The sequence below is a fragment of the Wolbachia endosymbiont (group A) of Tromatobia lineatoria genome (genome assembly GCF_964028565.1).
GTDB lineage: Bacteria > Pseudomonadota > Alphaproteobacteria > Rickettsiales > Anaplasmataceae > Wolbachia > Wolbachia pipientis.
This window is the reverse complement of the sequence record NZ_OZ034791.1, coordinates 806587-1037272: the sequence shown is the minus strand read 5'-3', so window position 1 is coordinate 1037272 and position 230686 is coordinate 806587. Positions and strand designations below refer to the sequence as shown.

The following is a 230686-nucleotide window of genomic DNA, read 5'->3' as shown; positions in this document are numbered from 1 at the left end:
GTGGAATTAGCTTCTGAAGACTGCAGCATATCAGGAAAAATCTTACCGCTCAGCAAATCTCCCGAATAAATTACCATAGTATCTGCAAAGATACCGTTAAGCCCACAATTGTATGAACATTGTGATTTGAGAGTAATCTCCACTAGGAAGGATGTCATCCCAGTGCCTCTATGGTGTCATTCCAGTCTGGAATCTAGTCTTTATTATGCAGCCACTTATTTAAAGTTAAGTTTTCTGGATCCCAGACTGGGATGACACCTCTGGGCACTGCCGTCATAAAGGAACCAGTGTCAGCTACTTGAATGACATCATTTGCTGTGCAATTTACCTTCAAAAATGAATGTTTGTACAGCTGTGTGTCAAGCACTGGAATCTGCCACGCAAATTGCAATGTTCGTACAGTTATGCGTCAAGCCTAAAAGTAATTAGCTAATAGGTTTAATAAAAGTTCACATATACAGGAAAGATTGGTAACATTACTTGAATAGAGACCGTTATTGTAATTATGCCGAAACGCACAGATATAGAATCTATATTAGTAATAGGAGCAGGCCCAATAGTTATAGGTCAGGCATGCGAGTTTGATTATTCCGGAACGCAAAGCTGTAAAGTATTAAAAAGCGAAGGTTATAAAGTCATTTTGGTTAACTCCAACCCCGCAACTATAATGACAGATCCTGAGTTTTCTGATGCGACGTATATTGAGCCGGTACTGCCTGAAATCATAGAGAAAATTATAATTAAGGAGAGGCCAGACGCAATATTGCCAACAATGGGCGGGCAAACAGCGCTCAATTGTGCAATAAAACTTGCAGATGATGGAGTGTTAGACAAATACAACGTAGAATTAATAGGGGTAAATAGAGAAGCAATAAAAAAAGCAGAGGATAGAGAGTTATTCCGTCAGTCCATGGATAGAATAGGACTGAAATACCCCAAAAGTATCATTATAAAAAATCAAGAACAAATAAAAAAGGCTTTGGATTACATTGGATTACCAGCAATCATCCGCTCGTCATTCACCCTTGGTGGTGCAGGTAGCGGCATAGCATATAATAAAGAGGAGTTTTTCAATATCGCAGAAAGTGCTCTCAAAATTTCGCCAATAAATGAAGTTCAGATAGATGAATCAATTATCGGCTGGAAAGAATATGAAATGGAAGTTATCCGCGATTGTAAAGATAACTGCATAATAGTCTGTTCGATAGAAAATGTTGATCCGATGGGAGTGCACACTGGGGATAGCATAACTGTTGCTCCTGCTTTGACTCTGCGTGACGTAGAATACCAACAGATGAGAAATGCATCTATAGCAGTGCTGAGAGAAATTGATGTTAGTGCCGGTGGTGCAAATGTTCAATTTGCAGTGAATCCTAAAGAAGATGGAAGCCTCGTTGTGATTGAGATGAATCCAAGGGTTTCTCGCTCTTCTGCACTTGCTTCGAAAGCAACAGGCTATCCTATTGCAAAAGTTGTAACTAAACTTGCTATTGGCTATTCGCTCGACGAAATACGTAACGACTGTGCTCCAATAATACCAGCAGCATTCGAACCAGTGATTGATTATATCGTCACTAAAATTCCTCGATTTGAGTTTGAGAAATTTAAGGGGACGAATTGTGAATTATCAACCTCCATGAAATCAGTGGGAGAAGTGATGTCTATAGGCCGCACTTTTAATGAGTCACTACAGAAAGCTTTCCGTTCACTTGAAACTGATTTTACAGGACTTGATGAAGTATTTCCTGAGAACATTGATATTGATCACATAAAATCTCAATTAGCAAAATTGCTACCAAACAGATTACTGATTGCTGCTGACGCAATGCGCCACGGAATTAGCATAGAAGAAATAAATTCGATTACAGGATATGACTTATGGTTTCTGCAAAATATACAGCAAATTATATTAACTGAACAAAAAATCGAGGAAAATGGATTTCCTGGAACTGCGTACGAAATGTTAGAGCTGAAAAAAATGGGATTTTCAGATGCAAGATTAGCAAAGTTAAGTAATAGACCTACCTCTGTCATTCCAGTACCCTCTAATGTCATCCCAGTGCGTGACACTGGGATCCAGCCAGCGTTACACGCTGGAGATCGAGTAAAACAAATCGAAGAAATAAGAAAAAAATTTGGCATTAAACAAGTTTATAAACGCGTAGACACCTGTGCAGCTGAATTTGAATCGAGCACTGCTTATATGTATGGCTGCTATGAGGGTGATGTTGAAAATAAAACGGAATGTGAGGCGAATATTTCTGACCGAGAAAAGGTTGTCATTTTAGGAAGTGGTCCAAATCGCATTGGTCAAGGTATTGAGTTTGATTATGCATGCGTACATGCAGCTTCTGCCGCCAAAGAAATGGGGTATGAAACAATAATGATCAACTGTAATCCCGAAACTGTCTCAACTGACTACGATACCGCTGATCGTTTATATTTTGCACCACTCATTGCAGAGGATGTGCTTGAAATACTAAGTAAAGAGCAAGAAAATGGCACACTGGTTGGTGTAATAGTTCAAATAGGCGGTCAAACACCTTTAAAGTTAGCCAAAGTGCTTAACGAGAGAGGTTTCAAAATTCTGGGAACTTCGTTTGATTCTATTGACCTTGCAGAAGATCGCATGAGGTTTAAAAACCTTGCTTTGCAACTTAATTTAAAACAACCTGAAAATTCTATCTGCCATTCAGTAGAAGAAGCGTTAACCAACGCAGAAAAGGTGGGGTTTCCACTAGTAGTCAGGCCATCATATGTCCTCGGCGGTCAGTCTATGTCGATTAGACACGATACTCAGAGCTTTAAAGAGTACGTCTTAGATCAAACTAAAATCTTTGAGCATGGTTCGCTGCTTCTTGATAAATTTTTAGTCAATGCAGTTGAGGTTGACGTTGATGCTGTATGTGATGGGGAAAAAGTTTTCATTGCAGCGGCCATGGAGCATATTGAAGAAGCTGGTATCCACTCTGGTGATTCAACATGCTCAATACCGACAAATACATTGAGTGACGAAGTAATAAAAGAGATCGAGCTCCAAACTGAGAGAATAGCATTAGCATTAAAAGTGAAAGGTCTGATAAACATTCAGTTTGCTGTTCAAGAGAATAGACCTCTTGCAGAACCTGTTTGTGATGAGAAATCTTTAGGAAAAGTGCAGATGAGCACCACAGAATACTCGAATGTATTTGAGGAGCGCAGACAAGCTTTGACGACAAAATTGCCTTCAGAAATCGAGTTATGCAAGAGGTCTAGTGATGTATACATACTTGAAGTGAATTTAAGGGCTAGTCGAACCGTTCCTTTTATTTCCAAGGTAATCAATATTCCTATTGCAAAGCTTGCCACTCAGGTTATTTTGGGTAAAAAATTGAATCAGGAAAACAAGCCTTTCAATCATTTTGCAGTTAAAGCTGCTGTTTTTCCATTTACCCGCTTTGCAGGAGTTGATACTTTACTTGGTCCTGAAATGAAATCAACAGGAGAAGTGATGGGAATTGATTCATCATTTGAAGCTGCACTTGCAAAAACGTACATGGCTGCAGGATACAAGTTACCAACAGAAGGAACAGCTCTGGTTTCAGTAAAAGATGATGATAAAAAGTATATATTGCCAGTTGCACGAATGTTGAAAGAACTGAGTTTTGAAATATATGCCACCAAAGGCACAGCTTCGTATCTGAACAATAACGGCATTGCTGCACAAGCTGTAAATAAAGTAAGAGAAGGCAGACCCCACATAGTTGATATGCTCAAAGATGGAAAAATAAATCTAGTGATTAATACTTCAAAAGGTGTAAAGTCAGTCTCAGACAGCAAAGATATCAGGAGCACTGCTATTTTGCAAAATATAGCTTACAGCACCACAGCTTCCGGAAGTAAAGCGTTAGTGCTTGCAATTCAATATGTAAAGAATAGCAAACTGGAAGTGAAATCATTACAGCAGATACAAAACGTTTAAATATCAAAACTAGAATAATTCACTCTCAAAATGCTAAAGAGAACATAATAAAAAGATGGAAATTTTGAAGGAAATAGTATACCTAAAGAATCAACTAGCGTAATTGAACAGCCAAATGCTGCAACGAATGCTCCACAATCTCACCTAGAGGACACTTCCCTTATATGTTAAGAACAAGTCTTTATAAATATCAAAGTAGTGAGATTAAAGACACACAGAGAAGAGGAATCGTCACGCCCCTTGATTATAAGAATCGTTGTTCAGCAAGGTTCTCTTCTCTGGTTTATTATACTGAAAGTTCCGAACAACTGATTGAGCTTTTAGGCTCGTATATAAGGCTGGAAAATGCAGTATATGTTATTATTACGGAGGAATTATGAATTCATCAAACATTATTGCTGGCATTGATGTTAGCAAAAGTAAATTAGATCTCCACATTCACCCACTTGAGCATTATAAAATATTTGAAAACAATGTACAATCCATTGATGAAATGCTGGACTTTTTACGTTTGCATAATGTAACCAAAATTGGTCTTGAGGCAACTGGTGGATACGAAAAATTATGTGCCTATACTTTACTAAGCAATGGTTTTGAGGTGTACGTCATTCAACCAAGGTGGGAGAGACTATGCTAAAAGCCTTGGTATTACTACAAAAACTGATAAAATAGACTGCAGTATCATCTCACGTTATATTAATAATACAGATATGCGTGTTACTCCTTTAACAGTTAGTAATGGTAATATTGATTGCTTGAAACAAAAATTATCTCGTAGAAACCAACTTGTAGAAATAGCAAAAATACAAAAAACCCAAATCCAACAGGTAACTGATACATCTATAATCAAACAAATAGAGGAACTTCTTGCAATTTTACGTAATCAAATTAAAACTTTAGAAGATGAAATGATTACATTTATCGATCAAAACCAAGAGCTTAAAAGAAAATATATATCAATAACTATATAGTAGCGGGATGACGGTTTTTCAAATTATCGGTAAATCTAAGTCAGTTTAGCTATAGGCAGCAATTTTCTGTATTTATTTTAAATTGAAGAAAGCTCAAATGAAAGATCGTGTTTTGCTAAAAATCACAGAATGCAGTCTGGTTACTATTTAAAAGGATATGTTCAAAAAACTGTGTCAAATCAACTCATACACTTCATTACCAACTTCATGATGAAGTTCCGCAGTTGGATGGAAATAATCAAAAAAGAAATAATCCTTTAGTGTTTCTTTGCTACACCCAAGGTTATAGTGAACGTCAAGTTCCCCTTTAAATATCAACTTTAAGAGTATTTTTATATTTTCTTTAAATCTCCCAACTTGGTCTGCAATGTTCGATGTGCATGCATCTTGACAATTTAAACCTTTGCTCTTGTATTCGCTAAACATACTTCTCATTTTAGAGTTAAGATCAAATGCTTTTATTTCAAGATTTGTACTTTTCTTCATATAATCTAAGCCTTTAGCCAGTTTTGCATTGAAACTCTCCGTGAGCTTTGTAGCTAGTTCCCTTGCTTCTTCATCTCTATTAAAAGCTGGTATTGAGCCAACTTCAGGTGCATTTGCAACAACTACATGCTTAACACCATGTTCATTTAGAACCTTAAGTGCATTACATATTTCACTCACTGCTTGTTCCAACACTTCTTCCGCTTTAGTATCGTCATAAGCAGTGGCAACCATAACATCATTTCCGCCGATTATGATGCAAAATAAATCTTCTTTACCTATATCTGGATGATGTTTAATTACCGCATCTAGCTGGTTAGCTAAACGAAATTTATTGAAGAAATAAGAAAAAATAGGGTCAAAAATTTCAGATGCTGTTGCACATGAAACTGCGTAATTCTGACCTTGCTGTTCGTGGCATCTCCCAAAAAATGAATAACTCCACCCAGGTTTAAATTCATCTAAATCTAAATATTTTGCTATATATTCAACAGCAGTAGGGCCATTGCTAAAAGATCTTCCTTGATAAAAAGGATCATCAAATTTTACGCTTTTTGCAAAGGATAAATTATTTAAAATTCCAATGATTGCGCCATTATCGGATAAGCTATCACCCAGAACATAAAAATTTCTATACTTTGAATTAGAATTGTCATTTTTGTTTGTCATAATATTTACCGTAGATTAGCATGTTGTTTCATTAGATTCATAGAAAAAGAAAAATAGCGGTGAAATTATACAACTTTGGCCTAACTTGCTCTCCACTTTTTCCGGGCAAAATCAGCTTCTTCTTAACTTGACACGTATACTTAAAAGAACCCTCTAAGTTTTCTAGCACGGCTTGGATGTTTCAACTTGCGCAGTGCTTTTGCCTCTATTTGCCTAATTCTCTCACGTGTTACATTAAAAATTTTTCCTACTTCTTCTAAGGTATGTTCCTTCCCATCTTTACCAAGGCCAAAACGCATTCTTAAAATTCTTTCTTCCTTTGGTGTTAAAGTTGCAAGAACATTGGTTGTAATGCCACGCAAGTCAGCAAGTATTGCAGCATCCTCTGGCCTGGAGACTCGCTTGTCTTCTATACAATCACCAAAGGTACTACTATCATCTTTTCCTGTTGGAGCTTCAAGACTTACTGGATCCCTTGCTATTTTCATAACTTTGCGTATTCTTTCCAGTGGCATTGTCAGTTCTACACTCAATTCCTCTAACGTCGGCTCTCTTCCCATCTCATGAGTCATCTTTCTTAATGCTCTGTTGATTTTACTGATAATTTCCACCATATGAACTGGTATTCTAACTACTTTAGACTGCTCAGGTATTGCTCTAGTGATTGATTGTCTTACCCACCAAGTGCCATAAGTTGAAAATTTATATCCACGTTTGTAATCAAACTTATCCACGGCCTTCATAAGACCAATATTGCCTTCTTGTATCAAATCAAGCAGATCAAGGCCTCTTTTTGAATACTTCTTAGCAATGGAAACTACTAGCCTTAAGTTAGCCTTAATCATTTCTTGCTTTGCTTCAGAGACTTCTCGTTCGTGTTTTTGTATTCTCTTGATTAGCTCCTTAAATTCTTGTACGTTATCTTCCTGTATATGCTGCTTAATACCGTTCAAGGTACTAGCTATATGTTCAGAGTTATCGTCTATAAACCTTAAAAATTTGTTTTTTAATTCACCTGTAAAAGAGGACTGATTTTCATTGATCTTTAAAAGACTTATCTTTTTCAATTCGTGCTTTAAAAGCACGTCATCATAAACTTTATAGAAACTTTCTCTATCGATATCGTATTTTCTAGCCTCAGCAATAAGATTAGCCTCTTCAAGCGTAATGGATCTATTTATCTTATAAAGTTCTTGTGTAATTCTGGCAACAGCAGCATCACTTAACTTAATTTGTAATGCTATAGACCATATTTGATTATACAAATTTTCTAGCTCATTAGAGAAATTTTTAGAATTTTTTCTTAATATCAACGCTTCATTTGTTAAAGTAATTATCTCATCCAATGCAACTATGACCTTTGGCAATAAGTCACTTTCCATTTCAAGAATAGAAACATTTAAATTGACTGAACTTATATCTTCATTATTACCGTCTTTCTCATCATCACTTTTTTTACTATCTTTCTCATCATCACTACAGTACTCAGCATCTTCAGAAACATCCTCAGAATCCTCAACATCTTCAGCACTTTCTTCACTCTCTTCACTTTCTTCTTTGGGTACCACATTAAAATCAGAGTTATAAATTGCATCCAGATCTATAATTTCTCTCAGTAAGAGAGCTCCATTACTTAAATCATCACGCCATACTTTTATCACCTTTAATGTTACTGATGTTTCAATTGTTGCACGTAACATGTTATGCTTTTCAGATTCAATTTTTTTTGCTATCTCGATTTCATCTGCCCTTGATAAAAGCTTTACGGAGCTCATGTCTTGTAAATAAATCCTCACTGGATCATCATTTTGTACTAAAGTTGCAGTAACATTTGGCGATGTGTCATCATCATCAAGTTTACTATCATCACTGTTGGAAGGAATATCTTCTTCATCTTCGCTACTTTCAAGCACATTAATTCCGGAATCCTGCAATAAAGATATAGCATCATCTATAAAGTCAGACGAAAAATTTTCATCTGATAATTTATCATTTATATCATCAAAGGTGATAAAACCACCCTTTTTTATACTCTTAGTTACCAGATCTTTGATAATTTTTTTCTTATCTTCTGCATCATTAATAGTTGACATCATTACCTTTATAGTTTATAATTTTATTTCTTATTAACAAACAAACTTACAACGAGCAAGTCTATAATTTTACTTTTAACTTGTGGCTATTTGTTACTTCATATAGTTTAAGATACTGTTAATTTATGTACACTTGTCTTAATCAATTGTTCCATACTTTTCTTCCATTTTTACTGCTATGGATAATCCAACTGAAAATGTTGCAATTCCAACCACTATAGCAGTAAGCATTAAAACATGGGGTATAGGATTGCTATATGAATAAAAATTTGAAACCAATATAGGAGGCAAGGAACTTTTTATATATCCTAGAGATATGTAAAATAACAAAACAGATGCTTGGAAGACGCTTACCCCTATCATTTTCTTGATTAAATTTTTATCGTTTATAATAATATATAAACCTAGCACCATTAATACAATAATAATCGTATAATTATATAAAGTCATTGTTTTTTCCTACGAGCAAAATTTATATATATAATTAACATAGAGGAGCAGACAGTAAATGCTACACCTAATTCCACCAAAAAAATACCTAATTTTTGACCGGTTCTATTATTGGTTAACAAGATATCATAAGATAAAAAATTTTGGCCAAGTAAAGTTGTTGCAACGCCCGTTCCTCCATAAATTAAAATACCTAACACGTTAGTCAATCTAATCACAGAATAAGGTATTGCTTTTAGAGTTGTAGATACACCAAATAGCATTGAATATAATATTATCCCGGAGGCAATAATTATTCCTGCTTGAAAACCTCCACCCGGAGTGTAATCACCGTGAAATTGTATGTATAAACCAAATAAAATGATAAAAGGTATCATCAAAAATGTTACTGCATTTAATATCGGATCTTTAATCATTTTCTTTTTCTTCTTTTAATATCAACGTTATACAAAGCGCAGCAGTAAAAACTACTATAGTTTCTCCAAACGTGTCATAACCACGAAAGCTTGCCAAAATAGCTGTCACTATATTAGGAATACCGGTAGCTTTTTCGGTATTTTCCACATAATAAGGAGCAACATGCAAGTGGATCGGAGCATTGTGGCTGCCAAAATCTGGCAATTGAATCATAAAATATGACAAACATACAGCCAGAAATAACATAAAAAAAAGCGTTATAGGGTTATGAGATAGATTTACTTTATGATTCTTTATCAAGGAGAGTGCTGCAAACGTAAAAACTGTACTGAGCCCCGCACCAACAGAAGCTTCAGTAATTGCAACATCAGGTGCATTCATAATTAAGTATATAAGCGCAATCAGTGAACTAAATACACACATTAGAACAGCACTTACGACTAAATGTCGCGAGAAAACTATAAAAACCGTAACTGTTAGTAACAACAAAAGTAACACTACATTTAATATTTCTAACACCTTAGCCTTCTTTAACAGTTTTTTTCTTAACTTTATAATGAGTGCGCGCTAAAATATAGCTATTAGTTGAGTTAGCTACCCATATTATAAAAATTAATAATACTATTTTAACAGTATTGATTGAAAATCCATTCTGCAAAGCAAAACCAATTAACAATAACGTTGCACCGCTAGAATCTGTAATACCTGCTGCATGTAACCTAGTATAGAAATCAGGAAATCTGATCACCCCTATATTTGAAATAATTATCAAACAAATACCTAAAAATATGAAAATGGATCCTATCATAAATTATCAAAACAACATTAATCTCATTAGTGCTATAGTTGATATAAAGCTAACGCTAGCATACAACAATGCTATATCAATTAAAAAAAAATTATTCAGAATGATTGATATTGCTGTTATAAGTACAACTACTTGCGTTGAGAAATTATTGAACGCTAAAACCTTATTGTACACATCATTTGACTTAGACACTATGCAACACAACATTACACTCATACAGAACAACAGTGTATAGATAGCAATGCAAATCATTTAAAGACTATGTAACTTCAGTAGATTTCTAAACGGATACTTCTTCATCGCCATCTTGATCATTTATTTCATCATCTATTTCACCATCCACTTCATAATCTTGGCTTTCTTGACTTACATCAAGATCTGTGTTATCAGAAAAATTTAATAAATTCGCTAGCTTACTTGTATTACTGCTGTAAACATTATTCATATTTCCTTTCATGTATTCCTTGCATCTACCTACCAAAAGGCTAAACAGCTCATGAGTATCCACCTGTTTTCCTGCTATTTCATGTAAGGAAACTATGGTATTTTTATGACCTTTAAACTTAGCTGCTTGAATTGGATTACTTGCCCCTGTATTTAAATCATGTGTTCTTTGACTTGCCAACAGAACCAATTTGAAACGGTTACTTACCCGTTCTATACACTTTTCTACAATAGACTCAGCCATAAGATACTACCTTAATAAATTTTATACTATATCACAAAAAACAAGTTGTCAACTTTGTATCTATTGCGATTCAACTTCATGTTTTACTTTTTCTGCCTCAGATTTTATTTCTTGGCTTTCTGTCATCGTGATTGTTATCTCATGATCAAGTTTTTTTAGAAATCCTAACAATCGCTCTAAAGAAAAACCATCTATTTTACCATTTTTAATTTGCGATACCTTTGGCTGATCAATACCAAGTTTCTCAGCTGCAAAAGCCTGAGTCCAAGCATTTTTTTCTATAATTTTATTTATTATATAAAGCAACTTTGTTTTTATTCCTGCACTGTCTAAGTTATTTAACGATATTATTTCCATAATTCTTACACTCACATATCAATTAACTTTATTAAATATTATAACATGATATTTAATATACCAAGATATTAATATCATGTAACTTGTCAATAATTATATGATATCAATATTTAAAACTTTAAGTTGATTATATATTAATATTTTTATCAAATTTCTAGTAATTTTAAATTACCATTTTACCATCAGTCTATCTGAAAAAACCATTGATAGAAAGAACAAGCTAAGATTACAAAGCTTGAAATACAAAAATAATTATTTTATAAATTTATCTTACATAAGAAGTTTATATCTCTATATCTTAACATAGATATTTATTTAAATTTTTAAAATTTCTATTTTAACAAGAATTCTATATATTATATTTATAATATAACTTAAATATTTGTTGCTTTTTAGCTGGAACATTATTTAGTTAGTAAGTAAAATTGTGTTGAATATGACAAAAATAAAAAAAGATGTTGCTGTTATTATGGGAAGTGAGTCAGATTACACCACTATGGTCCATACTGTTGATATGTTAAAAGCATTAGAAGTTTCACATGATATATTCATAATATCTGCACATAGAACACCAGAAAGGCTCTTCAATTTTGCTAAATCTGCACAAGAAGAAGGTTTTAAGGTTATTATAGCTGGTGCAGGAGGTGCAGCTCATTTACCTGGTATGGTTGCGTCACTAACTTGTTTACCAGTTATCGGCGTTCCTGTGCATAGTAAACAATTAAATGGGCTGGACAGTCTACTCTCTATAGTTCAAATGCCAAAGGGTGTTCCAGTTGCAACCATGTCTATAGGAGAAAATGGAGCATATAATGCTGCCATTACTGCCGTATCTATATTGTCAATTTCCAACAGTGAAATTGCAGGTAGGTTAAAAAAGTGGAGAGAGAAACAGACCAAAGAAGTAAAAGAAAAACCAGTTTCATAATAAATCTATGGCAATAACTCTTTTAGACACAAAAACCATAAACCGTATAGCAGCGGGGGAGGTGATAGAAAGGCCAGCAAGTGTAGTAAAGGAATTAGTGGAAAATGCAATAGATGCTGGAAGTTTAGAAATAGAGATCAAAATAGAAAGTGGTGGGCGTAACCTTATTATTGTGACAGATGATGGTAACGGAGTAGAAAAAAACGATTTAGAACTTGCGTTTATGCGCCATGCTACTTCAAAATTGAGCGATAGTGAATTAATAGAAATCAAGCATCTTGGCTTTAGAGGAGAAGCTCTGCCTTCAATAGCAGCAGTAAGTAGGATAAAATTATCGTCTAAGGCAAGAGAAGCAAATGAAGCATGGTCTATAAGTTATGAGGGTGGAGAGAAAATAGGGGAGCTAACTCCTTACCCTTTATCACAAGGGACACATATTGAAGTACGAGATTTGTTTTTCGCTACTCCAAATAGACTAAAATTTCTAAAAACCGAAAGAGCAGAAACTCAAAGCATTGTTGATATTGTAAACAACCTAGCAATGATTAACTATCATATAGGGTTTACTCTCACTTCAGGTAATAAAAAGCTCTTAAAATACGCTAAGCAGACTTCGTTATTTCATAGATTGTGTGAAGTAGAAGAAGAATTTCAGGGCAATTCTTTGGAGGTCAATGAAGAAGAAGACGGCATCAAACTTACGGGACACATCTGTAAGCCAACCGTCAATCGTGGTAAGTCAACTCAGATCTATACGTTTGTTAATGGAAGGCCAATTAAAGATAATTTACTTATTGGCGCAGTTAGGTATGCATATCATGATTTTATTCCAAGCGATAGGTATCCTTTTGCAGCGTTACATTTAGAGATACCTTATGATCAAGTAGATGTAAATGTGCATCCAAATAAGTCAGAAGTAAGGTTTCAGAATAAGAAGCTCATATATGAGATAGTGACAAGAGGATTAATTAAAGCGTTGTCAAGAAGGATAGGCACCTTTCCAGCGCATGACCAGAAAATGGATTCAACATTGCCAGATCCTTTTGATAAACCTAATGTTCAAAATGAAAGAAGGCCAAGTCCTTTTGAAAATCAACTAATAAAAGAATTTGCTTCTCCAAATGAAAGAGTAAAAAGCTTATCAGAACAGTCAAAATCGTTTGATTATACCGGCATACAGAAATTACCATCACAAGCGGAGACTATGGTTCTAGAAAAAAAGGTGTTAGAGCAAGTTGATTTGATAGAGAGCCACCCGCTCGGGTTTGCACGCTGTCAGGTCTATAATACTTACATTATTGCCGAGGTAAGAGACAAATTGATTATAGTCGACCAGCATGCAGCCCACGAAAGGCTAGTATATGAATGCTTAAAACAAAAATCAAGTATAAAAAGACAAAAACTACTTCTTCCTGAAACGGTTGAAATCAAAAATCAAGCCGGAATGGAGATGATTGAAATCTATAAAGATAAGTTATTTGAAATGGGTTTTGATATTGAAATCAAATCAGAGAATAAAGTGATAGTAAAAGAAATCCCTGCAATTTTGGGAGCAATAGATGTGAAAGAGATGCTAATTAACATAATTGATAGATTAACGGAAATAGAAGATACATTGCCAGTAGAAGATAAAGTGAACAAAATATTGGCCACTATCGCTTGTCATGGATCAATTAGAGCGGGTAGAAAAATGAGGTTAGATGAAATGAATGAGCTGCTGAGACAAATGGAAAAAACCCCATATTCCGGGCAATGCAACCACGGAAGACCAACTTATATAGAAATGAAACTCAGTGATATTGAAAAACTTTTTGAGCGGAGGTAAGAGGTTGCCATAAATATGTAAGTGCTCCTTTCTCGTCATCCAAGTAGCTCATAGAAACGAAAAAACTTCCTTGACAAACTCCGCCAGCGCCCTTATTATAGTATTAAGGGTATCTATGACTCAAAACTTGTTTTTGACCTGCAGGCTCAATGACAAAATTCAGTAAAAAACTCAGGGTATTTTTTGGCGGATTACATAAAATTATAGGGGCTGCATGTCTTTTAAATTTTTTCTACATTCAGCCAAACCGCGCTTAAACTAAGCGTCAGCACATTATTACAGCGCCACTTACAGTAATATAGAGTCAAAATTCGCTACTCGGGGCTTCTTTTGCCTTTTTTTCGTTTGGTAAATTTCTTAAATATTTATGGCTAAAGTAACTTAAGTTCACCGACAATCGTCATCCCGCTGCGTGTTAGCGGCTAAGAGATACTGCGGCATGACGTAGGATTGTTGTCATCCCGCTGCTTGTTAGCGGGATCTATGTGAGATACCGTGAATAAATCACGGTATGATGGTTCGCGGCGGTATGACGTAGAAGCTATACTTTTATACTCACCAACTCAGTATCCAATCTGGATCCCAGTGTCGGCTACTCGGATGACATTATAGGGGCGCTGGCCTGACAATCGTCATCCCGCTACGTGTTAGCGGGATCTCTTGTTAGCGGCTGAGATACCGCGAATGAATCGCGGTATGACGGTTCGTGGCGGCGTGACGATAAGGTTTATACCTTGTCATCCCAGTGCGTGACACTGGGATCTAGCCTTTATTATGCAGCCACTTGGTTGAAATTAAGTCTTCTGGATCCCAGTGTCAGCTACTCGGATGACACCATTCTTTTTTCTGGATCCAAGTAGTCTGGGCACTGGGATGACACCATAGGGGCGCTGCCATTATAGAGTGAACCAGTGTCACGCACTGGGATGACACCCTGACAATCGTCATCCCGCTACGTGTTAGCGGGATCTATGTTAAGAGATACCGCGGCGGTATGACGTATAGAAACTAAAAAAGTTCTTTTTTAAAAAACTTAAGTTATACTTATAAGTATTTGATACTTTTTATAGTGATTATGTCGAGTTTAAGCTGCCTTTATGGTGATAATGCAGAATTTGTGGAAGAAATGTATAGCCGTTATTTGCAGGGTGATAAATCAATCGGGGAGGATTGGTATAGAATTTTTTCAAGCAATTTAGAAGTTAATAAAGCGGAGACCTGCGGTGCACAACATGTAACTAAGGTGGATGATTCAGTTTCTAGTTTAGCAAATTTTTTCAGATCTTACGGTCATTTTTTTGCGGATCTTAATCCGTTATCACCCAATGTGAATAAGGAAGTAGATTATCAAAAATACTCGAATCTATCTCCGGCAAGTGACACTGGAATCTATAGAGATATTTACTGCAAGAATATCGGTTTTGAATTTATGCATATCTCCTCTTATGAAGAGAAAATGTGGCTGCAGGAAAAGATCGAAAATCAAACCTATACGCTGAGCTCACAAGACAAAAAAGAAATACTGAGGCACTTGATCGAATCTGAGATGTTCGAACAATTTCTCCATATGAAATTTCCTGGGTATAAGCGTTTCTCTATCGAAGGTGGAGAGTCAGCTATCGTTGCAATTGAAAAAATCATTAGTGATTCTACGGTTTTTGGTATTGAAGAAATAGTCCTTGGCATGGCTCACCGCGGACGACTCAATGTTCTAACCAAAGTGATGGGGAAAGAATATGCGGCAATGCTGTCTGAATTTCAAGGCAATCTTGCATACCCAAGTGGTCTTGAGGTGTCCGGTGATGTTAAATATCACCTTGGTTACTCTTCTGATCGAGCACTTTCAGGTGGCAAAAAAATACATTTAAGTTTATGCCCTAATCCATCTCACCTTGAAGCGGTAAATCCGGTTTTGGCTGGAAGAATAAGAGCAAAACAGAATATAAGATCTGTGCTTGGCATATCAATTCATGGTGATGCGGCTTTCATCGGTCAAGGAGTGGTTGCTGAAACTTTAACCTTAAGCAATATTGAAGGCTATAAAGTGGATGGCATTGTGCACATTGTCATTAATAACCAAGTTGGTTTTACTGCTAACCCATGTTGCGCACGATCCTCTTTTTATTGCACTGATATAGCAAAATCAATAGAAGCTCCAGTGTTTCACGTCAATGGAGATAACCCGGAAGCTGTGAGTTTTGCTACAAGTCTGGCGATGGAATATAGGCAGAAATTTAAAAAGGACGTAGTAATTGACATAATGTGCTACCGCAAATATGGCCATAATGAAGGTGATGAACCGAATTTCACTCAGCCACTTATGTATAAGGCGATATCAAAGCATAAAACTCCTGGAACATTGTATGAAGAAAAATTGACTGCAGAGAAAGTATTAGATGGCGATGAAGTAAATAAATTGCGCAGTGAATTCAGGGCAAAATTAGATAAAAGTCTTGCTGAATCAGCGGCTTACACTCCAAAAAAAGCTGACTGGTTCGGTGGAGTGTGGTCAAAATTAAGAAGAGCAAAGCTGAACGATTTGAGCGAATACTACACGGATTCTGGTGTTCCGCCAGATGAGCTGAAAAAATTAGGTGTGCGTATAAATAGCAATATCCCAAGTAACTTTAACATTAACAATAAGGTTAGAAAAATACTCGATGGCAGAATAGACAGCATAAATTTTGGTAGTAATATAGACTGGGCAACTGCCGAAAGTCTTGCGTTTGCATCACTGCTCACAGAAAGAATAGGAGTGCGTTTATCAGGACAAGACTCTGGTCGTGGAACTTTCTCGCACCGTCATTCAAGGCTTGTTGATCAGGTAACAGAAGAAGCATTTATTCCGCTAAACAATATAAATGAAAAGCAAGCTCACTTTGAGGTCATAGATAGCGCACTATCTGAGTATGCTGTAATGGGCTTTGAATATGGATATAGTCTTGATTCTCCGTATTCACTGGTGCTCTGGGAAGGACAATTTGGTGATTTTGCAAACGGTGCGCAAATTATGATCGACCAGTTTATCGCATCTGCAGAAACAAAGTGGTTGCGATCAAGCGGTCTAGTTTTATTGCTGCCTCATGGTTATGAAGGACAGGGACCTGAGCATAGCTCCGCACGTATAGAGAGATTTTTGCAACTCTGCGCAGAGGATAATATGCAGGTAGTTAATTGTTCCACTCCGGCGAATTACTTCCATGTCTTACGCAGACAAATGCATAGAGACTTTCGTAAGCCTCTGGTAGTGTTTACACCTAAATCACTATTGCGTCATAAAAGAGCAGTTTCTAACCTATCTGACTTTGAAGGAAAATTCCTCACGGTGATTCCAGAATGTAGAAAAGGTTTAGTTTCAAGTGATAAAGTACGAAAAGTTGTAATATGCAGCGGTAAAGTTTACTACGACATAATTGAAGTATGTGAAGCACAAAAAATAAACGATATAGCAGTGATACGTTTAGAACAATTCTATCCGTTTCCTGCCGATAAACTAAGTAATGAACTTGAAAAGTACAAAAACGCTGAAATTATATGGTGTCAAGAAGAACCAAAAAATATGGGAGGATGGTTTTTTGTCAACCCATTGATAGAAGAAGTGTTATCTAATCTCGATATCCAAGCAAAAAGACCTAAGTGTATCGCAAGACCTGCTGCTGCATCTCCTGCATGTGGTTATGTTAGTGTTCACACTCAGCAGCAGGAGGAGATTTTAAAGCAGGTTATGCAGGGGATCTAGCACAATTGTGCAAATATTGAAGCGAAAGCTGGCAAGCGAACATTGTTCATCAGATCTTGACGCTGGGCACTGCAGCCAGGTGCAATAGAAAACGCATTACACCAATAAAGCCCTTTTGGTACTCAAGCAAATATAAAAGATTTTTATTCTATTAAAAAAAATTTAATTTTTATTAAAATTTTCATTTATTTTTATTTAAAAAGTAAACATTATTAATATTTACTTTAATTAATATAGGATATATATGAATACAAAAATATTTGAGATGTTAATAAGGAGAACTGGTCTACGCAGAGATAGCAAAGCTGAGATCATACAGTTAAATAGAAATGAAAAAGCTTTTGTAGATGAGGATAAAGAATCTATCGAATTAGCTGAGGCCATTTTTGAAGAGAATAATATGTTTCATTTCCGCAAACCAGGTCCTGCTATGGATTACATTTTGCACAAATTAATAAATGATAGGAAGCTTTTCAAGGAAATGAAAGATAGAGGTACAAGTATAATACGTCTTTTTTCTTTGTTATCAATGTATCATGGTCGTCTCAATTGCTGTGTTATAAGAAAAGGAGGGTGTATTACTGAGTGTGGCATACTTGATTACGCTGGCACCTATCCAGAACTAGTGCCTTTAGAGGACTTTATACTTATTGAGCCTTCCTCGTACCTCGAGTACATTGTGTTTGACAATGAGAATATCAGAAATAGGTTAGCTGAAGACTTAACTGAAGATAAAACAAAATTAGATATCTTTTTGAATGGAATTTTAGCAACAAAGAATTCGGATTTAGTATTATCTTGTATTAACAAGATAGAGGTTCTTAATGAGGGAGATAGATATTTTGTTAATCTCTTACAGAAAAACGGCATGCTAGACTACATCTTAAACAAAGATGATACAACACTTGCAAAATCAACTCTAAAGGAGTTGTTGAAGCTTTCTATTTTGCAGGAAGAAAAAAGCACTGAGTTAGAATCTCCCCAAGCTTCAAGTGTAAATGTTAGCAAAGCTCAGCAACATTGTAGTATATAGCTGGTGATAAAGTTTAAAATAATTGCATATACTGAGGCTCATTTAAATATAGAGCCTCAGTGGTGCTTAATTTTTTCAATTGATGGTGACTAGTAGCCCTACTATGATGTGGATCTATGCTCGCTTATAACTAAAATTTCACTTCCACCAAGGGGATATTATTCCAGCTATTGCTTCCATAGTCATCAATAGAAGCGTTTAAGTAATCTGTATCAAAGCGCACGGGCACATCAAATTCAAAGCTCGCAGTGATTATCACATCTTTTACTGGTGGCTTCATAAATGTTATTTCTCCAGTTGAATAATTTACTGAATATTCACTCTCTTCTTTACCATTTAAATAAATCTTTACTGTCCCATGTACTGGCTTTTTGATCATACGTATATGCTTATCTTCCCCACTTACATAAGTTTTGATTAGCTGAAAAGTCGTTTTTTTGTTATCTCCTATACCAATCTCTTGATTAATGGCTATAAAATCCGACCAATCCTTAAAACGAAACCCTATTGCTTTACCTTTTCGTGCATGAAAAAATGTTATTAGTTCCAGTAGTTGCTCGTTTGATCTGACCCCGTAAGCTATGTTGTATCTAGTGCGTGCATGAGACCAATTGATGTTGCGCTGTTCACAACCATTGTGAGTTGTTACAACGTCAGTGGAAAATTCCGGTCCTCCAGTGGAACCATAAGATATATTTTCTGGAAATCTAATTTCTGTGAATGACATATACCCTCCTGTGAAAGTAAAATAGTTTGGTTGAAGAAAATGTTGTAATTTGAAAGCGTTTCACATAGTAAATGACGCTATGGAAAGTGGATGAGACTACTGAGTTAAACTGCTGTCACACCCACAGTTACTATACTCAGGTTCATTTGAGTTGTCAAGCAAAAAAATAAAATTTTATGGCAAACTGTAACTAGCCTTGCTTGTGACTTAATTCATCTACTTTTTTGCGTAATACATTCAAATCAGTTGCTCCTACAAACAGGCTATCTCCAATTATTAAAAAAGGTGTACCACCTACTCCCAAATCTCTTACTAGAAGCCTACTGTTGTTTATCATTTGCTCAATTTTGTCCGCGTTATCTTTTATGGAATCATTAAAATCGTCCTCATCAATCCCTATGTTTTTCACTATATCCAATATGCTTTCGTCTGAAAATTCTCCTTTGTGACTTAAAGCAGCATGGTGAAAATCGAAATATTTTTCTTTATCGAGAAAATAGACAGCTAAAGCACTTTTTGCTGCCTTTAAAGAAGCGTTACCAAGTATTGGAGCATCCCTAAAGATATACTTAATTTTGCCGTCGTTAATTAACTGCTTTATATCATTCTTTATAGCTTTGCAATGTCCACAAGAATAGTCAAGGAAGCCTACAGCTATAACACTACTATTTTCATTTCCGGAGTAAGGATAAGTAAGGTCAAATATTTGATCCTTGTATTGTGAAATTTTACTTTTGGTTACATTATCTCGAGCAGCGTAACTACTTTTAATCGACTCCTCTTTGAGAGTTTTTACGATCTTATCAAAATTTCTGCTTATATAATTATCTAATTTCTCACCTATATAATCATCGTTTAGCATTTGGCTGCGATTTGAAAGCCAATTGTTTATTATCGGCAAGCTTGCTATTGCTATTATTAAAATTAATAAAAACGATATTCTAGACATACAATTTATTTAAAAACCTACAACATAAAACTTTTAGTACACATTTATCTGTATATTAAAAGAAGCATCTAATGTTAATATATAAAAACATTTGTATCAAGTGTATTTTATAACCAGTTTTGCCTCAAATGCAAACTTTACACAATAAAACTCAAGCACATTACCACAAAGTTCATCAGAAGAATTGGTGATGCAAGTGACAAAACTACCTCCAGAATAGCCAATTATGAGATGCTCTATCTTTTACCGCCACGCTGTAAATACGGCGGTAAAACAAAGTTGATAATTTTATTCCGCTGTGTATAATTTTCCGCGGAATAAACATATGAGTGAACCAATAATTGGCAGAGAAAAAGAAATAGCTATTCTACAAGACAAACTTCTTTCTCAATCAGCCGAATTTATTGCTGTTTATGGTCGGCGTCGTGTAAATGTTGTATTATCTGCATTTTATCAGCATAATATAGAAGTAATGTAATGCAGATATTATGCCGATGCCGAATTATACGATTACTTCTAAAATTGCTAGTTGTCTTATAAGGATTGAAGCAGCAAAAGAAAAAGTGTTACATTTGCCGCTCACTGTATCAATGCTTTTGTCTCTTCGTGAAACTGCACGGCTTTATACCACACACTATTCTACTATGATTGAAGGAAATCGACTTGAACCTAAACAGATTGAAGAGGTTTTAAGTGGTAAAAGCCACTTTCCAAAATATAGGAGAGATGAAAATGAGGTTAAAGGATATTATGCAGCTTTAACTCAAGTTGAACAATGGGCAGCAAGGAGAATACCCATTACTGAGAAAGCTGTTCAAACACTACATGCTCTAGTAATAGCAAGTGGAAAATCTAAAATAAAATCAACACCTTATCGTGATGGTCAAAATGTTATCCGCGATAGTCTTACACGTGCAATAATTTATATGCCACCTGAAGCAAAGGATGTACCAAAGCTCATGAGCAGTATGATTGATTGGATTCGTAACAGTGAGCAAGTGCCTTGCCCAATTATTGCAGGTATTGCGCATTATCAATTTGTAACAATTCACCCTTACTATGACGGTAATGGTCGTACTGCAAGATTGTTGACTACATTAATTTTACACCTTGGTGGGTATGACCTAAAAGGACTTTATTCATTGGAAGAATATTATGCTAAGAATCTAGGAGCGTATTATGAAGCAATCAGTATAGGTCCATCGCACAACTATTACATGGGACGAGCTGAAGCAGATATTACTAAGTGGGTGGAGTATTTCGTAGAAGGTATGGCAAATTCATTTGAGAACGTTTTACAACGTATAAATAAAGAAGAATACCACGCTGATCAGACTGATCTTATACGTAAGCTTGATCCTAAACAACGCAAAGCTCTTGAGCTCTTCCAGGAGTTTTCCGCTATTACAGCTAGTCAGGTTGGCGAACTATTTAATTTTAAGCCTCGTACCAGTGCGCAACTTTGTAAAAAGTGGGTGGAAATGGGGTTTATCAAGATTGTAGATTTTTCCAATAGAGGAAGGAAATACAAACTTAGTAAGCAATATGAGGATTTGATCTCAAATTAACTGAAAGCTCGCTAGGCAGGAAAGTAGTGCATAGGTCAAATTTCAATAAAGTGCTTGAAAACTAAATGTAAACTTAAAATTTTAAAAACTGGAATATGTACAACAACTTACGCGACTTCATCAAAGCCTTAGAAGAAAAAAAGAATCTGATTAGAATTAAGGAGAAAGTTTCAACAGTTCTTGAAATGACAGAAATTCACCGTAGGGTTTTGTCAAACAAAGGGCCAGCGATCATTTTTGAAAATGTTGTCACAGAAAATGGTAAAAATTCGATTCCTGTTTTGGTGAATTTATTTGGTACTATTAAGAGGATTGCATTGGGGTTGAACATAAATCCTGATGAACTAAGAGATCTTGGTAAACTTTTAGCATTTTTGCAATCACCTGAGCCGCCAAAAAACTTTAAGGATGCTATAAAAATGTTTCCTTTGTTGAAAGTCGTGTTATCGATGCGAAGTAAAGTCGTGAGCAAGGCTCCATGTCAAGAGGTAGTGCTAACCGGAGATGAAGTGGACCTAAGTCTACTGCCCATTCAAACATGCTGGCCAAATGAACCTGCACCACTTATCACCTGGCCAATTGTGGTGACAAAAGGACCTACGAAAGACAAACAAGATAATTTCAATCTTGGAATATATCGTATGCAGGTCATAGATAAAAAAACGACTCTAATGCGTTGGCTTGCACATCGTGGTGGTGCAGGTCACCACAAACGATGGAAAGAGAAGGAACAAAATATGAAATTTCCTGCTGCTGCTGTGATCGGTAGTGATCCTGCAACGATTATTGCTGCAGTAACTCCAGTGCCAGAAACATTGTCAGAATACCAATTTGCTGGACTACTGCGAAAGAAGCCGCTTGAGCTTGTAAATTGTAAGACTATTCCACTTCAAGTGCCAGCTCACGCGGAAATCGTTCTGGAAGGCTATGTGAGTTTGGATAGATATCAAGACGAAGGGCCATACGGAGATCACACCGGCTACTATAATTCTGTTGAGCAATTTCCTGAATTTAATATTACTGCAATTACTATGCGTAAAAACCCGATATATCTTAGCACTTTCACTGGCAAGCCACCTGATGAACCATCGATTCTTGGTGAAGCACTCAATGAAATTTTTGTGCCCATTCTTATCAATCAATTTCCAGAGATAGTGGACTTTTATCTGCCACCGGAAGGTTGCTCATATAGAATAGCGATAGTGTCGATAAAAAAATCCTATCCAGGGCAGGCAAAAAGAATTGTTATGGGCATACTTTCTTTTCTAAAGCAGTTTTTATACACGAAGTTTATTATCGTTGTTGATAATGATATAAATGTACGTGATTGGAAGGAAGTAATGTGGGCAATGTCAACGAGGATGGACCCTGTGCGTGATACAATCATGATAGAAAGTGTACCTATTGATTATTTAGACTTTGCTTCCCCTGAAAGTGGACTTGGAGGTAAAATGGGATTTGATGCGACAAATAAAATCCCGCCTGAAACCAAACGAGAGTGGGGAAAGAAAATTGAGATGAGTGAGGAAATAGTAAGGAAAGTCGCGGAGAAGTGGGAGGAATATATGGACTAGACTTCTTGCATAAAAGCAGAAAAAAGTTTGGCGTTTTTTATAATGCCGCGATTGGCATTAACTGATAATTGTGATTTAAGTTCGTCACAGTGCCCTTTTTTTGTCATCCTATAGCTATACCGCCGCGGTATCTCTTAGCCGCTAACAAGCAGCGGGATACTTAGGGATGACGGTTGTTGTTTAGCTGTAAATATTAAGAAATTTACCAAATGAAAAAAAAGGCAAAAGAAGCCCTGGGGTTATTATCCGCTTTAAAATATTGGCGTTTTTTATGTTTTAAACGCTTGACAAGCGAGATTCAGCCGCTTTTAATTGCAACTAACTTACGCTGCAAATGTTTAAGAAATTTACTAAGCAGAAAAAAAGACAAAGAATCCCCGAGTTAGCTAGTCTTTTACTATCTCTGTCGAGTATTGGCATTTTTTGATGTCTTGTAACGCTTTATAAGCGCGTTCAGCTTATTTAGATAAAAATCTAGATGTAGATGAAGTTTTGTAAAGACATACAGTATCTATATACTGCAAAAAATTGAACATAAGACGCCGATACATTAAGTAATCCTTACCTTTTAATCTGCAGATTGGCGAAAGCAAATACAATAGCTTCAGTTTCATGATAAGAGGGCTGGCGAAGGGTGTCAAGCAATTTTCGTTTCTGCGAGTACCTGAGTTTATTGACTTCATTAGAGCCAAAACTCTTGAGACCTAGGTGATAATTCTATCTAAAAGGATGCCAAAAAAGAGAAGCAACCCTACGTAGGAATTATTTTTAAATATGGACATGCATTGACTGGGATCGTCAGGATTGAAATTTTTGTATTGGCGGTGAAATATGAACCCTACAGCAAGTAGAGCAATATAAAAAATGTTATTTAATGATGATAAGATACCAGCATATAGCCACGTCATAAGAGATATTAAATAAAATCTTTTCAACCAAGATTTTGTTGTATCACCAAAATATAATGCGGTAGATTTCATCCCGAGTTTTTCATCATCTTTTTTATCTTGATGGGCGTATATGGTGTCATAGCTAAGTGTCCAAAAGACGCATCCTATATAAAACAGCAAGGATTCTATACTGATCTGGTTTGTTATTGCTGCTGAGCCCATGAGCGATCCCATATTGAAGGTAAACCCTAAGAACAATTGTGGCCACCAAACATACCGCTTTAATAAAGGGTAAGTAGCTATCATACACATTGAGATTATTCCAAGTATGAGTGTAGTTTTATTAGTTAATAATAAGATTACCAGGGCAATAGACAGTAGCAGTGAAAGTAAAGCCAAAGCCTGCTTTATGTTTAATGCACCACTTGCAAGTGGCCTATATTTTGTTCGTTCAACGTGCGCATCTATTTTTCTATCGAAGATATCATTGATTATGCACCCTGCGGGTCTCATTAAAAATGCACCTATAGTAAACAAAACAAGGAGAAAAAGAACCTGATACGATAGAGAAGTTGAGGCTAAAAGAATACCGCTCAAACTGGGAAATAGCACAAGCCACAAACCCGTTAAACTGTGCAACCTCATTAATGAAAAGTAACGATTGAAATGCATTAATTAAGTGTGATTATGTAATATTTTGCTTACATTAACAAAATTATCGAACGCTAAGTCAGGCTTGAAAACTAGTTCAGGTATAAATCGCAAATCAACATAACACAGTATAGATTTACGTATTGACCATGCAGATTGGTTCATTTCATTAACAACGGTGTTAAGATCACAATTATTCTCAGAAGGATCTCCAGTGCGTCTTTTTTCTGGATCTAAGTAGTCAGCTACTTGAATATTCAATGAAGATAACACAATATATACATCTGCTTTTTTCAAATCTTTACTTAATTTTACGTCAGATACCGCTACATTTTTATTGAACACCTTACCTTCCATTAGAACTCTTGATATTGCTCTATGCAATACCGATGCTATCTTTAGGTTTCTAATTTCCTTTTTCATATCCAGCTACTATAACACCCTTTCTTCTTGCACTAATTGATAAGCTTCCAAAATATCTCCAACTTTAATATCGACATTACCCTCTAGTGATACTCCGCATTCAAAGTTTACACCTACTTCTTTAACATCATCTTTAAATCTACGTAGTGCTTTTAACTTTCCTTCATGCACCAATTTGCCACCACGCATTACCTTAATTAAAGAATCTTTTTTTATGACTCCATCACTTACATAACATCCAATGATATTACCAGCTTTAGATACATTAAATATTTGCCTTACAGATGCAGAACCAACACGAACCTCTCGTGTAACAGGCTTTAACATTTTAGTTAAATACATTCTCATGTCGTCAATGAGCTCGTATATTATGTTATAAGTATGTATTTCTATACCTTTTTGTTTTGCCAAGTCCCTTATTTTTGAGTCCACTTTTACATTAAAAGCTAAAATTACTGCACTTGATGCTTCTGCAAGCAGCACATCTGAATCTGTTATCCCTCCTACTGCTTTGTGTAGGATATTTAATTTCACTTGGTCTTTACCGAGTTTATCAATTGAACTTGATATTGCTTCAATAGAACCAGTTACATCGCACTTTAAAACTACAGATAGTTCTTCTGTTTCGCTGTTATTACGACTGAATATATCTAAATTATTGTCGCCCAAATCTTCTTTCTTTTTCTTGATTAACTCTAGCCTGTATTCAACAATTTCACGCGCCTGCTTTTCAGAATTTACAACAACAAATTTATCTCCAGCATTTGGTACACCATTTAGACCAGTAATTTCAATTGGAGCAGAGGGTAGTGCTGCTTTTTCTCTTTGACCAAGGTGATTAACCATACTACGTACTTTACTGTATGTTGTACCAACTACCAATATATCACCAACCTTTAACGTTCCTTCCTCAACTATCAATGTAGCTGATATTCCTTTCGCTTTATCTATTTTGGATTCTATTACCCATCCAAGTGCTCGACAATCTTCTATTGCTTCTAGCTTCATTAATTCAGCGATTAACAAAATCGTCTCTTCTAGTTTATCTAAATTAGTTTTCTTTTTTGCTGATACTGGCACAATCATAACATCACCACCAAGCTCTTCAGGAATGAGATCATATTGAGGTAAGCTACTCATTACTTTCTCCACATCACCAGGCTCAGATTTATCAATTTTATTAATAGCAACTATAATAGAAACATTTGCTGCTTTTGCATGATTTATTGCTTCAACTGTTTGTTTCATGATTCCATCGTCAGCTGCAACTACTATTACAACTATATTAGTAATATTGGCACCACGTGCACGCATCGCAGTGAACGCTTCATGTCCTGGTGTATCAATAAAGGTAATTTTTTGCTTATCTTTTGTCGTTATTTGATAAGCACCTATGTGTTGAGTTATGCCACCTGACTCTCTTTCTGCAACATTAGATTCACGAAATGCATCGAGCAATGAGGTTTTACCATGATCGACGTGTCCCATAAAAGTGACGATTGGTGGTTTAGGTTTTTTAGGCAGGCTTTCTCTGCCTTCTATAAAAAATAAATCTTTTTCTCTGTTGGTATCGCTCACTCGTTTAGCCGTATGATTAAATTTTTCCACTATTTCACATGCTATATCTGGATCCACCAGATCATCTACTCTATAACTCTCACCGACTTCTTCTTTGAACATTTTTAGCACACTCTTGCTATCTTCTGCCATGCGAATAGATAACTCCCTGATAGTTATTTTGTCTGGTATAATAACTTCTCTTGATATATTTTTACCCTTAGTAAACTTTGACTTTCTACCTCTTATACCAAACCTTTGCTTAAATACAGGGGGTTGTTCAGTTTTTTCATCTATTGCCTGTGCAATTACCAGTTTAGAATGCTTAGAATATATATCTTTGTTGACTTTAAAAGACTTTTTATCGTTGTCCTCATGGTCAATACTATCTTCTTTTGGTTCAACTAAGTGGGTATTACTTAAAACTTGCTTATTTATTTCCTTAGATAAAGCGTCCGCTTCATTTTTCTCGTCAATCTCTTTATTGCTGTCTTCTTTTGCTGTTTTCTCTTTTTCTTCTCTCTGATTTCTTTCTTTCAGCAAAGCAGCATTCTGCACAGCATTAATGCGAAAAATTTGTTCTTTCTCTGTTAAAGAACATAATTTACTCTCGTCAAATAAATTATGTTCTTCTGCATCATGAGATTTTTTTCTTCTTTTTTTTACTACTGTAGCTCCAGTACTTGGGCTAGCTGAAGAGTTTAAATTGAGGTCTAATTTAAGCTTGCTTAAACCTTGGAGCGTTAATTTTTTATCACTGATATCTTCATTATTCATATTATTTTATTATATTAATCCAAGCTTTTTACGTGCTTCTATGATTATTGAATCTACTGTATCTTTTAGATCTTCTTTGCTATCGGATGAGGAAGAGAGTATGCTGCAAAACTCATAACTTGATAAATCTGCTATGTCCTCTAAAGTCTTAATATCATGCTTACTAAGAGCAATTTTATTGTCTATTGATAAAGTTAAATTGATTACATCATCCTCCATACCTAAACTTTTTAGCTCTTCTATTTTTCTATCATTTTCTGCTTTCAGGTACTTATTTGCTCTATTGTGAAGTTCGTTTGCAATATCTTCATTAAAGCCCTCTATTGAAGCAAGCTCTTTAATTGAAGCGCTAGATATGTCTTCTACACTTGAAAAACCTTCTGTTACCAATAGCTGACCCATAATCTCTTCTAAGTTTAAAGCTTCAGCAAATAAAGCTGAACATTGACTAAGTTCTTTACTTCGCCTTTCTGATTCTTGCTGAGTGCTTAATATCTCAATTTTCCATCCAACAAGCTCTGAAGCTAATCTTACATTCTGGCCCTTTTTTCCTATCGCTAAACTCAATTGATCTTCAGCAACTATTAACTCTATGCAATTTTCATTTTCATCAATAATAACCTTCGATACTTCTGCAGGAGTAATGGCTTTAATAACGAATTGACCCAAATCTGAGGAGTAATTTATAACGTCAATTTTTTCACCATTTAATTCGTGTATAATAGTTTTTATTCTATCTCCCTTAACTCCAACACAAGCACCTACTGGATCAATGTTCTTGTCGGGAGAGAAAACGGCAACCTTAGACCTTGAACCAGCATCTCTAGCTATACCTTTAATTGTCACTAATCCGTCAGCAATTTCTGGTATTTCTTGATTTAATAATGCCTCCAAAAAGCCTTCATGAGTCCTAGAAAGAATAATTTGACGTCCATCATCAGAGCGCTTAACAGTCTGTATGTAAGCTTTAACCTTATCACCTTCACGAAATGATTCACCACCAGTTAAATTTCGCAATGGAAGATATGCCCTAGTGCCATTTATGTCTATAATAAGATCTGAATATTCTACTTGTTTAACAATACCATACCTTATTTCTCCCACTTTATCTTTAAACTCCTCATATTGCTTTTTTGACTCTTCATCTTTCATTACTTGAGCAATCTTTTGCTGGGCAATTCTTGCTGAAGCAAGATCAGTGTTAAGAGAGAGCAATTCACTAACAGTATCTCCAACTTTTGCATCTCCTTTTATTAATTTAGCTTGTGTAAGCGTAATTGATTCACACTCAGTATTCTCTTTTTCATTTGATTCATCATCAATAACTTTTAGTTTTCTATATGAAGTAACTTTGCCTGTGTTTCTATCTATATCAACTACAATTTTACTTTTGCTACCATATTTTTGATGAGCCACTGCTTCTATAGCACTTTCTAGTGCCTTTATTACAACATCAAAATCTAAACCTTTTTGAAGTGAAAGCTCTCCTGCTGTTTTTATTACATCAAGGCTTCCAACTATGTTATTCTTGTTACTTTTCTGCTTAACACTGCTTTTACGATTAGCAATCATAATAAATAAATCCAATGTAATTAGTTATAATTATAGCTCCAACGGGCAAAGAACACTATCTTAAATGTTAAATGATTGCTAATTTAAGTCAAGTTTTTTCATGTTTTTGTATAACAAGCAACGCAGGAGTAAAGAATAAAGTTAAAACCGTTGCAGCCAATATTCCACTTGCTATGGTTGTTGAAATGTCAACCCACCACTGGCTTGATGGAGCATCATATGTGATTTGTAGCGTAAAAAAATTGATATTTAACCTGGTAATCATCGGTATTAAACCAAGAACTGTGGTTGCAACGGTAAGCAATATTGGCCTAACGCGAGAAATTGCAGCGTTTATTACACATCGCTTGATGTCATTTTTGTGTACCTTAATTTGATGATGAAAGGCATCAAGCAATAGTATGTTATTATTCACTATAATTCCTGCCAAAGCAATTATCCCCACTCCACACATAACAACTACGAAAACTTGTTGGATAAGAAAGAAAACAAAAAACACACATGTTGTGGATAAAAACACTGCTGTCATTACGATAAATGTATGGTATACATTATTAAACTGTGTCACTAATACCAATATCATTAGTGTAATCGCTAATATAAAAGCCTTTAACAAAAATGCTCCTGATTTTTGTTGATCTTCTTTGTCGCCTTTAAAATCAATTTTTACTCCCTTGTCCCAATCCTGGGCAATAGAATTCTGAATGAACTTTACTCTTTCATCAACAAGATAGCCAGTATCAACGTCAGCAGAGATTGTCACTGTGCGTAATCCATCAATCCTGTTTAGTTTGTTTACCTTTTTTTCGGGAGCATATTTTACTATGTTGCTCATAGGATACGGGCCATTAACTGTATTGATAAAAAGATTGTCTATAGTCTTCATATTGCGGTCCTTTCTGGGGAAACGGAGTACAATATCGATTTCTTCATCCGTGTTATTTGGTCTATATTTTCCAATCAATACTCCATTTGTAACCATCTTTATAAAATCGCCAATGGTTGCAACACTTACTTCAGAGCTTGTAGCCTTACTCTTATCAACACTCATATTCCACTCTATTTCAGGTGCTGATCTGCTATCTTGAATATTTATAAACCCGGATGAAGGTTGGTTCATAATTTCTAGAATTTTCTCTGCTGCTAAATTCAAACTGGATACACTCCCGCTGAGGTTAATTTGTATTGGCTTGTCAGCCGACGGTCCTGGCTTTTCCTCTTGAACATTAATTATTATTCCTTTCATGTCTTGCACACTGCTCCTTATATCATTTAGTATGTGCTTAGCTTTGCGCCTGAAGCGCCAATCCATAAGTTCTAGTTGTATTCTGGCGATAACGTTGTCTGAAAATGCTCCTGATCTAGCATAAGAAACATGAATTTCTTTTTCAATGCTCAAAATGCGTTCTTCCACTTCTTTGAGTATCAGATCTCGTTCTTTGGCTGATAAGCTTTCTTTTGCTTTAACACTGATTAAAATATTATCTGAATCCACTTTCGGAAAAAACTTTACTCCAGGACCAAAAGTAAAGTACAGCACACTAAATGAAAACAAAACGAATACAGTAGCACATACGAATTTTTTAGGATGATCCAAAACCTTCTCTAGCATGCGTACGTAAGCTCTTATTATAGGCCCAGCATTTTTTATTTCACCACTTTCTATAGCACTCATTTTTTTTATTTCTTTTTTTGAAGTTATCGAAGGCTTACCAAATATTGCACCAAGTGTTGGTATAAAAACCAAAGCCATAATGAGCGATCCAGTCAAAGTTAGGATTATTGTAATTGGTATGTACTGCATGAATTTACCAACAGTATCAGGCCAGAATAATAGAGGAAAAAACACTGCTAATTTAGTTAACGTTGATGATAGAACCGGATAAAACATATCACGAACTGAAGTGTAAAAAGCTTCTACTTTGTCCATTCCGCAGATCATCTTTCTATCGGCATATTCGCTGATCACAATTGCATCATCAACCAGCATGCCAACAGCCATAATTAAACTGAAGAGCACAACGATATTTAAGGTTATACCCATAAAGTAAAGAGCTATTATCCCAATGAGAAAGGAACCGGGTATCGAGAGTGCCACAAGAATAGCAATCCTTGTTCCCATAGAAAGCATCATTATGATCAATATTAACAACACAGCAAATATTATGCCGTTTTCCAAGTCATCAAGCACATCGCGGACGTTTTTTGACTGGTCGTTTAAGTACACCACTTTTAAATTTTCAGGTAATTGATCTTTTGCCTTATCCATTAAGTATTTTACTTGATTTACTGTGTCTATTATGTTTTTTCCGTTACGTTTTGAAATTCCTAGCACGACACTAGGTAATCCATTAATGCGAGCAAATCCTTGGTGATCCTCAAACCTAGCGTATACTTTTGCTATATCTTTGATTCTCAAAACTGCATCGCCTTGAGATCTAATAGGAATATTCATAATATCTTCTATATCTTTTAATAACCCTGATATTTTAATCGAATATTTACCGGTATCATTTTCCAGTGACCCAGCTCCCACTAGTCTGTTATTGCTTGATATAGCTTGGAATATTTCGTTTGATTGAATGTTATATTTTGTTAGAACTGTGGGCTCAACTATCACTTCCACTGTTTCTTTACGCATACCTGCCACTTCAACTTTGAGAACATTTGGCAGAGATTCTATTTCTTTCTTTAGCTTGCGTGCTATTTCAGTTAAGGCTCTTTCTGGCAAATTACCAATTAAGCCGACATTGAGTATCGGAAATAAGCTCAAGTTTATTTCATTGATTATCGGAGATTCCGCTTCAACAGGTAACTTCGATTTTATGTTTGAAAGCTTTGAACGGACATTATCGAGCACTTCTTTATTATCATACTCTGTTCCAAATTCGAGTATCATGTGAGCACCATCATTAGTTGCAAAAGCTCTCAATTCTCTTACACCTTCGATGGATCTTAGTTCATTTTCTATAGGAAGCACTAATAGCTTTTCACTATCTTGAGCAGAAATCCCAGGAAGTCCAACAAACACGCTGATTATAGGAATCTGTATACCAGGATTGCTTTCCCTTGGCATTTTTACATAAACGTATGAACCGAAGATAAAAATTACTATAAGTAATAATACCACCGCCCTGTTTCGCTCTATGAGTAAGCTCTGCATGTTGAATGTTAGCTGAATATGTGCGTTTGTACAATATTATAGTCGAGATACATTGCATATTAATTAATCCTTGTGTAGCTTTAAAACTTTACGCAAATAATTAAAATTTTTGCAAAATTGCAAGTATAAGAAAATTTCTGTATAATAATTCTAGAGCAGTATTTGAGAGGTTATTATGGTGGCAATTCTAAATATAACAAAAGGCAAAAATAAAGTTATTGTGTCTGGATTAGCTGGAGCTTTATCAGCTTTAATATTTTTAACAGCAATCCACATTGCCGCAAAGATAGCCATTATCGTTTCTGCTGCTGCAGTTACTTACTTATTACTTTCGCTGATTCATAAAATAAGAACTAAAAAAGAACAGCCTGCTGAAATTACTGGTGTTTCAGGAGATGAAGGTGAAGAAAAAGGTACCGTAAAAGAACCAAAAAGAACTGAAACTGAGCTAGCAGAAGAAATAATAAGGAAAAGAGCAGAAGAGCGCATGGAGAAAGGATCACTTGGTGGCCCTATAAATGCGTTTGGCGAACCAATTCTTGATGAATTTAAGAACACTGAAGGCAGTCATTCTGCTGATTATACAAAAACTATGGTAGTACCTGAGAAAATTATTCTTGACATGTCAGATGATAGAAATCCTGCACAAAATAACTCTAGCTCTATAAAGAATCAGATGAAATCTCTCCCTGAACACATGGATGTATCTGGTAATCCACTTCCTGAGCAGCCACCGAGCAACCTTACCAATATAGGGCTTGGATCATCTAAAAGTACGCAGAAACTATCTGCTGCAGACTTGCTATTACAGTATGGGAATGTAAATAATGATGTGAGGAAAGTGCTAGAATGGCCAATTACCTCAAAGGAGTTTAATGGGTTAGGGTTTAACAGGTAGTTGCTATATCAAACTCTCCATCTTATATTGAGGATCAGATGCGATGCCATACACTCTATTTGGCGGAGCAATTTTGTTCTCTATACCAAAAACTATACCTTCAATTATTGCTGTGAGTACTTTTTCAAGGTTACAATCTGTTCCAGGAACACGGTGCTCTAGGCGGCATCTTTTGGAATCGTTGCCAAAATAGGGAATTCTTATCGCAGCAGTTCTGTTATTTACTCCCCAACTAATCGTAGTTGGAGTGTGAATATCCGGATACTGAAATCTTAAATATGAATCATCATTTGGAGCAAAAAACAACATATGTTTTTTCATCATTGCACATAATCCACCAATACTATGAATCAGATAGTCACTGTACTTTTGCTCATTGATATAAAATAAGTTACCGTTATTTGAATTCACGAGATTAACATGCACATTTAATGCACTGCCTGCTCTATCCAAATAAGGCTTTGCTTTAAAAGAAACATTCCCACCTAGTTTTTGTGCTGTTTCAGTAAGTGATTGTTTTGCTAACTCAAAATGCTTAATTAAATTGTAGGAGTTCGTATAACAACCACTTTTTATCTCATACTGATGTGTAGAATTCTCCTTCTCGCAAGAAAATTCAAGAGATGCTATTTTATTTTTGATGCTATTCAGAAATAAGTATTCTTTTTCTATTCCTTCAATGTAAAACTCTAGTTCAATACCGAATACAGCATAACAACTCAAATTACTTAATATAATCATAAATTTGCTTCAGTAAATCTATATTAGGTTAGCTATATTTATATGAATACTTTACTTATTTGCCAGTAAATTTAACATCTTATTTATACATAATGTATTACTGTTTTTAATAGCATGCTTCTAATCCTCGATACAAGCGACATTTACAAATTTTTCATTTTTTTGAAATAAAAATGATCAATTTTAATGTTTTTATACCCTTTACAACCCATCAAAAAATCACCATAATTTTTAGTATGTATTAAGTAGTATTAGCTTTTCATTTTGCAGTAAGCTATTGATTATCTTATATTTTTCTAATTATTGCTTTTTTCTTGGTGTGGTATATGAACTTAACTAGCCCTAAGGTTTCTACTATGTTTTTTGATCAGATTATTACAGTAACGGATCACAATGTTACTTGGGAAAAAATCCAAAATTGTCTTTATAATCTTTATGGAGAAGCAACATATAATAGCTGGCTGAGTTCACTAAAATTTGTCAGTAGCAGAAATGGGGAAGTTCTTTTATCCGTGTCAACAAGGTTTATAAAAGAGTGGATTACAGTTCATTACATGAAAAAAATATTATCATTATGGCAAAGCGAAGATAAAAGTATACGTTCTATTGATATTCAAGTAATTGAGGAGAGGAATTCAAATTTTAATGTTATACTAAAAAACAGAGAGGAAAGTAATCATAATCTTGGTTCGCCGCTGGATCCAAGGTTCACCTTTGATAATTTTGTAGTGGGAAAGCCAAATGAATTAGCATTTACGGCGGCAAAGCGTGTGGCAGAATCTATAGATCCAATATTAGGCAGCAATCCTTTGTTTCTATATGGTGGAGTGGGACTTGGTAAAACACATCTAATGCATGCTATAGCTTGGCACATAGTCAATTCCCCATCAGCAAAAAGAAAAGTGGTGTATTTATCAGCAGAGAAATTCATGTACCAATATATTACAGCGCTGCGAAGCAAAGATATTATGTTATTTAAAGAGCAATTTAGATCAGTAGATGTATTGATGGTAGATGATGTGCAATTTATCAGTGGTAAAGATAGTACACAAGAAGAATTTTTTCACACTTTCAATGCATTGATAGACCAAAATAAACAATTGGTTATATCAGCTGATAGGTCTCCTAGTGATCTTGATGGAGTGGAAGAAAGAATAAAATCACGACTCGGTTGGGGGTTGGTGGCAGATATTAATGAAACAACTTTTGAATTAAGGCTTGGTATATTGCAGGCAAAAGTGGAGCAGATGAATATGTATGTTCCGAAAGATGTCCTAGAGTTTTTAGCAAGGAACATAAAATCTAATATAAGAGAATTAGAAGGAGCATTAAATAAGGTTACCCATACCTCATTAATTGGAAGAAGTATGACGGTAGAATCAGCTAGTGAAACCCTAATCGATCTTCTTAGGTCAAATCATAGGTCAGTCACAATAGAAGAAATACAAAAGAAAGTAGCTGAATTTTTCAATATAAAGGTTGCAGATATGCAATCCAATAGAAGGCTTCGCAGTCTTGTAAGGCCAAGACAAATAGCTATGTATTTTGCCAAAAAATTTACGCAAAAAAGCCTACCAGATATTGGGAGAAACTTTGGTGGCAGAGACCATGCTACTGTTATACATGCAGTAAAACAAGTAGAAAATTTTATAAAGACCGACTCAAAATTTGCTGATGAAATCAATCAATTAAAAAAAATGTTTAAGAGGTTGTCCGGAAACAAGTAAAAGGCTATAATATCTGAAATTTTAGTACGGGGTAAAGATGAGAAAAAAGTATCCAACAGATCTAAGCGAAAGGGAATGGGCAAGAATAGAAAAACACTTCAGAGTATCATACAAGAAAGGAGGAAGGCCGCCAAAGTATAGCAAAAAAGAAATATTAGAAGCAATTTTCTATGTATTGCGTACAGGGTGTCAATGGCGGTATTTACCAAATGATTTTCCGCTATGGAAGACTGTGTATGAGCAGTTCAGGCAATGGAAGAAGCAGGGAATTTTTGAGAAAATGAATTATGAAATTACAAAATATAGTAGAAGAAAAATAGGAAGGAATGAGCAGCCGAGTGCCTGTATAGTAGATAGTCAATCTGTAAAGACTACAGAAAAGGGGGGATCAAAGGCTATGATGGAAGTAAAAAAGTAAAGGGTAGAAAAAGGCATATAATTACAGACACTCAGGGTTTTATACTAGGTTGTTACGTAGGCGCTGCTAACGAAAATGATAGAGATGGTATTAAAATAGCATTAAACAATATGAGAACAAAATATACTAAAGTTAAAAAAATGTGGGCTGACATGGGATACCAAGGAAGAAATTTAAAGAATCACATAAAGGAAGAATATGACATAGATATTGAAATTGTTAAAAGGCCTCCATGTAGATTTTGGGTGCACAAAGATACGCCACCTGAGCTACTACCAACAAGAGAACAAGGGTTTAAAGTACAGCCAAGAAGATGGGTTGTAGAAAGGACTTTTGCTTGGGTTAATAGGAATAGAAGGCTATCGAAGGAGTATGATTTACTCACAACATCCACTGAGAATTTCATATACCTAGCTATGAGTAGGGTTATGTTAAAGAGGGAATATGCTTGAATTTACTAGTTTCCGGACAACCTCTAAGTAGCGTTTTTAAAATAGCTAATAACAAATCCTAAAATGAATCGACTATAGTTTTAATCCGTTTAAGTTTAAAATCTTCTGTTAGCTTCGCAGAATACATTTCCTTATTGTGTTGATTATAGAAGGTAAATTCGTGATCATCTAAATTTAGTATTGCAAAGCCAAAGCCAAAAAAGTTTCTAACCTCGTGTGCTAAGTAGTTTTTACCATTTGAATAGTCAAATTCTACATTTTGATAAACAGATTCTTGATCTTGAGCGTGTAATGATGCACCACCGTTTCCAACTATAATTTGGTCTGGAACATTATCCATTAATAAAATCTGGGCTATATGAATGTGGCCAGAAATTATGGTAGTAACATTGCTTGGAAATTTATCTCCAAAAGCTTCGATTTGTGTAAGATTACCATGGCTTTTTAATGTCAAAAATTCTTTTTTTGGAGATCTCCAAAGCGGTTTATGAGTTAAAAACCACATGGGCTTGTCAGAACTATTTTGTATCAATTTATCAAATTGCCTCTCAAAAGCATCAATTGTGCTTTGGGTTGTAAAAATATCCTCACCGGATGAAGAGTCGAAGATAAAAAATTTCATCGGTCCAGCATCTAAGGACCAACTAGAAACGAAGTTTCCACATTTTTCAGACGAAAAGGGGTATGAATCTAGATACCTGAACCATCCTTCATAAGCTCTATCACAACTCTCATGGTTTCCACGAACAAAAAGGAAAGGGGATTGTGATAAAATATCCTTTGCAGGCTCAAACCAATCAGCGTACCAAACTTCTTTATTATATCCATAAATATCGCCACACTTTTTTGTATTTCTACATTTTGTTTGTCTATAATGATAATCACCAACATGGATAATTAAATCTGGTTTATGAAGGGCGATTGAATCTAAATTTTTTTTTAAAGGCCAGCTATCTACCGAATTACATTCCTGCTGAAATAACATATTTATTCTACAGCCCGTGTCACCAATGAAAGCAATTTTATTAACCTTTTTTGGTAATATAGGAACCCGTAGATCCTCAATACTAATGTTTTTGGCACTTGTTTGTACTGTCAGTTCACAAACTGTTTCGTTATGATCACCATTGTTAATTGAGCTGCGATTCAGCATTTCTGTTTCCTCGCCATCAACATAAACAATGGGACACATGTCATTGTCCGTAATTGCGCGTATGCTTAGTTTATTTTCTGGGATAACTTGAGACCATGTGTATAATATTTGTGCATGGACGAAATGAAAGCTAGTTATAAGAGAGAGAGCTAAAAAAATAAAGATATTAGCTATATTCATTTGTATAAAAACCTAAGTTAAAAATTAGTAGTAAGGTTATCTTAAATGATTAAAATTTATAATCACAAAATTCATAATCAAATTATACAAACAATTTCTAAATTATTCTAGTATCAGATTGACACTCTAGATGAAAAATTCTAAAATGATTAAGTAATTTAAAATAATTATATAAAAACTAGAATATAGTGCGGCCGTGGTGGAATTGGTAGACACGCAGCGTTGAGGTCGCTGTGGCTCATAAGGCCTTGGAAGTTCAAGTCTTCTCGGCCGCACCAGTTTTTATCGCTGTTTAATATGGGTAAAAATGTTTATAGGAAATCAGAGTAGCAATAAGGTAGAAAGAGCTATCAGCGAAATCAGGCGCGGTCGGCCAATTGTAATATATGATGAAAGTAATTACCTATTGTTTGCTGCTGCTGAGGCTTTAGAAAGAGATTTATTTAATCAATACAAGCTTACATCAAGTAATGTATATGTTACTTTAACTTCAAGTAAGGTAAAATACATATCTCAGAATAAAGAACATAACAGCAAACGTCTGTTGGTGAATAATTTTGATGAACTGCTCTATTTAATAAACTGTTCAAAGGAAGATTGCATAAAAGAGTTGCAATGCTCAAAGACAATAGATGAATGTGCTATTGCCTTGCTTAAGTTCTCAGAATTATTGCCATACGCGTTAGTGGCTGATATGACTTTTGAGAATAACCATGAAATGCGAAATTGGTGCGAGAAAAATGACGTTATTGCACTGGACACGTCATTCATAAATAATTTTCAAGAAAATCAGGATGTATATGAAGTGTGCAAAACATCATTATTTTTAAAACAGACTCAAGAAGTAAATATCATATCTTATAGAACCGAAAGTGGTGGAAGAGAACATCATGCAATTATCATTGGCAATCCAGATAAAGATGACGAACCATTAGTGAGAATTCATTCTTCGTGCTATACGGGTGACTTGTTAGATAGCTTGTCATGCGATTGCAGAAGTCAGTTACATCAAGCAATTCAAATGATAGCTGACTCTGGAAGTGGTATTATATTGTATTTGATGCAAGATGGAAGAGGCATTGGTTTAACTAATAAGTTAAGATCGTACAGTATGCAAAGAGGACATAATCTTGATACTGTTGATGCAAATAGAATATTGGGTTTTGAAGATGATGAAAGGAGTTTTGCTGTTGCAGCTAAAATGCTTAAGAAATTGAACATTAACAAAATCCAATTACTTACAAACAATGATAGGAAATTGTCAGAATTGGAAAGTAGTGGTATAGGAGTTACAAAGTGTCTACCACTTATTGTGGAACGTAATAAATATAACGATTCATATATGGAGACAAAGTTTGGTAAATTAGGCCATAGATTAAGAGTTTTTTAGCTTTTTTGCTGTAACTACTTTGTTAATTTGCTATGTTTATTAACATAAGTTAAGATTTTTAGGAATACTAAAATGCTAAGATTTTTTAAGCGAGAAAAAAATACTGAATCCTTAGATAAGGATATAAATTGGAATTCAAACCGCTACAGCACAGTTATTGCTCAAAGGAATATTCTACTTTTATTTGCATTAATATTATTAGCAACGATCTCTATCAGCATATTAGTCATATTTAAAATTAGCACAAGTAGCACTATTGAGCCATTTGTTATAGAAATTGACAAGAAATCAGGAATAGTGCAATTGGTTGATCCTGTCACAGTAAAACAGTATTCTGCAGATGAAGCGCTAAACGATTATTTTATTTCAGAGTATATAAAAGCAAGGGAGGTTTTTGATCCATATCATTATAATTATAACTATTATACAAAGGTGAGGTTGTTTTCCTCACCTAATGTGTATAATGAATTTAGAAATTATGTAGGATCGCAGAATATGGATGATCTTTTTAATTTATATTCAGATACCAAAAGTGAATTTAAAATTCGCTCAATTCAAAAGTTGGGTAACGATGCTCTTCAGGTGAGATTTTTTGTGGAATTTACACGGAAAGATGGAAGTTCTACGAGAAAAAATAAGATAGTTATTATGTCATATAGATATGCATCGCTTGAAATGGATGATCAGCAAAGATATATTAACCCATTAGGATTTCAAGTTATTTCATATAGAGTAGATGATGAATATGTATAGGATATTATTAGTTTTAGCTTTACTTGTAAGTGGCAATTTAAACGCATCCATTAATTATAATGAGACTATTTCTATAGATAGTAGAATAAAGACTTTTGTGTATAGCCCTAATGAAGTATTTACGGTGGTTTTTAGTCAGGGTTACTATTCTTATATTGAATTTGCGGAAGGAGAAAAAGTTAAAAATATCGCTGTTGGTGATGCATCAAGTTGGAAAATTAATCCTTATGACAATAAATTGCTTATCATGCCATTTGAAGTTAGTAGTCGCACTAACATGATTATTACGACAACTAAAAAAAGAAATTACATTTTTGATTTAATCTCAAGGCCAAACTACGATAAATACCCGGATACTGATGCTAAGAAAGTAGATCACGATTATTCTGCTGAAAAGGATATATCTTACGTAGTACGTTTTTATTATCCTCAAGAAGAAGGTGAATTTGATGTTGATTTAGATGAGGTTTCTTTACCTACTCAAATGCAATATACTACAGACAAGCTAGAAAAAATAATACAAGAAAATGATACGAAGTACAATTATACATATATTGATGAAGGTGGTAATGCGGATATAGTTCCGATCGAGTTATTTGATGATGGTTATTTAACCTATTTAAAATTTAGAAATAATAATAAAATACCTCAGGTTTTTGTAGAAGGGGAGGATAAACCTTGTAAAAGGCTGTTATTTGATGATTATGTTATAATAAAAGGAGTACATAAAAAGCTATTTATGCGTTATGAAGATGGTGAAGTTGAAATTATAAATAGGTCACTTTAGCTGTGGTACATGCAATATGAATAAAGAAAGGCGTAACAATTCAGAAGATGAATCAGAAATAGAGAATAAGGTAGTAACAGTTGGCTCTAATCAAGGTCATAGGGCATTGATGGTCATTATTTTAGTGCTTCTGGCTGGTGGAGTGTATTATCTCTATTTTAGTCCTTCTCCTAAAGAGGGTTCAGAAGTTATTAAAAAAGAGGAAACAAAGCAAAACGTTCAAGAATTGAAAGGAAAGTTGGAACAAGTTCCAGATAATGTAATGGTTCCTGAAAGAATAATAACTGATCCCTTACCACCCTTACCTCCTCTTCCTACACCACTAATCATACCAGAAATAAAACAAATTAGAAAAGAAGAAGTGATGAAAAAAGAAGAAGAGAAACCAAAAGAAACTCCTGTGTCAAATATACCTATTTTGCCAAAGCAAAATTTTCCTTCTAGTAATGTTATGGGCAATTTACCTACCTCGTTTCCTACAATAGGGGGTGGCGGTTATCCTAGAGACAGACGTAGTGCACAGATGTTGACAATTTCAGGTGGTAGTGGAGAGAACAAGGCTGCTGATGCTATTTTATCCGACACTTCAGCACAATCGAGCAAAGCTACCAGAGTAGGAAAGCTTGGTTTAATGATTACTCAAGGTAAAATTATTGATGCTGTTCTTGAAACTGCAATAAACTCTGATCTGCAAGGAATGCTGCGTGCTATGGTGAGTAGAGATGTTTATGCAGAAACTGGTGATACAGTTTTAATACCTAAAGGCTCAAGATTGATAGGCAGTTATTCATTTGACTCGAATGTTGCTAAATCTCGTGTAAATATAAACTGGAATAGAGTGATTCTGCCACATGGAATAGATATTGCAATCTCATCACTTAGTACTGACGAGCTTGGTAGAGCAGGAATAGCAGGAATAGTTGATAACAAAATAGTAAGTGCGTTATTCTCTTCGGTGACACTTGCTGGTGTTTCGATTGGTTCTGCTGTTATAGGGCAAAAGGCTTCTAATCTTGTTGATACGCTAACTGTCAGAGATGCAGTAAAGTCTATCACTGCAACCGAAATAGATTTTTCTTCTCTCCAACTCATTATTGACCCAGAAAAGAAGATATCTAGTGACAAATGGAAATTAGGCCTTGGGGCTATCGGAAGAATTCGGAGTGCCAAAAGCAGACAAGATTTACTAAAAATAATGAAAGAGGAAATAGCAAAAGCACTAGGAATTGAAGAAGACGAGGTAAATATAAGCCTGGAAATTGTAAATCAACTGTTAGAACAAATTCAAAGAAAAAGCAAGTCTGTTTATGATGAAGCAATCGGGAAATCAATCGAGGATTTTTCTAAAGATATGCGGGATGTAGTGGGCAGATATACAGATAAAAAACCAACTATTTATGTTGATCAAGGCACTGCATTGAAAGTATTTGTTAACCAAGATATAGTATTTCCTCCACAGGCAATATTAAATCAATGAAATGAACTATGCTGCACTTGATACATATTTGGAGCCATTACAAGGCATATTTCAAGAAGAAGGCGTAAATGAAATATCAATAAATAAGCCAAAGGAAGTATGGATTGAAAATCGCGGTGAAATAAGGTGTGAAAAATTAGAAGTATTCGATCTTAACCATTTGAAATCTCTTGGCAGACTGATTGCTCAAGCTACAGAACAAAAACTTAGCGAAGAAGCGCCGTTACTTTCGGCAACATTACCAAATGGTTATCGTATACAGATAGTATTTCCGCCAGCATGTGAACCTGATAAAGTAGTCATGTCGATTCGTAAGCCTTCTAGCATGCAGTTAGCACTCGATGATTACGAAAAAATGGGGGCTTTTTCTGAAACTGTTACAGAAGCAACTGATAATCCAGTTGACCGTCATTTGGATTTATTGTTAAGGCAAAAAAAAATAAAAGAGTTTTTAGAATACGCTGTAATAAGTAAGAAAAATATTATAATTAGTGGTGGAACTTCCACTGGTAAGACTACTTTTACTAATGCTACTTTGCGTGCTATTCCAGATGAGGAAAGAATTATTACTGTTGAGGATGCAAGGGAAATCGTTTTGAACGATCATCCCAATAAAGTCCATCTAATTGCCTCTAAAGGAGGGCAGGGCAGAGCAAAAGTAACCACTCAAGATTTGATAGAAGCGTGCTTACGTTTAAGGCCAGACAGAATAATAGTTGGTGAGCTCCGTGGAGCGGAAGCTTTTAGTTTTCTTAGGGCGATAAATACTGGTCACCCTGGATCAATATCAACCCTTCATGCGGATAGTCCAACAATGGCCCTTGAGCAAATAAAACTGATGGTTATGCAAGCAAACCTTGGCATTCCTCCAGACCAAATTATACCATACATTAGAAATGTGATTGATATTGTTATTCAGCTAAAAAGAACCGGTGGGGGCAAAAGAAGCATTTCTGAGATATTATTTACTAGATCTGCGAGCGAAAATGCTTAAATTTATACATAAGTTAAGGAAGAGTAGTTTATGAGTAATGGAAATCACCTACGTAATATTCTCATAGGAGGTGTAGTAGCTTTTAGCGTACTTGAGTTTTGCTTCTATCTATCTGGTATATTGTTTGTTCTGTTTGCTGATGGTCCGGATGCTGTGGATTTTAAGGCAATTAATCCTAGTTTGACGCCTTTCCCTCAAGCTCTTTGGCCAACGATTTTTGATCATATACAATATTGTTGGCATCATCCAGAGTTATATAGCCTTGAGCTCAAAATCACATTAATTATATCTTCTGCACTGCCTATCATTGTTTTAATGATTATCTTATGGAATTTAAGAGAAAGGATAATTGAGTGGCGACCATTTAAAAAGAAGGAATCACTTCATGGAGATTCGCAGTGGGCATCAGAGAAAGACATACGAAAAGCAGGATTAAGAAGCAAAAAGGGATTATTGCTTGGTAAAGATAAAAGAGGATACTTCATTTCTGATGGGTTTCAGCATGCATTGTTATTTGCACCTACAGGTTCTGGTAAGGGTGTTGGCTTTGTAATTCCTAATTTATTATTTTGGACTGACTCGGTAATTGTACACGACATAAAATTAGAAAACTATGAAATAACAAGTGGTTGGCGAGAACGACAAGGACAAAAAGTATACGTATGGAATCCAGCGCAGCCAGATGGAATAAGTCACTGTTACAATCCATTACAATGGATTAGTGAAAAACCTGGGCAGATGGTTGACGATGTGCAGAAAATAGCTAACCTAATCATGCCTGAACAAGACTTTTGGCAGAATGAAGCAAGAAGCTTATTTGTTGGAGTGGTATTATACTTACTTGCTGCACCAGAGAAAGTTAAATCTTTTGGTGAAGTTGTGCGTACGATGCGTAGTGATGACGTGGTTTATAATCTTGCTGTTGCTCTTGATACAATGGGTAAAATACTACACCCTGTAGCATATATGAATATTGCAGCTTTTTTACAAAAAGCTGATAAAGAAAGGTCAGGTGTTGTATCAACCATGAACTCATCACTTGAATTGTGGGCAAACCCATTGATTGATACTGCAACTGCGTCAAGTGATTTTAATATTCTAGATTTTAAAAAGAAGAAAATTACAGTTTATGTTGGTTTAACTCCTGACAACTTGACTAGGCTCAGGCCTTTAATGCAGGTTTTTTACCAACAGGCAACTGAGTTTTTATGTAGAAAATTGCCATCGGATGACGAGCCTTATGGCGTATTGTTTTTAATGGATGAGTTTCCTACACTTGGAAAAATGGAGCAATTTCAAACAGGTATTGCATATTTTCGTGGTTATCGAGTTAGGTTATTCTTAATTGTTCAAGATACTGAGCAGCTCAAAGGAATATACGAAGAAGCAGGGATGAACTCCTTTTTGTCAAACTCGACTTACAGAATAACTTTTGCAGCCAATAATATTGAAACAGCTAATTTAATATCGCAACTTATAGGAAACAAAACTGTACAACAAGAATCGTTGAATAAGCCTAAATTTTTAGATTTAAATCCTGCTTCAAGGTCATTACATATCTCTGAAATACAGAGAGCATTGCTATTGCCTCAAGAAGTTATTATGTTGCCACGTGACGATCAGATAATTTTAATAGAGTCGACTTACCCAATTAAATCAAAGAAAATTTTGTACTACAGTGATACCACCTTCACAAGAAGGCTGCTCAAACAAACTCGTGTGCCTACACAAGAACCATATGACCCAAACAAAGTTCTTTCTGCCGCTGCGAGCAAAGATAAGGTTAATAACGAGGGGAATAATGTTCTTGAGGGACCTAATTCAGTTGATTATCCTGCTGAAACTAAAACCGAAGATGCAGTATATGATGAATCAGATGAATTTGCAGACGGAGATATTGATGATGAAGATATCGACGATAAGTTTGAAGATGATGACGAGGAAGATGAGGATAGGAGCGATGATGGGTTTGATGACGAAGAAAAGGAGGATGAATTTGAAGATGAGGATAAATTAAAAAATGACGAGAAGTAAGGTTAACTTTGCCTATTTTTAGCTCAGAAAAGTGCAAGTTATGCAAATAATTAGGTTTTTCATATTAAGCCATTTTTAATTAATTAGTATTAGATTAGCTATTTTAACTAGGGGAATAATAATGATTAGTAAAAAAACATTAGCGGTTACAGCATTTGCTTTATTGTTGTCACAACAATCTTTTGCAAGTGAAACAGAAGGGTTTTACTTTGGTAGTGGGTATTACGGTCAATATTTAAATAACACAAGCGTACTAAAAACAAGCACTACAGGTATCAAAAATTTGTCTATAAATGACAGGGGTGCTCAGAACACAGAAGGTCAGTCACTAAGTGAGTATAAAGGAAATTATAATCCACCTTTTGCTGCAAATGTGGCATTTGGTTACACAGGAGAATTGGGTAACAACAGCTATAGGGCTGAATTGGAAGGGATGTATTCTTCTGTAAAAGTGGATAATATTGGTTTAACAAGTAGCCAAATAACTGTTTCATACCTAAAGGAGACTGGTGAGGATCCTAATAAAGAAACTTATCTCTATAGTGCTGCAGTTAGTCATGACCAAATTGAGAACATATCTGTAATGGCAAATGTTTATCATCATTGGAAAAGTGACCGTTTCTCTTTTTCTCCTTACGTTGGTATTGGGATCGGTGCAACAAGAATGACGATGTTTGAAAAACCGTCAATAAGACCCGCAGGTCAATTAAAAGCTGGCTTTGACTATCGCATAAACGAAGATGTAAATATGCATATTGGATATAGAGGTTTTGGTGCTATTGGTAGCGATATTAAGCTTACAGCAAAAAGGTTAGGACAAGTGGTAGACGACCCTAATAATGATAAAAAAAAGAAGCTTAATCCTAGCTCAGGTAGCAAAGTAACTGAGGAAATAAATATAGGTAATCAACTATTTCACACACACGGTATAGAGGCTGGTCTTACTTTCCATTTTGCCAGCAAAGCTTAAACATGTTGCCCTTTAAAAAATGCATAAAACCGTTCCTGTCGTCCTATGGCTTGACCATAGGATCTAGTTAAATATAGATCCAAGTAGTCACGCTACTTGGATGACTAGGTAGAGGGTACTGGGATGATATAGGATAATATGGGATGAAGGCAAAAAAACATTAGCTATGTTCTTTTCACAACAATGCATCTCTTCATTCCCGCTAAGTCATATACATATTCCTGAAAAGCTAATTCGTATGAGGGGATTATTTTGTCAATATTGCTTTGATCTTCACCTATCTCCAATATCGCAAACCCATTTTTTTTAAGGCACTTTCTCAATATTGGAAAAATGCTCAAGTAACAGCTCAAACCATCAATACCACCATCAAGGGCAATTCTTGGTTCCTTTTGCACTTCAGCTTGCAAGTCTTTCAATTTGCTTCTTTTAATATATGGAGGATTACTGATTATAAGATCGAATGAACCTCTGCACTCTGTCCACGAACTTGGAAATATTTTGGCTCTGCTGAGAAGATCATGTTTTTTTGTGTTCTGATAGGCAACTTTATATGCTTCCAAGCTTTTTTCAAAACCGACGCCAACAGCATATTCATACTCACTAAGTACGGATATCAATAAACAACCTGTGCCTGTACCAAAATCTGCAATTTTTAGTTTCTGTTTTTTGTTTGGGTAATATTTTAACACTGCTAGGATTATTGTTTCACTATCTGGCCTTGGATCTAAAACATGCTGGTTAACTATAAAATTTTTACTCCAGAATTCACGATTACCTATTATTTGCGATATTGGATATCTTTCCGCTCTTTTTTTTGTTAATTTCCAAAATAAAAGTTCTTTCTCCATCGGCACTTGATCAGCATGGTTCACAATTATAAATGATCTTTCCACTCCAAGTACGTGCTGCATGATGATTTCACAATCTAAATGTGGTGATTCAACTTTATGTGACGATAATAACTCCGATCCTTCTTGAATTAAAGTGCTGATTGTTTTCATTATTCTAAAAATATGTTTCTTTCAGCCAAAAATAGCAAGATGAGCTTCCAGTTTAGGGTAGCTGCACTAAATCCCAGTGTCAAGCACGCAGCTGTACGAACATTGCAATTTGCAGATCCAAGTAGCTTGACTACTTGGATCCAGCTAAGTTGGTGAGCATAAAAGTATAGCTAATGCGAGCTTTACGTCATACCGTCACGGTATCTCTAGATTCCGCTAACACGTAGCGGGACGACGAGGTCAGGGTGTCATCCTAGTACCTTCTCCTGTCATCCCAGTGCCCTGACTACTTGGATCCAGGAAAAAGAATGGTGTCATCCAAGTAGCCTCCCTCCCCTGTCATCCCAGTGCCCAGACACTGAGATCCAGAAAAGTTTGCTTGTAAGCAAGCAAACTAGCACAGAAAGTGGTTACAACATTTTCGATGAGATTATATGGAAAACTGGATTCCAGTGTCAAGCACTGGAATGACACCTTCCTGCCCAGTTCATGTTGCCATAAATATTAAGAAATTTACCAAGCAAAAAAAAGGCAAAAGATATCCCGTATTAGCTAGTTGTCACTCTCTAATCCTGCAAATTGGCGTACTATACTGTCTTAAACGCTTTATAAGCGCGTTTCAGCTTATATAGGTAAAAACCCAGAAATGTTGTGAAGAAGTAAAGTGTGCATAGTGCAAAAAATTAAAAATAAGACGCCAATTACGTAATACTGTTGTCATTTAATCTGCACAGATTGAAGATAAATAAATACCTTCAGTACCATGATAATGGGGCTGGCGAAGGGTGTCAAGTAAGTTTTTTCGTTTCTACTGAATGACAGTTGTGGCTTGGGAGGTAGTGCAAGAAGTCTACTGATGGCTTTCAAGGCAGTTGAGCTTAATTATTAGAGTAGTAATGTTTATTTTTATATTGACTATTGAGGTTTATTATTTTATAACTAAAAACTTAGTTATTTTAATGAGCTTGAGTTTATAACATATGCCTACGATAAATCAATTAATACGTAAGGGTAGATTAGGATTGACCCATAAGAAAAAGGTACCAGCTTTGGGAGAAAGCAACCCTCAAAGGAGAGGTGTTTGCACTAAGGTGTATACTACAACTCCTAGAAAGCCTAACTCAGCACTCCGTAAAGTAGCCAGAGTAAAAATTAGTGGGTATGGTGAAGTGACGGCTTATATACCTGGTGAAGGTCATAATTTACAAGAACACTCTGTTGTTTTGATACGTGGTGGGCGGGTTAAAGATTTGCCAGGTGTGCGTTATCAAATAATAAGAGGTGCCCTTGATCTGCGTGGTGTGCAAAATCGAAAGAAAGCTCGTTCAAAATATGGTGTAAAGAAATCTGGTTAAAGTTTATGGCTCGTCGGAATAAAGCAAAAAAAAGAGAAATAAGTCCTGATTCGCGTTACGGCAGTGTTTTGCTGATGCGTTTCATTAATACAATCATGAAATGTGGTAAAAAATCTACTGCAGAAAAGATTATCTATGACGCTTTGTCTTTAGCTGAAAAGAAAATAGGCGAAGGTGGGTTATCAATTTTTGAGACAGCAGTAGGAAATGTTACTCCTTCTATAGAAGTGCGTTCTCGACGCATTGGTGGTGCAACTTATCAAGTACCTGTTGAAGTTCGACAAGATAGAGCGGTTTCTTTAGCGTTAAGGTGGATTGCTAAAGCAACTTCTGCTGCTCGAAAAAAGAGTGGAAAAACCACTGTTGATTGTTTGCAATCTGAAATACTGGATGCTTATAATAAACGCGGTGGTGCGTTTAAGATGTGCGAAGAAAAATATAAAATGGCTGAAGCTAATAAGGCATTTTCTCATCTTCGTTTTTAATGTTAGCTAATTAATTGTGATATGGAAATTGGAATATCTAAATACAGAAATATAGGGATAATGGCTCACATAGATGCTGGTAAGACTACCACAACAGAGCGTATTTTATTTTATACTGGTAAGCAAAATAGAATTGGTGAAGTGCACGATGGTGCAGCTTCTATGGATTGGATGGAGCAGGAAAAAGAGCGTGGTATTACAATCACATCTGCTGCAACAACATGTTTTTGGAATGATCATAGGGTCAATATAATAGACACTCCTGGTCACGTTGATTTCACTATTGAAGTTGAGAGATCTTTAAGGGTTTTGGATGGTGCAGTTGCTGTATTTGATGGAGTTGCTGGAGTTGAACCTCAATCTGAGACAGTGTGGCGTCAAGCTGATAAATATAGCGTTCCTCGTATCTGCTTTGTTAATAAGATGGATAGAATAGGGGCAAATTTTTATCGATGTGTTGATATGATAAAGACGAAGCTTGGTGCAGCACCTTTAGTTATTCATTTACCAATAGGGAGTGAGAAAGATTTCAAAGGTATAATTGACCTTATTTCTATGAAAGCCATTATATGGCAAGAAGAAACGTTGGGCGCTAAATTTTCTTATGAAGATATTCCTTCTGATTTGCTTGATAAGGCTCAAGAATATCGAAATCTTTTATTAGATGCTGCAGCTGAGATGGATGATGAAGCGATGAATACTTACTTTGAGTCTAATGATCTGCCAGTGGATTTACTGAAAAAATGCGTGAGAAATGGGACCATTAAAGGAAAATTTGTTCCTGTGTTATGTGGATCAGCTTTTAAAAATAAAGGCGTACAACCACTTTTAGATGGTGTGGTTGACTTTTTACCTTCTCCTATTGATGTTGATGTAATTGTTGGAATTGATCCTAAAGATTCAGAAAAGAAAATTGAGGTCAAACCTTCAGAAAAAGAGAAATTTGTTGCTCTTGCATTTAAAGTGATGACGGATAAATTTGTAGGCAGCTTGACGTTTATCCGTATTTATTCTGGTAAATTAAAGTCTAAATCTACCGTTTCAAATGCGTTAAAAAACGAAACTGAAGGGATTGGCAGAATGTTACTTATGCATGCAAATAACCGAGAAGATATAACTGAGGCTAGGGCTGGAGATATAGTTGCTTTAGTTGGGCTAAAGAAAACAACCACCGGAGATACTTTATGTTCTGTTGATTTTCCTATATTATTGGAGCGTATGGAATTTCCTGAGCCTGTTATTGAAATTGCTGTAGAACCTAAAACCACTTCAGATCAGGAAAAATTAGGTATTGCTCTAAATAGGTTGGTTGCAGAAGATCCTTCTTTGAGAATGTCAGTAAATGCGGAAAGTGGCCAGACTATATTGAAAGGCATGGGTGAGCTCCATCTTGAGATTATTGTTGATAGAATGAAGCGCGAATTTAACGTTGAGGCTAACGTCGGTGCTCCTCAGGTTGCATATCGTGAAACTATCACTAAATCTGTTGAAATTGATTACACTCATAAAAAACAATCTGGTGGAGCTGGTCAGTTTGCTAAGGTTAAAATAAAATTTGAACCTCTTGAGCCTGGTTCTGGGTTTCAATTTGAAAGTAAAATTGTAGGTGGTGCTATTCCAAAAGAGTATATTCCTGGGGTAGAAAATGGCTTGGAGTTGATAAAAGAAGGTGGTATAATTTCGGGATTTCCGTTGATTGATTTTAAGGCTACCCTTCTTGATGGTGCTTTTCATGAGGTTGATTCTAGTCCTTTAGCTTTTGAACTTGCTGCTAAAGGTGCTTTTAAAGAGATGGCAAATAAAGCTGGTCCAAAAATGCTGGAGCCTATAATGAAAGTTGAAATCATTACTCCTGAAGAATATATGGGTGATGTTATGGGTGATATAAATAGTAGAAGAGGAAATGTTGCTGATATGCTCGATTTAGGTAATAATAGTAAAATAATTACTGCTTCGGTACCTCTTGCAAATATGTTTGGTTATATCAACGTTTTGCGTTCTATGTCTCAGGGAAGGGCGCAGTATAGTATGCATTTTTCTTGTTATGAGCAAGTGCCACAATATGTGGTTGATGAGTTAAAGTTAGAGTATAATTAAGGGTAATAATTATGACAGCAGTAGTGGAAGCATTTGGAAAGCCGCATGTAAATGTGGGAACAATAGGACATGTGGATCATGGGAAGACGACGTTAACAGCGGCGATAACGAAGCATTATGGAAATTTTGTAGCGTACGATCAGATAGATAAAGCGCCAGAAGAAAGGAAGAGGGGGATAACGATAGCAACAGCGCATGTTGAGTATCAGACGGAAAAAAGGCATTATGCACACGTTGATTGTCCTGGACACGCTGACTATGTAAAGAACATGATAGTAGGTGCAGCACAGATGGATGCGGCGATATTGGTAGTGTCGGGGGTTGATGGGCCAATGCCACAAACGAGAGAGCATATATTGCTGGCGAAGCAGGTAGGTGTTGGATATATCGTGGTGTATATAAATAAAGCTGATGTTGCTGATGCTGATATGATAGATTTAGTAGAAATGGAAGTGAGGGAATTACTGAGTAAATACGGATTTCCAGGGGATGAAGTGCCTGTGGTGGTTGGTTCAGCGCTCAAGGCGCTGGAGGATGACAGCAGCGAATATGGAAAGAAATCAATAGATAAATTGATGGAAAAGTTAGATGAATATGTAGCGGTTCCACCAAGGCCTGTGGATTTACCATTTTTATTGCCAATCGAAGATGTATTTTCGATATCGGGGCGAGGAACAGTGGTAACAGGAAGAATAGAGAAGGGAGAGATAAAGACGGGAGAAGAGATAGAGATAATAGGTCTGAAAGCGACGCAAAAGACGATATGCACAGGTGTTGAGATGTTTAAGAAGTTGCTGGATAAGGGAAGTGCAGGACTCAATGTAGGAATATTGTTAAGAGGAACAAAAAGAGAAGAAGTGGAGAGAGGGCAAGTATTAGCGAAACCGGGGACGATAACACCGCATAGAAAGTTTAAGGCGGAGGTTTATATATTAAAGAAAGAGGAAGGAGGAAGGCATACACCATTTTTTGCGAATTACCAGCCACAGTTTTATTTAAGGACAACGGATGTAACTGGGAGCATAAAATTGCTAGATGGGAAGGAGATGGTAATGCCAGGAGATAATGTGAGTGTAGAAGTAGAATTGCAAGTACCGATAGCAATGGATAAGGGATTGCGTTTTGCGATAAGAGAAGGCGGTAGAACTGTTGGTTCTGGTGTTGTTTCTGAAATTTTGGAGTGAGAGTTTGAGTTATAGGAGTGTAGCTCAATTGGTAGAGCGCTGGTCTCCAAAACCAGAGGTTGTAGGTTCAATTCCTATCGCTCCTGCATTAATGTTGTGGTGGAAATGTTAAAAAGTTTGTGTGGTTTTTTCTGTGATATAAAGCAAGAAATACGAAGAATTGCTTGGGTAAAGAAACAGGAGGTGTTGTCATCTCTATTTGTTGTAATGATTGTTATATTATGCTTTTCGATTTTCTTCTGTTTTGTGGATTTTATGTCTCTTTACGTAATTAAGGCTTTATTTGGAATTATTTATGGAATGTGAATATAAATGGTATATCATTAAAGTTGATTATGGATATGAGCAAAACATACGCGAATTGGTAAGTAATGCTGTTTATTTTAAGGAAGTGTTTATTCCTTATCAAACGGTATGTAATTCAAAGTCTGATATAAAAGAATTATGTGAAGTGTATGTATATATGCATCTGTGTGATGAAAGCAAAAATATTTTGAATCAAATGCCTGGATTCTGCAGTGGCGAATCTGGTGATTTTGAGATGATTTCAGATGATGAGATAAGTTTAAAGTGTAAAGAATTTAATAGATATAAATGGTATATCTTGAGAGTTGCTTCCAATTGTGAAGAGAAAGTGCGCCAACATATATTGGAAAATTCTATGAGATTGGGTATTAATGATTACTTTAAGGAAGTTTTTATTCCATATGAAGAGCTAAGTGAAGTAGAGTTGAAATCTAAGAAAATTGCTACACGAAGGAAATGCTTTCCTGGTTATGTCTTTTTATACGTGAATTTATGCGATGAAGTATTGAATTTTATCAATAATATACCAAAATCTCTTAAGGTTTATGGATTTTTGAAAAATGGTAATATTCCAAAGGTGATTTTGGATGATGAGATTCACTCAATGTGTAATGCACTTTATAATGCTCAAGAGACAAAGAAGTTAGGTTATGGTTATGAAAAAGGTGAAAAAGTGAAAATTAATGATGGTCTTTTTCAAAATTTTAATGGTAAGGTAAATATGGTAAACGATGAGAAAAAAATTATTAATGTGGAAGTATCGATTTTAGGTAAGCCGACAATAATAGAGCTTGATCTGGCTCAAGTAGAGAAAATAGAGGATTAATTATGAGTGTTATAGTTGCTAAGATTAACTTACTTATGGAAGCTGGGAAAGCAGTTCCAGGACCGAAAATTGCTTCAGTACTTGGTCCACGTGGTATACCTGTTCCTAAGTTTTGTGAAGCTTTTAATAAAGTTACTAGTGCTGCTAACGCTAATTATAAAGTAGGCGATTTAGTAACAGTGCGAATTTCCATAAAGGATGATCGCTCTCATGATTTTACTGTCAGCGGTCCGCCTGTGGCTTATTTACTTAAGCAGGAGGCTAAATTAAGTAAAAGTTCTGGTAATCCTGGTAAAGAATTAGTGGCTAAATTACCTATGTCTGCTATAATTAAAGTAGCAAAGTGCAAGATGGTTGATATGAAAGTGGATAATGAAGATTCAGCAGTGAAAATGGTTGTAGGCACTGCAAAATCTATGGGTATAGAAGTTGTGGAAGGTTAGGTAAATGAATACATATAATGATAATCCTAAGCAGTGTTTGAAGAAGATTGTTGAGTCTGCTTCAGCAAAATTTAATGAATCAGTTGATATTGCGGTCAATTTAGGCGTAGATTCACGTAAATCTGAAGAGCAGGTGCGTGGTACAGTAGTTTTGCCTAAAGGTATCGGGAAGAATATTAAAGTAGCTGTTTTCGCTCAAGATAAACATTTATTAGAAGCTGAAAAAGCTGGTGCTGATATTGCAGGAGGAGAGGATTTAGTTGAAGAAATAAAAAAAGGTAGAAAGTTAGATGTTGATTGGTGCATTACTACTCCTGATTTTATGGCAAAAATCACTCCTATTGCAAAAGTATTGGGTGCTAAAGGGCTGATGCCTAACCCTAAATTTGGTACTGTGACTTCTAACATTGCAGAAGCTATTAAAACCATTAAGTCTGGTCAGGTAAAATTTAGAACAGATAAAAATGGTGTTATTCATGGTAAATTAGGAAATATTAAATTTGATATTGATGACTTGCTAGAAAATTTAAAAGCCTTTCTTAAAGTAATTAAAGATAATAAACCTATTTCTGCGAAAGGAATTTACTTTAAGGGTGTTTTTTTAAATTCAACTATGGGTAAAGCTTATAAGATAGGCAAAGTGGAAGATATAATTTAAGGGAGTGATACCGTGAAGCGTAAAGATAAGGATGAATTTATACAGAGCACAATAAACGTATTTGTAAATAATGATTTCTTGATATTAGTAAATTTTAAATCTATAAATGCTAATGATTCATTAACTCTGAGGAATAGTCTGAAGTCTATAGCAGGTGGGGTATTAGTAGTTAAAAACACTCTAGCGCGCTTGGCTTTGGAAAGGACTGGTAAATTCTCTTATTTATCAGGCAAATTTTCCGGTCCTGTTGCTATTATATACTCTAGTGGCATAGTAGAAGCTGCAAAATTAATAGTTGATTTTACTAATGCTAACAAAGAAAAAATGTCTGTGATTTGCGCAGCTCATTTAAATGAATTGTTAACAGTGGAAAATGTTAATAAACTGGCTAAGTTGCCTTCTCTGGATGAATTGCGTGTTAAAATTATGCGTTTAATATCTTATGATATTCCTGCTCGGTTAGCGTTGTCTATTAATTCATCTTCTATGAGGCTTATGAGAGTTTTGGATTATTATAGTTCTAAAAAATAAATTTGTTGTTAAGTAAGGTGGTAATTATGAGTAATGTAACAAGTGATTTGGTTGATAAAATATTATCTTTAAACCTATTAGAGGCTTCTGAACTTGTAAAAGTTTTAGAAGAGAAAATAGGGTTGCCTGCTGGTTCTTTTCTTGGTGGAGCTGTTGGTGCTGGGGCGCCTATTGGTGATAATGCTGCTGCTCCTGCTGCTCAAGAAAAAGCTGAGTATAAAGTTGTGATTAAAGAAATTGATGCGAGTAAAAAAATAGGAGTTATTAAAGCTGTGAGAGAGGTTAATTCTACATTGGGTTTAAAAGAAGCAAAAGAGTTGGTTGAATCTTTACCTAAAGATTTGACTGCTAATGTTCCTAAAGACGAAGCAGAAAAAATCAAGCAAAAACTTATTGAAGCAGGAGCAACTAAAGTGGAGCTTGAATAATATTTAATGTATTAATTTTATATTGATATAGCTCTTTTAATTAGTTTGGGGTATTTTAATGGTTGATTCTTCTTATATGTACGCTTCTGGTGCTTTTGTTCCTAGAGTTTCTTATTCTAGGTCGATTGATTTAAAAGATTCTTTATTGGATTTGGTTAAGGTTCAAAAAGAATCATATGATTCTTTTACTCCTAAGAATAAGGGTAATGAAAGACTTGAAGTTATCTTTCATACAATCTTTCCAATAAATGATCCTTTGCGTAGGGCTACTATTGAGTTTATAAGTTGTAGGGTAGATGATCCTAAGTATGATGAATCTGAGTGTATAAAGCGTGGTGTAACTTTTTCTGCTCAGGTTATTGCTTCTATACGTCTTGTTGTTATGCAGGATGGTATTTCTCTTGATGAATATAAATCGATTAAAGAGAGTGGAGATCATTCTAAACTTGCAACCGTTGTAAAATCTATAGAAGAGCAGAAAGTCCACTTTTGTGGGTTGCCTATGATGACTGATAAGGGCACTTTCATCATTAATGGTGTGGAAAAAGTTATCGTCTCACAAATGCATAGGTCTCCTGGTGTATTTTTTGATAGCGATAAGGGAAAAACTTACAATTCTGGTAAATTGATCTATTCTGCTAGAATTATTCCTTATAGGGGTTCTTGGCTTGATATTGAATTTGATGTTAAAGACCATTTGTATTTTCGTGTTGATAGAAAAAGAAAATTGCCAATTTCAGTTTTATTAAAGGCGTTGGGTCTATCAAATAATGATATACTCGATAGATTTTATGAGAAAATAAAGTATGTAAAACATAAAGATGGTTGGAAAGTGCCTTTTGTTCCTGATAAATTTAAAGGAGTGAGGCTGCCTTTCGACTTAATGGATATTGAAGGTAATGTGCTGCTTAAAGCTAACGTTCGTATTACCTCAAGACTAGCTAAAAAGCTATATGATAATGAATTGAAAGAGTATCTGGTTCCGTTTAATTCTATATGTGGTTTATTCCTCGCAGAAGATTTAATGGATAGTGCTAGCTCTACGAAAATTTTATCTGCTGGTGAATCTATAAAGCTGGAAGACATAAAGAAGCTTGAGTTATTATCTGTAGATGAAATATCAGTGTTGAACATAGATAATTTGTTTGTTGGACCTTATATATTAAATACGCTTTTCTTAGATGAAAACATGTCTTATCAGGATGCACTATATGAAATATATAGAGTTTTGCGTCCTGGTGAAGTTCCTGTTTTAGAGATAGTAGAAGAGTTTTTCCGTAATCTTTTCTTCAGTCCGGAATATTATGATTTGTCTAACATTGGTAGGTTGAAGCTTAACTCTTACCTTGGATTAAATTATGATGAGGATTTAACTGTTTTAACGCATGAAGATATTATTGAAATTGTGAAAAAAATAGTATTGTTACGTGACGGTCAAGGATCTGTAGATGATATTGATCATTTAGGAAACAGAAGAGTAAGATCAGTTGGAGAGTTTATAGAAAATCAATTTAGAACTGGGTTGTTGAAATTGGAACGCGCAATAGTTGATTCTATGTCCACTTCTAGTTTAGATAAAGTTTCTCCATCTGATTTTATTAATCCAAAAGTGTTAACTAATGTCTTAAGAGATTTCTTCAATTCTTCTCAATTATCTCAATTTATGGATCAGACTAATCCGTTATCTGAAATAACACATAAAAGAAGGTTATCCGCGTTAGGTCCTGGCGGTTTAACAAGAGAACGGGCAGGATTTGAGGTGCGTGATGTTCATCCAACTCATTATGGAAGAATTTGCCCTATTGAGACTCCTGAAGGGCAAAATATAGGGTTAATCAACAGCTTAGCTATATACGCGCGTATTAATAAATATGGTTTCATTGAAAGCCCTTATAGAAAAGTAGTCAATAGGGTTGTTACTGATCAAATTGAGTATCTTTCTGCTATAGACGAAGGCTCACATCATATAGCTGACACTAGCGTAAAGCTTGATGAAAATAATTGCTTTGTTGATGACATGCTATACTGTAGATATGCTGGTAGCTTCGTCATGGTAAGTAGCGACCAAGTTAGTTACATTGACGTATCTCCTAAGCAGGTAATATCAGTTGCAGCTTCCTTGATTCCATTTTTAGAAAATGATGATGCTAATAGAGCATTAATGGGCTCAAATATGCAACGTCAGGCCGTACCTTTATTGAAGCCTACCGCTCCTCTGGTTGCTACTGGTATGGAGTCTTTTGTAGCTTCTGGCTCTGGTGCTGTAGTTTTAGCAAAACGCGATGGCATAGTTGATAGTTCTGATAGTAACTCTATAGTTATACGTGCTTTTGATAAAGAAAGGGTTAACTACTTGGACGTAGATATTTATCATCTAAGGAAATTTCAGCGTTCTAACCATAATACTTGTATTAATCAAAGACCGCTAGTGTGCGTAGGTGATTATGTTAAAAAGGGTGATGTAATAGCTGATGGTCCTGCAATTAACAGTGGTGAGTTGGCGCTTGGTAAAAATTTGCTAGTCGCTTTTATGTCTTGGCAAGGTTATAATTTTGAAGACTCTATTATTATTTCTAGTGAAGTTGTTAAAAAAGATCTCTTTACTTCTATTCATATAGAAGAATTTGACTGTGTTGTACATGATACCCCTTTAGGATCAGAAAAAATAACTCGTGCTATACCTGGTGTTAATGAAGAAAATCTATATCACTTGGATGATAGTGGTATAGTGAAAATTGGTACAAGAGTTGGTCCAGGCTATATTCTGGTAGGTAAAGTTACACCTAAACCTTCTCTTTCATTGCCTCCTGAAACGAAGTTATTAATGACAATTTTTGGTGAAAAGTCATTCGATTGTGCGGATTCCTCTTTATATACATCTCCAGATGTTGAAGGGACAGTAATTGATGTACAAGTCTTTACACGCAGGGGGGTTGAAGAAAATGAAAGGGCATTACTCATCAAACAAAAAGAGATAAATGACTTTGAGGAAGAGCGAGATTATATAATCAATGTTACTAGTGAATATTTCTATGATGAACTGAAGAAACTTCTTATTAATTCTGGTTCTCAAGATCGAGAAAAATTTGACTCTATTGAACGTGAGCAATGGTGGGGTATAGGATTAAAAAACCAATCCATTTCTGAGCAAGTTAAGAGCTTAAAAAAAGATTTTGATGAAAAAGTATCACATGCAATAGCACAGTTTAAGCGAAAAGTAGAAAAATTACATGAAGGTTATGACCTGCCTCAAGGTGTGTCGATGTCAGTAAAAGTTTTCATTGCTGTGAAACATAGTCTGCAACCAGGGGATAAAATGGCTGGTAGACATGGAAATAAAGGTGTGATTTCTCGAGTTGTGCCAGTGGAAGATATGCCTTATTTGGAAGATGGTACTCCTGTTGATATTATTCTTAACCCTCTTGGTGTTCCTTCACGAATGAATGTAGGGCAAATACTGGAAACGCATGTAGGTTGGGCTTGTAGAAAATTAGGGGAAAAGGTAAGTAATATTCTCGATGAGATCAATAAGATCAAAAGTGCTTTTTGCAAGGGAATTAGGTCCCTTAACGATGATAATTTTACACAATTTGCAGTAGCATACCTTGATAATAAAAAAATTGAAAATATTGATGATGATGAAATAACGGCTTCTGTTTTAAATACACCTAATAAGAATGCACTAAATGACGAGTTGAATGAGTTAGTAGAGAACTATTTGAACTCTTGTAAAAGTTCATACAGCAATTTACGTAACTTCCTGATTGAGGTTTATAGCTATGGCAGTAACGTATCTATCTGTAATGATATTCGTAATATTAGTGATAATAATCTCATTGAATTTGCACGCAAATTACGTGATGGCGTTCCTGTTGCTGCACCTGTATTTGAGGGTCCAAAAGATGAACAAATAGCAAAATTATTTGAACTTGCTGGTTTAGATAACTCTGGACAAGCTGTATTATATGACGGTTGCAGTGGTGAAAAATTCGACCGCAAGGTTACAGTTGGTTACATGTACATGCTTAAGTTGCACCACTTGGTTGATGGTAAAATTCATGCGCGTTCAGTAGGGCCTTATAGTTTGGTTACTCAACAACCTCTTGGAGGAAAATCTCATTTTGGTGGTCAGCGTTTTGGTGAAATGGAATGTTGGGCATTACAAGCCTATGGTGCTGCTTATACTTTGCAGGAAATGTTAACTGTGAAGTCTGATGATATTAATGGTAGAGTTAAGATTTATGAATCGATAATAAAAGGTGACAGTAATTTTGAATGTGGAATTCCTGAATCCTTTAATGTGATGATAAAAGAACTACGTTCTTTATGTTTAAATGTAGATTTAAAGCAAAATGATGTAGTGATTGAAGATATATCTCACACTAACATTGCACAACCTTTTAATGAGGTTAGCATATCGATTGCTAGCCCTGAAAGTATTAAGCGTATATCTTGTGGTGAGATAGAAGATGTTTCAACTGCAAATTATCGTACGTTCAAAGTTGAGAAAGGTGGATTATTTTGCCCTAAGGTTTTTGGCCCTGTCAATGACGATGAATGTTTATGTGGAAAATACAAAAAAAGAAGACACAGAGGTCGCATATGCGAAAAATGCGGAGTAGAAGTTACATCTTCTAAAGTAAGAAGAGAAAGGATGGGTCATATAGAGCTTGCATCTCCTGTTGCTCATATATGGTTTTTGAAATCGCTTCCTTCAAGAATTGGAGCATTATTGGATATGTCTCTCAGAGATATTGAGAATATTTTATATAGCGATAATTATATCGTAATAGATCCTCTTGTTTCGCCTTTTGAAAAAGGTGAGATTATTAGTGAAAAAGCTTATAATGAAGCTAAAGATAGCTATGGGATCGATAGTTTTGTAGCTATGCAAGGTGTTGAAGCTATAAGAGAGTTGCTAACGCGCCTTGATTTACATGAAATTAGGAAGGATTTAAGACTAGAATTAGAATCTGTTGCTTCTGAGATAAGAAGAAAGAAAATTATAAAGAGATTGCGTATTGTTGAAAACTTCATTAAATCTGGAAATAGGCCTGAGTGGATGATACTTACAACTATACCTATTTTACCACCTGATTTGCGTCCTTTGGTATCGCTTGAGAGTGGTCGTCCTGCAGTTTCTGATCTGAATCATCATTATAGGACTATTATTAATAGAAATAACAGGTTGAGGAAATTGTTGAGCTTAAATCCTCCTGAGATTATGATTCGTAATGAAAAAAGGATGTTACAAGAAGCAGTTGATTCTCTTTTTGATAATAGTCGTCGTAATACTTTGGTAAATAAAGCTGGTGCTGTTGGATATAAAAAGTCCATTAGTGATATGTTAAAAGGAAAACAGGGTCGTTTTCGCCAGAACCTCTTAGGAAAAAGGGTAGATTACTCTGGACGTTCTGTAATAGTTGTTGGTCCAACTTTGAAACTAAATCAGTGTGGATTACCAAAAAGAATGGCTCTTGAACTATTCAAACCTTTTGTTTACTCAAAGCTTAAGATGTATGGTATGGCTCCAACTATTAAGTTTGCTAGTAAGTTGATAAGAGCAGAAAAACCAGAAGTTTGGGATATGCTTGAAGAGGTAATAAAAGAGCATCCTGTTTTGTTGAATAGAGCGCCTACGCTACATAGACTTGGTATTCAGGCTTTTGAGCCAATCCTTATTGAAGGCAAAGCAATACAGCTTCATCCGCTTGTCTGTACGGCGTTTAATGCTGATTTTGATGGTGATCAAATGGCAGTGCATGTGCCAATTTCATTGGAAGCTCAGCTTGAAGCTAGGGTGTTGATGATGTCCACTAATAACGTTTTAAGTCCTTCTAATGGCAGACCGATTATAGTTCCTAGTAAAGATATAGTACTTGGTATATATTATCTGACTTTACAAGAACCTAAGGAAGATAATTTACCATCTTTTGGTGCTTTTTGTGAAGTTGAGCATTCCTTGAGTGATGGTACTTTACATATTCATTCTAGTATAAAGTATAGGATGGAGTATATTAATAGCAGCGGTGAAACTCACTATAAAACTGTTTGTACAACTCCTGGCCGTTTAATATTATGGCAAATTTTTCCTAAGCATGAGAATCTAGGCTTCGATCTAATAAATCAGATATTAACAGTCAAGGAAATAACTGGTATAGTTGATTTGGTATATCGTAACTGTGGTCAAAGTGCTACAGTGGCATTTTCTGATAAATTAATGGTACTTGGCTTTGAGTATGCCACATTTTCTGGTGTCTCTTTTGGTCGTTGTGATATGGTTATACCTGAAACTAAAGCTACACATGTTGATCACGCGAGGGGTGAAATTAAGAAATTCTCTATGCAATATCAAGATGGGCTAATAACTAGAAGTGAGAGGTATAACAAGGTTATAGATGAATGGTCTAAGTGTACGGATATGATAGCTAATGATATGTTAAAAGCAATATCTATATATGATGGAAATAGTAAGTACAACTCAGTGTATATGATGGTTAACTCTGGTGCAAGGGGTTCTACTTCACAGATGAAACAGCTAGCAGGAATGCGAGGGCTCATGACCAAACCTTCTGGTGAGATTATAGAAACACCTATAATTTCTAATTTCCGTGAAGGATTGAACGTATTTGAATACTTTAATTCTACTCACGGTGCGCGTAAAGGTTTAGCTGACACTGCACTTAAAACTGCAAACTCTGGATACTTAACTCGTCGTTTAGTTGATGTATCTCAAAATTGCATAGTTATAAAGCATGACTGTAAAACAAAAAATGGTCTTGTTGTGAGAGCTACAGTTGAAGGAAGTACTATAGTTGCATCTCTAGAGAGTGTTGTGCTGGGTAGAACAGCTGCAAATGATATATATAACCCAGTGACAAAAGAATTATTAGTAAAAGCAGGGGAATTAATTGATGAGGATAAAGTAAAGCAAATCAGCATTGCAGGTCTTGATGTTGTAAAAATTAGATCGCCTTTAACTTGTGAAATAAGTCCTGGTGTATGTTCTTTATGTTATGGAAGAGACCTTGCAACTGGTAAAATTGTTTCAATAGGTGAAGCAGTTGGTGTTATAGCTGCTCAATCTGTTGGAGAGCCAGGTACTCAGTTAACGATGCGTACTTTTCATATAGGTGGAGTAATGACTAGAGGCGTTGAATCCTCGAATATTATAGCTTCTATTAATGCTAAAATAAAGTTAAACAATAGTAATATAATTATAGATAGAAACGGAAATAAAATTGTGATAAGCCGTTCCTGTGAAGTCGTGTTGATTGATAGCCTTGGTAGTGAGAAGTTGAAGCACAGTGTACCTTACGGCGCTAAGCTTTATGTAGATGAGAGTGGGTCAGTAAAAATTGGCGATAAAGTTGCGGAATGGGATCCTTATACATTGCCTATTATCACGGAGAAGACTGGTACAGTGTCTTATCAGGAATTAAAAGATGGAATTTCGATCACTGAAGTGATGGATGAATCTACAGGAATATCAAGCAAAGTAGTAAAAGACTGGAAATTGCATTCTGGTGGAGCTAATTTACGTCCTCGTATTGTGCTGCTTGACGATAATGGTAAAGTAATGACACTCGCAAGTGGCGTTGAAGCATGTTATTTTATACCAATCGGTGCAGTGCTCAATGTACAAGATGGCCAGAAGGTTCATGCAGGTGATGTTATTACAAGAACACCAAGAGAGTCAGTTAAAACTCGTGATATTACTGGTGGTTTACCGAGGGTTATAGAGTTATTTGAAGCACGTCGTCCTAAAGAGCATGCTATTGTTAGTGAGATAGATGGCTATGTAGCGTTTTCTGAAAAAGACCGTAGAGGAAAACGCAGTATATTAATTAAACCTGTAGATGAACAAATTTCTCCAGTTGAATATTTGGTATCAAGAAGTAAGCATGTAATAGTCAATGAAGGTGATTTTGTACGTAAAGGTGATCTATTGATGGATGGTGACCCTGATCTCCATGATATTTTACGTGTGCTTGGGTTAGAAGCTTTAGCGCACTATATGATTTCTGAAATACAGCAAGTTTATAGATTGCAGGGTGTTCGTATAGACAATAAGCATTTAGAGGTGATCTTAAAACAAATGCTACAAAAAGTGGAAATTACTGATCCTGGTGATACTATGTACTTGGTTGGCGAAAGCATTGACAAGCTGGAAGTTGATAGGGAAAATGATGCTATGAGTAACTCTGGCAAACGGCCTACTCATTATCTTCCTATTCTGCAGGGGATTACTAGGGCAAGTCTTGAAACTAGCTCCTTTATTTCTGCTGCCTCTTTCCAAGAGACAACAAAAGTACTTACAGAAGCAGCATTCTGCGGGAAGAGTGATCCTTTAAGTGGATTAAAAGAAAATGTTATAGTAGGAAGATTAATTCCTGCTGGTACAGGTTTGATTATGAATAAGATCAGAGCACTTTCACTTTGTGATAATGTGGATAAATATGAAAAATATTTTGATATTGAAACTTATGACGAGGAATGGTTGATGGATAATGGTTGTCATTTACACTCTGGTGAGGAAGAGAGCGTAGTGGCATACGATCAGTCGAATTGAGTACAGCTAGTGTGTCTCTTGACCAAAAAAGCCAATAATATTTTCTTTCACTTCTGTGCTATCTGTCATGTTATTTACTCTCACACGAAATTCAGATGAGCCTTGAAGCCCGCTACTGTACCAACCTATGTGTTTGCGGGCCATCTTTATTCCTGTGTCATTTCCATAGTACTCAAGAATATTGTCGTAATGCTCGAGTATGATGCTTAATCTCTCTGAAGCTGTTGGCTCAGAAGTTTCACTTCCACTGAGAAAGTTCATTGCTTGATTAATCAGCCAAGGTTTACCGTAGGCACCACGACCTATCATCACTCCGTCTGCTCCAGATTCTTTGAGAGCATTCTGAATATCATTTAAATTTTTAATATCGCCATTTACTATAACTGGAATTTTCACTTGCTCTTTAACATTTCTAACGAATTTCCAATCTGCTTGACCATTATAAAGCTGCGCTCTTGTTCTTCCATGCACAGTGATCATTTTTGCTCCTAAGTCTTCGGCAATTTTCGCAAGTCTCGGGGCATTGCGATTTTCATCGTTCCATCCAGTGCGCATTTTCACCGTAACTGTCATATTCACTGCTTTGACCACAGCTTCAATTATCTCAGCGGCTTTTTTCTCATCACGCATTAGCGCTGATCCTGCATAACCGTTTACAACTTTTTTAACAGGGCAACCAAAGTTTATGTCTATAATTTTTGCTCCCATGTCCTCGTTTAATTTTGCAGCCTCCGCCATAACATCTGGCTCACACCCAGCAAGCTGCACAGCAGTTAATGCATCGACTTTTGCTTTTTGCAAACTCTGGCGAGTTTGCATAATCATAGCTCTGCTTGCGATCATCTCTGAAACTAACAAACTTGCACCAAGTTTCTTCACAATACTTCTAAACGGATAATCAGTCACTCCAGACATTGGAGCTAAAATAACTGGAGAATCAATTGTCAAATTTCCTATTTGGAGGGGCATAAGGTCAATGGTAATTTTTCATTGATTACATAATGCAACACAAACTTGCATTCTCCCTTGAAATAGAAGACTGAGATGTTTTCGTCCTTGGCGGACGCTTACGATTTCTTAGATCTTCCTTACATTTCTCATCTTCCATAAGCGCTCTTGTAAATTCTTCTCTTTTCTCATTCAAATCAAATTTATATTCTGATAACTTTTTGTCAATTTCGTCAAATGATTTGTCTTCGTTAAGCATTTGTGTAATTTTATGAGCATTTTCTAACGCAAATATTCCACAGTTATACCCGTCACTTTGCTGCTTAGTTGGGGAAATTCTTATGTCTAATACCCATTCCTCTTTTTGCAGTTCTCTTTTAACAATATTTAGCACATTATCTGGCAATTGATTACCAAATGAGTCACAGTAATAAGCTCTAAATTTTTTATCACCTGCATCAGGTTTAATAACCAAAGTTACCCAATGATTGTTGTTAATATGAAGAACCGAAGTAAATATCAATTTAGAATTTTGTTTTAATTCACCTCTATAATTCTGAAGAAATTCTTTTGTGAGTTCGTCCCAACCATTAGAATAGCTAGGAGCAAGAAAATAGACATTATTATTACTATGTTCACTTTGTGAGTACCCATACACAACTCTTGCAATATGTGTAATGTCATCATCACATAACCAGTAAGCATAATTTCCTCTGTTTGTCTGATGCACAAGAGTGTCCAAATTTTCATGAAACTCTTTACCACCCAAACCACTATCTTTTGAAGCAATAGAACTTCTGCGACTACTGTTCTCTGAAACAGTTGACCCATCTTCATTATCTGGTCCAGGAAAAATACCACTATCCTCATCTGGAGTTTTTTGCTCACCTTGACTTGCTCTTTTTCCATTAATATAACCCTTCGCTAAGTAAAATAAAGGTTCAACAACCATTTTGTATGCTACTGTAAGAATTGTTCCCATTAAAACCCAAACTACGGGGTTAGAGATGAGCATAGCAAGTGGAAAGGTCAATAGAGGGGATCCTATTACCGCCCCTAAACAGCCAGCAGCGAATGTGGCTGCTAGGCATACACAAGTAGCGTAGATAACGAATTCCTCACCAGCAAAGTAAGTGCTCTCTTTCTGATTATTTTTTGTAATGCCCAACATACTACACCCTATGAACGCTAAGTTAATTAAATTTAAACAAATTCTAACAAAAAAATCAACCATAATAATTTTAGTAGTATGAGAATATATTGAATATTAAGAGCTTTTGGAGTACAGTAACAATGTTAGTAATAGCACAATATATGCACGATATAGAATATATACGCAAAAACCCTGAAGGATTTGAAAAGGCAATGAAAAGCAGGGGAATTAGAGAATCTACTGCGGAAGAGATATTAGAAATCGATCACGAGAAAAGATCATTAACCACTAAACTGCAGGATTTGAATAGGCAGCGCAATGAAATCACAGAGGAAATAAAAAAGCTTAAAATGAGCAAGAGCCCCTGTGAAGAGCAAATAGAGTTGTCAAAAAGCATCACAAATGAGATAGAGGCAATCAGCTTAAAAGAACAAGCAGAAAAGGATAAGTTAGTGAATGTTTTATCTAACTTGCCGAATATTCCTGCGCAAGATGTGCCAATAGGCGCAGATGAGAACTCTAATTTAGAGGTGAGAAGATATGGAGGAAAAAGACAGTTTGATTTTGTACCAGAATCTCATTATGAACTCGGAGAAAAATTAGGTTTAATGGACTTCGAACAAGCGGCGAGAATTTCCGGATCAAGATTTACGATATTAAAAGGACAGTTAGCTAAGCTTGGACGAGCGCTAATAAATTGTATGCTTGAAATGCATGTTAATGAATTTGGCTATACTGAGGTGTACCACCCGGCTTTGGTGAAAAACGAAGCTATGTATAATGTTGGTCAGCTACCGAAATTTTCTGACGATTCGTATTTAACTACCGACGAATTGAGGTTGATTCCCACAAGTGAAGTGTTTTTAACAAATTTAGTTGCTGACAAAATAATGGAAGAAAAAGAACTGCCTATTCGCTTTACTGCATATTCGGAGTGCTTTCGTAAAGAAGCAGGTAGTGCAGGTCGCGATACCAGGGGCATGATAAGGCAACACCAATTTGGTAAAGTGGAGTTGGTAAGCATCACAACTGAAGACCAATCAAATGATGAGCTTGAGCGTATGACGAGTGTTGCTGAAGAGATATTAAAAAAATTAGAATTGCCATACAGAGTAATGCTGCTTTGCAGTGGCGATATGGGTTTTGCTGCACAAAGGACTTATGACATAGAGGTATGGTTACCTGGGCAAAATAAATATAGAGAAATATCAAGCTGCTCAAATTGTGGTGCATTTCAAGCAAGAAGGATGAACGCTAAATACTCTTCAGAAACTGATAAAAAGATGAAAAAATATATTCACACTTTAAACGGCTCAGCTTTAGCTATAGGAAGAACGATTATTGCCATAATGGAGAATTATCAAAATTCTGACGGGTCGATTGCAATACCAAACGTGTTGCAAAAATACATGAGTAATGATACTGTTATAAGCAAATAATAATTTTGACATATAGAAAAGCGAGGAAATAAAGATGAAGGTTCTGGTTATAGGTTCTGGTGGGCGTGAGCACGCTCTACTTTGGGCTCTAAAAAAATCTCCTATCTTGACTGAGTTATATGTAACTCCTGGTCGCCAAGCTATGAAAGATCTTGGGGCTCTTGTGGATGTAAATATTCAAAATTCAGTGGATGTTACACAATTTTGCAAGAGAGAAAATATAGAGTTGGTTGTTATTGGTCCAGAACAACCAATAATTGATGGGCTTGCTGATGATTTAGTTGCAGAGGGAATAAATGTTTTTGCTCCAAGTCAAGCAACTGCAAAACTTGAGGGATCGAAGTCTTTCACCAAGGGACTATGTAAACGATATGGTATACCAACTGCCAAGTACGAGTGTTTTGTTGATGAAGGGTTAGCTAAAGATTTTGTATGTAGCAATAAAATAAAGTTTCCACTTGTAGTGAAAGCAAATGGAATTGCAGCAGGAAAAGGGGTGGTTATATGTAATACAGAAAGCGAAGCTTTTTCAGCAATAGATTCAATGCTAGTGGAGAAAAAATTTGGTGAATCAGGTGAAGAAATAATCATAGAAGAATTTTTAATTGGAGAAGAAGTAAGTTTTTTTGCTCTTATTGATGGGTTGAAAGTAGTAACTCTTGGGTGTGCAAAAGATTATAAGAGAGTTGATGAAAGTAATGAAAGCCAAAATACTGGAGGTATGGGGTCGTACTCATCACCTTCAATTATAAGTAAGGACATGGAGCAAAAAATTATCCAAAAAATAATATACCCTACAGCTCAAGCATTGGTTAACATGGGTACGTCTTATAAAGGAGTACTCTTTGCTGGTTTAATGATTTGCAAAGATAGCCCAAAACTTCTCGAGTATAACGTTAGATTCGGTGATCCAGAAACGCAATCTATATTACCTAGATTTGATTCAAATTGCGATTTGTTAAAATTGATGTTGTCAGTTGCAGAAGGAAAGTTAAATGTCAAAATGGTGGAACTTAACAACAAATCTACAGTTTGTGTAGTTGTTGCAAGTAAAGGCTATCCGGGTGATTATCAAAAGGGAGAAGTAATTAAAGGATTAGATAAGATTGAAAGCATTCCTGGTGTGTTGGTGTTTCATGCTGGTACTAAATTCGATGAAAGTGGTAACTTAGTTTCCGATGGCGGAAGAGTGCTAAATATAGTAGCAGAAGGGAGCACTATAGAGGAAGCCAAAAGTAAGGTGTACTCAGCATTAAATTTTTTAGAATGGCCAGGGGGCTTCTTCAGATACGATATCGGTAGTTAATGTTAGCTGTCGGTTAGCAGGTGGTTCACAGAAACGAAAAACTTCCTTGACAAACTCCGCCAGCCCCCTTATCATGAAACTGAAGCTATTGTATTTGCTTTCGCCAATCTGCAGATTAAAAGGTAAGGGTTACTTAATGTATCGGCGTCTTATGTTCAATTTTTTGCAGTATATAGATACTGTATGTCTTTACAAAACTTCATCTACATCTAGATTTTTATCTAAATAAGCTGAACGCGCTTATAAAGCGTTACAAGACATCAAAAAATGCCAATACTCGACAGAGATAGTAAAAGACTAGCTAATTCGGGGATTCTTTGTCTTTTTTTCTGCTTGGTAAATTTCTTAAACATTTGCAGCATAGGTTAGTTGCAATTAAAAGCAGCTAAATCTTGCTTGTCAAGCGTTTAAAACATAAAAAACGCCAATATTTTAAAGCAGATAATAACCCCAGGGCTTCTTTTGCCTTTTTTTTCATTTGGTAAATTTCTTAAATATTTATGGCTAAACGACAATCGTCATCCCGCAGCGGGATCTAGAGATACCGCGGCGGTATGACGTAGGGAAACCTTTCTTGGGTTAGCTATAAAACTAATCAGCATCTTGTTTAGCACATATAAATTAAGTTTCACAAATATAGTGCTAAACCTTGAAAATATGTTATAGCTACTTCTTCCAATTTAGTGGTGGGTTTTGACAGTACACATGTTATTTTACTAGCTACCAACTCAAGTGTCACAGAAGTTGCAATCATTTTAAATGTCACAGAAGTTGCAATCACTGCATTTATATTCTGTACTTTAACATTTACTCTACTTTCTATTAGAGGCTTTACCCCCCTTACATCATTACGTACAGCAGTATGATTTATTTCATTTTCAATTCCACTACTATGCTGCAACAAGATATCCCCATTAACTTTTATTTCAACATTTTTGTCACTACTACCATTGTTAAAATTTAATCCCTCATCTCTTCTACTTTGTCTTTTTTCTTTTAATTTTAATTCAGTTTCTCTTTTATCAAGGGTAGGAAATGGGATGTGAGTTTTTTCCTGACCATCTTGATTTATAGCTCTTGTTGTATTAAAAGCTTCGTTGCTTTTACATGATATTGTATAAGTAAGTGGTGTGTAGATTTTTTCTTCACTATCTGGATATTTTATAGTTATTGTTGCATTAAGAATGTCTTTCAGAATATCATTTTCTCTAGCTATGTCTAAAATTTTTTGAATAACTTTGCGATCATGTAATGCGGCAAGTAACTTATCAGTTACTTTTTGATTATTTTTATGTTTTATGGTTATTGTTGTGTTAAGAATGTCTTTCAGAATACCGTTTTCTTTAGCTACTCTTAACATTTTCTCAACAGCTATACTATCTTTACGTAGTATAGCATAAGCAAGTGGTGTGCAAGTTTCTTCCTGACCATCTGGATATTTTATAGTTGTTGTTGCGTCAAGAATGTCTTTCAGAATACCGTTTTCTTTAGCTACTCTTAACATTTTCTCAACAGCCATACTATCTTTACGTAGTATAGCATAAGCAAGTAGTGTGTAAGTTACTTCCCGGCTATCTGAATGTTTTATAGTTGTTGTTGCGTCAAGAATGTCTTTCAGAATATCGTTTTCTTTAGCTACTCTTAACATTTTCTCAACAGCTATACTATCTTTACGTAGTATAGCATAAGTAAGCGGTGCGCAAGTTTCTTCATGACCATCTGGACATTTTATAGTTGTTGTTGCATCAAGAATATCTTTCAGAATACCGTTTTCTTTAGAGATTTTTAAAATTTCTTCAATAGTTTTGCTATTTTTACATGATATAGCGTAAGTAAGCGGTGTGTAAATTTCTTTCTGACCATCTAGATATTTTATAGTTGTTGTTGCGTCAAGAATGTCTTTCAGAATATCGTTTTCTTTAGAGACTTTTAAAATTTCTTCAATAGTTTTGCTATTTTTACATGATATGGCGTAAGTAAGCGGTGTGTAAATTTCTTCTTGACCATCTAGATATTTTATAGTTGTTGTTGCGTCAAGAATATCTTTCAGAATACTGTTCTCTTCAGCTGCTACTAGAATTTCTTTAATAATTTTGCCATCCTCCCAGAACATAGCATGAGCAAGTGGTGTGTAAGTCACTTCCCGGTCTAGATATTTCATGGTTGTTGTTGTGTTAAGAATATCTTTCAGAATACTGTTCTCTTCAGCTGCTACTAGAATTTCTTTAATAGCTTTGCTATCCTTCCAGAACATAGCATAAGCAAGTGGCGCGTAAGTCACTTCCTTGTTATCTGGATATCTTATAGTTGCTGTTGTGTTAAGAATATCTTTCAGAATACCGTTCTCCTTAGAGACTTTTAAAATTTCTTCAATAGCTATACTATCTTCATATAGTATAGCATAAGCAAGTGGTGTAACAGTTGCTTTCCGACCATCTGGATATTTTATAGTTGTTGTTGCGTTAAGAATATCTTTCAGAATACCGTTTTCTTTAGAGACTTTTAAAGTTTCTTCAATAGTTTTGCTATTTTTACATAATATGGCATAAGTAAGTGGTGTGCAAGTTTCTTCCTGACCACCTGGATATTTTATAGTTGTTGTTGCGTCAAGAATGTCTTTCAGAATACCGTTTTCTTTAGCTACTCTTAACATTTTCTCAACAGCTATACTATCTTTACGTAGTATAGCATAAGCAAGTGATATAATAGTTGATTCTTTACCCCGATGTTTACTTACTTCCGTAGTAAGAATCCTTTGTTTTTCCTTTTCAGATATTTTTTCTAGTTCTTCAGCAATGCTACTTTTTTTGCCTTCTATTTTTGATGCTAATTTTAAAATACTTTTTTCATCTTTCTCTTTCAATTTCGAATCGTTTACCTGATGAGTCATTTTTTTTCTCAAGGTCTTTCTTATTAAACTAAGCATAACATTTTCTCTCTTCGTGGTTATAATATTTGCTTTTATGAATCAGTTGTGTTGATAATGTATTAATTGCATAGTTCAGACATTGTTTTATAAAGCAAAATTTTAGTAGACCACCTTACAAGAACGTTTCTTGCTAATTCTGAATCCGAAAAAAGGACGCAGTAAAGTTATTTGTAAGGGAAGAATGAAACTTGTAGCTATAGCTAAACTGACTTACGATAATTTGAAAAACCGTCATCCCGCTGCTTGTTAGCGGGATCTAGAGATACCGCGGCGGTATGACGGTTCGCAGTGGTATGACGATAAGCTCGTCATCCCGCTACATTAATATTGTATTAATAAAAACTTAATAATAATCCTTAATAATATATGAACTAACATGTTTGCAATTTCGTATGACAGAGGAAACAAAAGATGGATATGCTTCCTTATACGTTGCAATTCAGGAAGGTAATATTGAAGCTGCAGAACTACTAATAAAATGTGGCACAAACGTCAATGATCATTATGAACGCAATCGTACGCCACTGCATATTGCCATCGGACGCAAACAATTAGAAATAGCAAAATTGCTGATAAAAAATGGAGCAAACGTTAATGCAAAAACTCAAAATCATGGTAAAGATGATCTAACACCAATGCACTTTGCAGTTTTTGCAAATACGCCAGAATTTATAGAATTACTAGCTAGCCATGGTGCATTGATTAATGAAAGAGAAAGTACCGAAGGGTATACTCCTCTTCACTTTGCTGCTTTATATGGGAACAAAAATATAATACAAGCCTTAATTGATAAGGGACAAGATATTGAAGATGTGGACAATAATGGGCGAACAGCTCTGTTTTTAGCTTCTAGGCAGTGCACTGAAGCAGAAGATGATAGCAGAATAGAAATTATCAAGTATTTGATAGACAAGCTCAAAGCAGATGTAACAAAGAAAGACAATAATAACAATGCAGTACTCTTTCCTGCCGCTAATAATTGCCCTGGAAAAGTGGTAGAATTCATCATTGAGCAATATATAAAAATCTTTGAGTTAGAGAATTTTATCAACCACAAAAATAATGATGGAATGGATGCTTTGGATATTGCGCTGAATAGTGGAAACGAGAAAGCTATTGAAGTATTAAGATCATATGGAGCAGATATCAAGAATAAGGTAGATGGTAGCATTCAAAAAATTACTGCAGAAAAACCAAGTAGTACCCTAGACAGAGCAGAAAGTGCAGAGGTAGCGCCTCCAATTAAGCAAAGAGTATAAAGCTTTTTATAAAGCGATTATAAATTTCAGTAAGTTGCAGAGGCTCTACAATGGGAAGTGTAGTATGTTAGCAGATACAAATGACTAGATAAATTATATTTCATTAAAGTCATTTATCTTGAAACATAAGCAGGATTTTGTATGGTTGTTTCAATTTGGGTCTGTATATTGAAACAACGCGTGAAAATGACAGGTCATTGTACAAGAGGTATCTAATTCACCGACAAGAATGCTAGATAAAGACACTTACATTTCAATTATTTCACAATTTCTGTATAATCTTAAAAACTCAATTAGTGCGTTATGAAGATAATAATAGGTAATGCTAGTAAGGAATTAGGGGAATCAGTAGTTAACCGGCTAGATGTTCAACCATCCTCTGCTTGGATATCAAAGTTTACCGATGGTGAGGTAAATGTAGAAGTAGCAAATGATCTATATAATCAAGAAGTATATATAATACAATCTCTTTCTCCCCCTGTGAATGATAATCTTATGGAGCTTCTGCTTATAATTGATGCAGTAAATAGATTAGGAGCCAAAAGGATAGTAGTAATTATCCCTTATTATGGATATAGCAGGCAAGATAGAATTATCAAGAACAATAATGTGCAGTCTGCTTTAAGTGCCAAATTAGTTGCAAATCTTATTCAAACTGCAGGTGCAAGTAGCGTTGCAGTTATTGATTTGCACTCAAGTCAAATTGAAGGATTCTTTGATGTACCGATAACTAATTTGAACTGCTTTGAAGCATTTGTTGACTCTATACACACGGAAAATTTGGCAATTGTTGCACCTGATGTTGGAGCAATTGGTAGAGCACGTGCTTTTGCAAAGACTTTAGAGGAAAAGTACAAGATAGGGTTAAGTGATAAGATTATTGTAGTAGATAAATATAGGGAGAAAGCAGGCACATCTCAAGTAATGAACATAATAGGAGAAGTTGCAAACAAAAATTGTGTCATTGTTGATGATATAGTTGACTCTGGTGGAACATTGTGTAATGCAGCTCTTGCTTTAAAAGGCCACGGAGCAAAGTCCGTAATTTCATGCATCACACATGGCGTGCTTTCAGGAAGTGCAGTTGAGAAAATCTCTTCCTCTTCTTTAGATAAATTAGTGATTACGGATACCATACTTCACAAATTTGAAAAAACTGGTAAAATAGAAGTTGTTTCGGTCGTAGATATTTTAACTCACTTTATCCAAGGAGGTAAAGATGCCAGCTAAGTCAACAGAAGACGTTATTACTTCACTAATAGAATTTGCAAATAAGAGAAAAATAACAATTACCAAAGAAGAAATGCTTAAAATTGCACAGCTTGTAAGGATTAAGTTATCAAATGACGAGATTGATCACTACTCCAAAGAACTGACAATGCTGGATTGGATACATGATACTTTATTGCAAGTTAATACTGAAGGTGTTTCTCCTATGCGTTATGGCAGCATAGACAAGGACATTCATGTACGCGATGATGTTATAAATTCTCAAAACATTAAAAAAGAGATATTGTCCAATACAAAACCTGAGCATGGGTATTTCGTAGTGCCAAAGGTTATAAGCAATTAAAGTAAAATAAGGCTCATATCAAATCTATAATAGATCTACTTTCAAAAATAAGACCAATCCGGTAAAGAAGCATTTGTGGGAGTGGAAACCATTTTTTGATTTTTCTTTACTAAGTCTACTAAATATAGTTTAGAGTTGCTTGGTGATTCTGTTCTTGTAAAAATGATTTCTCTACCATTTGGTAACCATGCCGGGGATTCAATTTTATGCCCCTCTGAAAGCAGACGTTCTTCTTTGCCATCTGGCTTCATAACTCCTATGTAAAATTTTCCTGACTGAATCTTTGTAAAAGCTATCAGATCTCCTTTTGGCGACCAAACAGGCGTAGCATATCTTCCACTTCCAAAACTAATTCTTTTAGGTTTTTTACTTTTGTTAGTAAAATCGATAACGTACAGTTGCTGACTCCCACTTATATCAGAACTAAAAGCCATATACTTTTGATCTGGAGAAAAAGAGGGAGAAGTGCTTATAGCTGAACCTTTAGTAATTTTTTTTGTTCGTTTACTACTTAAATCCAAAGATAATATATTCGTTTCACCACCCAATGAGTGGGAAATTAAAAGAGATTTACCATCGGGAGAAAATCTTGGTGCAGAAACAACTCCTTCAAATGCGCTGATTATTGATTCAGTGTTATCTTTTAAATTTTTTAATATTATATAACTTTTACCATTTGCGTACGAGATATAAACAATGCCCTTTCCATTTGGTGAGAATCTCGGTGTTGACACAAATCTATCGCCATTTGTTAAGTATTTTATATTACTTCCATCTTGATTCATCACAGCAATTTTACGCACAGATTTGTAGTTGCTATCTTTTTCTTCAGCGATATACGTGATTTTTGTGTTGAAGTGCCCTTTCTCACCAATTAATCTATCATGTATCACATCCGAAACGAGGTGACCAATTTTTCTCCAGTCTTTTGCTGGAAAAACAACTGACTGAGTAAGTAATTCTCTTTTTGTAAAAGCGTCAAATAAACGAAATGATAGCTCTAATGCACTACCAGATATTTCGCTTAAACTTACTGTGACTACAGTATCGCTTTTCCAAGATTTAGATTCAGCTTCCGCGCCACGTTTTACATTAAATAAGCCACAATTAGATAAATTTGTTCCTATTACCTTTGCAATATTTTCGCTTAATTCGCTTTCCAACGCTGTTTTACATGTACATTTAGATACAACAAGACCAATGTTACCAACACTGCTTTTTTTTATATCAACATATAAAGCAGCTTTTGTAAAATAAGGAATAAATAACGAAATAAATAACACCAGATGAACGAATAGCTTCATTCATTTCATACCTGTTCTATCTGAACCTCAATTATAGGCCTTTTTAGTAAATATTCCTTTAAGATACTCAATATTGAACTTTCAATCTTATTTTTAATTTTTTTTGTTGGCTGCAAACTAAACAACGACTCAACTTTCTTGACAATTTTCTGTATGGTAGCTGCATCTTCTAGCACTTCAAAAACACCAGGTACAAATACTTTTGGTTTAGCAAGCAATTTATTTTTCTTGTTTACAACTGCTGTTACCACAATAACTCCGGCATCTCTCATTCTTTTACGCATTTTTATAACACTGCTCTCCGGATGACGTAGCAACATACCATCAATACCAAAGTAGTCAACATCAATTGAATCAACCTTTTCTCCGTTCTCCAAATTAACAATATCACCTGGTGCAATCATTATTGCTTTTGCCACACCGCACTCTTTAGCAAATTTTACATGTGCATGCGTGTGAATATATTCGCCGTGAACTGGAATAGACATCTTCGGTTTTATTAAAGAATACATTTCCTTTAGCTCTTCTCTTGTTGGATGCCCAGAAGCATGAACATGCTCTGTTTTTTCAGTAATAACTTCTACCCCCATCTCAATAAAGGCATTGAGCATGTTGTGCGCACGAGTTTCATTTCCAGGAATGATTTTTGACGAAAAGATCATGGTATCACCTTGCTGCATTTTAAATGCTTGATGACTCTTAGCAGCAAGTCTTGCGGTAGCTGCCAGTGGCTCACCTTGACAACCTGTGCAAAGTAGCACCAGTTCTTCCCTTGGAAAATTTACTGCTTCCTTTGCTTCAAGAAACTGAGGAGAATCAGTTAAATAACCACTATCTTGCGCAACTTTCACTATTCTCCATAAAGATCTACCAAGTAAAACTACTTTTCTATTTAGTGCTTTTGCAGCTTGGCTTATCGTTTCAATTCGTGCCACATTTGAAGCGAATAGCGAAACAGCAACTAATTTTTTAGACCGCTTTATTATGTTATAAATATTATTATAAATTTCACCTTCTGACTCAGGGTGATGCTTGCTTAATATATTGGTTGAATCGCAAATTGCTGCAAGCAGGTCACCTTTATCGCCAATTTCTTTTAGACGCTCCATATTAGAAGTTAATCCAACAACAGGTTTTGGATCAAATTTCCAGTCTCCGGTATGGAGTGCACTACCCATTTCAGTGCTAATTAATATTGAATTTGCCTCAGGAATTGAATGAGTTACATTTATAAACTCGACGGTAAAAGGACCCAAATTTATGCTGCCATTTATGTCTACCTCTTTCACAGGCACTATACCTTCCAATCGAAATTCTTTTAGTTTCTCTTTAAGAAAATTAACCGTAAACTTTGTTGTATATATGGAGCACTGCAACTCTTCCCACAAGTGGGGCACTGCACCGCAGTGGTCCTCATGTGCATGTGTAATTATTATTCCAAGTAAATCTTTTTTTCTTTGAGCAATAAAATCTATATCAGCAATGAGCAGCTCAACACCTGGCATAGTTTCATCTGCAAAACCAACACCAAGGTCGATCATAATCCACTTACCTTGGTAATGATATAGGCTAACATTCATCCCGATTCTTCCTACTCCCCCAAGCGGAAGAAATAAAAACTCATTTTTGTTTATATTCATTAAATTTAAATTATTAAAACCTGAGAATAGCAAAACTTCGACCTTAAATAAAGAAATTTATTGCTTTTACATAGTTTTAAGGAACTAAGAAGTTTCTGTTGGCTAATAATAACACTATTGTTAAGTTTTCCATTAATAAGGTCAAAGAATTGCAGGATTAAATGAAAACCCGTAAACAGTTACCCCTTTATGTCATTTAGCAGATTTCTTATTTTTTTTTTACTTTACTAAAAAACCCTTCAGATTGCTGTTGTACACTTGCATTTTCCTCTTCTTCAAGCGCTTTTAATAGTTCAATTTGCTTTTTAGTTAAATTTTTTGGATTTAAAGTCTCAACTATTACCTGTACGTATAAATCACCACGAGCATGTGAGTTCATATATGGCATACCCTTTTCCCTACAACGTAGTTTGGTACCAGTTTGAGTGCCTTCAGGGACCTTTACTTTTATTTTAGCTCCATCAATTGATTGAATATCGATTTCACCACCAAGCACTGCTAGTGTCATTCTTATAGGCACTTTACAGTGTAAATCTGCTTTATTTCTAGCAAAGATTTTATGGAAAATTATTTTCACGTATACGTATAAATCTCCACTTTTTCCACCGTTTGTTCCAGCTTCTCCTTTACCACTTATCCTTACCTTAGCTCCTTCTTCTATGCCTTTTGGAATTGAAACGGATATATTTACTTCATCTCTTCTACGTCCACTTCCACCACATTTCTTACATTTGTTTTGTATTATTTCTCCTTCCCCATAGCATGTAGTACATGTTCTTTCGATGGTAAAAAAGCCTTGTTGAGTTCTAATCCTACCGCTTCCCTGGCATGTGTGGCACTGAACTGGTTTAATTGCTCCTTCGCCACCTGTGCCTTGGCATGTATCACATTTTACATTTGTCACATAATGTATAGGCGCTTGTATTCCTTTAAATGCATCTTCTAAGGTAATTTCAAGATCATAACGTAGGTCTGCTCCAGATACTCCTGTTGTACTTCTTTTTGCTCTCGATCTACTTGCACCACCACCGAATCCTCCACCAAAGAAGTCATTGAATATGTTGCTAAAATCTCCTGCAGAGCTAAAGCCTTGAAATCCACCAGAAGCACCTTCGTGGCCATAACGGTCATAGCCTGCCCTTTTCTCAGAGTCAGACAGAACTTCATATGCAGCTGTTACTTCTTTAAATTTTTCCTCTGCTTCTTGATTGCCAGGATTTCTATCAGGATGATATTTTAATGCTAATTTTTTATACGCTTTTTTTATCTCATCAATACTGGCATTTCTGCCTACTTCCAGCAGATCATAGTAGTCTTTTTTGCTCATATATAATAGTTTAGTGCTTAACCTTTAAAGATAGGTATTACATATATTAATTTCAAGTGTGACTTCTGTTTCCTATAAAATGTGGTGCACCCTGAGCGACTTGAACGCCCGACCTTTTGATCCGTAGTCAAATGCTCTAATCCAACTGAGCTAAGGGTGCTTTCACAAAGTTAACTTTAGCAGGTTTTGTAGCTTGATTCAATTAATTTGGCTAAAAATAAAACTGTTAATTTTTACCACGCATGAACCACTCACAATTCCCAGACTGCTGTTCCACATTAGGATTATTAAATTCACTATAAGAAGGAGAAGCGCTTTAAGGAAAGTAAGGAGGAGCGCTTGGAGTAGTATTAGGATATTGAGGAGAGTAAGGAGGTGGTGCATCACGAGAAGAATCTCCATAACCATGCACTTGTTTAAGATAGCTATCTACCGCTCTTTCAGCTTTCTCGATATTTTCTGATTCTTCCTCATGCTTCATATGAAAAGCTAAACCACCAGCAAAACATACGAGAGAATTAACGCCAAGGATAGCTAAACCCCACACTGGTAAGACTGGGTAAACAGCACAAGCTACCAAAGCTGCCAAAGAAACAACGCCAACCGCAAATTCTATATTTCTGAACGTTTTAAATTTACTATCCAGGTAATCTATTTTTTCTTCTTTTCTAGCCACTTTTCTGCTGCTGTTATACCAAAAACACATACCAGCATGGAAAGCAACACACACAACTGCAGCTACTATACCCAAAGCTAATAGCTTTCTACTGTCTTCTGATTCTTTTTTATTCTCTTTTCTCCCTTGATGAGTGGTATTACCATTGTTAATATTCGTTATATTATTAACCGTAGTGTGACCACGTCCACCGAATAAAGAATCCATCCAGCATTGTAATAGCAAATAATCCCAAAAGTCTAAACCTCTATTGTGTACATGTATATGTGTAATCTGAGAGCCTGTAGGTTGTGCGTTATTCCCTGCGTTATATTGATCATTTCTGCTTCCTGTATCGTGCCTATTGCTTGAATTTGGATGTGTAAATTCTTCATACACATTTTTAAAATTCTCCTTGCTCCAAGTTAAATTCGGTGTATTATTACAATACTGTAGAAACCCTTCAATATTATTATTACCTAATTTCTTTATATAGGCTAACGCATACCTTTTTAAAACACTATCACTTGCTACCATAAATACCCTCTTAAGTTAAGATTAAATTAATAAATATTTATTATAACAAGATAACATCTACTTGTCAACTTGAGCCTGATTCAAGTATCCGTTCAGAGTGTGGCAGAAGAACTTATTCAAATAAAGTAGGTGGTAAAATATAAACATTTTATAAAGTGAAAAATGGACTTTTCAGACCACTGCCGAGCTAAAAAAGCCCTGAAAAACGTGATACTTAGGCCATTTCTTGCTTAAGCTGTACAATTTCAGCTTGAGAAAGGCCAGTGGATTCAGCTATTAAATTAACAGATACACCAGCTTTAAGTAAATTTTTTGCAACTTCGATTTTTCCTTTCTCTATACCTTCCTCAAGTTTGTATTCAAGAATGGCTTCTTCTTTCCGCAGATCCATTATTCTTTCTTCATATGCTACTAAATCTTTTTCATTCCAGCTAAACCTGTCTAATTCATCGTAGGCTAACTTTATTATTGGTGATTTTTCTGCTATATTCCTTAGGTCTTCATCTGTAGTTTCATCTGCATACTGTTGTCTAAGTGAAGAAGGTCGCCCCTCCTCACTCGACTTCAAAACCGTACGTGAGACTTTGCGCCTCATACGGCTTCTCTCTAATTTGGTGCTTGTCATGCACACCTCCTGTGTAATTCATCGTGACAATGCCCATGTAACAAAGATAAATTTTTGATCATATTGTTTCGTCTATTCCGGTCTTTATGATGTATTTCTATTATATCATCACTTTCAAACCATAGTCTACAATTACCGCATTTACTTTGTTGTAACTTCAATAGTTTTATTACTCTCGATGGCTTATCTGGTATTTCTCTAAGACGATTACCCCAATATACCCAATCACCATCATATGGAGATCTGGTTTTTTGCACTTTGATATGTCGTTTAATAACATGATCGCTGTGTATAATAAGATGTATCTTGTTACTTGTCATAAAACGCCAGTTATCGTTATTATACTTTTTAAAGTATTTTCTTTTTATCCAGCATTTCCCTTTGTTTGGGTGCCTAAAGACTGCCCACTTCCAGAGCTTTCTATGTATAGTATTATCCAATGAGCTAAAGATTTTACATGAAACTACCGAAGAGTAATATTGACTCCATCCTCTGTTTATTGGATTGAGATTCCTTATTATTACTTCCTGTGGCGCCCCACGCATTTCTCTAAGTTTATGTTTAATAGCAAATGTATGCTGCTTTATAGAATTACGACTTGGTTTTATTAATAATGTGTAACCTTTTTTACTTTCTTTTGTTGGATATTGTCTTATTGAAAATCCAAGAAAATCAAATCCTGGTTTTGTTTCGTCAATGGTTCTTAATGTATGAGAAATTCTTGTTTTAGAGGGCTTTAATTTTAGTCCAATGGTTTCTAACCATTCTTCAACTAAAATTTTTGCTTTAAGAATAATCTCTTCGTTTTCATGTATGATGACAAAATCATCACAGTAGAAAATTACACTAATAGACTTTTGCGCGTTTTTATGCGATATCCTACCATATTTTCTTTTCATGCATTGAAAGAGTTCGTTTGTTAATGCTTTTTTGACATGTTGCTCTAATCCGTGTAATGCAACACAAGCTAGCAACGGTGCCTCCTTGAATTGTACCACGTTTTGTGGATTGAAACTTTCCATCTTCCATAACGCCTGCCCTTAACCATCTTCTTATGATTTTCTTTAACGTTGGTGTGGTTTTCAAGCAGTTTATTATGGTTAATATTGTCAAAACATCCAGAAATATCAGCATCTAATACATATGCTGTTTTCTGTTTTAGCACATCAAATATGGCTTCAATTGCATCATGACATGATCTACCAGGTCTAAAACCATAAGTGTTTGGCTCAAGTTTTGCCTCCCATTCTGGTTCTAAAGCCATTTTTACAAGTGTTTGTGATATAGTAGGTATACCAAGCGGGCGATGCTCCGATGGCTTACCAGGTTTTGGGATTCAGACGCGTCTTGATGGCTTTGCTTTTTCTTTTATATCTAAAGAATATGATAGTTGTAATCTTTCTTTTTGATTAAGATTAGCCTTTCCATCAATACCTGCAGTCTTCTTCCCCCTATTGTCCTGTGTTACTTTCCTAACAGCGAGTGTTTTTGCACTTGTTGATTTGAGCAATAATTTTTGAAGATTATGCATCTTTTTGATATCATTACATTTAGAGGCTTGGTAAATTCGTTTTTGTAGCTTAAATGAAGATTTCTTCAGCTTTCGCCAAGGAATTCCATTCCATTCATACCTAGCTTTTTGCTGGTCCATAACATATTCACTACTATTCACCACTTTACCTTCCAAATTAAAGTGTTTACGTCTGCATATCCCAGATATTACTTTGGGCATTAGCTTCTTAAACAATCCTTCCACATAGCAGCTTGTGGTTGGCTACCTACTTATATTTAATGAATATAAGAGCTTTTATGTGGTTACTCCGTTCCATAGCTTCGTTTCACGTTAAACTTAGATTCCTACTATTTGCCGGAAGCTGGGAACATCAATAACTAAAGTCTTCAATCTTTAGTTCCCCTTTTGCTTCGTACCATTTTGGTCTATGCGTAGTTCAACCTCTTTTCGCATACTATGCTTTGACGACAATTCAAACATAGGTTCCTCTCGTAATCATATCTAACTCTGTTTGCAGGGATTCACCATGAGGTTTAGTGTTACCTGCTTTTATCTCATGCTTGCATCCCAAAGGTTGCCATCCTTTGAAATGTGAGACATACATTATCCCCGATGTCTAGGGAAGATGGAATTTAACCATCACAAAACCACGGCTTTCCGGGTTGCACTGAAGAAAAATAACCAACGATCCACTATGCTTTCTAGCTGTTCTTCCTTATTCTTAGGAAATTTAGGTAGTTCAATAAATACAAATTGAAAATCTTTTAAGTCATGCTCATTGGTTTTCTCATCTCTTATAGTGTGGCTGGATATATAATCAAGCTTATCAGGAAATAAATTACAATTAGAGATAGCAATAAAGAAAACCTTCTTTAAATCAATGTACTTACCAGATTTATCAGCTTGCCTTGAGTAAGCCTTAGCAGCATATAGTTGAGCTCGTTTCTCAAAACCTTTATCACGAGCAAACTGGTCAGGTAAGGAAGCAGTATTACTACTACTCCCTCCCTTAGAAACCTTACTATTACCCACAAATATGAGGTTCATGAGCAAGTCTCCATCCTTCTGCTAGATCAAAGAGACGTCTCCACCCTTTCCAAAGAGTAATTGGTCCTGGTTTTGGGTCGCTTTTTCTTGCTAAATGACCTCCAAGTTCACGAAACGGCTTCTTTTATAGTAGGGGCTATATTTGGACATGGTTTCCTGTGTATTTTAACATATAAAACTTTCCATTCTTCCTCAGCTAATAAGGCAGTACATAGTAATGTTGGGTTAGTTCTTGCAATTGATGTAATAAAGAAAATTCTCCAAGCAATAATGCTCATGACTGTTAAATACCTCATTAATCTTTCTGCTGTTCCAAGTCTACATTCCTCAACTTTGAGACCAGATTTTAAAATCTTATGCAATATCTCTATTTTCCATCTCAAACAATACCAACTAACTTTTTCAACAGCTTCTTCAAAAGTACTGACCGGAAAAAAGCATCCACTCTAGAGGACTTGCTTCGGGAGGAGAGTTTTTTTCAACAACATGAATTGCGTGAAGTTGTAGACTCTGTCGGTTTATATTTTATGTGACCTTCTTTACATTTTATATGGCCTTCATGTGATAAATTTTCCGAATCTAATTTCTAAAAACGCTGTCCTTTTTTGCTTGTTATCTCTAGCAGGGATTTCAACTTCTACTTTTCCAGCGCAAGGGAGGCCTTGGATAAATGACCATAATTTTTGCTTGTTCCTGGTATGCATGAATTTTTTATTTACATTTCTGTTGTGGCGAGCTCTTACTAAAATTGCTGAGTTAAGATTATGTGCAAGTTCGAAAAAATCATGCATATCTGCTTCTCTGTCACATACAGTTATAGCTTCGGTTTGGGCCAGATCTATAATATTATTTGTTTTCTTTAAACTTTCTAGCCATTTCATACTTTCTTTATCCTCAATATGAACGTTGTTACGATGGCTCTTTAGTCTTTTTTCTTCTTCAGAAATGAGTTGCCTCGAGTAAATCTTTTGATCCAGTATTCCCAGCTTCCGTACTAACAGCAAGGGCTGTATGCATTACTGCTCCTTTTCCAGCAATAGTTCCCAATCCGCTTATGGCTTGAGTATGAAATATAAGTTGTATCTTGAATCACAAGAATTCTTTTATGAGCTTTTGTTCTTTCAACTGTTTTATCAATGTGTGAAGCTAGAATATCGACTTCTTTTACGTTCTCATTTTGAAAAAAACGTTATGCTGCTTTTGCTTCTGACCAACTTCCGCATGCCTCATTAATTGAGCTTTCAGGTAAACTTATCAAACTATCAGCAATCTTTACTAATCGGTCAGTTAATCTTTTATCTCCAAGTACAGCATCTCCAAATTCATTTTTAGCCCATTCATTACTCTCGTTTGCCATTTTTATACCCTCAATATTTGCAAACTTTAATATTGTAATACTTTATTTATAAGTACATTTATATTTGTGGGTAATAGTAAGATTTGATATGCTGCCAACACTTATGTTCAAATTAAAAATGTCATTTATGATACTAGCCACTTCACGCTTTGAGTTTTTGTAAAATCCGCTGAGTGCTGCAATTATAGACTTAACCCTTGGACCAAATGTATCTGGCGTAACACCTTCTGGTAACTTGCTACTTTTTCTTTTTCTGCATCTCCAACAACGACCATGTTCCAATTACTACATAAGGCCTAATTTCCGGAAGATCAACTTTTTGGTGAACATAAGGTTTTTCGCATATTACAAGCTCTCCTCCGCATTCGCAAATATTAGGCAACTCTATTTTTACTACTTTATCCGCTTCCATTGTAGCATGAAAATTTCCTTTATGCCCAACCTGATCGCCAACATTCCTTTCGCTTTTTGGCTTGTCCTTTTTTGTTTTGTACAATTCTTTAGAGCTCGGTAGAGATGAATTTTTCGAGTTTAAACCAAGCCTTTCCTTTAATTCAGCGTTCTCTATCTTTAAAGCTTTATTTTCTGCTTTTAAGTTTTCTATCTCTGCTTTCAGTTTTCCTATTTTTTGCTGTAAATTTTTGCAAAGTTCTAAAAGGTTTACCACATTACCTCACTTTTGCTCTATGATTATCTTTATTATCTTGCTTTGTCTACCTTATTCTACCACTCCGCTGAACGGATACAATTTACTAAACAGAAAAAAAGGCAAAAGAAACCCTAGGGTAGCTAGTTATTCACTATCCATTTTTTAAGTTGGCGTTTTTTAATGTTTTAAATAGCGCGTTTCAGCTTGTGTAGGTAAAAACCTAGAAATATTGTGAAGACATAAGGTGCACATAGTGCAAAAAATTAAAAATAAGACGCCAACTACGTTGTTTTCTTGCTGTTTAATCTGTACAGATGAAGATAACTGAATACCTTCAGTTTCATGATAAGGGGGCTGGCGAAGGGTGTCAAGCAAGTTTTTTCGTTTCTATTTCCAATAAAAGTTTGTTATATGGTTATGCAAGAAGTCTATTATAAATGAAATGAATGTGAAAAATATCTTGTTAGCACTTTTAGTACAAATGATATTCAGTTTGCCGCTATTTGCAGCTGATCCTGTTTTGCTCAACTGCATTAAAACTCCGGAAATATATGACCTTGATGCAAGGCCAAAAAATTTTAGCTCTTCAAACAATTTAAGAAGGAAACCTGGTTCTCCAAATAGTGCAATAGGGGAATTAATACACATAGTGGGTAGAATTACTGATATAAACTGCTTACCAATACAAAATGCTGTAGTTTCTATATGGCACGCGAATTCACGCGGCGTGAACCATTACGGTAAGAATATAGAGGATGATCTGAATTTTGCTGGATCAGGAAGGTTTGTAGTGAATAATCTTGGCTATTATAATTTTATTACGATAGCACCTGGTAAAATTGGTGATAGAGCTCCACATATCAACTTTCTAGTTCAACATCCGGATTTTCCAGAATTCACAACGCAAATGTTTTTTGCTGACCATAATTGCGATAATTGCGCTGATCCTGTTCTTGAAGATTTTGTTAGTAATGGGCTTGCAAGCCTTCTCATAACACCATTTACTTACAGTGATCAGGTCATAAAAACCTATACGTTTAACATTACCTTGGGCGGATATAATAAGTTCTCTAATAAAAGATAAAAAACCTTGCATGTAAGGGAGTCCATAGTAAACTTAAGTGTTATTGTACTTAGGATGTATATGAAAAATATCTTACTGATGTTTTTGCTATGTTTTATGTACAGTTTACAATTATTTGCAACGGAGATACCAGCAATGAAAATAACAATTTCTAAAATTTCGCCCGATTTTAAAACAATAGTAATGGGTTTATTTGAAGACAACGAAACCGTAAATGATGGCGGAGTTTTGCAAGGGAAACAGGTCATAGATAATATAAAGCAATTTAGCAATTTCAATGGAAGTTTTGGTGAATTTTTCTCTACTGTTTTGCCAGAAGAAAAAAATGTTATAGTTGTTGGACTGGGTAAGAAGGATGAATGGAATGAAAATAAAGAATTAAATATTGGTGGTAAAATATATTGTGAGCTAAGCAGATTAAAAATTAAAAAAGCAGCGGTTTTAATCGAAGGTAGTGCAGCAAATGTTGCATATGGTGCGTTTCTGCGTAGTTTTAAGTTTGATAAGTATAAAACTAAAAAGGATGAGAAAATTACAGAGGTAGAGGAGATTACCGTATTAGTAAAAGATGAACAATTAAGTAATGCTGAAAGATCATTTGAGCACTTAAGGCAAGAAGGTGAGAGTATATTCCTTGCGCGCTCTTTTATAACAGAGCCTCCTAACATTCTATATCCAGAATCCTATGCTGATCATATAAAAAAAGAACTTACTAAGCTTGGCCTTGAAATCGAGGTGCTTGATAAAAAGCAGATGGAAGAGAAAAAAATGGGAGCCTTGCTTGGAGTTGCACAAGGAAGTAGTAAAGAACCAAAATTAGTAGTGATAAAATGGAATGGAGCTTCTAAAGAACAAAAGCCTATAGCTTTTGTTGGTAAAGGTATAACGTTTGACACTGGTGGAGTATCACTCAAACCTTCACGTGGTATGGAGTCAATGAAATATGACATGGCAGGCTCTGCTACTGTGGTTGGGGTGATGCATGCTTTAGCAGGACGAAAAGCAAAAGTAAATGCGATCGGTGTGGTCGCACTTGCAGAAAATGCAGTGGGTGGTAATGCTCAAAGACCAAGTGATGTAGTAACTTCAATGTCTGGACAAACAATAGAAGTGTTGAACACCGATGCAGAAGGAAGGCTCATACTTGCAGATGCTTTATGGTATACGCAAGATAGATTCTCACCAAAATTTATGATTGATCTTGCAACTTTAACTGGTGCTATAGTGGTTGCACTTGGAAATAACGAATATGCTGGTCTTTTTTCAAATAATGATGAATTAGCAAACCGTCTGATTGATGCAGGAAATGAAGTAAATGAGAAGTTATGGCGTTTTCCTATGAATGAAACTTATGACAAAATTATTGATTCACCGATTGCTGATGTTCAAAACATCGCTCCTGCAGGCTCTGGTGGAGATAGCATAATGGCTGCACAGTTTTTACAGCGTTTTGTGAATGAAACTTGCTGGGCACATTTAGATATCGCAGGCACTGCTTGGCACGAGAAAGGTACTGACATTTGTCCAAGAGGAGCAGTAGGTTTTGGTGTAAGGTTACTTAATAAGTTGGTTGAGAAGTACTACGAAGCCAATGATTAAAGGTCTTTATACTGGATTTATGGCTTAGCTACATGAACGTTTATTTTCGAGGCGCAGCAAATGAAAGTAGCTGATACATATTTCTTTTTTTCTGGATTCCAGTGTCAGCTACTTTCATGACACCCTGACAACCGTCATCCCGCTACTTGTTAGCGGCTGAGATACCGCGAATGAATCGCGGTATGACGGTTCGTGGCGGCGTGACGATAAGCTCGTCATCCCGCTGCTTGTTAGCGGGATCTAGAGATACCGCGGCGGTATGACGTAGGACTGCTGTCATCCCAGTGCTCCTTTTTTTGTCATCCAAGTAGCCTCCTATGGTGTCATCCCAGTGCCCAGACACTGGGATCCAGTTGAGCTATTTCAACAAAAATACTGCATTTTGAGATGAACGTTTATTTTCACCAGATTATTTACAAGTATAACAATTAAAGTCTGGATTCCAGTGTCAAGCACTGGAATGACACCGTCTTGGATGGAAACCAGTGTTGGCTACTCGGATGACATCATAGGGGCGCTGGGATGACACCCTGACAATCGTCATCCCGCTGCTTGTTAGCGGCTAAGAGATACCGCGGCGGCATGACGTAGGGAAACCGTTTTTTGGGTTAGCTATAACAGTAGTCAGGAAACAATAGCTTAAAAAGAGACTTAGTGTTAAATTTCTAATAGATTACTTATAAAAATAAATCTTATGGAAAGCAGAGCTAAGGCTTGGTTCATTTGGCTGATTAGTAACTTGGTTGTTATATTCAGCAACATGCAGATAATTTATACCTTTATAAGTGTAAATCTCGAAAAGGAACTTGGACTTACAATCGCGCAAGTTGCACTGGCTAATTCAGCATATACTTGGACTTTCGCCATCTTACAATTTTTTAGTGGAGCAACGTTTAATGTTTTTTCCAGTAAAAAAATTTATTTTTTCTCGTTATCAACTATGATCTTGGGGTTTTTTGTCCTTATTAATAGTGACAATTTCTCCCATTTGATTTTGTCTCAAGTGTTGATTGCAACTGGAGCATCATTTGGTTTTATTGGTGCTGCTCACACAAGTAGCATATGTTTTTCCGCTGCCCAATTTGGACTAATGTTTTCACTAGTGCAGACAATTTCAAGCCTTTCTGCTTTGGTAATTCAAATACTGTTCTCTAACTTGCTTGCCGAAGATGCATATTGGAAAAATCTGATTGTATGCATAATACTATTTGGTGTGTTGATATTTGTACTTACGCTTTTTTGTCCAAACACACTTCCAGAAAGCAGCTCAGAAAAGCGCACAATAAAAAGCTCTATGAAGACAGTAATGTGCTCTATATTAACAGTGCTAAAATTAAGAGATATCTGGATAACTTCAGTGGTGGGTGCTATTACTTTTGGAACATTTTTAGCACTTAATACCTTGTGGGCTCCAAGGTTACTGGGCAACTCAGAACTCAATGCAATGGAGTCAGGTATAGCAACTGCAATACTATGGCTTGGTCTTGCAGTTGGTGCTCCAATTGCAGATCGAATCTCAAACTTATTTAAAAATAGGAAACATGTAATTTCTGCTTTTGCTTTATTGCAAGGCGTCTCAATTATTATTTTACTATACAGCCATTTAACATTCCACGTTGTGTACTTTTGTATGTTAATGTTCGGGTTTTTTGCGGGAGGACATATGCTTAATTTTACTGTCGGCAGCGAGATTGTGAAACGAAAATACATCAGCACATCATCATCCATTATCAATGGATTTATGTTTATTGGCAGTGGAGTTATAGTGTCAATGTTAGCACTTTTTACAGATCATAAAATGGCACTTTTTGCAATATTGATAGTTGCCGGTATTTTAAATTATGCAACAAAAGAGACATACTCTAAAAAATAAAGTAGCTGAATCTCGGGTCGATTGCTATATTATATTTACGTATTGTAATATTTATCAATAATGGATCACGTTACAACAAAAGACACAACAGTAACTAAGGCAACGATAGCTGGAGATATAAACCAAGAAATAGGATTATCAAAGGAAGACTCTGTTTCGATAATAGATGATATATTGGACGAAATAAAGACAAGCTTGGTAAAGGATGGAATAGTAAAAATATCGTCATTTGGAACATTCTTGGTTAAGAAAAAGAAGGAAAGACCAGGAAATATACCAAATACATCGGAGAAAGTGATGATTGAGGCAAGAAATTCAGTTTCTTTTAGGCCTTCAAAAATTATAAAAAAATCAATCAATAATTAATGAACAAGGAAAAATTATTTTATACGATTGGGGAAGTAGCTGAAGAGCTACATTTGGAACAGCATGTTTTGAGATTTTGGGAAGGTCAATTTCATCAAATTAAGCCTACAAAGCGTAAAGGAAGAAGGCTATATGATCGCAAGTGTATAGAGGCCATAAAGAAAGTAAAATACATGCTATATGATAAAGGATATACAATAAAAGGAGTGCAAAAAGAATTTGGTAATGATATAAAAGTCACAAAGAATTTGTTGCAAGAACTCACCGATTTGAGGGACTATTTAACTAGTAAAATAAATAACGAGGAAAGTAACAAGCAGGCGTGAAACACTACGTCTCGCTAAAATTTTGGAGTTTTGTGAGAGTTTAAAATGTGGCATATAGCCTCATTTCTTATGTTATTAGCAATATTAATAGGCTGTGGCCTGCAAAAACCTGCACCTGTGCTGCTTAAAGGCGAAGAATTTTACGGAAAAAGAGATCTGGAATATACAAGAGAGTACCATTTAATTAGGGAGCCTTCAGTGCAAAAAGAAAGTAGAAAAGCCATCATAAATAGGATATACAAAGATAACAATAATACACAAAATGTGGGGGTAAATTGTAAATTTGTAATGCCAGTTAAAGGTTCAGCTACCTCTTCTGATGAAATGTGTAAGGATGGCATAAAAATTGCTGCTCAAAATGGAACGAACGTAGTTTCCTCTGCACCAGGCAAAGTGATATATGTAGGCAAAGGGCTGAGATGGTATGGGAATTTAATTATAGTGGAACACAAAGATAATTACATGACTGTGTACTCCTATTTAAAAAACATACATGTTGAAATTGGCGATAAAGTAAAGCAAGGTCAAGTAATTGGATCTGCAGGTAAATCAAGCACACAAGATAAAGATCCACAGATGTGTTTCACAATACGACATAATGGCCAAGCGGTTGATCCTTTGATGCATATGAACTGTAATTGAATTTGGATTTATATGAAATATGATTTTAAAAGTGTTGAAAAATTTTATCAAGATAAATGGGATTTTTCTGTAAGCAAGAGTGGTAAACAAGAAAAGTGTTACGTGTTGGAAATGTTTCCATATCCATCTGGTAAAATTCATATGGGACACTTACGTAACTATGCAATAGGGGATGTGATAGCGCGTTACAAGAGAGCTAATGGATTTGAGGTTTTGCATCCAATTGGCTGGGATGCGTTTGGATTACCAGCTGAGAATGCAGCAAGGGATAACAATATTAGCCCCGAAACATGGACAAAAGAGAATATAGATAATATGCGTACACAGTTGAAATCTATAGGTCTTTCTTATAATTGGGAGCGTGAACTCTCCACATGTGAGCCTGATTATTACAAACACGAACAAAAATTTTTCCTGGATTTTTTAAAGCATGGGCTTGCCTATCGAAAAGAATCATGGGTTAACTGGGATCCAGTGGACCAAACAGTGCTTGCAAATGAACAGGTGGTTGATGGAAAAGGATGGCGATCAGGTGCAGTTGTTGAAAAACGTAAGTTGTTCCAATGGTTTTTAAAGATTACTGATTTCGCTGAAGATTTACTCAAGTGCCTGCAAAGTTTGAAAAATTGGCCAGAAAAAGTCAAAACAATGCAGGAGCGTTGGATAGGAAAATCTGAAGGAGCAACTATAGAGTTTGAAGTAGTTGGCCTGAATAAGAAATTAAAAGTTTTTACAACTTATCCTCATACTTTGTTTGGGGCTTCTTTTTGTGCAGTGGCAGCAGAGCATCCTATTGTGCAGGATTTAAAGAATGGTTCTTCTGTTGTCATCCCAGTGCTTGACACTGGGATCCAGGAAATAAAATCAAAAAGAGAGAACGATGAAAAAATAGGAGTTTACACCGGATTAAACGTCAAACATCCATTTCTTGATAAGGAATTGCCGCTTTACATAGCGAATTTTGTGTTGATGGAATATGGGGAAGGCGCGATTTTTGGTTGCCCTGCACATGATCAGCGTGACTTTGAATTTGCACAGAAATATAATTTGCCGATAATTCCCGTTATTTCTTCAGCCCACTTAGGTGTCATTCCAGCGCGTGACCAGAATTCTTACAATGGATCCCAGTGTCAAGCTACTCAGATGACAAAGGAGGCGTATACTGGAGACGGGACAATGTTTAACTCCGAATTCTTAAACGGATTAATGGTTAGTGAAGCAAAGGAAGCCATAGTTAAAAAATTTGAAGAAAAAAAAATAGGCAAAAAAACAATAAACTATCGTTTGCACGATTGGGGAGTTTCAAGGCAGCGTTATTGGGGATGCCCTATACCTATCATATATTGCAAAGATTGCGGAACTGTTCCAGTGCCAGAAAAAGACCTTCCTGTAGTTCTACCAATAGATGTAGAATTTACAAGTGGTGGCAATCCGCTGGATAAGCACCCAACTTGGAAATTTGTTGATTGTCCAAAGTGCGGAAAGCAAGCAGAGCGTGAAACTGATACATTCGACACCTTTTTTGAATCTTCCTGGTATTTTGCTGCATTCTGTAGTGAAGATAAATCAATAGACAAAGATGCATGTAATCGTTTTATGCCTGTTGATTATTATATAGGTGGGATAGAACATGCAATTCTGCATTTGCTTTATTCAAGATTTTTCTGCCGTGCTTTAACCAAATGTGGCTATTTTGATATTAAAGAGCCTTTCTCTACTTTAATCACTCAAGGAATGGTCTGCCATGCAACTTATAAAGACGAAAATGGTAAGTGGCTATTTCCCGCAGAAGCAAAAGAATTAATAGCGCGAGGTGCAAAAGTTCAAGTGGGCAAAGTTGAAAAAATGAGCAAATCGAAAAAGAATACAGTTGACCCAAACTTTATCATAGAAAAGTATGGTGCTGATACTGCTCGCTTGTTTGTGTTGTCCGACACTCCTCCGGAGAAAGATATGGAATGGTCCGATGATGGCGTGGAAGGTTGTTCTCGTTATGTAAATAAATTGTGGCGTATGGTCATGCAGCTAAGACCTGTAAATATACACTATGATAATGAAAATGTTATGGGTGGACTTCTAGAGTACAGAAAAAAAATTCATAAACTCTTACACGGACTTACAGATGACTTGGAAAACTGCAGATTAAACTGTGTAGTGGCAAAATTTCGTGAGATGACGAATTTAATAGCTGAAATAGACGTAAAAACTGGAAAATCTCTTATTGATGAAGGTATATGTATATTAATCAGAGTAATCGAACCATTCATACCACATCTAGCTGAAAGCCTATGGCAAGAAATAGGAGGTCAACCTTGGCCAAAAGCTGATGAATCATTATTAGTTGACGATACGGTAACTATAGCAGTGCAAATCAATGGAAAATTACGTACAACAATCAAGGTGGCAATTAACTTACCTCAAGAAGAATTGAAGAAAATAGCGATAGACTCTGTGTCCAGTAAGATCGATCAAAGCAAAGTTCGCACTGTATATGCTGTACCAAATAAGATAGTAAATATAGTTATATAAAAGACCTGAGTAGTACGTTTTATATAATCTGATTTTATGGCTATACTTTTTTTGACATGTAGTTATATCTTTTTTAATATAAAGGATATATACTTATGCATTATATATTTTTTTGTATGAGGAGTTATATGAAAATAAAGAGATTGTGCGTTTTGGCTGTGTTGCTTACTTCATCTCTAGCAGGTGCAGCTAGTAATAGTGCAAGTAAGTCAGAAGATAAGTACTATGCAGGTTTAAACTTTGGTGCTGGTTGGGGTGGTGGCTTTAAAATGAAACCTGGTGTTGTTCTTGGTTACCATTATGACCAAAACTCTAAATTTGAACTTGAGGTTCTCAGTAATATTAAGTCATTAAAGAGCATAGGAGCTAGCTTATTGGCAAACTACCGCTTCTATCCTGACCTTGATATTGATCCCGTTAAACTATATGTCAGCGGAGGTTTAGGAGGATATCTCCAAATAACACCTTTTGGCTTTGGTGTTAGTGATACAGTTGATGGTGATGGCAATAGTTCACAAGAAGAAAAAGAAAAGGAAGAAGAAACACAAGGTGCTCCAGAATCAGGTGGTGAAGCTGCTGGTTCATCTGTAGTAGATAAAATACTGAGTTCTATTTCCTATAAACTAAAGTTAGGTGTTGATTATGAAATTACTCCGCAGATAATTGGTGCAGTTGGTATGACCATGGGTGGGCAACTAAGTGGTATAAAAGCAAAACAAATACCAGATGCAACTCTAGAGATAGGGGTACGTTATAATTTTTAATGCTGCTACTTAGTTCATAAAGGTAGAGACGATGTTGAGGATGAAATAAACAGCATTAAAAAAAATCCGAAAACGTATTTTCGAATATGGTTTTGAACGCTAGCTATAGATTAGAAAAATAACAAGAAAAAGGGTAAACATACTGTAATTGCTGTTGAATGATGGAGTCCATTATTTTAGCACGAAGTAACGAATTCAGTAGAATAAGTTCTTCAAAAATAATTTAAACTTTTATTAGTAGGAGCAGTCTCATGGAATATTATAGCGATCTCACTAAAAGAAACTTTTATAAGTATCGTTGATGAGAAAGGAAAAATTGTTAAGGAAGAAGTTGTTGCAAGAGAAAGTAAGGCAATAGCTGAATTTTTTCTTGGTCAAGGCAAAAATGACCTTACCCAGAAAAAGTGGAGAGAAAGTGTGGAATGTTTTTTACAAAAAGAATGATGCATCAAATTGTTCTGGAATGCAATAGTTAATAGTGACGTTGTTTGTTATAAAAAATTTCTATGTATTCAAATATTGCAGTTCTAGTGTGTTGAGCAGAGTGTTGTGAAGTATCAATAAGTATTTCTCTTTTCAATGAGCTAAAGAAGCTTTCTGCAACAGAATTGTCGTAACAACAGCCTTTATTACTCATCTATATTCTTTACAGCTAAGAGATATTGATACCCTTGCGCAGTATATTGTGAACCTTGGTCACTGTGCAGCAGTAGATTTTTAACAGGTTTACGCCTATTAATGGCCATTAATAAAGAGTTCATAACCAATTGTTTATTTATTGCACTACTCATTAACTACCATACGTGAGAATTATTGCTGCCAAATATAGCCATCCCTCCTTGGTTTTGATGTAAGTAATCCCATACTTTATTTGGTTGATCAACAATAAAGTTTTGATCTAGTATATTGGGAGCTACAGCTCTATTATCTGTTTGTTGTTTTTTAATTTTAAACTTTCTTCTCAGTATAGCCCTGATGTCATTTTTCTGCATAATACTTTGCACCGTTTTCAAATTGCAACTTTTACCCAAAGCCTTCAATTCAGCATGAATTTTAGGAGCTCCATATCTACATTTAGAAACTTGATATATTTTTTGAATAGCTTCGAGTAGCTCTTTATTTGCTGATTCTCTACTGCTTATTTTTCTTGTGGTCCACTTATAGTAGCCACTAGCAGAAAATCCTACATAATTCCTGTACTTTATAGCAGTTACTATATAAAAAAATATTTTACTCTTTTTGACTGGCCAGGGCTTTTTTTTAAATGTCTCTTTCCCTTGTTACTCTTGCTTTGTAAATCAAACCTCTCTTTGTCGTAAGGAGCCATGTTACCTCTACCTGGAAATGCATTTGCCGCTGACTTTTTTTCGTTATATTTCTTCATCCATTTTCCTAATACACTATCCCTTATTCCTAGATCTCTTGCTACTTTTGCAACTGGTTGACCTACCTTTCTTTGTTCATTTGCCAGCTTAACAGCTTCCAATTTGAATTCTGCCGTATATTCTCTTACCATTTCTAATCCTCCAAAATTTTATTTTACCCAAAAAAACTCTTTTCTTTCTCTCCACTTTTTCTGGGTAAGGTCACTATTTCTTAAGTAATTTACACTTCAGAGTTTATCTGCTTTAAAGTTTACTCTATTCTGTTTCAGCATTTGTCATAAATCCTTAATTATTTCTGACTTTTTAGTTCAGTTTTTAACCATTCTTTCCTTAACTTAATGGCAGTGACAATAAGCCTATCTATCATTCTGATGTGATTTCAGTTTTTTTTACATGCAAACTCTCTAATCCCACCTTGTAGTTAGGATAAATTAGAGAGACATTAAGATCTTTTTTAATTTTAACATTACTTACTCTTTTTGATCCTAAATAAAAACTCTGTGCATAATCTGGTAACTCAATTGGCTCTGGAGGGCTAACATTGAGAAGTTTGGCTGCATACATTATCACTTCAGATTGTGTAGTGGGTAAATCGTCTGCACAATTGTATATTTCACCAGGTTTTATGTTTTGCATGGAAGAAAATAAAATATTCGATATATCTTCAACGTGAATACGAGAAAAAAAATGCCCTTCTTTTTTCACATTTCTTGCTTTGCTAAGCTGCAAGTCAATTAACACGTTCCTACCAGGACCGTATATTCCAGCTAAACGAAAAATATGTACAGGCAATCTGCTATTCAGCCACTTCCTTTCAGATCTAAGGCGCTTTTCTCCTCTGATTTCTATAGGTTTTGTTTCAGATTCCTCATTCACCCAATTACCAGAGTGATCACCATAGACGCTAGTTGCAGACAAATAACCAAACCATTTAACATTTTGCAGGCAATCACCGTATCTCTCCACAACATCATCACCATCTGGAGGAATAGAAATTAAAACGTGCGTTGCGCTTTTAAGCAGATCTTGGCTAACCTTCTCATAATTAAAGAGGATTACATTTTGTATATCTTTACTTCTTGATGTGCCACTGACTTTCCAACCTAAGTTCAGTAATTTTTTCGATAAAAATTTAGCTACATATCCATAACCAAAGCAAAACAAGTGCATGAAAATTAATTTTTAAAATTCTTCTTGATAAATTCTACTCCTAATTTTATTCCCTCTTCATTAATAATATGCCCTAATGCATGAATTGGGTGTCCTTCAACATTTACTCCATTTTCTTTCAGAGCTTTAACCGCTAAGTCGAGGGACGAAAAAGGTACCACGTCGTCAGCATCACCATGGATAACACATATGTTAGGTTTTGACTTGATCTCTGGTGCAGTTTTTGAAGGTGAAAGAAATCTACCAGAGTATGCAACAACTGATGCACAGGATTGAGAGCGGGTGAGAGCTGTATGTATTGCAAGCATTGCTCCTTGAGAAAATCCAACTAAAGAAAGTTGCGTATCTTTTAAATTAAGCTCCTTTAATTTTGTATCAATGAAATGATTTACAATTGATGTAGCATTTTTTACTCCATTATATAGCGCTTCCTCACTACGATCTTCCAAGCTGAACCACTGATAACCATCACCTATTTCTCTTTCAAAGGGAGCATTGGGTACTGCAAAATATGAACCCAGTAAAAACTTGCTCATAACTTTAGCAAGGTGAATGAAATTATCGCCACTTGAGCCCCAACCATGTAAAAAAATAATCAAATTTTTCTTATTTCCGCCTGCACAAATTTCTGGGCCTTTAAGTTCAATCATTTCTTTTCCTTTTGCATTTATATTTTTATTTAACACTAATTTTCAAATTTGTAAAAACCCATGTGCAATTATGTACACTAGCTCATAACTGTATGAACATTGCAATTTGCAGGCAATTCGCGTGGCAGATGAAAGTAGCTGACACTGGAATCCAGCTTTTGATCGAAAATGTTGCATAGTGCACAATCAATTTTTCTAGATCCCAGTGTCAAGCACTGGGATGACATCATAGGGGCGCTGGGATGACACCCTCCTGCTAGACAATGTTCGTACAGCTATGGAATGAATCGCGGTATGACGTAGGATTGCTGTCATTCCAGTGCTTGACACTGGGATGGCTTTGTTGCATCGCTCTTCGGATAGTAGGTAACGCACAATAAATTTATGAAGCTATCTCAAATTTAGCCATACCAATATCAGTGAACTTATTGAGCAAATAGCATTTAACAAGTAGTTCCTTCTCTCTATTTGTCTCAGATTTATTCCTAAAACTAAACCCGAATGTTTGTTTCAGTCGCGAGAAAAAACTTTCTATATAAGATCTTTTTCCATAACTCATCTCTTTTTTCCACTTCTTTATACTATCTTCATCATATGACTTTATGAGCTTGACTGCAGAATTTCTCTCAGCCATATAGTCTAACTTTGGATGCTCTGCTGCGTTGTTTTTCGGAGGAATTTTCGTTTTTATACCATATTGATTACACAGCTTATAGAGCTTTTCTCTGTCATATGCCCTATCTGCATATAGTACTTTTATGACATACTGAAAATCGACTTCTTTTAGCAAATCACAAGCTCCATAGTGATCAGAGTAGACACCGTTACTGTATTTTACAGCTATGGCTTTTTTGCTGTTTGTATTCAACATTACATGCAATTTTCTTGTCTGTTCATAGCTGCGATACTTTCTATCTTCGCTATTTTCTTTGCTATGACCAGGAGTGTTGTTGTATATACTAATTCCTGTACTGTCTATAGCAATTTCGATATCTTCCATATTATTTTTATCAATTCTGCAATCATTGATCTTAATATTGAGTTTCTTAAACCTTCTTGATGATTGTGAATAGCTGATAACTTGCAAATTTTTCCCAATTTGCTCAAGGTATCCTGCTATAAACCCAACTGTTTGCCTCAGGCCTATTCTAAATAAACAAGTTATTATGTGCACCAAAATTACAACTTTATCGCTATAAATATTGTTGCCACCTGGTATTTTTGGACCATTCTCGTACCACTTTTCTATGGCTTCGTTGATATAATGAAAAATATTTCCTCTTTTTTCTAGAAATTTGTTATATTCGCTATGGTTACTGACCCTCATTTTTTGTGGCATATTTTTTCTTTCAAGGTTAAATGGCTATTTTATAATGAATTTTGTCAGTAGCCACCAGATTTTTTCAGTTGCTATGCAACAAAGCCATCCCAGTGTCAAGCACTGGGATGACATCACTTTTGCTTCAATATTCGCACATTAGCGGAGGTAAGCCCATTGCGAAAATCAGTATGTTAAGGCATGATTTTTAATAACCTCAACATCGCTAAATTCGAAAGTTTGGTTGCCTATAATTTGAAATTTCTCATTTCCCTTTCCTGCAACTAGCAGAATCATACCCTCGTTATAGGCAATATCTACGCCTTTCTCTATAGCTTCTCTCCTACCTCCTATCTCCAGTGCATCAGGGCAATGTAGCAAAATATCGTGGCGAATTTTTGCCGGATCTTCATCACGCGAATTATCATCTGTAATTATTACTTTATCTGCATACATTTGTGCTATTTTGCCCATTTCTGAACGTTTCGTCTGATCGCGATTTCCACCGCATCCAAAAACTAGAATTATTTTTTTGTTGATATGCCATTTTAAAGACAATAGGGCTTGTTTAAGCGCACTTGGAGTATGAGCGTAATCCACGAATGCAAAAGGTTTCACTTTTTCCATTCTTCCTGGTGGAGAAACGAGTTTTTCTACGCATATTTCTCTGTAATTTAATCCAGATATACCAATTGCACATAGCAGATTATATGCTTGAAATTTTCCTAAAACTGGGAAAAATGTATTGTAAATTTGGTTATCAATTTTTACTGTAAGATGTTGACCATTAGGGGTTGATGTTTGCTCTAATAAAGTAATATCAGAGCCTTTTTTTCCATAAGTCACAACTTTATTACTGCGTTTTTCAGCTATTTTAAGCAATGCGCCGTATTCATCTATATCCGCATTTAAAATCGCTGTTTTTCCTTCTGGTAATACTTCGTAAAATAACCTTTTTTTAGTTTCTAAATATCCACCAAGACTTTTATGGTAATCTAAATGATCTTGCGAGAAATTAGTAAAAGCTGCAGCACTCAACTTTAATCCATGGATTCTGTATTGATCAATCCCATGACTTGATGATTCCAACACTAAGTGTTCTACACTTATACCACGCAATGTTGCGTAAAGGTCTTCTGCACCTGGAGTGGTAAGGCTGTTGCTATTACCTTTTCTGCCATTATTGATGCATGTTCCAAGTGTTCCAATAGACGCAGCATTATAGCCAGAGTTTTGCCAGATCTGGCGGCAAAATTCTACTACTGAAGTTTTACCATTTGTACCAGTTACAGCAGCAACATATTTGGGCTGTTTGAATTGATAAAACCTGCTGACTATTTCGCTGTATATTTCTTGAGGGTTTGGGTGTTCAAGCACTGCAAAGCTCGAAGTATCTGTCATTCCAGTGCGTGACACTGGAATCCAGTTTTTATTATACAATTGCCTAGTGTGCTCATTTGCAATTAAATTTTCTGGATCCAAGTAGTCAAGCACTGGGATGACATCTTTCTTGGCCCCTTGTATCACAACGTCTACACAGTTGTGTACGTAACACTGTGATTCAGTAGGAAGGATATGGATTCCAGTATCGCATGTTGCGTATTCTTTACTCCTTTCTGACACACAAACAAAAAGATAACCTTCCTTGACTCTCTTGGGATTACATGTAACGCCCTTGATTTCAATATCAAAGTTAACATCAATAATGTTATGCAGTAATTCTCTCAGTTTCATCTGCCAGCTTTGATATTCAAACATGGCAGTCTTGCTAGTGCAGCATTTAAATCAGAGATCAAATCCTCAGAATCTTCTAGTCCACAAAATATCCGCATGAAACTTCCACCATAATCTGAATTCATTACAGATCTTGACATAGATCTACGATCTATTGGTAATATCAAACTGTCGCACCCTCCCCAAGAAGCACCAATACTAAAAATTTTCATATGATCAACCATGCAGCTTAGTTCTTCACATGAATATTCTCTATCCAGTATTATACTGAATACGCTACTTGCTCCTTTGAAGTAACTTTTCCATAATTCGTGTTGAGGATGGGAGGGAAGTGCTGGGTACAAAACTTTTTTGATTTTTAAATGTTTTTCTAGCCACTTTGCCACTTCCATTGCTGTATTTTGGTGCCTTTTTATACGTGTGTGCAGTGTTCTTAGTCCCCTATGTGCAAGGTAGCAGTCGTGCGATTGAATGGTTACTCCATAATTTTTATAGCTCTCATAAAGCAATTTAAAAGTTTCACCTTCAGCAACCATAGCTCCCATCACTAAATCTGAGTGACCGGCTAGATACTTTGTCACCGCATATAGTGCAACATCAACTCCATAATCAAGCGGCTTAAATAACAAAGGAGTGGCCCATGAATTGTCACAAACGGTCACAATTTTATGTTCCTTAGCAACTTTTACTATATGCTCTATATTCGAAATCTCAAACGTTACAGAACCAGGAGTCTCGATCATTATCAATGAAGTATTACTCTGAATTAAATCAGTTATATCCTGTGTTGGATCATAAAAAGTTACTTCTGTTCCTCTTTTTGGTAGCTCATTTTCTGCAAACCTCCTAAGCCTATAATAACTATTATCTTGAATTAAAACGTGCGAGCCTGCTTTAGCGAAAGTTAGAATAGCAAAAGTAAGTGCAAATAGTCCGGAAGGATAAATAAGCGCTTGTCCACTCCCTTCAATTTCAGCCAGTGCATTTGAAAGATAATGAACAGTAGGAGTACCAACATTACTGTAGCTATAATCCCTTGCAACACCATCATTGATTACATCGTATATACTTTCTCCATTTGCTGCATTTAAGTAGTCCTTGTAAGTAGGGAATAATATGGTAGAAGAATGATAAACTGGCGGGTTCATGGAACCTTTATAGTCATTAAATTTTCTTCCTGCTTTAACTAATATAGACTCTTCCTTCACATTTTTATTATTTATTTTTTAAATTGTACTCATCTTGCGTATACAAGTGAAGAGAAATTGCATGTATTAGCTCTATCTCACCCTTCAATAACTCATAAATCAACTTGTGTCTTTTTAGAACGCTCATTCCAATAAAGCCGTCAGATATTAATATTAATTTAATGTGCGAAGGTAATGTTGAAGATGAAGCAAAATAATGATCAGCATGCTTTGCTGATTCATCGATAATGTTGATATCAATTACATCTATCGAATCGCGTATCTTTTCTTCTATTGTTTTAATAATATCCATAATGGTTTCTTTAAGCAACAATATGCTCCTCTTGTCATCCCAGTATCAGCTACTTGGATGACAATCGCAATTACTTATTCTCTTCTTTATTATCTATGTCTTGATAATCAGAATCTACTACTTTTTCCTCTTTATCATTTGGATTTCCTTCTGATGAAAAGCCATTTTCAGCACTATTTTGTTGAGATGCTTGATACATAGCTTCTCCAAGTTTCATAGATAATTGAGAAAGATTAGTGACTTTCTGCTGTATTGAATCAGCGTCATCAATGTTATCAGATTTACTAACTTCTTTTAATTCGTTAACTGCATTTTCAATAGCAGATCTATCTTCTGGTGAAACTTTATCACCATACTCTGTCAGAGACTTTTCTGTAGAATGGACTAAGCTATCCGCTTGATTCTTCACTTCAATAAACTTTTTGCGCTTTTCATCTTCTTGCGCTTTTTCTTCAGCTTCTTTTACCATGCGATTTATTTCATCATCAGATAAACCACCTGAAGATTGAATGCGTATTTTTTGCTCTTTTCCAGTAGCTTTATCTTTTGCAGAAACGTGTGCTATTCCATTTGCATCTATATCAAATGTCACTTCAATTTGTGGCCTTCCGCGCGGAGCAGGAGGTATCCCTTCCAAACTAAACTGACCGAGTAGCTTATTATCAACTGCCAGTTTTCTTTCACCCTGATGCACCTTAATTGTAACAGCTGTTTGGTTATCTTCTGCAGTTGAAAACACCTGAGATTTTTTAGTAGGAATTGTAGCATTACGCTCAATAAGTGGAGTGAATACTCCTCCTAGAGTTTCAATACCAAGAGAAAGTGGGGTCACATCAAGTAGTAACACATCTCTTACATCACCTTGAATGATCCCCGCCTGTATTGCAGCTCCAATTGCTACAACTTCATCAGGGTTAACTCCTCTATGTGGATCTTTGCCAAAGAATTCTTTAACTTTCTCTATGACTTTTGGCATACGAGTCATGCCACCAACAAGAACCACTTCGCCAATTTGACTAGCAGATAAACCAGCATCCTCAAGAGCTTTTTTACAAGGAGCCATAGTTCTTTCGATTAAATCATTCACTAAGCTTTCAAGTTTTGCTCTCGTTAATTTCATATTTAAGTGTTTTGGACCACTTGCATCAGCTGTAATAAACGGTAGATTTATTTCCGTTTCCATTGCACTTGATAATTCAATTTTCGCTTTTTCAGCAGCTTCTTTGATTCTTTGCATAGCCATTGGATCATTTTTCAAATCAATGCCATTACTTTTCTTGAATTCATCTAGTAAATAACTCACTACTCCATTATCAAAGTCTTCACCTCCAAGATGGGTATCACCGTTTGTTGCTTTCACTTCGAAAACTCCATCACCTATTTCAAGTATTGAAACGTCAAATGTACCACCACCAAGGTCATATACTACTATTGTGTGCCCATGTTTCTTATCAAGACCATAAGCAAGTGCTGCAGCAGTCGGTTCATTTACTATTCTGAGTACATTTAATCCGGCAATTTTTCCTGCATCTTTTGTTGCTTGACGTTGAGAGTCGTTGAAGTATGCTGGCACTGTTATCACAGCATCTTTTACTTCCTCTCCAAGATAAGCTTCTGCTGCCTCTTTCATGTTTTGTAGTATAAATGCACCAATTTGACTAGGAGAATATTCTTTATTATCAGTTGTTTTAACCCATGCATCACCACTTTTTGCTGCAAATACTTTGTATGGTACACTTAGATTTTTCATCTCAGGATCACTATATTGACGGCCTATTAATCTCTTAGTAGCAAAAAAGGTATTACTTGCATTGGTGATTGCTTGCCTTTTTGCTGGAGCACCAATCAACCTTTCTCCTGAAGAAGTCAATGCAACTATAGATGGAGTAGTTCTTGCCCCTTCTTTATTTTCTATTACCTTTGTATCCTTGCCCTGCATTATTGCAACACAAGAATTTGTTGTTCCGAGATCTATGCCTATTGCTCTTCCCATAATGAGTACCCATTGTAAATATTATCTTATATAAGAATATATAAGTATAGGGCTCATTAATTACAAGCCCAATTTAGGTTTCTAATTAGTTATTAGAACTTAAAAGGCGCGAAAGCCACTTAGTCAGCCAAAAATTGCCTCGTAGTTTATTTGAATTATCAGCTTCTTCATTGCTGCTATCCCCAATTTGGTATCCAGAGTTCTGTAATGGCTTATAACCGTTTAAATTAACATCATCTCCTTGTTTTAAAACAAATGTATTTACATCTAAACTGTTATCAATACTAACGTTCAATGTAATATTAAACTCTTTTTCGATTGTAGAAACTGTATTGCGTTTGTTATTAAAAATGTGCGCTATAACTGCACTGTGTGCTACTAAATCAAAAGACTTATTTCGATTCTTGTTAGCAATATGTTGTAAATCCCTTAGTATTGATGAAACAATTACTTCGTTTGATTTTACTCTTCCAGTACCTTTGCAGTGTAAACACTCTGTAGTATTAATTTCTTGTATGTTTGGTTTAATTCTTTGTCTTGAAAATACCATTAAACCAAAGTCATTTATGTAGCTAAATTGAACTTTAGCTTTATCATCTTTAAACGCTTGCTTTATAGCAGACTCAACAGCTCTGCAATACTGATATTTCAACATATCAATAAAATCGACTACTATTAATCCTGATAGGCCCCTAAGATTCACCTGTCTTGATATTTCAGGTACTGCTTCCATGTTGGTTCTATAAGCTGTTTCTTCTATGCTATCTTCTCCTGTCATCTTTCCTGAATTTACGTCTATTGAAACAAACGCCTCAGTTAAAGTTATTATCAAAGACCCACCAGATGGCAATTCTACTCTATTGCTATATAACTCAGAAATTTGATCTTCGATTCCGTAGTAAGTAAAGATCGGAGCATAACCTCTATACAATCTATAGCGCAACTTACTACCTTTTAGTGCATTGTTAGCATATTGCCTAACTGCCTCAAAAGCTTCCTTTCCAGACACTATAACTTCTATACCATCGCTACAAAAATCACGAACAGATCTCATAATTACATCTGCTTCATTGTAAATTAATGATGGAACGTTTACAGAGAAGGCATTTTTTTGAATGCTCTGCCATAATGAGGATAAGTAATTGTAATCCTGCTCAATTTCTTTCTTATTTTTTCCTGAACCAACAGTTCTTACTATTAAACCTGATCTTTTTGGCAAGTTTATTGAACTCAGTATCTCCTTTAACTGCTTTCTGACATTAGCATCTTCAATTCTGCGGGACACTCCACCTTTGCTCATGGAATTTGGCATGAAAACACAGTATCTACCCACTAAAGTTATGTATGTTGTAAATGAAGCTCCTTTATTGCCTCGTTCCTCTTTAGTTAGCTGGACCAATACTTTTTGATTTACTGAAATAACATCTTGTAATTTGTATTTTTTATATAAAGGTACCTCTCTTACAAAACCACTACCTGATCCGTTGACATTCTTACTAGCTGCAGAATCTGAAGAAACATTTGCTGAGGCTTCTTCTATACAATCGTCATTTGAGTAGCCCTCAAAGATAGTTTCCTTTTCTTTTTCTGGAATGTTGAAGTAATCTAGAGATATCTCGGAAAAAGACAAAAAACCTTGCTTATTTTTCCCATATTCAATAAATACGGCTTGCAAAGAAGGCTCTATACGCTTTATATAAGCAACGTATATATTACCTCTTAATTGTTTTTTTTCCTTGAATTCTTGTTCAAATTCTACAACCTTGTTATTAATTGACAAGGCAACTCTTACCTCATTAGAACAGATAGAATTTTCTATCAATAATACCCTTTTACCACTATTTGTCACTTATTTACCGTTTGCTTTTTATTCTGAAGTTAACTTTATGCTACTTAATGCACTGTTGATTGTCAAGGATTTTGCAATCTGCATTATTTGATTGACTTTTAGTATTTTGCGTAATAAACTCGCATAGAATTTATTATATCATTATAAGTATGGCGAAAAAAAATGCTTCTTTGCTCGTTAAGTTAGTCAGCACTGCAATCAAGATAACAAAAACTGGTGAAGAAAAATCAACTGGCTATTTTTATGTAAAAAAGCGTAATCCAAAAAAGCTCACCAAAAAACTGGAGTTTAGGAAGTATGACCCAGTAGTCAGAAGGCATGTGTTATTTAAAGAAGAAAAACTAAAGTAATTTTTTTATAAGGAATTTTATTATTATGCAAAATTTACAATTAAGTTATCCTATAATAGTAGAGTTGGGGGATGTGAAAGATACAAAACTGAAATTAATAAAGGTCATTGCACAATTAATAAGTAAGAAGTACACAACACAGAAAAAAGCAGCAAACGCTCTAAAGATTGATCAACCTAAAGTATCTCAAATCAATAGGTCAAAAATCGAAGGGTTCTCCTTAGAATACTTGCTTAACTTATTGATTGTATTGGGCCAATACATAAACGTAAGAATAAAGCATAATTCTAAACCTGCATAATATGGTATCCGTTCAGCGGAGTGGCAAAATAAGGTAGACAAGATAAATCAATCTCGGTGTCAAGCACTGGGATGACAAGATATAAACCTTATCGTCATGCCGCCGCGAACCGTCATACCGCGATTCATTCGCGGTATCTCTAGATCCCGCTAACAAGTAGCGGGATGACGGTTATCAGGCCAGCACCCCTACGATGTCATCCCAGTGCTTGACACTGGGATGGCTTTGTTGCATCGCTCAAGTGAAAAGAACTGGCAGTTACTGACAAAATTCATTATAAATAGCCATTTAACTGTTGAAGAAAAAATATGCCACAAAAAATGAGAGTCAGTAACTGCCATGAATATAACAAATTTCTCCAAGAAAGAGGAAGCATTTTTTGTTATATCAATGACGCCATAGAAAATTGGTACGAGAATTGTCCAAAAATGCAGGGCGGCAACTATATTTATAGTGATAAAGTTGTGATTTTGGTGCATATAATCGTCAGTTTCTTTAGAATTGGTTTAAGACAAACAGTCGGGTTTATAAAAGGGTATTTGCAACAAATAGGAAGAGATTTGGCAGTTATCAGCTATTCACAAGCATCAAGAAGGTTTGAGAAACTTAATATTAAGATAAATGATTGCAGAATTGATAAAAATAATATGGAAGATATCGAAATTGCTATAGACAGTACAGGAATTAGTATATACAACAACACTCCTGGTCACAGCAAGGAAAATAGCACTGACAGAAAATATCGTGGCTATGAGCAAACGAGAAAATTGCACGTAATGTTGAATATAAACAACAAAAAAGCCATAGCTGTAAAATACAGTAACGGTGTCTACTCTGATCACTATGGAGCTTGTGATTTGCTAAAAGAAGTTGATTTTCAGCATGCCATAAAAGCACTATATGCAGATAGAGCATGTGATAGGCACAAGTTTTATAAGTTGTGTAACGAATATGATATAAAGACAAAAATTCCACCAATAAACAATGCGGCAGAACATCCAGAAATAGATTATATGTCTGACAGGAATGCTGCTATTAGGTTAATAAAATTATACGGTGAAGATGGCATGAAAGAATGGAAAAAAGAAGTAAATTATGGGAAAAGATCTTATATTGAAGGGTTTTTCTCAAGATTAAAGCAAATATTCGGATTTAGTTTTAGGAATAAATCTGAGATAAATCGAGAAAAAGAACTAAATGCTATTTGCTTAATAAATTCACTGATATTGGTATGGCTAAATTTGAGATAGTTACATGAATTTACCATAAATCACCATCTCATAAAGTGTGATGCAACAAAGCCCACTGGGATCCAGGAATTTTATTAAGTTAGTAAGCATAAAAGCAGCCATTTTATGTTAAAATACAACGTTTTGATGATTATGAAAAAGCTGGATTCCAGACTGGAATGACACCATTTGTTGTAAACTCACTTCTTCTTGATTTGTAGAACAATAAAACAGTAAGCTAAAAGGGAACTTATTACTCAACAAAACAAGACTTAAAATTTTGTGCAATGCTATTGATTATAGCTAGATATGCATCTTTTCCAGGCTCTATGTCTGATCCAATAGGATCAAGAACTACCATTTTTGCGTCATTAGAAAGGGCGTTAGGCTTTATGCTATCTTCCTGTGAATGAGCAAATATACATTTAACGTTTTCTTCCTTCATTATCTTTTTTAGCTTCATTAAACTCTTCATACCTATGTAAGAATCCTCTTCTATGGAAAGAATAGCGCTTGGATGATTTAGACCGAAATATTTTTCAAAATATTGATAAGCATCATGAGTAACGATGTATTTTTGATTTTTAAAATCATTCAGTTCTTTCATGATTTCTTTTACTTCTTGGTCTATTTTTTTTATAGCTTTTGTTGCATTAGAACTGTATCGATGGGAATTTCCTTTATCTATGTCAGACAATGTTGCACTTATAGAAAGTATCATGCTCTTTGCATTTTCGGGACTCAGCCACATGTGTAAATCTTTTTCATCTTGAATGTGAGTGATTTTTCTAGAAAATGAATGTGGCCGAGTAGGAAGTAGGTTGATTGCCTTTGACAATTGCACTAGTTCTTTATTATTTTTGGCGAAAGTTTGAACAAACGTCTCTAAGTTATCGTCAACATAAAATATAACGTCACTTGATTCTAAATTACTCGCATCAGATGGCTTTAATATATAATTATGTGCAGATGTTGCATAGCCAAGCAATTCCGGTTCTAAAATCCCTTCTGTAACAGAAGCTACAAGTGAGTGGATAGGTTTGATTGTAGCTACAACTTTTAAATTGGATGAAAAGGCAATATTATAGTATAGTGTAAGTGAAAGTAATAGAAAAAAAGCCAGTAAATGTCTCATATAAACGTTGAGAAGAAGTTAAATTTTGTCAATAAATTGAATAATGTCAATAATCGTGTTCTAAAAATAGAAAATCTTGCTCTCGCATATGATGGTAAAAGAATCCTTGACAATATCAATATGTTCATGGAAAGAGGAGACATAATTACAATACTTGGTCCAAATGGTGGAGGTAAAACCTCTTTAGTGAAAGCAATTGCTGGTATAAATAAAAATTATACTGGAAATATTGTGTTAGCTGAGAACACAAAAATTAGCTACATGCCGCAAAATTTTAGTATTAGTAATTTGATGCCAATAACAGTTGAATATTTTCTTTTAAATAGCTCCTTGAAAAGACTAAAGAAAAATCAATCCATTATTACAGAAACGATAGAGTTGGCTGTTATCGGTAACATTTTGAAAAATCAAGTGTTAGAAATTTCTGCAGGGCAAACACAATTATTACTGCTTGCACGTTGTTTAATTGCAGAGCCTGACTTGATCATTCTAGATGAACCAGTTAGTGCAATGGATATTAACGCGCGGGCTAAATTTTATGATATTATAAATAAAATAGCAAAAAAACGATTGGTATCGATTCTTATGACTTCTCATGATCTTAACTCTGCTCTACCATCCTCAGATTACATAATTTGTATAAATAATACTATCTATTGCCAAGGCAAGCCTGATGAGATTATGAAAAATAGAACCCTAAATGAAATATTTAGCAGTTACGCAGCGAAATGATTCAAAATATTTTGCGTCTTCTGCACATAACTACGGTGCTGACGCGTTACAATATATTACCTTATTTACTTCCACCATCAAAAAAATCAATAAATAAAATACAAGGCCACAAGCTAAAGTGTGCTCTTGAAAAATTAGGTCCGGTGTTCATTAAGTTTGGGCAGTCTATCTCATCACGTACTGATGTTTTAAATGAGGATATAACAAATAACTTGTTATTGATATGTGATAGATTGCCATCATTTTCACATAAAATAGCAGTTAAAACTATAGAAAGTGAGTTTAATTGTAAATTGAGCGACATTTTTTCAAGCTTTTCTGAAAAGCCAATTGCAGCAGCATCGATTTCTCAGGTGCATAGAGCGGTTACAACTGAGGGTAAGGAAGTTGCTGTGAAGGTTTTAAGGCCAAATATTGAGAAAACATTCTCAAGGGATATAAAAATGCTTTCTTGGCTTGCAGAAATTGCAGAAAAATTTAGCGAACAATCAAAAAGGCTGAGGCCAATTGAATTAGTCAAAACTTTTGCTGAAATTTGCCGATTAGAGTTAGATCTACGTTTTGAAGCTGCTCACTCTTCGGAACTAAAGGAAAACACAAAAAATGACAGAGGTTTTTACGTACCTGAAATAGATTGGAATAGAACTTCGAAAAAGGTTTTAACATTAGAATGGATAGAAGCAACGCCAATATACGAAGTTGAAAAACTGAATAATCGTAAGCAAATAGCTATCAATCTTATAGAATCGTTTTGCAATCAAGTATACAGGGATTGTTTTTTTCATGCTGATATGCATCCTGGAAATCTAATGGTTGATAGTAATAACAATATTATTGCCCTGGATTGTGGAATCATGGGTAGAATAGATCGTGAGACATGCTATTACGTTATAGAGATACTCAAAGGCTTTTTAAATCGGGATTATGATCACGTTGCAAAAATGCACTTTAGGGCTGGTTATGTTTCATCACAGCATAGAAATTTTGTCACAGCTTGCAGGGCAATAGGTGAACCCATTATTGGGCAGCCTATACAGAAGATTTCATTTGCTAGTTTACTTGCTCAGCTATTAAAAATAACTGGTGATTTTGATATGAAAGTTCAAACACAATTGTTATTGCTGCAGAAAACTATGATTTTACTGGAAGGGACATGTAGAAAGATCTACTCAGAAATCAATATGTGGAAAGTAGTTGAAGCGTGGATAAGCAGTCAACATGAAAATAAAATAGGGTATAGGGAAAAAATTAGAAGTTCTTATCCTGTAAAAACAATCCAAGGGATATTTAGCCTTATAGAAAAATTAAACCTAATAGCTGATAAAAAATTAGAAAACATCCAAATTAAAAATAAATCAAATGGAAAAGTCTATTTTTTATTGTGGTTTGTAATTATAATTCTAATCGTTAAACTTTTAATTTCTTAAACTATGGGAAAAAACTGCGTCAAATCCAATTTTTATTCAACTTAATTTTTAATCTGCAGGAGCCGAGTTGAGAATGTCCAATTTTCCACTTTCTTTATGTATCTGTTCAGCAGAGTGGCAAAATAAGGTAGACGAGAAAAGACAACTATAGGAACAAATGGGTGTCATGCCAGTGCGTGACACTGGCCTCTTGTTTCAATGTTAAACAAAATACCATAGAATTCAAAAAGACAATTCCTAGAAAATTTCTACATCCAAAAAAGGCATAAGTTATGTTAATGCTGTTTGAATGAGATGATATAAAGATAAGCCAAATTTTTACAAAGAAAACATTTCAAGCAGCAAGACACCTTTGATTGAAAGAGAGCACCAAATTTATGGGGTGAGTAACTGCGCTATTTCAACTATAGTATTTTCTAAAACGAATGATAAACGTCTAAAATGGTATTACCAACTAAAAGGTGTAAGTCTGTACATTGATGCATTAGAGGTCTGAGGCAACTTTTGATGGTGTGCCAACAATGCTCTATCGGATTTAGATCAGGTGAATATGTTGGAAGATAAAGCAAATGACAGCCAAAAGACTCTATTAATGACTTTGTTTTGGGAGTTTTATGGAATGTAGCATTATCCATAACTATGGTTGTATCACGCTGTAATTGTGGAAGTAATCTTCGCTCTAACCATACATTAAATATATCTTTATTACACCCTCCTGTGAAGGTCATTGGTGCAATAAACTTCTCATCCACCTATTATACTCACTCTTTCCCGCTTTTTTCCTGGAACATCAGCATATATTTTTTCTCCTCTTGGAGCTCGTGCATATTCTCGGTATAGTCTATTATCAACTCCTGCTTCATCTATATATAAAATGCTACAGTGGTCTATTTTTGAGACTTTATCGATAAATTGCTGCCTATCTTCTTGATTGCGCTCTTGATAGAATGTGACTTTTTTTAAAGGTTATTTTTAGCTGTCTTAATCTATACCAAATTGCACTTATCCCAAAGCCAAGGTTTTGTTTCATTTCTGCTAGTGTGTGATCTGGGTGTTTTTTGACATATTCTTTGAGTATTTCTGGATCTATTTTTCGAATAAAACCAGTACTTTTTACCGCTTTGAGACCTTGGCCAGTAGCTTTCTTTTTTAGCCATCTATATAGTGTTGCTATCCCTATCTCAAAAACCTCTGCAACTTCAACCTTTGACTTTCCTTTTTCTACCAAAGACACTGCTTTTTCCCTTAAATCTACACTATATACCATCGCTTTCCCTACTTTAAAAAAACATATTATACCTTTATCATTCGCTTTTGAAAATACTATAGTTAGCGGAATGACGGTTTTTCAAATTGTCGGTAAATCTAAGTCAGTTTAGCTATAATTTCCTAAATTTGCTCACAATCTCTTGACTTGACACATATGTTTTTTTCCCAAATGTTACTATCTTCCTCCTTTTCCTTTCTCAATTTGTGCAACCATTTCCTTTACATTTGCATGCGTGAGAAGGGAATTTTTGCTGACATGAGATTTTGGATCAGATTTTGCTGTTACGTGTTTCGTTGCAGATCTTTTATTCTCTGTTAGAAATGAATGAGATTGTTTTTTCTTCACACCGATATCCGCTTGTGCTGCTGGAGTGGTTTTGCTTTCAGCAAGCTGTACATTAGCATTTCCTTTTGCTTGATTTTGCTCAAATTTTTCTTTTAATGCCTTTACTTTACTGCCCATCTCGCGATTAGCTCCTCCTTTCATAGTAGCTGCTGCTACTTTTGGTATCGCCTTACCAGCAGCTTTTTGTGCTGATTTCCTATTGTCTTGATTTTCAGATTTTAGTGGTACTCTTTCAGCTGATTTTTTAAGAATTACTCCTACTACTTTTGGCTCTGTGCTTACTTTTTGATTAGCACGGCTTAGATTTTTAGGCTTTGGCGGTACTGCAGGTTTATCTTTGATTACCACTTTCGATTCTTGTCTAACTTCTTGACCAGTAGTAAACATTTTTTTTGGCACTTGCGGTGGTTTTGGTGGTACGAGGGATTGAGGTTGTTGTTTCTGCTTACGTTCTCTTTTTGCTTCTATATGTTCTTTAGGAACTGTTGCATAAATTGGCTCTTCTTTGGGCGATTTTGAACTCTGCGAATTTTCTATTAAAATTTTACTCTTCTTCTCTTGATAATTTGATATCTCTTTGTATACAGACTCTTCATTTAATGAACTTCCATAGCCTGAATCTTCTCTCTGCTCATATAAAGGATTTTCCTTTTGCTTTTTCTCTTGATAATTTGATATGTCTTCATATTCAGACCCCTGATCTAATGAACTTTCATAGCCTGAATCCTCAGAAGGATTTTCCTTAGCATCAGGCATACTAAAACTATTAGCTCCTTTTAGTAAAGAAGATGTAGACTTTGCCTTGCTTTCTCCATCTGAGGATATTTCTGATTTAAAGCGTACCTTCCTCGAATCTGGAGCAGCCGGAGGTGCTGTTGTTGGTCGCTTTATTTGCCTCATGCGATCACCACCTAATTTTTCTTTCGGCTGTTCTTCTTTTCGCAGCTCAAAAGTACCTTCCTTTTGCTTTCTACCTTCCAAACTCACTTCGTGTGATCTATCTTTTCCTTGACTCTTTTCACTTTGTTCTAAATTTAAAGAATCTTTTAAAATATTATTTTTTCTGAAATCTTTTTCTAATTGTTCCAAGAGATCAATTTTTTTTAAAATTCTTGTATACTTAGCTGCTGTTTCTAAAGTGAAACTTGACAACTCATCATTTACAAAATTACTTATACTACTGTTCTTGGTTGGAAAATTTTTTCCCAAAATTCTATTCATTAATGTTTTAAAAAGACCTAATGGCTGTTCTACATAATTGTTCAAGTCAGTATATATAACAAACTCAGCTATACCTTTTGCCTCACCTGTAAAACCTTCTAATGCATGAGATAAATCCCTTAACGTTTTGTTATATTGTTTCTCTGCATTTCCTAGCTTTACAGCTTTGATCAGAGAATCGAGATTTTTTTTATAGTTCTCACTTTTAAATGGATTATTCATACTAATTACAGCTCATTATTTATTAAAATATAGATCTAAAATATTAAGATCTAGTAAATATTACTTTTGTAATTCATGTAGAACTATAGCTATAATAAGTAAGATTTCCCTACGTCATACCGCCGCGGTATCTCCAGATCCCCCTAACAACTTACTATTACCCACAAATATGAGGTTCGTGAGCAAGTCGCCATCCTTCTGCTAAATCAAAGAGACGTTTATATCCTTTCCAAAGAGTAATTGGTCCTGGTTTTGGGTCATTTTTTCTTGCTAAATGGCCTCCAAGTTCATGAAACAGCTTCTTTTATGTTGGGAACTACACTTGGACATGGTTTTCTGTGTATTTTAACGTATAAAACTTTCCATTCTTCTTCAGCTAATAAGGTAGTACATGGTAATGTTGGGTTAGCTCTTGCAATTGATGTAATAAAGAAGATCCTCCAAGCAATAATACTCATAACTGTTAGATATCTCATTAGTCTTTCTGCTATTCCAAGCCTACATTCTTCAACTTTGAGACCGGATTTAAAATTTTATGTAATATCTCTATTTTCCATCTAAGGCAATTGTAAGTTAAAAACGTGATATAAAAGAGATAAGAGAGAAAGATAACCCTGCTCACTAGGAATAGCGGGCGTGCGCGACCGAAAGGAAATTGGTATTACAACCGTTGGTATCAAGGTACGCTAGCCCTATCTCTCGATACGTTTGAATAGTTGCTTGGGACATATATATGCACCCGTTTACAATCTTAAATTAACTAAAACTATCGAGGTTTATTATGGTTACATCTTATCAAAATTTTATTGGCATTGACATCGGAAAATTTAAAAATGTCGTTGCAATTCACAAACAGAAGAATGCTGTCGAATTTGATAATAATGCTTCTGGTTGGCAACAATTATTTCAAGAGTTTTCAGATATTCTACCTAATGCTTTAGTGACTTTAGAAAATACAGGGAAATATGAGCTTGGCTTATCACATTTTCTTACCGACAAAAATATTGCCGTGCATCGAGCTAATACTCGTAAAGTAAAAAGCTTTATTTTATCTCACGGAACTTTAGCAAAGTCTGATAGATCAGATGCAAGAGCTCTTGCTCAATATGGATTTGAACGCCATAGAACTATCTCTCTATTTGTACCTACCTCTACAGAACAATCAACTTTGGCTGCACTTTGTCAACGTCGTGATGATATTACGCAAATGAGAACTCAAGAAAAATGCAGACTTGAAGCACCGGAAAATGATCATATAAAAGAAAGCTGTCAAAAGACCATTGAGTTTTTCGATAGTCAAATAAACGAACTCAATGATACTATACAAAAGATTATTGATGAAAGCCGCGAATTACAACAACGCCAAAAAATTCTTAAAACAGTTCCTGGAATAGGTAAAAAGTTATCACAAGATTTTTTGTGTTTAATGCCAGAGCTTGGTTACTTAAATAGAAAAGAAGTAGCAAGTCTTGCCGGAGTTGCACCGCATCCAAAAGAAAGTGGTAAAGCTGTTGGTTACCGAAGGATTACAGGTGGTAGAAGTAACGTTCGTTCAAAGCTCTTTACAGCCGCTATGGCTGCTACAAGGTCAAAATCTATACTTGGCGCCTTTTATTCTAAGCTTGTTGAAAGTGGTAAGAAGAAGATGGTGGCTATAACAGCCCTAATGCGTAAAATTATAGTAATTGCTAATACAAGACTTAAAGAAGCAATTAATTTGCATACTTAAAAATCTTCACAACGGTAACTGAAATTGGCTAATGAATATGTGCGTCCACACAGACTTAAAGCACATATTCATTAGCTTAAGCAGAAATTGCTGTGGTAGCTGTTTGATATAAAATTCTATTTCTATGACAAACGGGTTTTTATTGCCCATATAATTTGCAAAATTACACAAATAAAAAAATTTTTAAAAAACATAGTTGATACCAACTAATTTTTTCAACAGCTTCATCGAAAGTATTAACTGAAAGATTCGTTAATAGCATCCATTCTAGCGGTTTTTTTTAAGGGAAGGGGAGTTTTCTCAACAACATAAACTGCATAAAGTGGTAATTTAGGTAGTTCTTCCGTCTTATGCCTAATATTATTCTTAGATGGATTCATCATAAACTTTCCAAATCTAACTTCCAAACGTGCTGTTCTTTTTGGCTTATTATCTTTTACAGGAACTTCAACTTCTACCGTACCTGCACAATGAGAGGATTTAATAAATGCCCATAACTTCTGCTCACCTTTTTCAGGATATCGAGATTTTCTATTTACTGCTCTATCTCTGCATGCTCTAACTAGCACTGCCGAATTAAGATTATGTGCAAGCTCAAAAAAGTCATATATATCTGCTTCTCTATCGCATACAGTTATAGTCTCAGTTTGAGTTGGATCAATAATATTATTTGTTTTTCTTAAAGTTTCCAACCACTTTACGCTTTCTTTATCTTCAATGCGATCGCTCTTTTTTTTAAGGTTCTCAGTTTCTTCAGGTCTTGAATAAACTTTTTGATCTAGTATCCCTAGTACCAAACCTTCTATACTAACGGCAAGAGCTGTATGCATTATAATACCTTTTGCAGTATCATAACTGGACAAATTTGCTAATCCGCTTGTTTTTTTATGGTTATTATATACAATGTAACTGGTATCTTGAATGACAAGAACCCTCTTGTGAGCTTTTGTTCTCTCAACCGTCTTATTAATATGTGTAGCTAAAATATCACTTTCTTTTACATTCTCATTTTGAAAAAAACGTTATGCTGTTTTTGCTTCTGACCAACTTTCACATGCTTGATTAATCTAACTTTCAGGTAATTTTGTCAAACATATCAGCAATCTTTACTAATCGCTCAGTTAACCTTTTATCTCCAAATTCATTTTTAGCCCATTCACTACTTTTACTTGCCATTTTACACCCTCAATATTTGCAAACTTTAATATTGTAATATTTTACTTTTTAGTCCATTTATATTTGTGGGTAATAGTAAGGAATGACACCGTCTTGGATGGAAACCAGTGTCAGCTACTTTCATGACACCATCACAAGGTGAAACTGGATCCCAGTGGGCTTTGTTGCATCGCTCAAGTGAAAAGAACTGGCAGTTACTGACAAAATTCATTATAAATAGCCATTTAACTGTTGAAGAAAAAATATGCCACAAAAAATGAGAGTCAGTAACTGCCATGAATATAACAAATTTCTCCAAGAAAGAGGAAGCATTTTTTGTTATATCAATGACGCCATAGAAAATTGGTACGAGAATTGTCCAAAAATGCAGGGCGGCAACTATATTTATAGTGATAAAGTTGTGATTTTGGTGCATATAATCGTCAGTTTCTTTAGAATTGGTTTAAGACAAACAGTCGGGTTTATAAAAGGGTATTTGCAACAAATAGGAAGAGATTTGGCAGTTATCAGCTATTCACAAGCATCAAGAAGGTTTGAGAAACTTAATATTAAGATAAATGATTGCAGAATTGATAAAAATAATATGGAAGATATCGAAATTGCTATAGACAGTACAGGAATTAGTATATACAACAACACTCCTGGTCACAGCAAGGAAAATAGCACTGACAGAAAATATCGTGGCTATGAGCAAACGAGAAAATTGCACGTAATGTTGAATATAAACAACAAAAAAGCCATAGCTGTAAAATACAGTAACGGTGTCTACTCTGATCACTATGGAGCTTGTGATTTGCTAAAAGAAGTTGATTTTCAGCATGCCATAAAAGCACTATATGCAGATAGAGCATGTGATAGGCACAAGTTTTATAAGTTGTGTAACGAATATGATATAAAGACAAAAATTCCACCAATAAACAATGCGGCAGAACATCCAGAAATAGATTATATGTCTGACAGGAATGCTGCTATTAGGTTAATAAAATTATACGGTGAAGATGGCATGAAAGAATGGAAAAAAGAAGTAAATTATGGGAAAAGATCTTATATTGAAGGGTTTTTCTCAAGATTAAAGCAAATATTCGGATTTAGTTTTAGGAATAAATCTGAGATAAATCGAGAAAAAGAACTAAATGCTATTTGCTTAATAAATTCACTGATATTGGTATGGCTAAATTTGAGATAGCTTCATAAATTTATTGTGCGTTACCTACTATCCGAAGAGCGATGCAACAAAGCCATCCCAGTGTCAGCTACTTGGATGACAAGAAAGGGAGCACTGGAATGACAGGAGAAGGGGGGCTACTACCGTCATAAAGGAACCAGTGTCAGTTACTCGGATGATACCTTTTTCTACTTAATTTGGGTTATGCAAGAAGTCTATTCGCGGTATAGATTCCGCTAACACGTAGCGGGATGACGGTTGTCGGTAAATCTAAGTCAGTTTAGCTATATGCTTTTAATTCCCCCAAAAGGAGAATTAAATATGTGAAGTTCTAGTTGATATGACTTAATGAATGGTTAGTTTAAATTACTAATTTATTTAAGAGATTTTGATAATATTTAACCCACTCGCTTTTCTATTTTCCATATCACGATGTGCTTGAATTATTTCATCAAATTTATATTTTTTATTGATCCGTACAGTTAAAAGTTTTTTTCTTATCATCTCGAAGATTTCCATTGTGGTAAGCACTAATGTGAATCTATCATGCTTATAATGGTATATTGAGGTTCCAGTTGCAAATAACGAACGTGAACTAAGTAAAGAAAAACTAATAGGAGCGTTACCTGATATCTGCCCATAGGAAACGTATATGCCGAACCTGCCTAAAGATTCAAAAGAAAGCTTGCTTGTAGCGTAACCTATAGGGTCATACACTGCACCTACTCCTCTGTTTTGCGTAATCTCCATAACTTTAGAAACGAAGTCTTTATCATTGTAGTTTATTGCGTATGTGCAGCCACTTTGTAAAGCTATCTTCATTTTTTCATCAGAGCTTACAGAACCTATCACTACACCTTTTTTATCCTTTGCCCATTGGCATATTATTTGTCCTAAACCACCATTAGCCCCATGAACTAGCACGAAAGCACCAGGCCTAACTTTATAAGATTGATTAACTAAATAGTGAGCTGTCATACCTTTAAACAGCACTGCAGCAGCAACTTCATCAGATATGTCATCTGGAATTTTTATCAGATATTTCTGGTGTATAATGCGCTTTTCACAATATGCCCCTGGAGGAGCTGTGCAATATCCAACTCTGTCTCCAACCTTCAATCCATCACTGATTTTTTTACCAAGCTTTTCAATAACTCCCACTGCTTCTACCCCAAGCACTGATGGTAAATTTTTAATTTTGCGTGTACCTTTTCTGTGCTCTAAATCATAACGATTTAAGCCGATAGTTGTGTGACGTACTAAAACTTCCTCGCCTTTTGGCTCACCTATACTCTTATCTACAAATTCTAATACTTCTGGTCCCCCAGTTTTTTTAATTTGTATAGCTCTAACCATGATGAATATTAAGATAAAAACTTTGATTATGTTATCTAACAATTAATATTTTGCAAAGTTATTGTTTTCACAATCAATAGACTTCTTGCGTTACCTCCTGTCATTCCAGTGTCAGCTACTTGGATGACACCCTATTGATTACTGAAATGACACGGTTTGCAAACATTCTGTTACTTAAGCTTAAAGAACGTGTATGATAGTGTTATTTCGCCCAAATCTTTTGTATTACTATCAAGCATTATCTCAGGATCTATATAGAAAGATACGGGCATAGCTGCTTTTTGTTTTGGTAGCAACATTTGCTCTTCAAAACAAAAGCATGCAACTTTATTGAAATACTTACCTGCTTTGAAAGGCGTAACATTATACACCGCCATACCAAATGAAGGCTGATCAGATAGATTTTTTGCGTAATAAAACGCTAAACTTTGTTCTCCTATGTTTACGTCAACGTAGTTAGTTTCTGATTTAAACTCCCAAGGTAGATCGGACATTATATCAGCATTGAAATGGACCCTGATCTTTTGGTTAGTTATATTTGTTGTTGTGCTAGTTACTTTTCTTATTGTGCCACCATACCCAGTAGCTTTACAGAAAATGCTATATAGAGGTACCGATGCATATGCAAGACATATCATCGACACAACTAAAGATACTAAAAAGAAAACTATAGAATTCTTACTGCCTTTCCTTAAAAAGGAAAACATCTAATCCCTATTGTTGAACAAGTTAAGTAACCTGAGTAGATTGAGAAATATATTAATAAAGTCAAAATAAAGATTAGTTGCACCGAGTATTGCCAATTTAGTAGTAGCAACTTCTGATCCGTCATTATGTTTATAATAAACGTCCTTGATTCTTTGAGCATCATACGCAGTCATTAAGGTAAAGACTATTACTGATATGAACGATATTGCAAAGTGGAGAGGACTACTTCCAAGAAATAAATTTACTATAGACGCAATGATTAACCCCCAAACTCCCATAATCAAGAAAGAGCCCATACTTGTAAGATCTCTTTTTGTAGTATTGCCATATAAAGCCATAGAGCCAAACATGATTGATGTAATGAAAAACGCCCTTGCTATATTTTCTGCAGTATAAACTATAAAAACATAAGATAAGGAAAGCCCCATTAACACTGAGAACGAGAAAAATATAGTAACGGCAGACTGAGCACTTAGGTGTTGAATTCTATAAGACATGTAGAACACCAATGCAACCGGAGATAACATTACCACAAGCGATAGAACGGGATTAGAATAAATTACTTGAAAAAGACCAGAAAATACTGTTAAAAATGCAACAAGCCCTGTGACGCCCAAAGCTAAAGCCATGTAATTATATACTTTAGTTAGGTAACTTCTAAGCCCAGCACTATAATAAACGCCTTGAGAGCGAATATCCTGTTCATTTCTCATATAAGACATAATATAACTCCTTTTATCCATTACTTAACACATTATAATATAAAACCATATTTTTATCAAGTGTTTTTATTATAAACAGCTATGCGCTGGCATTTGTTTTAATATAAATAGAATATAGGCCTATTGCTGCTGCGTTTGAAACATTTAAACTGTTAATTGCATTTGACATTGGGATTTTTAAAAGATAATCACAATTTTCTTTAACTAACCTCCGCATTCCTTTCTCTTCAGAACCAAAAATAATTACTCTTTTTTTCTCAAAACTCTTTATTTCATCTATATTTTCTTTAGCATTGCAATCAAACCCGTAACACCAGTAGCCGACCTTTTTTAAATACTGCATAGTTTTTACTATATTTGTAACGTATATTAGCGGAACAATATCTAAAGCCCCACTTGCTGCTTTTGCAATAGATGCATTTTCACTCGGTGAATGGTTATGTGGTAAAACCAATGCGTCGACATTAAAACAAGCTGAAGTTCTTAAAATTGATCCAATATTGTGCGTGTCAGTGACTTGATCTAAAATGACTATAGTAGAACTGTCGTTTGAGCTTTCAGCTACTTCTTCGATGCTTAAGTTATAAAGAATAGGGGCAACATTTAAAGCAATTCCTTGATGGTTAGCACCTTTGGGTAAAACGTCATTAAGTATTTTGTTTTCTACTAATCGAACTTTAATGCCCTTACTATTTGCATATTGCTTAATTTCTTTTTCGTGTTCTCTATAGAAATTTTCTGTTACTAACAGTTCTATACACCGCCTATTTTTATTCTTCAGTGCTGACATGCAGGTGTGCTTTCCATACAGCCAAAAATTCTCATTAGTTTTTGACGATTTCATCGTATTATTGAAAATCGGGTTTTTATAGAATAAGCAACATTTTACTATGTTTGAATATTGTTGTAAAATTATACAATTCGATTAATGCGTTTATGTCGGACGATGAGTTGGATTGGCAAAAAAATGTTAAGCCAATAAAATGTGGAAAAGTTACTTTGAAAGTTGATCATAAAGTAAATATAAAGTCTATGGTTGATAAAGGTACCTCCGACTTACAAGGGAATTTTCTTAATACCAATAATAGTAACTCATCATTTTGTCTTGACCAAAACACAAAATCAAAAGTTGATAGGGGTAAATATTTTATAAGCGATAAGCTCGATTTGCATGGCTATAATATAGAGGATGCTTACTGTAAATTGATAGATTTTATTATCAAAAATTATCGAGCAGGAAATAGATGTTTATTGGTAATTACGGGATACGGCAGTGCAACAAACAAAACAGACACTATAAAGAGTAACTTAAATAAATGGTTAAATGACACTAAAATCCAGCATATGGTTCTATACTACCAACAAGCTACGAAAAAACATGGTGGTAAAGGGGCTTTTTATGTTTTATTAAGAAGGAATAAAAACCTTGAGTCCTGATACTTAAAATTCCTTTTAAGCCTTAATTTTTCTTGTATAACCATACAGTGTTCGGCAGCGCGTGACGCACAACTGTGCGAACATTGTGATTTGGGTCTACCAGGAAGGATGTCTCCCAGTACCTCTTTTCCCGTCATCCCGCTACGTGTTAGCGGGATCTCATTTCACTTTATGAGGGTGTCATCCGAGTAGCCCCTTTCTCGTCATCCCGCTACGTGTTAGCGGGATCTCATTTCACTTTATGAGGGTGTCATCCGAATAGCTTGACTACTTGGATCCAGATTGGATACTGAGTTGGTGAGTATAAAAGTATAGCTTCTACGTCATACCGCCGCGGTATCTCAGCCGCTAACAAGTAGCGGGGTGACGAGTTACTATACCGCTGCGAACCGTCATACCGCGATTTATTCCATAGCTGTACGAACATTCATTTTTGAAGGTAAACTGCACAGCAAATGGTGTCATTCCAGTGCTTGACACTGGAATCCAGCCGGCTTTGTTGCATCGCTAGCTATGATGGATTAAAGATAAAAAAGGTGGAGAATATCAGTAGCTTATTATTCTGGTATTTATAACAAGAACGGTCAGTGAATACCTAAATTTGAGTAAAAGAAATTTCACTACCACTCACTAATCCGGCTAAAATTCAAGAATTTCAATGCTTTAGCTATTTTCAATAGAATTAAATTTATTAATATAAATAACAAGTTACTATTCTTAAATTTGATCAGATTGATTGCAAAAAAAACAAGATTTTCAATAAGTTGCTTATAATCCTAATTATAGTTAGCCTTTCATAAGTAGCGATGCAACAAAGCCATTCCAGCGTCACGCGCTGCCATGTGATATACAATTTCCTTCGAATTACAACGTACGTGCGCTCTATATGCACTTGATTGACAAATGCTCTCTTATCAAAATCTCAAGAATCTGCACTATATTTAATGCTGCGCCTTTGCGCAGGTTGTCAGCCACTATCCACATATTTAATCCGTGCTCAACAGTATTGTCTCTTCTAATACGCGATACATATACAGCATTCTCCTGTACAACATCAATTTGAGTTATGTATTCACTATCTTCACGCCTGTTGTACACTAAAACTCCACTATCTTCGGCTTCACTTAGCACTTCACGAGCTTGTTCTTCAGTGATATGTTGATCAAATTCCACATTTACTGCCATAGCGTGACCGATAAAGACGGGTACCCTTACACAAGTTGCAGTAACTTTTATATCTTCCTCTAAAATTTTTTTTGTCTCCTCTTGCATTTTCCATTCCTCTTCTGTAGAGCCATTTTCCATGAATTCTCCTACATGGGGAATGCAATTGAATGCTATTTGCTTAGAGAATATCTTGGGTTTTTTAGCTTCGTTCATAAAGATTTTTTTTGTCTGGTCATAGAGCTCATCCATTGCTGCTTTGCCTGCACCAGAAGTTGATTGATAAGTTGAAGCAACGATTCTCTTTATTTTTGCTTTTTGGTGTAATAGATGTAGTACTAGCAGCATCTGTATTGTAGTACAGTTTGGATTGGATATTATGTTGTGGTTTTTATATTCCATAATTTTTTCTTTATTAATCTCTGGAATAATGAGTGGCACACCCTCTTTCATTCTAAAATGGGAACTGTTATCTATCACGATGCATCCAGCCTGTGTTGCAATTGGTACATACTCTTCAGAAACATGAGATCCAGCACAGAAAATGGCTACATTAGTTCCAACGAAGTCATAATCCTCAAGGCATAAAACTGTTAACTCTTTGTCACCAAAGCTCACCTTCTTCCCTTCTGATTTTTTCGATGCAAGTGCAATAACGCAATCTATCGCCTCATCTTGAAATTCAGCAAGCGTGCTTAATACCTCACGCCCTACTCTTCCGGTTGCTCCAATAACAGCAATTTTGTATCTCATATAGATGAACCTCTAATTTTAAAGTTCTATTATATTTTTACTGACAAAATTTACAATTGTTTTAATATTTTTACCTTGCAATTAATTGTAATTTAGCTATTATTATGCAATATTAGTAATATTACATAATGAAATGAAAGATGAGTAAGGAATACGATGAAACTAAGGTTAAACCTGCAATGTCTACACCTCAAGGGCCTGAAGGAACCAATGGATCAAAGGCCCAAAGTGTTCTTTCGAATAAAAGAAAGCCTACAATAAATTTTGATGATAAAAAGTATGGTGTAAAAACCTCTAAAATAGACCAACAGTCTCTAAACAAAAGACAAGAATCTTCAAAGCTAAGAGATCTCTTAAGGTCAATACCAATAATAAGGAGATTTTTAGCAAGGATTTTCACACCTGAAAAAATAGAAATCATCAGTAACCCTATATATGACAACATGGAAGCATATAAAAAATCGCAGGAAGATTACCCTAGTAAGATAAAAGATGAAACTAGTATAGATGATGAACACACAAAAGAAGTAGATAGTAAACTTGAGAAGGGTAATGTTGAACAAGTGGACAACAAGAAAAGTCGTAGTTCATAAATATCAATCATTTAAAAATTATCTCTAGTTATAACATTGTATCTGTTCAGATGCATGGCTCATGTACAAATATTGAAACAAAAATTCCAGTGCTCCTTTCTCGTCATCCCAGTGCGTGACACTTGTATCTTTATGATGTGAGGCATTAGAGCTAAAATACCTCACAGGGAGGGTGAAGCTGATGCGACACTAATGCCATTAAGCCAGATTTTGCTTCCCTCCCATAGAGTTAAAGACTGAACAGTATCTTTTGGAATTATATCCCGTATTACAAGGTTAGTCTAAACTCTCAGTTTATTTATAGTCTTGGAGGCAATTTTATGCAAGTAAATGCTATTTTGGGTGTGGATATTTCAAAAAAGAAATTTGATGTTTGTTAGTGGACAGTAAAAAACGACACAAAGTCTTTCAAAATAATCAAGATGGTTTTGCAAAACTTGTAGTTTGGTGCAATGGCCATGGAGCAAATCTTACTCATTTATGTCTTGAAGCAACTAGTTGGTATGGAGAAGATTTGGCTACTTTTATGCACGATTTAGGACATAATGTCAGTATAGTAAACCCAGAAAGCTTTTGGCAAAAGTGAGCTGCTCAGAAATAAGACAGATAAATCAGATGCAGCTATGATAGCTAGATTTTGTATCGCCAACAAACCTGCTCTTTGGAAGCCCATTGCACCTGAAATGAGGCATTTGAGGGAGCTTTACCGTTGCATGCAATCGCTAAAAGATGATAAGGTGCAACAGACAAATCGCTTGGAAAACAAAAATATGCATTCCAGTTGCAAAGAAGCTATATCTAAAGTAATTTTGGCAATAGAGGAGCAAATTATTGTTCTCGAAAAAGAAATTAATGAGCATATAAATAACTATCCACATCTAAAAAATATGGTGGAAAACCTTAAGACTATAAAAGGTATAGGATATCTTACTGCTGTTGCTGTTGTCGCAGAAATGCCATCAGTTGATAACTTTGACAATGCTAAACAATTTACAGCTTTTGCTGGTCTAAATCCAGGACATTATCAATCGGGATCGTCAGTAAGTAAGAGAAGTTGCATATGCAAAATAGGATCTGAGCGTATTCGAAAAGCTCTTTATATGCCAGCTATAGTAGTCAAAAACCATAATAATCATTTTCAAAAGTTTTGTCAGCGTCTAGCAAGTAAAGGCAAATGTCCAAAAGTCATAGTTCTTGCGTTAATGCGAAAATTAATGCATGTCTTTTTTGGTATTCTTAAAAATAATCAACCATTTAATTGTAATTTTGTTGGATAATTTGTTTGACAGCAGAGACAGTATCTGGGATCCAGATTGGGCACTAAGTTGGTAAACACGAAAGCGATTAATCCTTTACAACGTTTTTGATGGAACTGCGCGAAAGAACTGGATGCCAGTGTCACGCACTGGCATGACACCCATTTCTTCCTATAGTTGTCTTTTCTCGTCTACCTTATTTTGCCACTCTGCTGAACAGATACATAACATTTGCTATACAGAAACTCTGCGATACCAAAATAAATAAAGAGGTACGCCACTTGCAGTGAATAAGCTTGCGATCAGCAAGGTATTCACAGAAGTTTCAAATATTACCCAGCAGCAAAAGGTTGTTGCTATACTGCCAATTAAAAATTTGTAACAACTCTTTTCTTGCACAATAACTTTGAGAAAAGCAAGACTGCATGCAAGGTAAACAAATAAAAATGAAACTACAGAAAAGTCGATAATTGATGTGATCTGCTTAGCAAAATTGTTGCTTGAAGTGAGGATTAGTAAAGTTGCAGTTCCAACTGAGCTAGTTGTTATGCCCCAGAAAGGAGAATCGTGCTTGTTTCTTTGAGCAAAAAACTGTGGCATCAGTTTATCTTTTGCAAGGCCAAGGGCCACTTGTCCACTAGCTAGTACCCAAGCGTTTAAAGTACCAACACAAAAAATGAACGCAGTTATAGAAATAATCAAGTGCCAATTGCCAGAGGCCATAATTTTTATTGCGTCAACATATGGTGCTCTTGAACTTGCTAAATCATTGCCATTTATTAATCCCATAATTGCAAGATTGTTGATAAAATACACAACAGCAACAGAGATTGTTCCAAGTACCACAGCTCTTGGTATTGTTCTAGCTGGATTATCAACTGACCCTGCAGGTGCTGTTGCCAATTCAACTCCAATAAAACCCCATAGAGTAATAAGTGTAGAACGGGCAAGAATCTGCGATGTTGTAAGATTTGATATTTCTTCACTTATGATGAAGTTATTTCTATCAAAAAAAAACAATGCTGCTATAGGTATTACAAGCAATACAGAAATTTTTATCACCGTCAATAAAAACTCAACACGTCCAGCAGTAGCTACTCCTCTAAAATTTATTAGTGTAATAATTGTAAGTAATAACATCTCTAAAAACAGATGTACGTTTTGAATATCTTCATGGAAAAATGGTGTAAGATAACCAACACCCACAACTATTACGGCTGTTGTGCTAACCCATGAGATCACCCAATACGTCCAACCAACAAAAAAAGCTGCAGCAGGGCCAAAAGCATGCTTTACATAGACGTGAGGGCCACCCGTTTCCGGAAATTTTGCGCAGAGTGAGGCAAAAACTAAAGCAAGAGATATAGCACCAAGCCCTGATATTATCCAGCTTATAAGGCTATACATGCCATATGGAGCAAGGCTAATTGGAAGCATAAAAATTCCAGAGCCAATTTGGCTGCTAATCACTAAGGCAAAAATAGCCCAAAAACCTATTTTATTTGACACAATAATTCTTATCTAAATAGATTAACAATATACCCTAAACTCAGAAATTTCAATTGATCTTTTAACATAAAAACTTGCATTTTTTTCAATTTATTCCTAAAATAGATTATATTAACAGATTATTAAGAGGGGGTTATGAATCCGAGATTAAAAGCATTTTTGGTTGTTTGTAGTATTATTGCATTTTTGATTGCACTTTTGTTTCTCGTGTATTATTTAAATCTTCTTGTTAACTATATCCTTGACCCGATTCTAGTTCGTCCCTTTGAAAGATTATACAAAAACTTAATTGTTGATGGTCTTTATGCCTATTTATCTACAAGCACTTCTAGCCCTGCACTAGCATTTTTGGCTACAGGTTTTATTGTTATTGCTGCGTTTATTTGCCTGAATAAAATGCTTCTTCCCTTGCAAGAGAAGATCATAAACAACTATACCTCCTTTAAAAACAACAATATTGATAGCAATAGCATGTTGTTTGAGGTTTATAAAGATCCAACAATAAAATTAAAGGACAAAATCTTATTCTTCAGTATACACTTGATATATTACCTACAGCTTCCATTTTTGTATATTGCATCAAAGGTATCAGCTCTACGTGGGTTTCTTATATTTAATTTTGGTTTATTATTGTTAAATTATGCACTGCTAATTCCAGTAGCACTTCTTGAGTTAATAAAATATCCATCAGTAAAACTCTTTTCACCTTTGGGTTTGAATGTAAAGCAGCTAAGCTTTTTGTTTAATGTAAGTGATGTGGGTACTAGTAGTCAGAGCGTTCATACTAGAAGTTTTCAGCAAAGCGTTATTGAATGTGCCAAAAAATTAAAGGAAGAACATGGTACGCCGTTAAATGAGTTGGATGAAGAGTTTAAAAGTTATATAAGCGGTTTAACAAGTCAGCAAAAACGAATGATAGAACCTTATCTAAGATTGGATGGTTATGAAACTGGGGAGTGGGTAAATTGGGCAGATTCACAAACCGGATTGACATTGACACAGGCTATAAATTTAGTTTTAATTGCGGCAAGAAAGCAAAATGCAGATATAGAATTATTGAAGTCTATATTACTGGTTCGCTTTGAGGAAAGTAATCGCCAATGTGGTCCTGGAATGCTCAACCGTATCATTTATGCATTAAGTGGTCTTAAAGCGGAAAATAATTTTGCAGCTCAACTAGAGCCTCAGCCAATAGGAAAGTTGGCTAGTGATGCTACTAAAAGATTTCTTGAGAAATATGTGGATAAGCACTACCATAAAATAAAAGTTTTGAAAGAAAATTTTGATAATTTGTATTCACCAAGTTCTGGGGTGGATTTGAGCAGCGTGAGTGATGAAGTAAAGGATGGCATTTCTTATACAAGAGATGCTATAAAAGAATTTGTGTTTAAGGAATTATATGTAAAGTTTTATAACGACTATGGAGAACATATTCGGAGAGGGCAAATAAAACAAAGGCTAAGAGAATTAATAACAGATGAAGTCATAGATGCAGCAATATCTTATAAGATAGACGAGATAGAAATTCCTGCAGAACCACTTACTTATCTTGAAAGAGTAAAAACATTTTTTGGAGGTCATGCAAGGTCTTCTGCTGCTTAGTGGTTTAGTTCGTGCTATATAGCTAAACTGACTTAGATTTACTGACAATTTTAAAACAACAAATTCGTCATTCCGCTACTAGTTAGCGGAATCTATACCGCGAATGAATCCATAGCTGTACGAACATTGTGATTTGAGAGCAATTTCCACAAGGGAGGGTGTCATTCCAGTGCTTGGCACTGGAATCCAGCCTTTATTATGCAGCCACTTGGTTGAAATTAAGTCTTCTGGATCCCAGTGCCAAGCACTGGGATGACACCATTTGCTGTGCAATTTACCTTCAAAAATGAATGTTCGTACAGCTATGGAATGAATCGTGGTATGACGCGTTAGCTATAGCTTTGTCTTCCCTTTTCTGAATGGCTTGCAAGCTGCTATCTCTACAAAAACTATATTTTTCTTCAGAAGAGAGTTATATTGTAACTATGGACAAAATAATCATAAAAAAATTTGGTGGGACTTCGCTAACTGATTTAAACCGAGTTGCAAATTTGATAAAAAACGATATTGAGAAAGGTTGTAATGTAATCGTTGTTGTATCTGCTGTTGCAGGATTTACTGACCAAATGGTTTTTCAGGCTAGGCAAATCTCAAATTTAAGTTATAGACAAGAGTTATCAGAGTATGACGTTATGCTTTCAGCAGGAGAACAAATCTCTTGCGGTCTATTAGCTATCACTCTCCAATCGATCGGAGTTAATGCTAAATCGTGGCTTGCCTGGCAGTTACCAATTGTAACTGATGATTTTTATTCTGAGTCTAAAATAAAAACAATAAAGATTGAACGTGTGAAAAGATCTTTTGCTGAGGGTTATACTGCTGCGATCATTGCTGGTTTTCAGGGTATAAATGATGATAGAATCACTACTTTTGGAAGAGGAGGCTCTGATATATCAGCAGTTGCCTTCGCGGTAGCCTTTGGTGTTAGAACTTGCGAAATTTTTACTGATATTGATGGAATATATACAGCAGACCCGAGAATTGTTCCAAAGGCACGCAAGCTCAAATTTATCTCTTACGATGAAATGTTGGAAATGTCGTCATCTGGTGCTAAAATACTGCATAATCGTTCAGTACAACTTGCAATGAAACATAACATTAAAGTGCAAGTGCTATCCACTTTTAAGGAAGTAGAAGGCACCACAGTGCTACACAAAAGGGATGTACTAGAGAGATACTTAATTACTGGAATAACTTATAGCACTAATGAAGCTCTTGTAACTTTCACTAACCTTGCAAATAACTTGCGTACTTTAAGAGATATAGCAGGAGCAAACGTTAAAATTGATATGATACATGGGTCAAGTTTTGTTATCTCCAAATTTGATATTGATTTAATGGAAAAGTTACTGAATAAGAATGAAAATTATGCTATAAACGATAATGTAGCTAAAATTTCAATAATTGGTATTGGTGTTATGTCTAACACTGAAGTGATGCACCGCACACTCAAGGTTTTAAGCGAAAAAAAGATAGAAATACTTGCTATCACAACATCTGAAATCAAAATCAGTATAATTGTTCAAAAAGAATGCGCTGTAGCTTTAGTCAAAGATTTACATACTGAGTATGAGCTTGATATGCAGCACTAGGATAGGCTTGACGTCCAGTTGTCTAAGAGTATGTCTTAAAAAGGAATGAGGAAAAAAATATGATAGTGTAAGTAAAAAATAGGAGGGAAAATTGTATCCAAGTGATATAAGTGATAAGGAATGGGAAATTTTGGAGCCACATGTTGCACAAGGAAAGATAGGGAGGCCAAGAAAGCACAATATCAGAACAATTATTAATGCAATAAGGTATATAATGAGAGGTGGTTGTCAATGGAGAATGCTGCCGAAAGATTTTCCTCCATGGAAGACGGTGTATGACTATTTTCTCAGGTGACGTAGTAATGGCAAATTGGAAAAAATACATAATATGCTAGTAAAAGAGGTAAGAAAAATGTTTGGTAAAAATGAAACACCTTCAGTAGGAATAATTGACAGTCAATCAGTAAAAACCACTCAAAAAGGGGATCCAGAGGATATGATGCTGAAAAAAAATAAAGGGTAGAAAACGTCATATTGTTGTAGATACAGTGGGCTTAATTATTGCGGCTGATGTTCATAGTGCAAGTGTTCAAGATCGTGATGGTGCTCTAAATCTTTTCACTCAAGCTAAATACAAGGCTCCAACTTTACGTAAGTTTTTTGCTGATCAAGGATACATAGCAAAACCGCTGTTTATTGGAGACAGGATACGATTACCAAGAAAGCTGTTGATGTTACAGGATTTTTCGACAATCTGGACCACAATTTAGCACTGCAGGCTATCAAGAAGCACACAGACTGCAAATGGGTCATACTGTATGTTGAAAGGTGGATGAAATCCCCTATTCAGCAAGCAGATGGCAGTAAGGTAGTTAGGGAAAAAAGGAGTTCCGCAAGGAGGTTCAATAAGCCCAATCATTTCAAACATATTTATGCACCATGCATTTGATATATGGATGAAACAAAATCACCCAACAGTACCATTTGAAAGATATGTGGATGATGCGATAGTGCACTGCAGAACTAAAAGACAGGCAGAATTTATGCGAGCAGCAATTGAAGAAAGATTGGCATAATGTAAGCTAAAATTGCAACCTGATACCAATGCCATTCCAAAACTCCATCATTATACTGCCTTAGTATAACCTTCTCACTTCTATTGTCTATTTGTTTGTTATGTAATAGAAATTGGTATGAGATTGAAGAATTAAGTGTGAACGGTTACAGAATTTTTGCCAGGAGAAACATATAGTTAAAGTAATTCAGATTTGTAAGATATGTTTATCTGCAATTATAGCTTCAACAGTAGGCAATGTTGCTTTTAATTACCTCAACATTTTCTCTTGGCAATTCTTTAATGAACCGAGAAGTGCGCATCGGTTGCCACTGGTTGTTAATTTCCCTCCTATCTGCACATGAAATGATTAACCTTTCTTTGGCTCTGGTTATGCCAACATATGCGAGTCTCCTTTCTTCTTCTAAAGCTTTACCACTTTTGTCATCAAAAGATCTTTGATGAGGAAATAATCCCTCTTCCCAACCAGGTAGAAACACGCACGGGAATTCAAGTCCTTTGGCTGCATGAAGAGTCATAACATATACGGTGTCATCGTTATTCATATTATCCACTTCCATCACCAGACTTATATGCTCCAAGAAAGTTGTGGCATTATCGAAATTTTTTAAAGATGAGATGAGCTCTTTAACATTTTCTATTCGTGCTAAGCCTGTTACCTCCTCATTTTCAAGCATTTCAATATATCCTGATTGGTTTGCTACGATTTTAACGAATTCATGCAGTGGTTTTACGCTTACTATTTCTTCCCAAGCTTTAATTTTATTTAAAAAATCGTTGAGTGAGAGTTTAATTCTTTCGGTTACCTGATTACTATTAACTAATATTTTTGCTGCCTCAAAAAAAGAAATTTTGTTATCCTGAGCAGTCGTGTATATTTTCTTTAGAGTTGTAGCTCCTATGCTTCTTTTTGGCCGATTTACTATCCTTTCGAAAGCTAAGTCATCGTTATTGTTTGTAACAAGTCTTAAATATGCAATTATATCCCTGACTTCCTGACGTTCGTAGAATTTTACGCCACTTATAATCTTGTAGGGAATTGAATATTTTATAAAATACTCTTCGAGAACTCTAGTTTGAAAAGTGGCCCTTACCAGCACTGCAATGTCACTAAATCTGTATTTATTGAGTTTCAATATCTGTTCGCTTATGAACCTTGCTTCAGCTTTCCCATCCCATAATTTTATTAGATTTACCTTTTCCCCTTCAATGTTTGTTGTCCACAATTTTTTTTCTAAGCGAGTCTTATTGTGATTGATAACATATGACGCAGTTGCAAGTATGTGGGATGTTGACCTGTAGTTACACTCTAGTTTAACGGTTTTTGCATTTTTAAAATCATCAGAAAACTTCAAAATATTTTCAACTTCTGCACCACGCCAACTATATATCGACTGGTCATCATCTCCTACACAGCAAATATTTGAGTGCTCTTTTGCAAGGTATTTTAGCCAAAGATATTGTATCGCATTTGTATCTTGATATTCATCTACCATAACATATTTAAACTTGTTTTGGTAGTAGGACAGAACTTCGGTCTTTTGATTAAAGAGCTGTATGTTATATAGCAATAAGTCACCAAAATCGACAGAATTAAGGAATTTCAACCTTTCCTGATACTGGTGATAGACTTTGAGTGCAGTTACATATACTGGCCTAAATGATTGAATATCTTCCACTTCAGATGGCAATAAGCACTTCTCTTTCCATTGCTGAATAATATTCATAATGGTCTTACATTTTTCTGATAGGTAATCAGGATTTATTTCATTGATAATATTTTTTATTACCTGTAATTGGTCATCCACACCAATGATTGTAAAATTGGGGTTTAAGCCCACAATTTCTGCGTGCAGGCGCAAGATTTTTGCTGCAATTGCATGGAAAGTGCCAAGCCATGGTATGTTTGTGCCCGTTAGCTCAAGTACCCTTGATACCATCTCATTTGCTGCTTTATTTGTAAATGTAACTGCTAATATCTCATCAGAATAAGCGTGACCGTTTCTAATTATGTGTGCTATTCTTGAAGTAATCGTTCTTGTTTTTCCCGTCCCGGCTCCTGCCAGTATCAAAACTGGTCCATCTATGTTAGTTACAGCTGATTGTTGTTCTGGATTTAGCAGTGAGAGATAATCGTTCATCGTAGCCCTATAGATTATAACTTCGTAAAGTTAAACCTATGATTGAAATATTGTAAAGGTTTTATTGAATAGAACAGTTAAAGAATGCTTCACTCAAGTACTACATATTTAAACGTAGGTTTTACATCTATTTTGTTTTAGTAGTTTCAGGTGTATGTCGAGTAACAACAACTTGATTTGAGGTATTGGCACCAGAACTTCTGCTTGTTGGGTGGATAAGTGGAGTTTGGAATGGCTTATATGTACGGTTTAGTTCCTTCATTTCTATTTCTTCAACTTCAACAAGGGGTTTTTCTTTTGGGGTATAGCGATTATGCGTTGCAGGTCGTTCAGTGAGATTTTCATATGTTTCTTTCAACCAAGTTCCGATATCATACATAAATCCATACGCTTTTTCTTTAAATTCTCTCAATGATCTACTGAAACTTGCTAGTGTGTTATTAAAGTAAATTGTCATATAGTCTCTTGTGGTGTATTGATAACTTTCTCCATCTAGTCTGCTACTTTGTGCGTTAGAACTATTGTTGCTTTTAAAATAACCAAATATGTTGTACATTTTGAGCCGCCATTAATTACTAACATACACATATTATATATTGATAAATTAAGGACTTAGTGTATTGATTAAGCACTTAGAAAGCGCTCTGTATAATAATTTAAAATGGAGCTGGAGCTTTGTAGTACAATGTTTTCAAACGTTTAATATAATATTGACTTTACAACGATAGTCACTTTAAATTAGTAACTATTGTTGCAGTTAAAGTATCAATGCCTTTTTTCTTTTATTTTTTTGCAATTCTTAGCATTTTATCTGCTGTATGCGTAATTAGTGTAAGAAATCCTGTGCATGCAGTATTATTTTTAATTTTCACCTTCGTTAACTCTGCAGTGCTTTTCATTCTCCTTGGAGCTGAATTCATCGCTATGATGGTACTGATAGTATACATCGGTGCAGTTGCAGTGTTGTTCCTCTTTGTAGTTATGATGCTCGATATTGACTACATAAGATTGCGCCAGGGTTTTGCGAAGCATTTCACTCTTGGTGCTATATTGTGTGATGTGTTTTTTTTGATTATCAGTTTTGTAATCCGCAGCTCAACGCTGAATATAAGTAATGTTATAAACTATAATGCCAATAACGTGAAAGCTATCGGTAATTTGCTCTACACTGACTACATGTACGCTTTTCATCTTTCTGGAATTTTGCTACTTGTTGCAATTGTCGGTGCAATTGCTCTTACTTTGCAGGACAAGAAAAAAGGAGTTAAAAAACAGAATGTATTAAAGCAATTGACGCAATCTTCATCTGTAAAATTGGTTAAGGCTAAATTTGGAAAAGGAGTGGAATGGAAATAGGATTAAATCATTTTTTGATAGTTGCTGCTATTTTGTTCACTGTTGGGGTGTGCGGTATTTTCATCAACCGTAAGAGCATAATCAATATATTGTTATCAATAGAAATATTATTGTTGGCGATTAACATCAATCTAGTTGCTTTTTCTGCCTTTATGAATGATATAGTTGGGCAAATTTTTGTGATGTTTGTGTTGACTGTTGCGGCAGCAGAGTCAGGAGTTGGGCTTGCAATATTGGTTGTATATTATAGAAGCCGTGGCAATATAGATGTTGAACAAGCAAATTTAATGAAAGAATGAAAGTATGATGGATATACTGAAATTAATAGTATTTTTGCCACTTTTTGGTTCGCTATTTGCAGCACTTTTTAGAAAAAGTCAGTTAGTTACAACGGCAGGGATTGGAATATCTGCAGTTTTATCTTGGTATGTTTTTCTCACCTTCTCTGAAAATTATCACTTGAGTTTATTTCCTTTGTTTTCATTGAGCATCTTAAAAGTAAATTGGGCAATTAGTGTGGATGCTCTCTCATCCTTAATGCTTATTGTTATTACCACCGTTTCACTGGTAGTACATCTCTACTCTATCGGTTATATGGAGCATGATAAGGGGAAGTCGAGGTTTTTTTCTTACCTATCGCTATTTACGTTTTGCATGATTGTGCTGGTTGTAAGCGATAATTTCGTGCAGCTTTTTTTTGGCTGGGAAGGGGTTGGCCTATGTTCTTATTTACTCATAGGATTTTGGTTCCAAAAATATTCTGCAAATAATGCAGCAATTAAAGCATTTGTTGTGAATAGGGTAGGAGACTTTGCACTATTGATTGGAATCTTTCTTATTTATTATACATTTCACTCTTTGAATTTTACTGAAGTTTTTGACACAACTGATCTTCTTGGCACGCAGAACATTAGGGCATTCTGCTGTGAATTCAAAGTAACTCATATAATATGCATATTACTTTTTATTGGCTGTATGGGTAAATCTGCACAGCTTGGTTTACATGTTTGGTTGCCAGATGCAATGGAAGGGCCAACTCCTGTTTCTGCACTTATTCACGCAGCAACGATGGTAACAGCAGGTATATTTTTAGTAGCAAAGTGTTCTCCATTGTTTGAGTTATCAAATGTGGCACGAGAATTAATAGTTATCGTTGGAGCACTCACTGCTTTTTTTGCAGCCACCGTTGCAATTACTCAGAACGATATAAAGAAAATAATTGCTTATTCAACCTGCAGTCAACTTGGTTATATGTTCATGGCATGTGGGCTTTCTGCTTACAATGTTGCTATTTTTCATTTAATGACACACGCTTTTTTTAAAGCTCTACTATTTCTTGGTGCTGGCAATGTGATTCATGCAATGCATCATGAGCAAAACATTCAGAAAATGGGAAATTGCTGGAAGAAAATCCCTTGCACTTACGCTCTCATGTGGATTGGATCTCTTGCGCTTTCTGGGATATTCCCATTTGCAGGTTTTTATTCAAAGGATTTGATAATTGAACATGCTTATAGCACGGATAGCTTTGCTTTTGTAATAAGCTTAGTTGTTGCATTCTTCACAGCGTTTTACTCTTGGAGGTTATTGCTTCTTGTGTTCCACAGCCAAAAACAAAGTAAAATTAATATACATGAGGCACCAAAGATTATGCTTATACCATTACTGATACTCGCTTTTGGATCAGTATTTTCTGGAATATGGGGAGCAAATATTTTGAACATAACTAGTAATGCGTTTTGGAAATCAAGTTTAGTGATGATTGATGAGCATGGAGTTCATAATTTCTTTATAAAACTACTGCCAACCTTAGCAAGCCTAAGTGGAATAGCACTTGCGTACCTAATTTACCAATATCAAGTAATTAGGCAAATTAAGAGTAAATTTTTACTTAAGTTTTTGCAGAATAAATGGTACTTTGATGAGGTGTATGAGTTTGTTATAATTGCACCGATAAGGTTTATATCTAGGCTTCTATGGAAGTTTGATGTTAAGGCTATTGATTCATTTGGACCAAATGGTGTTGTAAGGTTGGTTAATGAATGTTCAAAAAGTTCTATAAAGTTACAAACTGGTTATATATTTGATTATGCATTTATTATGTTTGTTACTCTAATAATCGGTGCTTTATATATTATTGGAATTAAATAGAAGGTGTTGTTACTTAGTATATTCTTGCTTCCACTGATAGGAGCGTTGATTTTATCCTTAATCAGGATTAATCATCAATCTATACACTTAAGATTCCTTGCTCTATTTTTTGCTGTACTTCCATTTTTGCTTAGCATTGTAGCTTGTATAGAATTTGATTATAACAATGCGGACTTTCAGTTTGTCAGCTACCCAATTAGAAATGTTGGAATAGGGATAGATGGTATATCGTTGCTTTTCCTTCTGCTTACAACTTTCTTGTTTGTAATTTGTATACTCTACAACTGCAAAATGAGTTATACGACCCTAAAAGCCTATATGGCATTGTTTCTACTGCTTGAGAGTTTTGTAGTCGGTTTTTTCGTTTCACTGAATGCTATAAGCTTTTATGTGTTTTTTGAAGCTGTTTTAATACCAATGTTCTTTATTATTGGCATCTGGGGAGGAAAACACAGGGTATATGCAACGTTTAAGTTGTTTCTTTATACATTAACTGGCTCATTATTATTTCTACTTGGATTGGTTTACATCTATAACATTTTTGGAACGTTTAATATACAAAAATTAGCTACATTAGTGCCAAGCCTTGATCTTGAAGTGCAGTCATTGCTGTGGATTGCATTTTTTATTTCTTTTGCAATAAAAGTACCGATGTTTCCATTTCACACTTGGCTTCCTGATGCACATGTGCAATCACCAACTTCTGGATCTGTGATTTTAGCTGGCTTGCTTATTAAAATGGGGGGATATGGATTTTTAAGGTTTTCTATTCCAATGCTTCCTCAGGCAAGTTTGTATTTTTCAAATTTCGTTGTTGTGCTGAGCATTATTGCGGTGATATATGCTTCTCTAGTTGCGTTTGCTCAAGATGATATAAAGAAGTTAATAGCTTATTCTTCAATAGCACATATGGGGATCGTTACTGCTGGCCTCTTTTCATTTTGTGAGGAAGGAGTACTGGGTAGCATATTTCAAATGATTAGTCATGGCCTTATTTCTGCTGCTTTATTTTTATGTGTTGGAATGCTATATACTCGAAATGGAACTTTGGAGATTGCAAAATATTTTGGCATAGTAAACACAATGCCAAAATTTGGTTTTATGTTCATTTTATTTTCAATGGCTTCAATAGGGCTACCTGGAACATCTGGGTTCGCAGGTGAGTTTTTGGCTATGGTTGGAATGTTTAAGAGCATAGGGTTTTTTACAGGATTTATCGCACTTGGCACTATTTTAAGCGCAGTTTATATGCTGAATTTATGTAAGCAAATAATATGGGGGGTTAGCTATTCTAAATTATTAAATAACCGTTTGGATAGCATAGAATTTTCTGTCTTAATTCTGCTTGCAGTGTTTGTTATTTTGCTTGGATTTTACCCAACCCTTGCACTGAATTATTTGAAGCCATGTATGGCAAATTTGTTAGTCAAATATAATGCGCTATGAATTATATACAGATATTGCCGGAAACGTTCTCTATTATCTCCTCGTTAGTGTTGCTGCTGCTTGGGATTATATTTAACCGCAGAACTATCAACTTATTAGCACTTGGCTGCACAGTGGTAACTTTGATTATTTTAATTCTTTCGGCAGAAAACAATGAAATTTTTCTCTTTAATTCGTTGTTAAAACTCAATTTATACATCAGGTCAGCCCAAGGGTTAATTCTCAGCACAGGAATTTTAATACTTTTGATGCTGAATTTATCAAAATATGACTATAAGTATGAATTTTCAATGCTGATTCTTTTTGCGCTATTTGGCATGATAACTTTGGTTTCAGCAAATAGTCTGATTTCTTTTTATTTAGCTTTTGAGTTGATGAGTATATCTTTGTATGTTCTTGCGAGCTTTAATAAAGATTCTATTTATTCATGTGAAGCAGGAGTGAAATATTTTACACTCAGTGCATTATCTTCCTGCATTATGCTATATGGAATGTCGCTGCTTTATGGATATACAGGACAAGTCAATTTCTCTGAGCTCGGTTCATTCTTGCAAAACCATCAGATAACTTATGGAATAGTTTTTGGGTTAGTCTTTGTCCTAATTGGTTTGTGTTTCAAGCTTGCTATTGCTCCTTTTCATATGTGGGCTCCAGATGTCTATCAAGGTGCACCTACCATAGTAACTGCGTTTTTTTCTACGGCCCCAAAAGCTGCACTTGTAACATTTTTAATTCGATTGATGAATGAAGAGTTAGTAAATGTAAAAAGTTATGTTCAGCCTATTTTCTTATACGTTTCAGCATTGTCTGTGCTTATCTCAGCTTTTGGGGCCTTACGTCAGCAAAACTTAAAAAGGCTGCTTGCTTACAGTTCAATTGGTCACATTGGTTTTATATTTGCTTCACTTTCTATTTTTACACAAGCAGGAACAGATAGTGCCTTAATGTATCTGGTGATATATATCATCACAAGCATAGGGCTATTCTCATATCTCGTACAAATTGACGATGACGATTGTGATATTGCAAATTTATCTGGTATAGGGAAGAAACGCCCAATTGTAGCATTTCATCTTTCTGTGCTGTTACTCTCAATGTCGGGAATACCTCCACTTGCTGGGTTTTTCGCTAAATTTTTTATATTCAAAAGTTTAATAAATTCTGGCTTTATCAGCCTGTCCTTGATCCTTGTAATAGCGAGTGTGATATCATGCTACTATTATTTAAATATCATGAAAGTTATGTATTTTGATAAAGCTAGTGGTAATAAGGTTGCTTATTCTAAGGGTCTATTCATTATCACTTCAGTGGCTTCACTGATCAACCTCGTTCTTTTCTTGTATGTAGAAGATCTTTACTCACTCATTGAACTAAAGGGCTGACAAGGTGATCCCTGAGGGCTTTCATATTCATCATTACAAAGAAGTTTCAAGCACTAATAAAGAAGCGTTGGATTTAATTGATAAAGGAATATCAAATGAAACCGTTATTATTGCCGATAAACAAACAGAAGGCAGGGGGCGCACCGGAAAAAGTTGGGTTTCTCCAGAGGGTAATTTTTATGCGAGTTTGGTGATAAACCTCTTTAACGATTATCTGAATGAAAGCCAGCTTTCGGTGTCATTCCAGCGCGTGACGCTGGAATCTAGAAAAAAAGAAGAATGGATCCCAGTGTCAAGCACTGGGATGACATCAGAGGGCATTGGGATGACAGAGAAGGGTTTGGTGAATAAAATTGCGGATGTTAGCAAATTAACAGAATTGACTTTTGTTACTGCTCTTGCTGTTGGAAATACTATACTGTCATTTATAAATGGTCTAAATCTCCAGTATAAGTGGCCAAATGATGCCCTTATTGATGGCAAGAAAATAAGCGGAATATTGCTTGAAAAAAGATCCAATTCGAATTGGCTCATTATAGGAATTGGAATTAATGTCAGTCATGCACCACTTCCAGGAACAACGTGCATTAGCAATTACGGTGAGTCTGTGTCTAACATAGATCTGTTAAAGGAATTAATAATAAATTTTAATAAGCTAAGAAAGCAATGGCTATTTGATGGGTTTTATGCTATAAGAGAAATGTGGTTAAAAAAAGCATTCAAAATGAATGAGCAAATCAGTGTAAAGTTAGCTGACAAATTGTATGAAGGAATTTTTGCTGATATAGATAAAAGTGGTAAATTGGTGTTGCAGCAAAAGGATGGAAGCTTAATTTATTTTGATGCAGGTGAGTTATTTATTGGCAGTGCATTATGAATACATATGTAATTTTTGCTTACCTTATTAGTTTCACGCTGATTGTTGGAGAGCTAATTTTTACCATTTCTTGCTATACTAAAAGTAAAAAAATTCTAGAAAGCCTGAAAGATAATAATGAAGAAGAAACATAAGCGATTACTTATAACTTCAGGAATTTTCTGCTTTTTAAGCTGCATAGTCTTTTTTATTTTAACAACGCTCAAAGAAAATATCTCATTTTTCTATACAGTAAGTGAGGCAATAGTTTTACCAAATAGTCAAAAGCCAATCCGTGTTGGTGGAATGGTTGTTGAAGATAGTGTGATACGGAGCGAAAGTGAAGTAGTTTTTCAAATGACAGATTTTAACAAAAGCGTTGTGGTAAAATACCAGGGAATACTTCCACCGATGTTTTCAGAAAAAAGTGGTGTTGTTGTGCAAGGTAAAATGTCTGATAATAATACCTTTCTTGCAGATACGGTGTTTGCAAAACATGATGAGAACTATATGCCGAAAGTTTTAAAATAGATTCCTTAATCTGGCTATATTGAAATAGTATGTAGAGAGAGTAACAGCCTGCTAGCAAGCTGTGACTTTCCTAACTACTACAATATATCAGAGTGAGTTGGTGCTTCCCATTCATCATATTATCACCACCAATTGTTCCTGTTTTTAATTTTTCAACCTCTTCTTTTAGGTTGTTAAGGTTTCCTTCCAAAATTTTATAATCCTTCTCAGCCTCTATAGCTATCATCTCAAGCCTATCTAAATCTTTATACAATAGATCCACTTCATCTTGACGATCCTTCAGCTCATTATTCAATTTAGGAACAAATGTGTCGTTTAAATCTGCGATTAGTTTATCTAGAATTTTGTGAACGTAATTGACCGATGCATTCTTTTCTTTATCGCTCTCAAAAGATTTAGGCTTAATTTTGACCTCTATGTCGTCTATTACTCTAGGGTTATCTCCGCCTATTTCGCTTATTAATTCAAAGTTGCTTTCGCTTTCTTTTACACTGTAATTACTCATATTAACTTCTATAAAAAATTATACTTTTAAAATCAACTCAGCTACATTGAAATGGTATGTGGAGAAAGTAATAGCCTAGAGACTATTACTCTTTCCAGTTTAACCCCAATCTGGTTCACTAGTGGTATTGTCTTCTAATTCTTTTACTCTTGTCTGTAAGTTATTCAGGCTCTGTACTAAACCACTATCTACATTACCAACGTCTTCAATCAGTTGATTGACTTTTTCTTGTTCTCCATGCAAGTTAGTATTTACTTGCACAACAAGTCCGTCATTCATACTTTCAATCAGTTTATCAATAACACTATGAGTATAACTAACTTTCGCATTTTTATCTTTATTCGTTTCGTAATTTGTCGGTTTTGCAAGGGTAACTTTACTTATAATTTTTGGTTCATTGGCCATATAAACTACCTCATTAAAATTTAAAATTTCAAATAAAATCAACTATAGAAATATAAAAAGCTCTTTTCAAACCCATAAATATTTAGCTCAACAATACTTCGTATCCAGTCTGAAAGTACTCTTCCATTACCATTAGTTCAGCATTGGCGTTTTGAAGAGGGCCCTCCCATTTAGGTTCATCAGCAGAATCTCCAAGTTTCTTAATCAGCTCAAGGATTTCCTTTTGTTTTTCATTTTGTTCATCAAGTTTCCCTTTTAATGCATCAATAATAGCTTTAGACTGATCTTGATTGCTGAGATCACCAATCACAGCTGTCACTTTCTCATAAGGCAGTTTGTGAATAATCTCTTTAAGCTCTTCTGCACCTACGTTATCCAAAAGTTCTTTAAACTGCTCATTAGACATATTGCGAGCAAAAGCTTGAAGTTTGTCTGGGTTATCAACTAAAGACTTAATGATAATCTGGATCCTATTAGAATCAGTTAAATCCTGAGCAATTGCTTCGAGTTTCTCAGGATCAAGCTTATTAACTAAGTCTTTCAGTTGGTCTTCTTGCAGACTATTTACTAAAGCTTTCAACTGATCACCTTCTAATTCTTTGGAGAGTATTGTCAAGTGGTGCTCAGCCAAGTCTTTTGCAAGCACTGTAAATTGCTCGTCATTTAAAGTTTTAATAAGTGCTTTGAACTGATCCACTTTTAAGTGAGGTAAAATTTCTTTTACTTGCTCTGAATTTAATTTTCTCACTAGAGCTTCAAGCTGAGTATCATTTAAAATAGGAACAATTATTTGTAACTTTTCTGGATTTAGTTCCTGAGCGAGGGTTTTCAGCTGGTGATTGGTTAGATGATCCACTAAAGCTTGGAGTTGTTCATCTGTTAAGTTCTCTGCTAAGGCCTGCAACTGGCTTGAGCTCAGTTCAGGAATTATTTTTTGCAGTTGCTCGTTACTAAGAGTATTGGCAAGAGTTTTTAGTTGGCCGTCTGTTAGGCCCTGAATAAAAACTTTAGTAAACGCGTTTGATAGCAACAGTAGCACATCTCTTATATGTCTCTCACCGTAGTATAACATAATGTCTTGTAATACCTCATTGTCAGGTGAATCGATTATATTTCCTGCCTCGTCTGAAAAATAATATTTATTGTTGCCAGTATCTGAATCTTCCCATGTTACATATTTGTATTCCAATTTTTTTGATTTAATAGAACTGCTACACATAGTTTTGAAAGGCTGCACAAGCTCTCTTGTATATGATAACTTAGCCAACTCATTACCGTAATATACAAATGTATGGTTACTTTTTACATAATCTAAGTTAGAATCACTTTTATAATCTTTGGCTACCAGATTTCCTTCATTTTCTTCCTCCAGACATATGTAACTGTCTAGGCAAGAACTGCTGCAAAGTTTTATAGGCAATAAGCCTAGTACTACATCGTTTTTATCATCCAGCGATACAAGCTCAACTTTTTTAATAGGCATTGTAGGATCATTACCTTCAGGCCACTTTATCCTTGTAGTCGGGGTTTTTCTAAACACCTCTTTTCCAGGTATCATCTTAAAAACATGCTTTTTTCCACTCATAGGCGTTACCAATAAATTAATTGTTAGTATTCTAACATTTATTGATTAATTTATTGTTAAGTTAGTATATATTACAATTGTAATAACCAACATTACTTGTGTAGAGAAAAGTTACGAAAAGAAATAGAGATTTTCAGGGAAATAGTATAAAATCCTCATAGATTAAAATAAGCTGCTTTGACAGGTTTTGTGGCGGCTAGAGCTGTATAGACTGGTGGAGGCAAGCGGGATCGAACCGCTGACCTTCTGCGTGCAAAACAGATGCTCTACCAGCTGAGCTATACCCCCAGGTAATTCTTGCTTAAAGCATAAATCACTCAGGCTGAAATGCAAGAAATATTTATCTATTAGGCTATTGCTAAATAGTGTACAAATTCTGCAGGGTGTACACACTTCTCTATTTTTTTGTCTCCTTAGCGTTATACGTCACACCATCCAAATAAATCTGTGAACTGAAAATTAACAAGAAGTTTTCCTTTGGAAATTTTTTTAAATTATTCATAGATTTTTTAACTAAATTATCACTAACGCAGTATATTATATAATTTATTTAACCACACATGAAAATTTTAGTTTGATTAAAACGGATAAAAACTGTATTGATGTTTAGTATAGCTGAAAAATGAAATGATCCCGTAGCTCAGCCGGTAGAGCAACTGACTTTTAATCAGTGGGTCACGCGTTCGAATCGCGTCGGGATCACTCACAAATTTTGAAAAACATGCTAAAAGAACAAGACAAAATATTCACCAACCTAAATGGTAAAGGAACTCCACTACTTGAGGGTGCAAAAAAACGTGGTAGCTGGCAAAAAACAAAGGAATTACTGGATTTAGGATCAGAAAAGATCATTGATGAAGTAAAGAAATCTGGTTTGAGAGGTCGAGGGGGTGCAGGATTTTCCACCGGCCTTAAGTGGAGCTTTATGCCCAAAAATCTCCCAAAAGCATATTTAGTAGTCAATGCAGATGAGTCAGAACCTGGTACATGTAAAGATAGAGATATATTGCGATATGAGCCACATAAGTTACTTGAGGGAATTCTCCTGGCCGGCAAAGCGATCAGCGCATCAGTTGCATATATTTATATCAGGGGTGAATTTTATAATGAATATTTAGTTCTAAAAAAAGCACTTGAGGAAGCCTATAAAGAAGGTTTAATTGGAAAAAATGCCTGCAAATCAGGTTATGATCTTGATGTGTTTATCCATAGGGGCGCAGGAGCTTACATATGTGGGGAAGAAACAGCTCAACTCGAATCAATTGAAGGAAAAAAGGGCTTTCCTCGCATGAAGCCTCCATTTCCCGCAGGTGTTGGACTTTTTGGCTGCCCAACCACAATAAACAACGTTGAAACTATAGCCATGGTTCCAGATATTCTGAATCGCGGAGGAGAATGGTTTGCATCTCTTGGTAAACCAAATAATACTGGTACCAAGGTCTTTTGTATTTCAGGGCACGTAAACAACCCGTGTAATGTTGAAGAAGAGCTCGGAATTCCATTACGTGAATTAATTGAAAAATACGCAGGTGGAGTGCGAGGAGGTTGGGATAATTTACTTGCTGTAATACCTGGTGGGTCTTCAGTGCCATTAATTCCAAAATCTATATGTGATACTATTGAAATGGATTTTGATTCATTAAGAACTGCACAATCAGGGCTTGGTACTGCTGCTGTAATAGTGATGAATAAATCAACTGATATAATAGCTGCAATAGAGAGGTTATCACACTTTTATATGCATGAGTCCTGTGGACAATGCACACCATGCCGTGAAGGTACTGGATGGATGTGGAGGATTATGAAGAGGATGGTGGCAGGAGATATTAAGCCTGATGAAATAGATAAGCTGCTTGACCTTACAACTCAAATAGAAGGACATACAATTTGCGCACTTGGCGATGCTGCAGCTTGGCCGATTCAAGGATTAATAAGACATTTTCGCCATGTTATCAAAGAGAGAGCGATAATTTAACTTTACTTATACTTCTTAAGCCGTTTTGCTACTTAGCAACCAGAGCTAAAAAATATTGATTCCCTTCTCTTTTAGGTGCCAATTCTACCTTTGCGATATCTTCAGTGTCTCGAATTAGCCGTTCTAATTTTTCCAGTCCAACTTCAGTGTTTATAAGCTCTCTCCCTCTAAATCTCATTGTGACTTTAATTTTATGTCCGTGGGCAAGTAAGTCTCTTGCTTGACGCAATTTTGTTCCGTAATCGTGATCACCAATATTGGGACCCAGTTTAATTTCTTTTATAGTTAATGTTTTTTGTTTCTTTTTTGCTTCACTTGCTTTCTTTTTTATATCATACTTTTGCTTGCTATAATCCAGAATTTTACATACTGGAGGGGTTGAATCAGGTGCAATTTCCACCAAGTCTAAACCAACACCCTGTGCAAATTCCAAAGCTCGTTCTATTGGCACGATTCCGACCATTTCACCACTATGATCAACTAAGCGTACCTCCTTAGCTGTGATAAATCCATTAATTCTGTTTTTATTGTTCTTTTTAACTTGCAAACTTTAACTCCCTTAATTCAAATTAATACTTTTTAACAGCGATTCATTAGCCTTTTCCAAAGAAAAAAACTCCTGTCTTTCCGATCCTAAATTTCTTACTGACACAGTTTTACTTGTAACTTCATTTTTGCCTACAATCCACAATATAGGAACCTTGTTTGAACTATGCAAACGTATCTTATAACTAATTTTTTCATTGGTCAAATCAGTCTTGACTCTCACACCTTGTTCTTTTAAAATATTGCTAATTTCTGTGGCGTAACCGTCAGCTTCATTTGTAATGGTCAGAATAGCAAGTTGCGTTGGAGCAAGCCAAACTGGAAATTTTCCTGCATAATTTTCTATCAAAATTCCGATAAAACGCTCAAAACTCCCAAGAATTGCCCTATGTAACATGACAGGGTGATGCTTGTGCCCATCTGCCCCTATATAAAAAGCTCCCAGACGTTCTGGTAAAATGAAATCAACTTGTAATGTTCCACATTGCCAATTTCTGCCTATTGCGTCTTTCAAAACGAACTCTAACTTTGGACCATAAAATGCACCTTCACCAGGGTTAAGTTTATAACTCAAGCCCGCTTCTTTAACGGCTTCAAGCAGCGCTTTTTCAGCTCTATCCCACACTTCATCATTACCTGCTCTAATATCTGGACGGTCTGAAAATTTCACAGAAATTTCATTAAATCCAAGCTCTGAATATACTTCTTTTAAAAGGTCACAAAACTTTATAGTCTCAGAATTCACTTGTTCTTCCATACAAAAAATGTGTGCATCGTCTTGCGTAAAACCACGCACTCGCATCAGTCCGTGCAATGAACCTGAGCTTTCATTTCTATGGCATGTGCCAAACTCTGCCATACGTATTGGTAAATCACGGTAGCTCCTGGTGTGAGAATTAAAAATCTGCACATGACAAGGACAATTCATGGGTTTTATTGCTAACTTTTTATTCTCAGATTCGTCAACAATAAACATATTTTCACGAAACTTATCCCAATGTCCAGATCTTTCCCACAGCTCTTTACTTACTAAAATAGGAGTTTTTACCTCAAAATAGCCATTATTTATTAGCTTCTTTCTGATGTAAGACTCAAGAACATTATATAGAATATATCCTTGTTCATGCCAAAAAACCTGCCCAACAGCTTCCTCTTGAATGTGAAATAAATCCATATCCTTAGCAATTTTGCGGTGATCACGTTTTTCTGCTTCTTTGAGGCACTCAAGGTAAGCGTTTAATTCATCCTTATTTCCCCATGCTGTGCCATATATTCGCTGCAACATTGGGCCCTTAGAATCACCACGCCAGTATGCACCCGCTACTTTCATAAGTTTAAACGCTTTAACTCTACCGGTTGATGGTGAGTGCGGACCACGGCATAGGTCAACAAAATCACCTTGCCTATAAACAGTTAGGTTTTCACCCTCTGGTATGGATGAGATAATATCAACCTTATATTTTTCGCCTATACCACTAAAGAAATCAACTGACTGCTTGCGAGTCCAAACTTCTCGAACAAATCTGTGGTTACTTTTTACAATCTCTTTCATTTTCTTTTCTATTGCGGTAAGATCGTCCGTAGTGAAGGTACGATCTGTAGCAAAATCATAGTAAAAACCGTCCTGAATTGTTGGGCCGATAGTAATCTGAGTATTAGGAAATAGCTCTTTCACTGCCTGCGCCATTATATGAGCAGCATCATGCCTTATTATATCTAAACCCACTTCGTCACTCAGTTGTATCACCTCTATCTCTGCATCAGCTTCAATTTCACGTGAGAGGTCATATAGCTCACCATTTACTTTCAATGCAACTACTTCTTTCAAAGCATCCGGTTGTAATATATCAAAGCCAGTGACTTTACCACTGTATTCTTTTACTTTTTGTTCGGTTGAAAAAGTAACCCTAACCATAAATAAACCTATACGGACATGTAGCTTGAAGGCGGTTTGCTTCTTCCAACGGTGTCATCCCAGTGTCACGCACATAGCCATACGAACATTCATTTTCGAAGGTAAATTGCACAGCAAATGGTGTCATCCCAGTGCTTGACACTGGAATCCAGCTTTTTTGTAATTTCATTGAAAATGTTGCATAGTGTGCTTGTTCACAATCAATTTTACTGGATCCCAGTGTCAAGCACTGGGATGACACCTTTGTGTTTGAGGCAAAACAGGCTATAACATTTAACATACTGCCCTCGCAAACAAATGTTCGTACAGTTGTGTATCAGCTACTGGGATGACACCACCCCTAGTGGGCACTGCCCCTAAATCATAATGGATAACAGGGTTATAAGCTCTGAACATTAATAATAAGGCCTATTCTTTTTTAACCTGAGTGCAATTGCGTCTTCCCAAACTTCACCATTACGCAATAACTTTTCTTTATTGTACATTAGCTCCTCTCTTGTTTCAGTAGCAAATTCAAAGTTAGGACCTTCAACAATTGCATCAACTGGACATGCCTCTTGGCAAAGTCCGCAGTATATGCATTTTGTCATATCAATATCATAGCGCGTGGTGCGGCGACTACCGTCTTCTCTTTCCTCTGCTTCAATAACTATTGCTTGAGCAGGGCAGATAACTTCACATAATTTACAAGCTATGCATCGTTCTTCACCGTTTGGATACCTACGCAACGCATGCTCACCACGAAACCTTGGACTTAAAGGGCCCTTCTCCATAGGATACCTCAAAGTAACCTTTGGCTTAAACATATATTTTAATGTAATAACAAACCCTTTAATTAACTCTACAAAAGACCAGTACCAAGCTAATTTCTTGAGCATAAAATATTTAAAACTTGTGTCAGTCATTATAAATCATATTATCAGTTTTCAAAATAAATATTTTCACCTGGGTGACTTTTTAGGTATTTTGGTTTCTTAAGTGTAATATTGCTAAGTAGTTTATATAGATAATGACAAACACAAATGAAACTATTTTCGCTTTATCGACCGTATTTGGTAAGTCAGGAGTTGCAGTAATCAGAATTTCAGGCAACTACGCGCTTAAAGCTTTAAATCATTTTCATATTAAGAAAGAAATTAAACCAAGATTTGCTACTTTAGTTGATCTATATGATGATTCCAGTCAATTGATAGATAATGGAATAATCATCTATTTCCCTGCTCCAAACAGTTTCACTGGCGAGGACGTTATAGAGTTACAAGTGCATGGAAGCAAGGCAGTTATAAAAATCATCTTGGAGGAATTATCAAAAGTTTTCGTTATGGCCAAGCCTGGAGAATTCTCACTTAGGGCTTTTCTAAATGGTAAATTTGACTTAACGCAAATAGAAGGGATTGCAGACTTAATTGATGCTGAGACGAAAATGCAAGCTAAACAAGCGATTAAGCAGATATCAGGAGAATTGGAGAGACTATACAGCAATTGGAGGCAAAGATTAATAACGATACAATCCAAAATCGAAGCATATATAGACTTTCCAGAGGACATTTGGGCAGAAAAAAGTGAATTGGAAAAAATTAATAATGAAGTGCAATCTCTCGTGCAGTTGATACAAGAGCATTTAAATGATAATAGACGGGGCGAAAGGTTGCGTGAGGGTTTACATATTGTAATAACTGGTGAACCAAATGTCGGTAAATCAACTCTGTTTAATTTCTTAGCCAAGCGTGATATTGCTATTGTTTCTGAATATGCAGGCACAACAAGAGATATACTTGAAGCTCATATTGACATTGGCGGATACCCAATCATTCTCTCTGATACTGCTGGAATTCGTGAAAGTTCAGATCCAATAGAATTAGAAGGTATAAGTCGAGCGAAAAAGAGGTCTTTTGAAGCTGATTTAAGAATAGAGCTATTTCCTTTTGAACAACGACACGATGTCAATTATCAAGCCACAGGCAATATACCATCTGTCGTTGACACACAACTATGCAAATATTGTAATCAACAAACGGTGTCATCCCAGTGCTTGACACTGGGATCCAGATATAAAAATACTTGCAAATTATGCAATAGACAATGGATTCTAGAAACATGTGCTGAAAACAATGTTCATAGCTGGATTCCAGTGTCAGCTACTTGCATGACATCAGACCAAAATGACACCATTTATGTATTGAGCAAAGCTGACGATGTTATCAATAATCACAATATAAAAATTAATGGCATAGATCTTTTACCCATTTCTATTCTAAAGGAAATAGGTACAAACAAATTGATCTCTCTCATAAAAGAGAAGGCAGAGGAAAAATTTGGGCATGATAGAGACACTCCTGTAATCACTCGGCAAAGACATAGGAATCACATGAAGAAAGCACTGGAACATTTACAACGTTTTAATATCGATAATCCAATTGAGTTGATATCTGAAGATTTGAGGCTTGCTGCATTTGAACTTGGTGCGGTGATTGGAATTATTGATGTTGAGGAAATATTGAGTAGTGTGTTTAGCAACTTTTGCGTGGGCAAGTAAAGCTTTTATAGATTGCTTAAAATCAAATGTTGTGATAGAAAAGAAATGGACGGATGGCCGAGCGGTTTAAGGCACCAGTCTTGAAAACTGACGTACGTGATGAGCGTACCATGGGTTCGAATCCCATTCCGTCCGCACAGCATCTCGCTATGCTAGCTGATTTTTAGAGCTTATTTGGACTATGTGGTTCATAACGCTGGAAATCTTGTCTAATCTAGCCACATCTTTTAAAAATACATCCCTTTGTAAATTGACCTTGTTAGCAAAGAAAGCTAATATCTATAAATAGATCACCATCTGAATATGAAAACCGATATAGTAATAATAGGTGCAGGACCTGTTGGAATATTCACTGCTTTTCAAGCGGGAATGCTTGATATGAGATGTCATATAATAGATGTTTTGGATCAAGCAGGAGGACAATGCACAGCTCTTTACCCAGAAAAGCCAATATATGATATACCTGGTTATCCTGTAATCACTGCCCAAAAATTAATTGAGCAACTAATGGAGCAATCTTCGCCATTTAAGCCTGTTTACCATTTAAGTCAAAAAGTGGAAAAGATTTCAAATAACGAAGGTGAAAGCTTTACTGTCATAACGAACATAGGTACAGAGGTAAAATGCAAAGCCGTTATTGTTGCTGCAGGTAACGGAATGTTTGAACCTAACCGTCCACCCTTAAGTGGTATATTAGAATATGAAAATAAATCTGTATTTTACAGTGTAAATAAAATTTCTGATTTTCAGGACAAAACTATAGTCATTGCAGGTGGGGGTGATTCTGCGGCTGATTGGACTGTAGAACTTTCTAAAGTTGCGAAGAAAATTTATGTGATACATAGGAGAAAGGAATTTCGCTGCACTCCTGAAACTAGAAATAAATTAGAATCACTTGAAATTGATGGAAAAATAGAACTGGTAGTGCCATATCAATTACACGAACTAGCAGGAGGTAATGGGCAGTTGAGCGCAGTGATAGTAAAAAACATTGCCTCTAAGGAAGAAAAAGAAATATCCGCTGATTTTTTGCTGCCATTTTTTGGACTGTCAATGAATCTTGGTCCAATAAACAATTGGGGTATACAGTTAGAACATAGCCGCATAGTTGTCGACCCAGCTACACTTAAAACCAGTAGAGATAGGATATATGCAATCGGAGATATAGCTATTTATTCAGGCAAACTAAAATTAATACTAAATGGTTTTGCTGAGAGCGCCATGGCTTGTTATGACATATACAAAGTAATCCACAACTCTCCGGTTAATTTTCAATATTCAACCTCAAAGAGAATTCACGGGAAAGAAAAACTTCCTTGACAAACCTCGCCAGCTCCCTTATCATGAAACTGAAGCTATTGTATTTGCTTTCGCCAATCTGCAGATTAAAAGGTAAGGATTACTTAATGTATCGGCGTCTTATGTTCAATTTTTTGCAGTATATAGATACTGTATGTCTTTACAAAACTTCATCTACATCTAGATTTTTATCTAAATAAGCTGAACGCGCTTACAAAGCGTTACAAGACATCAAAAAATGCCAATACTCGACAGAGATAGTAAAAGACTAGCTAACTCGGGGATTCTTTGTCTTTTTTTCTGCTTAGTAAATTTCTTAAACGTTTGCAGCGTAAGTTAGTTGCAATTAAAAGCAGCTTAATCTCGCTTGTCAAGCGTTTAAAACATAAAAAACGCCAATATTTTAAAGCGGATAATAACCCCAGGGTTTCTTTTGCCTTTTTTTTCATTTGGTAAATTTCTTAAATATTTGTGGCTAAACGACAACCGTCATCCCGCTGCTTGTTAGCGGGATCTAGAGATACCGCGAATGAATCGCGGTATGACGTAGGACTGCTGTCATTCCAGTGCTCCTTTTTTTGTCATCCGAGTAGCTGACACTGGGATCCAGGAAACTTAACTTTACACCAGGTGAATGTACAATAAGAACTGGATTCCAGACTGGAATGACACCGAAGGGGCTACTGGGATGACAGGAGAAAGAGGCACTGGAATGACAAAGAGGGTACTTGGATGACAGGAGGTAATGCAGGAAGTCTAATAGTGCAGCAACACAGAACCCCAGGTTAGGCCTGCACCTATTGAAATCAGCAGTGCCAGGTTTCCTAATTTTATTTTTGATTTTTGTATTGCATAATCAAGTGCTAGTGGAATTGATGCCGCTGAGGTATTTGCATGCTTATCAACAGTATTAATCACTTTCTCTATAGGGAAATCTAACTTCTTTACTACTGCTTCAATAATACGAATATTTGCTTGATGGGGAATTAGCCAGTCAATATCAGTAATTTTCAAATTATTGCATTTCAGAGTTTCCTCTATTAAGGCTGTTAACTTATCCACTGCATGTTTAAACACTTCTCTTCCATTCATGTATATTTTTCCAGAATCACCAGTAGAGGATACCCCTCCGTTCGTACATAGTATGTCCACATTGCCGTCAGAGTATAAGTTTGTTGATATGATGCCGCTTCTACCCATTTCTGATTTCATCACCACTGCACCAGCACCATCACCAAAGAGTACACAAGTTGACCTATCTTCCCAATCAACAATCCTAGACATTATTTCAGCACCTATAACCAATGCATATTTAATTCTATTGTTAGATTTTATGAGCGAATCAGCAACTGTAACTGCATATATAAAACCAGAGCATGCTGCTTGTACATCAAAAGCAAATGCGTTTTTACATTTTAACTTACTTTGTACAATCGTTGCACAGCTAGGAAAAGTTTTATCAGGAGTTGTTGTAGCAACTATAATCAAGTCAATTTCATCTACTGAAATTTTAGCTTTTTCTATAGCACTTTTTGCTGCATTTACAGCTAGATCTGACGTTAGTTCTCCTTCATCTGCTATATGCCTTTGAACTATTCCTGTTCTCTGCCTTATCCATTCATCGCTCGTCTCAACTATCGATGCAATTTCGTTGTTACTCAACATTTTTCTTGGTAGGTAAGATCCAGTGCTTAATATGAAACTTTTATTCAATATGACTTACCCCGTTAATTATCTTTTGATTTAAATTTTCACTAATTGCATTTACTGCAAATTTTATGGCATGGGCAAAAGAAATAGCATCAGAATTTCCATGACTTTTAATGATGATACCATTCAGCCCTAAAAACATAGCTCCACTTCTAATTTTGGGATTAAAACGCGTTAAAGCTTTATTTAGTTTGGATTTTAACAATATACCAACAAGCATTTTCGCTATCCACGAATTGAATACTTCCTGCTTTATTAGATTGATAAAGGTACTAGCGGTTGCCTCAGCCGTTTTGAGCATTACATTGCCAACAAAACCATCAGCAACAATCACATCTATATTACCCTCTAAAAATTCACTTGCCTCTATATACCCTTTGAAATTAATGCCTGGAGCGTTTTTAAGCAACTCAAAAGCGCCGCGCACTGAGTCATTACCTTTAACTTCTTCTGTGCCGATATTTAGCAAAGCAACTTCAGGATTGTCAATTTTTAATGCTATTTTTGCAAATATACTACCCATTAACGCAAATTGAAATAATGAGTCGGCATTACAATCAACATTTGCACCAAGGTCAAGCAAAGCGAAGCTTTTTGTCTTAGTTGGACAGATAGAGGCAATAGCAGGACGATAAATGTTTGGTAATGTTCCTAAAATAAATCTGGAAATTGCCATCAATGCTCCGGTGTTGCCTGAAGACACCACTCCGAAAGCTTTACCTTTTTTTACTGCCTCAATGGCAGCTTTCATACTTGAGTCTTTACGATGCCTCAGTGCAAAAGATGGCTTATCATTTGCAAGGACATTGTCAGAACAATGAGTAAATTCAGAATTGTTACTTACTTTTTTATATTTCAAAAGCAAAGGAGATACTTCTTCCTTATCTCCATAAATATGAAAAAAAACTTTAATGCCTGGGTCAACAAGGTTGTCTAAAAAAAAACCAGCACCCTGAATTACGGAAAGAGGCGCAAAATCGCCCCCCATAGCGTCAAGTGCAATAACTATATTATTATTGACCGTAGGTAACATATCATAATAGTCACTCTGCCTGTTGCTTGATGAAAACCCGTTTTCCTTTGTAACTGCCATCAACTGCTACGTTATGAGGCAACATGAATTCCCCAGTTGTTGAACATACCACAACATTCTTAGGCTCAATAGCATGATGAGAACGATGCATATTACGCCTTGACTTTGACTTTTTTCTTTTTGGAACTGCCAAAATTTCCTCCATTCTACTACAAAATACAATACATTAGTAACATGTTTTTTACAGGAAGTAAACAGGGATAGTAAAATAAGTAAGGTTTGCTTATGTAATTGAGTTCTATAGCTAAAGTGGCTCTACAATTTGAAAAACCGTCATTCCGCTACTCGTTAGCGGAATCTATACCGCGAATGAATCCATAGCTGTACGAACATTCATTTTTGAAGGTAAATTGCACAACAGATGATGTCATTCCAGTCTGGAATCCAGAAATTTTGCTTATAACTGAGCTGATGAGCTAAAGGTAGTTGTCTTACGCTAAAACAAACGTTTTTAATTAAGTTGCATAGAAGCTGGATCCCAGTGTCTGGGCACTGGCCCACTGGTGGGAATTGCTCCCAAACTACAACGTTCGTACAGTTGTGGATACCGTGGCGGTATGACGTAGGGAAACCTTTCTTGGGTTAGCTATATGAGCTTTAAATTAAAACATCAAGTATGTTGAACTTAAAACATATCTCAGCTATACTTTGCGATAAAGTTAATAAAAATTTTAATAAAATCAGTAAGACTAACCTCTAGCTAAAATGAATACAAAGTGAGCTTTTTTGATATAAATAGTGTTAGAATAATTGGTAGGTACTTTATCAATTTTTTGTTAAGGCTTGGTAGTGCATTCATATTTTTTATTCAATCTCTATACCACTGCCTTGTGCCACCATATTATTTTAGCAACATAGCAAGACAAATTATAGAGATAGGCTTTTTCTCTCTGCCAATTGTTGGGCTCACTGGAGTTTTTATAGGAGCGGCAATAGTTTTACAAAGTAGCTTGAGTGACCCATTAATTAACCAAGAACAGATAATACCCAAACTTGTTACGATCACTATCATTAAAGAGTTAGGACCAGTTTTGATCAGCTTAATAATGGTAGGAAAGGTTGGATCATCAGTTGCAGCAGAAATTGGTACAATGCGCATCACCGAGCAAATAGATGCACTTACAACCTTGAACATCAACCCTTTTAAATATTTAATTGCACCAAGGATTTTAGCGTCAATCATAGTATTTCCCATACTTACAGTATGTGCAGATTTAATAGGAATATTTGGAGGATGTATCACTGCAGTCTTCGAATTTAACCACAATTTAAATATATACATTAAACACACAGCTCAGTTCTTTAATACGTATGCTTTTATAACTGGGCTAATAAAAGCAACTGTATTTGGCGCCATAATTTCTGTCTCAAGCTGCTATTACGGTTACCATTGCAAAGAAGGTGCACGAGGAGTAGGTGTTGCTACAACATCAACTGTTGTTTTATCGTCCATACTGATCATTTTAGCAAACTACATGATTACTTTGATACATGCGTAACCCCATAATATCAATATTGAACTTAAGCTTATCTTTTGATGATAGGACAGTACTAAAAGATCTAAATTTTGATATATTAAAAGGGGAATCATTAGTCATACTTGGTGGCTCAGGAAGCGGCAAATCTGTATTAACAAAAACAATTATCGGCTTGCTTGCTCCAGACTCAGGGTCTGTTAAAATAAATAGTAAAAGCAAAAATAAATTTGGGGTTTTATTTCAAAATTCCGCTTTATTTGACTACGTTACAGTGTGGGAAAATATATCTTTTAATTATAAAAAGCGCTTTAATATCAGCAAAAAAGAGGCAAAACAGCTAGCAATCGAGAAGTTAAATGATGTTGGACTGGAGGAAAGCATAGCAGATATGTTTCCAATAGAGCTATCAGGTGGAATGAAAAAAAGAGTGGCACTTGCAAGGGCGATTGCACACAATCCAGAAATCATTATTTTGGATGAACCAACTTCAGGATTGGACCCAATTATGTCAGATATAGTAAACGAGATAATAATAAAATTATCTAGAGATCTTAACCCTACAATTATCACGATTACACATGATATTCATAGCGCATTTAAAATAGCTGATAAAATAGCAGTATTATATGAAGGGAAGATCATTTCCCATGGAACTGTTCAGGAAATACAAAATACTAATAACGAATATATAAAAAAATTCATTCATTATATATAGCTAAAGATATATACACTATTGCTAACAGTCATATTTTTAAGTTTTAACTTTGTAAAAGGTAGTGAACATTGGAATTCAGATTTTTTTCAAACTGGATCCTATAGCTAACACGTCATACCGCGATTCATTCGCGGTATCTCGGCATAGATTCCGCTAACTAGTAGCGGAATGACGAATTTGTCGTTTTTCAAATTGTCGTAAGTCAGTTTAGCTATATATAGGATGACAGAAATTGTTTGTATTAGCTATATTCAAAAGCTCTATTGATATTTTGCAATATTTGTGATAAAATAATAGCTTAAGGTTGAGAGTAAAAATTTATGAGTGAAGCTCAAGGTCCAAACATTGCAGAATGGCAAGCGCAGCAGCAACACCAAGGGGCTGCTGGTGAGAAAAGTGGTTTTGGTCTTGGTCATAGTGACTTTGTTTCAACAGTTGTCGATGGAATGAAATGGTTGTTCAACTTTCATGAAGGAGCAATTGCTGCTTATAGTAACGTGTTTGAAGGTTTGGTGAGTGGCAGTAGTCTAGTAACATTGTTTGGAAAGTCAGGTAATATGTTTGGCATAAAACTTCTTGAAGGCCTTGCAGAATATTTTTCAGGTGGAGGTGGGGAAGATATGCCATCAGAAGAAATGGATATGGCTCATGGTGATGATGGACATCACTCAGATGATTACCCTCATGCCAATAACGAAATAGCTCATAATGCTGATGGTTTGCAAGACATGCATGATGCAGGTGATCACCATGGTCAATCTTTTTCACCTGGTCCTTCACCATCTGTTGGCGATGACCACGGACATGAACTTGGTTAAACACTTAAAAACTATTGAATAGTTGGAAGAAGGCCTAATAAGAAAAGTTGCTGTTGTTATGAGTTTGTCTTAGTGAAAAAGGTTTCAGTTTTGGGATCAACAGGAAGTGTTGGAAAAAAGACTGTAGATTTGCTCTCAAAGAGAAAAGAAGAATACCAAGTGGAAGCACTAAGTGCCCATTCGAACTTTGCTCTACTGGCACACCAAGCAAAACTGCTAAATGCAAAATATGTTGCTATCTCAGATGAAAGGCTTTACAAAGATTTGAAAGAAAGTTTACTTGGTACAGATGTAAAAATAGCAATTGGTGCTACAAATATTGCTACCATACCTGTTGATCTCTCAGTTGTTGCAATAGTTGGCATTGCAGGCCTTGGGCCAGTTATGGAAGTTATAGAAAGCGGTACCAAAGTCATTGCATTGGCAAACAAAGAAAGCATTGTTTGCGGTGGAAAGTTATTACTCAAAAAAGCTAAAGAAAAAAATGTACAAATAATCCCTATTGACTCTGAGCACAATGCAATTTTTCAAATTTTGCAAAATGACGACAAATGCGTAGAAAAGATCATACTTACTGCTTCTGGTGGACCATTCTTAAATTATAGCCTTGAGCAATTAAGAAATGTTATGGTAGATAAGGCGCTTAGTCACCCCACTTGGAATATGGGAAAGAAAATCTCGGTTGATAGCGCAACAATGATGAATAAGGCACTAGAGATAATAGAAGCACATAACTTGTTTAATATCAGCCCGGATAAAATTGAAGCAATAGTGCATCCTGAGTCAATAGTACATGGAATTGTAACTTATAAGGATGGGTTCAACTTTGCTGTGCTTGCAGAAACTGACATGGCAATTCCTATTTCATATGCTCTATCTTGGCCGGAAAGATCAGCTTTAAATCGTAAATTAGATTTAACAAAGCAAGGAAAATTGACCTTTCAAGAACCAGACCATAAGCGTTTTCCTGCGCTAAAGCTTAGCATGGCAGTGTTAAACTCTTCTGCTCCACAAACAAACAGTATTGTGCTCAATGCTGCAAATGAAATAGCTGTTAATGAATTTTTGAAGTCACGAATCGGTTTTTTAAAAATAGTAGAGGTAGTGGAATCAACAATGGAAAGTTTTGGTAGTTATACTGATATTAATTCACTATCTGATATAATAAATATTGATTATGAAAGTCGTATTATTGCTCACAAAATTGTTGAAAGTAAAGTTGTTGCGTATAGCTAGAGTAATGTAACCAGACTGCATTCTGTGATTTTTAGCAAAACACGATACACAATCGTCATTCCGCTACTTGTTAGCGGAATCTATGCCGAGATACCGCGGCGGTATGACGGTTCGCGGTGGTATGACGGTTAAGTAATTCGTCATCCCGCTGCTTGTTAGCGGGATCTAGAGATACCGCGGCGGTATGACGGTTCGCGGCGGCATAGCTATCTTCAAAAATATGGTTGAATAATTGTTAATAATAGTGTATAATTATTAATATTTTTAAGCACTTTGGCTATGGCTTTATCTAAGTTTCTCGACCCTAAGCTGGATTTAACCTTCAAAAAAATATTTGGCACTGAAAAAAATAAGAATATTCTCATACATTTTTTGAATGATATTTTAGGGTTTACCGAGATAAATACTATACAAGAAGTGGAATTCCTCAGTACTATAATGGATCCTGAAATTGCCTCTGATAAGCAAAGTATAGTTGATGTTCTTTGCAGGGACTCTAGTGGGGCTAGGTATGTGATTGAAATGCAGCTCACTCGCGATAAAGGCTTCGAAAAACGAGCTCAACTATATGCTGCTAAGGCTTACTCAAGGCAAGCTGATAAATCTGGTAAGTACATTGATTTAAAGAAGGTTTTCTTTATTGCTATCTCTAATTGTAATTTATTTCCTGATAAGCTTGATTATATATCCAGCCACACTATAAGAGATGAGAAAACCAATGAGCATGACTTAAAAGATTTTCAATTTGTATTTATTGAACTACCTAAATTTCCTAAGAATAAGGAAGAACAGCTAGAAAGCATAGTGGATCGTTGGTTATTTTTCTTCAAATATGCAGATGAAACTACGGAAGAAGACTTAAGGAAAATAGCAGAAAAAGCACCAATAATAAAGTTAGCCTACGATGAATTAGACAGGTTTAGCTGGAATGAAAAAGATTTAGTAGCTTATGAAGAAAGAATAATGGATCTACGGAAAGAAGAAGCCATTCTTGAATACAGACTTGACCTTGCTACTGAAAAAGGCATCCAAATTGGCGAAGAAAGAGGCATCAAAATCGGTAAAGAGGAAGGGAAAATTGAAGGAAAAATCGAAGGAAAAATCGAAGTCGCAAAAGCAATGCTGGCTAACAATGTTGATGTCAACACTATTGTCAAATTTACTGGCCTTTCTATTAGTGAGATTGAAGAATTAAGTGTGAACGGTACAGAGTAATTTCAAAGTGCATTTGCAGTTGGAACGGATACATTTAATGAGAGTCCCATTTCACGGTGTTCAAATCTACTCCTTCTTGTACCATCTCCCAAAGTGGGCTCATTTCTCTCAGTCGGCCAACATTTTTAGCAACAAGATCTGCTGCATACAAAACTTCTTCTCTAGTTGTAAATCGGCCTAGGCCAAATCTAATTGATGAATGCTCAAGGTCATGGCCATTATTTAGCGACCGTACTACATAGGAAGGCTCAAGAGACGCAGACGTGCACGCAGAACCAGAACTTACTGCTAAATCCTTGATTGCCATGATGAGAGACTCACCCTCAACATAGGGAAAGCTCAAGTTTAGGTTGCCAGGAATTCTATTTTCATAATCACCATTTAAAACGATATCAGGAAACGCTTCTTTTATCTTGTTATACAAAATATCCCTTAATTCTTCCACTCTAGTTGTTTCTTTTTTCATTTCTTCTCTAGCAATACGTGCCGCTTCACCAAAACCAACTGCAAGAGGTGTTGGAACTGTTCCAGAACGCATGCCTCTTTCCTGTCCACCACCACTAATTAGTGGTATCAGCCTAACACGAGGATTCTTTCTACGTACATATAATGCGCCTATTCCCATAGGTCCATAAATTTTGTGGCTAGAGAGACTCATAAGATCAATGCACATCTCATTAACATCAATTGGAACTTTTCCAAAGCTTTGAGCTGCATCTGTATGGAAAAATATATTATGCTTTCTGCATATTTTACCAATCTCCTTTACAGGCTGAATTACTCCGATTTCATTATTTACCATCATTACTGAAATCAAAATTGTTTTATCAGTAATTGCTTCCTCAAGCTTTGATAAATCTATAATTCCGTTTTGCTTAACAGGCAAATATGTAACTTTAAAGCCTTCATTTTCCAGATGCCGACAAGAATCCAGAACACACTTATGCTCCGTGCAGACAGTGATTATATGATTTCCTTTATTTTTATAAAAGTGAGCAACGCCCTTGATTGCCGTATTATTTGACTCAGTTGCACCTGAGGTAAAGATAATTTCTTTGCTATCTGCGTTCACCAGATCAGCGATGTGTTTCCTTGCTTTTTCCACTGCTTCTTCAGCAGTCCAACCAAATGAATGGCTGCGAGAGTGTGCATTGCTGAACTCACCAAAGTAAGGTATCATCACCTCTAAAACACGGGGATCTACTTTAGTAGTAGATTGATAATCAAGAAATATTGGTAATTTTATTTTAGCATCGTGTATTTTTTTACTTTCAACATTCATAAAGCTACCACGGAGACAAAATTTACAATTATTTTATAGCATTAAAACTTAATTTTTTCAAGATATAATCTTGCATCAAGTACAAAAGTGTCATCCAAGTAGCTGACACATAACTGTACGAACATTTATTTGCGAAAGCAGTGTGTTAAATGTTATAGCCAGTTTTGCCTCAAACACAAAGGCAGTGCCCAGACACTGGGATGACACCCTATTGGTGGCAATTGCTTCCAAATCATAATGTTTGTACAGCTGTGCGCCGTGCGCTGGAATCCGTTTTAGCCCTTATCTATATCTCAGTTCCACCAACAGTTATTGCGTCGACTTTGAGTGTCGGCTGACCAACTCCAACGGGCACATTTTGTCCATCTTTCGAGCATGTGCCAACACCAGGATCTAACTTTAAGTCATTACCAACCATAGATACTTTTTTCAACACTGTTGGACCGTCACCAATTAGTGTTGCTCCTTTTACTGGCTGTGTAATTTTGCCATTTTCTATTAGGTAAGCTTCCGAAGATGAAAAAACAAATTTTCCTGACGTTATATCAACCTGCCCACCACCGAAATTTACTGCATATAGACCTTTCTTTACGCTAGATATTATTTCCTTCGGTGTATACTTTCCGGGCAACATATAGGTGTTTGTCATGCGCGGCATAATAACTTCTTTATAACTTTCTCTTCTACCATTACCAGTTGGGCTTACACCCATGAGTTTAGCGTTCATATGATCCTGCATGTATCCTTTTAGGATCCCATCCTCTATCAATATATTATAACTGGGTGGAGTGCCTTCATCGTCTACGCTGATAGAGCCGCGCAAATTGGGCAGAGTTCCGTCATCAACTACTGTGATGTCACTAGCTGCTACTTGTTTACCCACAGAATTTGAAAATGCTGAGACTTTTTTGCGATTGAAGTCGCCCTCAAGTCCATGACCCACGGCTTCGTGTAACAATATTCCTGGCCAGCCTGGACCTAAAACGACTGTCATTTCTCCGGCTGGAGTTGGAATTGCTTCAAGATTTACCAGTGCTTGTTCTAACGCTTGGTTTGCAACTTCTTTCCACTTTTTCTCAGAAATAAACTTACTATAAGAGTCCCTTCCACCATGCCCTGCAGAACCTCTTTCGGTACGGCCATCTTTTTCTACAATGACTAGCACATTAAAACGTACCAGAGGCCTGATATCGCTTAATCTGTGATCACCCTTTATTATTTGTACAACTTGCCATTCTCCACTTAGAGTTATTTTTACTTGCTTCACGCAGTTATTTTTGGACCTTACATACTCATTAACCTCATTGAGTAGCTTAATCTTTGAATTCAGATCCATTTCATTTATAGGGTTAATCCTCGAATATAGGCTTTTTGTCTCTTCGTTTAAATTTATTGAATTTGTCTTGTTTAAAGACACTGAGCTTTTTACCATAGAAGCAGCATTACTAATTTCTTTTTCGCTGATCTCAGAAGAACAAACGAAAGATGTACTATCTTCACAAAAAGACCTTAAACCAAATCCCCTTCTAGTATTCAAGTCCATGTGTTTTAATATGTTATCCTCAAAAACCAGGGACTCCGACTGGCAAAATTCTAGAAACAGCTCACCACCATCGCTATTGCTCAAAGCGTTATTGACTATTTTATATACGTTATTAATATTAACATTGTTTTGAGCAAAAAATATTTGATCTAGATTTGGCATTACCTTTGAACTAAAAATTGTTTAAGTATATTATTTAACTTTAACATAGTAAACTATAAAAAGCCCGGGTGGCGGAATTGGTAGACGCGCTAGCTTCAGGTGCTAGTAACTTTTTAAGTTGTGGAAGTTCAAGTCTTCTCTCGGGCACTCTTAGCTTCCATATTGCTTATTGAATTAATTAATGTTATAATATAACATATTAGGTAATATTTATGCTATGTATGGTGAAAAAGATAAGTTAGCCTACAGAAAGAAGGTACGAACTTACTCGAAACGCTTAGTTACTACACTATCTACTATCTCTTTCATTGGATACATAGCGGCATTGGTCTTGAATATTCCTATCTTAAGTCTGTATTTTAGTATTGCCGGCACTATATTCAGTGCACTTTCGTTTGCTTTAAATATATGGTCACTAAATGATCATTCCCGACAACAGAATCTTAATAAGAAATCTGGCATAAAAAACACTCCAGGACAAAAAAAGTTAACAAAGATCTATCTTGATATAGCATCCAGTGCTTCATTTCTAATAGGAGGTATTGCATCTATGTCGCTTTTTGAGTCTTCTGTTATTTATTTTGTTTCTACGCCTTTTTTTATTCTAGGCTGTGTTATTATGGCAGCTAATATCGTTCAAACTATGATTAGTGAACCACAGACAAAAAACGTCCTTGAGAATCTCTCTTCAAATACTGCAAGAGTACAAGCTTAAGTATTAACTTATTTAACTTATACAGGAATATTAGCTATATAATTCCACTGAAGGAAGCCATTCAAAAGAGTTCGATGTAATTAGCGTCAAAAAAGTGTAAGCAGAAATTGTGGGCTTATTGGGGTAGGAGCGCTTAGTACTCCTACTTCCACATCAATTACTTGAATAATTGCTCAAGCTATCAAAATAAAAGTTTTTATTCAGTAATTTGTGTATAAAGGGTACTATTTTACTAGTAGTGAAATAAATCAGAATGAAGTCTATTTTATTAACGAGGCCTTTATTGGACTCGTTCAATACAAGAAATATATTGAGAAAGTATGGATACAAAGTTTTTATAGAACCAGTATTCACAATAAAGTACTTAAATCCTGATATATCTGCGTACGAATTTGACGTTGTGATATCTACAAGTAAAAACAGTGTAAAGGCTCTTAGTCAAATATGCAAAGAGGATGACTTTCCGATTATTACAGTTGGTAATTCAACCATGCAGGCTGCAAAAAATTTGGGATTTTCTGATATAATCTCAGCAGACAGCAACGTTGATGGTCTGATATCATTCATAAAAGCTCATTATTCAAACGCAATAAAGTTCTTGTATATAAGGGGACAAGAAGTATCATGTGACCTAAAAAAGAGATTATCTGAAGAAGATTTTAACGTAAGAGAAGTTGTACTCTATAAAACAATTATAAAAAGGAATCTAACTAATAGGTGTAAAAATTTACTATTGGATGGTAAAATTGATAGTGTTGCTTTTTTTTCCTCACAGACAGCAAGGATATTTTGTTCATTAGTTCTAAAAAGTGGGTTATCTCATGTGATGAATAATGCAGTTGCATATACCATGAGTAAAAACATTGCTGATAGTTTAAAGTTAATCAAATGGAAAAAAATTATAACATCGAGGTTGCCTACTGGGGAGAGTTTAATTGATATAATTAATAAGGATTGTTGATGCTAAAGATTGCAACTTGGAATGTAAACTCCATACGTAAAAGAGTTAACCAACTTTGTAGTTTTATAGTTGATAGTCAGATAGATATAATTTTGCTGCAAGAGATAAAATGTATGGAAGAGCAATTTCCTTATGCAGAGATAGAGAAGCTGGGATATGAATGTGCTGTCTATGGACAAGTTGCAAGAAATGGCGTTTGTGTTTTATCTAAATATCCGATACTGGAGAAGTTTAAGATTGATATCGTAGAAGGTTATCAAGAAGCGCGTTATATAGAGTGCATAATAAAGCACAATAATCAGAAGGTAAGGGTGGGAAGTGTATACGTTCCAAACGGTCAAAGCCCGGACTCTCAAGCATTTGAATATAAACTCAAGTTTTTTGATAATCTATATGAAAGGATGAGCACTTTGTTAAAGAATGAAGAGTTAACTATTATAGCTGGCGATTATAATGTTGCACCGGATGAAATTGATGTCTTTGATTCAAACTTATTTAATGGCCAAGTGTGCTTTCATATAAGAGAACGTGAGAAGTTAAGAGCGATCTTGAATCTTGGGTTTAAAGATGCGTTTAGAATATCTCACCCAAATTTGCAACAATTCACTTGGTGGCATTATCAAGGCAATTCACTCAGAAATAATCAAGGAATGCGAATAGATTATATGCTGTTATCACCACAAGCTGTAGATAAATTGGAAACATGCTACATAGATGATAGATTGCGTAAGCTAGAAAATCCGTCTGACCATACTCCTGTTGTATGTGCTATAGAATAATAGCAGATCTCTTACACAATTCACTTTTAGCAAACCTGAGTAGTCTTACCTTTGCTGCTCTGTGGTTTTTCCCTTCGTTTGTTTTCCTTTCCTGTCCAAGATTGATCGTGCTGCTCACTTTTTTCGTTTCCTACCTGGGAAATTTGCTCAGGAACAGGCTGTTGTTCACTCTTTTCTTTTCCTTGGGAAATTTGTTCAGAAACAGAGGTGCCTTTCTCAACTTCTGTAACTGGGGTTTTTAAAATATCATCAATGCCCTCGAGAATTTTTCCATTCAGTTTTGCTCTCTTTTCTGTATCATCTTTATCTTGTGAGCTAGGGTCATACAAAGTACCTTTTTTGTTATTTGAAAAAAGAACCTCCACTCCTCCTTTTATGGCAAATATTGTGCCGATAGCAGTAAGAACTACTCCGAGTGTAGTAGGACCAAAAATTAACATTGGAATAGTGGAAAGAAGGACAGGAAAAAAGATCTTGCTTAAGAACGTTGTTACCATCTCTTCATCACTGAGTGGTGGTTCATCCTCTTCTTTCTTGTCTTTACCTAAGAATGGTATTTTTTCTTTCATCCCATCCATAAAGGAGCCAGAAATATTTTTCGGGTCTATTTTGATCCCTCCAATTAGCAGCAGCATTTCCAATACAAACTTTATGGATGAATCTTTAGCTTCTGTACCCCGTATATCAGCTACACACTTGGTTATTATTTGTTGTATTTTATCATTATTTAATTTCTCTTCTCTAGCTAAGCCTTGCTCTCTAATTTCTTTAAACATAGAAAGTAAAAACTGAGAAAAATTCTCTTCACTGAGTGGTTTTATATCTTTTGGATTGACATTATTAAGTAGTATGTCCTTATAAGCTGATATAAAATAATCAGTTGTTTCTTTGTTCTCCTTTAATTCGGCTTTACCTTCTAATACTTTTACAAAGTAATCATAGATTACCTGATGTTCCTCTTTTTCAAAAATTTTCTCATCTTTGTTAGTTACCTGATTTGAAGGTTCCAAATTCTTTGTTTGTGGAGTTAATATTTTTGTCATAACTGAGTTACTCACATTTACTATACTTCAATTGTAGCATATTTTTCATATTAATTCAAATAATCTATACTCCTAGAATTCACGATGTTTAAGTCATAATTAAGGGAATTTAGACCCCAGTTGTCGCCAACTTTTATTTCTACTTCAAGTGGTACAGAAATTTCTATTGCATTTTCCATTATATCTTTCATAAGTTTTGCTGTTTCTTGTACCTTTTCGTCCTCTACTTCAACCAGTAGTTCATCGTGAACCTGGAGGATTATTTTACCTACTTTCAATTGGTCAAAAAGCTGAATTGTCGCACGTTTTATTATATCAGCAGCGGTTCCTTGCAGTGGTGCGTTTATTGCTGCCCTTTCTGCAAATTGTCTTATATAAGGAATTGTATTGTTTATGTCTCTTACAAAGCATCTCCTGCCAAACAAAGTTTCTACATAACCATGCAATCTTGCGATAGACACTGTTTTTTCCATATAGGCCTTTATTTCTGGGTAACAGGAAAAATAGTAATTAATGTATTCAGCAGCTTCCGCAATGGTAATTCCAAGCCGCTTTGCAAGACCAAATGGGCTAATGCCATATATAATTCCAAAATTGATGGATTTTGCTTTGCGTCTTAATTGCTCATCTATTTCTTGCACTCCAAAAACTTGCCTTGCGGTGATCTCATGAATATCTTGTCCGTTTGCAAAAGCTTCTTTAAATGCTGCAACGTTTGCAACGTGTGCCAGGAGTCTTAATTCTATTTGCGAATAGTCAGCAGAAATTATCTTATGCCCTTTTGGCGCAATAAATGCTTGTCTGATAAGATTTCCCTCTTCGCTTCTGATAGGAATATTCTGTAAATTAGGATTGCTGGAGCTCAGCCTTCCAGTTGCAGTTGCAGTCGTTGAAAAGCTTGTGTGTATTCTACCATCAAGTGGATCAACTTGCTTTATTAATGCATCAGTGTAGGTGCCTTTTAATTTACTTAAATGTCGCCAATTTAAGATTTTACTTGCGATTTCTACCCCTTCTTCTTCGAGTGCCTCTAGAACTTCATAATTGGTGCTATACGATCCAGATTTTTTTGACTTTTTCTTTTTATTAAGCCCCATTTTGTTGAATAAAACATCACTTAATTGTTTTGGCGAAGCAATATTAAATCTTTCTCCTGCCAAATTATATATCTCATCTTCAAGCACGGCAATTACCTGCTGAAATTTATCGGACAGCTCCTGTAATTTTTGTATGTTCAGTAATATCCCATTTTTCTCCATATCAAATATTACTTTCATAAGTGGCTTATCGAAGCGCTCGTAAATTGTGAGCAATTTTTCCTGAAATAACCTTTGCTTTAGCTTTTCATGAATTGCTATTAAAGTTTTTGCCGAGAAAATTTCTGCATTTTCACTCAAATTATGCGCAACTATGTTTGGAATACTGTGATCATGCTTTCCTGTATCCAAGCTATACGACATTATCATCAAATCATCAACTGAATCTAGCATCTTCTCTACTGTAGGGAAGATTTTCCTGATCTCTTTAATGTTATGTATTATTTTAAGCACTCCATTTGAGAGCAAAGTTAAGTTAATTATAATGAGTGCATCTTGTATGCTGTCTTGCTCTATATAAAAAATATTACTTTCGCTATAAGATAGACTTAATACATTGTTTTCAAGGTGGTAATGAATTGCAATTTTGCCTTCATATCTACAATGCTCCAAAAATTTCTCTAACTCTTCACTACTATATTCTATTTTCTCTTTTGTGCTAGACCCATTATAGGAAAAAAGCTTTTCCACTTTCCCTATTAAGGAATTGAATTCATACTTCTTTAAAAAGGATAATAGTTTTTCCATATTTGGAGAATGGACTTCATATTTTGCAATATCATGTTGAAGGTCTACTTTTTCGCATAGTGATAAAAGTTCTCTTGAAATTAGAGCTTTTTCCTTATGTTCGGTGAGAATATTACGAATCCTCGTTTGCTCGATATTATCAATGTTCTCTATAATATTATTCAATGAATCAAATTCATCCAGTAATTTAGCTGCAGTCTTCGGACCTATTCCCGGAACGCCTGGAATGTTGTCAGATGCATCACCAGTTAGAGAAAATAAATCAAGAAGCTTGTGTGAGTTTACACCAAATTTTTCTATTACTTGTTTTTCATATATATATATATTTTTAATGGGGTCGAATATTAAAATATTGTGGTTCAAGAGTTGAAATAAGTCTTTATCTGATGAAACGACTACCACTTTAAAGTCTTGGTGGTTGGCGTATTTTGCAGCTAGTGTTGCAATTATATCATCTGCTTCATAACCTTCAATCTCTTCATAGCTGAGGTTAAAAGCTTCTACCGCTTCCCTCAGTATGGTGAACTGTGGAGTTAGATCCTCAGGAGGCGTTACTCTGTTCGCTTTGTACTCAGGATATAAATTGTGCCTAAAATTCTTTTTCCCTGCATCAAGTGCTATAGTTAAGTAGTCCGAATGGGCAATGTACTTAAGAACCATATTCAGAAAGCCATATACACCACCTATTGGCATTCCTGTTGTGGTAATTAAGTGAGGTAGTACATAGTAAGCTCTGAAAAGAAAACCATAGCCATCGATGATTGTGAAAGTTTTTTCTTTCATTGTAGATATTTATGCGTGCTTTTGATGGTCCACTATTTAGCTGAGAAAATCAAGTTTTTGTTTTTCTGCTTTTGAGCGTTGTAAGAGATTTTACCGAAAATAGCATTCATGATGGGGATGTACACATATGACCTTACCCAGAAAAAGTGGAGAGAAAGTGTGGAATGTTTTTTACAAAAAGAATGATGCATCAAATTGTTCTGGAATGCAATAGTTAATAGTGACGTTGTTTGTTATAAAAAATTTCTATGTATTCAAATATTGCAGTTCTAGTGTGTTGAGCAGAGTGTTGTGAAGTATCAATAAGTATTTCTCTTTTCAATGAGCTAAAGAAGCTTTCTGCAACAGAATTGTCGTAACAACAGCCTTTATTACTCATCTATATTCTTTACAGCTAAGAGATATTGATACCCTTGCGCAGTATATTGTGAACCTTGGTCACTGTGCAGCAGTAGATTTTTAACAGGTTTACGCCTATTAATGGCCATTAATAAAGAGTTCATAACCAATTGTTTATTTATTGCACTACTCATTAACTACCATACGTGAGAATTATTGCTGCCAAATATAGCCATCCCTCCTTGGTTTTGATGTAAGTAATCCCATACTTTATTTGGTTGATCAACAATAAAGTTTTGATCTAGTATATTGGGAGCTACAGCTCTATTATCTGTTTGTTGTTTTTTAATTTTAAACTTTCTTCTCAGTATAGCCCTGATGTCATTTTTCTGCATAATACTTTGCACCGTTTTCAAATTGCAACTTTTACCCAAAGCCTTCAATTCAGCATGAATTTTAGGAGCTCCATATCTACATTTAGAAACTTGATATATTTTTTGAATAGCTTCGAGTAGCTCTTTATTTGCTGATTCTCTACTGCTTATTTTTCTTGTGGTCCACTTATAGTAGCCACTAGCAGAAAATCCTACATAATTCCTGTACTTTATAGCAGTTACTATATAAAAAAATATTTTACTCTTTTTGACTGGCCAGGGCTTTTTTTTAAATGTCTCTTTCCCTTGTTACTCTTGCTTTGTAAATCAAACCTCTCTTTGTCGTAAGGAGCCATGTTACCTCTACCTGGAAATGCATTTGCCGCTGACTTTTTTTCGTTATATTTCTTCATCCATTTTCCTAATACACTATCCCTTATTCCTAGATCTCTTGCTACTTTTGCAACTGGTTGACCTACCTTTCTTTGTTCATTTGCCAGCTTAACAGCTTCCAATTTGAATTCTGCCGTATATTCTCTTACCATTTCTAATCCTCCAAAATTTTATTTTACCCAAAAAAACTCTTTTCTTTCTCTCCACTTTTTCTGGGTAAGGTCAAACAATGACTATGCAAAAAACCTAATAACATGTATAATCTATAAATAATTTCTGAGGTAGATTGTGAAACTAGGTGTTAATATCGATCACGTTGCAACCCTCCGCAACGCACGCGGAACTTCTTATCCAGATCCATTGAAAGCAGCAGAAATAGCCATTGACGCTGGAGCAGACTTTATTACTGTACACTTACGAGAAGATAGAAGGCATATTAGAGATGAAGACGTATTTAACCTAAAAAAAAGCATTAGCACTGAGCTAAATCTTGAAATTGCAGCCACGGAAGAAATGCTTGAAATAGCAAAAAAGGTAAAACCCTATTCGATTAGTATAGTACCAGAAAAAAGAGAAGAATTAACAACCGAAGGTGGCCTGGATATCGTGAATATGCACAGTAAACTTTCTAGTATAATAGAGGAAATGCATAGCTCTAGCATAAAAGTCTCACTGTTTATCGATCCAAATATTGATCAACTAAAATATCTTGAAAAGCTAGGGACAAAACCTGACATAATAGAAATTCACACAGGGGATTACTGTGATAATCCATCAGAAAAAAAGTTACAGTTAATTACTAATGCTGCAGAGTACGTCAATAAATTAGGAATAGAATGCCACGCAGGACATGGCATAACTTATAAACACGCTAAGAAGATGACAAGAATACCTCACATCTCAGCTCTTAACATAGGCCACTATTTAATTAGCGAAGCTGTATTTTACGGCTTACACAGCGTAGTAAAAACAATGAAAATGACAATGTCTAACTAACTGCTGCTTTTTCCTTCTCATTTAAAATACTTAAAAGAGTTTGGCTTGCTTTAAATTTTACCCTTGTCTTTTTAGGAACAGTCATGATCTGACCACTTTGGGGGTTACGACATTGTTTTTCCTGACTGATAGCAGTAGAAAATGTTCCTATTCCATGCAAACGTATTTCACCTTTCCCATGCAGCTCATTCTTTATTATTTTAATAAACGCATCATGAATCTTGCTCAAATCAGATTTTGTTATATCTATATTCTGACTAGAACAATCTTCCTTTAATTGTTTTATTATATCTTCTTTACTCATAAATTACCTTAATATTGAAAAAATCACATAAATAGCATATTATGTTGACACCGATAGTCAACTAAATTCATCACAAAAATAGAGGATATCATACATTTTTGCAAATATTTGTATAATACTTACAAAAAAACACCCCTATAAAATAACTATCTCTTAGAAAATTGACACTTTTTCCGAGCTTTATGTTGACCATATTTCTTACGTTCAACAACACGTGAATCTCTAGTTAAGAACTCACCATTACGTAGTATAGAATGCAAATCTTGGCTTACACTACTTAAAGCTCTGCTTATTCCATGAGCTAGAGCACCTGCTTGACCAGATAGCCCTCCACCTTTTACAGTTGCAAATACATCGTATTTATCCAATGTGGAAGTTGCAACAAATGGCATTTTTACTATTTGGCACACTGACTCTCTTTTAAAATAAGAAATTAGATCGCCTTTTTTGTTAACACTAAATTTTCCACTCCCCGGCTTTATCCATACTCTTGCTACAGATTCTTTTCTTCGGCCTGTAGCATATAAACGACCAAGCGAATCAACTGCTGATTTAATTGTCTTTTCTGACCAATCATTGTTATTTATTGTAGAACTCTTCATTTTTACTCCATTACTTTTTATTTTTACGATTCAAAGAGGCAAAATCTATCTTTTCAGGTTGCTGTCCTTGATGCTTATGCTCTGAACCAGAATAAACATACAAATTTTCAAAGCGTCTACGTGCCATAGGCCCATCATCAAGCATCCTTTTCACTGCCATTTCTATTACACGCTCAGGAAATTTGCCATTTAAAATATTATCTGGAGTAGTTTTCTTCAAACCACCAGAATAACCTGTATGCTTATAGTAAATTTTATCTTTAAGCTTCTTTCCGGTGAAATGCACCTTTTCTGCGTTGATAATAATTACATTATCGCCACAATCCATATGAGGTGTATACTCAGGTTTATGCTTTCCACGTAATAGTGTCGCTACAAATGCTGCAAGCCTCCCTACCACTAATCCTTCTGCATCTATGACAAACCACTTTTTATTGATTTGTTTCTCCTTTAAGAAAAAAGTCTTCATTATTTGATCCAACAATAGTAAACTATGATATACTTAATTTCTCAATAGTGTCAACAATATTAGTTATTGATTATTAAAGTAATTTATGTTAGTAATTGAGCTGCGCAACCAATATGCATAGGAATTAGAATGTTTCGATTGATTATCACACTTGCGATCATTTTTAATACTATAAGTTGCTATGCAACCGATGTGGGAGAAGTGATAAGCAAAGCCATCAAAAATAGCTCAAAAATAAAGTCTCAATTTTACCAATATAAAAGCGCAGAAAAACACTATAAATCTTCTGGGTTAGCTGGATTTTTACCTGACATTAATTTGCAATACAATTTCGATAGTAACTTTAATCTTGATACATCTGAAAAAAAACTTACATTGCGCCAGAAATTAATCGATGGCGGTGGTACCTTTGCCACATTCAGTCGATCAAGCCATCTTCTCAAAGCAGAAAAGATGCGATTTCAGCAATTAAAACAAGAGCTTGCACTTAATGCTGTGAAAGCATATGTTAATGTTTTACAAAAGACAGAAATATTAAAGCTCAGAGAACATAAAGAACGCGTTTCTTTGGAACATTTGTCAGCTATGAAAAAACGCTTTTCCCTTGGAGAGGTAACCAATGCTGAAGTTTTGTTAGCAAAAGCAAAATTTTCGTCTTCTATATCCGAAAGAGTTGATGCTGAAGGTAAATTAAAGTTGGTAAATATTGCTTATTATCATTTGATTGGCGAAGATGCTGATGACCTTTCTGAAGCTAATGATAAACTACCTTCTGTTCCAGAGCTAAATGAATGTTTACAGTTAGCAAAAACCAATAATTTATCTCTAAAAGCAGCAGTTTATCAAAAAAGAGCAGCCGGAATGGAAGTGATTGCTGAAAGCTCTAAGTGGCTTCCTTCTTTAAATCTAAGTGCAAGCAAAAATTTGGGGGAGGATGGTATGAAGGTAGACAAACTATTAGAAAATGTTCATGTAGTTTTTACTCTTGATGTTCCAATCTTTAAGAGAGGAGTTAATGCTTTTGGTGTCAGTAAAGCTAAAATGGATGCAAAAAAATCTACCTACGATTATTATGAAACGGTAAAAAATATAGAACAAGCAGTTGTAAATGCTTGGAATAATGTGTTGACAGCAAAGGCCATTATCAAAGCAAGTCAAGAAGCGGAAAAAGCAGCAGCTCTAGCATTGGAAGGAGTTGAGCAAGAAGTAAACTTAAATTTAAAGAGTACATCTGACCTTTTGAACACTGAAGATGCATTATTTAAAGCACGTTCAGACTTAGTTGAAGCAAAAAGCAATTATGTGATTAGTGTTTACAACTTGCTTTTTATGATAAATAGTATAAACCTCTAAATTTAATGGTATTAGCACTATGCATGATGAACAAGGTAATCAATCTGTAAAAGATATCCTAGAAGATATAAAAAAAGCTATATCGGGTAAAAACGCGAGTAACGATAAAGCAGAAATAAAGGATGAAAATGATGATGTGCTATACCTTGAGGAAGAGTATCCAGAAGAAATAGAAGAAGATGGCAAAAAAGAAAATAATGAAAAAGAGGACATTGATAATGATGACCAAAGTGAGGAAATGGCTTGCAACAATAACCAATTTAATGGCCATAGCTACAATTCAGAAGAAAAAAAAGATATTTATTTGTACGATAATATCCAAATGAGTAATAACAAAGCGAGTAATAGCGGCTTACAAGCGCAAAATAACGATCATCTAATTTTAAAAGAGAATATGGAAGAGATCAAAGCGTTGCTTGGAAAAATGCAAAACGAATTACAGCATAAACAACAAAAAAAAGCGAACCTTACTGTTGAAGAATTAGTTACATCTCTTTTAAAACCTCAGCTCTCAGAATGGCTGAATAAATATCTACATGCACTGGTAAAAGAAGTAGTTGAAAAAGAGCTTAAAGATATAATCAATAATAAGTAGGGTATTAGCAATAAAAACTAGAGTAAAGACGGCTAGAGGCAGAAAACTATCTTCAACAAGGTGGCTACATCGTCATTTGAATGATCAGTATGTGCAAAAAACTAGCAAGGATGGTTATAGGTCACGCTCAGCATATAAGCTGGTAGAAATGGATAACAAATTTAAATTATTCCAAGAAGGGCAAAAAATTATTGATCTTGGTGCTTCTCCTGGTGGATGGTCACAAGTTGCATCTCAGAAAGGTGCAAATGTGGTTGCTCTTGACATAAAACCAATGAACGCAATTAATGGAGTAGAGTTTATACAATGTGATATTATCAATGAGTTTGAAATTTTAAGAGAAAAATTCAAGGATCAAAAATTTGATGTAATTTTATCTGACATGGCGCCCGAATCTTGTGGTTTAAAATCGTTGGATCATATCAGAATTATGCTTTTATGCGAAGCAGCGCTCAATTTTGCAAAGCATTTCTTGAGTCATGGTGGCACGTTTGTAGTAAAAATTTTCCAAGGAGAATCTGACAAAGATTTTTGTAACGAGCTAAAAAAAATGTTTAAAACAGTAAAATACTTTAAACCAAAGTCAAGTAGATCTGAATCTACAGAAATGTATTTGGTAAGTTTAGGCTTTATTGGCAGCAAACCTTCTATATAATATTAATCTAGGTAGTCCGCAGAAACAAAAAACTTGCTTGACAAACCTCGCCAGCCCCCTTATCATGAAACTGAAGATATTGTATTTGCTTTCGCCAATCTGCAGATTAAAAGGTAAGGATTACTTAATGTATCGGCGTCTTATGTTCAATTTTTTGCAGTATATAGATACTGTATGTCTTTACAAAACTTCATCTACATCTAGATTTTTATCTAAATAAGCTGAACGCGCTTATAAAGCGTTACAAGACATCAAAAAATGCCAATACTCGACAGAGATAGTAAAAGACTAGCTAACTCGGGGATTCTTTGTCTTTTTTTCTGCTTAGTAAATTTCTTAAACATTTGCAGCGTAAGTTAGTTGCAATTAAAAGCGGCTGAATCTCGCTTGTCAAGCGTTTAAAACATAAAAAACGCCAATATTTTAAAGCGGATAATAACCCCAGGGCTTCTTTTGCCTTTTTTTTCATTTGGTAAATTTCTTAAATATTTATAGCTAAACGACAATCGTCATCCCAGCGGGATCTGGAGATACCGCGGCGGTATGACGGTTCGCGACGGCATGACGATAAGGTTTATATCTTGTCATCCCAGTGCTTGACACTGGGATCCAGGAATTTTATTAAGTTGGTGAGCATAAAAATAGCTGTTTTACGTTAAAATACAATGTTTTGATGATTATGGAAAGGCTGGATTCCAGTGTCAAGCACTGGAATGACACCATAGGGGCACTGCCATCATAAAGGAACCAGTGTCGGCTACTCGGATGACATCATAGGGGCGCTGGGATGACACCCTGACAATCGTCATCCCGCTACTTGTTAGCGGGATCTGGAGATACCGTGACGGTATGATGAGGGAGAACAGTTAGCGGATGAGATACCGCGAATGAATCGCGGTATAACGGTTCGCGGTGGTATAGTAACTCGTCATCCCGCTACTTGTTAGCGGGATCTGGAGATACCGTGACGGTATGATGAGGGAGAACAGTTAGCGGATGAGATACCGCGAATGAATCGTGGTATGACGGTTCGCGGTGGCATGATGTAGGACTGCTGTGACACCATTATAGAATGAACCAGTGTCAGCTACTTGCATAGAAAATGTTTATGACTAATTTTTAGATCAAACATGGAATTTAGACAAACTTAACTTTTTTGTGAGATGATTCAGCAATAATAAATAAATTGAGAGGAAAGGTTATGGCAATGGAAAAGAAAAAGTTTTTTGAAATAATAAATGAGGTAAGCAAGAGTGAAGGTTTAAATGAGAATAATTTACTTGAAAGAATAGGGAATAAGCTAAAAGATGCAGACTCAATAGTATATAGCACTTATAACAATTTGAAGATAGATAAGATGTTCAGTATATTAAATTCAGACAAAATTGTAAATTATATGTTGGTACATCTTGCTGTGGAATGTAACAGTGTACCAATAGTAAAACTCCTACTAGCAAAGGAAGCAAAAGTTAATGAACCAATATATGAACTTGATGAAGCTAAGTCTAAGCTAACTGCTTTGCACATTGCTGCTTTGCATGGTCATCAAGAGATAGTTCAGCTTTTATTGAATAATGACGCAAATCCTTTACTAAAAGATAGTCAAGGCCGAACTCCAAGGGATATTGTCGGCGATGTAGAAGGTAAAAAGGCTATAATAAAAATGTTAGAGGAAGGAGAACAACGTTATGCTGAGACAAGAGCTACGAGAAGACAACCTTATAGACAAGGCACTTTACTGCAGCCTAATAATAAAACTCCAGGAAATTTAGCTTTGAACGGAAATAACGTAACTGCTGCAGTACAAGCATGGGGTGCAAAACATCAGGAAGAGAATAGTAGAATTACACCAAACAACAAAAAAGTCTATGTACAAGATGAGGATGAACAGACTTCTTCAAACTCAATCGTTAATGAAAACAATACAGACAAAGTAGATGATACATTAGAAAAAGAACAGGCTATAAGAGAAAGAGATGCTATGGTGCAAAAGTTCCAAGAGGCAGAACAAAGACTTGCCAATAATCAGAAGCGCATAGAGCATAATGACTTGCACAGTCAACATCCAGAGCAGTATACTACATATAATGGGGAACAGACCTTTTTAAATAAAAGTAATAGTGGCGATAGTGGAATATATTTTGATGCAGATAAATCTGAAGCTTTAGGCCAATCTATATTAGAAAATGGAGAAGATATTAATGCACAAGATAAAGATGGCGTGACCCATTTACATTGGGCTATTGCAGATAACAATAAAGAATCAGTGGAATTTTTGGTAAAATGTGGAGTAAAAGTTGATGTACAGGATAAAGATGGACTGACCCCTTTACATTATGCTGCTGAATATGGTTGTGTAGAGATTGTAGAATATCTAGTAGAAGGTGGAGCAAATGTTAATGCACAAGATAAAGTTGGGGATACTCCCTTATATTATGCTCTTGCAAATGACAATAAAAAATTAGTAAAGCTTTTGATAAAGCATGGAGCAGATCACTCATTGATAAAGGATGAAGACCTAATAGATAGACTAAACAGTATGTATGATCAGCCATCTGAGGTTGTACCTAGTACCTTTTCTCATTCCAAAACACACAACGCAACGGAAACTCCAGAAAAAGCAGAAAAGGTTGAAAAACGTAAAGCTAAGTTAAAAGAATTACGTACTCAGCTAAAGGATGAGCAGAAAAAGAATGAATTGCTAAAACAAAAAATACAAGATCTAGAAAGTAAAAACACAACGCTTAATAGTGAATTAGAAAAAACAAAAACTAAAAAAAACGAAGTACCATTAGAAAAAGCGCAAAAGGAACTAACAGAATTGAGAAATTGTGTCACTGAACATGAGACTAAATTGGAAGTACTGGAGAAACTCAATGAAGAGAATGAATCACTAGAACAAAAAATACAAGATCTAGAAAGTAAAAATACAACACTTAATAGCGAATTAGAAGAAAACGAAAATAAGCATTCTAAAACAAAAGTGTTGTTAGAAAAAGCGCAAAAGGAACTAGCAGAATCAAAAAGTTGCATAGTTGGACATGAGACTAAGTTGAAAGAATTCAATAAAGAGAATGAATCACTAACACAAAAAATAAGAAGTCTGGAGAATGAAAACACACCACTTGATGGTGAACTGGGCAAAACTAAAACAAATGAAGTGTCACTAGAAAAAGTAGGAAAAAGACAATTTTCCCCAAAAGTTGCCTATGCGAGCCTTGCAGCTATGTTAGCAGTAGGTGCTGCTCTTAGTATTGCTTCCGGATTGTCTGCTCTATTAATAGTTGCAGCTTCTGTGGTATCTGCACTGATAGCTGGTGGCATTACATACACAATATCAAAACCCATCGCTGAACCAAAACCTACCACTGAATTGAAAGAAGTGAATATTCAAGATTCAGCACAACGGTGTTTGTAAAATTTAATTTGTACACTTGCTATAGATTCCAGCGCGTGACGCTGGAATGTAGTAAAAAGTATTTGTAAGTTACACAGTAGTGTGAATTTTTTACTTCGGTAGTTTTTCATTGTCATTATAATCATAATAATAGTTGAGTTTAATTGATATGAAAACTTTTACGAAAAATTTTAAAAATAACGAAAAAAAGCTAGAGGAGTTTAATAAGGAAATTGAAGATATAACAACTATAGCTCAAGATAAATTTGCACATGAACTTGAAAATATCGCATATGACAGTGTGCAAAAATTTCGCAGTCTGCTTGCTAAAGAGTTAAACTCCACCTTCAATAATATTCATTCTCAAAATGTCAATCTACTAAAATCCAGCCTAGTTGAATATGCTATAAGTTCAAATTTTATCAACAAAAAAGGAGAAACAGCTTTAATACGTTCTCTTCTTAATATATTCATACGATAAAGCACTCAGAGTTGTTGCTGCGCCAATTTAACTTAATGTTGCATGCAAGCTGCATAGCTAAAGTAAGTAAGATTTGCCCCACGCTGTCACGAGGTAAACCTTACTTATTCTAGCTATATCAAAAAGGAGGGTTATTATGTCAATAAGATCTACTTCACCAAGAATATCTGTGCAACGTAAATCTAAGCCTGAATCTTTTCCAGTTACTTTAGAAGAGGTTAAATCTTTTTTACGCATTGAGAACGACCAGGATGATAAGTTGATTTCAGATCTAATTTTTATGGCAACTGATTACGCTGAATGGCATATGGAAAAGTCACTGGTGAAACAAACATGGCAAGTTTCATATGAAGATTATGTACCTCGTAGGATCTATTTAAGCTATGGCCCTGTGAGTAAGATAGTATTGGCTACTGCAATGATGTCTAAAAATCAAGAGAAGAGTACACTTAAGTATTATTTTAGTGATGTAGGGGGCTACGTTGAGTTTTTCAATTGTTTGAATGCAATAAGAGTTGATGTTGTATACGAAGCTGGTTATGACAATGTTCCTGAGCAGATAAAACTAGGTATTATGCGGCATGTTTCTGCTCTTTACAAAAATCGTGAATCGGAGGTAAGTAGCCATTTATCTGAAGTGAAGAAGGTATATTCTCCATTTCGCGAACCAAAGGTTGTTTTGTAGCTCTTTCTGGTCATTCAAACTGGGCTACTACGTCATACCGTTACGGATAGATCCCGCTAACAAGCAGCGGGATGACGAGGTATAAACCTTATCGTCATACCGCCGCGGTATCTCAGCCGCTAACACGTAGCGGAATGACAGCAGTCCTACGTCATACCGTCACGGATAGATCCCGCTAACAAGTAGCGGGATGACGAGGTATAAACCTTATCGTCATACCGCGATTCATTCGCGGTATCTCTTAACATAGATCCCGCTAACAAGCAGCGGGATGAAGAGTTTCTATATATCTTTCGAGGGTTAATTATGAAAAAAATTCAAGCTATAAACGAGTTGTACAGTAGCATTTATGAAGCACTAAAAGCAAACTCTGATTTAAGGAAATATGTTACTAACATTTATGACTACTTACCTAAACAGGTCACCATTCCTTACCTGAGATTGCGTGTAGTGAATTATAATAACCTGCATATGCTGTCCAATTTTGCTACAAAGGCAAGATTTTCATGCGACATATATACTTATCATATAGACAGTATGTTTGCCATTATAAGGCATATTCACTTGATACTTAAGAGCATTGAAGGTTTTAATAATGAGGCCATTTTAGAAAGTAATTGTGCTATGGATCAGCACGATGAAATTTTACATTCAACAATTAATTTTGATATTTTAATAAAAGGAGGTGATAATGAGCAAATTACAGCTAAAAATTAAAGATCATGACAATAATTTTATTGTGTTAAATAATATAAGAAACCTAAGGTTTACTTTGCGTAATAACAGAGAAGAGGTGAAAGATATTTCTTCTTTTGGCTGGAGGAAAGTGCTCGATTGTGCTGGAAGCAGACACATTACGATAAAAATTAATGGAATTTTAGACTCTGTATTAGCTGATGAATTATTACGTAATTCTGCTATGCTAAACTCTAATAATGATTATGAAATTAGTTTTAATGCTAAGGAAAAGATAAGGCTTAGGTGTTCAGTTGAATTGTATGAGAGGTATTATGATCCTGTTACTTTTGACAGCTTTACTGTAGTTTTAACTAGTGCTGAAGTTGTAAACGCTTTTCATTAATGTTAATTTAATTTTTTCATATACAATAATAACTGGTGAGAATTTTAACTAAATTAAAAAAAATCATGAATGACGAAAACCTTTTCGAGGAAGACGGTGATAATATTGAAGAAAATAACGATGATAAAAGAGAGAGAAGTTTAGAAAATGAAAATCAGCAAAATCAAGAAGAACAACACAAAGAGGAAGATAAGCAATACATAATACAGTATATTCAAGACTATTTGAAAGTTTTTGAGGATATTCTAAATCAGATCGACGAAGGAATTGATAATTCGGATAGTTACGAAAGGACTATGCAAATAAAGCGAAGCATAGACAGGCTCATAGAGACTTTATATAGTCAGGCTGCGTCCGAAGATATTGATGCAGAATTTGAAACTACCAAACACACTCGCGATAAATCAGAATCTATGAAAAGAGTTAGAGAGAAGAGAAGAAAGCAAGTGATAGAAGAAGTATTAAGTAGCATGTTTGCCCAGCAACAAAAGGAGCTAATGAACGCTAAACACTTAAGTCATGGACATGAAACAGCAAAAGATGGGGATGTCCACGAAGCAAAGGAAAAAGTGAAGTCTTCAATCAGGGGAGTGTTGTTTTCGGTGATTGCTCATAGGATGGATCCAAGAAGGAGGGCAGGGGAAACTGCTGACGGTAACGAAAAGCAAGCTCATATATATGGCAGGGAAGCAGTTGGTGGAGCTTTAGGTGCATTGTTAAAAACGTTTTTAACAGCAGTTATTGCCGTTGTGCGTGAACCGGAAACATCTTTTGCAAAACAAGTTGAAGAAAGCAGAAACGCAGATTCACAAAAGGGTCGATCTGTGTAGATTTCTCCTTGTAATAATCTTTCGATTCTACTGTCTGTTAATTCAAATTAGGGTTATAAAATTTTAGAAGCCAGCTCTTATATAACCAATTTATAGCAAGAAATTACGATACAAAAATCAGCGTCCGTTAGAAAATAAACATAACACAGGGTGATAGAGTTGCCTCTATCCATAAGCGTCAGTTAAGCTCAAAATTGTAAGCTTAAAATATGGTTGAATAATTATTAATAATAGTATATAATTATTAACGTTTTTCAGGCATTTTTGTTATGGGTGCGCCAAGTAAGCGTTTAGAATACAGTTGGTGAAAATCCAACTTAGGCAAAGTCTAGCCAACAGCCTAGAACAGACCATTATGCTGCGTGAGGTAACGAGCGTAGTAAAGCTAATGGAATGGACAATATAGGGTGCAATGAAAAATGACCTTACCCAGAAAAAGTGGAGAGAAAGTGTGGAATGTTTTTTACAAAAAGAATGATGCATCAAATTGTTCTGGAATGCAATAGTTAATAGTGACGTTGTTTGTTATAAAAAATTTCTATGTATTCAAATATTGCAGTTCTAGTGTGTTGAGCAGAGTGTTGTGAAGTATCAATAAGTATTTCTCTTTTCAATGAGCTAAAGAAGCTTTCTGCAACAGAATTGTCGTAACAACAGCCTTTATTACTCATCTATATTCTTTACAGCTAAGAGATATTGATACCCTTGCGCAGTATATTGTGAACCTTGGTCACTGTGCAGCAGTAGATTTTTAACAGGTTTACGCCTATTAATGGCCATTAATAAAGAGTTCATAACCAATTGTTTATTTATTGCACTACTCATTAACTACCATACGTGAGAATTATTGCTGCCAAATATAGCCATCCCTCCTTGGTTTTGATGTAAGTAATCCCATACTTTATTTGGTTGATCAACAATAAAGTTTTGATCTAGTATATTGGGAGCTACAGCTCTATTATCTGTTTGTTGTTTTTTAATTTTAAACTTTCTTCTCAGTATAGCCCTGATGTCATTTTTCTGCATAATACTTTGCACCGTTTTCAAATTGCAACTTTTACCCAAAGCCTTCAATTCAGCATGAATTTTAGGAGCTCCATATCTACATTTAGAAACTTGATATATTTTTTGAATAGCTTCGAGTAGCTCTTTATTTGCTGATTCTCTACTGCTTATTTTTCTTGTGGTCCACTTATAGTAGCCACTAGCAGAAAATCCTACATAATTCCTGTACTTTATAGCAGTTACTATATAAAAAAATATTTTACTCTTTTTGACTGGCCAGGGCTTTTTTTTAAATGTCTCTTTCCCTTGTTACTCTTGCTTTGTAAATCAAACCTCTCTTTGTCGTAAGGAGCCATGTTACCTCTACCTGGAAATGCATTTGCCGCTGACTTTTTTTCGTTATATTTCTTCATCCATTTTCCTAATACACTATCCCTTATTCCTAGATCTCTTGCTACTTTTGCAACTGGTTGACCTACCTTTCTTTGTTCATTTGCCAGCTTAACAGCTTCCAATTTGAATTCTGCCGTATATTCTCTTACCATTTCTAATCCTCCAAAATTTTATTTTACCCAAAAAAACTCTTTTCTTTCTCTCCACTTTTTCTGGGTAAGGTCAGTCTTTAGGCACCCAAACAAAGGGAAATGCTGGATAAAAAGAAAATACTTTAAAAAGTATAATAACGATAACTGGCGTTTTATGACAAGTAACGAGATACATTTTATTATACACAGCGATCATGTTATTAAACGACATATCAAAGTGCAAAAAACCAGATCTCCATATGATGGTGATTGGGTTTATTGGGGTAAACGTCTGAGAAAAATACCAGATAAGCCATTAAGAGTAATAAAACTATTGAAGTTACAACAAAGTAAATGTGATAATTGTAGACTATGGTTTAAAAGTGATGATACAATAGAAATACATCACAAAGACCGGAATAGACGAAACAACATGATCAAAAACTTATCTTTGTTACATGGACATTGTCACGATGAATTACACAGGAGGTGTGCATGAAAAGCTCCAAATTGGAGAGAAGCCGTATGAGGCGCAAAGTCTCACGTACGGTTTTGAAGTCGAGTGAGGAGGGGCGACCTTCTTCACTTAGACAACAATATGCAGATGAAACTACGGAAGAAGACTTAAGGAAAATAGCAGAAAAAGCACCAATAATAAAGTTAGCCTACGATGAATTAGATAGGTTTAGCTGGAATGAAAAAGATTTAGTAGCATATGAAGAAAGAATAATGGATCTGCGGAAAGAAGAAGGCATCCTCGCTAAAAAACTTGATGAGGGAAAGATTGAAGGAAAGATTGAAGGAAAGATTGAAGGAAAGATTGAAGTAGCAAAAAACCTACTTAAGGCTGACATCTCTATTGATATTATCTCTCAGAAAACCGGCCTTCCTCAAGCTGAGATTAAACGACTTCAGGAAGAAATCACCTAAAAGGCTAATGATCAACGAAAAAATTGTAAGAGAGAACTTAAAAAAAGTCATAGAGCAAAAAAGCGGTAAAGATGTGATCGCTCTTGGCATAATATCTTCAATTATTATTAAAGGTCAAGATGTTGGTTTTGTGCTTGAAGTTGCCGGTAACACGCAAGCAAATGAAGAATTAAGAAGAAATTGTGAGCAAGCTGTTAAAGCTATACCGGGGGTGACAAAAGTGACCGTGGTTGCTACTTGTCAAAAACAAACTGGGCAACAAAAAGCTAAATTACATATCGAAGGAGTGAAAAATATAATCGTTGTGGCCTCTGGTAAAGGCGGTGTGGGCAAGTCCACAGTTGCGCTAAATCTTGCTCTCTCATTAGCAAAGTTAAAACACAAAGTTGCGCTGGTTGATGCAGATATATATGGTCCTTCAATTCCTAAAATGCTTGGCGCTGAAAAATTAAAGCCAGAAATACAGGATAGTAAAGCAATGCCTATAGAAAAGTATGGACTGCATACTATTTCAATTGGCTATTTTATCGATAAAGATCGTGCAGCAATATGGCGCGGACCTATGATTACAAAAGCACTTTATAGTCTGCTAATGGGAACAAAATGGTCCGATATAGAGTATTTGATAATTGATACACCACCTGGAACTGGCGATGTGCATTTAAGTCTTATGGAAAATTTTAACTTAACTGGGGCGATAATAGTTTCAACTCCACAGGAGCTCTCTTTAATCGATGCTCGCAAAATTTATGATATGTTTACAAAGCTCAGCGTACCGGTTATTGGCATTGTAGAAAATATGAGTTATTTCATTCAAAGCGGCTCAAAAATATACATATTTGGAAAAGACGGTGCAAAAAAAATGTCTGAGGAGCTGGGCATCAAACTTCTAGGCAGAGTTCCTCTAGATCCACAAATATGCCATGCTTCTGATTGCGGAAATCCTTTAATGTTAAGTGAGGATTTGGCAGAGATTTATGAAGACATTGCTCAAAGTATAGTTAAACAATAGAATAAGCGTGAGAAACATGCGAATCAAAGTCCTCTTTTGTTAGTTACAAAATAGACTGCTTGCATAACCATTATTTACATGAAAAATTAGCAGCTTTTGTCATTCCAGCGCGTGACGCTGGAATCCAGAAAAAAAGAAGAATGGATCCCAGTGGGCTTTGTTGCATCGCTCTTCGGATAGTAGGTAACGCACAATAAATTTATGAAGCTATCTCAAATTTAGCCATACCAATATCAGTGAACTTATTGAGCAAATAGCATTTAACAAGTAGTTCCTTCTCTCTATTTGTCTCAGATTTATTCCTAAAACTAAACCCGAATGTTTGTTTCAGTCGCGAGAAAAAACTTTCTATATAAGATCTTTTTCCATAACTCATCTCTTTTTTCCACTTCTTTATACTATCTTCATCATATGACTTTATGAGCTTGACTGCAGAATTTCTCTCAGCCATATAGTCTAACTTTGGATGCTCTGCTGCGTTGTTTTTCGGAGGAATTTTCGTTTTTATACCATATTGATTACACAGCTTATAGAGCTTTTCTCTGTCATATGCCCTATCTGCATATAGTACTTTTATGACATACTGAAAATCGACTTCTTTTAGCAAATCACAAGCTCCATAGTGATCAGAGTAGACACCGTTACTGTATTTTACAGCTATGGCTTTTTTGCTGTTTGTATTCAACATTACATGCAATTTTCTTGTCTGTTCATAGCTGCGATACTTTCTATCTTCGCTATTTTCTTTGCTATGACCAGGAGTGTTGTTGTATATACTAATTCCTGTACTGTCTATAGCAATTTCGATATCTTCCATATTATTTTTATCAATTCTGCAATCATTGATCTTAATATTGAGTTTCTTAAACCTTCTTGATGATTGTGAATAGCTGATAACTTGCAAATTTTTCCCAATTTGCTCAAGGTATCCTGCTATAAACCCAACTGTTTGCCTCAGGCCTATTCTAAATAAACAAGTTATTATGTGCACCAAAATTACAACTTTATCGCTATAAATATTGTTGCCACCTGGTATTTTTGGACCATTCTCGTACCACTTTTCTATGGCTTCGTTGATATAATGAAAAATATTTCCTCTTTTTTCTAGAAATTTGTTATATTCGCTATGGTTACTGACCCTCATTTTTTGTGGCATATTTTTTCTTTCAAGGTTAAATGGCTATTTTATAATGAATTTTGTCAGTAGCCACCAGATTTTTTCAGTTGCTATGCAACAAAGCCATCCCAGTGTCAAGCACTGGGATGACACCTTTATGTTTGAGGCAAAACCGGCCATAGCATTTAACACACTGCCTTCGCAAAATGTTCGTACAGTTGTTCGTTACGTGCTGGAATGACAAGGTGGAGTGTCTTTAGATGTCATCCAAGTAGCTGACACTGGGATCTAAAAAATTTAATTTATATATAAAGTTTGTTTAAACTATTTTCAAAACAGATAAAATATAATTTTACAATTAGCGTAAATAAAATGAATTATGATGTAATCATTTCAGGTGGTGGGTTACTTGGTCTTATTACTGCCATTGGCCTCAGTTGTGACTCTGTGTCTGTAGCTGTGATTGAAAAAAATAGTCTACCACGTGTAGTAGATGACAACCGAGCATTTGCTATTTCTCAAGGTTCGAAAAAAATATTGGAAAAATTAGGGATTTGGCAGTTTATAGAAAGCGAAGCTGAGCCAATACTTGATATATGCATATTAGATGCGGTTACTGTGCATTACAATCATAAAATGGTTGGTGAAGAACCAATGGGTTATGTTATTAACAATGCCACTATATGGAATGCAATCAACAATAATTTTTTGAATAAACTAAATATATACTCTCCACATTCCTATAAAACAATTGCTTGTGATTCAGGATATGTGGAAGTTATTCTTGATAATAACCAGGAATTAATATCATCGCTACTTATCTGCGCTGAAGGCAAGAACTCTAAACTACCAGAGTTATTTTCTATACCGACAGCGAAATTTGATTATAAACAAAGTAGCATAGTATTTAATGTAAAGCATGAACTGCATCACCAAAACTTAGCTGTAGAGCGTTTTTTTCCTGGCGGTCCATTTGCAATTCTACCGATAAAGGATGGCTATACTTCTTCGATAGTTTGGACAGAAAAATCTGGAATTTCAAAAATGCTAATGGATCTGTCTGAAGAAGAATTTATTATAGAGCTTAAAAAAAGATTTGGTTCTTATTTAGGAAAGATAAAACTAGAGGGTGAAAGAAAACTTTATCCTTTAAGTTTTGTTTTCGCAAAAAAGTTATATAAGGGTAGAGTTTTGCTTATCGGCGATGCAGCACATTCAATTCATCCAGTTGCAGGTCAAGGGCTTAATCTTGGAATTAGAGATGTAGAAAGTATTATAAAGCACGTAGTTGCCGCAAAAGCATCTGGTATTGATGTTGGCAGTAGTTATTTATTAAAGAAAATTTCACGTAACAGATACTTTGATAATTTTACAATGGCGCTTGCAACTGATGGATTAAATAGGATGTTTTCCAACAGAATATTCTGCGCTAAAGCACTAAGAAATCTTGGCTTGATTGCAGTTGAAAATTCAAATTTCCTCAAAAAACGCTTCATTCGGCATGCTATGGGATTTATATAAATCACTATTTTATAGCTAATGCAAGTCAGGTTTCCCACGGCATACCGCCGCGGTATCTTGGCCGCTAACACGTAGCGGGATGACGAATGTATCTGTTCAGCAGTTGTGTTAAAAGTCAATAGAAAAATTGATGTAGCTGTGGATAAGTACTTTTATCTGTATAAACGTGCTTATCCACAGCTATACTGGCTCTTAGATAGAAACAGACAGAGAGTTATATTCCTCAGTAAAAACCCTGTCATCTCTGACTAAAGAGTTAGCAAGAATAAGCAATTTCCTCATGGCAGCAGTGGAAGCAATTTTATATGGCTTTTTATATTGACTATATAATCTAGTAAAGAAAGGTTTGATATAGGAATTAGGGGGGGAGGGGGGATGTATGGTCCCAGAGTGTGATGGTATGATAAAATATGAGAAAACAATACCATCAAAGGAGGAATTATGGGACAAATATTACATGGGTGCGCCAAAACAACAGAGACAATTCGTAGAGCAATACAAAATAGTAAAGAGAGCATAGCAAAACTCTCCAGGTACTATAACCTTAATCCAAAAACTATCATTAAATGGAGAAAACGGTCTTTTGCCAAAGACGCTGATATGGGTCCGAAGCATGCAAGATCAACTGTTTTAACTTTAGAAGAGGAGGCTGTAATTGTTGCATTTCGTAAGCATACTCTATTGCCATTAGATGATTGTCTCTACGCTTTGCAAACCTCAATCCCACACTTGACTCGCTCTAGTCTACATCGTTGCTTACAGAGGCACAGCATTAGCAGACTACCAGATGTTGATGGCGAAGTTAAACCAAAAAAGAAATTCAAACAATATCCTATAGGCTATTTCCATATTGATATTGCAGAAGTCAGAACAGAAGAAGGAAAGTTATATTTGTTTGTTGCAATAGATAGAACATCCAAATTTACGTATGTTGAGTTGCATAAAAGTGCTACAAAACCTATAGCTGCTGAGTTTCTACGTAATTTGATTAAAATTTTACCATATAAAATCCACACTATTTTGACAGATAACAGTGTACAATTTACCAACCAAAAACGCCATAAATACGCTTTTCAACATATATTTGATAGAGCTTGTGAAGAAAATGACATTGAACACCGTCTAACAAAAGTTAGCCATCCTTGGACAAATGGGCAAGTTGAGCGTATGAACAAAACTTTAAAGAATGCCACTGTTAAGAAGTATTACTATCAGTCTCACCAGCAACTCAAAGAGCATCTTTATGACTTTGTTATGGCCTACAATTATGCTAAAAGACTCAAAACTCTTAAGGGTCTTACACCTTTTGAGTTTATATCTTTACAGTGGACAAAATCTCCTGAATTGTTCATACTAAATCCACACCATCACACTCTGGGACCATACACTTCCTGTGTTTCGTAATATTATACAATCAAATTGATAAAAGCTGTATTATCTCCTTGCAGCATTAAGTGTATATTTTTTGCTATTTTTTCCACTAAGGGAGTAACATTATCAAAATTTGAAAATTTTGATAACACATAATCTGCTAAGCTTCTTTGATCTTCAGGTCTACCCACTCCAAATCTCAAGCGCCAATAATCGTTGCCAATAAAACTATCTATGGATTTAAGTCCATTATGTCCAGCAGAGCTACCACCTTTCTTTATTTTTATTCTTCCAAGTTCCAAATCAGCGTCATCGTGTATGACAACAATATTATCTAGCGATAATTTGTAAAAATTTCGTATTTTTGCAACAGGGATGCCTGAATTATTCATAAATGAATAAGGCTTTATTAACATGATTTTATTATCATTAATTATGCCAGAGGTTATTAGATAATCGGCTTTTTTAGAGAACGACTGGAAATTCCAATATTTGCAAATTGTATCAACTACGATGAAGCCGATATTATGATAAGTTAACTCATATTGACCACCAGGGTTACCAAGCCCAACTATCAGGTGCACTATTCCTCTGTTTCTGCTTGAGGTTCTTCAACGTCACTATCGGCAGCAGAAATTGTAACAATGGTAAAATTTTCTTCTTCATGAGCTACAAACTTAACACCTTCTGGTAATTTTACATCATTAATATGTATAGACTGGCCAATCATTTTACCGGATAAATCAACTTCAATAACCTGAGGTATTTTATCAGGAGAGCATTTAACAGCAATAGAACGACACAAAACATTAAGCACTCCACCTAATTTGATTCCTGGAGCTTTACTTTCATTCACAAATGATAGAGGTATGTCTATTTTAATTTCACTGCCTTTATCAACAAACTGAAAATCAACATGTTGCACAGTATCCTTTACTACATGCAATTGGATATCGCGAACAAGAGCATATTCCTTTTTGCCCGAAATATTCAGCTCTATCAAATGTGCAGAAAGAGAGCCTGACTTATATTGCTTTGTGAATTCCTTTGCAGACAATGTCAAATTTACATTATCATGGCCCTTTCCATATATGATTCCAGGGATGTTTCCTTTCTTCCTTAGAGAATGCATCGCTTTTGTTTTTGTTATATCACGTAACTCTGCATTAATTGTTACTATTTCCTGTTGCGTCATCGGTTACTCCTATTCAGCTAATCCTTTTAATATAATTTAACAATAATATAACATAAAAATATTTATTTCAAACTTCATTCTTTCATACTAATTGTTTGTGAAAGGATTTATTTAGATATATATTTAAGCTTATTTAACAAGAACTATGGGCATTGACGATAAAGTAGTTTTTAGGATTTATAGACCAACAAGAACTGCAACACAATCTGGTTTAGGTAATACAAATTTCTGGCACCTGAAAATTGAATCTGGCTCTTACTACATTGAACCTTTAATGGGGTGGGTTGGCTCAAAAGATCCAAAAAAACAGATTGTATTAAAGTTTGATTCTCTTGAAAAAGCAGTATTCTACGCAAAAAAACGCAACGTTAAATACATAATTGAAATGCCAAAAAATGTTAAGAGGCTGCCAAAATCTTACGCAAGCAATTTCATACTAAAGTAAGTTGCACAACAAATGGTGTTATGCAAGTAGCTGACACTGCTCTCCTTTGTCATCCCAGTGCCCAGACACTGGGATCCAGGAATTTTATTAAGTTGGTAAGCATAAAAATAGCTGTTTTACGTTAAAATACAATGTTTTTGATGATTATGGAAAGGCTGGATCCCAGTGTCAAGCACTGGGATGACACCATTTGTTGTAAACTCACTTTTACTCTATGGTTATACTACCTTGCCGCTATCCTGAACGGATACAAAGTAAGTTTTATTGTGATGTGCTCATCTGTAAAAAATAAGACTTAATCTCACTGTTGATCATGGATTTTAAGTTGTGCTAACACACTGCGGCCATTTAAAGAGTCAAGATTTTTAACCTGGCTAGCCAGTATTAAAGAGTTATTTTTTAGGTATTTCTTTACAAGGCTTGCAAGTCTTTTTGGATTATTTAAATAGCTCCACTCTGCTTGTAAAACTTTTATATCACTTTGTACTAAATTAATTTCACTTTTTATTTTTATTAGCTCTCTATTTAACGACTGAACATGTAATTTTACCTTAAATAGTCCTACAATGCTAAGAAAAAACATAACTATTGAGATGATGCAGAAAGTTCTCACGACAACCTCTGTATAGCTCTTAGTTTTGCTGAGCGTGAACGCGGATTTGCACTTACTTCTTCTATACTTGCTTCGATCACTTTTTTATTTAGCAGAGAGAATGTCTTGCAATCAGTAGCACATAAATCTTTAAAAAAAGTTTTGACTATACGATCTTCTAAGGAATGAAAGGTGACGACAATTAATTTGCCATTCTCACTTAAAATCTCAGATGCAGCTTTAATACCCTTTTCAAGTTCTCCCAGCTCATCGTTTACCCATATTCTGATTGCCTGAAATGTTCTGGTTGCAGGATCAATTTTGCTTTTTCCACGGAACACCACAGAACGTACAATGTTCGCAAGCTCAAATGTAGTTTTGATAGTTTTCTTCTTCCGTGCACTTACTATTGCTCTTGCGATTTTGCGAGAATGATGCTCTCCTCCGTAGTTATATATAGTATTTGCGATTTCTTCTTCGCGTAAAGCATTAACAAACGTTGAAGCGTTTATATAAGAAGAGTTATCCATACTCATATCGAGTGGACCATCATGTAAAAATGAGAACCCTCTATCTCCGTTATCAAGCTGCATAGATGAAACTCCGATGTCAAAGACCACTCCATCCACTCCGTTTGATGTCATTCCAGCGCGTGACCAGTTATTTTTTCCAGTATCAAGTACTGGGATGACAGGAGATGGCTCAACGCTGCTTAGTATACTTTTAATATTACTAAACTTCTCAATGAATAGTTTTATTCTATCGGGATATCTAACGCTTAAATCATCATAAAACTTAGTTACCGTTTCATCTCTATCAATTGCATATACCTTGCAATCAGCTGACTCCAATATTGCTTTGCTATACCCTCCAGCTCCAAATGTGGCGTCCACGTATATGCCACCATCCTGCGGTGATAGTAGTGATAGCATCTCTTTTAACAAAACTGGAGTGTGTGTCATATCAAAAAATTTAAGTACAGTTGGTGTAGATATCCTACTCTACTCTACTCTTCACATCAATTTTATTTATGTACATAGATTTTCTTGCCAAAATATGGTATCTTATCGGAATATATGAGCAATAATATTAAAATCAAGGTTTAATATTGTTAATATAATATTCACATAACGTTCACATTTTTTTTTATATATAAGATCAAACAGGCTATAGGGAAATTATGCAGCAAATAACAAAAGTAATATTTTCAAGTTTGATTTGTAACACTTTATTGTGGTATGACCACATGCTTTTTGGCCACTTAATAAACATAATAGGTGGTGTGTTTTTTCCATCGGATGATCAACTAACCAGCGTATTGAAGGCTTTTGGAGTGTTTGCAGTGGGTTTCTTAATGAGACCAGTCGGTGCTGCTATATTTGGTCACATTGGTGATAAACATGGCAGAAGAGTTGCCTTATTGCTCTCGATTATATTAATGACTTTATCAACCGTATTAATTGCTTTTGTTCCAGGTTATCAAAGCATTGGAATACTAGCGTCAATGCTGGTAGTGTGTTTAAGATTATTGCAGGGTATATCTCTTGGAGGAGAAGCAGGAAATGCACCATTTTTAATAGAACATGCTCCTAAAAACAAAAAAGGATTTTTTGGCAGCATTGAGGTATTAAGTGCAATTCTTGGTTCAATATTAAGCCTGATAGCGGTACTCATATGCAAAAAAGTATCTGATTTTGAATCTTGGGGGTGGAGATTACCTTTCATTTTCAGTTTAGCAATGGGATTAATTAGCATATATATGAGATATATACTTGATGAAAGCCCAGAGTATAAAAGACAAAAAAATCCGTCTAAATTGCCACTAAAAGAGTTATTAAACAATTACAAAAAGCCTGTTCTAATATCAATAGGTATTGACTTGGTTGAAAATGCGTCTCTCTATATATATTTGGTATTTTTCAATGTGCTTACGAATAAAATATTAACAGTAAATACTCATTTTAATCATATAGTGGAAATACTGAGTCAAATTGCGCTCGGAGGATTGACAATATTATTTGCTATACTTTCTGATAAGGTAGGAAGAGAAAAAGTTATGAAATTTGCATTTATAGCTTTTGTAATAGTAAGTTATCCAGTTTTTTCAATGTTATGTAGTGGCAATTACTTGCTGGCACACATTCTTTTATAATTCCAATAGCTGCATCGCTTGGTCCTGTCAGTGCACTTATGTGCGAATTATTTCCAACAAAGGTTCGGTACAGTGGATTTGGTTTATCAAGAAATATAGCTGCTGGATTTTTTGGCGGCCTTGCACCATTTATATGCACAACAATTATCAAGGTTACAGGACAAGAGACTTCAGCTAGTTTTTACATGATTTTCTGTGCATTAATTGGGCTAGTTGCTATATCGCAAATTAAGGGTGAGCTTTCTTCAAAATCACCCAAAGTAAACCAAGTATAGTTGCAGTATAGCAGAATTTAAAAAAATCTAATTATAAGGTGGGAAATGCCAATTCTTAGGTGATAATGTGAATATTTCAGCACCATCTTTTGTCACTCCAAGTGTATGCTCAAATTGAGCAGAAAGTGAAAGATCGCGTGTTGTTACTGTCCAGTCATCGAGTTTACTGAGCAGAGTCTCATGTTTTCCAGCATTAATCATTGGCTCTATTGTAAAAAACATACCTTCCTTTAAGACAAGATCTTCATCTTGATCATAGAAATGCACTACATTTGGTGGAGCATGAAAGACTTTTCCTATACCATGTCCGCAGTAGCTGCGTACGATAGAATATCCAAAATCTCTAATATATTTCTCTATAGCAAGCCCTATTTCATTTAACTTATTGCCGGGCTTAACTTGTTTGATTGCTTCCATCAACGCATTATAAGTAGCATCACATAAACGTTTTGCTTTGATTGATGGTTTGCCAACCCAAAACATGCGACTTGTATCACCATGCCAACCATTTAAAATCACCGTGACATCAATATTTAAAATATCTCCATCTTTAAGCGGTTTATCATCGGGAACACCATGGCACACAACTGCATTTTTTGAAGTGCAAATTGATTTTGGATACCCCCTATAGTTTAGTGGTGCTGGAATTGCACCTGCATTAATTATAAAGTCATGGCATAGATCATTTAATTCATTGGTTGTCACCCCTACCTTTACGTACGGTGCAATGAAATCAAGAGTTTCAGCAGCAAGCCTGCCAGCCTTGCGCATAAATTCAAAATCTTCTTGTGAGTGTATAGTTATGTTCATATTTTCCATGTCTTATTGTAATTGGTACGCTTACTCGCAAGTACATAAACATAATAATTTTACATATTATAAAAATAAGTCCTATGGATCCTAGTGTCAAGTCATTTGTATGAAAGGTGGTAAAACAGAAATCTAGACTGTAACTTTTGATTTAACCCAATTATACAATTTACTCATTTTACCATCCTGACCTAAAATACCAGAATTATTTTTATAAAAAGTGTCAACTATTAGCTTTATAGAGCCTATAGCAGCAGAAAATACAGGATTTTTATCATATTCGCCATCAAGACCGCTACAAGACTCAGGGCACCCAATTCGAACTTGCTTATTGAATATATAGCCTGCAATTTCCTTCATGCTTGTGAGTTGACTAGTTCCACCTGTGATCACTACTTTATTAATTGGATCTTTCTGCTCTTGAAATTGCTCTCTTACCATTTTAAGTATTTCTTCAACTCTTGGTCTTATGATGTTAATAAGCTCAGATTTGAATACTTGAGTAGGTTCATCATTTTCGTTGTTTTGCATTGTAATGTACTCATTCTCATCTATTGAAGTTACGATAGTGCTGCCATACAGTATTTTTATATACTCTGCACGTTCTATGCTTGTGCATAGCCCGTAAGCAATATCTCGAGTGATATGAACACCACCAATTGGAACGCTGCTTGCATACACAAGTTTCCCTCTTTTGAAAATTCCAATTGCAGTGCACCCACCGCCTATATCAACAATAGCAGTCCCGAGCTCTTTTTCATCTCCACTCAGACAGGCAAGACCTGCAGAATATGCAGAAGCAATACAACCTGCCATATTTAATCCACCATTATTGGTAATACAGTTTTCAATATTGGTAAGCGCTGGACGCGAAGCAGTGACAACATTAACATCAGCAGATAGTCTTTTTCCGTACAATCCACCAACTTCTTTTATGTCAGTCATGTCATCTAAGTGATATTTTAGTGGTATATTGTGAATGATAACATTGTCTTCAATATATTTCTCAAATGTTTGAAAAACTACACGTCTTATATCACGCTCAGAAATCTCATGGTTAGCTGCAATAATTTCATTATGTACATTGAAAGATGAGATGCCACATCCAGCAATGTTCACATATATCTGATCTATGGTTTCTTCTGATACTTGCTCAGCTAAACCTATAGTTGATGAGATGGAGTAATTTGCGTGTTTTACATTAGTTATCGACCCACCGTTTACACCTTCTGCAATCTTATAGCCCGTTCCTGTTACTTTATAGCTGAAGTTGCCATTTATTTTAACGATTAGACAAATAATCTTTGTTGTACCTATGTCTAAAACAGCAAAAACGTTTCTCTTTGGTTTTGCTATTACTGCAGAGTACATTAGTTAACCTTATTACGCAATTTCATTTAAATTGTAGCTTCCTTTAATAATTTATATTTCTATTATAGATATAGCAACATTTTAATATACACTAAATTATGGACAAAAGGAAAAGCAAAACATAGAATTATAATTTTTATGTCCATATTACCAATTGTAATTGCCCCTGATGAAAGACTAATCACACGTGCCAGTGAAGTAACAGATATAAACGATAAAATTAAAGAATTAGTAAACGACATGTTCGAAACTATGTATGATGCAGAAGGTCTTGGCCTTGCTGCAGTGCAAGTTGGAGTGTTAAAGAGAATTTTTGTTATGGATATTCAGCTAGAAACGATTGAAAATGAGCCAGCAGGATATGGCTCAACTGGCAAATTTTACATGATTAATCCTGAGATTACAGAATTATCCGATGAACAAGTAATTCTCAAGGAAGGATGCCTTTCAATTCCAGAGCAAAGTCATGAAATTAAGCGTCCAAAGTATCTAACTGTGAAATACAGAGACTTAAATAACGAAGAACAGACGCTAAAAGCTAGTGGTTGGCTTGCAAGGTGTATTCAGCATGAATTAGATCACTTAAACGGCATATTATATATTAGACATTTATCTAAATTAAAGTATGATATGGCCATGAAAAAAGCACAAAAGGTTAAAAAGCATTATGAGCAATAAAGACCTAGAATTATTAAAATTTTACCATGAAGTGGGCGTTGATTGCACACTAATGGAGGGTGAAGAGGAAAAAAAATTGGAGAGCAAAGAGAGTGTACAACCCTCTGTTATCCAAACTGGGACCAAGAAGAAAGATGCAGATATGCGCTGGAATGACACTAAAGATGGAAAAGACATGTTTCCAAGTGATTGGATAATTGAAGCAAGGAAACTTGCAGGTAAATGTGGTAGTGTGGATGAATTAAGAAGTGCAGTTGAATCATTTGAAGGTTGTGAGATAAAAAAAACTGCAACTAATACTGTCTTTTCCGATGGTAATCCAAATGCAAAAATTATGCTCGTTGGTGAAGCTCCAGGAGCAAATGAAGACCTTCAAGGCATACCATTTTGTGGTGCAAGTGGAATGTTGCTCGATAAAATGTTAAATGCAATCAATCTTGATCGCACTAAGGTATACATAAGCAATACTGTATTTTGGCGCCCACCTGGCAATAGAAAGCCAACCGACCTAGAGCTTGATATGTGCAGACCATTTGTTGAGAAGCATGTTGCACTGGTTTCACCGCAAATTCTAATTTTAGTCGGGGGAATCGCATGTTATAGCCTTCTTGACAGCACAAAAACTATATCGAATTTGCGTGGCAGATTTCATATGTACACTAACCAATATTTGTCCAATTCAATCACCACAGCCGCTATATTTCATCCAGCTTACCTACTTCGCCAACCGGCACAAAAACGTTTAGCCTGGGAGGACTTGAAGAAGATTAGGGAGTATCTTGATAACACCAATAACTGCACAAATACCTAATAAAGTGGTAGACCTCTTGCATAGTTTTTTGCAGCATGTTAACAATCGTTAGAAACGAAAAAACTTCCTTGACAAACTCCGCCAGCCCCCTTATCATAAAATTGAAGCTATTGTATTTGCTTTCGCCAATCTGCAGATTAAAAGGTAAGGATTACTTAATGTATCGGCGTCTTATGTTCAATTTTTTGCAGTATATAGATACTGTATGTCTTTACAAAACTTCATCTACATCTAGATTTTTATCTAAATAAGCTGAACGCGCTTATAAAGCGTTACAAGACATCAAAAAATGCCAATACTCGACAGAGATAGTAAAAGACTAGCTAACTCGGGGATTCTTTGTCTTTTTTTCTGCTTAGTAAATTTCTTAAACATTTGCAGCGTAAGTTAGTTGCAATTAAAAGCAGCTTAATCTTGCTTGTCAAGCGTTTAAAACATAAAAAACGCCAATATTTTAAAGCGGATAATAACCCCAGGGCTTCTTTTGCCTTTTTTTTCGTTTGGTAAATTTCTTAATGTTTATAGCTAAACGACAATCGTCATCCCGCAGCGGGATCTATGCTTTGAGATACCGCGAATAAATCGCGGTATGACGTAGAGCTCGCGTTAGCTATACTTTTATGCTTACCAACTCAGTATCCAATCAAAATCCTGGATTTCAGTGTCAAGCACTGAAATGACACCAAAAGGGCTACTGCTGTTTTGGATGGAAACCAGTGTCAGCTACTTGAATCTGCCACGCAAATTGCCTGCAAATTGCAATGTTCGTACAGCTGTGCGTCATGCGCTGGAATGGCATCAAGGGGTAACTTTTTATTTAAACAATGATTGTAAAATGATTATAATAAGAGATCTATTGAAATTTTAAAGTTATTAAATATTGACGCTATATACTTAAGTGTTAAAATAGAATGAAAAGTTTTTAGGAGTTTATATGGCAGCAGGTGGGAAAGCAAAGACAGCTAGTAAAAATAACCCTACTCAGCGTAAGAAAGCTGAGCAAAAAATGTATAAAGATAAACCGGTAAAACCTGTTAGATATATAGATCGTGATTCGCGCATGAATTATATGTCTGCTCAATATGACAACGGCAATCTGGTTGAAGATGAGGTAAGCGGCAATCCTATAAAGTGGGAAGCTGTATAATAGTTGTGGTTAAAGTTACTATTAATTCTAAGGAATGTGAAGTAGAGCATGGGCTCACTATAATTCAAGCTTGTGAAGTCGTGGGCGTTGAAATTCCACGTTTTTGTTATCATGAGCGTTTAGCAATTGCTGGTAACTGCAGAATGTGTTTGGTTGAAGTGGAGGGTGGACCTCCAAAACCAGTAGCCTCTTGTGCAATGCCAGTTGCAGAAGGGATGGTTATTCACACTGATACCCCTAAGGTTAAAAAAGCACGTGAAGGTGTGCTTGAGTTTTTGCTAATTAACCACCCGCTTGATTGCCCAATTTGCGATCAGGGTGGTGAATGCGATTTGCAAGATATCACGATGGCTTATGGGAAAGGAACCAGCAGACTTGATGAGCATAAGAGGGCTGTGCCAAAAAAACACTTCGGACCACTGATTGAGACCGCGATGAATCGATGCATTCATTGCACTCGGTGTGTTAGATTTTTGTCTGATGTTGCAGGTACAAATGAACTTGGAGGAATCGGAAGGGGAGAAAATGTAGAGATTAGCACTTACATAAAAAGGCATATTAGTTCTGAATTATCCGGAAATATCATAGATCTCTGCCCGGTAGGAGCTTTAACTTCAAAGCCTTACTCCTTTACAGCGCGTCCATGGGAGCTATCACATTGCGAAACTATAGATGTACTAGATGCTGTGGGAAGTAGTATTAGAGTTGATTATCGTGGCCCGGAAGTTATGCGAATATTGCCAAGGCTGAGCGAAGAAATAAATGAAGAATGGATATCAGATAAAACCCGCTTTGCCTATGATGGACTAAAAGTTCAGCGTCTTGATCGACCTTATATAAAAAAAGATGGTAAATTAGCCCCAGTTGATTGGAATGAGGCATTAACTGTTGCTGCAAAGAAATTAAAGAATACAAAATCAAATAAAATAGCTGCAATTGCAGGTGATTTAGCAGATTGTGAGTCTATGCTTCTACTTAAAGAAATGATGCAGAAGCTCGGCTCGGGAAATATAGATTGCAGGCAGGATGGTGCAAAACTTATACCAAATAATCGTGGATCGTATGTGTTCAATACCACTATTGAAGGTATAGAGAATGCGGATTTGTGTCTGCTTATAAATACAAACCCAAGGATAGAAGCACCGATCATTAACGTAAGATTGAGAAAGAGATATTTACAGGGCAACTTTCCTGTTGCAAGTGTTGGTCCTAACATTGAATATTTGTATCATGTTGAGAAATTGGGCGATAATCCTGATATTTTGAGTGAAATAGCAAATGGAAATCATAAGTTCTGTAAGCTGCTGAGTGCTGCTCAGAGCCCTATGCTGATTATCGGTCAAGATGCATTAGTAAGAGACGATTCTGAATCAATTCTAATTCTAGCTGGCAAAATTGCAGAAGAATTTAACATGGTCAGAGATGACTGGAATGGCTTTAATGTGCTGCATAAAGCTGCAGCAAGAGTTGGTGGGCTAGATATTGGGTTTGTTCCTAAAAAAGGCGAAAGGGATATTAATCAAATATTGGAACATGCAGAAAGTGGTGAAATAGAAGTTGTTTATCTTCTTGGTGCAGATGAAATTGACACATCAAAGTTAGAAAACACATTTGTAATTTATCAAGGTCATCACGGTGATAAGGGTGCACATGTGGCAGATGTTATCTTGCCTGGTGCTGCATATACAGAAAAATATGCAACTTATGTAAACACTGAAGGTCGAGTGCAAAGAACAAATTTAGCTGTATTTCCTCCAGGTGAAGCAAAGGAGGACTGGTTAATTATTAAAAATCTCTCGCAATATTTGGATCTCTCCTTACCATATGATAGTTTATTTGACGTGAGAAAAAAATTAGATACTATCGGTCCACAGTTTAGAAATGCTGATCAAGTGATAAAAAATACATGGGTACCAATCAGCAGTGGTGAAATAAGCTTAAGTAATACACCTTTTAGTTTAAAGGAGTGTAATTTTTATATGACGGATTCAATAAGTCGCGCTTCAAAAATAATGGCGGATTGTACTAAGGCTTTTTATGATAACGCTAGTTAATGTTTTATTTATTTTAACGCCTTTTTTACTGCCAGTCTTGGTTTACTTTGAGCATAAAGCCAATTTAGTAATAATGAACAAGGATCCAATTTTAGAATGTAAGCCTTATACGTTGCTACAATTGCGCGCTGATATTGTAACATTATTTGTTCATGTACTGATATTGGCAGGTGGTATATTTCCTGGAGTTATTAAAGATGGATGGAGTTATTTTCCGTTAATAATAATCATGATTTTTTTACTTTCATTCATATTAGGTGATGATGTTAAAATTAAAGATACTAGTTCATGGAATATGTTTAACCTTTTTAGGCAAATTATTGTGGCAGCTGTATGTGGTGCTACAGCTGGTATAGTTTCACGCGGGGTGTATGATAGTTCTAGATTATCAATAATTATAATTGTTATTATTATGTCATTTATATTGTTCAGTTGGTACGTATCGCGCTACTACGCTAAATCGGAAAATGGTAGGTTGCGGAATATGGTTGCTGCTCTTACTCTAATAACATCATCTGCTTTATCTACTGCGCTTGCTATATTCTTCATTTTGGCGATTATGAATTACTTTTTTGGTTTAGAGTTGTATGCCTTTAATATTTAAAATTATTTTTCTTCTCATTCCACTTTTGCTTTCAGTAGCATATTTGGTGTACTTTGAACGTAAAGTTATTGGTGCAATTCAACTAAGGCACGGCCCGAGTGTAGTTGGACCTTTTGGGCTATTGCAGCCATTTGCAGATGCTATTAAGCTCCTGATTAAGGAGCCGATAATACCATTTAGAGCGAGCACCATACTGTTCATTATGGCTCCAATGCTTACCTTTATCTTGGCATTAATTGCCTGGGCAGTTATACCGTTTGGTGCTGAAGTAATTGTAGAAAATGGCCAGCAAGTAGTTATTCCTAAGGTTATAGCAAATATTAATGTTGGAGTGCTTTATGTGCTAGCTATATCGTCGCTGGGAGTATACGGCGTAATTATTGCAGGCTGGTCAAGCAATTCTAATTATGCATTTCTTGGCGCTATACGGTCGGCTGCTCAGATGATTTCATATGAAGTTTCAATAGGCTTAATAGTTGCTACAGTTGTTGTTACGACTGGCACGTTGAACCTCGGAGAGATGGTGGTAGCGAAACACAATATGCCATTTTGGGTTGATTTGCTACTAATGCCTATAGGAATAATATTTTTTATTTCTTTGCTTGCAGAAACTAATCGTCACCCATTTGATTTACCAGAAGCTGAAGCAGAGCTTGTCTCTGGATATAACGTTGAATATTCATCCATGCCTTTCGCTCTCTTTTTCTTGGGAGAATATGCAAACATGATTTTAGCAAGTGCTATGATGACAATATTCTTTCTAGGAGGGTGGTATCCTCCGTTAGAACTTGGTTTGCTTTATAAAATTCCAGGTTTAATTTGGTTCGTTTTGAAGATAATTATACTTTTATTCGTATTTATTTGGATTAGAGCAACAATACCTCGTTATCGATATGATCAGCTAATGCGCCTTGGTTGGAAAGTGTTTCTGCCAATATCGGTGCTTTGGGTGGTACTCATTTCAGGAGTGTTGCTCTTTACTGGGAATTTACCTGGATCCAATGTTTAATTTTCCAAATACAAGATTAAGACGCAGGCGCTCGAGCAAATGGGTTCGCAATTTAACAAGTGAAAATAGCTTATCAGTAAATGATTTAGTTTTTCCTCTATTTGTTCACGACAGAGAAGAAACAACTGAACCAATTTCTGGCTTACCAGGCGTAAAGTGTTATTCAATAGATGGATTAGTGTCTATAGTTAAGGAAGCTAAAGATTTAGGAATTAATGCTGTTGCAATTTTTCCTGTAGTTGATAGTAAACTAAAATCTGAAAACGCTGAAGAAGCATATAATTCTGACAACTTAATCTGCAGAGCAATTTGTGCTGTAAAATTAAAGGTACCTGAAATTGGTATTATTGCAGACGTTGCACTGGATCCATACACTATTCATGTCCATGACGGCATTTTAAAAGATAATCAGATGGATGTAGAAAACGATGAAACTATATCAGTACTGTGTAAGCAAGCACTTGCTTTAGCGAAGGCAGGATGTGATATAGTTGCTCCTTCTGATATGATGGATGGTAGAGTAGGAAGAATCAGAAAATCATTAGATGATAACAACTTTCAAGACGTATTAATATTATCTTATGCAGTGAAATACTGCTCTAGCTTCTATGCTCCATTCAGGCAAGTCGTTGGTTCATGTGGGCTATCACATTCTATAGACAAAAGTGGTTATCAAATGGATTATAAAAATGCGCGCGAAGCAATGTGCGAAATTGAAATGGATATAAATGAAGGTGCAGACTTTATTATGATTAAACCAGGTATGCCATATTTAGATATTATCAAAACAGCAAGTGATAAGTTTAATTTTCCGATTTTTGCTTACCAAGTAAGCGGTGAGTACGCAATGATAAAAGCTGCTGCAAATAATGGCTGGCTAGATTATGACAAGGTGATTTATGAATCTTTGATTGGTTTCAAACGTGCGGGTGCAAGTGCAATATTCACTTACGCTGCACTTGATATTGCAAAAAATTTAAGTGCATAAGCCCTATAAAATTATTAAATTTTTGGCGCACGTTCTTCTACTGTTGCTGCATATTACTTAAAGTTTTCCAATACATGTTTTAAGTTGTTGATAAGTCCGTTACAATACAGTATTATAAATAATATAAACCAAGTGTTACTTAGAACATGGGGATTTTTTTTAAATTTTTGGGAAAGATGCTAGGCAAGGTTTTTCCTGCTAAAACAGTAAGCTCTCTTTTAGGAATAGGATATTTACCAAGTTGGCAGAACTATTGGTCTTCTTTTTTAATATTATTTATTGTCGATGTTATATTAATTCTTACATATGGAGGCGAATACTTACTATATAAAATGCCAGACTCAGGAATAGTTGTAGCTGCTGTTTTTACAAAATTGGCAATAGTTATGTTAGTAATGCAATTAATTGGAATATTTATTTTTCATGCTCAAGACCCTTCAGCAAACAGTGGTGAAGAAATAGTAATACAAATAGCGTCAGGGCAAGTACTGACTGTAGCACTTTCAATGCCGGCAATGATGTCGATTTATTATGCTGTAAGTAAACTCTATGGGAATATATGTAAGCAGATGTTTCAATGCCCATTTTGGTTTAATGATTTTATGCACTTTTTCTTTTTTCTTATGATACCTTACGTATTTTTTAATGTCGTAGAAGTGATAAAACCATGGCCAATAAGTTCAATACAGCTCAGCTATAATAATGCAATGTCAATTACATTTGAGGGGATTTTTTACACATTTTATGCGGTGATTTTACTGTATTTAACAGCATTTATATTCTGCGATTTAACTATGCATGATGCAATTGTCCTAAATAAAAGCATAATTCAGTATGTGAGGGAAAGTTCAGCAGTTTTAGGTGATTATTTACATGATACTGTTAAAAAAATAGGTATTGAATAGTACTTATTTATTTATATATTTAGTATAAAAAGTGTACAATTTGTGTGAACTTACAAAGTATAATAAAAGAGTTACAAGATTTTTGGGCTAGTGAAGGATGTGTTATACTTCACCCATACACATCTGAAGTTGGTGCTGGCACATTACATCCTGCAACAATTATGTCTGCAATTGATACAAAACCGGCAAAAATTGCATATCTACAACCAGTAATTAGGCCAGCAGATGGGCGCTATAGTGATAATCCTAATCGTTTGTATCAACATCACCAATATCAAGTTATAATAAAGCCATCTGGTAATAATTTACAAGACGTCTATTTAGATAGCTTAAAAGTTCTTGGCATATCTACAGAAAAATATGATATTAAGTTTGTTGAAGATGATTGGGAAAATCCAAGTGTTGGTGCATCAGGACTTGGTTGGGAAGTTACATGCAATGGAATGGAAGTAACACAGCTTACTTATATACAGCAAGTTGGAGGGATTGACTGCAAGATGATTCCTGGTGAGGTGGCATATGGGTTGGAACGTTTAGCAATGTGCATACAAGGTGTAGATAATGTTTACGATATAATTTGGAACGATAACGGTGTAACTTACGGAAATATTTTTAAACAAAGAGAATATGAATTTTCTTATCTAGCGTTAGACTATTATGATACTAAAGTGGTACAGCAGCAATTCGAAGATACGGAAAAATTGTGTAAGTTCCTTATTGAAAAGGAGCTACCAATGGCAGCCTATGACCAATGTATTAAAACTAGTCACCTACTTAATCTGCTTGATGCAAGAGGTGTGCTTGGTGTGAATGAACGTACAGCTTATATTGGTAAAGTTAGAGAGCTAACAAAAAAATGTTGTGAATTGTACATGAGTAAATAGCGTATGTCGTTGCAGTTATTATTTGAGTGCCTTTCAGAAGAAATACCACCGAGAATGCAGAATGTAGCTGCAACTCAAGTTAAGAGCTGTATTGCCAATGTTTTTAACAAAAATAATGTAAAATTTACATCAATGGAGGTTTTTGTAACGGCACGTCGCATTACCCTATTTGTCGACAACATAAATGCTTTGGAGCTAAAGGATTCCAATAACGAAGTTAAGGGACCAAACATTAACGCACCAAAAAGTGCTATCGAAGGTTTTTTAAGAAAATATCAGAAAAATGAAGAAGATTTGCTCGTTCGAAAAGTAAATAATGAGGATTTTTACTTCATTAAAAGAGAAAGCTGCTCATTTAACATTCAAGAGTTTCTTAAAAATCAACTAGGAGAAATATTAAAAAATTTCTCTTGGCCAAAAAGTATGAGATGGGGCAAAGGAAAAGAAAGGTGGGTTAGGCCAATTAAAAACATTTTATGCATTTTAAATGATGAAATAATACCTGTATCTTTTGCAGGGATTACAGCATCTAACACAACATATGGCCATCGATTTCTCTCAAGTGGTACGGCGCTTACTGTTAAAACACCTAAAGACTATTTTGAATTGCTAGAAAAAAACAGTGTAATTCTCCAAATGGACAAAAGAAAGCAATTTATACTAGATCAGATTAATAAATTCACAAAAGAGCAGAATTTACAACTTGAGAAAAATGATTATTTACTAAATGAATTGACAGGGCTTATAGAGTGGCCAATCGTACTGTTTGGTGAAGTGAATCAAGAAAAGTCATTTGGATTACCGAAGGAAGTAATACTTAGTATAGTTAATACACAACAAAAATACCTTGCTTTAAGTAATGGAAAGAGAATTTCACACTTTGTCACTGTTGTCAACGTCAACAATGGTGAAGTTGTTAAAGGACACGAAAGAATATTAGAAGCACGTCTTGCTGATGCCCAATTTTTAATATCTCAAGATAAAAAGGAAAATCTAGATTATTATGTCAAAAGATTAGGTTCAATATTATTTCATGCTTCACTTGGCAGCGTGGGGGAAAAGGTGAAGCGTATTACGGCTTTGTCAAAGTATATAGCTATATTTATTCCACATGCTTCGCTGATAAAAGTTGAACGTGCTGCATATTTGGCAAAAGCTGATTTGGCAACATCGATAGTAAGAGAGTTTCCAGAATTACAAGGAGTAATGGGTGGATATTATGCTTCTTATTTTCAAGAAGATAGAGAAATAGTGGAAGCTATAACTGAGCATTATAAGCCAATCGGGCCAGAGCAGGAGTGTCCTAAATCTCCTTCTGCAATTGCTGTGTCAATTGCAGACAAAGTGGATAGCTTAGTTGGTTTAATTGCAGCAGGTGAGAAAATCTCTGGTTCGTATGATCAATTTGGTTTGCGGAGAATGACAATTGGTATAATTAGGACAATACTTGAAAATAATTTGCATGTTCCAATTAGGCTAATGATAGACAAGTCAGTATCTTTATATTCAAGGCTTCTATTTAATAAAAATACAGCGTCAGTTGATAAGCCGAATAGAAAACAAATTTCAGAACTAGTATTTAGATTTTGCTTAGAAAGATTCAAGGTTATTTTAAAAAATAGAGATATAAGGCAAGATGTTGTAGATTCAATACTATATAAAATCGATATTAATGATCTGCTGACAGCAGAAAAGCAAACTGTTATATTGGATCGTTATCTTAGTACTCCAGAAGGTGAACAAATTCTAAGCACTTACAAAAGAGTCAGTAACATGATGAGCAAAGCAAGGAAAAGTGATGGCACTACTTATAGTGCATCTTACGGTAAGAGGTTTTTGATTGAAAGTGAAGAAATTGCGCTATCAAATTGTGCTATAACTGCTTGTAAAAACATAAAACAAGCGATAAAAAATAACCACTTTAATGTAGCACTTGATGAACTTGCTGGTTTTGCTCCGTTTATCAATCAGTTTATGGACAGTATAAAGATTAACTGTGATTCTGATAAGCTGAGAAGAAACAGATTATCTTTGCTTGAAAATGTAGTTTCCATCTTTCATTTAGTAGCAGATTTTAACCTCATACAGGTTAAACAATGGATAAATGCTCAGGCAATATAAAGAACAAATCAAATCATCTCCACAATCCTGTGGCGTGTATAAGATGGTTGGAGATAAGAATAAAGTTTTATATGTTGGAAAAGCAAAAAACTTAAAGTCAAGGTTATCCGACTACCTTCAATTCGAAAACCTTTCTGAACGAATTAGAGTTATGCTCTTACAGGTTATTAAGGTTGAAATATTCATCACTGAGAATGAAATCGAAGCACTGCTTCTTGAAGCACAGCTAATAAAATCATTGAAACCACTTTATAATATTGTGCTCAAGGATGGAAAATTTTATCCTTATATAACAATTTCCAAGCACGATTATCCAAGAATAGCAAAATATAGAGGCAAATTTAAGAAAAATGAGTTTCATTATTATGGTCCCTTTACATCTGCCGCTGCTGTTAAGCAAACTATATTGTCATTGCAAAAAGCTTTTCTCCTAAGAGTATGTTCAGATCAATACTTTTCCTCAACAAAAAGACCATGTATTGAATATCAAATTAAGCGCTGCTCAGCACCATGCATAAACAAAATCACAAAAGACGACTACTGCCAATCAGTAAAACAGGCACGAAATACATTGCTTGGAAGAAATAAGGAAGTGAAAGAACAGTTACTTTTCACAATGAGAAAGTGCAGCAGTGAAGAAAACTATGAGCTTGCTGCTATATATAGAGATCGGGTAAAGTTTCTTGAGCAAATTCAAATACAGCACACGGATTTTTCTTTTGAAAAAGATGCAGATTTCTTCAGTATTGTACGTGAAGAGGATCTAGCATGTATTAGTGTGTTATCGTTCAGAAATAAAGACAACTACGGCAGCACTCCTTACTTTGCCGAGAACTGTGGTGATCACTCAAATGATGAAATTTTATCCACCTTTTTGGTCAATTTTTATAATTCAGCTAACATACCTCCAATACAAATTTACGTTCCAGATTCTATTGTGGATAAGGAAATTATAGAACAAGCACTATATAAGGTTGCTCAAAAGCCAGTAAAAGTTCTGCATGCAAAGAATAAAAAAGAGCGTGATTTATTGAAATTTGTTTATGATAACTCTCAGCATAGCTTAGAGCAGAAGCTTATCGATTATAGAAATAACCTAGAAAAGCTTGAGGAGCTTAGCAAAATCTTCTTGTTACCAAATATTCCAAAGCGTATTGAGGTTTATGACAATAGCCATATATTTGGAAACCAACAAATTGGTGTAATGGTTGTTGCAGGGCAGGAGGGTTTTTTAAAAAGTGAGTACAGAAAATTTACTATAAAGGAAAAATTTTCAGGCGATGACTATAAAATGATGAGGGAAGTGCTAACCAGACGTTTCTCCGGCAATATAAAAGGCATAATACCTGATTTTTTACTGATTGATGGTGGACCAGGACATGTTTCCATAGTACAGAATGTACTGGAAGTATTGAATATAAACGTTCCTTTTGCTTGTATGGCAAAAGGTCCTGATCGTAACGCAGGAAATGAAAGATTTTATATGCTGGGCAGGGAAGAATTCAGTCTGGCAAATGACAGCAAAGTCATGCTTTACTTACAATTGCTGCGTAATGAAGCCCACCGTTTTGCGATAACTTCACATAGAAAAAAACGCGATAAACAGTTTATAGTTTCACAATTAAGCAAAATACCCGGCATTGGCAACAAAAGAAAAAAAGCGTTGATGTCTTATTTTGGTTCAGTGAAAAATATAAGCAAAGCTTCTCTGGCTGAAATTCAAAACATACCTGGAATTAGTAAAGGTTTAGCAGAAGTTATTCTTAAACACGTAAATTATAAGAGAGGAGTACTGGAATGACACAAAACCCGTTTTATTATTAGGGAATTTATATCTTAAAACCGCAAAAAAAGGTGTGCGTATTTGTGAAAAAAAATCTCCATAAAATTTGTGAAGCAATGTGGTGGGACTAGTGCGATTCGAACGCACGACCTTCAGATTAGGAGTCCAACGCTCTATCCTGCTGAGCTATAGTCCCGTATTTCCTACCATTCATGTAAAATTATAGCAAAAAATCCTTTCTTTTCTAGATTTCTTGCATAACCAATTTATGACGACAAAAAACATTTCTGTACTTCTTGAGTATAATGCTATTATATTTAATAACATGGTTTAAGTAAGATTAATGCTAGTTAACAATATTGGTTATTTCTATAACAATCAAAACGACTTTGCTTTAAGCAATATAAACATTAAAGTAAAGAAAGGAAATGTTGCATGTTTATTGGGGCATTCTGGCTGTGGCAAGTCAACAATTTTGAAATTAATTGCGGGGATAGAAAATCCAAAATCTGGAACTATTTTTATAAATGATAGGTTAGTTGCAAGTAATAAGGCATCAGTCGCTATAGAGCATAGAAATATCGGATTGATTTTTCAGCATTCTGCATTATTTCCTCATAAAACAGTAGTAGAAAATATAACCTTTGCTATCCGCAGCTCTTCCAAGAGAGAAAAGCACCTAATTGCATTGGAAATCTTGAAGTTACTCAATATAGAAAAATATGAAAATATGTACCCTAACGCCTTATCTGGAGGACAGCAACAATTAGTTGCAATAGCAAGAGTGATGGCACAAAACCCTGATGTTGTGTTGTTAGATGAACCATTTTCTAATTTAGATATACTGCTCAAGTGCCGAATAAGACAACATATATTGTCCCTTTTTAGAAGTAAAAATATCCCTGTGCTAATGGTAACTCATGACCCGCAAGAAGCATTGAAAGTTGCAGATTTTATCTACGTAATGAAAAATGGTAAAATTATTCAATCAGGAGTTTCTAGCGATATATACCATAAGCCTAAAGATGATACGCTAGCAAAGTTTTTTAGTGAGCTCTCTTCTACTCTACAGTTAAGCGAAAAGTTTCCACTTATTCGCTGCAAGAAAATAATCTAGTTTGGGATTGTTATAAAATAATTAAAAAACCTTGATTTATAATTAAATAAAGGTGATATAATCTATGTGTTACTTGACTTCAGTCAAGTTTTAATATTTCAAGGTCAATATTTTAAATGGAGGTGAAAATGAGTTTAGGACCATGGCAATTGTTTCTAGTCTTAATAATAATTTTAGTTCTGTTTGGTGCAGGCAGATTACCGCAAGTTATGGGTGATTTAGGAAAAGGCATCAAAAACCTTAAACAGGAGCTTAAGGACTCAGAAAAATTATCGTCTAATGAACCAGATCGTTAGCGTCCTCATACTTCGTGACATGCACCTTAGTGCATGTCATCTGTTTAAAAACTTAGTCAGGTTAAAGAATGAAAGAGATGAAGTGTTGGTATGAAATAAATAACAAATATTGAAATACAGCAACAACTATGTTAGCTTAAGAGGAATATTTTATTAAAGGATAATTGTGCAAAAAAGTGAGAAACTAACTAAAGATAAAAAACTAGCTTCTGATATTCTAAAAGAGGTTGCAGATACCAATAACAATGATAGCAATAAAGTAACTTTGTTTGACATTAAAACAGCTTTGCATGAGCGCGGTTTTGGTATTTTAATAATCATCTTCTCCTTGCCGCTATCGGTGCCTATACCGGTTCCACCTGGTTATACAACTATTCTTTCTATACCTTTAATCTTATTCTCACTGCAGCTTCTATTTGGATTTGATTCTCCTTGGATGCCCAGTTGGCTAGAAAGAAGATCTTTTCAGCGTTCAACACTAGCTCTTGTGGTAGAGAAAACTTCCCCTGTATTAGAAAAAATAGAAAAATTCATGAAGCCAAGACTGTCTTTCATTTTCTATGGGCCTGGTGAGAAGATTCTGGCTTTTATGATGTTGCTTTGTGCAATAATAATAGCTCTTCCATTACCTTTTACTCACTTCCTTCCTGCAATTGGCACAACTCTTATTTCACTTAGCATTATGAGTAAAGACGGGTTTCTATCCATATTGGGAGTTTTAGTATCATTGTGCGCGTTGTTGCTTACTCTTGTTGTAATAGTCAAAGGACCACAACTTATAACCGGAGCACTTTCTCTTCTTAAAAGCTTTACAACACTTTAACAAAAGAACGAATTACTAGCGCAAAATGAATAATGCATATTGAAATAAAACAATAATTGTGTTAAGAATTATTTTTATCAAAGGTTTTTCGTGTCAAAAAATGATAAGTTGACTAAAAGTGATAAATTAGCTTCTGATATTCTAAAAGAAGTTGCAGATACCAATAACAATGATAGCGATAAAGTAACTTTGTTTGACATTAAAACAGCTTTGCATGAGCGTGGTTTTGGTATTTTAATAATCATCTTCTCCTTGCCGCTATCGGTGCCTATACCGGTTCCACCTGGTTATACAACTATTCTTTCTATACCTTTAATCTTATTCTCATTACAGCTTTTATTTGGATTTGATTCTCCTTGGATGCCCAGTTGGCTAGAAAGAAGATCTTTTCAGCGTTCAACACTAGCTCTTGTGGTAGAGAAAACTTCTCCAGCATTAAAAAAAATAGAAAAGTTCATGAAACCAAGAATGTCTTTTATTTTCTATGGGCCCGGTGAAAAGATTTTAGCTTTTGTAATGTTGCTTTCTGCATTATCGATAGCTCTTCCATTGCCTCTTACTAACTTCATTCCTGCAATTGGTACGACTCTTATTTCGCTTGGCATTATGAGTAAAGATGGGTTTCTATCCATATTGGGAGTTTTAATATCATTGTGTGGGCTATTGCTTACTCTTGTTGTAGTAGTCAAAGGGCCACAACTTATCATTGGGGCATTTTCTTTTCTCAAAAGCTTCGTATATGGTTAGGCTTTACAACACCTTAACAAAAAAAAAGGAGCTTTTTACACCTATCGATAAAGATCATGTGAAAATGTATGTTTGCGGACCAACAGTATATGACACAGCACATATAGGCAATGCACGGTCTGTTGTTGTGTATGATGTGTTATTTCAGCTACTTAAGTTTTGTTATGGCAAAGTTACCTATGTGCGTAACATAACCGACATTGATGATAAGATAATTAATGCAGCAAGTGAGAAAAATAGCAACATAGAAAGTATAACCACATATTACATTAAAGCTTTTCATGATGATATGGAAAGCATAAATTGTAAAAAACCAACATACGAACCAAAAGCAACGGAAAACGTAGATTATATTATAAAATTAATTGAACATTTGCTGCAATCAGGCCACGCTTATGAATCTGACAAACACGTGTATTTTAATATAGAATCTTACCATGAATATGGTGCTTTATCAGGAAAAAAAACTGATGAATTGGTTCCAGGTAGCAGAGTTGAAGTTAATGAAAATAAAAAGCACCCGGGAGATTTTGTGCTGTGGAAGCCTGCAAGTGATATTGACTACAAACTTTCAAGTTATTGGGATAGCCCATGGGGAGAGGGCAGGCCTGGATGGCATATAGAATGCTCAGCAATGTCATATGCTTACCTTGGCAAAGATTTTGATATTCATGGTGGCGGCATAGATTTACAATTTCCTCACCATGAAAATGAAATTGCACAGAGTAAGTCTGCATTTGCTGGATCAATGTTTGCAAAATACTGGATACATAACGGCTTTCTTACAGTAAATGAAGAAAAAATGAGCAAGTCCTTATTTAATATAGTCAAAGTAAGAGATTTGCTAGATAGTGGAATAAAGGGTGAAGTAATACGCTATGCACTGCTCAAAACTCACTACAGAAAACCACTTGATTGGACAGAAAACGTTATTTCTGATGCACAGGAAACCTTAAACAAATTTTATCGGTTATTACGTGGTTTAGATATAACGAATATTGATGAAAGTAACGCAGAGATTTCTAAAGATTTTATAGACGCTTTAAAAAACGACTTAAACATTCCTGAAGCTCTAGCTATATTACATGAAATGGCTGCAAAAATTAACAAAATGAGTAATGAAAGTGAAAAGCTTAAATTAACTGAGAGTTTTGTTAAGAGTGCCAGATTTATTGGTCTTCTTGAGTCAAGTTATCAAGAGTGGTTTACTGCTGGTGTGAGTCATCAAGAAATAGAAAGATTGATAGATTTAAGAAGAGCAGCAAAACAAAATAAAGATTATAATACTGCAGACAAAATAAGGGACCAGTTGAAACAAATAGGGGTTACAATTTCTGACAATGAAGATGGTACAACAACCTGGTAAATTCATATGGAAAACTACTTCCTGTTATTCACAGATAGTCTAGTATCATCATTAGTCTTACCCATACATCAAGGTTTTGTGTTCAATACCATGCTTTATTTCAGGTCGTATCACACTCCACTACTGATGTTATTTTTTGGAGTACTAGGATCAAGTCTTGGTGGAATAGTTAATTGGTACTTAGGTAAAATAACAATCTCTATACGAAAATCATACCACAAATTAGAAAACGGATATACAATGCCAAAAGTTACAAAAAATTTGCTAATTTTTGCAACTTTATTACTTTCGTGGGTGCCAGCACTTGGAAGTGTGATTCAAATTTTATCAGGTTATTTCAAGTTAAACCTTTATATTCTTGCCCCTTTAATCATTCTATCTAATTTCTTCTATTTGTTATATCTAATACTTACTTTTGGAGTATAACAGCTATAGTACTACAGTTATTAAAGCCCACTTCTGTCATCTTATGCTCTGACAGAAGCGGAGCTATAAATTAAATGCAAAATTTCTAGTAGTCATAGGATGCACCATGAGCTAAAAGTAATTCCACAAGCTCTTAGTGATTATATTTAGCAGCATAATGTAATGCTGTTCTTCCTTCATTATTTTTGGTGTTAATGTCTGCGTTGTGTTTTAGTAGCACCTTAGCTATGTCAACATTTCCCGTCATAGCAGCTAAGCACAATGTAGTGCCTCCATACCTGCTTTTAGCATTAACCTCAGCACCTTTACCAACAAGACACTTTACCGCATCCAACACTCCGCTACATACGGCTAGGTGCAACGAAGTGTCATTAGACCAACTTTTAGCATTAATCTCAGCACCTTTATTGATTAAATATCTCACTATATCCAACTGGCCGTTATAAGCAGCCCAATGTAACAAAGTCCAGTCATATCTGTTTTTAGCATTAACATCAGCACCCTTGCCAACGAAGTATTCTATCACATTTAATTTCCCATTCTGGACTGCTTTATGTAACGGAATATTGCCATCTCCATCCTCAGTATTAAGGTCAGCACCTTTACTAATAAGGTACTCTACTACATCCAATTTTCCACTGTAAGCAGCTCTATGGACAGAAGTGCAGTTATTCCCATCCCTCGCATTAACATCAGCACCCTCACTAACTAGGCACTTTGTGATATTCAATTTTCCGTGGTATGCAGCTAAGTGTAATGGAGTTCCATAATAAAGTGGCTTTGTAGCATTAGCATTAACATCAGCACCTTTGTTAATTAGGCACTTCACCACATCTAGCTCTCCAATACAAGCAGCCAGGTGTAACGGAACCCAGTCATCTTTGCTTCTAGCATTAACATCGGCACCTTTACTAATAAGATGCTCCACTACAGCTAGTACTCCACTCCTAGAAGCATAGTGCAATGGAACCCAGTCATTTTCGCTTCTAACATTAATATCAGCACCTTTACTAATAAGATACTCTACTACTCTCAAATTTCCATTATAAGAAGCGTGGTGTAACGGAGTTTGACCGAGATTGTCCTTAACATTAACAGTTTTTACCAATTCACCTGGGTAATGTCTTTCTATATGTGTTATTATTGCACTAATTGCTTCATAATCACCACTTACAGCAAGGAAGTGTAAAGGTGCACTTTTCTTTATAAAAAGCGGTTCTCCATGTACATAAGATGAGCTGAAATAAAAGTCATCAATCAATTTACCATATTTACTTGCATATCCCCAAATAGATGCAACATGAATTGTACTATCTTTTACTATATTACCACTATTTATTAATTCTAGGGCTTTTCTGAGAACTTCTTCTTCTCGGCCTTCCTTTTGTAAATTTAATTCAGTTACTTCCTGTACTAACCTATGGACATTTAATACACTTTGGTTTTGTTCACCGCCCACCATGGAATATCTCACAAGTAAACGGATGGCTAGCTTTAACTGTTTTTTCTTATAATCACTTACCGAATTTAAGAATATTTCTCTAGCGATTTTATCAGGTGCAAAATAAGCCAAAACATCTAAAATCTCTGAAGCTAACGGTCCATATTGTTCATCACTTCTTACTTTATCCATCGTAACTTCCCAAGCTGTAAAAGTTGTTTTAGTATAGTCGTTATCAATTCCTTGAAATATTTTAGACTTAAGCAACTTCTTAGCTTTCTTTTCATACTCTTTTAGGTAATCACTAATTTTAAACTCCTCTATTATTCTCTGATCTTCAATATATGATATTGCTTGTTGTATAGCTAAAGGAAAGCATTGCAACCTTCTTACCAAATTTTCTATCTCCCGATCTTGCGATTTATCTTTTTTTAGTATATTAAATCCTTTTTTAACAAACTCTATAGCGTCTCTTTGTTCCAATTCTCCTAGCTTTATAACGTCTATTCCCTTTTCCAGTTCCTGATCATGCGAGGTAATCAAAATATGAGGCTTGTTAAGATCAGGAGATAAAGAAAATGGCAAAAATTTACTTATCTTTTTGTACTCTTGAACGTTATCGAAAATGAACAGGCTCCTCCTTCTTGCGAAGAAAGCATATACTTCTCTAACAATAGTTTCTATCGTTTTGTCGTTTCCATACTTATCTTTAGAAGAAATACCTAATCTATCTCTAGCTAACCTTAAGAAAGAATCTTTCATAGCTTCAAAGTTTTCAGCGTCTATCCATATAACATTGCCGTCATAATATCTTCTATATTTACAAGCATATTTTCTAGCTAACTGGCTTTTTCCCATCCCCCCAGGACCACTAATAGACGTTATGTATGAAATTACAGCACCTTTGGGATCGCGTTGTAGCGAATCATGTAGCATTCCCAATTCCTCATCTCTTCCTGTAAATAGTCTGACTGGACCTCTTACATCAAACCAAATCGCTCCTAAAATTTCCTCTCTTATTTTTTCAAAAAACTCCTTTATTTCTTCATGTGATAGAAACTTTCCCTCTCTTGCTTTCATCCAATCCAGAACTTCTACCAGAAAGCGACTATAAACGTTCTTTTTATCGAGATTATTAAATTCTTTTCCCAACTCATTCTCAATGATTTCCGCTAGTTTTATCTCGTTAGGTTGATCTACTGCAAATACTAATTTATCAAAAAATTCCCTTAGAGGTTGTCCGGAAACAAGTAAAAGGCTATAATATCTGAAATTTTAGTACGGGGTAAAGATGAGAAAAAAGTATCCAACAGATCTAAGCGAAAGGGAATGGGCAAGAATAGAAAAACACTTCAGAGTATCATACAAGAAAGGAGGAAGGCCGCCAAAGTATAGCAAAAAAGAAATATTAGAAGCAATTTTCTATGTATTGCGTACAGGGTGTCAATGGCGGTATTTACCAAATGATTTTCCGCTATGGAAGACTGTGTATGAGCAGTTCAGGCAATGGAAGAAGCAGGGAATTTTTGAGAAAATGAATTATGAAATTACAAAATATAGTAGAAGAAAAATAGGAAGGAATGAGCAGCCGAGTGCCTGTATAGTAGATAGTCAATCTGTAAAGACTACAGAAAAGGGGGGATCAAAGGCTATGATGGAAGTAAAAAAGTAAAGGGTAGAAAAAGGCATATAATTACAGACACTCAGGGTTTTATACTAGGTTGTTACGTAGGCGCTGCTAACGAAAATGATAGAGATGGTATTAAAATAGCATTAAACAATATGAGAACAAAATATACTAAAGTTAAAAAAATGTGGGCTGACATGGGATACCAAGGAAGAAATTTAAAGAATCACATAAAGGAAGAATATGACATAGATATTGAAATTGTTAAAAGGCCTCCATGTAGATTTTGGGTGCACAAAGATACGCCACCTGAGCTACTACCAACAAGAGAACAAGGGTTTAAAGTACAGCCAAGAAGATGGGTTGTAGAAAGGACTTTTGCTTGGGTTAATAGGAATAGAAGGCTATCGAAGGAGTATGATTTACTCACAACATCCACTGAGAATTTCATATACCTAGCTATGAGTAGGGTTATGTTAAAGAGGGAATATGCTTGAATTTACTAGTTTCCGGACAACCTCTGAATGGTTTTTACAAAAATTCGAGTACCAAGGAAAGTGAAGAAAAGTTGACTCTTCTATCTCCTCAAGCAAATCTTCAATTCGATGAGACTCAGGTACAAAGTGTGCTCTCAGATTTTGAGAAATTGGAGTTTAAGGATAATAAGTGTTTTGACAAAATAGCAGACGATTATGAAAAGAAGGGGAAGAGTTCCCTCTTTAATTACGTGATATTGAATAAGCGGAAAGAAATAATCGATATATTAGATAGGAATCTTCCTCTTCTCGAAGAACAGGAGGAGTTTAGAAAGAAATATAGTCAATATGTTTTTCAAATTGACAAAGGAATGAGTTATGGAAAAGAACTTCAAGATAGACTTCAGTCTTTTAAAGATAGGGCAGAAGAAGTGTTATCAGATTTTGAAAAATTGAATTTCAATTTTAAGGATAATAAATGTCAAGATTCTTCTGATTCTGTAAATTATAATAACGGCCGGCCAGCGGATCCATTTGACAAAATAGCAAACTATTATCGACGGGAGAAGGAGAGCATTTTCCTTTTTAACTATGTGGTATTAAGTAAGCAAAGAGAAATAATGGATATATTGGATAAGAAGCTTACTTCTAAAGATCAGGAGGAGTTAAAAGAAAATTTTAAAAAGAGGTTGGGTAGATATCTTCTTCGAATTGACGAAGGAATGAATGATGCAAAAGAATTTCTAAACAAAGATGATCTAATTGGTTTCTTTGATGGATGTTATTGGCCAGACAAAAAGGCAGGACATCTTGTTAATCATTATGATAATCTTAGTATCAACATTACTAAACCTGGACAGAGTTTAGAAACTAGTCGTCTTTTTAGCGAAAAGATTAAAAGGATGGAAACAATTAAAAATGAGGTACAAAGAGTAAAAATATGCAGTAATGATAAAAGAATAGTAACAATTGAGAAGAATGAGAAACAACAGAGGAACTACTCCTTTACAAAATTTGCAATATGTGACATCGAAATTAGTTGGGGTGCAAAAGATGAATCTGGAAAAGACCTTAACTGTACTGTTGTTCTAAATATAAATTTAGGTCAAGTTAGTATTAAAAAATCAACTATTGACGGTAAAGATGTTGAACCAAAGAAAATTTTAGAGTTAGCTAAGCAAAACGAGGCTGTGCTTATAAAAGGTAAAGCTTTACATGAAGTTTTAGCAGCACATTTCATTAAGCAAACACCATGTGAGGGAAAGAAGGATATGCAATCGCACGAGAATATCGTTGTACCTGGTTCCGGTGCACCTCGCTCTACTAATGAGGAAATAACTGTAGAGCATCCGTTCGGGAAAGCGGCAAATAAAGATAATCATAGAGAAATGTGAGTTTACAACAAATGGTGCCATGAAAGTAGCTGATACATAACTGTACGAACGTTTGTTTGCGAAGAAATGTTATAGCAGGTTTTGCCTCAAACACAAAGGTGTCATTCCAGTGCTTGACACTGGAATCCAGCCCTTTTACGCAGTCCCATTAAAAACGTTGTATTTTAACGTAGGATTAGCTACTTTTATACTCACCAATTTAATCTCTAATCAAAATTCCTGGATCCCAGTGTCTGGGCACTGGGATGACATCCTCCCTAGTGGATTCAAATCACAATATTCGTATAGTAAGCACTGACCACTTTTGCTTCAATATTTGCGATGCCCCTGAACAGATACAATTATTCTATTATCAGGAGGATGCCATTAATCGCTTTATATAATGCTACTTGTAACACTTATGCCCTGAACGGAGACAGTTTAGGCTGTTATGCCTGGCGGCTTTGTTGGAATAAGTTTTTCAACACTGCTAACAATAAAATTGATTGTATCGTCAGCTACCTTATCGAATTTATCATTTATCTCTTTTCCTATTTCTTGATTTTTAACATATTCGTGTAGAGCTAAAGCAGTTATAGCTGCACATGCTGCAATTAAGCCAGTTTGTGCTATAATGAATAGTGATAATCCTCCTACGAATATAGATGTTAATCCAATAGCCAGGTTTATAATTTTACTTTGTGTTGTTTGTTGCGTCGCTTGGCTTTGATCTGCCTGTTTATCCTCTAAAGCATTCGATATTGTTTTTAAGGCAACTTTTATCGCTATTGCTGCAACTGAAACCATAATTAGCCCTATAGCTATTTTTGCTAAAAGAAGAATCGACGGTAGCATCATTACAAATAATAGCGCGCCAATTCCTCCAGCTAACCACTTCTCATTTATTTTTTTTGATTGATTTGTACCAGTGTTCATTATTACCCTCCACTTTACTTATGATTTACCTATATCTAATACGAAATATGAAGGTAGTCAACTATATATTTTATATGAAAGATTGTATTAAAAGTTTTTCATGTTATTTTTTGCTGCTTCGTGGTTAAATTTGGAATTTTAGAAAGAGTTACGTATTATTTGAAATTCTTGTATACTGTTTTGAATCAGTTAAATAGATAATGAAGTGCAGGACGCAGTTTTAATTTTACAAGATGGCAAGTGCTTTTGGGGAAAATCAGTAGGTAAAAAAGGCAAATGCATAGGTGAGGTCTGTTTTACCACTGGTATGACCGGTTATCAGCATACTATAACTGATCCTTCTTTTGCCGATCAAATTATAACGTTCACTTTTCCTCATATTGGTAACGTTGGAATAAACCATAAGGATAATGAAGGAAAGAAAATTTTTGCAAGTGGTGTGGTTATGCGTGAACTTTCTTCTATGTCCCACCCTTCTTCATATATCAGTTTAAATGATTGGTTAGAGAAAAATAACGTGATTGGGATATCAGGAGTTGATACTAGAGCTTTAACGAGACATTTGAGAGAACATGGATCTCAAAATGGAATGATATGCTCATCGAGTAAGGCGCATGCATTAGACAAATTGAAGGAATACAAACCTGTAAATGGGATAGAAATAACTAATAAGGTTAGTTTAAATAACAGTTTTGAAAATAATAGACTAGCGGAGCACTTTGTCATCCAAGTAGCTGACTACTCGGATCCAGCAAAAAATATATGGATTCCAGTGTCACGCACTGGAATGACATCAGATAGAGCTATTGACCTTAATGCAAAATATAGGATTGTAATCGTTGATTTTGGCGTAAAAATCAGTATAGTTTCACGCTTAATAGAACTTGGTTGTACAGTTGAATTAATCAGACCAAGCACAGGTTTTGCTCAAAAAGTGTTGAGTATGAATCCAGATGGTATAGTGCTTTCAAATGGTCCTGGTGATCCGCAAGAAATAGGAGAAAGTGTAGTTTCAGAAATAGACATTATTATAAAATCTAAAATACCAATTTTTGGCATATGCATGGGCCATCAATTACTTGCGATTACTTTGGGGGCAAAGACCATCAAGATGGATATAGGTCACCGAGGGAGTAACCATCCAGTTTATGATGTAATTAGTGGAAAAGTTGAGATCACTAGCCAAAATCATGGTTTTGTTGTTGATTCAGCTTCTCTTCCAAGTAATGTTGAAATTACTCACATTTCTCTATTTGATAATAGTGTAGAGGGAATAATGATGAAGGATTACCTAGTCTTTTCTGTGCAATATCATCCAGAAGAAGCGCCAGGTACGCATGATTCGCATTATTTGTTTAGGCGTTTTATTGGCAATATTGTGTTATATAAAATGAAATCTGCATGATTTTAATCAGGGTAGGTTTTATTGCTTGATTTTTTAATTTTAGGCGTTTAGTATTAAATACAATAAGAGCTTAAGTTAAGATGCTAAAATAGTATTCTCTTAACAAATTTTTGCGGAGGAGTGACCGAGTGGTTAAAGGTAACAGACTGTAAATCTGTCCGCGTGAGCGTACGTAGGTTCGAATCCTACCTCCTCCATTGTGCGGGTATAGCTCAATGGTAGAGCTCTAGCCTTCCAAGCTAGTGACGTGGGTTCGATTCCCACTATCCGCTCTTTTTTTTGTTGTATTTTTATAAAATCAACATATTATTTATTGATGTATTTGTATTTTAGGTAGAAAAGTTTAAATTATGACAGCAATAGTGGAAGCATTTGGAAAGCCGCATGTAAATGTGGGAACAATAGGACATGTGGATCATGGGAAGACGACGTTAACAGCGGCGATAACGAAGCATTATGGAAATTTTGTAGCGTACGATCAGATAGATAAAGCGCCAGAAGAAAGGAAGAGGGGGATAACGATAGCAACAGCGCATGTTGAGTATCAGACGGAAAAAAGGCATTATGCACACGTTGATTGTCCTGGACACGCTGACTATGTAAAGAACATGATAGTAGGTGCAGCACAGATGGATGCGGCGATATTGGTAGTGTCGGGGGTTGATGGGCCAATGCCACAAACGAGAGAGCATATATTGCTGGCGAAGCAGGTAGGTGTTGGATATATCGTGGTGTATATAAATAAAGCTGATGTTGCTGATGCTGATATGATAGATTTAGTAGAAATGGAAGTGAGGGAATTACTGAGTAAATACGGATTTCCAGGGGATGAAGTGCCTGTGGTGGTTGGTTCAGCGCTCAAGGCGCTGGAGGATGACAGCAGCGAATATGGAAAGAAATCAATAGATAAATTGATGGAAAAGTTAGATGAATATGTAGCGGTTCCACCAAGGCCTGTGGATTTACCATTTTTATTGCCAATCGAAGATGTATTTTCGATATCGGGGCGAGGAACAGTGGTAACAGGAAGAATAGAGAAGGGAGAGATAAAGACGGGAGAAGAGATAGAGATAATAGGTCTGAAAGCGACGCAAAAGACGATATGCACAGGTGTTGAGATGTTTAAGAAGTTGCTGGATAAGGGAAGTGCAGGACTCAATGTAGGAATATTGTTAAGAGGAACAAAAAGAGAAGAAGTGGAGAGAGGGCAAGTATTAGCGAAACCGGGGACGATAACACCGCATAGAAAGTTTAAGGCGGAGGTTTATATATTAAAGAAAGAGGAAGGAGGAAGGCATACACCATTTTTTGCGAATTACCAGCCACAGTTTTATTTAAGGACAACGGATGTAACTGGGAGCATAAAATTGCTAGATGGGAAGGAGATGGTAATGCCAGGAGATAATGTGAGTGTAGAAGTAGAATTGCAAGTACCGATAGCAATGGATAAGGGATTGCGTTTTGCGATAAGAGAAGGCGGTAGAACTGTTGGTTCTGGTGTTGTTTCTGAAATTTTGGAGTGAGTGTAGTAACTAAGATGAAGCAAGATATATATATTAACATTAAGGCTTTCGATTGTTCTTTATTGGAGGAGTGTGTTCGAAAATTTGTTGATGAATTAAAGCGGTCCAGTGCAAAATTATCTGGTCCGATTGCGTTGCCAAGGAAAGATTCTAAATTTATTGTTAATAGATCTCCTCACGTTGATAAAAAATCTCGTGAACAGTTTGAAATGAGAACTTCTAGGCGTTTGATTGTTTTACATGATCTTACTCCTACTATGATGCAGATGCTTACAGGTTTATCTTTTTCTGCTGGCGTAGAAGTGGATTTAAAAGTCAAGGAAGTTAAGGTTTAGGAGAAGGAAATGAAGAGAATAAATTCGCTGAGGAGAATTGGTTTACTAATGATGAATATTGGTCATACTGCTATGTATTCTGACAATAGTCGCATGGCTGTAACTTTATTGCATCTCAGCGAAACTTATATTATTGATATAAAAGGACAAGATAAATGTGGCTATAATTCAGTCATTTTAGGCATAGGAGATTTTAAAAATATAGCAAAACCTCAGTTGGAATATTTAAAGAAAAAGGGTATAAATAATAAATGTAAGTTATACGAAAGTAGATTAAATGACCTGTCGGGAATAGAATGTGGTAAAAAAGTGGGAATCAATCATTTTGTGGTTGGTCAATATCTTGATATTACGGGTTATTCTATAGGTAAAGGATTTGCTGGTGTGATGAAGCGGCATAATTTCAGTGGGCTTAGGGCATCTCATGGTGTTTCTATTGCTCACAGATCACAAGGTTCCACTGGCCAATGTCAGGATCCTGGTAGAGTATTCAAAGGAAAGAAAATGGCTGGTCATTTAGGTAACAGCAGGATAACTGCACAAAATATGAAGATATTATCCATTGATCATGAAAATAGTATAATTGCTGTGAAGGGTAATAATGTTCCTGGGTTTAAAAATTCCTATGTTTTTGTAAGAGATGCAGTTAAAAAATCTTTACATAAAGATGTTCCTTTTCCGGTAGGTTTACTGTTAGATGTAAATGATGATGCTAGTAATTTGGTAAGTTAGTTATGGAATGTAATTTAGTTAATCTATCTAATGATAATGTAGGTACTGCTCAGCTCAATCCTTTGATATTTTCTGCTAAGCAAAAATTGAGTATTTTGCATGATATAGTGAGATGGCAATTAGCGAAGAGAAGAGCTGGTACTCATAAAACAAAAGGTATTAGTGATGTCTCTGGTACAACAGCTAAACCTTATGGTCAAAAACGTACCGGTAGGGCAAGACAAGGGAGCTTGCGATCTCCTCAATTTAGAGGTGGTGGGATTATTTTCGGCCCTGTTGTGAGGAGTCATACTTATTCTCTTAATAAGAAGGTACGCAAATTTGGTTTAAAAATTGCTTTATCTCTAAAGTATTTAAATAATCAAGTAATTATTCTGGATAATTTAAATATTGATGTGAAGAAAACGTCTGAAATGTGTAAATGTATTAAAAATTTTAAATTTTCTTCCTTTTTGATAGTTGGTGATTATGGAGATGATTTGTTGCGTGCGGCTAAAAACTTGCACTATGTAGACTTAATCAAACCTATTGGGTTAAATGTTTTTGATATATTGAATCACGAATGCGTGATGTTGACAAAGGATACTTTAAAGCATCTTGAAGGTAGATTGTTATGATCAAATATAATAATATAATAAAATCTCCTATAATTACAGAAAAGGCCTCTTTTTTGAGGGAGAAGTTTAATAAATATTCTTTGTATGTTTTTGTAAATGTAAATAAGCGTCAAATAAAGTTGGCAATAGAGTCTCTATTTGATGTTAAAATTTCTTCTATAAATGTTGTTAGAATTAAGCCTAAATATAGGCGTTTTAGGGGTGTAGTTGGTTGTGAAAAACAGAAAAAGAAAGTTTATTTTTCTTTGATGGATGGTCAAAAATTAGATATAATGAGCGTTTAGTATGGGTATGAAATTTTTTAATCCTGTTACTCCGTCTTCTCGTGGGACTGTGTTAGTAAGTAAAGTTGGTTTATCAAAAGATGAGCCAGAAAAGTCTCTTACATCCGGTAAAAAGTCCAGTGGTGGAAGAAATAATCATGGTAGAATTACAACTCGTCATAGGGGTGGTGGTCACAAAAAGAAGTATAGAGTGATAGATTTTAAGCGTAATAGAAGTGGTCAAGGTATAGTTGAAAAAATAGAGTATGACCCAAATAGAAGTGGGTTTTTGGCGTTAATATCATATAAGGAAGATGATATTAAGTCTTATATATTAGCTCCTCAAGGTATGAAGCCAGGTGATGTTGTTACAGCTGGGAATGATGCTGATATTTTGCCAGGGAATTGTTTACTACTCAAGCATATACCTGTTGGTTCTTTCGTTCATAATGTTGAGCTGAAGCCAGGTAATGGTGCTGCGATTGCTAGAGCTGCTGGTTGTTATGCACAAATCGTTGGTCGTGATGGCCAATATGTTTTATTACGACTCAGGTCTGGTCAAATTAGGTTGATTTTATCTTCTTGCAAGGCTACTATTGGTGTAGTATCTAACCCTGACCATAAGAATAGAAAGTTGGGTAAAGCTGGGAGAAGTAGGTGGCTTGGGATTAGACCTACTGTACGTGGAGTTGCAATGAATCCAGTTGACCATCCTCATGGAGGCGGGGAAGGAAAAACCTCTGGTGGTCGTCATCCTGTTACTCCTTGGGGTGTTGCAACAAAAGGAAAGAAAACTCGAAGGAGAAATAAATCTAGTGATAAGTATATAAAACAATTGAAAGGTTAGTTTATGAGTAGATCTGCATGGAAGCCTCCTTTTTGTCATCCTTCTATATTAAAGTCGGTGAATAATGCTTTAAACAAGGGGTTTGTTAACATGGCTATAAAAGTTCATTCCAGGGCTTCTGTAATTCTTCCTAATTGTTTAGGTTTAAAGTTTGCTGTTTATAATGGTAAGGATTACATTCCTGTGAATGTTAATGATCAGAATATGATAGGTCATAAGTTTGGTGAGTTTTCACCCACTCGTAAATTTACTGGGCATAGTGGTGATAAAAAGGCGACAAGAAGGTAATTGATATGAAAAACAGAGATGTAATAGTTAAAGCTGGTTCTAGGGTTTTAAAATCAACTCCTCGTAAATTGAATTTGGTTGCTGGTTTAGTACGTAATAAAAAAGTTTCTTTTGCCACTGTGCAATTAAGATTTTGTGAAAAGAAAGCTGCAGGTCTTATAAGGAAGGTATTAAATTCTGCGATTGCTAATGCTCAAAATTATGGATTGGATATCGATAATTTATATATAAAAGAAATTTTAATAGGTAAGTCTCTTACTTTGCGTAGGGTATGTCCAAAAGCTATGGGTAGAGCTAATAGAGTTAGTAAACGTTATAGTAATATAACTGTAAAATTGGGGGAAATTATATGATTCATAAAAATAGAAAATTAATAAGGAAAGTGCAAAAATATGGGAAACGTTAATCCTAAAGGATTTAGGTTAAAAATAATTAATACTTGGTCATCTATTTGGTATGCTGAGAAGGGTTATAAACAAGGGTTGCATCAAGATTTATCTATTCGCAGTTATATAAATGAATCTTTTAAGCATGCTGGTGTTTCTAAAGTAATTATAGAGCGTACGATCGATTTGGTATCTGTAATAATACATTCTTCTAGACCTGGAGTGATAATAGGTAAGAAAGGCTCGGATATTGAGAAGATAAAGCAAAAGATAGCTGAAAAAGTAAAAAATAATGTGGAAGTGAATGTAGTAGGGGTTAAAAGGTCTGAAATAGATGCAGTTTTAATATCAAACAGCATTGCACAGCAGTTAGAAAAAAGGGTTTCATTTAGAAGAGCGATGAAAAAAGCTATTCAAAGTTGTTTGAGGATGGGTGCTAGAGGTATTAAAGTAAGTTGTTCTGGACGCCTTGGCGGAGCTGAGATAGCTCGTACTGAGTGGTATAAAGAAGGCCGTTTGCCTTTGCATACTTTACGTGCTAATATAGATTATGCTTTTGCTGAAGCAAAAACTATATATGGCATCATAGGAGTTAAGGTCTGGGTTTATATTGGTAACTAATTAGGTATATTGAAATGTTTATTCCTAAAAAAAGTAAATATAAAAAAGTATTTAAAGGACGAATTAAGGGTAACACGAAAGGTGGTAGCACATTATCTTTTGGAGATTATGGTCTAAAGGCTATGGAAGCAGGTAGGATTCAATCTAAGCATATTGAAACTGCAAGGCGTGTAATATCTAGAACATTAAAACGCTCTGGTAAAGTGTGGATAAGAATTTTTCCTGATACCCCTGTTAGTAAAAAGCCGGCGGATGTGCGTATGGGTAAAGGGAAAGGTAGTGTTGAGTTTTGGGTATTTAAAGCTAAGCCCGGTAGAATGTTGTTTGAAATTAGCAGTGATGTTCCCATGCATTTAGCAAGATTGGCGCTTGAAAAGGCAACTGCTAAGCTTCCTATGAAGTGTAAATTTGTATCTAATCATAATTAAATGGAGTTGCAATGGATATAGCTGACATTGAATCGAGGTCCTCGCAAGAATTGCATGAAATTCTTGTGAATTTGAGAAAAGAGTTTGTTAATTTGGTTTTTCAAAAGAAGCTGGGCCAGTGCAACAATATTTCGCGTTTTAGCTTAATAAGAAAGAGCATAGCTCGTATTTTAACTACATTAAATAAAAGAAGAAGAGAGGAAAAGAATGCCTAAAAAGGTTTTTTGTGGTACTGTAACTAAGGCTAAGTGTGATAAGACTGTAAAGGTTTCGGTATTACAAGTGTATAAGGATGAGCTGTATAAAAAGGTTATAAAAAAATACAAGAAGTATACAGCACATGATGAGAATAATAGTTGTAAAGAAGGGGACAAGGTTTTAATACAAGAACACAAGCCTATTTCTACTACTAAAAAATGGGTTATTGTTAATAGCTCACATTGAATAGGATATTTATATGATTCAAAAAAATACATTGTTGGAAGTAGCTGATAATTCTGGCGCGCGTGCAGTGCTTTGTATTGGTTTATTGGGTGGTAGAAAGTCTGCATCTATAGGTGACACAGTTATTGTATCTACTAAATCTATTACTCCAAGAGGGAAAGTTGAGAAGGGAAAAGTATATAGAGCAGTTGTGGTGAGGGTGAAAAGCCCTATTAGGAAATCTGATGGTTCTGTAATTCGTTTTTCTAGCAATGCTGTAGTTTTGATTAACGATCAAGGTGAACCACTTGGCACTCGGGTGTTTGGTCCGGTAAAAAAGTTATCATCTGGTTCTTTTATGAAGATAATGTCATTAGCTGTTGAGGTTTTATAATGAGTGCTAAAATAAAAAGTGGTGACGACGTTATAGTTTTAACTGGTAAAGATAAGGGAAAAATTGGTAAGGTAATCAAAGTTATAGCACGTGATGCTAAAAAGAAAGTAATTGTTTCTGGAGTGAATGTGCATAAGAGACATACTAAACCAAAAGCTGGTAGTAGTGGTGATATATTAAATAAAGAGTTAGCTATTGATATATCCAACGTTGCAACATTGGACCCTAAATATAAAACTCCAACTAGAGTGGGGTTTAAGGTTATAGACGGTAGAAAAGTGCGTTTTGCAAAAGTTTCTGGAGAAGTGATAGATTAGGTTGATATGTTTAAAGAATTGTATAAAGATAGCATAGTAAAGTCCTTGAAGGATAAGTTTAATTACGGCAATATAATGCAAGTGCCTAAACTTGTCAAGGTGTGTATCAATATGGGCGTTGGAGATGCTGCTACAGATAGTAAAGCAATAAATGAACCACTTGATAGCCTATATTTGATTGCTGGGCAGAAGCCTTTATCAACTTTTGCAAAAAAATCTATTTCTGGCTTCAAGATCAGAAAAGGTGCTACAGTAGGTTGCAAAGTAACTTTGCGTAGAGATAAAATGTATGAGTTTTTAGAAAGATTGATATATATTGCTTTGCCAAGGGAAAAAGATTTTAGAGGATTTAGTGTGAAGCAATTTGACGGTAATGGTAATTTTTCCTTTGGTATAAAGGAACATATCTCGTTTTTAGAAATAGACTATGATAAAATAAGTAAAATTAGAGGTATGGATATTAATATTATAACAAGTGCAGTTAGTGATAAGGAAGCAAAGGAATTATTACTGGCTCTTAAATTTCCTTTTTTTGATTAATTGAGAGGAGAAATATATGGCAAAAAAATCTATGATAGAAAGAAATCTTCGCAGAATAAAGTTGTGCGATCAATATAAAGAAAAAAGAGAAAAATTGAAATCTATAATAAATAATAAGAATTTGTCTATTGTAGAAAGGTTTACAGCTCAAAATAAATTAATTAAAAAATTGCCTAGAAATTCTTCTAAAACCAAAATTAGAAATAGGTGTGCTTTAACTGGGAGACCAAGAGGAGTATATAGAAAATTTGGTTTATGTAGAATTGTTTTGCGTGATTTATGTTCTTTTGGGCAAATTCCAGGAGTTACAAAGTCTAGTTGGTAAATATAATATAAGGAGTATATTGTGGCGTTATCTGATAGTATTGGTGATTTTTTAACAAGGATACGTAATGCTCAATTGGCAATGCATAGGGCAACAAGGGTACTATTTTCTAAGATGAATTCTTCTATATTGGAGATTTTAAAAGAGGAAGGGTATATCCTTGATTATGAAAAGCAAGTTGTAGATAATTTACCTTCTTTCATTGTAAAATTGAAGTATTATGAGAAGTCACCTGTAATTAGTGACATAGTTAGGGTGTCAAAGCCTGGTTGTCGTCGTTATTCTAAGTATAAGGACATTTCTAAAGCATATAATGGTCTTGGTATTTTTATTATATCGACACCCAAAGGAGTGATGACTGATTATAATGCACATAAATTAAAGGTTGGTGGAGAAGTTTTGTGTCGTGTGTTTTAAATAATAGGAGAAATTCATGTCTCGTATAGGTGCTGCTCCTATCAATATTCCTGCTGGTGTTTCAGTTGAATATAATAATGGTAGTATGTTAATAAAGAGTGCTAAGGCTGAAAAGGAAGTTAGCTTGATCAGGGATGTTGTG

At 35.4% G+C, this 230686-nt stretch carries 235 protein-coding genes, 10 tRNA genes and 7 pseudogenes (2 of these 252 running past the window's edge); 147 read left to right on the top strand and 105 right to left on the bottom strand.

The window, feature by feature from the left end:
• Positions 1-69, top strand: the final stretch of a protein-coding gene (locus tag ABWU48_RS05440) for an SDR family oxidoreductase (RefSeq protein WP_012673418.1). Its footprint begins 687 nt before the window's first position; the window shows 69 of its 756 coding nt (coding positions 688-756); its start codon lies beyond the left edge, outside the window; its stop codon occupies positions 67-69.
• Between the two features lie 124 nt (positions 70-193).
• On the opposite strand, the gene ABWU48_RS05435 is transcribed toward ABWU48_RS05440, so the two are convergent.
• Positions 194-367, bottom strand: a complete 174-nt coding sequence (locus ABWU48_RS05435) for a hypothetical protein (protein WP_167471214.1) — start codon at positions 365-367, stop codon at positions 194-196.
• A 138-nt stretch (positions 368-505) separates the two neighbouring features.
• Between ABWU48_RS05435 and carB the strand changes: the two genes are divergently transcribed.
• The 4 genes from carB (at position 506) to ABWU48_RS05415 (ending at position 4932) form a co-directional block, all read left to right on the top strand.
• The gene (carB, locus tag ABWU48_RS05430; RefSeq protein WP_353288331.1) at positions 506-3961 is read left to right on the top strand and encodes a carbamoyl-phosphate synthase large subunit; all 3456 of its coding nucleotides are present in this window, start codon (positions 506-508) and stop codon (positions 3959-3961) included.
• Positions 3962-4125: 164 nt separating this feature from the next.
• On the top strand, positions 4126-4341 hold the full coding sequence (locus ABWU48_RS05425; RefSeq protein WP_080717592.1) for a hypothetical protein: 216 nt from the start codon (positions 4126-4128) through the stop codon (positions 4339-4341).
• Complete coding sequence (locus ABWU48_RS05420; RefSeq protein ID WP_010082049.1) at positions 4338-4598, top strand: IS110 family transposase; 261 nt, start codon at positions 4338-4340, stop codon at positions 4596-4598. The genes ABWU48_RS05425 and ABWU48_RS05420 overlap by 4 nt, the downstream gene beginning before the upstream one ends.
• Complete coding sequence (locus ABWU48_RS05415) at positions 4549-4932, top strand: hypothetical protein (RefSeq protein ID WP_227738615.1); 384 nt, start codon at positions 4549-4551, stop codon at positions 4930-4932. Before ABWU48_RS05420 ends, ABWU48_RS05415 begins: the two co-directional genes overlap by 50 nt.
• Before the next feature lie 174 nt (positions 4933-5106).
• Here the strand turns inward: ABWU48_RS05415 and ABWU48_RS05410 are convergent, their stop codons facing one another.
• From ABWU48_RS05410 to ABWU48_RS05370, 9 genes are all read right to left on the bottom strand, one after another.
• A complete protein-coding gene (locus ABWU48_RS05410) occupies positions 5107-6087 on the bottom strand; it encodes an SGNH/GDSL hydrolase family protein (protein WP_353288330.1) in 981 nt (326 codons plus the stop codon).
• Between the two features lie 140 nt (positions 6088-6227).
• The gene (gene rpoD / locus ABWU48_RS05405) at positions 6228-8180 is read right to left on the bottom strand and encodes an RNA polymerase sigma factor RpoD (RefSeq protein WP_353288329.1); all 1953 of its coding nucleotides are present in this window, start codon (positions 8178-8180) and stop codon (positions 6228-6230) included.
• 138 nt (positions 8181-8318) lie between these two features.
• Positions 8319-8630, bottom strand: a complete 312-nt coding sequence (locus ABWU48_RS05400) for a cation:proton antiporter subunit C (RefSeq protein WP_006279706.1) — start codon at positions 8628-8630, stop codon at positions 8319-8321.
• Positions 8627-9046, bottom strand: a complete 420-nt coding sequence (locus tag ABWU48_RS05395) for a Na(+)/H(+) antiporter subunit B (protein ID WP_006279705.1) — start codon at positions 9044-9046, stop codon at positions 8627-8629. Before ABWU48_RS05395 ends, ABWU48_RS05400 begins: the two co-directional genes overlap by 4 nt.
• Positions 9039-9566, bottom strand: coding sequence for a DUF4040 domain-containing protein (locus ABWU48_RS05390; RefSeq protein ID WP_015589497.1), 528 nt, complete (start codon positions 9564-9566; stop codon positions 9039-9041). Before ABWU48_RS05390 ends, ABWU48_RS05395 begins: the two co-directional genes overlap by 8 nt.
• A 1-nt stretch (position 9567) precedes the next feature.
• The gene (gene mnhG / locus ABWU48_RS05385) at positions 9568-9855 is read right to left on the bottom strand and encodes a monovalent cation/H(+) antiporter subunit G (protein WP_006279703.1); all 288 of its coding nucleotides are present in this window, start codon (positions 9853-9855) and stop codon (positions 9568-9570) included.
• A 6-nt stretch (positions 9856-9861) separates the two neighbouring features.
• A complete protein-coding gene (locus ABWU48_RS05380; RefSeq protein WP_007548527.1) occupies positions 9862-10107 on the bottom strand; it encodes a monovalent cation/H+ antiporter complex subunit F in 246 nt (81 codons plus the stop codon).
• Between the two features lie 28 nt (positions 10108-10135).
• On the bottom strand, positions 10136-10543 hold the full coding sequence (rpoZ, locus tag ABWU48_RS05375; RefSeq protein ID WP_264705819.1) for a DNA-directed RNA polymerase subunit omega: 408 nt from the start codon (positions 10541-10543) through the stop codon (positions 10136-10138).
• A gap of 60 nt (positions 10544-10603) precedes the next feature.
• Positions 10604-10900: a helix-turn-helix domain-containing protein gene (locus tag ABWU48_RS05370; protein WP_010081926.1), complete on the bottom strand. Its 297-nt coding sequence runs from the start codon at positions 10898-10900 to the stop codon at positions 10604-10606.
• A gap of 436 nt (positions 10901-11336) precedes the next feature.
• On the opposite strand from ABWU48_RS05370, the gene purE reads away from it, so the two are divergent.
• Complete coding sequence (purE, locus tag ABWU48_RS05365) at positions 11337-11828, top strand: 5-(carboxyamino)imidazole ribonucleotide mutase (RefSeq protein WP_006280351.1); 492 nt, start codon at positions 11337-11339, stop codon at positions 11826-11828.
• Between the two features lie 7 nt (positions 11829-11835).
• Complete coding sequence (gene mutL / locus ABWU48_RS05360; protein ID WP_353288328.1) at positions 11836-13653, top strand: DNA mismatch repair endonuclease MutL; 1818 nt, start codon at positions 11836-11838, stop codon at positions 13651-13653.
• Positions 13654-14469: 816 nt separating this feature from the next.
• Here mutL and ABWU48_RS05355 read toward each other — a convergent pair.
• The gene (locus ABWU48_RS05355; protein ID WP_255322263.1) at positions 14470-14601 is read right to left on the bottom strand and encodes a hypothetical protein; all 132 of its coding nucleotides are present in this window, start codon (positions 14599-14601) and stop codon (positions 14470-14472) included.
• A gap of 127 nt (positions 14602-14728) precedes the next feature.
• Between ABWU48_RS05355 and ABWU48_RS05350 the strand changes: the two genes are divergently transcribed.
• Together ABWU48_RS05350 and ABWU48_RS05345 are read left to right on the top strand one after the other, a co-directional pair.
• Complete coding sequence (locus ABWU48_RS05350; RefSeq protein ID WP_209473250.1) at positions 14729-17392, top strand: 2-oxoglutarate dehydrogenase E1 component; 2664 nt, start codon at positions 14729-14731, stop codon at positions 17390-17392.
• A 244-nt stretch (positions 17393-17636) separates the two neighbouring features.
• The gene (locus ABWU48_RS05345; protein WP_209473248.1) at positions 17637-18425 is read left to right on the top strand and encodes a hypothetical protein; all 789 of its coding nucleotides are present in this window, start codon (positions 17637-17639) and stop codon (positions 18423-18425) included.
• A 130-nt stretch (positions 18426-18555) separates the two neighbouring features.
• Here ABWU48_RS05345 and ABWU48_RS05340 read toward each other — a convergent pair whose 3' ends face one another.
• Together ABWU48_RS05340 and ABWU48_RS05335 are read right to left on the bottom strand one after the other, a co-directional pair.
• Positions 18556-19152: a TIGR02217 family protein gene (locus ABWU48_RS05340; protein ID WP_264329612.1), complete on the bottom strand. Its 597-nt coding sequence runs from the start codon at positions 19150-19152 to the stop codon at positions 18556-18558.
• Between the two features lie 190 nt (positions 19153-19342).
• Complete coding sequence (locus ABWU48_RS05335) at positions 19343-20101, bottom strand: DsbA family protein (protein WP_010963174.1); 759 nt, start codon at positions 20099-20101, stop codon at positions 19343-19345.
• Between the two features lie 325 nt (positions 20102-20426).
• On the opposite strand from ABWU48_RS05335, the gene ABWU48_RS05330 reads away from it, so the two are divergent.
• The 3 genes from ABWU48_RS05330 to ABWU48_RS05320 all read left to right on the top strand — a co-directional run bounded on the left by ABWU48_RS05330 (position 20427) and on the right by ABWU48_RS05320 (position 23243).
• Positions 20427-20579, top strand: coding sequence for a hypothetical protein (locus tag ABWU48_RS05330; RefSeq protein WP_007548541.1), 153 nt, complete (start codon positions 20427-20429; stop codon positions 20577-20579).
• Between the two features lie 16 nt (positions 20580-20595).
• Entirely contained in the window at positions 20596-21669 is a 1074-nt protein-coding gene (locus tag ABWU48_RS05325) for a Fic family protein (protein WP_259348578.1), read from the top strand.
• Positions 21670-21764: 95 nt separating this feature from the next.
• The gene (locus ABWU48_RS05320; RefSeq protein WP_209472400.1) at positions 21765-23243 is read left to right on the top strand and encodes a UbiD family decarboxylase; all 1479 of its coding nucleotides are present in this window, start codon (positions 21765-21767) and stop codon (positions 23241-23243) included.
• A 704-nt stretch (positions 23244-23947) separates the two neighbouring features.
• On the opposite strand, the gene ubiA is transcribed toward ABWU48_RS05320, so the two are convergent.
• The 5 genes from ubiA to ABWU48_RS05295 all read right to left on the bottom strand — a co-directional run bounded on the left by ubiA (position 23948) and on the right by ABWU48_RS05295 (position 32276).
• The gene (gene ubiA, locus ABWU48_RS05315) at positions 23948-24805 is read right to left on the bottom strand and encodes a 4-hydroxybenzoate octaprenyltransferase (protein WP_182319897.1); all 858 of its coding nucleotides are present in this window, start codon (positions 24803-24805) and stop codon (positions 23948-23950) included.
• A 3-nt stretch (positions 24806-24808) separates the two neighbouring features.
• Complete coding sequence (locus tag ABWU48_RS05310; protein WP_209472402.1) at positions 24809-25207, bottom strand: ribosome-binding factor A; 399 nt, start codon at positions 25205-25207, stop codon at positions 24809-24811.
• Between the two features lie 9 nt (positions 25208-25216).
• The gene (gene infB, locus ABWU48_RS05305) at positions 25217-27541 is read right to left on the bottom strand and encodes a translation initiation factor IF-2 (protein ID WP_264705815.1); all 2325 of its coding nucleotides are present in this window, start codon (positions 27539-27541) and stop codon (positions 25217-25219) included.
• Positions 27542-27550: 9 nt separating this feature from the next.
• Complete coding sequence (gene nusA / locus ABWU48_RS05300; RefSeq protein ID WP_353288327.1) at positions 27551-29113, bottom strand: transcription termination factor NusA; 1563 nt, start codon at positions 29111-29113, stop codon at positions 27551-27553.
• Between the two features lie 88 nt (positions 29114-29201).
• Positions 29202-32276: an efflux RND transporter permease subunit gene (locus ABWU48_RS05295; RefSeq protein WP_353288326.1), complete on the bottom strand. Its 3075-nt coding sequence runs from the start codon at positions 32274-32276 to the stop codon at positions 29202-29204.
• A gap of 175 nt (positions 32277-32451) precedes the next feature.
• On the opposite strand from ABWU48_RS05295, the gene ABWU48_RS05290 reads away from it, so the two are divergent.
• Positions 32452-33174, top strand: a complete 723-nt coding sequence (locus tag ABWU48_RS05290) for a hypothetical protein (protein ID WP_138264854.1) — start codon at positions 32452-32454, stop codon at positions 33172-33174.
• Positions 33175-33177: 3 nt separating this feature from the next.
• Here ABWU48_RS05290 and ABWU48_RS05285 read toward each other — a convergent pair whose 3' ends face one another.
• Entirely contained in the window at positions 33178-33915 is a 738-nt protein-coding gene (locus ABWU48_RS05285) for a glutamine synthetase (protein WP_010963182.1), read from the bottom strand.
• A 326-nt stretch (positions 33916-34241) separates the two neighbouring features.
• Here ABWU48_RS05285 and dnaA point away from each other — a divergent pair, with 326 nt between their 5' ends.
• Both dnaA and ABWU48_RS05275 read left to right on the top strand, forming a co-directional pair.
• A complete protein-coding gene (gene dnaA, locus ABWU48_RS05280) occupies positions 34242-35642 on the top strand; it encodes a chromosomal replication initiator protein DnaA (RefSeq protein WP_353288325.1) in 1401 nt (466 codons plus the stop codon).
• A gap of 37 nt (positions 35643-35679) precedes the next feature.
• Positions 35680-36512 (top strand): IS5-like element ISWpi1 family transposase gene (locus ABWU48_RS05275; protein ID WP_209472412.1). Its coding sequence is split into 2 segments (ribosomal slippage): positions 35680-36049 and positions 36049-36512, totalling 834 coding nucleotides; the frame shifts between segments, so codons are not numbered across the junction.
• Positions 36513-36570: 58 nt separating this feature from the next.
• Here the strand turns inward: ABWU48_RS05275 and ABWU48_RS05270 are convergent.
• Complete coding sequence (locus ABWU48_RS05270) at positions 36571-37845, bottom strand: metallophosphoesterase (RefSeq protein WP_209473146.1); 1275 nt, start codon at positions 37843-37845, stop codon at positions 36571-36573.
• Between the two features lie 190 nt (positions 37846-38035).
• Between ABWU48_RS05270 and ABWU48_RS05265 the strand changes: the two genes are divergently transcribed.
• The 8 genes from ABWU48_RS05265 (at position 38036) to ABWU48_RS05230 (ending at position 46250) form a co-directional block, all read left to right on the top strand.
• A tRNA-Leu gene (locus ABWU48_RS05265) sits at positions 38036-38123 on the top strand.
• Between the two features lie 29 nt (positions 38124-38152).
• Entirely contained in the window at positions 38153-39235 is a 1083-nt protein-coding gene (locus tag ABWU48_RS05260; protein ID WP_264705811.1) for a GTP cyclohydrolase II, read from the top strand.
• A 72-nt stretch (positions 39236-39307) separates the two neighbouring features.
• Entirely contained in the window at positions 39308-39988 is a 681-nt protein-coding gene (locus ABWU48_RS05255; RefSeq protein ID WP_151807683.1) for a virB8 family protein, read from the top strand.
• Positions 39975-40775 carry a P-type conjugative transfer protein VirB9 gene (gene virB9 / locus ABWU48_RS05250; RefSeq protein WP_353288520.1) on the top strand — a complete coding sequence of 267 codons (801 nt, stop codon included), beginning with the start codon at positions 39975-39977 and terminating at the stop codon, positions 40773-40775. Before ABWU48_RS05255 ends, virB9 begins: the two co-directional genes overlap by 14 nt.
• A 16-nt stretch (positions 40776-40791) precedes the next feature.
• Positions 40792-42252, top strand: a complete 1461-nt coding sequence (locus tag ABWU48_RS05245; protein WP_010962301.1) for a TrbI/VirB10 family protein — start codon at positions 40792-40794, stop codon at positions 42250-42252.
• A 1-nt stretch (position 42253) separates the two neighbouring features.
• On the top strand, positions 42254-43246 hold the full coding sequence (virB11, locus tag ABWU48_RS05240; RefSeq protein WP_010962302.1) for a P-type DNA transfer ATPase VirB11: 993 nt from the start codon (positions 42254-42256) through the stop codon (positions 43244-43246).
• Positions 43247-43276: 30 nt separating this feature from the next.
• Positions 43277-45280 carry a type IV secretory system conjugative DNA transfer family protein gene (locus ABWU48_RS05235; RefSeq protein ID WP_353288324.1) on the top strand — a complete coding sequence of 668 codons (2004 nt, stop codon included), beginning with the start codon at positions 43277-43279 and terminating at the stop codon, positions 45278-45280.
• A gap of 121 nt (positions 45281-45401) precedes the next feature.
• The gene (locus tag ABWU48_RS05230) at positions 45402-46250 is read left to right on the top strand and encodes a P44/Msp2 family outer membrane protein (RefSeq protein ID WP_353288323.1); all 849 of its coding nucleotides are present in this window, start codon (positions 45402-45404) and stop codon (positions 46248-46250) included.
• A gap of 164 nt (positions 46251-46414) precedes the next feature.
• On the opposite strand, the gene prmC is transcribed toward ABWU48_RS05230, so the two are convergent.
• The gene (gene prmC / locus ABWU48_RS05225) at positions 46415-47254 is read right to left on the bottom strand and encodes a peptide chain release factor N(5)-glutamine methyltransferase (protein WP_010962305.1); all 840 of its coding nucleotides are present in this window, start codon (positions 47252-47254) and stop codon (positions 46415-46417) included.
• 980 nt (positions 47255-48234) lie between these two features.
• Between prmC and rpsL the strand changes: the two genes are divergently transcribed.
• From rpsL to ABWU48_RS05165, 12 genes are all read left to right on the top strand, one after another.
• Complete coding sequence (gene rpsL / locus ABWU48_RS05220; RefSeq protein ID WP_353288322.1) at positions 48235-48609, top strand: 30S ribosomal protein S12; 375 nt, start codon at positions 48235-48237, stop codon at positions 48607-48609.
• A gap of 5 nt (positions 48610-48614) precedes the next feature.
• Positions 48615-49094 carry a 30S ribosomal protein S7 gene (gene rpsG, locus ABWU48_RS05215; RefSeq protein WP_007549313.1) on the top strand — a complete coding sequence of 160 codons (480 nt, stop codon included), beginning with the start codon at positions 48615-48617 and terminating at the stop codon, positions 49092-49094.
• A gap of 21 nt (positions 49095-49115) precedes the next feature.
• Positions 49116-51191, top strand: coding sequence for an elongation factor G (gene fusA, locus ABWU48_RS05210; protein ID WP_010962308.1), 2076 nt, complete (start codon positions 49116-49118; stop codon positions 51189-51191).
• An 11-nt stretch (positions 51192-51202) separates the two neighbouring features.
• Positions 51203-52375, top strand: coding sequence for an elongation factor Tu (gene tuf / locus ABWU48_RS05205; protein WP_010962309.1), 1173 nt, complete (start codon positions 51203-51205; stop codon positions 52373-52375).
• A gap of 13 nt (positions 52376-52388) precedes the next feature.
• Positions 52389-52461 (top strand) — tRNA-Trp (locus tag ABWU48_RS05200).
• Between the two features lie 19 nt (positions 52462-52480).
• Complete coding sequence (gene secE / locus ABWU48_RS05195; RefSeq protein WP_022626186.1) at positions 52481-52681, top strand: preprotein translocase subunit SecE; 201 nt, start codon at positions 52481-52483, stop codon at positions 52679-52681.
• Positions 52671-53507, top strand: coding sequence for a transcription termination/antitermination protein NusG (gene nusG, locus ABWU48_RS05190; RefSeq protein ID WP_353288321.1), 837 nt, complete (start codon positions 52671-52673; stop codon positions 53505-53507). Before secE ends, nusG begins: the two co-directional genes overlap by 11 nt.
• 2 nt (positions 53508-53509) lie before the next feature.
• A complete protein-coding gene (locus ABWU48_RS05185; RefSeq protein ID WP_006279541.1) occupies positions 53510-53950 on the top strand; it encodes a 50S ribosomal protein L11 in 441 nt (146 codons plus the stop codon).
• A 4-nt stretch (positions 53951-53954) separates the two neighbouring features.
• Positions 53955-54608: a 50S ribosomal protein L1 gene (gene rplA, locus ABWU48_RS05180; RefSeq protein ID WP_065094732.1), complete on the top strand. Its 654-nt coding sequence runs from the start codon at positions 53955-53957 to the stop codon at positions 54606-54608.
• Positions 54609-54620: 12 nt separating this feature from the next.
• Positions 54621-55139, top strand: a complete 519-nt coding sequence (gene rplJ / locus ABWU48_RS05175; protein WP_353288320.1) for a 50S ribosomal protein L10 — start codon at positions 54621-54623, stop codon at positions 55137-55139.
• A gap of 26 nt (positions 55140-55165) precedes the next feature.
• The gene (rplL, locus tag ABWU48_RS05170; protein ID WP_007551887.1) at positions 55166-55567 is read left to right on the top strand and encodes a 50S ribosomal protein L7/L12; all 402 of its coding nucleotides are present in this window, start codon (positions 55166-55168) and stop codon (positions 55565-55567) included.
• A 58-nt stretch (positions 55568-55625) separates the two neighbouring features.
• Positions 55626-64139 (top strand): DNA-directed RNA polymerase subunit beta/beta', encoded by an 8514-nt coding sequence (locus tag ABWU48_RS05165; RefSeq protein WP_353288319.1) that lies wholly within the window; start codon positions 55626-55628, stop codon positions 64137-64139.
• A gap of 6 nt (positions 64140-64145) precedes the next feature.
• Here ABWU48_RS05165 and dusB read toward each other — a convergent pair whose 3' ends face one another.
• Both dusB and ABWU48_RS05155 read right to left on the bottom strand, forming a co-directional pair.
• On the bottom strand, positions 64146-65108 hold the full coding sequence (gene dusB, locus ABWU48_RS05160) for a tRNA dihydrouridine synthase DusB (RefSeq protein WP_353288318.1): 963 nt from the start codon (positions 65106-65108) through the stop codon (positions 64146-64148).
• A 25-nt stretch (positions 65109-65133) separates the two neighbouring features.
• Positions 65134-66321 carry a Ulp1 family isopeptidase gene (locus ABWU48_RS05155; protein WP_353286167.1) on the bottom strand — a complete coding sequence of 396 codons (1188 nt, stop codon included), beginning with the start codon at positions 66319-66321 and terminating at the stop codon, positions 65134-65136.
• A gap of 80 nt (positions 66322-66401) precedes the next feature.
• Between ABWU48_RS05155 and serS the strand changes: the two genes are divergently transcribed.
• Both serS and purD read left to right on the top strand, forming a co-directional pair.
• Positions 66402-67679, top strand: a complete 1278-nt coding sequence (serS, locus tag ABWU48_RS05150; protein ID WP_038198549.1) for a serine--tRNA ligase — start codon at positions 66402-66404, stop codon at positions 67677-67679.
• 34 nt (positions 67680-67713) lie between these two features.
• Complete coding sequence (gene purD, locus ABWU48_RS05145) at positions 67714-68985, top strand: phosphoribosylamine--glycine ligase (protein ID WP_353288317.1); 1272 nt, start codon at positions 67714-67716, stop codon at positions 68983-68985.
• 628 nt (positions 68986-69613) lie between these two features.
• Here purD and ABWU48_RS05140 read toward each other — a convergent pair.
• Complete coding sequence (locus tag ABWU48_RS05140; protein WP_353288316.1) at positions 69614-71911, bottom strand: hypothetical protein; 2298 nt, start codon at positions 71909-71911, stop codon at positions 69614-69616.
• Positions 71912-72306: 395 nt separating this feature from the next.
• Between ABWU48_RS05140 and ABWU48_RS05135 the strand changes: the two genes are divergently transcribed.
• The 3 genes from ABWU48_RS05135 (at position 72307) to gatC (ending at position 74746) form a co-directional block, all read left to right on the top strand.
• The gene (locus tag ABWU48_RS05135) at positions 72307-73173 is read left to right on the top strand and encodes an ankyrin repeat domain-containing protein (RefSeq protein ID WP_353288315.1); all 867 of its coding nucleotides are present in this window, start codon (positions 72307-72309) and stop codon (positions 73171-73173) included.
• A 303-nt stretch (positions 73174-73476) separates the two neighbouring features.
• On the top strand, positions 73477-74403 hold the full coding sequence (locus ABWU48_RS05130; protein WP_209473167.1) for a ribose-phosphate diphosphokinase: 927 nt from the start codon (positions 73477-73479) through the stop codon (positions 74401-74403).
• Positions 74393-74746 carry an Asp-tRNA(Asn)/Glu-tRNA(Gln) amidotransferase subunit GatC gene (gatC, locus tag ABWU48_RS05125; RefSeq protein WP_010962323.1) on the top strand — a complete coding sequence of 118 codons (354 nt, stop codon included), beginning with the start codon at positions 74393-74395 and terminating at the stop codon, positions 74744-74746. The genes ABWU48_RS05130 and gatC overlap by 11 nt, the downstream gene beginning before the upstream one ends.
• 41 nt (positions 74747-74787) lie before the next feature.
• On the opposite strand, the gene ABWU48_RS05120 is transcribed toward gatC, so the two are convergent.
• The 12 genes and pseudogenes from ABWU48_RS05120 to ABWU48_RS05065 all read right to left on the bottom strand — a co-directional run.
• Entirely contained in the window at positions 74788-76050 is a 1263-nt protein-coding gene (locus ABWU48_RS05120; protein WP_006279726.1) for a Tol-Pal system protein TolB, read from the bottom strand.
• A 5-nt stretch (positions 76051-76055) separates the two neighbouring features.
• The gene (locus ABWU48_RS05115; RefSeq protein WP_012673044.1) at positions 76056-77690 is read right to left on the bottom strand and encodes a ribonuclease J; all 1635 of its coding nucleotides are present in this window, start codon (positions 77688-77690) and stop codon (positions 76056-76058) included.
• Between the two features lie 208 nt (positions 77691-77898).
• Positions 77899-79017: a molecular chaperone DnaJ gene (gene dnaJ / locus ABWU48_RS05110; RefSeq protein ID WP_353288314.1), complete on the bottom strand. Its 1119-nt coding sequence runs from the start codon at positions 79015-79017 to the stop codon at positions 77899-77901.
• An 82-nt stretch (positions 79018-79099) separates the two neighbouring features.
• Positions 79100-79177 (bottom strand) — tRNA-Arg (locus tag ABWU48_RS05105).
• Between the two features lie 156 nt (positions 79178-79333).
• Positions 79334-80209, bottom strand: a complete 876-nt coding sequence (locus ABWU48_RS05100) for a hypothetical protein (RefSeq protein ID WP_353288313.1) — start codon at positions 80207-80209, stop codon at positions 79334-79336.
• 214 nt (positions 80210-80423) lie between these two features.
• On the bottom strand, positions 80424-80834 hold the full coding sequence (locus ABWU48_RS05095; protein WP_353288312.1) for an Rpn family recombination-promoting nuclease/putative transposase: 411 nt from the start codon (positions 80832-80834) through the stop codon (positions 80424-80426).
• Positions 80831-81856, bottom strand: a complete 1026-nt coding sequence (locus ABWU48_RS05090; RefSeq protein ID WP_197907114.1) for a group II intron maturase-specific domain-containing protein — start codon at positions 81854-81856, stop codon at positions 80831-80833. The genes ABWU48_RS05095 and ABWU48_RS05090 overlap by 4 nt, the downstream gene beginning before the upstream one ends.
• Positions 81802-82119: a reverse transcriptase/maturase family protein gene (locus ABWU48_RS05085; RefSeq protein WP_256437793.1), complete on the bottom strand. Its 318-nt coding sequence runs from the start codon at positions 82117-82119 to the stop codon at positions 81802-81804. The genes ABWU48_RS05090 and ABWU48_RS05085 overlap by 55 nt, the downstream gene beginning before the upstream one ends.
• 51 nt (positions 82120-82170) lie before the next feature.
• A complete protein-coding gene (locus ABWU48_RS05080; protein WP_209473178.1) occupies positions 82171-82506 on the bottom strand; it encodes a reverse transcriptase N-terminal domain-containing protein in 336 nt (111 codons plus the stop codon).
• 510 nt (positions 82507-83016) lie between these two features.
• Positions 83017-83364: pseudogene (locus ABWU48_RS05075) on the bottom strand (PD-(D/E)XK nuclease family transposase); the annotation flags it as partial.
• A 7-nt stretch (positions 83365-83371) separates the two neighbouring features.
• Positions 83372-84751 (bottom strand): annotated as a pseudogene (locus ABWU48_RS05070) (IS4 family transposase).
• Between the two features lie 54 nt (positions 84752-84805).
• A pseudogene (locus ABWU48_RS05065) lies at positions 84806-85418 on the bottom strand (DUF6444 domain-containing protein); the annotation flags it as partial.
• Positions 85419-85714: 296 nt separating this feature from the next.
• Here ABWU48_RS05065 and ABWU48_RS05060 point away from each other — a divergent pair.
• The 9 genes from ABWU48_RS05060 (at position 85715) to ABWU48_RS05020 (ending at position 94583) form a co-directional block, all read left to right on the top strand.
• On the top strand, positions 85715-85837 hold the full coding sequence (locus ABWU48_RS05060; protein WP_255322264.1) for a hypothetical protein: 123 nt from the start codon (positions 85715-85717) through the stop codon (positions 85835-85837).
• 5 nt (positions 85838-85842) lie between these two features.
• Positions 85843-86484: a protocatechuate 3,4-dioxygenase gene (locus ABWU48_RS05055; RefSeq protein WP_353288311.1), complete on the top strand. Its 642-nt coding sequence runs from the start codon at positions 85843-85845 to the stop codon at positions 86482-86484.
• Positions 86485-86580: 96 nt separating this feature from the next.
• Positions 86581-88083, top strand: a complete 1503-nt coding sequence (locus ABWU48_RS05050) for a leucyl aminopeptidase (protein WP_353288310.1) — start codon at positions 86581-86583, stop codon at positions 88081-88083.
• Positions 88084-88777: 694 nt separating this feature from the next.
• Complete coding sequence (locus ABWU48_RS05045) at positions 88778-89956, top strand: MFS transporter (RefSeq protein WP_353288309.1); 1179 nt, start codon at positions 88778-88780, stop codon at positions 89954-89956.
• Between the two features lie 60 nt (positions 89957-90016).
• On the top strand, positions 90017-90322 hold the full coding sequence (locus tag ABWU48_RS05040) for an integration host factor subunit alpha (RefSeq protein WP_353288308.1): 306 nt from the start codon (positions 90017-90019) through the stop codon (positions 90320-90322).
• Positions 90322-90648: a MerR family transcriptional regulator gene (locus tag ABWU48_RS05035; protein WP_006279880.1), complete on the top strand. Its 327-nt coding sequence runs from the start codon at positions 90322-90324 to the stop codon at positions 90646-90648. Before ABWU48_RS05040 ends, ABWU48_RS05035 begins: the two co-directional genes overlap by 1 nt.
• A 45-nt stretch (positions 90649-90693) precedes the next feature.
• The gene (locus ABWU48_RS05030) at positions 90694-91290 is read left to right on the top strand and encodes a murein hydrolase activator EnvC family protein (protein WP_006279879.1); all 597 of its coding nucleotides are present in this window, start codon (positions 90694-90696) and stop codon (positions 91288-91290) included.
• 12 nt (positions 91291-91302) lie between these two features.
• Positions 91303-93819 carry a leucine--tRNA ligase gene (gene leuS / locus ABWU48_RS05025; protein ID WP_264705795.1) on the top strand — a complete coding sequence of 839 codons (2517 nt, stop codon included), beginning with the start codon at positions 91303-91305 and terminating at the stop codon, positions 93817-93819.
• A gap of 128 nt (positions 93820-93947) precedes the next feature.
• A complete protein-coding gene (locus tag ABWU48_RS05020; RefSeq protein ID WP_010962341.1) occupies positions 93948-94583 on the top strand; it encodes a membrane protein in 636 nt (211 codons plus the stop codon).
• Between the two features lie 472 nt (positions 94584-95055).
• On the opposite strand, the gene ABWU48_RS05015 is transcribed toward ABWU48_RS05020, so the two are convergent.
• The 13 genes and pseudogenes from ABWU48_RS05015 to ABWU48_RS04950 form a co-directional block, all read right to left on the bottom strand.
• On the bottom strand, positions 95056-95220 hold the full coding sequence (locus ABWU48_RS05015) for an IS3 family transposase (protein ID WP_084741697.1): 165 nt from the start codon (positions 95218-95220) through the stop codon (positions 95056-95058).
• A complete protein-coding gene (locus ABWU48_RS05010) occupies positions 95213-95374 on the bottom strand; it encodes a DDE-type integrase/transposase/recombinase (protein ID WP_010082071.1) in 162 nt (53 codons plus the stop codon). The genes ABWU48_RS05015 and ABWU48_RS05010 overlap by 8 nt, the downstream gene beginning before the upstream one ends.
• A 3-nt stretch (positions 95375-95377) precedes the next feature.
• Entirely contained in the window at positions 95378-95674 is a 297-nt protein-coding gene (locus ABWU48_RS05005; RefSeq protein ID WP_094189604.1) for an IS3 family transposase, read from the bottom strand.
• Positions 95675-95796: 122 nt separating this feature from the next.
• Complete coding sequence (locus ABWU48_RS04995; protein ID WP_151807816.1) at positions 95797-96099, bottom strand: transposase; 303 nt, start codon at positions 96097-96099, stop codon at positions 95797-95799.
• A gap of 232 nt (positions 96100-96331) precedes the next feature.
• Complete coding sequence (locus ABWU48_RS04990; RefSeq protein WP_209472450.1) at positions 96332-97138, bottom strand: SDR family oxidoreductase; 807 nt, start codon at positions 97136-97138, stop codon at positions 96332-96334.
• A gap of 5 nt (positions 97139-97143) precedes the next feature.
• The gene (locus ABWU48_RS04985; protein WP_015589325.1) at positions 97144-97788 is read right to left on the bottom strand and encodes an alpha/beta hydrolase; all 645 of its coding nucleotides are present in this window, start codon (positions 97786-97788) and stop codon (positions 97144-97146) included.
• Positions 97789-97983: 195 nt separating this feature from the next.
• A complete protein-coding gene (locus tag ABWU48_RS04980) occupies positions 97984-98163 on the bottom strand; it encodes a hypothetical protein (protein WP_264705892.1) in 180 nt (59 codons plus the stop codon).
• Positions 98164-98170: 7 nt separating this feature from the next.
• Positions 98171-99127 (bottom strand): IS5 family transposase, encoded by a 957-nt coding sequence (locus tag ABWU48_RS04975; RefSeq protein WP_209472359.1) that lies wholly within the window; start codon positions 99125-99127, stop codon positions 98171-98173.
• Between the two features lie 165 nt (positions 99128-99292).
• On the bottom strand, positions 99293-100840 hold the full coding sequence (locus tag ABWU48_RS04970; RefSeq protein WP_264329829.1) for a UDP-N-acetylmuramoyl-L-alanyl-D-glutamate--2,6-diaminopimelate ligase: 1548 nt from the start codon (positions 100838-100840) through the stop codon (positions 99293-99295).
• A pseudogene (gene metC / locus ABWU48_RS04965) lies at positions 100815-102048 on the bottom strand (cystathionine beta-lyase). The gene ABWU48_RS04970 and the pseudogene metC overlap by 26 nt, the downstream one beginning before the upstream one ends.
• A gap of 7 nt (positions 102049-102055) precedes the next feature.
• Positions 102056-102340 carry a BolA family protein gene (locus ABWU48_RS04960; protein WP_077188332.1) on the bottom strand — a complete coding sequence of 95 codons (285 nt, stop codon included), beginning with the start codon at positions 102338-102340 and terminating at the stop codon, positions 102056-102058.
• Positions 102341-102410: 70 nt separating this feature from the next.
• Positions 102411-104333 (bottom strand): molecular chaperone DnaK, encoded by a 1923-nt coding sequence (dnaK, locus tag ABWU48_RS04955; protein WP_353288307.1) that lies wholly within the window; start codon positions 104331-104333, stop codon positions 102411-102413.
• An 85-nt stretch (positions 104334-104418) separates the two neighbouring features.
• On the bottom strand, positions 104419-106182 hold the full coding sequence (locus ABWU48_RS04950; protein WP_095742804.1) for a ribonuclease E/G: 1764 nt from the start codon (positions 106180-106182) through the stop codon (positions 104419-104421).
• A 149-nt stretch (positions 106183-106331) separates the two neighbouring features.
• Here ABWU48_RS04950 and rpmG point away from each other — a divergent pair, with 149 nt between their 5' ends.
• Positions 106332-106532, top strand: coding sequence for a 50S ribosomal protein L33 (rpmG, locus tag ABWU48_RS04945; protein ID WP_010082633.1), 201 nt, complete (start codon positions 106332-106334; stop codon positions 106530-106532).
• Positions 106533-106557: 25 nt separating this feature from the next.
• Positions 106558-106833 (top strand): helix-turn-helix domain-containing protein, encoded by a 276-nt coding sequence (locus tag ABWU48_RS04940; protein ID WP_353288306.1) that lies wholly within the window; start codon positions 106558-106560, stop codon positions 106831-106833.
• 188 nt (positions 106834-107021) lie between these two features.
• Here the strand turns inward: ABWU48_RS04940 and ABWU48_RS04935 are convergent, their stop codons facing one another.
• Positions 107022-107150, bottom strand: a complete 129-nt coding sequence (locus ABWU48_RS04935) for a hypothetical protein (protein WP_264374075.1) — start codon at positions 107148-107150, stop codon at positions 107022-107024.
• Between ABWU48_RS04935 and ABWU48_RS04930 the strand changes: the two genes are divergently transcribed.
• The gene (locus ABWU48_RS04930; protein ID WP_209472548.1) at positions 107142-108083 is read left to right on the top strand and encodes an IS5 family transposase; all 942 of its coding nucleotides are present in this window, start codon (positions 107142-107144) and stop codon (positions 108081-108083) included. The genes ABWU48_RS04935 and ABWU48_RS04930 overlap by 9 nt on opposite strands.
• A gap of 232 nt (positions 108084-108315) precedes the next feature.
• Here the strand turns inward: ABWU48_RS04930 and ABWU48_RS04925 are convergent, their stop codons facing one another.
• A complete protein-coding gene (locus ABWU48_RS04925) occupies positions 108316-109197 on the bottom strand; it encodes a zinc ABC transporter substrate-binding protein (RefSeq protein ID WP_010962934.1) in 882 nt (293 codons plus the stop codon).
• Between ABWU48_RS04925 and ABWU48_RS04920 the strand changes: the two genes are divergently transcribed.
• Entirely contained in the window at positions 109189-109929 is a 741-nt protein-coding gene (locus ABWU48_RS04920; RefSeq protein ID WP_353288305.1) for a metal ABC transporter ATP-binding protein, read from the top strand. The genes ABWU48_RS04925 and ABWU48_RS04920 overlap by 9 nt on opposite strands.
• On the top strand, positions 109926-111356 hold the full coding sequence (gene ubiB, locus ABWU48_RS04915; protein WP_070356945.1) for a 2-polyprenylphenol 6-hydroxylase: 1431 nt from the start codon (positions 109926-109928) through the stop codon (positions 111354-111356). Before ABWU48_RS04920 ends, ubiB begins: the two co-directional genes overlap by 4 nt.
• 416 nt (positions 111357-111772) lie before the next feature.
• Here the strand turns inward: ubiB and ABWU48_RS04910 are convergent, their stop codons facing one another.
• The 4 genes and pseudogenes from ABWU48_RS04910 to ABWU48_RS04895 all read right to left on the bottom strand — a co-directional run.
• Complete coding sequence (locus tag ABWU48_RS04910; protein WP_049973597.1) at positions 111773-112108, bottom strand: transposase; 336 nt, start codon at positions 112106-112108, stop codon at positions 111773-111775.
• Between the two features lie 167 nt (positions 112109-112275).
• Positions 112276-112623, bottom strand: a complete 348-nt coding sequence (locus tag ABWU48_RS04905; RefSeq protein WP_022626382.1) for an IS630 transposase-related protein — start codon at positions 112621-112623, stop codon at positions 112276-112278.
• Between the two features lie 177 nt (positions 112624-112800).
• Entirely contained in the window at positions 112801-114414 is a 1614-nt protein-coding gene (locus tag ABWU48_RS04900; protein WP_353288304.1) for a hypothetical protein, read from the bottom strand.
• Positions 114415-114571: 157 nt separating this feature from the next.
• Positions 114572-114979: pseudogene (locus ABWU48_RS04895) on the bottom strand (IS4 family transposase); the annotation flags it as partial.
• 216 nt (positions 114980-115195) lie between these two features.
• Between ABWU48_RS04895 and ABWU48_RS04890 the strand changes: the two are divergent.
• Positions 115196-116143 (top strand): IS110 family transposase, encoded by a 948-nt coding sequence (locus ABWU48_RS04890; RefSeq protein WP_209472550.1) that lies wholly within the window; start codon positions 115196-115198, stop codon positions 116141-116143.
• A 193-nt stretch (positions 116144-116336) separates the two neighbouring features.
• Here ABWU48_RS04890 and ABWU48_RS04885 read toward each other — a convergent pair.
• Together ABWU48_RS04885 and ABWU48_RS04880 are read right to left on the bottom strand one after the other, a co-directional pair.
• Positions 116337-117319, bottom strand: a pseudogene (locus tag ABWU48_RS04885) (IS4 family transposase); the annotation flags it as partial.
• 25 nt (positions 117320-117344) lie between these two features.
• On the bottom strand, positions 117345-117530 hold the full coding sequence (locus ABWU48_RS04880; RefSeq protein WP_147155110.1) for a hypothetical protein: 186 nt from the start codon (positions 117528-117530) through the stop codon (positions 117345-117347).
• 33 nt (positions 117531-117563) lie between these two features.
• Here ABWU48_RS04880 and ABWU48_RS04875 point away from each other — a divergent pair, with 33 nt between their 5' ends.
• Positions 117564-118505: an IS5 family transposase gene (locus ABWU48_RS04875; protein WP_209472548.1), complete on the top strand. Its 942-nt coding sequence runs from the start codon at positions 117564-117566 to the stop codon at positions 118503-118505.
• A 357-nt stretch (positions 118506-118862) separates the two neighbouring features.
• Here the strand turns inward: ABWU48_RS04875 and ABWU48_RS04870 are convergent, their stop codons facing one another.
• The 4 genes from ABWU48_RS04870 to rlmB form a co-directional block, all read right to left on the bottom strand.
• Positions 118863-119840 (bottom strand): quinone oxidoreductase family protein, encoded by a 978-nt coding sequence (locus ABWU48_RS04870; protein ID WP_038199239.1) that lies wholly within the window; start codon positions 119838-119840, stop codon positions 118863-118865.
• Positions 119841-120010: 170 nt separating this feature from the next.
• Complete coding sequence (locus ABWU48_RS04865; RefSeq protein ID WP_353288303.1) at positions 120011-120547, bottom strand: cytochrome c oxidase assembly protein; 537 nt, start codon at positions 120545-120547, stop codon at positions 120011-120013.
• Entirely contained in the window at positions 120548-121270 is a 723-nt protein-coding gene (locus ABWU48_RS04860; protein ID WP_010962942.1) for a Bax inhibitor-1/YccA family protein, read from the bottom strand. It abuts the gene before it with no gap.
• Between the two features lie 79 nt (positions 121271-121349).
• Complete coding sequence (gene rlmB / locus ABWU48_RS04855; RefSeq protein WP_038199241.1) at positions 121350-122114, bottom strand: 23S rRNA (guanosine(2251)-2'-O)-methyltransferase RlmB; 765 nt, start codon at positions 122112-122114, stop codon at positions 121350-121352.
• 92 nt (positions 122115-122206) lie between these two features.
• On the opposite strand from rlmB, the gene ABWU48_RS04850 reads away from it, so the two are divergent.
• The gene (locus ABWU48_RS04850) at positions 122207-122707 is read left to right on the top strand and encodes a Smr/MutS family protein (protein WP_010082340.1); all 501 of its coding nucleotides are present in this window, start codon (positions 122207-122209) and stop codon (positions 122705-122707) included.
• A 348-nt stretch (positions 122708-123055) separates the two neighbouring features.
• Here ABWU48_RS04850 and ABWU48_RS04845 read toward each other — a convergent pair whose 3' ends face one another.
• Both ABWU48_RS04845 and ABWU48_RS04840 read right to left on the bottom strand, forming a co-directional pair.
• Positions 123056-123187 (bottom strand): hypothetical protein, encoded by a 132-nt coding sequence (locus ABWU48_RS04845; protein ID WP_255356250.1) that lies wholly within the window; start codon positions 123185-123187, stop codon positions 123056-123058.
• 402 nt (positions 123188-123589) lie between these two features.
• Positions 123590-124624: an aspartate-semialdehyde dehydrogenase gene (locus ABWU48_RS04840; RefSeq protein WP_010962945.1), complete on the bottom strand. Its 1035-nt coding sequence runs from the start codon at positions 124622-124624 to the stop codon at positions 123590-123592.
• A gap of 140 nt (positions 124625-124764) precedes the next feature.
• Here ABWU48_RS04840 and ABWU48_RS04835 point away from each other — a divergent pair, with 140 nt between their 5' ends.
• The 3 genes from ABWU48_RS04835 (at position 124765) to ABWU48_RS04825 (ending at position 126494) form a co-directional block, all read left to right on the top strand.
• On the top strand, positions 124765-125217 hold the full coding sequence (locus ABWU48_RS04835) for a hypothetical protein (RefSeq protein ID WP_015589289.1): 453 nt from the start codon (positions 124765-124767) through the stop codon (positions 125215-125217).
• A 379-nt stretch (positions 125218-125596) separates the two neighbouring features.
• The gene (locus ABWU48_RS04830) at positions 125597-125803 is read left to right on the top strand and encodes a hypothetical protein (RefSeq protein ID WP_182309225.1); all 207 of its coding nucleotides are present in this window, start codon (positions 125597-125599) and stop codon (positions 125801-125803) included.
• Between the two features lie 37 nt (positions 125804-125840).
• Positions 125841-126494, top strand: a complete 654-nt coding sequence (locus tag ABWU48_RS04825) for a transposase (protein WP_138264789.1) — start codon at positions 125841-125843, stop codon at positions 126492-126494.
• 213 nt (positions 126495-126707) lie between these two features.
• On the opposite strand, the gene ABWU48_RS04820 is transcribed toward ABWU48_RS04825, so the two are convergent.
• The gene (locus tag ABWU48_RS04820) at positions 126708-127982 is read right to left on the bottom strand and encodes an APC family permease (protein ID WP_353288302.1); all 1275 of its coding nucleotides are present in this window, start codon (positions 127980-127982) and stop codon (positions 126708-126710) included.
• A 135-nt stretch (positions 127983-128117) separates the two neighbouring features.
• Here ABWU48_RS04820 and ABWU48_RS04815 point away from each other — a divergent pair, with 135 nt between their 5' ends.
• Positions 128118-129584 carry a hypothetical protein gene (locus ABWU48_RS04815; RefSeq protein WP_208571710.1) on the top strand — a complete coding sequence of 489 codons (1467 nt, stop codon included), beginning with the start codon at positions 128118-128120 and terminating at the stop codon, positions 129582-129584.
• A 78-nt stretch (positions 129585-129662) separates the two neighbouring features.
• Here ABWU48_RS04815 and ABWU48_RS04810 read toward each other — a convergent pair whose 3' ends face one another.
• On the bottom strand, positions 129663-129857 hold the full coding sequence (locus ABWU48_RS04810) for a WPE palindromic element domain-containing protein (RefSeq protein WP_353288301.1): 195 nt from the start codon (positions 129855-129857) through the stop codon (positions 129663-129665).
• Positions 129858-130009: 152 nt separating this feature from the next.
• On the opposite strand from ABWU48_RS04810, the gene ABWU48_RS04805 reads away from it, so the two are divergent.
• The 5 genes from ABWU48_RS04805 (at position 130010) to ABWU48_RS04785 (ending at position 132192) form a co-directional block, all read left to right on the top strand.
• Positions 130010-131176 (top strand): aspartate kinase, encoded by a 1167-nt coding sequence (locus ABWU48_RS04805; protein WP_010962950.1) that lies wholly within the window; start codon positions 130010-130012, stop codon positions 131174-131176.
• Positions 131177-131267: 91 nt separating this feature from the next.
• Positions 131268-131471 carry an IS5 family transposase gene (locus tag ABWU48_RS04800; protein WP_007549940.1) on the top strand — a complete coding sequence of 68 codons (204 nt, stop codon included), beginning with the start codon at positions 131268-131270 and terminating at the stop codon, positions 131469-131471.
• Positions 131472-131486: 15 nt separating this feature from the next.
• On the top strand, positions 131487-131639 hold the full coding sequence (locus ABWU48_RS04795) for a hypothetical protein (protein WP_167482793.1): 153 nt from the start codon (positions 131487-131489) through the stop codon (positions 131637-131639).
• Between the two features lie 25 nt (positions 131640-131664).
• Complete coding sequence (locus tag ABWU48_RS04790) at positions 131665-131886, top strand: hypothetical protein (RefSeq protein ID WP_022626388.1); 222 nt, start codon at positions 131665-131667, stop codon at positions 131884-131886.
• Between the two features lie 162 nt (positions 131887-132048).
• Entirely contained in the window at positions 132049-132192 is a 144-nt protein-coding gene (locus tag ABWU48_RS04785; RefSeq protein WP_022626389.1) for a Putative reverse transcriptase, read from the top strand.
• A gap of 223 nt (positions 132193-132415) precedes the next feature.
• Here ABWU48_RS04785 and ABWU48_RS04780 read toward each other — a convergent pair whose 3' ends face one another.
• Both ABWU48_RS04780 and ABWU48_RS04775 read right to left on the bottom strand, forming a co-directional pair.
• Positions 132416-134332, bottom strand: coding sequence for an ATP-dependent helicase (locus tag ABWU48_RS04780; RefSeq protein WP_264338041.1), 1917 nt, complete (start codon positions 134330-134332; stop codon positions 132416-132418).
• A 127-nt stretch (positions 134333-134459) separates the two neighbouring features.
• Positions 134460-134888: a hypothetical protein gene (locus tag ABWU48_RS04775; protein WP_010082321.1), complete on the bottom strand. Its 429-nt coding sequence runs from the start codon at positions 134886-134888 to the stop codon at positions 134460-134462.
• A 212-nt stretch (positions 134889-135100) separates the two neighbouring features.
• Here ABWU48_RS04775 and ABWU48_RS04770 point away from each other — a divergent pair, with 212 nt between their 5' ends.
• The 8 genes from ABWU48_RS04770 to ccmE are packed head-to-tail and all read left to right on the top strand — an operon-like array spanning position 135101 to position 142054.
• Positions 135101-135688, top strand: coding sequence for an NADH-quinone oxidoreductase subunit J (locus ABWU48_RS04770; RefSeq protein ID WP_353288300.1), 588 nt, complete (start codon positions 135101-135103; stop codon positions 135686-135688).
• Positions 135679-135987, top strand: coding sequence for an NADH-quinone oxidoreductase subunit NuoK (nuoK, locus tag ABWU48_RS04765; protein WP_010962953.1), 309 nt, complete (start codon positions 135679-135681; stop codon positions 135985-135987). Before ABWU48_RS04770 ends, nuoK begins: the two co-directional genes overlap by 10 nt.
• Before the next feature lie 4 nt (positions 135988-135991).
• Positions 135992-137839 carry an NADH-quinone oxidoreductase subunit L gene (gene nuoL, locus ABWU48_RS04760; RefSeq protein WP_022626390.1) on the top strand — a complete coding sequence of 616 codons (1848 nt, stop codon included), beginning with the start codon at positions 135992-135994 and terminating at the stop codon, positions 137837-137839.
• Between the two features lie 3 nt (positions 137840-137842).
• On the top strand, positions 137843-139285 hold the full coding sequence (locus tag ABWU48_RS04755) for a NuoM family protein (RefSeq protein WP_353288299.1): 1443 nt from the start codon (positions 137843-137845) through the stop codon (positions 139283-139285).
• Entirely contained in the window at positions 139282-140667 is a 1386-nt protein-coding gene (locus tag ABWU48_RS04750) for an NADH-quinone oxidoreductase subunit N (protein ID WP_209472428.1), read from the top strand. The genes ABWU48_RS04755 and ABWU48_RS04750 overlap by 4 nt, the downstream gene beginning before the upstream one ends.
• A 4-nt stretch (positions 140668-140671) precedes the next feature.
• Positions 140672-141544, top strand: a complete 873-nt coding sequence (locus ABWU48_RS04745) for a biotin--[acetyl-CoA-carboxylase] ligase (protein ID WP_209472430.1) — start codon at positions 140672-140674, stop codon at positions 141542-141544.
• Positions 141541-141678 (top strand): hypothetical protein, encoded by a 138-nt coding sequence (locus ABWU48_RS04740; RefSeq protein ID WP_209472432.1) that lies wholly within the window; start codon positions 141541-141543, stop codon positions 141676-141678. Before ABWU48_RS04745 ends, ABWU48_RS04740 begins: the two co-directional genes overlap by 4 nt.
• The gene (gene ccmE / locus ABWU48_RS04735; RefSeq protein WP_174515681.1) at positions 141662-142054 is read left to right on the top strand and encodes a cytochrome c maturation protein CcmE; all 393 of its coding nucleotides are present in this window, start codon (positions 141662-141664) and stop codon (positions 142052-142054) included. Before ABWU48_RS04740 ends, ccmE begins: the two co-directional genes overlap by 17 nt.
• A gap of 70 nt (positions 142055-142124) precedes the next feature.
• Here ccmE and ABWU48_RS04730 read toward each other — a convergent pair whose 3' ends face one another.
• From ABWU48_RS04730 to ABWU48_RS04715, 4 genes are all read right to left on the bottom strand, one after another.
• On the bottom strand, positions 142125-142559 hold the full coding sequence (locus ABWU48_RS04730; protein ID WP_209472434.1) for a hypothetical protein: 435 nt from the start codon (positions 142557-142559) through the stop codon (positions 142125-142127).
• Positions 142560-142658: 99 nt separating this feature from the next.
• The gene (locus ABWU48_RS04725) at positions 142659-142964 is read right to left on the bottom strand and encodes a hypothetical protein (RefSeq protein ID WP_264329450.1); all 306 of its coding nucleotides are present in this window, start codon (positions 142962-142964) and stop codon (positions 142659-142661) included.
• Between the two features lie 82 nt (positions 142965-143046).
• The gene (locus ABWU48_RS04720) at positions 143047-144549 is read right to left on the bottom strand and encodes a magnesium transporter MgtE N-terminal domain-containing protein (protein WP_341810263.1); all 1503 of its coding nucleotides are present in this window, start codon (positions 144547-144549) and stop codon (positions 143047-143049) included.
• Between the two features lie 212 nt (positions 144550-144761).
• Positions 144762-144837: transfer RNA gene (locus tag ABWU48_RS04715), tRNA-Ala, on the bottom strand.
• 341 nt (positions 144838-145178) lie between these two features.
• Here ABWU48_RS04715 and ABWU48_RS04710 point away from each other — a divergent pair.
• Both ABWU48_RS04710 and nuoF read left to right on the top strand, forming a co-directional pair.
• Positions 145179-145251 (top strand) — tRNA-Lys (locus ABWU48_RS04710).
• Between the two features lie 19 nt (positions 145252-145270).
• Positions 145271-146524 carry an NADH-quinone oxidoreductase subunit NuoF gene (gene nuoF, locus ABWU48_RS04705; RefSeq protein WP_010962959.1) on the top strand — a complete coding sequence of 418 codons (1254 nt, stop codon included), beginning with the start codon at positions 145271-145273 and terminating at the stop codon, positions 146522-146524.
• A 28-nt stretch (positions 146525-146552) separates the two neighbouring features.
• Here the strand turns inward: nuoF and infC are convergent, their stop codons facing one another.
• From infC to nuoI, 5 genes are read right to left on the bottom strand one after another with little or no spacing between them, the layout of a single operon-like run.
• Positions 146553-147071 carry a translation initiation factor IF-3 gene (infC, locus tag ABWU48_RS04700; protein WP_006279610.1) on the bottom strand — a complete coding sequence of 173 codons (519 nt, stop codon included), beginning with the start codon at positions 147069-147071 and terminating at the stop codon, positions 146553-146555.
• A gap of 12 nt (positions 147072-147083) precedes the next feature.
• A complete protein-coding gene (thrS, locus tag ABWU48_RS04695) occupies positions 147084-148985 on the bottom strand; it encodes a threonine--tRNA ligase (RefSeq protein ID WP_353288298.1) in 1902 nt (633 codons plus the stop codon).
• The gene (locus ABWU48_RS04690) at positions 148978-149265 is read right to left on the bottom strand and encodes a hypothetical protein (protein ID WP_010962961.1); all 288 of its coding nucleotides are present in this window, start codon (positions 149263-149265) and stop codon (positions 148978-148980) included. The genes thrS and ABWU48_RS04690 overlap by 8 nt, the downstream gene beginning before the upstream one ends.
• On the bottom strand, positions 149259-149381 hold the full coding sequence (locus ABWU48_RS04685) for a hypothetical protein (protein WP_255322257.1): 123 nt from the start codon (positions 149379-149381) through the stop codon (positions 149259-149261). Before ABWU48_RS04685 ends, ABWU48_RS04690 begins: the two co-directional genes overlap by 7 nt.
• The gene (gene nuoI / locus ABWU48_RS04680; RefSeq protein WP_038199316.1) at positions 149381-149863 is read right to left on the bottom strand and encodes an NADH-quinone oxidoreductase subunit NuoI; all 483 of its coding nucleotides are present in this window, start codon (positions 149861-149863) and stop codon (positions 149381-149383) included. Before nuoI ends, ABWU48_RS04685 begins: the two co-directional genes overlap by 1 nt.
• Before the next feature lie 131 nt (positions 149864-149994).
• Here nuoI and mnmE point away from each other — a divergent pair, with 131 nt between their 5' ends.
• The 3 genes from mnmE (at position 149995) to ABWU48_RS04665 (ending at position 152841) form a co-directional block, all read left to right on the top strand.
• Entirely contained in the window at positions 149995-151521 is a 1527-nt protein-coding gene (mnmE, locus tag ABWU48_RS04675) for a tRNA uridine-5-carboxymethylaminomethyl(34) synthesis GTPase MnmE (RefSeq protein WP_010082336.1), read from the top strand.
• 47 nt (positions 151522-151568) lie between these two features.
• Positions 151569-151656, top strand: a tRNA-Ser gene (locus ABWU48_RS04670).
• 168 nt (positions 151657-151824) lie between these two features.
• On the top strand, positions 151825-152841 hold the full coding sequence (locus ABWU48_RS04665) for an NAD(P)/FAD-dependent oxidoreductase (protein ID WP_353288297.1): 1017 nt from the start codon (positions 151825-151827) through the stop codon (positions 152839-152841).
• Between the two features lie 735 nt (positions 152842-153576).
• Here ABWU48_RS04665 and ABWU48_RS04660 read toward each other — a convergent pair.
• From ABWU48_RS04660 to rpmF, 3 genes are read right to left on the bottom strand one after another with little or no spacing between them, the layout of a single operon-like run.
• Complete coding sequence (locus ABWU48_RS04660) at positions 153577-154533, bottom strand: beta-ketoacyl-ACP synthase III (protein ID WP_209472442.1); 957 nt, start codon at positions 154531-154533, stop codon at positions 153577-153579.
• Positions 154526-155563: a phosphate acyltransferase PlsX gene (gene plsX, locus ABWU48_RS04655; RefSeq protein ID WP_209473375.1), complete on the bottom strand. Its 1038-nt coding sequence runs from the start codon at positions 155561-155563 to the stop codon at positions 154526-154528. Before plsX ends, ABWU48_RS04660 begins: the two co-directional genes overlap by 8 nt.
• A 10-nt stretch (positions 155564-155573) precedes the next feature.
• A complete protein-coding gene (rpmF, locus tag ABWU48_RS04650; protein WP_010962967.1) occupies positions 155574-155756 on the bottom strand; it encodes a 50S ribosomal protein L32 in 183 nt (60 codons plus the stop codon).
• A gap of 583 nt (positions 155757-156339) precedes the next feature.
• Here rpmF and ABWU48_RS04645 point away from each other — a divergent pair.
• The 5 genes from ABWU48_RS04645 (at position 156340) to ABWU48_RS04625 (ending at position 161085) form a co-directional block, all read left to right on the top strand.
• Positions 156340-157122 (top strand): MlaE family ABC transporter permease, encoded by a 783-nt coding sequence (locus tag ABWU48_RS04645; RefSeq protein ID WP_353288296.1) that lies wholly within the window; start codon positions 156340-156342, stop codon positions 157120-157122.
• Entirely contained in the window at positions 157115-157816 is a 702-nt protein-coding gene (locus tag ABWU48_RS04640) for an ABC transporter ATP-binding protein (protein ID WP_353288295.1), read from the top strand. The genes ABWU48_RS04645 and ABWU48_RS04640 overlap by 8 nt, the downstream gene beginning before the upstream one ends.
• Positions 157817-158136: 320 nt before the next feature.
• Positions 158137-158634 carry a hypothetical protein gene (locus tag ABWU48_RS04635; protein WP_353288294.1) on the top strand — a complete coding sequence of 166 codons (498 nt, stop codon included), beginning with the start codon at positions 158137-158139 and terminating at the stop codon, positions 158632-158634.
• 72 nt (positions 158635-158706) lie between these two features.
• Complete coding sequence (dxr, locus tag ABWU48_RS04630) at positions 158707-159870, top strand: 1-deoxy-D-xylulose-5-phosphate reductoisomerase (RefSeq protein WP_070356952.1); 1164 nt, start codon at positions 158707-158709, stop codon at positions 159868-159870.
• A 279-nt stretch (positions 159871-160149) separates the two neighbouring features.
• The gene (locus ABWU48_RS04625) at positions 160150-161085 is read left to right on the top strand and encodes an Rpn family recombination-promoting nuclease/putative transposase (RefSeq protein WP_213863185.1); all 936 of its coding nucleotides are present in this window, start codon (positions 160150-160152) and stop codon (positions 161083-161085) included.
• A gap of 34 nt (positions 161086-161119) precedes the next feature.
• On the opposite strand, the gene ABWU48_RS04620 is transcribed toward ABWU48_RS04625, so the two are convergent.
• From ABWU48_RS04620 to tldD, 3 genes are all read right to left on the bottom strand, one after another.
• The gene (locus ABWU48_RS04620) at positions 161120-162367 is read right to left on the bottom strand and encodes an IscS subfamily cysteine desulfurase (protein WP_010081919.1); all 1248 of its coding nucleotides are present in this window, start codon (positions 162365-162367) and stop codon (positions 161120-161122) included.
• Between the two features lie 90 nt (positions 162368-162457).
• Positions 162458-162598, bottom strand: coding sequence for a hypothetical protein (locus tag ABWU48_RS04615; protein ID WP_153296798.1), 141 nt, complete (start codon positions 162596-162598; stop codon positions 162458-162460).
• Between the two features lie 55 nt (positions 162599-162653).
• Complete coding sequence (gene tldD / locus ABWU48_RS04610; RefSeq protein WP_010962974.1) at positions 162654-164072, bottom strand: metalloprotease TldD; 1419 nt, start codon at positions 164070-164072, stop codon at positions 162654-162656.
• 62 nt (positions 164073-164134) lie between these two features.
• Between tldD and ABWU48_RS04605 the strand changes: the two genes are divergently transcribed.
• The 4 genes from ABWU48_RS04605 to ABWU48_RS04590 all read left to right on the top strand — a co-directional run bounded on the left by ABWU48_RS04605 (position 164135) and on the right by ABWU48_RS04590 (position 166527).
• Positions 164135-164219 (top strand) — tRNA-Leu (locus ABWU48_RS04605).
• 70 nt (positions 164220-164289) lie between these two features.
• Positions 164290-164787, top strand: coding sequence for a hypothetical protein (locus tag ABWU48_RS04600; protein ID WP_353288293.1), 498 nt, complete (start codon positions 164290-164292; stop codon positions 164785-164787).
• A 253-nt stretch (positions 164788-165040) separates the two neighbouring features.
• On the top strand, positions 165041-165748 hold the full coding sequence (locus ABWU48_RS04595; protein ID WP_182321018.1) for a uroporphyrinogen-III synthase: 708 nt from the start codon (positions 165041-165043) through the stop codon (positions 165746-165748).
• Positions 165748-166527, top strand: coding sequence for an exodeoxyribonuclease III (locus ABWU48_RS04590; protein ID WP_353288292.1), 780 nt, complete (start codon positions 165748-165750; stop codon positions 166525-166527). The genes ABWU48_RS04595 and ABWU48_RS04590 overlap by 1 nt, the downstream gene beginning before the upstream one ends.
• A 26-nt stretch (positions 166528-166553) precedes the next feature.
• On the opposite strand, the gene ABWU48_RS04585 is transcribed toward ABWU48_RS04590, so the two are convergent.
• From ABWU48_RS04585 to ABWU48_RS04555, 6 genes are all read right to left on the bottom strand, one after another.
• Complete coding sequence (locus tag ABWU48_RS04585) at positions 166554-167570, bottom strand: hypothetical protein (RefSeq protein ID WP_353288291.1); 1017 nt, start codon at positions 167568-167570, stop codon at positions 166554-166556.
• Positions 167571-167620: 50 nt separating this feature from the next.
• The gene (gene polA / locus ABWU48_RS04580) at positions 167621-170197 is read right to left on the bottom strand and encodes a DNA polymerase I (protein WP_353288290.1); all 2577 of its coding nucleotides are present in this window, start codon (positions 170195-170197) and stop codon (positions 167621-167623) included.
• 214 nt (positions 170198-170411) lie between these two features.
• Positions 170412-170576, bottom strand: a complete 165-nt coding sequence (locus ABWU48_RS04575; protein ID WP_084741697.1) for an IS3 family transposase — start codon at positions 170574-170576, stop codon at positions 170412-170414.
• Complete coding sequence (locus ABWU48_RS04570) at positions 170569-170730, bottom strand: DDE-type integrase/transposase/recombinase (RefSeq protein ID WP_010082071.1); 162 nt, start codon at positions 170728-170730, stop codon at positions 170569-170571. Before ABWU48_RS04570 ends, ABWU48_RS04575 begins: the two co-directional genes overlap by 8 nt.
• 3 nt (positions 170731-170733) lie before the next feature.
• Positions 170734-171030: an IS3 family transposase gene (locus ABWU48_RS04565; RefSeq protein ID WP_094189604.1), complete on the bottom strand. Its 297-nt coding sequence runs from the start codon at positions 171028-171030 to the stop codon at positions 170734-170736.
• A gap of 122 nt (positions 171031-171152) precedes the next feature.
• Positions 171153-171455 (bottom strand): transposase, encoded by a 303-nt coding sequence (locus ABWU48_RS04555; protein ID WP_151807816.1) that lies wholly within the window; start codon positions 171453-171455, stop codon positions 171153-171155.
• 136 nt (positions 171456-171591) lie between these two features.
• On the opposite strand from ABWU48_RS04555, the gene ABWU48_RS04550 reads away from it, so the two are divergent.
• On the top strand, positions 171592-172299 hold the full coding sequence (locus tag ABWU48_RS04550; RefSeq protein WP_006279877.1) for a pyridoxine 5'-phosphate synthase: 708 nt from the start codon (positions 171592-171594) through the stop codon (positions 172297-172299).
• On the opposite strand, the gene ABWU48_RS04545 is transcribed toward ABWU48_RS04550, so the two are convergent.
• The 3 genes from ABWU48_RS04545 to rplM form a co-directional block, all read right to left on the bottom strand.
• The gene (locus tag ABWU48_RS04545) at positions 172292-172603 is read right to left on the bottom strand and encodes an HU family DNA-binding protein (protein ID WP_010082594.1); all 312 of its coding nucleotides are present in this window, start codon (positions 172601-172603) and stop codon (positions 172292-172294) included. The genes ABWU48_RS04550 and ABWU48_RS04545 overlap by 8 nt on opposite strands.
• Positions 172604-172749: 146 nt before the next feature.
• The gene (gene rpsI, locus ABWU48_RS04540) at positions 172750-173205 is read right to left on the bottom strand and encodes a 30S ribosomal protein S9 (RefSeq protein WP_006279875.1); all 456 of its coding nucleotides are present in this window, start codon (positions 173203-173205) and stop codon (positions 172750-172752) included.
• A gap of 10 nt (positions 173206-173215) precedes the next feature.
• Complete coding sequence (gene rplM, locus ABWU48_RS04535) at positions 173216-173674, bottom strand: 50S ribosomal protein L13 (protein WP_010082596.1); 459 nt, start codon at positions 173672-173674, stop codon at positions 173216-173218.
• A 129-nt stretch (positions 173675-173803) separates the two neighbouring features.
• Here rplM and ABWU48_RS04530 point away from each other — a divergent pair, with 129 nt between their 5' ends.
• The 9 genes from ABWU48_RS04530 (at position 173804) to ABWU48_RS04490 (ending at position 182751) form a co-directional block, all read left to right on the top strand.
• Entirely contained in the window at positions 173804-175027 is a 1224-nt protein-coding gene (locus tag ABWU48_RS04530; RefSeq protein ID WP_353288289.1) for a TolC family protein, read from the top strand.
• Positions 175028-175046: 19 nt separating this feature from the next.
• Positions 175047-175622 carry a PopZ family protein gene (locus ABWU48_RS04525; protein WP_010082598.1) on the top strand — a complete coding sequence of 192 codons (576 nt, stop codon included), beginning with the start codon at positions 175047-175049 and terminating at the stop codon, positions 175620-175622.
• A 76-nt stretch (positions 175623-175698) separates the two neighbouring features.
• A complete protein-coding gene (locus tag ABWU48_RS04520) occupies positions 175699-176277 on the top strand; it encodes an RlmE family RNA methyltransferase (RefSeq protein ID WP_010962344.1) in 579 nt (192 codons plus the stop codon).
• Positions 176278-177478: 1201 nt separating this feature from the next.
• Entirely contained in the window at positions 177479-179695 is a 2217-nt protein-coding gene (locus tag ABWU48_RS04515) for an ankyrin repeat domain-containing protein (protein WP_353288288.1), read from the top strand.
• 148 nt (positions 179696-179843) lie between these two features.
• Positions 179844-180155: a hypothetical protein gene (locus ABWU48_RS04510; RefSeq protein WP_015588824.1), complete on the top strand. Its 312-nt coding sequence runs from the start codon at positions 179844-179846 to the stop codon at positions 180153-180155.
• 136 nt (positions 180156-180291) lie between these two features.
• Positions 180292-180840 carry a head-tail connector protein gene (locus tag ABWU48_RS04505; protein ID WP_095742630.1) on the top strand — a complete coding sequence of 183 codons (549 nt, stop codon included), beginning with the start codon at positions 180292-180294 and terminating at the stop codon, positions 180838-180840.
• A gap of 306 nt (positions 180841-181146) precedes the next feature.
• Positions 181147-181557 (top strand): DUF3168 domain-containing protein, encoded by a 411-nt coding sequence (locus ABWU48_RS04500; RefSeq protein WP_209473187.1) that lies wholly within the window; start codon positions 181147-181149, stop codon positions 181555-181557.
• The gene (locus ABWU48_RS04495) at positions 181532-181921 is read left to right on the top strand and encodes a phage tail tube protein (protein ID WP_209473189.1); all 390 of its coding nucleotides are present in this window, start codon (positions 181532-181534) and stop codon (positions 181919-181921) included. Before ABWU48_RS04500 ends, ABWU48_RS04495 begins: the two co-directional genes overlap by 26 nt.
• Positions 181922-181986: 65 nt before the next feature.
• Complete coding sequence (locus ABWU48_RS04490; RefSeq protein WP_353288287.1) at positions 181987-182751, top strand: hypothetical protein; 765 nt, start codon at positions 181987-181989, stop codon at positions 182749-182751.
• Between the two features lie 506 nt (positions 182752-183257).
• On the opposite strand, the gene ABWU48_RS04485 is transcribed toward ABWU48_RS04490, so the two are convergent.
• The 4 genes from ABWU48_RS04485 to ABWU48_RS04465 all read right to left on the bottom strand — a co-directional run bounded on the left by ABWU48_RS04485 (position 183258) and on the right by ABWU48_RS04465 (position 184301).
• On the bottom strand, positions 183258-183422 hold the full coding sequence (locus tag ABWU48_RS04485; protein ID WP_084741697.1) for an IS3 family transposase: 165 nt from the start codon (positions 183420-183422) through the stop codon (positions 183258-183260).
• A complete protein-coding gene (locus tag ABWU48_RS04480; protein ID WP_010082071.1) occupies positions 183415-183576 on the bottom strand; it encodes a DDE-type integrase/transposase/recombinase in 162 nt (53 codons plus the stop codon). The genes ABWU48_RS04485 and ABWU48_RS04480 overlap by 8 nt, the downstream gene beginning before the upstream one ends.
• 3 nt (positions 183577-183579) lie before the next feature.
• Positions 183580-183876 (bottom strand): IS3 family transposase, encoded by a 297-nt coding sequence (locus tag ABWU48_RS04475; protein ID WP_094189604.1) that lies wholly within the window; start codon positions 183874-183876, stop codon positions 183580-183582.
• A 122-nt stretch (positions 183877-183998) separates the two neighbouring features.
• Positions 183999-184301, bottom strand: coding sequence for a transposase (locus ABWU48_RS04465; RefSeq protein ID WP_151807816.1), 303 nt, complete (start codon positions 184299-184301; stop codon positions 183999-184001).
• A gap of 154 nt (positions 184302-184455) precedes the next feature.
• On the opposite strand from ABWU48_RS04465, the gene ABWU48_RS04460 reads away from it, so the two are divergent.
• From ABWU48_RS04460 to ABWU48_RS04450, 3 genes are read left to right on the top strand one after another with little or no spacing between them, the layout of a single operon-like run.
• Positions 184456-184779 (top strand): HNH endonuclease signature motif containing protein, encoded by a 324-nt coding sequence (locus ABWU48_RS04460; protein ID WP_264705791.1) that lies wholly within the window; start codon positions 184456-184458, stop codon positions 184777-184779.
• Positions 184776-185210, top strand: a complete 435-nt coding sequence (locus ABWU48_RS04455; RefSeq protein ID WP_353288286.1) for an Rpn family recombination-promoting nuclease/putative transposase — start codon at positions 184776-184778, stop codon at positions 185208-185210. The genes ABWU48_RS04460 and ABWU48_RS04455 overlap by 4 nt, the downstream gene beginning before the upstream one ends.
• A 7-nt stretch (positions 185211-185217) precedes the next feature.
• The gene (locus ABWU48_RS04450; RefSeq protein WP_007548295.1) at positions 185218-186222 is read left to right on the top strand and encodes an Mrp/NBP35 family ATP-binding protein; all 1005 of its coding nucleotides are present in this window, start codon (positions 185218-185220) and stop codon (positions 186220-186222) included.
• A gap of 199 nt (positions 186223-186421) precedes the next feature.
• On the opposite strand, the gene ABWU48_RS04445 is transcribed toward ABWU48_RS04450, so the two are convergent.
• The gene (locus tag ABWU48_RS04445) at positions 186422-187378 is read right to left on the bottom strand and encodes an IS5 family transposase (RefSeq protein WP_209472359.1); all 957 of its coding nucleotides are present in this window, start codon (positions 187376-187378) and stop codon (positions 186422-186424) included.
• 34 nt (positions 187379-187412) lie between these two features.
• Between ABWU48_RS04445 and ABWU48_RS04440 the strand changes: the two genes are divergently transcribed.
• The 3 genes from ABWU48_RS04440 to ABWU48_RS04430 all read left to right on the top strand — a co-directional run bounded on the left by ABWU48_RS04440 (position 187413) and on the right by ABWU48_RS04430 (position 190264).
• On the top strand, positions 187413-187580 hold the full coding sequence (locus ABWU48_RS04440; RefSeq protein ID WP_174516144.1) for a hypothetical protein: 168 nt from the start codon (positions 187413-187415) through the stop codon (positions 187578-187580).
• A 131-nt stretch (positions 187581-187711) separates the two neighbouring features.
• A complete protein-coding gene (gene ubiH / locus ABWU48_RS04435) occupies positions 187712-188860 on the top strand; it encodes a 2-octaprenyl-6-methoxyphenyl hydroxylase (RefSeq protein WP_209473195.1) in 1149 nt (382 codons plus the stop codon).
• A gap of 441 nt (positions 188861-189301) precedes the next feature.
• The gene (locus ABWU48_RS04430; RefSeq protein ID WP_006279689.1) at positions 189302-190264 is read left to right on the top strand and encodes an IS481-like element ISWpi4 family transposase; all 963 of its coding nucleotides are present in this window, start codon (positions 189302-189304) and stop codon (positions 190262-190264) included.
• Positions 190265-190266: 2 nt separating this feature from the next.
• Here ABWU48_RS04430 and pth read toward each other — a convergent pair whose 3' ends face one another.
• Together pth and ABWU48_RS04420 are read right to left on the bottom strand one after the other, a co-directional pair.
• The gene (pth, locus tag ABWU48_RS04425) at positions 190267-190815 is read right to left on the bottom strand and encodes an aminoacyl-tRNA hydrolase (protein WP_065094970.1); all 549 of its coding nucleotides are present in this window, start codon (positions 190813-190815) and stop codon (positions 190267-190269) included.
• Positions 190815-191426 carry a 50S ribosomal protein L25/general stress protein Ctc gene (locus ABWU48_RS04420; RefSeq protein WP_010962412.1) on the bottom strand — a complete coding sequence of 204 codons (612 nt, stop codon included), beginning with the start codon at positions 191424-191426 and terminating at the stop codon, positions 190815-190817. Before ABWU48_RS04420 ends, pth begins: the two co-directional genes overlap by 1 nt.
• Positions 191427-191571: 145 nt before the next feature.
• Here ABWU48_RS04420 and ABWU48_RS04415 point away from each other — a divergent pair, with 145 nt between their 5' ends.
• The gene (locus tag ABWU48_RS04415; protein ID WP_065094969.1) at positions 191572-191871 is read left to right on the top strand and encodes an NADH dehydrogenase ubiquinone Fe-S protein 4; all 300 of its coding nucleotides are present in this window, start codon (positions 191572-191574) and stop codon (positions 191869-191871) included.
• Between the two features lie 301 nt (positions 191872-192172).
• Here ABWU48_RS04415 and ABWU48_RS04410 read toward each other — a convergent pair whose 3' ends face one another.
• Both ABWU48_RS04410 and rsmH read right to left on the bottom strand, forming a co-directional pair.
• Positions 192173-192484 (bottom strand): hypothetical protein, encoded by a 312-nt coding sequence (locus tag ABWU48_RS04410; RefSeq protein WP_007548286.1) that lies wholly within the window; start codon positions 192482-192484, stop codon positions 192173-192175.
• Positions 192481-193425, bottom strand: a complete 945-nt coding sequence (gene rsmH / locus ABWU48_RS04405) for a 16S rRNA (cytosine(1402)-N(4))-methyltransferase RsmH (protein ID WP_209473203.1) — start codon at positions 193423-193425, stop codon at positions 192481-192483. The genes ABWU48_RS04410 and rsmH overlap by 4 nt, the downstream gene beginning before the upstream one ends.
• 218 nt (positions 193426-193643) lie before the next feature.
• On the opposite strand from rsmH, the pseudogene ABWU48_RS04400 reads away from it, so the two are divergent.
• Positions 193644-194890 (top strand): annotated as a pseudogene (locus ABWU48_RS04400) (MFS transporter).
• A 27-nt stretch (positions 194891-194917) separates the two neighbouring features.
• Here the strand turns inward: ABWU48_RS04400 and map are convergent.
• Together map and ftsA are read right to left on the bottom strand one after the other, a co-directional pair.
• On the bottom strand, positions 194918-195700 hold the full coding sequence (map, locus tag ABWU48_RS04395) for a type I methionyl aminopeptidase (RefSeq protein ID WP_141456790.1): 783 nt from the start codon (positions 195698-195700) through the stop codon (positions 194918-194920).
• Between the two features lie 132 nt (positions 195701-195832).
• Positions 195833-197071 carry a cell division protein FtsA gene (gene ftsA, locus ABWU48_RS04390; RefSeq protein ID WP_353288285.1) on the bottom strand — a complete coding sequence of 413 codons (1239 nt, stop codon included), beginning with the start codon at positions 197069-197071 and terminating at the stop codon, positions 195833-195835.
• A gap of 138 nt (positions 197072-197209) precedes the next feature.
• On the opposite strand from ftsA, the gene def reads away from it, so the two are divergent.
• The 12 genes from def (at position 197210) to uvrC (ending at position 210073) form a co-directional block, all read left to right on the top strand.
• Positions 197210-197749, top strand: a complete 540-nt coding sequence (def, locus tag ABWU48_RS04385; RefSeq protein WP_264329787.1) for a peptide deformylase — start codon at positions 197210-197212, stop codon at positions 197747-197749.
• A complete protein-coding gene (locus ABWU48_RS04380) occupies positions 197739-198560 on the top strand; it encodes a uracil-DNA glycosylase family protein (protein WP_353288284.1) in 822 nt (273 codons plus the stop codon). Before def ends, ABWU48_RS04380 begins: the two co-directional genes overlap by 11 nt.
• A 661-nt stretch (positions 198561-199221) precedes the next feature.
• A complete protein-coding gene (locus ABWU48_RS04375; protein ID WP_038250894.1) occupies positions 199222-199428 on the top strand; it encodes a hypothetical protein in 207 nt (68 codons plus the stop codon).
• 66 nt (positions 199429-199494) lie between these two features.
• Positions 199495-199707 carry a hypothetical protein gene (locus tag ABWU48_RS04370; RefSeq protein WP_006279675.1) on the top strand — a complete coding sequence of 71 codons (213 nt, stop codon included), beginning with the start codon at positions 199495-199497 and terminating at the stop codon, positions 199705-199707.
• Entirely contained in the window at positions 199692-201761 is a 2070-nt protein-coding gene (gene nuoG, locus ABWU48_RS04365) for an NADH-quinone oxidoreductase subunit NuoG (protein WP_353288283.1), read from the top strand. Before ABWU48_RS04370 ends, nuoG begins: the two co-directional genes overlap by 16 nt.
• A gap of 73 nt (positions 201762-201834) precedes the next feature.
• Positions 201835-202365 (top strand): hypothetical protein, encoded by a 531-nt coding sequence (locus tag ABWU48_RS04360; protein ID WP_264329784.1) that lies wholly within the window; start codon positions 201835-201837, stop codon positions 202363-202365.
• Entirely contained in the window at positions 202349-203374 is a 1026-nt protein-coding gene (nuoH, locus tag ABWU48_RS04355; RefSeq protein WP_209473210.1) for an NADH-quinone oxidoreductase subunit NuoH, read from the top strand. Before ABWU48_RS04360 ends, nuoH begins: the two co-directional genes overlap by 17 nt.
• Positions 203367-204362: a porphobilinogen synthase gene (gene hemB, locus ABWU48_RS04350; RefSeq protein WP_353288282.1), complete on the top strand. Its 996-nt coding sequence runs from the start codon at positions 203367-203369 to the stop codon at positions 204360-204362. Before nuoH ends, hemB begins: the two co-directional genes overlap by 8 nt.
• 146 nt (positions 204363-204508) lie before the next feature.
• Positions 204509-205267 (top strand): phosphatidylglycerophosphatase, encoded by a 759-nt coding sequence (locus tag ABWU48_RS04345; protein WP_353288281.1) that lies wholly within the window; start codon positions 204509-204511, stop codon positions 205265-205267.
• A 44-nt stretch (positions 205268-205311) separates the two neighbouring features.
• Positions 205312-206151 carry a glycine--tRNA ligase subunit alpha gene (locus ABWU48_RS04340; protein ID WP_209473214.1) on the top strand — a complete coding sequence of 280 codons (840 nt, stop codon included), beginning with the start codon at positions 205312-205314 and terminating at the stop codon, positions 206149-206151.
• Positions 206152-206154: 3 nt separating this feature from the next.
• A complete protein-coding gene (glyS, locus tag ABWU48_RS04335; protein WP_264374139.1) occupies positions 206155-208272 on the top strand; it encodes a glycine--tRNA ligase subunit beta in 2118 nt (705 codons plus the stop codon).
• Complete coding sequence (gene uvrC, locus ABWU48_RS04330; RefSeq protein ID WP_353288280.1) at positions 208256-210073, top strand: excinuclease ABC subunit UvrC; 1818 nt, start codon at positions 208256-208258, stop codon at positions 210071-210073. Before glyS ends, uvrC begins: the two co-directional genes overlap by 17 nt.
• A 101-nt stretch (positions 210074-210174) precedes the next feature.
• Here uvrC and ABWU48_RS04325 read toward each other — a convergent pair.
• A tRNA-Arg gene (locus ABWU48_RS04325) sits at positions 210175-210251 on the bottom strand.
• 147 nt (positions 210252-210398) lie between these two features.
• On the opposite strand from ABWU48_RS04325, the gene ABWU48_RS04320 reads away from it, so the two are divergent.
• From ABWU48_RS04320 to ABWU48_RS04295, 6 genes are all read left to right on the top strand, one after another.
• Positions 210399-211172: an ABC transporter ATP-binding protein gene (locus ABWU48_RS04320; RefSeq protein ID WP_006280146.1), complete on the top strand. Its 774-nt coding sequence runs from the start codon at positions 210399-210401 to the stop codon at positions 211170-211172.
• 128 nt (positions 211173-211300) lie between these two features.
• Positions 211301-211468, top strand: coding sequence for a twin-arginine translocase TatA/TatE family subunit (locus ABWU48_RS04315; protein WP_006013840.1), 168 nt, complete (start codon positions 211301-211303; stop codon positions 211466-211468).
• Between the two features lie 166 nt (positions 211469-211634).
• The gene (locus ABWU48_RS04310) at positions 211635-212291 is read left to right on the top strand and encodes an exopolysaccharide biosynthesis protein (RefSeq protein WP_010962397.1); all 657 of its coding nucleotides are present in this window, start codon (positions 211635-211637) and stop codon (positions 212289-212291) included.
• Positions 212292-212381: 90 nt separating this feature from the next.
• Positions 212382-213038, top strand: coding sequence for an exopolysaccharide biosynthesis protein (locus ABWU48_RS04305; RefSeq protein WP_209473222.1), 657 nt, complete (start codon positions 212382-212384; stop codon positions 213036-213038).
• The gene (cysS, locus tag ABWU48_RS04300) at positions 213031-214404 is read left to right on the top strand and encodes a cysteine--tRNA ligase (protein ID WP_209473224.1); all 1374 of its coding nucleotides are present in this window, start codon (positions 213031-213033) and stop codon (positions 214402-214404) included. The genes ABWU48_RS04305 and cysS overlap by 8 nt, the downstream gene beginning before the upstream one ends.
• Before the next feature lie 6 nt (positions 214405-214410).
• Positions 214411-214830 carry a DedA family protein gene (locus ABWU48_RS04295; protein ID WP_209473226.1) on the top strand — a complete coding sequence of 140 codons (420 nt, stop codon included), beginning with the start codon at positions 214411-214413 and terminating at the stop codon, positions 214828-214830.
• A gap of 133 nt (positions 214831-214963) precedes the next feature.
• Here ABWU48_RS04295 and ABWU48_RS04290 read toward each other — a convergent pair whose 3' ends face one another.
• Positions 214964-217423 carry an ankyrin repeat domain-containing protein gene (locus ABWU48_RS04290; protein WP_353288279.1) on the bottom strand — a complete coding sequence of 820 codons (2460 nt, stop codon included), beginning with the start codon at positions 217421-217423 and terminating at the stop codon, positions 214964-214966.
• A 139-nt stretch (positions 217424-217562) separates the two neighbouring features.
• Here ABWU48_RS04290 and ABWU48_RS04285 point away from each other — a divergent pair.
• A protein-coding gene (locus ABWU48_RS04285) for an IS5-like element ISWpi1 family transposase (RefSeq protein WP_209472412.1) occupies positions 217563-218395 on the top strand; the annotation gives its coding sequence in 2 pieces (ribosomal slippage) (positions 217563-217932 and positions 217932-218395; 834 coding nt in all).
• A complete protein-coding gene (locus ABWU48_RS04280) occupies positions 218392-219768 on the top strand; it encodes a hypothetical protein (protein ID WP_353288278.1) in 1377 nt (458 codons plus the stop codon). The genes ABWU48_RS04285 and ABWU48_RS04280 overlap by 4 nt, the downstream gene beginning before the upstream one ends.
• A 420-nt stretch (positions 219769-220188) precedes the next feature.
• Here the strand turns inward: ABWU48_RS04280 and ABWU48_RS04275 are convergent, their stop codons facing one another.
• Complete coding sequence (locus ABWU48_RS04275) at positions 220189-220683, bottom strand: hypothetical protein (protein ID WP_010962761.1); 495 nt, start codon at positions 220681-220683, stop codon at positions 220189-220191.
• 205 nt (positions 220684-220888) lie between these two features.
• On the opposite strand from ABWU48_RS04275, the gene carA reads away from it, so the two are divergent.
• The 21 genes from carA to rplF all read left to right on the top strand — a co-directional run.
• Positions 220889-222088, top strand: a complete 1200-nt coding sequence (carA, locus tag ABWU48_RS04270) for a glutamine-hydrolyzing carbamoyl-phosphate synthase small subunit (RefSeq protein ID WP_264373989.1) — start codon at positions 220889-220891, stop codon at positions 222086-222088.
• 114 nt (positions 222089-222202) lie between these two features.
• Positions 222203-222285 (top strand) — tRNA-Tyr (locus tag ABWU48_RS04265).
• Between the two features lie 4 nt (positions 222286-222289).
• Positions 222290-222360: transfer RNA gene (locus tag ABWU48_RS04260), tRNA-Gly, on the top strand.
• Positions 222361-222438: 78 nt separating this feature from the next.
• Positions 222439-223611 (top strand): elongation factor Tu, encoded by a 1173-nt coding sequence (gene tuf / locus ABWU48_RS04255; protein WP_010962759.1) that lies wholly within the window; start codon positions 222439-222441, stop codon positions 223609-223611.
• Between the two features lie 14 nt (positions 223612-223625).
• Complete coding sequence (gene rpsJ, locus ABWU48_RS04250; protein WP_012673184.1) at positions 223626-223946, top strand: 30S ribosomal protein S10; 321 nt, start codon at positions 223626-223628, stop codon at positions 223944-223946.
• Between the two features lie 9 nt (positions 223947-223955).
• A complete protein-coding gene (gene rplC, locus ABWU48_RS04245) occupies positions 223956-224678 on the top strand; it encodes a 50S ribosomal protein L3 (RefSeq protein WP_353288277.1) in 723 nt (240 codons plus the stop codon).
• Between the two features lie 2 nt (positions 224679-224680).
• The gene (gene rplD / locus ABWU48_RS04240; RefSeq protein WP_012673183.1) at positions 224681-225295 is read left to right on the top strand and encodes a 50S ribosomal protein L4; all 615 of its coding nucleotides are present in this window, start codon (positions 224681-224683) and stop codon (positions 225293-225295) included.
• The gene (locus tag ABWU48_RS04235) at positions 225292-225579 is read left to right on the top strand and encodes a 50S ribosomal protein L23 (RefSeq protein ID WP_209473095.1); all 288 of its coding nucleotides are present in this window, start codon (positions 225292-225294) and stop codon (positions 225577-225579) included. The genes rplD and ABWU48_RS04235 overlap by 4 nt, the downstream gene beginning before the upstream one ends.
• A gap of 1 nt (position 225580) precedes the next feature.
• The gene (gene rplB, locus ABWU48_RS04230) at positions 225581-226405 is read left to right on the top strand and encodes a 50S ribosomal protein L2 (protein ID WP_015589143.1); all 825 of its coding nucleotides are present in this window, start codon (positions 225581-225583) and stop codon (positions 226403-226405) included.
• Positions 226406-226408: 3 nt separating this feature from the next.
• Complete coding sequence (rpsS, locus tag ABWU48_RS04225) at positions 226409-226693, top strand: 30S ribosomal protein S19 (protein ID WP_006279181.1); 285 nt, start codon at positions 226409-226411, stop codon at positions 226691-226693.
• A 5-nt stretch (positions 226694-226698) separates the two neighbouring features.
• A complete protein-coding gene (gene rplV, locus ABWU48_RS04220; RefSeq protein WP_007549821.1) occupies positions 226699-227046 on the top strand; it encodes a 50S ribosomal protein L22 in 348 nt (115 codons plus the stop codon).
• A gap of 39 nt (positions 227047-227085) precedes the next feature.
• The gene (gene rpsC, locus ABWU48_RS04215; protein ID WP_010962753.1) at positions 227086-227700 is read left to right on the top strand and encodes a 30S ribosomal protein S3; all 615 of its coding nucleotides are present in this window, start codon (positions 227086-227088) and stop codon (positions 227698-227700) included.
• Between the two features lie 14 nt (positions 227701-227714).
• Positions 227715-228128, top strand: a complete 414-nt coding sequence (gene rplP / locus ABWU48_RS04210) for a 50S ribosomal protein L16 (RefSeq protein WP_010962752.1) — start codon at positions 227715-227717, stop codon at positions 228126-228128.
• 11 nt (positions 228129-228139) lie between these two features.
• On the top strand, positions 228140-228343 hold the full coding sequence (gene rpmC / locus ABWU48_RS04205) for a 50S ribosomal protein L29 (protein WP_006279350.1): 204 nt from the start codon (positions 228140-228142) through the stop codon (positions 228341-228343).
• Complete coding sequence (gene rpsQ, locus ABWU48_RS04200; protein WP_007549925.1) at positions 228336-228572, top strand: 30S ribosomal protein S17; 237 nt, start codon at positions 228336-228338, stop codon at positions 228570-228572. The genes rpmC and rpsQ overlap by 8 nt, the downstream gene beginning before the upstream one ends.
• A gap of 13 nt (positions 228573-228585) precedes the next feature.
• On the top strand, positions 228586-228945 hold the full coding sequence (gene rplN / locus ABWU48_RS04195) for a 50S ribosomal protein L14 (protein ID WP_006279348.1): 360 nt from the start codon (positions 228586-228588) through the stop codon (positions 228943-228945).
• Positions 228945-229262 carry a 50S ribosomal protein L24 gene (rplX, locus tag ABWU48_RS04190; RefSeq protein ID WP_190321301.1) on the top strand — a complete coding sequence of 106 codons (318 nt, stop codon included), beginning with the start codon at positions 228945-228947 and terminating at the stop codon, positions 229260-229262. Before rplN ends, rplX begins: the two co-directional genes overlap by 1 nt.
• Positions 229263-229268: 6 nt before the next feature.
• A complete protein-coding gene (rplE, locus tag ABWU48_RS04185; RefSeq protein ID WP_010962750.1) occupies positions 229269-229802 on the top strand; it encodes a 50S ribosomal protein L5 in 534 nt (177 codons plus the stop codon).
• 16 nt (positions 229803-229818) lie between these two features.
• Positions 229819-230127, top strand: coding sequence for a 30S ribosomal protein S14 (rpsN, locus tag ABWU48_RS04180; RefSeq protein ID WP_006279345.1), 309 nt, complete (start codon positions 229819-229821; stop codon positions 230125-230127).
• A gap of 21 nt (positions 230128-230148) precedes the next feature.
• Complete coding sequence (rpsH, locus tag ABWU48_RS04175; protein WP_007551150.1) at positions 230149-230544, top strand: 30S ribosomal protein S8; 396 nt, start codon at positions 230149-230151, stop codon at positions 230542-230544.
• Between the two features lie 16 nt (positions 230545-230560).
• A protein-coding gene (gene rplF, locus ABWU48_RS04170; RefSeq protein ID WP_007551152.1) for a 50S ribosomal protein L6 crosses the window boundary here: on the top strand, positions 230561-230686 show its 5' portion. The gene runs 420 nt beyond the window's last position; the window shows 126 of its 546 coding nt (coding positions 1-126); the start codon lies at positions 230561-230563; the stop codon falls past the right edge of the window.

Bases quoted from the DNA above. Each gene is read 5' to 3' on its own strand.
- ABWU48_RS05290 (WP_138264854.1), top strand. From the start codon at position 32,452: ATGGTGGCAATTCTAAATATAACAAAAGGCAAAAATAAAGTTATTGTG.
- ABWU48_RS04925 (WP_010962934.1), bottom strand. From the start codon at position 109,197: ATGAGACATTTACTGGCTTTTTTTCTATTACTTTCACTTACACTATAC.
- ABWU48_RS04570 (WP_010082071.1), bottom strand. From the start codon at position 170,730: ATGAGTAGTGCAATAAATAAACAATTGGTTATGAACTCTTTATTAATG.
- ABWU48_RS04575 (WP_084741697.1), bottom strand. From the start codon at position 170,576: ATGAGTAATAAAGGCTGTTGTTACGACAATTCTGTTGCAGAAAGCTTC.
- rpsL (WP_353288322.1), top strand. From the start codon at position 48,235: ATGCCTACGATAAATCAATTAATACGTAAGGGTAGATTAGGATTGACC.
- ABWU48_RS05115 (WP_012673044.1), bottom strand. From the start codon at position 77,690: ATGAATATAAACAAAAATGAGTTTTTATTTCTTCCGCTTGGGGGAGTA.
- purE (WP_006280351.1), top strand. From the start codon at position 11,337: ATGACAAAAATAAAAAAAGATGTTGCTGTTATTATGGGAAGTGAGTCA.
- rplP (WP_010962752.1), top strand. From the start codon at position 227,715: ATGTTTATTCCTAAAAAAAGTAAATATAAAAAAGTATTTAAAGGACGA.
- ABWU48_RS04360 (WP_264329784.1), top strand. From the start codon at position 201,835: ATGAACAAGGATCCAATTTTAGAATGTAAGCCTTATACGTTGCTACAA.
- ABWU48_RS04480 (WP_010082071.1), bottom strand. From the start codon at position 183,576: ATGAGTAGTGCAATAAATAAACAATTGGTTATGAACTCTTTATTAATG.
- ABWU48_RS05130 (WP_209473167.1), top strand. From the start codon at position 73,477: ATGAAGATAATAATAGGTAATGCTAGTAAGGAATTAGGGGAATCAGTA.
- ftsA (WP_353288285.1), bottom strand. From the start codon at position 197,071: ATGTACTCTGCAGTAATAGCAAAACCAAAGAGAAACGTTTTTGCTGTT.
- ABWU48_RS04450 (WP_007548295.1), top strand. From the start codon at position 185,218: ATGATCAACGAAAAAATTGTAAGAGAGAACTTAAAAAAAGTCATAGAG.
- ABWU48_RS04600 (WP_353288293.1), top strand. From the start codon at position 164,290: ATGTATGGTGAAAAAGATAAGTTAGCCTACAGAAAGAAGGTACGAACT.
- ABWU48_RS04370 (WP_006279675.1), top strand. From the start codon at position 199,495: ATGGCAGCAGGTGGGAAAGCAAAGACAGCTAGTAAAAATAACCCTACT.
- ABWU48_RS04825 (WP_138264789.1), top strand. From the start codon at position 125,841: ATGATAGCTAGATTTTGTATCGCCAACAAACCTGCTCTTTGGAAGCCC.
- ABWU48_RS04730 (WP_209472434.1), bottom strand. From the start codon at position 142,559: ATGAGTAATTACAGTGTAAAAGAAAGCGAAAGCAACTTTGAATTAATA.
- ABWU48_RS05030 (WP_006279879.1), top strand. From the start codon at position 90,694: ATGTGGCATATAGCCTCATTTCTTATGTTATTAGCAATATTAATAGGC.
- ABWU48_RS04870 (WP_038199239.1), bottom strand. From the start codon at position 119,840: ATGGTTAGAGCTATACAAATTAAAAAAACTGGGGGACCAGAAGTATTA.
- ubiA (WP_182319897.1), bottom strand. From the start codon at position 24,805: ATGCATTTCAATCGTTACTTTTCATTAATGAGGTTGCACAGTTTAACG.
- ABWU48_RS04530 (WP_353288289.1), top strand. From the start codon at position 173,804: ATGTTTCGATTGATTATCACACTTGCGATCATTTTTAATACTATAAGT.
- mutL (WP_353288328.1), top strand. From the start codon at position 11,836: ATGGCAATAACTCTTTTAGACACAAAAACCATAAACCGTATAGCAGCG.
- rplE (WP_010962750.1), top strand. From the start codon at position 229,269: ATGTTTAAAGAATTGTATAAAGATAGCATAGTAAAGTCCTTGAAGGAT.
- ABWU48_RS04430 (WP_006279689.1), top strand. From the start codon at position 189,302: ATGGGACAAATATTACATGGGTGCGCCAAAACAACAGAGACAATTCGT.
- ABWU48_RS04860 (WP_010962942.1), bottom strand. From the start codon at position 121,270: ATGTCTTATATGAGAAATGAACAGGATATTCGCTCTCAAGGCGTTTAT.
- rplD (WP_012673183.1), top strand. From the start codon at position 224,681: ATGGAATGTAATTTAGTTAATCTATCTAATGATAATGTAGGTACTGCT.
- ABWU48_RS05310 (WP_209472402.1), bottom strand. From the start codon at position 25,207: ATGAAAAAGGAAATTAGAAACCTAAAGATAGCATCGGTATTGCATAGA.
- ccmE (WP_174515681.1), top strand. From the start codon at position 141,662: ATGAAGAAGAAACATAAGCGATTACTTATAACTTCAGGAATTTTCTGC.
- ABWU48_RS04770 (WP_353288300.1), top strand. From the start codon at position 135,101: ATGCCTTTTTTCTTTTATTTTTTTGCAATTCTTAGCATTTTATCTGCT.
- ABWU48_RS04750 (WP_209472428.1), top strand. From the start codon at position 139,282: ATGAATTATATACAGATATTGCCGGAAACGTTCTCTATTATCTCCTCG.
- ABWU48_RS04315 (WP_006013840.1), top strand. From the start codon at position 211,301: ATGAGTTTAGGACCATGGCAATTGTTTCTAGTCTTAATAATAATTTTA.
- ABWU48_RS04415 (WP_065094969.1), top strand. From the start codon at position 191,572: ATGGGCATTGACGATAAAGTAGTTTTTAGGATTTATAGACCAACAAGA.
- dnaJ (WP_353288314.1), bottom strand. From the start codon at position 79,017: ATGAGCAAAAAAGACTACTATGATCTGCTGGAAGTAGGCAGAAATGCC.
- rpsG (WP_007549313.1), top strand. From the start codon at position 48,615: ATGGCTCGTCGGAATAAAGCAAAAAAAAGAGAAATAAGTCCTGATTCG.
- ABWU48_RS05395 (WP_006279705.1), bottom strand. From the start codon at position 9,046: ATGATTAAAGATCCGATATTAAATGCAGTAACATTTTTGATGATACCT.
- rplB (WP_015589143.1), top strand. From the start codon at position 225,581: ATGGGTATGAAATTTTTTAATCCTGTTACTCCGTCTTCTCGTGGGACT.
- ABWU48_RS04275 (WP_010962761.1), bottom strand. From the start codon at position 220,683: ATGAACACTGGTACAAATCAATCAAAAAAAATAAATGAGAAGTGGTTA.
- cysS (WP_209473224.1), top strand. From the start codon at position 213,031: ATGGTTAGGCTTTACAACACCTTAACAAAAAAAAAGGAGCTTTTTACA.
- rpmG (WP_010082633.1), top strand. From the start codon at position 106,332: ATGGCGAAAAAAAATGCTTCTTTGCTCGTTAAGTTAGTCAGCACTGCA.
- ABWU48_RS04835 (WP_015589289.1), top strand. From the start codon at position 124,765: ATGAGTAAGGAATACGATGAAACTAAGGTTAAACCTGCAATGTCTACA.
- ABWU48_RS05335 (WP_010963174.1), bottom strand. From the start codon at position 20,101: ATGTCTAGAATATCGTTTTTATTAATTTTAATAATAGCAATAGCAAGC.
- ABWU48_RS04320 (WP_006280146.1), top strand. From the start codon at position 210,399: ATGCTAGTTAACAATATTGGTTATTTCTATAACAATCAAAACGACTTT.
- ABWU48_RS05270 (WP_209473146.1), bottom strand. From the start codon at position 37,845: ATGAATATAGCTAATATCTTTATTTTTTTAGCTCTCTCTCTTATAACT.
- ABWU48_RS05285 (WP_010963182.1), bottom strand. From the start codon at position 33,915: ATGATTATATTAAGTAATTTGAGTTGTTATGCTGTATTCGGTATTGAA.
- ABWU48_RS05020 (WP_010962341.1), top strand. From the start codon at position 93,948: ATGAAAATAAAGAGATTGTGCGTTTTGGCTGTGTTGCTTACTTCATCT.
- ABWU48_RS05100 (WP_353288313.1), bottom strand. From the start codon at position 80,209: ATGGTAGCAAGTGATAGTGTTTTAAAAAGGTATGCGTTAGCCTATATA.
- ABWU48_RS05330 (WP_007548541.1), top strand. From the start codon at position 20,427: ATGAGTGAACCAATAATTGGCAGAGAAAAAGAAATAGCTATTCTACAA.
- ABWU48_RS04740 (WP_209472432.1), top strand. From the start codon at position 141,541: ATGAATACATATGTAATTTTTGCTTACCTTATTAGTTTCACGCTGATT.
- ABWU48_RS05010 (WP_010082071.1), bottom strand. From the start codon at position 95,374: ATGAGTAGTGCAATAAATAAACAATTGGTTATGAACTCTTTATTAATG.
- glyS (WP_264374139.1), top strand. From the start codon at position 206,155: ATGTCGTTGCAGTTATTATTTGAGTGCCTTTCAGAAGAAATACCACCG.
- ABWU48_RS04635 (WP_353288294.1), top strand. From the start codon at position 158,137: ATGAGTGAAGCTCAAGGTCCAAACATTGCAGAATGGCAAGCGCAGCAG.
- ABWU48_RS04880 (WP_147155110.1), bottom strand. From the start codon at position 117,530: ATGAATTTTGTCAGTAACTGCCAGTTCTTTTCACTTGAGCGATGCAAC.
- rpsC (WP_010962753.1), top strand. From the start codon at position 227,086: ATGGGAAACGTTAATCCTAAAGGATTTAGGTTAAAAATAATTAATACT.
- mnmE (WP_010082336.1), top strand. From the start codon at position 149,995: ATGACAAACACAAATGAAACTATTTTCGCTTTATCGACCGTATTTGGT.
- ABWU48_RS04975 (WP_209472359.1), bottom strand. From the start codon at position 99,127: ATGCCACAAAAAATGAGGGTCAGTAACCATAGCGAATATAACAAATTT.
- ABWU48_RS05340 (WP_264329612.1), bottom strand. From the start codon at position 19,152: ATGTCATTCACAGAAATTAGATTTCCAGAAAATATATCTTATGGTTCC.
- ABWU48_RS05095 (WP_353288312.1), bottom strand. From the start codon at position 80,834: ATGACAAGCACCAAATTAGAGAGAAGCCGTATGAGGCGCAAAGTCTCA.
- ABWU48_RS04595 (WP_182321018.1), top strand. From the start codon at position 165,041: ATGAAGTCTATTTTATTAACGAGGCCTTTATTGGACTCGTTCAATACA.
- virB11 (WP_010962302.1), top strand. From the start codon at position 42,254: ATGAACTATGCTGCACTTGATACATATTTGGAGCCATTACAAGGCATA.
- rplV (WP_007549821.1), top strand. From the start codon at position 226,699: ATGAAAAACAGAGATGTAATAGTTAAAGCTGGTTCTAGGGTTTTAAAA.
- rplX (WP_190321301.1), top strand. From the start codon at position 228,945: ATGAGTGCTAAAATAAAAAGTGGTGACGACGTTATAGTTTTAACTGGT.
- rplC (WP_353288277.1), top strand. From the start codon at position 223,956: ATGAAGAGAATAAATTCGCTGAGGAGAATTGGTTTACTAATGATGAAT.
- rpsS (WP_006279181.1), top strand. From the start codon at position 226,409: ATGAGTAGATCTGCATGGAAGCCTCCTTTTTGTCATCCTTCTATATTA.
- ABWU48_RS04990 (WP_209472450.1), bottom strand. From the start codon at position 97,138: ATGCACTTGTTTTGCTTTGGTTATGGATATGTAGCTAAATTTTTATCG.
- carB (WP_353288331.1), top strand. From the start codon at position 506: ATGCCGAAACGCACAGATATAGAATCTATATTAGTAATAGGAGCAGGC.
- ABWU48_RS04815 (WP_208571710.1), top strand. From the start codon at position 128,118: ATGAATCCGAGATTAAAAGCATTTTTGGTTGTTTGTAGTATTATTGCA.
- nuoK (WP_010962953.1), top strand. From the start codon at position 135,679: ATGGAAATAGGATTAAATCATTTTTTGATAGTTGCTGCTATTTTGTTC.
- ABWU48_RS05060 (WP_255322264.1), top strand. From the start codon at position 85,715: ATGAAGATAACTGAATACCTTCAGTTTCATGATAAGGGGGCTGGCGAA.
- ABWU48_RS04485 (WP_084741697.1), bottom strand. From the start codon at position 183,422: ATGAGTAATAAAGGCTGTTGTTACGACAATTCTGTTGCAGAAAGCTTC.
- ABWU48_RS04620 (WP_010081919.1), bottom strand. From the start codon at position 162,367: ATGAATGTTGAAAGTAAAAAAATACACGATGCTAAAATAAAATTACCA.
- rsmH (WP_209473203.1), bottom strand. From the start codon at position 193,425: ATGACACACACTCCAGTTTTGTTAAAAGAGATGCTATCACTACTATCA.
- dnaK (WP_353288307.1), bottom strand. From the start codon at position 104,333: ATGGGAAGAGCAATAGGCATAGATCTCGGAACAACAAATTCTTGTGTT.
- ABWU48_RS04590 (WP_353288292.1), top strand. From the start codon at position 165,748: ATGCTAAAGATTGCAACTTGGAATGTAAACTCCATACGTAAAAGAGTT.
- nuoF (WP_010962959.1), top strand. From the start codon at position 145,271: ATGCTAAAAGAACAAGACAAAATATTCACCAACCTAAATGGTAAAGGA.
- serS (WP_038198549.1), top strand. From the start codon at position 66,402: ATGCACGATATAGAATATATACGCAAAAACCCTGAAGGATTTGAAAAG.
- rpoD (WP_353288329.1), bottom strand. From the start codon at position 8,180: ATGTCAACTATTAATGATGCAGAAGATAAGAAAAAAATTATCAAAGAT.
- rplA (WP_065094732.1), top strand. From the start codon at position 53,955: ATGAATACATATAATGATAATCCTAAGCAGTGTTTGAAGAAGATTGTT.
- ABWU48_RS05035 (WP_006279880.1), top strand. From the start codon at position 90,322: ATGAACAAGGAAAAATTATTTTATACGATTGGGGAAGTAGCTGAAGAG.
- gatC (WP_010962323.1), top strand. From the start codon at position 74,393: ATGCCAGCTAAGTCAACAGAAGACGTTATTACTTCACTAATAGAATTT.
- ABWU48_RS05380 (WP_007548527.1), bottom strand. From the start codon at position 10,107: ATGATTTGCATTGCTATCTATACACTGTTGTTCTGTATGAGTGTAATG.
- ABWU48_RS05255 (WP_151807683.1), top strand. From the start codon at position 39,308: ATGCTAAGATTTTTTAAGCGAGAAAAAAATACTGAATCCTTAGATAAG.
- ABWU48_RS04380 (WP_353288284.1), top strand. From the start codon at position 197,739: ATGAGCAATAAAGACCTAGAATTATTAAAATTTTACCATGAAGTGGGC.
- rpsJ (WP_012673184.1), top strand. From the start codon at position 223,626: ATGAAGCAAGATATATATATTAACATTAAGGCTTTCGATTGTTCTTTA.
- ABWU48_RS04295 (WP_209473226.1), top strand. From the start codon at position 214,411: ATGGAAAACTACTTCCTGTTATTCACAGATAGTCTAGTATCATCATTA.
- ABWU48_RS04905 (WP_022626382.1), bottom strand. From the start codon at position 112,623: ATGGTATATAGTGTAGATTTAAGGGAAAAAGCAGTGTCTTTGGTAGAA.
- ABWU48_RS04515 (WP_353288288.1), top strand. From the start codon at position 177,479: ATGGCAATGGAAAAGAAAAAGTTTTTTGAAATAATAAATGAGGTAAGC.
- ABWU48_RS05235 (WP_353288324.1), top strand. From the start codon at position 43,277: ATGAGTAATGGAAATCACCTACGTAATATTCTCATAGGAGGTGTAGTA.
- ABWU48_RS04420 (WP_010962412.1), bottom strand. From the start codon at position 191,426: ATGACGCAACAGGAAATAGTAACAATTAATGCAGAGTTACGTGATATA.
- plsX (WP_209473375.1), bottom strand. From the start codon at position 155,563: ATGTTACCTACGGTCAATAATAATATAGTTATTGCACTTGACGCTATG.
- ABWU48_RS04875 (WP_209472548.1), top strand. From the start codon at position 117,564: ATGCCACAAAAAATGAGAGTCAGTAACTGCCATGAATATAACAAATTT.
- ABWU48_RS04775 (WP_010082321.1), bottom strand. From the start codon at position 134,888: ATGTACAACATATTTGGTTATTTTAAAAGCAACAATAGTTCTAACGCA.
- ABWU48_RS05260 (WP_264705811.1), top strand. From the start codon at position 38,153: ATGTTTATAGGAAATCAGAGTAGCAATAAGGTAGAAAGAGCTATCAGC.
- thrS (WP_353288298.1), bottom strand. From the start codon at position 148,985: ATGGTTAGGGTTACTTTTTCAACCGAACAAAAAGTAAAAGAATACAGT.
- ABWU48_RS05415 (WP_227738615.1), top strand. From the start codon at position 4,549: ATGGTTTTGAGGTGTACGTCATTCAACCAAGGTGGGAGAGACTATGCT.
- ABWU48_RS04665 (WP_353288297.1), top strand. From the start codon at position 151,825: ATGAAAACCGATATAGTAATAATAGGTGCAGGACCTGTTGGAATATTC.
- ABWU48_RS05090 (WP_197907114.1), bottom strand. From the start codon at position 81,856: ATGGAAAGTTTCAATCCACAAAACGTGGTACAATTCAAGGAGGCACCG.
- rplL (WP_007551887.1), top strand. From the start codon at position 55,166: ATGAGTAATGTAACAAGTGATTTGGTTGATAAAATATTATCTTTAAAC.
- ABWU48_RS04805 (WP_010962950.1), top strand. From the start codon at position 130,010: ATGGACAAAATAATCATAAAAAAATTTGGTGGGACTTCGCTAACTGAT.
- ubiB (WP_070356945.1), top strand. From the start codon at position 109,926: ATGATTCAAAATATTTTGCGTCTTCTGCACATAACTACGGTGCTGACG.
- ABWU48_RS04510 (WP_015588824.1), top strand. From the start codon at position 179,844: ATGAAAACTTTTACGAAAAATTTTAAAAATAACGAAAAAAAGCTAGAG.
- ABWU48_RS05295 (WP_353288326.1), bottom strand. From the start codon at position 32,276: ATGCAGAGCTTACTCATAGAGCGAAACAGGGCGGTGGTATTATTACTT.
- ABWU48_RS04940 (WP_353288306.1), top strand. From the start codon at position 106,558: ATGCAAAATTTACAATTAAGTTATCCTATAATAGTAGAGTTGGGGGAT.
- ABWU48_RS04690 (WP_010962961.1), bottom strand. From the start codon at position 149,265: ATGTTAAATGTTATAGCCTGTTTTGCCTCAAACACAAAGGTGTCATCC.
- ABWU48_RS04235 (WP_209473095.1), top strand. From the start codon at position 225,292: ATGATCAAATATAATAATATAATAAAATCTCCTATAATTACAGAAAAG.
- ABWU48_RS04865 (WP_353288303.1), bottom strand. From the start codon at position 120,547: ATGTTTTCCTTTTTAAGGAAAGGCAGTAAGAATTCTATAGTTTTCTTT.
- ABWU48_RS04785 (WP_022626389.1), top strand. From the start codon at position 132,049: ATGCACCATGCATTTGATATATGGATGAAACAAAATCACCCAACAGTA.
- ABWU48_RS04930 (WP_209472548.1), top strand. From the start codon at position 107,142: ATGCCACAAAAAATGAGAGTCAGTAACTGCCATGAATATAACAAATTT.
- ABWU48_RS04345 (WP_353288281.1), top strand. From the start codon at position 204,509: ATGGGGATTTTTTTTAAATTTTTGGGAAAGATGCTAGGCAAGGTTTTT.
- ABWU48_RS04555 (WP_151807816.1), bottom strand. From the start codon at position 171,455: ATGGTAAGAGAATATACGGCAGAATTCAAATTGGAAGCTGTTAAGCTG.
- tldD (WP_010962974.1), bottom strand. From the start codon at position 164,072: ATGCCAAATCTAGATCAAATATTTTTTGCTCAAAACAATGTTAATATT.
- infB (WP_264705815.1), bottom strand. From the start codon at position 27,541: ATGAATAATGAAGATATCAGTGATAAAAAATTAACGCTCCAAGGTTTA.
- nusA (WP_353288327.1), bottom strand. From the start codon at position 29,113: ATGATTGCTAATCGTAAAAGCAGTGTTAAGCAGAAAAGTAACAAGAAT.
- ABWU48_RS05050 (WP_353288310.1), top strand. From the start codon at position 86,581: ATGTACAGTTTACAATTATTTGCAACGGAGATACCAGCAATGAAAATA.
- virB9 (WP_353288520.1), top strand. From the start codon at position 39,975: ATGAATATGTATAGGATATTATTAGTTTTAGCTTTACTTGTAAGTGGC.
- secE (WP_022626186.1), top strand. From the start codon at position 52,481: ATGTTAAAAAGTTTGTGTGGTTTTTTCTGTGATATAAAGCAAGAAATA.
- ABWU48_RS05140 (WP_353288316.1), bottom strand. From the start codon at position 71,911: ATGCTTAGTTTAATAAGAAAGACCTTGAGAAAAAAAATGACTCATCAG.
- ABWU48_RS05015 (WP_084741697.1), bottom strand. From the start codon at position 95,220: ATGAGTAATAAAGGCTGTTGTTACGACAATTCTGTTGCAGAAAGCTTC.
- ABWU48_RS05420 (WP_010082049.1), top strand. From the start codon at position 4,338: ATGAATTCATCAAACATTATTGCTGGCATTGATGTTAGCAAAAGTAAA.
- ABWU48_RS04900 (WP_353288304.1), bottom strand. From the start codon at position 114,414: ATGAATAATCCATTTAAAAGTGAGAACTATAAAAAAAATCTCGATTCT.
- nusG (WP_353288321.1), top strand. From the start codon at position 52,671: ATGGAATGTGAATATAAATGGTATATCATTAAAGTTGATTATGGATAT.
- rpsI (WP_006279875.1), bottom strand. From the start codon at position 173,205: ATGAAGAGTTCTACAATAAATAACAATGATTGGTCAGAAAAGACAATT.
- dnaA (WP_353288325.1), top strand. From the start codon at position 34,242: ATGAACTTAACTAGCCCTAAGGTTTCTACTATGTTTTTTGATCAGATT.
- rlmB (WP_038199241.1), bottom strand. From the start codon at position 122,114: ATGAAATCGTCAAAAACTAATGAGAATTTTTGGCTGTATGGAAAGCAC.
- ABWU48_RS05165 (WP_353288319.1), top strand. From the start codon at position 55,626: ATGGTTGATTCTTCTTATATGTACGCTTCTGGTGCTTTTGTTCCTAGA.
- ABWU48_RS05370 (WP_010081926.1), bottom strand. From the start codon at position 10,900: ATGGAAATAATATCGTTAAATAACTTAGACAGTGCAGGAATAAAAACA.
- ABWU48_RS05120 (WP_006279726.1), bottom strand. From the start codon at position 76,050: ATGAAGCTATTCGTTCATCTGGTGTTATTTATTTCGTTATTTATTCCT.
- tuf (WP_010962309.1), top strand. From the start codon at position 51,203: ATGACAGCAGTAGTGGAAGCATTTGGAAAGCCGCATGTAAATGTGGGA.
- dusB (WP_353288318.1), bottom strand. From the start codon at position 65,108: ATGCCCCTCCAAATAGGAAATTTGACAATTGATTCTCCAGTTATTTTA.
- ABWU48_RS04445 (WP_209472359.1), bottom strand. From the start codon at position 187,378: ATGCCACAAAAAATGAGGGTCAGTAACCATAGCGAATATAACAAATTT.
- ABWU48_RS05185 (WP_006279541.1), top strand. From the start codon at position 53,510: ATGAGTGTTATAGTTGCTAAGATTAACTTACTTATGGAAGCTGGGAAA.
- ABWU48_RS04465 (WP_151807816.1), bottom strand. From the start codon at position 184,301: ATGGTAAGAGAATATACGGCAGAATTCAAATTGGAAGCTGTTAAGCTG.
- ABWU48_RS05410 (WP_353288330.1), bottom strand. From the start codon at position 6,087: ATGACAAACAAAAATGACAATTCTAATTCAAAGTATAGAAATTTTTAT.
- ABWU48_RS04525 (WP_010082598.1), top strand. From the start codon at position 175,047: ATGCATGATGAACAAGGTAATCAATCTGTAAAAGATATCCTAGAAGAT.
- ABWU48_RS04585 (WP_353288291.1), bottom strand. From the start codon at position 167,570: ATGACAAAAATATTAACTCCACAAACAAAGAATTTGGAACCTTCAAAT.
- purD (WP_353288317.1), top strand. From the start codon at position 67,714: ATGAAGGTTCTGGTTATAGGTTCTGGTGGGCGTGAGCACGCTCTACTT.
- ABWU48_RS05055 (WP_353288311.1), top strand. From the start codon at position 85,843: ATGAATGTGAAAAATATCTTGTTAGCACTTTTAGTACAAATGATATTC.
- ABWU48_RS04640 (WP_353288295.1), top strand. From the start codon at position 157,115: ATGCGTAACCCCATAATATCAATATTGAACTTAAGCTTATCTTTTGAT.
- ABWU48_RS05345 (WP_209473248.1), top strand. From the start codon at position 17,637: ATGAATACAAAAATATTTGAGATGTTAATAAGGAGAACTGGTCTACGC.
- ABWU48_RS04495 (WP_209473189.1), top strand. From the start codon at position 181,532: ATGAGCAAATTACAGCTAAAAATTAAAGATCATGACAATAATTTTATT.
- ABWU48_RS05245 (WP_010962301.1), top strand. From the start codon at position 40,792: ATGAATAAAGAAAGGCGTAACAATTCAGAAGATGAATCAGAAATAGAG.
- leuS (WP_264705795.1), top strand. From the start codon at position 91,303: ATGAAATATGATTTTAAAAGTGTTGAAAAATTTTATCAAGATAAATGG.
- ABWU48_RS04995 (WP_151807816.1), bottom strand. From the start codon at position 96,099: ATGGTAAGAGAATATACGGCAGAATTCAAATTGGAAGCTGTTAAGCTG.
- ABWU48_RS05045 (WP_353288309.1), top strand. From the start codon at position 88,778: ATGGAAAGCAGAGCTAAGGCTTGGTTCATTTGGCTGATTAGTAACTTG.
- ubiH (WP_209473195.1), top strand. From the start codon at position 187,712: ATGAATTATGATGTAATCATTTCAGGTGGTGGGTTACTTGGTCTTATT.
- rplM (WP_010082596.1), bottom strand. From the start codon at position 173,674: ATGAAGACTTTTTTCTTAAAGGAGAAACAAATCAATAAAAAGTGGTTT.
- ABWU48_RS04960 (WP_077188332.1), bottom strand. From the start codon at position 102,340: ATGGATATTATTAAAACAATAGAAGAAAAGATACGCGATTCGATAGAT.
- rpsN (WP_006279345.1), top strand. From the start codon at position 229,819: ATGGCAAAAAAATCTATGATAGAAAGAAATCTTCGCAGAATAAAGTTG.
- uvrC (WP_353288280.1), top strand. From the start codon at position 208,256: ATGCTCAGGCAATATAAAGAACAAATCAAATCATCTCCACAATCCTGT.
- prmC (WP_010962305.1), bottom strand. From the start codon at position 47,254: ATGAAAACAATCAGCACTTTAATTCAAGAAGGATCGGAGTTATTATCG.
- rpmC (WP_006279350.1), top strand. From the start codon at position 228,140: ATGGATATAGCTGACATTGAATCGAGGTCCTCGCAAGAATTGCATGAA.
- ABWU48_RS04440 (WP_174516144.1), top strand. From the start codon at position 187,413: ATGAATTTTGTCAGTAGCCACCAGATTTTTTCAGTTGCTATGCAACAA.
- fusA (WP_010962308.1), top strand. From the start codon at position 49,116: ATGGAAATTGGAATATCTAAATACAGAAATATAGGGATAATGGCTCAC.
- rpoZ (WP_264705819.1), bottom strand. From the start codon at position 10,543: ATGGCTGAGTCTATTGTAGAAAAGTGTATAGAACGGGTAAGTAACCGT.
- ABWU48_RS05320 (WP_209472400.1), top strand. From the start codon at position 21,765: ATGTACAACAACTTACGCGACTTCATCAAAGCCTTAGAAGAAAAAAAG.
- ABWU48_RS04850 (WP_010082340.1), top strand. From the start codon at position 122,207: ATGTCGGACGATGAGTTGGATTGGCAAAAAAATGTTAAGCCAATAAAA.
- ABWU48_RS05400 (WP_006279706.1), bottom strand. From the start codon at position 8,630: ATGACTTTATATAATTATACGATTATTATTGTATTAATGGTGCTAGGT.
- ABWU48_RS05230 (WP_353288323.1), top strand. From the start codon at position 45,402: ATGATTAGTAAAAAAACATTAGCGGTTACAGCATTTGCTTTATTGTTG.
- ABWU48_RS04780 (WP_264338041.1), bottom strand. From the start codon at position 134,332: ATGAACGATTATCTCTCACTGCTAAATCCAGAACAACAATCAGCTGTA.
- tuf (WP_010962759.1), top strand. From the start codon at position 222,439: ATGACAGCAATAGTGGAAGCATTTGGAAAGCCGCATGTAAATGTGGGA.
- hemB (WP_353288282.1), top strand. From the start codon at position 203,367: ATGTTTAATTTTCCAAATACAAGATTAAGACGCAGGCGCTCGAGCAAA.
- nuoI (WP_038199316.1), bottom strand. From the start codon at position 149,863: ATGCTCAAGAAATTAGCTTGGTACTGGTCTTTTGTAGAGTTAATTAAA.
- ABWU48_RS04455 (WP_353288286.1), top strand. From the start codon at position 184,776: ATGAAAAGCTCCAAATTGGAGAGAAGCCGTATGAGGCGCAAAGTCTCA.
- ABWU48_RS04890 (WP_209472550.1), top strand. From the start codon at position 115,196: ATGGTTACATCTTATCAAAATTTTATTGGCATTGACATCGGAAAATTT.
- ABWU48_RS05325 (WP_259348578.1), top strand. From the start codon at position 20,596: ATGCCGAATTATACGATTACTTCTAAAATTGCTAGTTGTCTTATAAGG.
- def (WP_264329787.1), top strand. From the start codon at position 197,210: ATGTCCATATTACCAATTGTAATTGCCCCTGATGAAAGACTAATCACA.
- ABWU48_RS05355 (WP_255322263.1), bottom strand. From the start codon at position 14,601: ATGACGATTGTCAGGGTGTCATCCCAGTGCGTGACACTGGTTCACTCT.
- rplN (WP_006279348.1), top strand. From the start codon at position 228,586: ATGATTCAAAAAAATACATTGTTGGAAGTAGCTGATAATTCTGGCGCG.
- ABWU48_RS04500 (WP_209473187.1), top strand. From the start codon at position 181,147: ATGAAAAAAATTCAAGCTATAAACGAGTTGTACAGTAGCATTTATGAA.
- ABWU48_RS05135 (WP_353288315.1), top strand. From the start codon at position 72,307: ATGACAGAGGAAACAAAAGATGGATATGCTTCCTTATACGTTGCAATT.
- ABWU48_RS05425 (WP_080717592.1), top strand. From the start codon at position 4,126: ATGTTAAGAACAAGTCTTTATAAATATCAAAGTAGTGAGATTAAAGAC.
- map (WP_141456790.1), bottom strand. From the start codon at position 195,700: ATGAACATAACTATACACTCACAAGAAGATTTTGAATTTATGCGCAAG.
- ABWU48_RS04505 (WP_095742630.1), top strand. From the start codon at position 180,292: ATGTCAATAAGATCTACTTCACCAAGAATATCTGTGCAACGTAAATCT.
- nuoH (WP_209473210.1), top strand. From the start codon at position 202,349: ATGCCTTTAATATTTAAAATTATTTTTCTTCTCATTCCACTTTTGCTT.
- ABWU48_RS04725 (WP_264329450.1), bottom strand. From the start codon at position 142,964: ATGGCCAATGAACCAAAAATTATAAGTAAAGTTACCCTTGCAAAACCG.
- rpsQ (WP_007549925.1), top strand. From the start codon at position 228,336: ATGCCTAAAAAGGTTTTTTGTGGTACTGTAACTAAGGCTAAGTGTGAT.
- ABWU48_RS05155 (WP_353286167.1), bottom strand. From the start codon at position 66,321: ATGGTTGATTTTTTTGTTAGAATTTGTTTAAATTTAATTAACTTAGCG.
- mnhG (WP_006279703.1), bottom strand. From the start codon at position 9,855: ATGATAGGATCCATTTTCATATTTTTAGGTATTTGTTTGATAATTATT.
- ABWU48_RS04460 (WP_264705791.1), top strand. From the start codon at position 184,456: ATGACAAGTAACGAGATACATTTTATTATACACAGCGATCATGTTATT.
- ABWU48_RS04920 (WP_353288305.1), top strand. From the start codon at position 109,189: ATGTCTCATATAAACGTTGAGAAGAAGTTAAATTTTGTCAATAAATTG.
- ABWU48_RS05040 (WP_353288308.1), top strand. From the start codon at position 90,017: ATGGATCACGTTACAACAAAAGACACAACAGTAACTAAGGCAACGATA.
- ABWU48_RS04985 (WP_015589325.1), bottom strand. From the start codon at position 97,788: ATGATTGAACTTAAAGGCCCAGAAATTTGTGCAGGCGGAAATAAGAAA.
- ABWU48_RS04720 (WP_341810263.1), bottom strand. From the start codon at position 144,549: ATGAGTGGAAAAAAGCATGTTTTTAAGATGATACCTGGAAAAGAGGTG.
- ABWU48_RS04840 (WP_010962945.1), bottom strand. From the start codon at position 124,624: ATGAGATACAAAATTGCTGTTATTGGAGCAACCGGAAGAGTAGGGCGT.
- ABWU48_RS05350 (WP_209473250.1), top strand. From the start codon at position 14,729: ATGTCGAGTTTAAGCTGCCTTTATGGTGATAATGCAGAATTTGTGGAA.
- ABWU48_RS04545 (WP_010082594.1), bottom strand. From the start codon at position 172,603: ATGAGTAAAGAAGATATAATAAAACAATTAAAGGAAGATTGTTCTAGT.
- ABWU48_RS04490 (WP_353288287.1), top strand. From the start codon at position 181,987: ATGAATGACGAAAACCTTTTCGAGGAAGACGGTGATAATATTGAAGAA.
- polA (WP_353288290.1), bottom strand. From the start codon at position 170,197: ATGAAAGAAAAAACTTTCACAATCATCGATGGCTATGGTTTTCTTTTC.
- nuoL (WP_022626390.1), top strand. From the start codon at position 135,992: ATGATGGATATACTGAAATTAATAGTATTTTTGCCACTTTTTGGTTCG.
- ABWU48_RS04970 (WP_264329829.1), bottom strand. From the start codon at position 100,840: ATGAAACTGAGAGAATTACTGCATAACATTATTGATGTTAACTTTGAT.
- ABWU48_RS04625 (WP_213863185.1), top strand. From the start codon at position 160,150: ATGGCTTTATCTAAGTTTCTCGACCCTAAGCTGGATTTAACCTTCAAA.
- ABWU48_RS04685 (WP_255322257.1), bottom strand. From the start codon at position 149,381: ATGTTCAGAGCTTATAACCCTGTTATCCATTATGATTTAGGGGCAGTG.